Genomic DNA, 168,602 nt, shown 5'->3' with positions numbered 1-168,602 from the left:
CGGGCCCGCGGGGGCCGCCCCCACGGCTCGGCACCTGTTGGTGCGGCGGGATCAGTGGACGGGCCGGCCGAACCAGCGGGTGAGGTGGTGGTCCAGATCCCGCTGGTCGTCGCCGATCCAGGCGACGTGGCCGTCGGGGCGGAGCAGGACGCCGGGAGCGTCCAGTGCCGCGGTGGAATCCGCGAGGTGGTCGACCCGGTCGGACCAGCCGCCGACGGTCAGGCGTTCGGTGCGGTCCAGCAGCAGGCCACGGCCGCGGTGCAGCAGGCCGTAGAGGTGCCCGTGCTTCACGTCGATGTCGGGCAGCCGGCGACCGAGCAGGTCGGGGCCGTCGCCGAAGTCGTAGCGGATGCCGATGGCGGTGATCTTTTTGAGCAGGTGCAGGTTCACCTCGTCGAAGTCCATCAGCTCGATGAGCAGCCGGCGCACAGCCTGTGCGCCCGGTTCGGTGGACAGCAACTGCGTCTGGGCCCGGGTGTTGTCCAGCACGTCCTCGGCGACCGGACGCCGTTCGGCCTGGTAGGTGTCGAGCAGGGCCTCCGGCGCCCAGCCGCGGACCTGTGCGGCCAGTTTCCAGCCGAGGTTGACGGCGTCCTGAACGCCGAGGTTGAGGCCCTGCCCGCCGATGGGGGGATGGATGTGCGCCGCGTCGCCGGCCAGCAGCACCCGTCCGACCCGATAACTGTCGGCCAACCGCATGGCGTCGCCGAAGCGGGAGAGCCAGCGTGGGGAGTGAACGCCGAAGTCGGTCCCGGCTACGGCGCGCAACTGGCGCTTGAAATCGTCGAGGGTGGGCGGTTCGGCGCGGTCACTGACGCCGGCGGCGGGGACCAGGACGCTGTAGACGCCGACGCCTGCTGGCCGGAGCCAGAACCGTTGATGGGTCTCGCGGATCTCGGCCACCCTGACGGCGATCTCCTCCGGCGGGATCCCTACTGCCATCTCGCCCATCAGGCTCTCGGTCCGTGCCGGCTCGCCGGGAAAGCCGACGCCGAGCAGTTTGCGAACTGTGCTGCGCCCGCCGTCGCAGCCGACGAGGAATCGCGAGCGCAGCCGTTCCCCGTCGGCCAGCTCAACGGTCACCCAGTCGTCGTCCTGCTCGACAGCGGCGACCGCCCGACCGCGCCGGACCTGCGCGCCCAGTTCGACGGCGTGTTCTTCGAGCAGACGTTCGATGACCGGCTGCGGAATGCCCAGCAGGTAGGCGTACCGGGGATCCAGGCCCGTGGGCGCGGGCTTGGGGATGGCGGCGAAGTAGGCGCTGGCCGGACGCTGCCGCCCGTGCGGGAGGATGCGTTCCAGCAGCCCGCGCATCGCCATCAGCTCCAGGCTGCGGATGTGCAGGCCGACGATGCGGACGGCCGACGGCGGCTCGGTCTCCTTCTCCACCACGAGTACCCGGACGTCGTGCAGCCGCAGCTCGGCGGCGAGCATCGCACCTGTCGGTCCGCACCCTGCGATGATCACGTCGTACGTGCGGGGGGCGTAATCGGTGCTGCGGGTCGGAGATGACGGGCGGCCGCCGACGACGGAGTCGGGCTCGACGGGGGCGGTCGACGGGTTTTCGGCGGTGAAATGCGCAGGGTGCACAGGTGTTGCCTCTCGGGAGTGCCGTGTTGGCGGGGCGCTCCCGGCGACACCTATGTCAGTCGCCCGACCGTGACGGTAAGGGGGAGCACCCACATCGCTTGAACGTTCATGGGTCTCACCTCCTCGGGTGGTGTCGCGGTCAGCGGCACGCTATCTCCCCCGGCCAGGTCGCGTCGAGCTCTTTTCCGCCGCCGGGGGTGGTCACGACGTCGAGTGGGTCAGCGATCGGTGGAGCCACTCGGCCATCAGTGCGCGTTCGGCGTCGGTGAGCCCCGGCAGGTGGGGCAGCACCGTCGCGAAGGTCACCGCGACCGTGTGCGTGGTCGTGTCGGGTGTCGCCGGGGTTGTCGACAGGATGCTGGTGAGCACGGCGTCGAGCATGGCCTCGCTCAGGCCGGGGTCGCGCTGCTCGGGGGGCGTTCCGAGTAGCGCGAGGATGGTTCCGTGGCCCGCTGAGTGGATCATTATGAGTGCGCGTTGTTCGTCGACCCGCAGCAGACCGGCTGCGGCGAGTCGCCGGACGCGACGACGGAGCACGTCGAGGCCCGCGACGGTCGCCGGTGAGGGTGCGCCGCTCCCCCGGGCGGCCATCAGGGCGTACAGCTCGGGGTTTGTCAGGCCGAACTCCACGTGCGTGCGCCACCCGGTGCGCAGCTCCGCGACCGGGTCACCCGTCGCGGCGTGCGTGGCGACCGATTTGCCGCTGACGTAGCTGGCCATGACGTGCTCGGCGACGGCGTCGATGAGCCCGTCCTTGTCACCGAACAGGCGGTAGATGGTCGGCGCCTGCACACCTGCGGCCTGGGCGACGGCGCGCGTCGTCACCGCGTTAGCGCCCTTCTCGCGCAGCAGTTCGGTTGCTGCCGCGACGATGCCCGCGCGGACGTCGTCGCGGGATGCCATGTCCTGCGTCGTCACCATGAATCAATGCTAACAGCGACTTGTTAACCACGGATTATCGCTGCTAACGTCTCGGTCGTAACGCCGATATCAAGGGAGTGTGCAACATGTTCGTCGTCACCGGTGCCACTGGTCAGCTCGGGTCCCAGATCGTCGACCGGCTGCTCGACCGGTTACCAGCCGAGGCGGTGGGCGTGAGCGTGCGCGACGTCGACCGGGCCGTGGGCCTCGCCGAGCGGGGTGTGCGGGTGCGCGCCGGCGACTTCACCGACCCGGCCATGCTGGAGCACGCCTTCGAGGGCGCCGACCAGGTCCTCGTCGTGTCCGCCGCCATCCGTGGGGCCGCTGCGGTCGCCGCGAACCGCGCCGCCATCGACGCCGCCCACGCCGCGGGAGCCAAACGAATCCTCTACACCAGCCACCAGGCCGCCTCCCGGGACTCGCTGTTCGCCCCCCAGCCCACCCACGCCGCGACCGAGGAGCACCTGGCCGGGCTGGGGGTTCCCTTCACCGCCCTGCGCAACGGGTTCTACGCGAGCACGCTCAGCCTCTGCATCGGGGCGGCGTTGGAGACCGGTCAACTCGTGGCGCCGGCGGACGGCCCGGTGTCCTGGACCGCGCACGCCGACCTGGCCGAAGCCGCGGCCATCGCCCTGGCCGAGGAGGGCCTGCTCGACGGCATCACGCCGGCGCTGACCGCTGGGCAGGCGCTCGACCTCGAGGCGGTGGCCGCCATCCTGAGCGACATCACGGGCCGCACCGTCACCCGGGTGGTCGTCACCGACGACCAGTGGCGCTCGGCCGCCATCGCAGGTGGCATGCCCCCGGCGGCCGCCGACTTCACCCTCGGCATGTACCGCGCGGCGCGTCGCGGCGAGTTCGCCGTCACCGATCCGACGCTGGAGACCCTCATCGGTCGCCGTCCGACATCCGCTCGCGCAGCACTGGAGGCCATCGTCGCCCAGCGTTGACGGGCCGGGTCGGCGGAGGTTGACCCTCGACGTGGTTGAGGCTCGACCATCGGCGACATGACCGAGCAACCGACCGCCGATCCGACCATGACCCGCATCATCGAGGCCGTGCACCTCGGCCATGGTGGCGCGCCCGCCGAGGCCCGTGCGCTGCTCACGGCGCTGTGGGACGACATCGGCCCGACCGGGGACGCCCTGCACCGCTGCACCCTGGCGCATCACCTCGCCGACCTGCAGGACAGCATCGAGGCGGAGCTGAGCTGGGACGAACGTGCCCTGGCCGCGGTGTCCGAGCTGACCGACGAACGCGCCCAGCGATACCTGTCCGCACTGCAGGTTCAGGCGTTCCTGCCGTCGCTGCACCTCAACCTGGCCGACTGTCACCGGCGGCTGGGTAACGTCGCTGCGGCTCGGGAGCACCTCGCCCGAGCCCGCGAACACCTGGTACTCCTACCGGACGACCCGTACGGCGAGAGCATCCGCGTCGCCGTCCGTGACTTCGTCGAGGACGATCCGACCGACCACCGGCGACAGGGACCGGTCACCGGTCCTGGTGCGCGACGGTCGTCCGGTAGGCCTGCGGTGAACGTCCGTAGCGGGCCCGGAAGAGGCGACTGAAGTGGGCCTTGTCCCGGAAACCCCAACGGGCGGCGATGGCGTGGATCGGTTGCCGCACCAGCGGGTTGGCGAGGTCACGCCGGCACTGCTCCAGGCGTTTGGCGCGGATGAGTTCGGCGACTGTCGTCGAGTCACCTTCGAACAGGCGGTGCAGCGATCGCAGCGAGATGTGGTGGACGGCGGCGACGCTGCGGGGGCTGAGCTCGTCGTTGTCCAGGTGGCGGTCGATGAAATCGACGACGCGGGCCCGCAACGTGGTTTGCCGGGCCTCCGGCGACAGGGTGTCCTCGATGTCGAGGTACTGGGCGAACGCGGCGGCGAGCAGGTCCAGCGCCACGCTGCCCAGCACCTCGGCCTGGGCCGGCTGGTACTGCTCCGGGTGTGCGGCGATGCTGCGGAGGTGGTGGACCAACAGCCCGCCGACGCCGACGTGCGACGGCAGCGGCGTGGCCAGCAGCCGGCGGATCCGGTCCGGCGCCACTGGTAGCGACAGGTGCGGTATCTGCACGGTGATTGTGTGGGCGAGGCCGGAGCCGTCAGCGCTGTGCCGGGCGACGTGCGGCCGCGCGGTGTCCAGGAGCGTGAAGTGGTTTCCGGCTTCCAACGGGGACTCGGTGCGGTCCTGGATCAGCGTGCTGCGGCCGGTGAGTGGGAGCGCGAGCTGGTACACGTCCCCCTCGGTTCTGCGGACCAGTTTCGCGGGCCGGACCGAGTCCAGCGACGGGTACCGCAGCGAGGCCATCCGAACGCGGCCCAGATCGATGGCCTGGGCGTAGGCCACGAAGTTGTCCAGGTGACCGCTGCTGATGTGCGCAGGCGCCATCTCCTGAGCGATCAGTGCGTACCAGAACTCGAACCGGTCCGCCGGTGGTAGCACCGTCGTGTCCACCACCAGGTTGGGCAACACTCTGCTCGCCTCCCCCGCATGCGAGGATGGATTCTTGCATGCTTCGATCCGTGGTGCCCATGACGGGATTCCCACACGCGGTGCGTCCCAGGGGGTTGCTGAGTGTCAGTGGTGACCGGTGCCGACCTGCACGAGGCGGCCGAGGAGATGACCCGGGTGCTGGAGCCACACCGCGAACGCGACTGGTCGGTGCCGGCCGGCTCGCTGAGCTGGAGCTGCTGGACCACCGCGGCGCACGTCGCGCACGACCTCATCGGGTACGCGGGCCAGGTCGCCGGCCGCCCGGATGACGGCTATCTGCCGTACGACCTGCGGGTCTCCCCCGACGCGAGCCCGACGCAGGTGCTCACCGTGGTGCGAGCCTGCGCCGGTCTGCTCGCCACCGCCGTCGACGCCGCGGACCGGGACACGCGGGCCTGGCATTGGGGCCCGTGCGACCCGGCCGGTTTCGCCGCCATGGGCGTGGCCGAGACCGTGCTGCACACCCACGACATCACCCTCGGCCTCGGTGTGCCGTGGCAGCCACCGCGGCGGCTGAGCGCGCTGGTGCTGCGGCGACTCTTCCCGGACGCCCCGGCCGGTGCGGCACCCGAGGTGCTGCTGTGGATGACCGGCCGCGGTGAGTTGCCCGGCCGGGCCCGGCGCACCTCCTGGGTCTGGCGGGCCAGGGTGGAGTGACACCTAGGCGTGCAGGGCGTGCCGGTGACCATCCAGCGGGAACGGCGGCCGGGCCGGCAGAACCTCCTGGAACACGAAGCCGCACTTCTGCGCCACCCGGCAGGACGCCACGTTGTCCACCTGGTGCAGCAGGTCGAGACGCGTCACCTCGGGGAACCGGTCGAACGCCCAGCGGCTCAGCGCGGTCACCGCGCGGGGCGCGACCCCACGACCGCGTGCCCACGACGCCGTCCAGTAGCCCACCTCCGGCGCCGGGCGCTGCGGAGTGACCCCCTTGAGCACCACGTTGCCGACCAGCCGCGCGCCGTCGGCCTGCTCTTCGACGACGGCGAAGGTGTACCGGCGGCCGTCGGCCCGGTCCCGCTGGGTGCCCTCCAACCACCGCCGGGCCTCGGCGGCGTTGGTCACCGGATGACTGGTCCAGTGCCGCAGGACCGGGTCCCGGTACGCGTCCACCAGGTCATCGAGGTCGTCGGCGCACCACTGACGCAGGGTGACACCCGGTGTCGAGGGTGGGCCGGGTGCCGGTGATGATCCGATGAGCATCGGCACATTCTGCCGTGTCCGTGGCCGTGGGGTCAGCCCCGACGGCGGCGCCACCGCTGCCACCAGCCCCGGCGCGACGGTCTCACGGCGGTCACCGCTTCGGTGACGGTGACGGTGACCTCGGGGCGGGCCCGTTCGGCGCGCCAACGGCGGATGACGTCCTCGGTGTTGACCGGGCGCACCGCGATCCGGGGCCCGTCGTCGGGGAAGCGCAGCCACGCCACGATCTGCACGTTCAGCTGCCCGACGAAGTCCCGGACGGACTGCTCGGTGGGCAGGTCACGGACCTCGTTGGGGACCTGCTCGATACGGCGGCGCAGTTGCAGCGACGTGGGCAGCAGCAGGTCACTGGGGAGTGCCTCGCGCTCCAGGAAGCTCTTGATCCACCAGGCCTCGTCGTACGGCACCCCCCGACCGGGGATCGGCTTGCCCGTGCCGGGCAGGTCGTCGAACTCGCCGCGCTGAATGGCATCCTGGATCTTCGCCTCGACTGACGCTTCCCACGCCTCGGTCACCCTGCGGCACCTCCCCTGGCCACCGTAACGCGCCGCTTCCGGTTGGCGGCACGCGTGTGCCACTGATCAGCGCGCCCGTGACGGTGGGCATTCCCGCCGTGGCCGCGGGGCGCCGGCAGACGCGAGTGGATCACCCCGGATCGCAGGCCACGGCTCGCCAGGTGGCTCTGGGCCGGCCAGGTGGCTCTGGGCCGGGATGTTCGTCCCGATTACGGTCAGTGTGGGGGTCTACCGAACGGGGGAATCGTCGTGGTCGGTGCGGGCGCACTGCTGGGTATCGCGTTGGTGGCGTTGGGGCTGGTGCTCACCCCCGGCCCGAACATGGTCTACCTGGTGTCCCGCTCGGTGGCGCAGGGCCGCAGGGCCGGGCTGGTCTCGCTGCTCGGGGTGGCCGCCGGATTCGGCGTCTACCTGGCGGCGGCGGTCGCCGGACTGGCCACCGTCTTCGTCCTGGTGCCGACGCTGTACGCGGTGGTGAAGCTCGCCGGCGCCGGCTACCTGCTCTGGCTGGCCTGGCGGACGCTGCGTCCGGGCGGCGGTTCACCGTTCGCCCCCGCACCGCTGCCACCGGACCCGCCCCGGCGGCTGTTCACCATGGGCCTGGTCACCAACCTGCTCAACCCGAAGATCGCCATCCTGTACGTGTCGCTGCTGCCCCAGTTCATCGACCCGACCCGGGGGCACCTCGCCACGCAGAGCCTGCTGCTCGGTCTGACCCAGATCGCCGTGGCGTTGAGCGTGAACGCGCTGATCGTGCTCAGCGCCGGCGCCCTCGCGGGGTTCTTCGCCCGCCGGCCGGTGTGGCTACGGGTGCAGCGCTGGGTGACCGGCACCGCCCTGGCCGCGCTGGCGATCCGCATCGCCGCGGACCGCTCGCGCGCGGCCGTGGCCACGCCCTGACCCGGCCGCCCACCGCCCCGGTCGGGTGGCCGTCCGGCAGAGCGGGCCACGGGTGCGCCGCTCGCCAGTGCGACGCACCGATGAGGTTTCCGCGTCGCGCTCGTCGGTACGGGTGAGATCGACTGACGAGAGGCTGACACGATGCGGAAACTGATCTTCGGCATGAACGCGACACTGGACGGTTACGTCGCCGCGCCGGGCGACGACATCAGTTGGAGCGGGCCGACCGACGAGCTGTTCCAGTGGTGGCTCGACCGCGAACGGGCGATCGCGCTGTTCCTGTACGGGCGCAAGCTGTGGGAGATGATGAGTTCCTACTGGCCGACCGGCGACCAGCAGCCGGGTGCCACCCCGGCGCAGGTCGAGTTCGCGCGGAACTGGCGGGACACGCCGAAGGTGGTGTTCTCCTCGACGATCGACAAGGTCGACTGGAACACCCGGCTGGTCACCGGCGACGCGGTCGCCGAGATCACCCGGCTCAAGGCCGAGGACGGCGGGCCGATGAGGGTTGGTGGCGTGACGCTCGCTGGCGCGGTGATGCGGGCCGGGTTGGTCGACGAATTCGAGGTTGTGACCCACCCGGTGCTGCTGGGCGGCGGCAAGCCGCTCTTCAGCGCACTTGACAGCTGGGTGAACCTGAACCTGGTGGAGACGCGGACGTTCCCGGGCGGTGTGGCGCTGGCCCGGTACGAGACGAGGCGATAGCAACGGTCACCTGCCCCGGCCCGTGCGTGGATCTGTGATCACAGTGTCGGTGCCAGGTCCAGCCACGGCTTGTCGGTGGCGTCGAAGCCGGTGAGCTCGGCGATCTTCCCGTCGACGATGTGCAGCACGGCGATGGCGAACAGCCGGTACTGCGAGTCGTCGGGGGCGCGCAGGTAGAGCGCGGCGGCTGGCATGCGGTTGACCATCGTGGTCATACCGCGCCAGTCGTCGTGGCCGCTCTGGAAGAGCCCACCGGAGATCCAGCCGTCCACCGCGTCCCTGGCCGTCGTGGTCACGGTGCCCGGGTCGGGCATCATCGCGAAGCGCAGGTCGTCGCGCAGCAGCGACATCAGCCCGTCGAGGTCGTTGCGCTCGTGCGCGCGGATGTACGACTCCACCGCGCCGCGCTCGTCGCTCGACAGCTCGTGGGTGGCGGGGCTGCGCCAGTCGAGGCGGCGGTCGGGCAGCTGCTCGCGCATCGTCACGCGGGCCCGCTGCAGTGCGCTGGTCACCGACGCGACGGTCAGCTCCAGGGCGTCGGCGGCCGTCGACGCCGGCCAGCCGAGCACGTCGCGCAGGATGAACACCGCCCGCTGGCGCGGTGGTAGGTGCTGCACGGCGACGATGAACGCCAGCTCGATCGTCTCCCGCGCCACCACCGACTCCTGCGGGTCCTCGGGGAGCATCTGGTCGGGGTACGGCTGCAGGTACATCACCTCGGAGTCGGCGTCCGGCAGCGCGGACGGTGCGGGTGCGCGGTTGGTGGGCTTCTTCAGGAAGTCGAGGCAGGCGTTCGTCGCGATCCGGTACAGCCAGGTCCGTACTGCCGCGTGGCCCCTGAAGGACTCCCGCTTGTGCCAGGCGCGCAGGAACGTCTCCTGCGTCATGTCCTGGGCGTCCTCGTAGTTCGCGAGCATCCGGTAGCAGTGCACGTGCAGCTCACGCCGGTGGCGTTCGGTCAGGAGCGCGAACCGCGCGGGATCTCCCGCGCGGACCGCCGCGAGAAGATCGGTCTCGTCGGCGTCCAACCGGGTGGCGTCGGTCATGTCAGCATCCTTCCAGCGGTGCGAGTGGCCAACAGAGCTGACGACCTGGTGGATCATTTCTGATCGCGCCGGCACTGTCACGCGCGAACCGCTGCCCGCCTCGGCTACCTGTCGCCGGTTTCCGGCGTCCTCCGGGCGGCCCCGCGGTGCCGGTCGACCATCCCGGCGGCCAGCGGCGCGGCGTCCAGGTCACCGGCGGCGAGCCGGGCGGCGAGGGTACGACGCACCAGCCGGTCGGCCAGCGCGGGCGCGTGCCGGCCGACGGCCATCTCCAGCCGACCACGGGCGGTGGTCGAAACATCCCGGGGCGCCCGCCGGGCGGTGGCGGTCCGCAGGATCGCCGCGACCACCCCTTCGACGGGCTCGGGGCGGGACACCCCCCGCAGGGACAGCCCGGCCTCGGCGGTGCTGTCGTGAATCGGTGAGGCGACCATGCTCGGGTAGACGACGCTCACCCCGACGTGGGTGCCCACCTCGTGGCGCAGCGCGTCGGCGTAGGCGACCAGTGCCCGTTTGCTCACCCCGTACGCGGCGGCGAGCGGCAGCGGCAGCACCGCCATCCGGCTGGCCACGAAGATCACCCGTCCGCGGGTGGTGAGCAGTGCGGGCAGCGCGGCGGCGGTGGTGCGCCAGGCGGCCAGCAGGTTGACCTCCAGTTGCCGGCGGACCACCTCGTCGGGTGGCAACTCGGCCGGCGCGGGACCACCGACCCCGGCGTTGTTGATCAGCAGGTCAAGCCCGCCGAGCCGGTCGACGGCGGCCCGCACCGCCGCCGGTACGGCGTCCGGGTCGGTCAGGTCGCAGCCGAGCACCGGCACGTCGTCGTCGGGGCGGGCGTGCAGGTCGAGCCCCACCACCCGGGCGTCGGCCGCGCTCAGCGCCGCGCCGAGGTGGCGGCCGAACGTCCCGCTCGCCCCGGTGACCAGCACCCGCCGGCCGGCCAGCGATCGGCCGCTCACCGGGGTGCCCGCACCGAGGACGGTGCGCCGGAGCGGGCGCGGCGGGCCCCGGCGGTCAGCTCCCGGGCCAGCTCGGCCAGGTAGACGTCGAAGTCCACCCGCATCGCCGGGCGGCGCTGACCCCACCGGGCGGTAGCGGCCCGTAGTTCGGCCCGGCACACGGCGCGCTGCCGGTCCGGGTCCGGCAGCGCGTACCGGCCGGCGAGGTGCGCCGCGATCAGCTTGGCCTGCGCCTCGACCAGCGGGAACGCGGAACCGGTGGACTGCATCAACCCGACGAAGCTCAGTCCGGGGGCGTCGGGGTGGAACACGTGCCGGTACAACGGCAGGGTGTCGGCGCCGCCGGCGAGCAGCGCCGGGTCGAGGAACGGCACGTCCACCCGGTAGCCGGTGCACCAGATGATCAGGTCGACGGTGTCGCTGCGGCCGTCGGTGAACTCCACCCGGTCGCCGTCGAGGGCGGCGACGCCGGGGCGGGCCTCGACGTCGCCGTGGGTCAGCCGCGACAGCAACCCGTCGGAGAGCGTCGGGTGGTCCTGGAGGAAGCCGTGCGTCGGCGCGGGCAGCCCGTAGCGGGCCGGGTTGCCGACGGTGGCGCTCAGCATCGTCTGGCTGACGCGTTGACGCAGCCGCCACGGCAGTCGGCGGGCCAACGCCCCGTTGAGGGTGTCCGAGGGGCGACCCAGCAGGTACTTCGGCACCACCCAGACGCCCCGGCGCAACGACAGTAGGGTGCGGGCCGCCGCGTACGACGCGTCCACGGCGATGTCCATCGCGGAGTTCCCGCCGCCGACGACCAGGACCCGCCTGCCGGCCAGCTGCTCCGGGCCCCGGTAGTCGTGGCTGTGCATCTGCTCGGCGGTGCAGGCGCCGGGGTAGCCGGGATCCGGCAGCCGGGGCACCCGGTTGTGCCCGTTGGCGACGACAACCGCGTCGACGGTGACCTCGACCGGGCCGGTCGGGCCGGTGGCGGCCACCGTCCAGGTGCCGGTGGGGTTGCGGGTGACCCGCTCGACGGTGTGCCGAAGCCGGATGGTGTCGGCCAGCCCGAAGCGGGCGGCGTAGTCGGCGAGGTATCCGGCGACGCGCCGGTGGTCGGGGTAGTCCGGCCAGTCGGTGGGCATCGGGTGGTCGGCGAACTGGGTACGACCGCGGCTGGTGTTGAGGTGCAGCGTGCGGTACGCGGGTGAGTCGGGTGCCCCGTACACCCAGAGGCCGCCGACCTGCTCGGCGGCCTCGAAGCCGACCGTCGGCACGTCGGCGTCCCGTAGTGCCTTGACCGCGGCGAGCCCGGCGGCACCGGCGCCGATCACCGCCACCCGCTGTGCTGCGCCCATCGCCCCGCCCCCAATAAATCCAACGTCCGATGGATAATCGTCGGGCGACGGCGACCCGTCAAGGGGCCGGCGGCCCGTACAGCCCGTCGAGCATCCGGTGCACGAACGTCCGGAACTCGCGCCGTTCCCGGGCCCCGGGCGCAGCGGCCAACGCCACCACGTGCCCGTGGGTGGCCCACACCAGGCTCCGCACGGTGATGTGGGGAGTCGGCTCATCCAGGGCGCCCGCCGCCGCGGCAGCGGTGAGAAGCTGCCCGACCAGCCGGTACAACGGCTCGGCGTAGCGCTTGTCGAGCTCGGCGTGCCGCTGTGGCTCCAACCAGCGCCGCAGCCACAGCGCGGTCGTCTCGGGGCGGTCCTCCAGGAAGTCGACGAAGACGTCGACCAGTTCGTGCAGGGCCCGCCGCGCCGCCTCCGGACCGGCGTCGACAGCGGCGCGGGCCTGCTCGGCGGCCGCGGTCAGCACCTCCCGCTCGGCGGCGAACACCCGGGCGAAGCACGCGTCGTAGAGGGCCGCCTTCGTACCCGTGTGGTGCGCGACGGTGGCGACGTCGACCCCGGCGGCGGCGGCGACCTCCCGTAACCCGACGGCGTCGAAACCCCGCTCGGCGAAGAGCGCCGTCGCCGCGGTGAGCACCACCTCGCGGGTCGGCCGGGTCTCGTCGCGGCGGGGCCGACCCGGGCGGCGGCGGGGCATGGTCATGACGCCATTCTGCCCCTAGAATCCAGCAACCGTTGGATTGCGGAGAGGATGCGGCGATGACCGGGCTGGACCGGCGGCCGGCGGCCGCCACCGACGCGACACTGCCCCGCGGCCCACTGGCGGGCTTCGCCGCCGGCTCCCTCGGCATGGGTGTCTGGGTGACGGTGCCCGGCCTGCTGCTGCTGTACTTCCTCACCGACGTGCTGGCCGTCGGCCCGTGGCTGGCCGGCCTGACGCTGCTGCTGCCGAAGATCGCCGACGTGCTGCTGCACCCCTGGGTGGGGCACCGCGCCGACGTGGAACAGACCCGCCGCGGCGACCGGCGTCGCCTGCTGCTGCTCGGCTGCGCCCTGCCGGTCGCGTTCGCCGCGCTCTTCGCCGTGCCCGGCGGCCTGACCGGAGCACCGGCCGCCGCGTGGGTGGCGGTGTTCTTCATCGCCGGCAACCTGCTCTTCGCCGCCTACCAGGTCCCCTACCTGGCCACCCCCGCCGACCTGCGGATCGGCTACCACGAACGCACCCGGCTGATGGCCTTCCGGATGGTCGTGCTGACCCTGGGCATCCTGGTCTCCGGGCTGCTGGCCCCCCTGCTCACCGGCGGCGACGCCGCGACCCGGGGCGGCTACCAACGCATGGGCGTGATCCTCGCGGTGGGGATGCTGGTGGCCATGCTGGTCGGTGTCGCCGGCATCGCCCGGCTGCGCGGCTCCGCGGCGGATCGGACCCCGGCCGGGCACGGCGGGTGGCGGGCGCTGCGCGTCGCGCTGCGCGATGCGCAGTTCCGGTGGCTGGTCGCCGCGTACCTGGCGATGTCCACCACCACCCACCTGGTGCTCGCCGGCGTGCCCTACTACGCCGAGTACGAGCTGCGCGCGCCCGGCCTGACCACGGTGCTGGTGGCCGCGTTCGTGGCGCCGGCGCTGCTGGTCACCCCGCTCTGGCTGGTGGTGGCGCGACGCGTCGGCAAGCAGCGGGCGCTGCTCGGCGCGCAGGGCGCGTTCGCCGTCGGCTCGCTGGTGCTGGCGGTGGGCCGACCGGCCGGCCTGCCGGTGCTGATCGCCGCGGTGGCGGTGCTCGGGGTGGCGTTCGCCGGCATGCAACTGTTGCCGTTCTCGATGCTGCCCGACGTGATCCGCGCCGCCAGCTCCGACACCGGCGGCACCGGGGCCGGCACCTACACCGGGGTGTGGACGGCAACCGAGGCCACCGGCGCGGCGCTGGGCCCGTACGCGTACGCGTTGTGCCTGGCGGTGGGTGGTTTCGTGGCCTCGACGGCCGGTGAGTCGCCGGTGCAGCCGGACGCCGCGCTCGCGGCGGTCCGCTACGGCTTCGGCTTGCTGCCGGCGGTGGCGATGCTCGCGGCGCTGCTGCTGCAACGCCGCTACACCCTGGACGCGACGGCCCGGACGACGACCTGAGCGGCCGGCACTAGACTTCGCCCTCGATGGACGCCCAGCCCGCCACCACCGAGACCCGTCCCTGCGCCCACTGTGGAGCGCCGGTGCCGCAGCGTGTCGGCGCGGGTCGACCGTTTCGCTACTGCCGCGACAACGACGGCGCCTGCCAGCGCGCCTCCCGCAACAGCCGGATGCGGCACCGCAACGCCCCCGGCCTGCCGGGGCAGGTGGCCCGCACCTGGGAGGCGGTGGACCGGCTCGACCAGATCGTCGAGACGTTGACCGAGTCGCTGCACGCCGAGTTGTCCCCGGTGGGTGTGCAGCGGCAGCTCGCCCAGGCCCGCGCGGAGGCCGCCACCGAGATCGCTGCGGCGCAGGCCGAACGTGACGAGGCCCGCGACGACGCCGAGGCCGCGGCGGCCGACGCGACGCGCGCCCGCGAGCAGGCCCGCGACGCCCGCGCCGACGCCGACGCCGCCCGTCAGCGCGCCGAGCTGGCGCACCGGCAGGCCACCGCCGCCGACGAGCGGGCACAACACGCCGAGGACGCCCGGGACCAGGCGCGCCACGCGGCCAGCGCCGCCGAGGCGCTGCGTGTGCAGGCCGAACGCGACCGCGACCAGGCCCGCGCGGAGGTGCGGGACCTGCGCGCGCAACGCGACGCCGAGCGGCAGCGGGTCGCCGATCTCGTCGTGGAACGCGACGCGGTGCGCGCCGAGGCTGAGCGGGCCACCCGGGCCGCCGCCGACGCGACCGAGCGGGCCGGGCGGTGGCAGGCCGAGGTGCAGGACGTCCGGCGTCAGATCGAGCAGTCCCGCGCCGACGCGGCGCGTACCCGGGCGGAGGCCGCCGACGCGGCCCGGGCGCGTGAGCAGGCCGACCGGGCCCGCGACCGCGCCGAGGTCGCCGCCCGGCAGGCCGACGAGGCCCGGCAGGAGGCCGCGGAGCTGGCCGCGCGCCTGCGCGCGGAGCTGACCGCCGTGGCCGCCCACCGCGACACGCTCACCGCCGAGCTGAGCGTGGCCCGGCAGGCCGCGGCGACCGCCGAGGGACACCGCACCGCCCTGACGGTACGGCTCGACGCCGCCGAGGCCGACCGGGATCTTGCCCAGCGGCGGGTGGCGCAGCTCGGCGACCAGGTCAGCGACCTGGCGTTGGCGTTGGCCCGTCTCGGCGCCGGCACTCCCGGCGACACGACTTGAGCATCGTGGCGCAACCTTCGGTAAGCTTGCGCGGTTAACCTCCCCGGTGGCCGCGCACACGCACCCTTGTCGCGACTCGCCTGGGGATCACCTCACCGGGTGACCGTCCCGGCCGGCTACCCTTGGTCCCGGCCCACCCGTGGACGCCTCACGCCCTCGGGCGGGAATGGCGCGGCGGGGACGCACCGTTACACCCAGAAGACCAGCACCACGAACGAGGGGAAGTCGATCATGGGCGAGCGTATGCTGCGCGGAAGCCGCCTTGGCGCGGTGAGCTATGAATCCGACCGCAACACGGAGCTCGCGCCGCGTCAGACCCGCGAGTACCTCTGCGCCAAGGGCCACCAGTTCGAGGTGCCGTTCGCCGTCGACGCCGAGGTCCCGACGACCTGGGAATGCAAGTTCGACGGCAGCGTCGCCCGACTCGTCGACGGCAGCGAGCCGGAGCAGAAGAAGGCCAAGCCGCCGCGTACCCACTGGGACATGCTTCTGGAGCGGCGCTCGATCGCCGAGCTGGAGGACATCCTGGAGGAGCGCCTGCAGGAGGTTCGGACCCGCCGCGGCCGCGCCTGAGCCGCACGACACACAACGGCGACGCCCCCGGGGAAACCCCCGGGGGCGTCGCCGTGTCTGATGGGCGGTGTCAGTGCCGACCGGGCTCGACGATCTCACCCTCGATGGCCCGACCGCCGTCGACCACCACCGGCTGTTCCGGTTGCGGGGTCGGTTGCGGCGCACCCTGGCGCACCCGCACCGTGCGCGGCCCGAACAGGTCACCGGCGACCATCGACGACACCCGCCGCTCGGTGGCGCGGCGCACCCCGGCGCGGGCCAGCCGACGCACCGGCGGCACCAGCAGCAACACCCCGACCAGCCCGCTGACCAGGCCGGGCACCGCCAGCAACAACGCGCCCGCCAACCCCACCAGGCCGTCGGTCACCTGCCCGCCGGGGGGCTGCCCGGCCGCCGCTGCGGAACGGAACCCCCGCCAGGCGCGCATCCCCTCGCGGCGCAGCAGCACCAGACCCAGCAGGGACGCAGCGAACACCAGCAACACCGCCGCGCCGAACCCCAGCGCCCGTCCCACGCCGACGAACACCGCCAGCTCCAGCACCACCGCCAGCAACAGGGCCAACGGTACGCACCTCAGTCCTCGGCGCATCTCACCTCATCGCCATTCCTACGGACACCACGGACGTGGTCCGCTCATCCAGCATGACACGACCGCGCTCACGGCCACCGGGCCTGACCGGTGGCGGTGCCGTGCAGGCCGCGGCGTACCGACTGGCGTCGGTCCCGCACCCCCCAGGCGGTGATCCGCCACAGCGCCTCCGCCACGATCTTCGGGCTCATCTTGCTGTCGCCGCGTTCCCGCTCGGCGAACGTGATCGGCACCTCCACGATCCGCACCCCGGCCCGGTGCGCCAGTCGCGACAGCTCCACCTGGAACGAGTAGCCCTGCGAGGTCACCGACTCCAGGTCGATCGCGTCCAACGCGCTGGTCCGGTACACCCGGTAGCCACCGGTGGCGTCCGAGACGGGCATGCCCAGCGCCAGCCGCGCGTACAGGTTGCCGCAGCGCGACAGCAGCAGCCGCCGCAGCGGCCAGTTGAGCACCCGCGCGCCGCTGGTCCACCGGGAGCCGATCACCACGTCCGCGTCGCGGGCGGCGTCCAGCAACGCCGGCAGGTCCTCCGGGGCGTGCGAGCCGTCGGCGTCCATCTCCACGACCGCCTGGTAGCCGCGCTCGCGCGCCCACCCGAACCCGGCCAGGTACGCCGCGCCGAGGCCCTGCTTGCCCTGGCGGTGCAGCACCTGCACGTGCGCGTCACCGTCGGCGAGGGCGTCGGCGATCGCGCCGGTGCCGTCGGGGCTGTTGTCGTCGGCGATGAGGACCTGCACCGCCGGGGCGGCGCGCCGGACCCGGCCCACGATCGCGGCGATGTTGTCGGCCTCGTTGTAGGTGGGGATCACCACCAGCACCCGGCCCACCCCGGGCACCTCGTCCGGGCGTCGGATCGTATCGGTCGCCTGGATCACGGTTCCTCCGCTCCCGCCGGCGTACCGGCTGTTGCTATCCGGGCATGACCCGCCGTCGGCGCAGCACCGCCGCGCCGACCAGGGCCGCCGCGGCCAGCGCGGCGAGCGTCACCTCCGGCCACCAACCGAGGCGGGTGGCGAGGGTGCGTCCGTCGTCGAGGCGCACCTGCCGCACCACGACCTCCCGGGTGTTGAACCCGGTGGCATCGCTTACCCGCCCGTCGGGTGCGACGAACCCGGACACACCGACAGTGGAGGCCATCAACGCCGGCCGGCCGTGCTCCACCGCCCGCAACCGCACCATGGCCAGCTGCTGGCGGGCCTCCGCCACGTTGAACGTGGCGTTGTTGGTCTGCACCACCAGCAGTTGCGCGCCGCCGGTGACGGTGTCCCGGACCACCTCGTCGTAGGCGACCTCGAAGCAGATCACGTCACCGAGCACGGCGGGGCCGGCCCGTACCACGCCCGGGGTGCTTCCGGGCACGAAGTCGTTGCGGATCAGGTCGACCTGCTTGCTGACCATCCGGGCCACGTCGCGCAGCGGCACGTACTCGGCGAACGGCACCGGGTGGCGTTTGGTGTACAGCTGCTCCATGTCGGCGCCGGTGCCGGGGCGCCACAGGATGCCGGCGTTGCGGACCTGCCCGACGTCGGGGCCCAGTAGCACCGCGCCGACCAGGATCGGCGCGCCGATGGTGTCGGCGGCCTGGGAGATCCGGGCACCGGCGGTGGGGTTGCGCAGCGGGTCGATGTCGCTGGAGTTCTCCGGCCACACCACCACGTCGGGGCGCGGCTGCTGCCCGGCGGCGACCCGCCCGGCAAGCTCGATGGTGGCGTCGACGTGGTTGTTGAGCACCGCCTGCCGTTGGGCGTTGAAGTCCAGGCCCAGCCGCGGCACGTTGCCCTGCACGATCGCCACGGTGACGGTGGCGCCGGACCCGGCGGAGGCGACCGGCACGAGCAGGGCACCGGCGGTCAGCGCGACGGCCACGACCGCGGGGACGACGACCGGCGTCCACCGCCGCGCCGAACCGCCGCCGGACGGCGCGGCGGTGGTGGGGTTGGTGTCGGCGGGGCCGTCGAGCTGATCGCTGTCGGTGTCCGCGGTGTCCGCGGTGTCGGCCGTGTGGGTGCTCGGGCCGGTGCCGTTGGGGGTGGTGCGGCGCAGGGTGCTGACGGTGCGCCAGCCGGCGGTGACCAGCAGACCGCCGACGAGGGCGACGGCGAAGGTGACCACCGGCGCGCCGCCCAGCGCGGCCAGGCGCAGCAGCGGCGACTCGTCCTGGCTGAACGCGAGCCGCCCCCAGGGGAACCCGCCGAACGGGGTGCGGTCGCGCAGCGCCTCCTGGCCCACCCAGAGCAGCCCGGTCAGCGCCGGCCACGCCCAGCGGCCCCGGTCGGCCAGCGGCGACACCCAGGCGGTAGCGGCGCCCAGCAGCGCCAGGTAGCCGGCCTGCAGCAACGACAGCAGCACCCACGGCAGGTAACCGGTGTGCAGGTTCGTCCAGGCCAGCAGCGGGGCGAACAACGCCACCCCGGTCAGGAAGCCCAGGCCGGCGCCGGCGCGCAACCGCCGCCGGTGTACGGCGGCGGCCAGCAACGCCACCCCGACGGGCGCAAGCGGCCACACCCCGTACGGGGGGAACGCCACCAGCAGGGCCAGCCCGGCGGCCACGGCCAGGGGCACAGCGACCCGCAGCGGCAGCGGCCGACCCGCGACGACCGGCGCGCCGGTCACCCGGGGGGTGCGGGTTTCATCCTGGTCCAGCATCGTCACCGCAGCTTCACCTCGATCACCCGGCGAAGGCTACCCGCCTGATGGTCCCGCCGGCCGGGCCCCCCGCTCGCCGATCTTGCGCTTTCCGTGCCGACACAAGGGGCATTCCCGCCCACATCGACGACCGAAACCGCAAGATCGCCGGGAGTGGAGTGGGAGTGGGAGTGGCGTGGCGTGAGGGTGGGGGGATGAAATCGGGGCGCGGCTGACGCCGCGCCCCGATGCTCCCAGGCCCTTCCCGGCCGGTGTGGCGAGGATGGGGCACGACGACCTTCGGACCGACCGGACGTGGACTGGCTGCCCCCGCCGGGCCGTTGTCTACTGGCCGTGCACCTCACCCTGCCCGTACACCGGTAACCGCGGCCGGTTCGCGCCGCCCCGCCGACCCCCGCCCGCTGGACCTGGCCGCCGCGACGATGACGCTGAAACATGTCGCTCGGCCAGCGGACGAAGGGACGAAGCGAACAACAGCCGCTTCCCGTGGTAGGACTCAAAGACGGTACGTGCCGACCCCCGTCGGTTGTCAACCCGCACCCGGCCTGTCGTGTGTTGCGACACGGCGTGTCGGTCGGCGAGTCTCACTGCGTACGCAGATGGTGACGCAGCAGCGCCCTCGCGGCCGCCGGGTGTTCCTCGGCGAGCAGCCCTCCGGCGGCCAGCACGTAGTCCGCGTCGACGACCGTCGCGGCAGCGCGCGGCAGCGCCCACCCGCCGGCGTGATCGGCCAGGACCGCCGACAGCACCTGCCCGGACATGTCCGCCGGGGCGTGCCGCAACACCCCACCGGAGCCCACCAGCAGCCGCACGTCGCGCAGGTCCCGCCCGGCCCGCTCACCGGTGGCCGCGCCCCGGGCGTGCCGGCGCAGCGCCACCGTCGCGGCGAGGGTGGCGATGCGCCGGTCCACGGCCCGCTCGACGTCGTCGACGGCCAGTAACGCCGGGTCGCCCGCCCGACGCGCCGCGGCGGCCGCCAGGTCGTCGGACTCGTCCCCGGCGAGCAGCCGCTCCTCGACGGCGGCGCGCACCACCCCGGGGGCGCTCCACCGCATCCCCAGATCGCCCTCCACGGTGCGGGCCCGCCACAGACTGCCGGCGACCTCCTGGCCCGGCCCGGTGGCCCGCTCGTCGGGCGTGAGCACCGAGTACACGTCGGTGGTGGCCCCACCCACGTCGACGACGGCGAGATCACCACCGAGGGTGTCGGCGAGCACCTCCACACCGGTGAGCACCGCGTCGGGGGTGGCCGCCCGCACCAGCCGCGCGAACCGGGTGCCCCTGGACAGTCGTTTACCACCGATGACGTGACGCAGGAACACCGCGCGGATCGCCGAGCGCGCCGAATCCGGGGCGAGCACCCCGATGCGCGGCAGGACGTTGTCGGCGGCGGTGACCGGCACCCCGGCGTCGCCCAGCAACCCGGTCAGCTGCTCGCGCACGTCGGAGTTGCCCGCGTACACCACGGGCCGGCGCCACCGGGCCCGGGCCAGCCGGGTCGCGTTGTGGGTGATCGTGTCGGCGTCACCGCCGTCGGTGCCGCCGACGAGCAGCACCACATCGGGTCGGGCCGCCCGCACCGCCGTCAGGTCGGCCGCGCCGAGCCGACCCGCCGCGACGTGCACCACGTGCGCGCCCGCGGACAACCCGACCCGCCGCCCGGCCTGCGCGGTGACCAACGGCTCATAGCCGATCACGGCCAGCCGCAACCCACCCCCGGCCGACGAACACACGTACCACGGCACGTCACCCACCCGCAGCCCGGCGGTGGCCGCCGCCACCGCGGCGTCCAGGCCGTGCAGCACGTCGGTGCCGACAGTGGTCGGCGCCGACGCCGCACCGGCGAGGACACCGGCGGCCAGGTCCACCACCGCCACCTTCGTGTACGTGGAACCGACGTCGGCGCAGACCGCCAGTGTCGCGGGCTCTCCCGGTCCGCGACCGCGGGGCTCGCGACCCTGGCTCATTCCTCGCGACCGACTGCGGCGGGGACGACCACGGTGCCGGTCGCGGTGACCGCCACGATCGGCGGGTCGAGGACCTCCGCGGCGGACGCGGAACGGTCCGGGCGACCCCGGCACACCACCGCGCAGCTCAACTCCAGGGTGCGGCTGCGGGTGCCCACCCGCGACACCTGCGCGGTCACCTGCACCACGTCCCCGGCGTGGATGGGCGCGTGGAAGCGCACGTCGGCGTACCCGGCGAACAGCCCCTCGTCACCGTCGGTGCGGATGCACACCTCGGTGGCGACGTCACCGAACAAACCGAGCGCGTACGCCCCGTCGACCAGGTTCCCGCCGTAGTGGGCGTGCGAGTACGGCACATACCGCCGGTGCGTCACCGTCAACCCGAGCCGTGCGTCGGTCATGCCATCGCCTTCCGTTGCGTGATCAGAGCGTGCACCAGGTAGCTGGCCACCTCGCCGGGCGTGGTGCCCCGACCGAAGATCCGGTCCACGCCCAACTCGTCGGTCATCGTCTCGTCGAAGCGGGGACCACCGACGATCAGCAGCGGCCGCCGCCCCGCCGGCATCGCCTCCCGGAACGCCGCCGACATCTCCCGGGTGTTGTGCAGGTGCGCGTCGCGTTGGGTGACCACCTGCGACACCAGCACCGCGTCGGCCTTCTCCGCCCGGGCGGTCTCCACCAACTCCGGCACGCTGACCTGCGCACCCATGTTGGTGACCTTCAACTCCCGGTAGTACTCCAGGCCCTTCTCCCCCGCGATGCCCTTGACGTTGAGGATCGCGTCGATGCCCACCGTGTGCGCGTCGGTGCCGATGCACGCCCCGACCACCGACAGCTTGCGCCGCAACCGCTGCTTGATCACCGTGTTGACGTCCTTCGCCGACAGCAACGCGAAGTCACGCTCCACCACCTGCACGGCGTCGAGGTCGACCAGGTGGTTCACCCGCCCGTAGACGACGAAGAAGGTGAACCCGTCACCCATCGGTTTGGCGTGCACCACCATCGCCGGGTCGATGCCCATCTTGTTGGCCAACTGCACCGCCGCGCCCTCGGCGCGCTTGTCATGCGCCACCGGCAGGGTGAACGACACCTGCACCATCCCGTCACCGGTGGTGTCCCCGTACGGGCGCACGATCTGCTTGCTCACGCCGCCGCCGCTTCGCGCCGGCGGCGTGAGCGCGGGACTGCTGTGCTGGCCGGTTCGCTCGCTACGCTCGCTCACGCCGCCGCCTCCAGGATGTCGGTGGCCGGGTTGCAGTAGTCGGCCTCGTGCGCGGCGACCCCGTCGAGGCCCTTGCCCCGGTCCGCGGGCCGCTTCATGATCCCGAAGGTGCCCTCGGCGATCGCCGTCAGCAACGTCTGCTCCCCGATGCGTTCCAACAGGTCCAGCGCCTCACCGAGGACCTGGTTGGCGCGGCGGCGGATGAACCCGCCCGGCGCCGGCACGAAGTCCTCGTGCAGCCCACCGGCCGCGCCCAGCACGTAGCGCACGTTCTGCAGGGCGATGTCCCGATCCGACAACCACGGTGTCACCACCGCCTCGGTCATCATCCCCACCAGCAGGATCCCCTGACCGGTCAGCGCACCGGCCAGGTTGAAGAACCCGTCGAGCAGGTTGCCCCGGAACACGTCACCGGTCATGTGTTTCGTCGGCGGCATCCACTTCAGCGGCGCGTCCGGGAACAACTCCCGGGCCAGCAGGGCGTGCGCCAACTCCAGCCGGAACGACTCCGGCACCTCCGGGTTGATCTCGAACGCGTGGCCCAGACCCAACTGCCAGTCCGCCAACCCCGCCTCGTGCGCGAAGAACTCGTTGAGCAGCTGCGACACCGTCACCGTGTGCGCCTCGTCGACGGCGTCGGCGGTGGTCAGGTAGTTGTCCTCACCGGTGTTGATGATGATCCCGGCGCGGGCGTGCACCTGCCGGGAGAACCGCTGGTCGACGAACGTACGCACCGGGTTGATGTCGCGGAACAGGATCCCGTACATCGAATCGTTCAACATCATGTCGAGGCGTTCCAACCCGGCCAGGGTCGCCATCTCCGGCATGCACAACCCCGACGCGTAGTTGGTCAACCGCACGTAGCGTCCCAACTCCTTCGACGACTCGTCCAACGCCGCGCGCATCAACCGGAAGTTCTCCTGCGTGGCGTACGTGCCGGCGAAACCCTCCCGGGTCGCGCCCTCGGGCACGTAGTCCAGCAGCGACTGCCCGGTGGAGCGGATCACCGCGATCACGTCCGCGCCGGCCCGCGCCGCCGCCTGCGCCTGCGGAATGTCCTCGTAGATGTCGCCGGTCGCCACGATCAGGTAGATCCACGGCCGCTGCTTCGGGTCCCCGTGCCGCTTGATGAGCCGGTCCCGTTCGGCGCGCCGCCGGTCGATGCGCCGGATGCCCGCGCCGACCGCCCTGCGCGCCGCCGACCGGGCCGCCGTCGCGGCCCGCCCGGTCGGCTGGGTGAACCGCACCGACCCGGCCGCGGCCTTCTGCGCCAGCAACGTCACATCGGTGATGCCCTCGCGGGCCAGGGCGTCGAACACCGGCACCGCCACCCCGTGACCCAACCCCACGTCCGCGGCGACCGCGTCGACGAGCCGGTTCACCCACGGGATGCCGTCCGGGTCGGCGCCGCTCACGCCGGCCAACCGCAGCACCGCCCGCTCCACCGACACGGTGGTGTGGCTGCGAGCCAGGTCCACCACCGGCTGCCCGGCCCGACGCGCCAACTCCCGCGCCCGCGCCACCAACACCGGATCAAGATCAAGCTTGCCGGTCACGCCACACCGCTCATCTGCTCGCTCACGACGACCCTTCCTCGTAGATGACCTCACCGCGCAGCACCAGACGCCGACACACCGGCAGCGGCGTCGGGTCGTCCGGACCCCACTGCTCCGGGTCCTCGGCCAGCAACACCGGCAGACCCCGCTGCACCCCCGCCGGTGTCGACCACACCGCGAACGTCGCCGGCGCACCCAACGCCAGAACCCCCTCGACATCCAGGTGCACCGCCCGCCACCCACCCCGGGTGTGCGCCGCGAACGCCGAGCGCACCCCCATCCGCTGCGCCGGGTTGTGGTGCGCCGCCGCCGCCCGCACCGACCCCCACGGGTCCAGCGGCGTCACCGGCGAATCCGACCCGAACGCCAACGCCACCCCCACCGAGTGCATCGCACCCATCGGGTTCGACTCCAACGACCGGTCCAACCCCAACCGCGCCTCGTACATCCGACCCGCGCCACCCCACAACCGGTCGAACGCCGGCTGCATGCTCGCCACCACCCCGTACTCCACGAACCGCGCGATCAACCGCTTGTTCATGATCTCCGCGTGCTCGATGCGGTGCCGGGCCGCCCGCAACCGCTCCACCCCCACCGTCCGCGCCGCCGCCGCGAACCCGTCCAGGACCGTGCCGATCGCCGCGTCACCGATGGCGTGGAACCCGCCCTGCAGGCCGTGCGCCGCACAGTCCAGCAGGTGATCGCGGACCTGCTCGGCGCTCAGGTACCCGTGCCCGCACCCGTCACCGTCGCCGTACGGCTGCGACACGTGCGCCGTCCGCGACCCCAACGCCCCGTCGGCGAACAGGTCCCCACCGGCGCCCACCGCACCCAACTCCCGGGCCCGCGCCGCGCCACCCAGCTCACCCCAGTACCCGTACACCTCCGGCAACCCCGCCCCGGAGATGCCCAGCAGACCGGTGAAGTCCTCCTCGTCGGAGATCTCCGGACCACCGCACTCGTGCACCGCCGCGATGCCCAACGACGCCGCGTGCGCCAACGCCACCCGCTGCGCCGCGACCCGCTGCGCCCGACTCACCGACCCCTGCGCGGCCGCCCGCACCACATGGTGCGCGTCGCGCCGCAACCACCCCGACGCGTCGTACCCGGCCTCGGTCGCCGCCTGCGGACACGCCGCCAGCATCGCCGAGGACACCAACGCCGAATGGATCGACGCCTGCGACAGGTACACCCGCCGGCCACCGGCCGCCCGGTCCAACGCCGCCGCGTCCGGCAACGTCGGATCCGACCAACCCGACTCGTCCCAGCCGTGCCCCAGCACCACCGCGTCCGCCGGCAGACCCGCCGCGAACCCGGCCACCGCGTCGAGCAGCTGCCCGGCCGAGCGCACCCGCGACAACTCCAGCCCGGACAACGCCAACCCGGTGTCGGTGGCGTGCACGTGCGCGTCCACGAACGCCGGCGTCACCAGCGCCCCACCCAGGTCCACCACCCGGTCGGCCGACGGCGCGTCACCATCGGTGCCCAACCAGGCGATCCGCCCACCGGACACCAGCAGCGCGGTCGCACTCGGGTCGGCGGGGCAGTGCAGCACGCCGCCGCGATACAACGTCGAGGGGTTCGTCATGACCTCAGTCTGCCGCGACCCGCGCCGCGAACAGCTGACGCACCCCCGGCTCGGCCCGCAACAACCCCAACGCCAGCTCCGCGTGCCCCGGCACGTACCCGTTGCCGACCAGCATCGTCACGTCCGCCGCCAACCCCTCCGCACCCAACGCCGCAGCGGAGAAGCTCGTCGCCATCGAGAAGAAAATCACCGTGCCGCCGTCCGCGGTGGCCAACACCGCCCCGTGCTCACACCCCGGCACGTCCACGCAGACCACCGTCACGTCCGCCGGGGCACCCAGCGCGGTGGTCACCGCCGTGGACAACCCCACCGGGTCGCGGGCGTCTGCCAACGCCACCACCGACGCCAGACCGGCGGCCGTCAGCGCGTCGCGCTCCGCCGCCACCGGCACCACCCCGACGGTACGGGCGGCGCCCGCGCGCCGTGCCGCAGCCAGCGACAGCGACCCGCTCTTGCCCGCTCCACCGATCACCGCGACCCGCACCGGCGACGGGTCACCGGCGCGCCGCCGGTCCTCGACGTAGCGCGACACCACCCGGGCGGTCAGCGCGGGCGCCCCGCACACGTCCAGCACGGCCAGGGACAACTGCGGGTCCTCGTCCTCGGGCAGCACCGCGGCGATGGACCGCGCGAACAGGATCGCCCACCCGTCGCACGGCACCTGCTCGCTGCGCCCGTCCCAACGGGCCAACCCGTCGGTGATCACCAACGGCGTCAACGTCAACGACACCAGGGTGGCGACCCGCTGGCCCGCCCTGAGCCCCAACGGGGAGCGCCGACCGGCCTCCTCGACAGTGCCGATCAACATCCCACCCGACCCGGTCACCGGGTTCTGCATCTTCCCCCGGGTCGAAATGATCTCCAGTACCTCGGCGCGGACCGCGTCACTGTCACCGCCGTGCTTCTCCGACAACTGCCGGAAGCTCGCCGCGTCCAGGTTGAGCCGCTGCACCCGGATCCGTACCTCGTTCGGCGCGATCACCGCCGACGTGTCCAGCCGCCAAGCCGCCTGCGGCAGCACCCCCGCCGGTTGCACGACGCGGTGCAGTCCCACCGGTGACGTCACGCCGACCTCCCCCTGTCCAGCCGCCCGAAGCCCCGGTCAAGGCTCGCGTAACGGGAAAACTTACGGCAGACTAGTTTCTGTACCGAATATTTTCCAGTAGCCTTCGGGCTTCGATGATCAGCCGCACCACCGAGGAGGGGCCGTGACCCACACCATCCCGCACCCCCGTCACGCCCCGGTCGCCGCACCGACCGCCGGGCAGCCCTACGAATACCACCGCCGCCCCCTGGTCGAACCGGACTGGACCCGCTTCCCCGGCTGGCGCCACATCACCCGCGACCAGTGGGAATCCGCCCAGTGGCAGCGCGTCAACTGCGTCAAGAACATCAAGCAGCTCCGCACCGTCTTCGGCGACCTGATCGACGAGACCTTCTACGCCGACCTCGAGGCCGACCAGAAGGCCCTGGCCACCATGTCCATGCTGGTGCCACCCCAGATGATCAACACGATGGTGCCGTTCGCGACCCCCACCACCGAGGCACTGCTCGCCGACCCCATCCGCCGCTACATGATCCCGGTCGCCTCCGACCGCCGCACCGACTGGCCCTCACACCCCTACGCCAGCCGCGACAGCCTCCACGAACACGACATGTGGGTCGCCGAAGGGCTCACCCACCGCTACCCCACCAAGGTCCTCGCCGAGCTGCTCTCCACCTGCCCCCAGTACTGCGGGCACTGCACCCGGATGGACCTCGTCGGCAACTCCACCCCCGCCGTCGACAAACTCAAGCTCACCCTCAAGCCCGTCGACCGCTACGACGCCCACATCGCCTACCTCAAGGCTCACCCCGGCGTCCGCGACGTGGTCGTCTCCGGCGGCGACGTGGCCAACGTCCCCTGGCGCAACCTCGAGTCGTACCTCATGCGCCTGCTGGAACTGGAGACGGTCCGCGACATCCGGCTCGCCACCAAAGCCCTCATGGGCCTCCCCCAGCACTGGCTGCAACCCGACGTCGTCGAAGGCCTGGAGCGCGTCGCCCGCACCGCCGCCCGCCGCGGCGTCAACCTCGCCATCCACACCCACGTCAACCACGCCCAGTCGCTCACCCCACTGGTCGCCAAGGCCGCCCAGACCGCCCTCGACGTCGGCGTCCGCGACGTCCGCAACCAGGGCGTCCTCATGCGCGGCGTCAACGCCACCACCCCGGAACTGCTCGACCTCTGCTTCGCCCTGCAAGGCGAAGCCGGGATCCTGCCGTACTACTTCTACATGTGCGACATGATCCCCAACGCCGAACACTGGCGGGTCCCGGTCTGGCACGCCCAGCAGCTCCAGCACGACATCATGGGCTACCTCCCCGGCTACGCCACCCCCCGGATCGTCTGCGACGTCCCGTTCGTCGGCAAGCGCTGGGTGCACATGCTCACCGACTACGACCGCGAGCGCGGCATCTCCTACTGGACCAAGAACTACCGCACCTCCATCGAGTCCGCCGACCTGGAGGCGCTCAACAAGCGCTACGCCTACTACGACCCGATCGACACCCTCCCCGAGGGCGGCCAGCAGTGGTGGAACGACCACCGCGACGACTGACCCACCAACGGCGACACCCCCGAGCAGACTGCCCGGGGGTGTCGCCGTTCCCGTCACCGGCAGCCCAGGGCCTCGACGTACCCTGTCGGCGACGTCCCCGCCGCGACCTCGTCGGCGTACCTCCAGAACACCTCCGGCCAGTCACCGGCCTGATCCATGTCCCGCAGCACCCGCCAGCCGTGACTCCCCCGCAGCGCCTCAGCGGCCTGCCGTGCCGCCTCCTCATCCCCGCTCGCTGTCGCCCGCCGCCACTGCTCAATCCACCCGCAACCCACCCGGGACGTCACCCCCACGCTGAACTGGTACGAGTCGCTGACCCCGATCTCCTCCAGCGCGGCCATATCGAACCCCGGCGGCAACGGCACGTCGGCGAGCACCTTCGCCGCCCGCTCCCGCACCGGCACGACCATCTCCGCCGGAAGCACCGCCAACCACGTCCGCGCATCCACCCGAACGATGGCCGCGAGAACCCGGTCCAGGTCCTTCCGCGACCAGTTCTCGGAGGACTTGATCTCCACGACCAGGTCGTCGCGGGGACGCAACAGCACCGTGAAATCACCGCTGAGGCTCTGAAACACATCAGCCGGCCAATCGTCCACCCGCACCGACCTTCCCGGCCCCGTCTCGCGCTGATTGGCATACCGGTCCGCGTACACGGACGCCGGATACCAGTTCATCTCCAGTTCCCGCGCACCCCGGCGAAACCTGACAGTGCCATAGTCCTGGGAAAACTCGGACAGCGCCGCCACCGTCCAACCGGTCTGGTCGACCAGTAACCGCGGGCTCCTCTCCGCCGCCTCCACCGCCGACGGCGGAAAAACGGCCCCGGCTCGCGCACCCGCGCTGACGAGCGGCGAGACCGCGTCGTCCTCGCCCTGCCCCCGCAACACCATGGACGCCGGCACGATGCTCACGAGCACAGCCGCCGCCGTCATGACGCCCGCGAAGCGACGCACCCACAACCGCCGCGGCGCCGACCCGACGGTACGCCGAACCAACGACTCGGACACGATGTCCTCCAGAAGGGTCTGCTTCACCCCACCGAGGTCCCCCAACATCCCGAGCCCACCCGGGTCGGCATCCCGAACCAGCTGGTCGGCACGCTCCTCCGTGCTCATCAGTCCTCCTTGCGGGTGGATGCGGTCAGTACGTCGAGTACATGTCCGGGCGGCCCCGGATCGTCGCCGACCAACGCCCGCAACCTCACCCGCGCCCGCGACAACCGGGTCCGGACCGCCGCGGCGGACACGCCCAGCACCGCGGCCACCTCATGCGGCTGCAGCCCCTCCCACACCGTCAGCATCAGCACCTCCCGGTCCATCTCGGCCAGACCCGATAGGGCCGCCCGAACGGCAAGCCGCTCCGGCACCTCACTGCCCGGATCGGTCACCGACGCGGCAATCTGCTGGCGTAACCGCTCACCGAGGCGCTGCCGGCGAACACCCCCACGGTGATGATTCGCCAGCACCCGCCGCGCGACCCCGTACAGCCACAGCCGGGCCGCACCGGCAACCGGAATGTCCTGCCGGCGACGCCACGCCACCAGGAAGGTCTCCGCGACCACGTCCGCCGCGTCCTCCGGATGCGCGACCCGCCGCAACGCGTACGCCAACAGCGACTCGAAATCCTCGGCGTACGCCCGCCGGAATCGGTCCTCGTCCTGCTCTGTCCCGGGGCTCACACCCACTCCATGTCCGGTGCGCCCCCAACCGTGACAGTCCACAGGCACTCCCCAGGAGAATCACCAACCCGCGAATGCCGTGCACCGCCTGCGGCTAGCGTCCACCACCATGGGACACCCGAGGACAGCGCCCGAAACGGGCACGGCCGACGGGGTCACGCTCGACGAAGTCTTTTTCGACGTCGTGTTCGTGCTCACCGTCACCCAACTTGCCAGCGCCCTCGAAACCCACAGCAACTGGGCTGGATTCGGAAGCAGCGCCCTGATCTTCGGCCTGCTCTGGTACCTCTACACCGGCTACGCCTGGCTCAACAACCACCTGCCACCCCGACGGAACGCCACCAGGCTGATGCTCTTCACCGGCATGGCCGGCTTCCTGCTCACCGCCGTCGCACTACCCGACGCCCTCACCCACACCGGCGCTCTCTTCGCCCTCGGCGAATCCGTCGTCGCCATCGGCATGGGCGTACCGACCGAAGATCTCACCGCCGGAAAGGCCGCCGCGATCGTGCTCGCCCTCGCCCTACCCGTCGCCCTGTGGTGGACGTACTTCACCGACACGCGACCCGCCGAAGCTGCCCTCGCCGCCGCCGCACCGGCCACTCGCACCCGGCTGGCAGCCCGCGCCTACGTCCTCCCCCACTTCCTGTTGCTGATCGGGGTCATCGCCACCGTCAGTGGCCTGCACGCCGCCGTCGCCCATCCCGATGAGCCAGCTACCCCCGGTGCCGCCCTCGCCCTCAGTGGTGGCGTCGCGCTCTACCTGATCGGCATCACCGCCACCCGCCGCGCCCTGCGACTCCCCCTCCCCCTCAGCCGACCCACCACCGCGCTAGCGGCGCTGGCAACCACCGCCGTCGGCCCTGCCCTGGCCGCCCCCGCCCAACTCGTCGCCGTCACCGGCGTCGTGGTGCTCATGCTCGTGACCGACACCCTGCGCGCCTAAATCGACGTCAGCGCACCGGTCAGGCCTCACCCAGTACCTCGGACAACGGCGCCGGCACCAGCCCTCGCTTGCGCAACCCGGCCAGGATGTGCGGCAACGCCTCGTCGGTCATCGCCGCGTTCGCCTCGGTCACATGCATGATCACCACGGATCCGGGGCGGACGTGGTCCAGCACCGCGCGCACCAACGGCTTCCACGCGGTCGCGAACGGATCACCGCTGACCACGTCCCCGTCGACAACCGTCACACCCAACGGCGCCAACGCCTCCAACGCCGCCGCGTCGTGGCAGAGCCCCGGAAAGCGGAAGTAGCGGGTCTGCCGACCCCCGTACGGCTTGATCACCTCGAAGGTCTTCGCCACGTCCCGGGCCAGTTCGTCGACCGGCAGTGCGGGCAGGTCGTAGCAGTCAGTGGTGAACGCCGCGTGCCCGTAGGTGTGGTTGGCCAGTTCGAAGCGCGGGTTGTCGGCGATCCGCCGGGTCACGTCCGGATAGCGCCGCACCCACTTTCCGGTGAGGAAGAACGTCGCCGGCACCTGCTCCCGTTCCAGCAGGTCGAGGATGTGCAGGTTGGCGTACGACTTCACCCGACCGGCCCGCAGACTGGCAAGCATGGCGTCGGTCATGTCCGCGTCGAAGGTCAACGCGACCTTGTTACCGGTCCGCGGCCCGTTGTTCACCACCGGCGCCCTGGTGCCGGTCGGCGTCGCGCCCGGCACCGAGGCAACCGCCGACGGCGACGGGACACCGGCCGACGGAACAGCCGGGTCGGCACCTGCGGACGGCCCCACCGAAGAGGCAGCGACCGACGGCGCGACCGACGGCGCGGATGGGTTCGACGACGCGGACGAGCCGACGAAGACCGGCTGGCCCGAGGGAGGCACCCGGGACGCTTCACACCCGGCACCGCCAAGAATGGCCGCCACGACCAGTACGCCAGTTAACGGGCGAAGCCCAGATCGGATCACGCCGCAGATCATCGCAAACGCGAAAGCCGTTCACTGCCCCCTGCGGTGTCGTCGTGAACGCCCACAGCACGACGGGTCCCCGGGCGCATCGCCGCCCGGGGACCCGCGAACCGCTCAGGTCACTTCGTGAACGAGTCCTTCACGTTGCGACCCGCGTCCTTGACGTTCTGACCGGCCTGCTTGGCGCGCGCGTCGCTCTGCTGGCTGGCGCCCTCGCCACGCATCCGCTCGTTGTCGGTCATATCGCCGACGCGCTCCCTCGCGGCGCCGGCCATCTGCTCAACCTTGTTCTTTGCCTTCTCGGTGAAGCTCATCGCGCCTCCTCGGTCTGGCGGTTGTCCTGGCTCGTGTGCCCGGTCTCCGGGTGCTGAAACCGGTGGTACCGGTTGCCACACCCTGTAAGGCGTCCTAGGAAGATAGGTTGTGGTGGGGTCGACTGTCGGGGCAGTCCCACGATGGTTAACTGGCCGCATGGGAGAGCTCCTGCTGATCCGGCACGGCGAGACCACCTGGAGCGCCAGCCACCGGCACACCTCGTACACCGACCTGGAGCTGACCCCCGACGGCGAGCGACAGGCCCGCACGCTGGCCGCGTTCCTGGCCGCCCGACGCTTCGTCACCGTGCTGGCCAGCCCCCGCTCCCGGGCGCTGCGCACCGCGCAGCTGGCCGGGCTCACCGTCGACAGCGTCGACGAGGACCTCAGCGAGTGGAACTACGGCGAGTACGAGGGCCGCACCACCGTCGACATCCACGACGACGATCCGCACTGGAACATCTGGACCGACGGCTGCCCCGGCGGGGAGTCCCCCGCGCAGGTGGGCCAACGCCTCGACCGGGTGCTGGCCCGCGTCACCCCGCTGCTCGACCGGGGCACCGTCGCGCTGGTCGGGCACGCGCACAGCCTGCGGGTGCTCGGCGCCCGCTGGATCGGCATGCCACCGTCCGCCGGTGGGCGGCTACGCCTGGACACCGCCACGGTCAGCGCGCTCGGCCACGAACACGGCCGGCAGGTCATCCTGCGGTGGAACCAGCCGGCTCCTCCGGCGCCCGGGACCGCGACCGACTCGGTGCCGCAGCGGTGATCTTCGGCGGCCGGTTCTCGTACGGCGTGGACAACACCACGGTCGTGCGGGTGGTGACGTTCGCCGAGGTGCGGATCTCCTGCAGCACCCGCTCCAGGTCGGTGGGGCTGGCCACCCGCACCAGCAGCAGGTAGAAGTCCTCCCCCGCCACCGAGTAGCACGAATCGATCTCCGGCAGGTGGGCCAGCCGCTCCGGGGCGTCGTCCGGCTGCGACGGATCGAACGGCCGGATCGCCACGAACGCGGTCAGCGGCAGATCCAACGCCTCGAACGACACCCGGGCGGCGTACCCCTTGATCACTCCGCGCTGCTCCAGCCGGCGGACCCGCTGGTGCACCGCGGACACCGACAGCCCCACCCGCTCGGCCAGGTCGGTGTACGACAGACGGCCGTCGGCGGTCAGCGCGGCGACAATAGCGCGGTCGATCTCCTCCACGGCGTGCAACCTACCGGGAAAATCGTCGCACGGCGACGCGGTACCTCCGGTGGCGGACCGCGACAGGCCGTGACGCACCCACCGCGACCGCGCCACCGGGCGCCGCCGTCAGCCCTTCGCGAGGGCCCGGGAGATCACCATCCGCTGGATCTGGTTGGTGCCCTCCACGATCTGCAACACCTTCGCCTCGCGCATGTACCGCTCCACCGGGTGGTCGGCCACGTACCCCGCGCCGCCGAGCACCTGCACCGCGTCGGTGGTCACCCGCATCGCCATGTCGGTGGCGAAGAGCTTCGCCTTGGCCGCCTCGATCGCGTACGGGCGGCCGGCGTCGCGCAGCCGGGCCGCCGCCAGGGTCAGCGCGCGGGCGGCGGAGATCTGGGTGGCCGCGTCGGCGAGGAGGAACCCCAGCCCCTGGAAGTCGATGATGGAGCGCCCGAACTGCTGCCGCTCCCGGGCGTAGGAGACCGCGTAGTCCAGGGCGGCCTGGGCCAGTCCGACCGCGCACGCCGCGATGCCCAGCCGACCGGAGTCCAGCGCGGACATCGCGATGGTGAAGCCCATCCCCTCGCCGCCGATCAGCCGGTCCGCCGGCACCCGGGCCTCGTCGAAGGCGATCTGCGCCACCGGAGAGGCGCGCAGCCCCATCGTCCGCTCCGCCGCCTGCGGGGTGATGCCCGCCGTGCCCGCGTCGACGACCAGGCAGGAGATCCCCTTCGGGCCGGGCCCGCCGGTGCGGCAGAAGACGTTGTAGAAGTCGGCCGTCCGGGCGTGGGTGATCCACGCCTTGGTGCCGGAGACCAGGTACGCGTCCCCGTCGCGCTCGGCCCGGGTGCTCAGCGCCGCCGCGTCCGAGCCACCCTGCGGCTCGGAGAGGCAGTACGCGCCCAGCAACTCGCCACCGAGCATGTCCGGCAGCAGCTTGCGCTGCTCGTCGCTGCCGAACGCCGCCACCGGATAGCAGGACAGGGTGTGCACGCTGACCGCCTCGGCGACCGCGAGCCAACGGCTGGCCAGGATCTCCAACACCTGCAGGTACACCTCGTACGGCTGCGCCGCGCCGCCGTACTCCTCCGGGTACGGCAGGCCGAGCAGGCCGGCGCGGCCCAGCGTGCGCAGCACCTCACGGGGGAACTCGGCGCGTTCCTCGAAGGCCGCGGCCTTCGGCGCGAGCTCGCCGTCGGCGAGCTCGGTGGCGAGACCCAGCAGGTCGTGGGCCTCGTCGGTGGGCAGGATCCGGTCGACAGTCATAGCGCGATGAGCTCCGTGGGGGTGGTGTTGAGCCGTTGCACGCCGTCCGTTGTGCAGACGACGATGTCCTCGATACGGGCGCCGTGCCGGCCCGCCAGGTAGATGCCCGGTTCGATGGAGAACGCCATCCCGGCCTCCAAGGGCCGGTCGTTGCCGTCCACCAGGTACGGCTCCTCGTGCCCGTCGAGCCCGATGCCGTGGCCGGTGCGGTGCAGGAAGGCGGGCCCGTAGCCGGCGGCGGCGATCGGCTCCCGGGCCGCCGCGTCGGCCGCCGCGCCGGTGATTCCGGGTCGCACCGCCTCGACGGCGGCGCGCTGGGCGTCGCGCAGCACCGCGTAGTAGTCCAGGAAGTCGGCCGGCGCCGGCCCACCCACCAGATAGGTGCGGGTGCAGTCCGAGCGGTAGCCCGACGGCATCGTGCCGCCGATGTCGACCACCACCGGCTCGCCGGCGCCGATCGGCCGGTCGGAGGTGCCGTGGTGCGGGCTGGCCCCGTTCGGCCCGGCCGCCACGATGACGAAGTCGACGCTGACGTGCCCGGCGGCGCGGATCGCCGCGGCGATGTCGGTGCCGACCTCGGCCTCGGTGCGCCCGGGGCGCAGCCACTCGCCCATCCGCAGGTGCACCTCGTCGATCGCCGCGCCGGCCTCGGCGAGCGCCGCGATCTCCGCCGGGGACTTGCGGATCCGCAGCTCACGCAGCACCTCCCCGGCGAGGCGTTGCGCGGCGTCGGGCAGCGCCGCGCGCAGGCCGAGGACCTGCTCGGCCCACATCCGGTCGGCGAGCCCGACCGCCGCGACCGGGCCGTCGAGGGCGGCCACGACCAGGGGGTACGGGTCGCTGCCGTCGACGTGGTCGACGATGCGCACCCCGGTGTTCGGGGCCGCCTCCGCCGCGGGGCGTTCCAGCCTCGGCACGATCAGGGTCGGCTCGCCCTCGGCGGGCAGCACCAGGCAGGTCAGCCGCTCCCCCGCGTGGGCGTCGTACCCGGTCAGGTACCGCAGGTCGGAACCGGGGGTGAGCAGCAGGGCGTCCAGACCGGCGGCGGCCGTGGCGCGCTGCGCGGCGATCAGCCGATCGGGCGGATACAGCTCGTCGATTCCCACCCCGTCAGCTTAACGGTCGTTTGGGCAAACTCCCTATCGGCTCCGCTCGGCCGGAAATCCACCGATGTTGATTGACTCGGACAGTTAACACTCTTTAAGATTTGGCTGCCTCGAGGCCCACCCGCACCTGCGTCCCGCACTCCCCGCCCGCGACACCCCGCGTGGGCGGGTGTCGTCCCCCGCCCACGGGAAGGCCCCCGATGTCCTCACCACTGCGCCGCGCCCTCGCCGCCGGCCTGCTCGCGCTGGCCACGGCCGGCGCCACTCTGACCGTCACCGCCACCGCCGCGCAGGCCGTGGTGCTGCCGAACAACTTCAAGAGCGTCGGCTACATGCCCTCCTGGGCCGGCAACGTCAACACCATCCAGTACAACAAGCTCACCCACATCAACTACGCGTTCGTGCTGCCCAACAACGACGGCAGCCTGCGCGCGGTGGAGAACCCGAGCAAACTCTCCTCGCTGGTCTCCCAGGCACACGCCAACAACGTCAAGGTGTCGATCGCGGTCGGCGGCTGGAACGACGGCAACGACTCGGCCTTCGAGGCCCTCGCGGCCAACTCCGGCAGCCGGACCACCTTCGTCAACAACCTGGTCAACTTCGTCAACCAGTACAACCTCGACGGCGTCGACATGGACTGGGAATACCCCGACCCGGGCGCCTCGGCCAACAACTACACGGCGCTCATGACGCAGCTCGGCACCGCCATGCACAGTCGCGGCAAGCTGCTCACCGCCGCTGTGGTCTCCGAGGGTTACTCCGTCGACGGCGTGCAGCCGGCCGTGTTCAACCAGGTCGACTGGCTCAACATCATGGCGTACGACGGCGGCAGCCCGCACTCGAACTACGACTGGTCGATCAACAGCGTCAACCTGTGGAAGGCCCGCGGCCTGCCGGCCAGCAAGGCCGTCCTCGGCATCCCGTTCTACAGCCGTCCCGGCTACTACACCTACTCGGCGCTGGTCGCGCTGGACCCGGCGAACGCCAACCGGGACTGCACCACCGCCGGCGGGGCCCAGCAGTGCTACAACGGCGTCCCGACGGTCAAGCGCAAGACGCAGTGGGCCCTCGCAAACGCCGGCGGCGTGATGAACTGGGAGCTGTCGCAGGACACCACCGGCTCGACCTCACTGGTCAGCGCCATGTACGACACGATCATGGGCGGCACCACCCCGCCGCCGACCGGTCGTACCGGCCGGATCACCGGGATCGGCGGCAAGTGCGTCGACGTGGCCTCGGCCAGCACCGCCAACGGCGCCGCCATCCAGCTCTGGACCTGCAACGGCACCAACGCGCAGACCTGGACCGTCGCCAGCGACAGCACGCTGCGCGCCCTCGGCAAGTGCGCCGACATCGCCAGCGGCTCCACCGCCAACGGCGCGAAGGTCCAACTCTGGGACTGCAACGGCAGCGGCGCGCAGGTCTGGCAGGCGCAGTCCAACGGGACGCTGCGCAACCCGCAGTCGAACAAGTGCCTCGACGCCACCGACAACAGCTCCGCCGACGGCACCCGGCTGCAGATCTGGGACTGCTTCGCCGGCGCCAACCAACGCTGGACGCTCCCGGCCTGACGGCACGCCCGCAGGCTGTTGCCCCGGGGCTCCCGATCGACGCCACCGCGTCAGTCGGGGGCCCCGGCGAGCTCACGGACCACTGTCAGCATCTCCTGCACCGAGCCGGCCGGGTCGGTGACCGGGAACTGCACCGCCCGCACCACCGCCGTCGGGTCGACCAGCAACGTCAGTCGCTTGAACCGGTTCACCCCGCCCGCCCGGAACACCGGCAGCAGCAGCCCCGCCGCCAGCCGACCATCCTCATCGGACAGCAGGGGAAACGGCAGCTCGGCGTACGCGGCGAAGGCGGCGAGCTGGTCGGGCCGCTGGGTGCTGACGCCGTACACCCGGACACCGGCGGCCTGGAAGTCCGGGTGACGCCTGGCGTAGGTGGTCGACTCCAGCGTGCACCCCCGGGCACCGGGAATCTCCGCCCAGCCGGGCGGGTAGCCGTGCGTCCCCGGCGCGTACGCCCCCGGGAACAGGTAGAGGACGCTCCACGCGTCCGTCGCGGCCAGCGCGACCGGCTGCCCGTCGGCGGCGGGCAGGACGATCTCGGGCAGCCGCCGGCCGACCAGATCATGTGCCCGGCGCGCCTCGGCCGAGCCGGCGTCGGCGGTAGCGGTCAGATCACCGTCACCCATGAGATACCTCGTCCCCCAGTCCTGCATGGCGATCAGCACCGGCAACAGGCCCTCGCCCCGCGCGGTGAGCAGATAGTCGTAGCGGGGCGGGTGGTCCGAATACGGTCTGCGTTCCAGCACACCGTGCTCGACCAGCGCGGCGAGGCGTTCGGTCAGCGCCCGCCGGCTGACGCCCAACTCCCGTTGGAGCCCGTCGAAGCGGGTCGTGCCACCGGCGACGTCGCGAACGATGAGGAAGGTCCACCAGTCCCCCAGCACGCCCAGCGCCTGCGCGATGCCGCAGTCCGCATCGGCAAGATCCTCCCGCCGCACCGTCCACCTCCATTGGTTCCGCCTCGACTATAGTCCGTTCCGGATTGGAACGGACTGGGCGGCGACGGCCGGGTGCCGGCACGCCCCCGCGCGTCGGTTTCCCTCATCGAACGCCACCGCGACCCCTAGCCTGGAAGCGGGGAGCCGCCCGGACTCCCCGACCGGGAGGACCGACATGGCAGCGAACCAGGCGAGCCAGGCCGCGACACGCCGCCGCCGCCAACTCTGGGCCGGCGTCCTCGCCCTCGTCGGCCTGGTCCTGCTGATCATCGGCCTCACCGTCGCCGACGGCGTCGCCGCCTGGGTCGAGGTGGTGGTCGCGATCCTGCTGCTGGTGACCAGCTACATCGTGCAGCACCTGGCCCGCCGCGAGACCGTCTACCAGCCCGACGAGCGCCGCTGACCCCACCGACGGCCGGGCGTACCCCCGATCGTCAGAGGGTTGTGCCAGGCTGTCCGGCGTGGCACACCGACCCCCGATCCTGCTGATCGACGCAGCCAGCCTCTACTTCCGGGCCTACTTCGGCATTCCGGAGTCCGCCGCCAAGGCCGAGGACGGCACCCCGGTCAACGCGGTACGCGGCTTCCTCGACATGCTCGCCACCCTGATCCGGGTGCGCGGCGCCGACCGGATGGTCTGCGCCCTGGACCACGACTGGCGCCCGGCGTGGCGCGTCGACCTGCTGCCGTCGTACAAGGCGCACCGGGTCGCCCCGCAGGGCGGCGAGATCGTTCCGGACACCCTCTCCCCGCAGGTCCCGATGATCCTGGAGGTCCTCGCCGCGGTGGGCATCACCGCGGTCGGCGCCACCGGCTACGAGGCCGACGACGTGCTCGGCACCCTCTCGGTGACCCAACCCGGCCCGGTCGAGGTGGTCTCCGGAGACCGGGACCTGTTCCAGCTCGTCGACGACGCCCGAGAGGTCCGGCTGCTCTACGTCGGGCGCGGCGTGGCCAAACTCGACGACTGCGACGACGCCGCGGTGCGGGCCCGCTACGGCGTACCGGCCGACCGGTACGCCGACTTCGCCGCGCTGCGCGGCGACCCGAGCGACGGGCTGCCCGGAGTGGCCGGCGTCGGCGAGAAGACCGCCGCCCGACTGATCGAGCGCTACGGCAGCATCGCCGGCATCCTGGCCGCGCTCGACGACTCCGACTCGTCCTTCGCGCCCGGCCTGCGCGCCAAGCTGGTCGCGGCACGCGACTACCTGGGCGTCGCGCCGACAGTGGTCCGGGTCGCACTGGACGTGCCACTGCCGCAACTGCCCACCGCACTGCCGACCGCGCCGGCCGACCCGGACCGGCTGCTCGAACTCGCCCAACGATGGAACCTGGCCGGCTCGGCCCGCCGCCTGGTCGACGCCCTCGCCGCCCCCCGCGGCGGCGAGAAGCCGTCGACATCCCCGCAGGCGGGCTAGCCGCCCGACACAACCCGGTCGGGGGACGGGCGGGCGAACGCGCGCCAGTGCCCTCACCCGCTCGTTACCGTCCGTTGAGGCGGACCCACAGGTCCATCGAGTCGAGCGGTTCCGCAGGAGAATCCCGTGCACCTCCCCGCGCCGGAACCCGGGTCACCACGGGCCAGCGGTCCACCGGTGCGCGACCCGGAGGGCCCGCGCCGGGTCACCCTCCTCGAACTCTTCTTCGACCTGGTGTACGTGGTCGCGCTCGCGCTCATCTCGCGGGGACTGGTCGACCAGCTCGACTGGCACCGCGCCGCCGAGGCGCTGATCATGTTGGCCGCCGTCTGGTGGACCTGGGCGATCACCACGCTCGTCACCGACATGTACAACCCCGAACGCACCGCGATCAAGCTACTGATCAGCGCCGTGATGTTCGGCGCGCTGCTGATGACCACGGCGATCCCGGAGGCGTTCAACAATCGAGGGATCGTCTTCGCCGGCACGTACGTGGCGATCCACCTGGGGCGTGGACTGTTCCTGATGCCAGCGGTACGCCGCGAACCACAGACCCAACGGCGGGCGGCCCGCATCTTCCTGTGGTTCGTGGTGTCGGCGATCCCGTGGCTCATCGGCGCATTCGTCAGCGAGGACGCCCGGATCGCCTGCTGGGCCACCGCGCTCGCCATCGACTACCTCGGCTTCCGGCTCGCGTACCCGGTGCCGGGGCTGGGGGTGGTCCCGGAGCAGCAACGCAACGTCACCGCGGAACATCTCTCCGAGCGTTACCAGCAGTTCTTCATCATCGCGCTCGGCGACGCCATCCTGACCATCGGCACCATGTTCAGCATGGAGCACACCGAGGCCGAGAACATCGGCGCGTTCGCTGTGGCGTTCCTGACCACGCTGCTGCTCTGGCGGATCTACGTGCACAAGTCCGGCGAACTGCTGCCGACCGCCATCCAGACGGCCCGCTCCCCCAGCAAGTTCCTGTTCAGCGCGCCGTACACCCATCTGTTGATGATCGCCGGGGTGGTCACCACGGCATCCGGCTTCCACCTGGTGCTGCACGACCCGACCGGGCGGACGCCGCCGGCCTGGCTGGCGGTGATCCTCGGCGGCCCGGCGCTCTTCCTGGCCGGCCGGGCCGCCTTCGAGTACGAGGTGTTCAGCCGGGTCTCCTGGTCCCGGCCCGGTGGGGTGCTGGCGCTGCTGACCATCGCGCCCGCCCTGCTGTACCTGCCGCCGGCCTGCGCCTCCCTCGGTGGGCTGCTGGTGCTGGCCGGCGTGGCCTACGCGGACTTCCGGCGCAGTCACGGCAAGCCACCGGAGGCCCCGTCACCGCCGCACTGAAGCCGGCCGGGCCGCGGGCATCGCCGGCAACGGCTCAGACCAGCGCCCCGGCGTACCCCCGGACCTGCAACCGTTGCCGGGCGGTGCCCGCCAGGCGCACCTGCAGGCCCAGCGGCGCGGCGGCGCGGCGGACGTCGTCCAGGTGCAGCGACCCGTGCCGGTCCACCGTGAGCACCGGCGGTTCTTCGAGGTCACCCTCCGGTGCGTGGAACGAGAGCAGGGTGACCGAGGTGGTGAGGTAACCCGGGTACGCGGCGCGGGCGGCGGCCTCGTCGCGGTGCACGAGCACCACCAGATCGTCGAGGTGGGCGAAGTCGGCGGCCAGGGCGCCCGCCTTCCAGTGCGCCGGTTCCTCAGCCGCGCCGGTCAGGTGCCGCGACCGGTTCGCCGAGGTGATGTAGAGGTGATCCGTGCCGGTCTCGGCGAGCACCCGCTCGAAGAGGGCGTTGGACGGGCAGGTCAGCCCCGGTGCGATCACCTGGGTGGTCCGCATCCCCTGGTCGACCTGGGTGAGGTGGTCGGGGAGCCGGTCGGCGGCCGGCCCGCGGAAGCCGAACGGTCCGGCCCCGTAGAGGGCGTCCATCAGCGCGCGCACCCGACCGACCGGCAGCCGGGGCGAGATCCGCGTCCAGTCGAACATCCCCGGGATCCGGCCGATCGCTGTGGTGATGCTGCCGACCTGGTGGGCCGGTCGACCCTTGGCCAGGTTGACCCGGCGCACGGTGGCCGCGTCCGGGCGGGCGACGATGACGTAGAAGTTGGCGAACGCCGCCGCGACGATCGCGCCGCCGGCGAGCGCGCGGGCCGCGACCGCGACGTCCTCGGGGCGGTCGATGTACAGGGGCGGTGTCGGGGCGTCCATGGGTCCTCCTCGGCGGGGCCGTGAGGCAGTTCTACGTCCACTCAGCCCGATCACGGCGAGGTCGGTCGTCGATCCGATAGCCGACAGGCGCTACCCGGTGCGGGCGGCGGATGCCCGGGCGGTACGCATCGGCGGACGGCATCGGCCGGACGGAGGATCCGCCGCAGGCGGCCTTAGCACGCAACAGTTAGCGGCGCGACCCGATTGGGTACAACCGCTGCACCTCAGATCCACCACATACCTCAGGAGGCAGCGATGCGCGGCACCTCGATTCTCGGAGTCATCGTCGTGATCTGGTTGGTGATCGGCGCCATCGCCGCTGGCCAGCGCGGCTACTACAGCGGTGACGACACCAACTGCGCCGAGGCCGGCACCATCCTGGTCACGATCGTGGCCGGGCCGCTGAACTACATCGGCGCCAACCCGAAGGTCGACTGCAAGCTGCCCGAGCCTTCCAAGTAGGCAACAGACGTGGACCGGCCCGTGCCCCCCGTGGTGGGGCGCGGGCCGGTGCAGTTTTCGGCGAGGTCGCTCCGGAGCACTAGCCCGCCTCCTCCCCCGGCCGTCGAACGGTCGACCGATCGCGTCCCCAGGCGGCCAGCGGCTCGAGGGCGTCGTTGAGGCGCGTGCCGTCCTCGGTCAACGAGTACTCGACGCGGGGCGGCACCTCGTCGTAGGAGACGCGGCGTACGATGCCGTCCGCCTCCATCTCCCGTAGGTGAGAGGCCAGCACCTTCTCCGTGATCCCCGGAAGCAGTCGACGCAGCTCGCCGAAGCGACGCAGGGGGTGCTCGTGGAGCGCCCAGAGGATCAGCACCTTCCACTTGCCGCCGATCACCTCCATCGCGGTGTCGATACCGCAGGCGTGTCCGTCCGCGGTGCCCGGCCGGTTCACCGTCGCCATACCCACCCCTCCGACGTGCTCGCTCACCCCCGGGTAACCACGCACCTCGACGTGCGTACTTGATCACCTGGGGGCCGGTGACCAGCCTAATCGGCATGGAACCGAACACTGTGGAGAAGCCCTCCGTCACGATGCTGGGACTCGGCGCGATGGGTACCGCGCTTGCCCGAGCCTGGCTTGTCGCCGGCTACCCGCTCACCGTCTGGAACCGCACCCCGACCCGCGCCGCAGCGCTCGTGCCCGAAGGGGCAAGGGTCGCGGGCAGCGCCGCACAGGCGGTCGCGGCAAGCACCCTGGTCGTCGTCTGCCTGTTGGACGACAGCTCGGTCGACCAGGTGCTGGCCGGCGTGGACCTGATCGGCCGGGATCTGGTCAACCTGACCACCAGCACCCCTGCCCAGGCCCGCGCCCGCGCGGCGTGGGCCCGCCGACGCGGCGCGCGGTACCTGGACGGTGGAATCATGGCTGTCCCACCGATGGTCGGCGTCCCGGAGGCCGGCGGCTACGTCTTCTACAGCGGCTCACGAGCGCTGTTCGAACGGCACCGGGAGACGCTGGGCGTTCCGGTCGGCACCACCTACGTCGGTGAGGACGCGGGCTTCGCGGCCCTGCACGACGTGGCTCTCCTCAGCGCCATGTACGGGATGTTCGCCGGGGCCGCGCACGCATTCGCCCTGATCCGCCGGGAGGACATCGACCCGTCGGCGCTCGCCGCACTGCTCGCCGACTGGCTCGTCGCGATGGTCCCGGCGGTTCACCAGACCGCCGACCAGCTGCGCAGCGGGGACTACACCAAGGGGGTCGTCTCCCCTCTCGCCATGCAGGTGGCGGGCACGCCGACCTTTCTGAGCACCGCCGAGCAGCAGGGCGTCAGCCCCGAACTGCTCAGCCCCTACTTCGACCTGATGCGCCGCCGCCTGGCGGAGGGCGGTGGCGAGGAGGACCTGACGGGCGTCATCGATCTGCTGGTGCGGTGACGGTGTCCGGTGGCTGGAGGCGGTCCTTGGCACCTGCCGTCGTCCACCGCACACCGCCTACGGCATCCTAGGAGGCTGGTTTGCGGCCTGTGGCGTTTGTCCGCGCCGGGGCCGGGAACCGCCGATGCCTCAGTCAGCGAAACGGGATCGGGAGTGCGGGCATGCAGATCGGCTACAAGTTGGCCTCGGAGGGGTACGGCCCGCAGGAGATCATCCGCCAGGCCGTCCTGGCCGAGCGGGCCGGCTTCGACTTCGTCGAGATGAGCGACCACTTCCACCCCTGGCTGGACGCACAGGGGCACTCGTCCTTCACCTGGAGCGTGCTCGGCGCCATCGCGGCCAGAACCAGCACCCTGCGTCTGGCCACCGGTGTCACCTGCCCGACCGTCCGCTACCACCCGGCGATCATCGCCCAGGCCGCGGCGACCATGGCACTGATCTCCGACGGCCGGTTCACCCTGGGCGTGGGCGCAGGCGAGCGGCTCAACGAGCACGTGGTCGGGCAGGGCTTCCCCAGCGTGCGGGGCCGACACGAGCGACTACGCGAGGCGCTGGAGATCATCCGGCTGCTCTGGCAGGGCGGCTACCAGTCGTACGAGGGACGGCACCTGCACCTGGAGGACGCCCGAGTCTTCGATCTGCCGGACACCCTGCCCGTGATCGCGGTGGCGGCCAGCGGTGAGGCGTCGGCGCGGCTCGCCGCCGAGTTGGGCGACGGACTGTTCGCCACCGACGCGGACGCGTCGATCGTCGAGCACTACCGACGCGCGCAGGGTGCCGGCCCGCGCTACGCCGAGGTGCCAGTGGCCTGGGCCACCGACGAGCAACAGGCGGTGCAGGCGGTGTTGCAGACGAGCCGGTGGATGGTGACCGGCTGGAAGGTGATGAGCGAGCTGCCGAACCCGGTCAACTTCGACGCGGCGAGCGCGTACGTCGAGGAGAAGCACATCCGGCAGCTCTTCGCCGTCGGCCCGGACCCGGAACCGCACGTCGCCAAGGTCCGGTCGTACGTCGAGGCCGGCTTCGACCACATCGTGCTGCAGAACGCCGGCCCCGACCCGGACGGCTTCCTCGACTTCTTCGCCGGCGATCTCGCCGGCCGGCTACGTGCGATGGGGTGACGCCGACGGGCGGCGGGGGTGACGCCCGCGGGCGGCGTTTGACCGGGGCGGGCACGGGCGAGCCGCCCCGACCGATCACCGGGGCGGCTCGTCCGCGTTCTCGGGATGAGGTGCGCGAGTCGACGTTCAGCGGAAGCAGTGCGCGATCGGCACCTGGCTGCCCTCGCAGTTGGTCGGCTCGTTCTCGACGACCACGCTCTCATCGTCGATCTTGACCTGGGCGTGCATGCCGAAGACACCACCGGGCTTCAGCGTCGACGCGTTGTGGGTGACCTTGCTGGTGTAGATCGCCACCGAGCCCGCGCTGGCGTAGATGCCGCCACCCTGGGACGCCGCGCCGACCGCCTCGTTGCGGACCACGTCGCTGCCCCGCACCAGCAGATTCGCCTTCTCGGCGTAGATGCCGGCACCCAGGCCGTGGGTGGTGTTGCCCTCGACCACGCTGTCGTCGAGCGGCGTCAGGCCCTTCACCGTCGAGATGCCGCCGCCGTTGACAGTGGACGTGTTGCCCCGGATGGTCATCGTGCGCATCACCAGCACCGCGTCGGAGTTGGCGGCGCCGCCGCCGACCTGGGCGGTGTTGTTGAGCAGCTCGGTGTCGGAGACCTTCGTGCGGGCCGAGAAGCTGGCCAGCCCGCCCCCCTGGGCGGCGCTGTTCTGGGTGAAGGAGACGCTCTCCACGTCGGCGGCACCCCGGTAGTTGCCGAGCCCGCCGCCGTAGCCGTTGGCGCTGTTGCGGTGGAACTCGGAACGCTTCAGCGTCAGGACACCACCGTTGAGCAGGCCCCCGCCCTTGCCCGCGGCGCCCGATGCGCTGTTGCCGACGAACGTGGAGTCGGTGACCACCATGTTGCCGTCGTTGAAGATGCCGCCACCGCCGCCCTCGGGCGACAGCGAGGTGCTCTGCGAGACGGTGACCCGTTCCACCACGGCGGTGGCGCCGTGCACCACGTGCACACTGCCACCCTCGATGGCCGAGCGGCCGTTGTGCAGTTCCATGTCCCGCAGGGTCAGCTCGCCGCCGTCGCGGACGGTGAAGAAGCGGAACGGGGCGGCCTGGGCGTCGCGGGCGATCGTGGCGCCGGCGCCGTCGATCGTGATGGCCTGGTAGATCACCGGCAGTCCGGCGGTGTCATCGGCCGGGTTGTGCGGCGGCGCCTCGGCGTCACCGGGGGTCTCCGCCGCGTCGGCCGCCTCCCGGGCGTCGCGGATTCCGCCGTCGTACTGGTCGGTCTCGTGGAACGCCTCGGTGAGAGTGTAGCGGCACTTGGGCGCGAGCCGGAGTTCGCCGCCGCCCTCGGCGTTGGCGGTCACCAGCGCCGCGACCAGCTTCGCGGCGTCGCAGGGAACCGACACGACGCCCCGCTTGCCGGTGCCCGGGGTGCTCGGACGGTCCTGTTCCGGGCCGTCCTGGTCCTGCTGCGTCGCCCGCCGGTCGCCGTCGCGGCGGTCGTCGTCAGCCGCCGGGGTCAGTCGGGCCAGACCTGGGAGGGTGAGGGCGCGGTCGGCGGCGGCAGCCGCTCCGGCCACGCCCACGACCAGGCTCCCCGCCAGTAAACCGCCGGCTAAGAACCATCGGGACCGCCGTCTGGGTCGACTCGCGCGGTCTCCCTCTCGGTACGTGGACATCAACGGTGCCTACCTTCCTGCCTACCTGACGTGACCGCGCCGATCCGGGCGCGGAGGGCCCGACATGCTCGCCGACCACCAAACGTCACGATAGGTCCGCAATACGGACAGGAAGGTGTGAACGTGAATAGTGCCCTCTTTCATCTTCAATGCCGGCAAATCGGCATCGACGTCACCCGCCGACGTGGATCCCGGGCCGGCGCAGCGGGTCCCGTTCGGTGCGTCGGATGATCTCCCGCACCACCGGCGGGGTGTCCCCCCGACCCAGGATGAGGTAGCGCGCCAGGTGCGCGATCGGGCTCCCCTCCGACCACTCGAAGTGCGCGTGCGGCCGGACCCCGGTGGCGTCCCGCAGGGCCAGCAGGATCGCGGCGATCGCGTTGGGCGCGGCCGGACTGTTGGCCCGCAACACCCGGAAGCCGCCCACCTCGATCCCGTGGACGCGCAGCACCTGGCTGAAGTCCGACGGATCCACCACATCGATCTCCAGGAACAGCACGTCCGCGGCGCCGGGCACCGGGTTCATCCCGCGTTGCGCCCGCTCCTTGATCGTGTACTCCTTCACCGAACCCTTCTGCCGCTTGTTCGCGATCAGGTGCAGCTGCCCGTCGTGCGCCAGCGACTCGGTGATGAACCGACGGGCCGGTTCGTCGAACTCGATGCGCTCGGCCCGCAGCTCGGTGGTCCGGGTGACCCGGGAGACCAATGAGACCGCGATGATGCCGAGGATGAACAGCGCGGAGATCGTGATCCCGTCCGGCTGTTCGATGACGTTCTCCAGCAGCGCGTACAGCAGCACCAGGGTCAGCACGGTGAAGCCGATCGCCGAGGCGCGCCGGTGGCGACGGGCCGCGGAGATCGTCACCGCCACCGCCCCGGAGACCATCATCGCCAGGATCCCGGTGGCGTACGCGCCGGCCTGGGCGTTGACGTCGGCGCGGAAGGCGATCGTGATGGCGACGCTGACGACGGTGTAGACGATCACCACGGGACGCACCGCCCGCGCCCACTCCGGCGCCATCCCGTACGACGGCAGGTAGCGCGGCACGATGTTGATCAAGCCGGCCATGGCCGACGCGCCGGCGAACCAGAGGATGAGCACACTGCTCACGTCGTAGACACTGCCGAACACCTCACCCAGGTAGGTGTGCGCCAGGAAGGCCAGCGCCCGCCCGTTCGCGGCGCCGCCCGGCGCGAACTCCTGCTTCGGGATGAGCGCCGTGGTCACGAAGGTCGTCGAGATCAGGTACACCGACATGACCAACGCGGCGGTGGTGAGCAGTCGGCGCGTGTTGCGGATCCGGGCGGCGAGCCGGGCCTGCTGGTCCGGACCATCCGCCGCGACCAGGGGCATCATGCTGACCCCGGTCTCGAAACCGGAGAGCCCCAGCACCAGCAGCGGGAACGCCAGCACCGCGGTGAGCAGCACGTGGCCCGGTCCCCCGCCGGTCGTGGTGATCGCGGCCGTCCAGTCCGACACGATGCCCGGGTCGGCGGCGATCCGGGCCACCGCGACCACGACGATCACCGCGTTGAGCACCAGGAAGACCGCGACCAGCGGGATGGCCACCACCACCGCCTCGCGGAATCCGAGCAGGAACACCCCGCCGAGGATCAGCAGCAGCACCACGGTGACCACGACCGGCACCAGGGACCCGTGCACCGTGTCCGGCAGGTACGGGTTCTCCAACAGGTGCACTGTGGCGTCGGCCGAGGAGAGGGTGATCGTGATGATCCAGGAGGTGGCCACGAAGCCGAGCAGCACCAGGACGAAGATCTTGCCCCGCCAGAACGGCAACAACCGCTCCAGCATCGCCACCGAACCCTGACCGTGCGGGCTCTCCTGGGCCACCCGCCGGTACATCGGCAGCATGCCGAAGAGAGTGAGCGCGACGATCAACAGGGTCGCCAACGGGGAGAGCGCACCGGCCGCCACCGCCGCGATGCCCGGCAGGTACGACAACGTGGAGAAGTAGTCCACGCCGGTCAGGCACATCACCTGCCACCAGGCGTGCCGACGGCTCTGCCCCTCGATCGCCTCGGGGCCGGGCGGCTGCACCTGGTGCTGGAAGAGCCACCGGCGCAACGGGCTGGTCGGCGACAGTGAGCGGGCCGGGGTGGCCACGCGTTCGGGCACCACGACACCCTGCCGGCCGCCCCGGTGCGGGCGGGCCGGATCGCGGGCCGCCCGCAGTGCCGGGTCCGGCCCGGTCGGCGTATGCCGGCGTCCGTTCCAGCGTCGTGGTTTAGCCCGGTGCTCGTCACCCATCGCCAGTCCCACCCTCACAGGTCCTGATCCGACGGTAGGCGCTGCCCCGGCGCCCGGTCGGCGGAACCGGCCACCTGTTCGGCCTGCTCAGGACAGGTCCGCGACGGCGAGCAGCCGGGCCAGCGCGGGTGGGTCGGTGACGGTCACCGTGGCCGCCGGGTGCCGCAGCCGCCCGCCGGGCAGCAACGCCGGCACCGGTACGCCGAAGCGCAGACAGATCCCGCCAGCCGTACTGCTGCCGAAGGTCGCACCGCCGTCGGCCAGCGACAGGTGCGGGCCGATCGCCCGCCACCAGCGGTACGGCCCGCTCAGCTCGACGGCGACGACGTTGTCCCGGGCGGTCCGCAGCCGCCACGGCCCGTACCGGATCATCAGATCCCGTTCGCTGACGGCGACCCAGGCCGTCGCCGGACGGACCCCCAGCAGGGCCAGCATCGGCCGGAACGCCGCATCGAAGCGGAACGGAAATCGCGTCGCGACGCCGGTCATCGGGCGCCGGGCCGCGCGGTGGGTCGCGACACCGGGCCGCCCGGCCGCAGCGGGCCGGGCCGCGCGGGCCGGGGGCGGGCGGCGGGCCGACGCCGGGCCAGGACAATCATGGCGCGGGCGTACCCGATCCGAGCCCGCCGACACCCCCGGATCCGCACGCCGTCGACGCGCCCCCACCCGGCGGTCCCCCACCGCCGGCCGACACCCCCCGGGCCGGCCGACGGTGGCAGACGGTCGACACCCCCCGGGCCGACCGGCTGTCCCCGCTCGTGACCGACCCGATTTCGGGTGGCCAGCGCGGGGTGGAACTGGTGGGACGCGCTCCCGCGCTCCGCCGCCCCCCACGGGGCGGAGCGCGGGAGCCCCCCGTCCCGGCTACTGCAGGAACGCCCCGAGGGGCGAGAGCAGCAACCGGCCGAGCGCCGCGGCGTTGTCGTCCAACCGCGTGCGCTCACACTCGCGGGCCTGCGGGTCGTGCCGGCACCGCCAGATCTTCTGCGCGTTGCGCCAGGCGACATCGCGCGTGTACTCGACCAGTTCCCCCTGGTACCAGTCGTCGATGTCACCGTTGAGCATGTCGATGAGCAGCTGCCACCGCTCCAGGTAGCCACGGCGCAGGCCGGGGATCTTGTCCGCGAAGATGTTGTTGATCTCGAGGTAGTCGTGGTGCTGGTCGCTGCCGTCGACCGGCTCCGACTCCAGGTGGTCGAACGTGGTCACCAGGGCGAACGGCAGGTCGAAGTTGATGTGCGCGTTCACCCCGGCCGCCGCCGAGGGCAGCGGGCGGGCGTCCGGCCCCCGCATCCGCTCGAACAGGCACGACCACGCCTTCGGGGTGCCGGGGCTGGAGTCGGTCCACAGCCGCATCGCGTCGAAGTAGCGGGCGGCGAACTCGACGTCGAGCCGGGAGAGGAAGACCGGGTCGATGAAGCGGTCGTCGTACAGCCCGTCCAACACGCTGCTGGTGATCGTCAGGTAGAGCTTGTTGAAGTCGGCCAGCGGGCAACTGGCCTCCAACGGTGGCAGCCGGACCAGCATGTCCTGCAGCTTGGTCAAATGATCGACCACGGCCGGCACGTCCGCGGGGTGGTCGGCGAGCAGGTCGACGATGTCCCGGTGCACGGGCCCCCAGACCGGTTCGATCATTTCTCCTCCATTGTGGTCGGCGGCATCCCCCGTGCCGTCGTCGACGCGGCTCAGCCTCTCAGCCGACACCGGCCCGCCGGATCAGTAGAACGACGTATCCCGGCGCGCACACGCGCGCCGGGATACGTCGTGGTGGTAAGTCAGCCCCGTTGGTTGCGCAGCTGGATCGCGCTGGCCTGCACCCGGGTCCGGACCTGGAGCTTGTCGAAGATGTGCGACACGTGCACACCGATGGTCCGCTCGCTGATGAACAGCCGCTGCCCGATCTCCTTGTTGGTCAACCCCTCCGCGACCAGGGCGAGCACCTCCCGCTCCCGTGCGGTGAGCGCCGTCAGCTCGTCGTCGGACGCCTCCGCCGGTGCGCTGCGCGTACCGGTGGTGGTGTCGCGCTCGTCCAGCGACACCCGGGCCCGCCCGGCCAACTCGCGGATCTCCGAGGTCAACGGCACCGCACCCAGCCCCTGCGCCACCCGGTACGCCTCCCGCAGGAGCTTGCCGGCGGTGGCCAGCCGGCTGCGGCGGGCCAGCAGCGCCTCGGCCTGCCGCAGCCGCGAGTAGGCCGCCGGATAGGGGTGGTTGCGCCGATCCCACTCGGCGGCCGACACCGCCCACAGCTCCGGGTCGCTGCCGTCGAGGCGGCTCACCTCGGCGGCGCACAACGCCAGGAAGCCCTCCACCACCGAGCGCACCGGCCGGGCGGCGCCGGCGCTCTTGCGGGCCATCCGGTCGGCCACGTCGCGCAGCCGGCGCACCGCCGTCGGGTCCACCTCCACGGTGCGGCTGGCGTGCGCCTCCGCCTCGGCGCGCAGGCCGTGCCAGACCAACGCGGAGAGGATCATCACGTCGTCGGAACGGCTCTCGGTGAGGCCGCGCTGCACGGCCTGCCGCGCCACGTCGTGCCGACCCTCCCACATGGCCAGCCCGGAGCGCAGGGTGAGCAGCGGAATGACGTGCCGCGCCCCGCCGCCGGCGAGCAGGGTCGCCACCGCGTCGAGGTCCCGACCGGCGGCCTCGATGTCGCCGTAGCCCACCGAGAGCCGGCACCGGGCCAGCAGCAGCTCCACCGCGTCCGCACCGGACGGTCGGTGTCGCAGCGCTACGGCCACCACCTTCTCCGCCTCGGCCCACTGGCCCACCCGGAACAGCCCGTTGATGGCGATGGCCAGCAGCCGGGTGCCCCAGGTGCGGCCCAGCCCCAGCTCGGCCACCCGTTCGGCACCCCGACGGGCCACCACCACACCCTCTTCGAGGATGTTCAGCGGCCCGGTCAACAGCTCCGCCAGGTGCAGGTACGCGCAGGCCACATCCTCCGGCTGACCGGCGCGCTCGGCGGTGTCGAGGGCGTCACGCATGACCGCCAGGCCGGCGTCCGGGTCTTCCAGGAAGGCGTCGCTGAAGCCCAGCGCCGAACTGGCCAGCACCACCTCGGTCGTCGAGCCCGCCACGTTCTCGGCCAACGCCAGCGCCTCGCGGGCCCGCTCGCCGGCGTCGGCGTACCGGCCGAGGTGCAGCAGCAGCTCGGCCAGCCGGGCGGCGGCGGTGGCCCGGTCCCGGGGGGAGCAGTCTTCGGCCTTCAGCGCCCGCTGGTACTCCTCCTCGGCCAACGCGGAGCGACCGGCGGCGGCCAGGTAACGGGCACGGCGGATGTGCAGCGCGCAGCTCGGCTCGCCACCGCGCAGCGCGACCAGCTCCTCCAGCAGGGCCAACGCGCGGGCGTGCTCCCCACAGTGGTGGGCCGCCTCGGCGGCGTTCTCCAGCAACTCGACCCGGTCCACCGTCGACGGGCCCGGCTCGGCGGCCAACTGCAACGCCGCAGACCAGTGCCGGTGCGCCTCGGCGTAACCGTGCAGCCGTTCGGCCTCCTGCGCGGCGGCCACCGCCGCCGGCAGGGCGCGTGCCGGTTCGCCGGCCAGTCGCCAGTGGTGCGCCAGCCGGGCCTGGTGCAGCTCGCCCGGCGCCGTGGTCAGCGCCTCGGCGTAGCGGCGGTGCAGCCCGGAGCGCTCGGCTGGCAGCAGCTCGTGGGCCAACACCTCGGCGACGAGGCGGTGCCGCAGCCGGTAGCCGTCGTCGGCGCCGACCAGCAGCCGGTGCGCGACAGCGGCGCGAGCCGCGGCGATCAGCTCGTCCTCCGGCATCCGCAGCACCTCGGCCAGCAGCCAGTGCTGCACCGGCTCGACACCGGCGGCCACCGCGTGCACCACGGCGTGCGCGTGCTGGGGCAACGCGTCGACGCGGTCGAGGAAGATCTCCCGCAGTGTCTCGGACAGGCCGTCGCGGCCGTCGCGCAGGTCGCGGGCCAGTTCCTCGATGACGAACGGGTTGCCGCCGCTGCGCTGCCACACCTGCTCGGCCGCGTCGGCGCTCAGCGTCCGGCCGACCACCGCAGCGGCGAGCGTCTCGGTGTCGGCCCGACCCAGCGGCGCCAGGTCGAGCACCCGCACCGTGCGCAGCCGACGCAATTCGGTGAGCACCCGACGCAGCGGGTGCGCGCCCTGCAACGACTCGGCCCGGACCGCGGCCAACACCGACAGCTGAAGATCACCCAGGCCGGCGAGCAGGTAGAGCAGAAGCTGACGGGTGCTGCGGTCGACCCACTGCAGGTCGTCCAGGATCAGCACCAACGGCCGACCCTCGGCGATCAGGTGCAGGCCGCGGGAGACCCGCTCCAGCAACGCGCCCGCGCCGTCCGGGCCGGCGGTCTCGTCGGCGAACATCTGCAGCAGCCCCCGCACCGCCGAGGAGGTGCGGGCGGGCGAGGCGGACACTTCGGTGTCGAACCGGCGCAGCGCCTGCAACAGCGGGTGCAGCGGTGAGGCGTCGCCGATGTCCAGGCAGCTGCCGGTGAGCACCACGGCACCCCGCTCCCGCAGGCGGTCGCCGATCTCATCCAACAGCCGGGTCTTTCCCACACCGCTCTCGCCGGTCAGGAAGACCGCCGCGGTCTGCCCGTGCGCGCCGTCACCGAGCAACGCGGACCGAACCGTCTGCACCAGCTCGGCCCGGCCCACGAGCGGTGCGGTGTCCACATCGCTGGCCATGCCACGCAGCCTAATCACAGGGCCCCGCACCGTTCTACGGCTGCCTGCCGCTTGTGGTACTCCTCGCGTCGACTTTGCGACTAAAGGTTGCAGGTGGCCGACATACGTCGTTCTGCAGATCCCCCGTCGGCCCAGGAGTGCCAATCTCCGGAGGTGATCAGGCAACCGCGGGGAGAAAGGCCGGTGCGACACCCATGACCACCAGCATCATCGTCGACACGCAACGGACCGTCACCCCGCTCTGGCCGGTACCGCAGGAGAGGCGCGTCGTCACCGTCCTCTTCGCGGACATCGTCGGCTCCACGGCCCTGGTGGGCCGCCTCGACCCGGAGGACGTCCGGGCGTTGCAGCAGGCCTACTTCGACACCGTCGCCGGTGTGCTGCACCGCTGGCAGGGGGTGGTGGAGAAGTACATCGGCGACGCCGTGATGGCCCTCTTCGGCGCGCGGCACTCCGACGGCTTCGACGCCTACCGGGCGGTGCGCGCCGGCCTGGAGATCCAGGCCGCGCTGGACCGCCGGCCCATGGTCGGCGACATCCGGCTGCGCGTCCGCGTCGGGGTGGCCACCGGCGAGGTCGTGGTCGACCTCGGCGACGTCGTCACCGGCGGGCACGGCGTGGCCAGCGGCGCGGTGATCACCGCCGCCGCCCGCCTGCAGGAGTACGCCGCACCCGGCGGCGTCGCGCTCTGCGCGGCCACCGCCCGCGCCACCGCCGGCCTGATCACCCAGCGTCAGCTGACGCCGGTGCCGGTGGCCGGTCGGGTGCCGCCGGTGCCGCTGTGGCACGCCGTCGGCCCGGTCCGTCCCGGCGCCGACCGGCACGACGGTCCGCTGATCGGCCGACGCCGCGAACTGGCCACCATCCGCGACCAGTTGGGCGGGGCCATCCGGGACCGGGCGCCACGCTGGATCTCCCTGGTCGGCCCCACCGGCAGTGGCCGCAGCCGGCTGCTGCACGAGCTGACCCGCGGCCTGACCACGGTGGACGGTACGCCCGTCCGCTGGTGCGTGGCGGCCTGCCAGCCGTACCCCGATCAGGTGTTGGCGCCGGTCGCGCACCTGCTCCGAAACCTCGCCGGGATCCGGCACAGCGACGGCCCGGCGGCGGTCCACGACCGGCTGGTCACCGCCCTGACGCCGCTGTTCCCGCCGACCAGGGTGGCCACCGCCGTCCCGGCGCTGCAGCGCCTGCTGACCACCCCGGACGGCTCGGCCGCCGCCCTCGCCGGCGCGGCGATCTGCCGGGAGGTCCTGCTGCGCCTGGCCGCCGACCGGCCGCTGATCGTGGCCGTCGACGACCTGGACCGGGCCGCGCCGGCGGTGAGCCGGTTCCTGCACGCGTTGTTCCGCGCGGCGACCGAGCGCGCGCTGCCGCTGGCAGTGCTCACCGTGCACCAGCCGCAGTGGGCCGACACCCGGCCCGGTCCGGCCCGACGGGTGACGATCGGCCCGCTGGCCACTGTGCAGTCCGGCCGGCTGCTGCGCCACCTGCTCAGCCGGGCCGGGCAGCCGGTGGCCCTGGTCGACCGGCTGCTGCCGCTGGTGGGAGGCCGCCCCGGGCACGCGACGGCGTACGTGACGTCGCTGGTGGACGGCGCCGACCCGGCGGCACTTGCGCTGCCCGAGGCGGTCCGCCGGGCGGTCGGCGCGGAAGTGGACCACCTCGACGGTGAGCGGCGGGCGGTGCTGATGGCCGCCGGCACCCTCGGTGGCCTCATCCACGGCGCGGCAGTGGACCGGGCACTCGGCTGGACGCCCGGCCGGTCCGCACCCGCGCTGCGCGGTCTGGTCGCCGCCGGGCTGCTGCGTCCGCACCGCGTCGACGGGTACGCGTTCGCCGCGCCCGCGCTGCGCCAGGTCGCCGCCGAGCGGTTGCCCCGCGCCCTGCGCGCCGTCTTCGCCAGCCGAACCGCCGACACGCCGCGCCTCGACACCGTCCACGCGCACACCGCCGACCCTGCCGAGGCGGTCGGCACCGGCGTCGTCGACGCCGCGACCGCGCAGGTCGTGCGTCTCGACGCGGTCCGCTCCCGGGCCGGCCTCGACACCACACTGGCCCCGGTGTCGCGACCGGGTGCCAACGGCCCGGTGCGGCACCGACCCGTTCGCACCCCGACGATGGCCACCGCGCCGGCCGCGCCGAATCGGCAGACCCACCGTTCGCCGGGTTCCGGTCGGCTGCGGGTCGTCGGGTCGGCCGGTGACGGGCCGCCGACCCCGGCCGCCTCGACGGCCGCGTCCCGACGCAACGCGGCCGGGCACTGGCCCCCGGAGGTCGCCCGATCCCGGGCGGCGATCAGCGCCAGGCCCGCCGTACCGGGCTCCGCCCGACGGGGTGCGCTCGTCGGCGTCGGGGAGACACCCCCGTTACGCGGCACGCCCGGTACGCCGTCGCCGCGCTGGTCGGACGCTCTGGCCGCCTGCGCCTGAGGTGGCATCGAGAGCGAGGCGCCCCCACCTGGGGTGAGCTGGCTTGCCACCGTCCGACGGGAGCGGGCGAGCCGGTCACCCGGCGTGACTAGGATTGGTCCCGTCATGCTGCTACGGGTGCTCGGGCCGCTTGAGGTCGAGGTCGACACAGGCGGGCCGGTCGACCTCGGCGGCCCCCGGCAACGCGCCGTGCTCGCGCTGCTGCTCGCGGCCCGGGGCGAGGTCGTCTCCGTCGGTCAGCTGATCGAGGATCTGTGGCGGGGTGACGCGCCACCACGGGCGATCGCCTCCCTGCAGGCGTACATCTCGCACCTGCGCCGCCTGGTGGAACCGGCCCGCGAACGCCGGGCGCCGGCCCGGGTCCTGGTCACCGCGGCACCGGGTTACGCGCTGCGGCTGCCCGCCGACGCCGTCGACGCCGGCCGGTTCGAGACCCTGCTCGCCGAGGCGCGCGCCGTCGGCCCCACCGACCCGAGCCGGGCACGTCACCTGCTGCGCGACGGCCTCGACCTGTGGCGCGGTCGGGCGTACGCCGAGTTCGCCGGGGAGCCGTGGGCGCAGCCGGAGGTGTTGCGGCTGGAGGAGCTGCGCCTCGGCGCCCGGGAGTTGCTGCTCGACGTGACGGTGCGCTGCGGCGACGCGGCCGAGGCGGTGCCGGAGGCGGAGTTGCTGACCCGGCAGGCGCCGCTGCGGGAGGAGAGCTGGCGGTTGCTGGCGCTGGCGTTGTGGCATACCGGCCGGCAGGGCGACGCGCTCGCCGCGCTGCGGCGGGCGCGGGCGACCCTGGCCGACCAGCTCGGTCTGGACCCGGGCCCGGCGTTGGTCGAGGTGGAGTCCGCGATCCTCGGCCAGCGCCTCGACCTGCTGCCACCGGCGACGCCGGCACCGGTACGCGCCGGGCGACAGGTGTCGCAGGAGGTCTTCGTCGGCCGCGAGGTCGAGGGGGAAGCGCTGCGGCAGGCCGCCGCCGACACGGTGGCGAGCGGGCCGCGTGTCGCAGTGCTCAGCGGTGAGGCCGGGGCCGGCAAGACCAGCCTGCTCACCCGGTTCCGGCAGGAGCTCACCGACCACGGCTGGCTGGTCACCGTCGGCCGTTGCCCCGAGGTCGACGGCGCCCCGCCGGCCTGGGCCTGGGTCGAGGCGCTGCGGCAACTCGCCGAGCAGGCACCCCCGGGCGACCTCGCACCCGCGCTCGCCCCGCTGCTCGGCGGCGACGGTGAGCCCGGTGGCGACGTCACCGCCGGCCGGTTCCGGCTGCACCGCGCGGTGGGCACCTGGTTGGACGCCGCCGCGACCCGCAGACCGGTCGCCGTGATCCTCGACGACCTGCACGCCGCCGACGCGGAGACCCTGCTGCTGTTGCAGAGCGTCACCGAGATGACCACCGGCGCCGTCCTGTTCGTCGCGGCGCTGCGGCCCGCGGACAACGCCGACCGCCTCGCCGAGACGATGGCCGTGCTGGCCCGCCGGTCACCCCACCGGATCCCGCTGGGCGGCCTGAGCACGTCCGAGGTCGAACGGCTGCTCGGCGCGCTGGCCCGGACCACCGTCGACCCGGACACGGTCGCCGCGTTGGCCGAGCGGACCGGCGGCAACCCGTTCTACGTCCGGGAGTCGGCGCGGCTGCTCGCCGCCGAGGGCACGCTCGTCGCCACCTCCGACGTGCCCGAGGGCGTACGCGACGTGCTGCGCCGACGGCTCTCCCGGCTGCCGGCGACGGCCGTGTCGGTGCTGCGCCTCACCGCCGCCGTCGGGCGGGAGGCTGACGTGCCGACGCTCGTCGACGCCGCCGGCACCGACGAGGCCACTGTGCTACGGGGGCTGGAGGCCGGGCTGGCCGCCGGACTGCTCACCGAACCGGCGCCCGGGCGGGTGCGGTTCGTGCACGGCCTCGTCTGCGACACCATCTACACCGACCTGCCGCAGCTGCGCCGCACCCGCCTGCACGCCCGGATCGCCGCCGCCACCCGCCGGTTGCGGCCCGACGACTACCCGGCCCTCGCCCACCAGTACGCCCGCGCCGCGTCGGCCGACACCGCGCCGCTCGCCGTGGACTACGCCATCCGGGCCGCCGAACTGGCCGAGCGACGGTACGCGTACGACGCCGCGATCGAGCTGCTCAGCAACGCCGTCGAGGCCGCCGCCACGGTCACCGGGGACCGCGACGCGCTGCGGGTCGACCTGCTCGGCCGGCTGTTGCGCGCCTATGCGCGCGCCGGTGCGGTGGCCGCCGCCCGGCAGACCCGCGCCCGGGCTTTCGACGTCGCCGCGCAGTCCGGCCGCGACGATCTGCTGGTCGCGGCGTTCACCGCGTGGACCGTCCCCACCCCGTGGCTGACCCACGAGTACGGCGTGGTGGACCACCGCGTCGTCGAGGTGCTCACCCGGCTGCTGCGCGCCGACGACCTGGACCCGGTTGCCCGTTGCCGACTGCTGGAGGCGCTCGCCACGGAGTTGGACGGCGAATCCGACCCGCGCGGCGTGGCGGCCGGGCGGGAGGCGTTGGCCCTCGGGCGGCGCCTCGACGACCCCGAGCTGCGGGCCCTCGGGCTGGCCGCGCGGATGCGCACCATGAGCTACGAGCGGGAAGCGCCGGCCCGTCGGGAGCTGGCCGTGGAGCTGCGCGACCTCGCCGACGAGCATGGGCTGGTGACCTACCGCTCGGTCGCCGAGCAGGTGCTGGGCCACTGCGCCGCCGCCCTCAACGAGCCGGACGAGCTGCGCCTCAGCGTCGCCCGGCAGGGGTGGCTGGCCGAGACGTACCAGCTGAACGAGGCGCAGACCATCAACCTGTGCTCGTTGGGCACCCTCGCGCACGTCGCCGGTGACTTCGTCGCCGCGCAACGGCACTACGACGAGGTCGCCGCGCAGATGCGGCGGCAGGGTTCGCTGCACGCCGAGTCCTTCCACTACTTCTCCACCGGGACCCTGCTGATCAGCCAGGGACGGTTCGGTGAGCACCTGGCGGCGACCCGGCGGATCCGGGAGTCGCTGGGTCCGATCGTGGACGACCTGCTGGCGCTGGCGTTGATCGGGAGCGGACGCCTGGCCGAGGCGCGGGCCATGCCGATCGGGCGGCACACGTACCGCCCGGACTACTTCGAGTCGGCGTTGCTCACCGTCCGCGGGATGGTCATCGTGGCGCTGGGTCGACGGGACCTGGCCCAGCCGGTGATCGACGCGCTGCTCCCGGTCAGCGACCAACTGGCCGGTTTCTCCACCACCGCGGCCGTGGTGCGGCCGGTCGCGTTGACGCTCGGGGAGCTGTGCCGGCTGCTGGGCCGCACCGAGGAGGCGACCCGGCACTTCACCCTCGCCGCGCGGGTGGCCCGCCGGTGGGAGTCGCCGCACTGGCTGGCCGAGGCGACGGGGGCGTTGGCCGGCTGACCGGCACGGTTGGCGGATTCCAAGCCGGTTACAAGTGACACCGAGCATGATCAACAGATCTGTGCCAGTTGATCCCTCGGAAAGGTCACCGTGAACCAGAACCACCGCGAAGCCATGGCCGACGTGCGCGACATGTACATGGCGCACTCCGCGCTCCGTCGCGAATTCAGCCTGCTGCCGCAGCTCGTCCGGGACGTCACACCGGGCGACACCAGGCGCGCGGAGGTCGTCGGCGCCCACGCCGAGATGCTCTGCCACATCCTGCACCTGCACCACGAGGGCGAGGACCTGCTGCTGTGGCCGCTGCTGCTGGAGCGCGGCGGCGCGCAGGCGACGGCGATCGTCCCCACCATGGAGGCGCAGCACCACGCCATCGAGGACGCCCACGCGGCGGTGGTGGCCCTCCTCCCCCAGTGGCGTCGTACCGGACGCGACGGCGAGCAGCTCGCCGACGCCCTGGAACAGCTCCGCAGCGCGCTGATCGAGCACATGGCCCTGGAGGAGAAGGAGATCCTGCCCCTGGCGGAACGGCACGTCACCGCCAGGGAGTGGATGCGGCTCGGCGAGCACGGGATGAGCAAGTCCTCGAAGAAGCAGCTGCCGTTGGCCTTCGGCCTGGCCATGTACGAGGGCGACCCGGCAGTGGTCAAGGCGGTGCTCGCGCACGCCCCGCTGCCGGCCCGGTTGCTCATGCCGATCATCGCGCCCCGGCTGTTCGCCAACCACGCCCGGCGGGTGCACGGCACCGCCACTCCCCCACGCATCGGCGCCACCGCCAACTGAGCGGGGTCGGCGGCTCAGTCGACCGGCCAGGGCGACGAGGTCACGCCCCCGGGCCTGGTGATCAGCAAGCGGCCAGGAAGGCCAGCACGCGCGGCCAGGCCGCCGCGCTGGCGTCCGGGGAATACTCAGCCACCTCCGGATCGGTGAACAGGTGGCCCACCCCGGGATAGCGGAACACCGTCAGGTCGGCGCCGGCGCCGGTCATGGCCCGCTGCCACTCGTCGACCTCGTCCGGGACGTCGTACGGGTCGGGGTCGGCGAGGTGCAGCTGCACCGGCAACCCGGGTCGGACCGCGTCCGGGGCCCCACCGGTGCCGTGCAGCAGGAGCAGACCGGCAGCGTCGGGGCGCTCGGCCAGCAGCGCCCCGGCCACCCCGGCGCCCATCGAGAAGCCGGCGAGCACGGTCTGCGGTGGCAGGTCACGCAGCGCGGCCCGGGCCCGGTCCAGCACCACCTCCTGGCCGATCTTGTCGAGCAGCGCGAAGCCCTCCTCGACGGTGTCGGCGGCCGGGACGCCGTACAGGTCGGGGGTGCTGACCTGGTGCCCGGCGGCGCGCAACCGGTCGGCGGCGGCGCGCACGGCGGGGCGCAGCCCGTACACGGAGTGAAACAGCACGACGTGTCGCATCCGGTCATCCTGCCGCAGCCGGGCGACAGTCCGGGGTGGCCACGCCCAGCGGGCGTCAGACCAGTGCCGTCAGCCGCGCGACCAGGTCGGTCGGTGCCGGCATCCCGGCGATCTCGCGGCTGACCTGTGCGGCGGCGGTACGCAGGCGCTCGTCGGTGAGCAGCTGGGTCAGGGCCCGCGCGGTGATGTCGCGGGGACGCAGCGCCAGACCGGCGCCCCGGCGGGCCACCAGCTCGGCGTTGTGCCGCCGGTCCCCGGGACCCGTGGTGGCCAGTTGGGGCAGGCCGGCGGCGAGGGCACCGAGGACGCTGCCCGCCCCACCGTGGTGCACCAGCGCCGTGCTCGCCGGCAACGCCTCGTCGAGGGGGATCCAGTCGACCACCCGGACGTTGCCGGGCACCGAGCGGGCCGACCGTTCGTCGGGACGGACCAGCACGATCTCCGCGTCCACCTCGGCGGCGGCGGCCACCACGGCGGGCATCGGCCCCCGGTCGCCGGGGCCGGTCAGGGTGCTGCGGGTGACCAGGATCCGCTGGCGGTCACCCGGCTCGCGCAGCCAGTCCGGCAGCTGGCCACCGCCCACGTAGGACGAGTAGCGCATCGGCCAGCCGCCCTGCGTGGCAACGCTGGGCGGGGCCACGGCCAGGGCGGCGGCCGGCGCGGGCAGCTCGGTGAGGCCGTAGCGGCGCAGCGCACCGCCGAGTCGGGCGACGGTGGCGCGGACCAGATCCCGGCCGTCGAAGAGGGCGTTCTCCTGGCGTACGGCCGGCACGTCGAGGCGCGCGGCGGCGACCGCACCGGCGACCGCGAACGGCTCGTACACCACCAGATGCGGCCGCCAGTCGGTGGCCAGCGCGACCACCGGGTCGGTGAGCTGGTCGTTGAGCGCGCCGAACAGCAGGCCGGCGCCCCGGGTGCCGGCGGTGCCGGCCAGCTCCGCGCGGGCGATCAGCGGATGGCGAGGGAAGACCCGCAGCGCGATCCGCCCGAAGTCGAAGCCCGGCGCGATGTCGTGCACCGACAGACCGGCCTCGGCGGCGGCCAGGCCCCCACCGCCGGTGGCCACCAGCACGTCGTGGCCGGCGTCGCGCAGCGCGACCGCGAGCGGCACCAGTGGGAAGACGTGCCCGACGAGCGGGGCGGAGACCACCAGCACACGCATGCGCGGGATCCTATGTCGGGTTCGACGTCGAGGTGGGCCGCTGGTCGACGATGCGGCGCATCTTGCCCATCGACCGTTCCACAGTGTCCGGGGCAAGGACGTCGACCGCCACGCTCACGCCGATGGTGTTCTTCACCAGCTGCACCAGCGTGCCGCCGGCCCGCTCGGCGGCATCCACGGCGACGCCGGCGCGCCGCTCCACCCGCACCGTGAGGGTGTCCAGCCGGCCGTGCCGGTCAAGGACGCACTGGAAGTGCGGCGACAACTGCGGGATCCGCAGGATCAGCTCCTCGATCTGGGTGGGGAAGATGTTCACCCCGCGCAGGATCATCATGTCGTCGGTCCGGCCGGTGATCTTCTCGATCCGGCGCATCGGCCGGGCGGTGCCGGGCAGCAGCCGGGTCAGGTCGCGGGTGCGGTAGCGCACGACCGGCATCGCCTCCTTGCTCAGCGAGGTCAACACCAGCTCACCGCGCTCGCCGTCGGGCAGCACGGCCCCGGTGACCGGGTCGATGATCTCCGGGTAGAAGTGGTCCTCCCAGAGGTGCAGCCCGTCCTTGGTCTCGACGCACTCGGTCGCCACACCGGGACCCATCACCTCGGAGAGCCCGTAGATGTCGACGGCGTGGATGTCCAGCTGCTGCTCGATCTCCCGGCGCATGTCCTCGGTCCACGGCTCGGCCCCGAAGATGCCCACCCGCAGCGAGGTGGACCGCGGGTCGATGCCCTGGCGGCGCATCTCGTCCACGATGGCCAGCAGGTAGCTGGGCGTGACCATGATGACCTCGGGTTCGAAGTCGCGGATCAGCATGACCTGACGCTCGGTCATGCCACCGGAGACCGGGATGACGGTGCAGCCCAACTCTTCAGCCCCGTAGTGCGCGCCCAGACCGCCGGTGAAGAGCCCGTAGCCGTACGCGACGTGCACCCGGTCACCCGGACGGCCGCCGGAGGCGCGGATCGAGCGGGCCATCAGGCGCGCCCAGGTGCGCAGGTCGTCGCGGGTGTAGCCGACCACCGTCGGGCGGCCGGTGGTGCCGGAGGAGGCGTGCAGGCGGGCGACCCGCTCCCGGGGTACGGCGAACATGCCGAACGGGTAGTTCTCCCGCAGCTCGGCCTTGCCGGTGAACGGGAAGCGGGCCAGGTCGTCGAGATCCCGGCAGTCGTCGGGGTGCACCCCGACCGCGTCGAACGCCCGCCGGTAGTGCGGCACGTTGTCGTACGCGTGCCGCAGCGACCAGCGCAGTCGGTCGCGTTGCAGGGCGCGCAGCTCGTCGATGCCGGCGCGCTCGATCGGCTCCAGCTCCTCCGGACGAGGGGTGCGGTCCTGCATCGGCTGCCTCCTTGGCGCGGTCCCGGTGGGGCTGCGGGTACCGTACGCCCGCCGTCGCGCCGGCCGGCGGGGCGGTCAGCGGGCGGCGGGCAGCCGGTGCAGGGCGTCGACCAGTGGTGCCAGCTCGGGGGTGGCCTCCGCCTGGGCGAGCGCCTCGGTGAGCACCCGGTCGTGGGTCGGTCGGGTCTGGGCGAGCAGCTCGGAGCCGGCCGGGGTCAGCTCGGTGTAGATGCCGCGCCGGTCGTCGGCGCAGAGGATCCGGGTGAGCAGCCCCCGCTGTTCGAGGCGGGTGACCAGCCGGGTGGTGGCGCTGCCGGAGAGCGCGGCGGCGCGGGCGAGCTGGCTCATCCGCATGTGCCAGCCGTCCTGGCGGGACAGCGCGTCGAGCACTGTGTATTCGACGACGGAGAGGTCGTGGCCGGCCTGTAGGGCGCGTTCCAGGGACGTCTCGATCAGCCCGTGCAGGGCGGCGAGGGTGCGCCAACCCTGGGCGCGGATCTCGACCGCGTCGTCCGCGATGCCCATGGCTGCCTCCTCGGTGTGATCTGAACGGATGCCAGGCTACCACGCTTGCGCCGATATAAAGCGCGTGCAAGTATCTCGTTGCTGGCGCGTGTAGTTGCACACGCCTCACATCTGCCCCCTCTCGACGGGAAGACCATGTCCGTACGCCACACGTCCCTGCCGCCCGGCCTGATCGCGCTGGCCATCGGCGCCTTCGGCATCGGGCTCACCGAGTTCGTCATCATGGGGCTGTTGCCCGAGGTGGCCGCCGACTTCGCGGTCACCGAACCGGTGGCCGGCTGGTTGATCTCCGGCTACGCGCTCAGCGTGGCCGTCGGCGGGGTCGCCCTCACCGCGGCGGTCACCCGACTGCCGCGCAAACCGGTCCTGCTCGGCCTGATGGTGCTCTTCATCATCGGCAACCTGCTCTCCGCGATCGCCGGCGACTACGCCGTGATGATGGCCGGCCGGATCGTCGCCGCGCTCTGCCACGGCGCGTTCTTCGGCATCGGCGCGGTGGTCGCCGCCGGCCTGGTCGCACCCGCGCGCCGGGCGGGTGCCATCGCCATGATGTTCGCCGGCCTGACCATCGCCAACGTGCTCGGCGTGCCCTTCGGCACCTTCCTCGGGCAGCACTTCGGCTGGCGGTCGACGTTCTGGGCGATCACCGCCATCGGCGTGGTCGCCCTGGTCGGGCTGGCAGCGCTCATCCCGGCGGGCGACACCGCCGACGCCGACCGGCCGGCCGGCGGGCTGCGCGGCGAGTTGCGCGCCTTCACCCACGCCCAGGTCTGGCTCTCCCTGGTGATCACCGTCCTGGGTTTCGGTGGGATGTTCGGCGCGTTCACCTACATCGCCTACACGCTCACCGAGGTCAGCGGCTTCGCCTCCAGCACGGTGCCGTGGCTGCTGGTGCTCTTCGGAGCCGGGCTCTTCGCGGGCAACCTGCTCGGCGGCCGGGCGGCGGACCGGTCCCTGTCGCGCACCCTGGTCACCGTCCTGGCGGTGCTCACCGTGGTGCTCGTCGGCTTCGCGCTGACCGCCACCAACCCGGTGCTGACCATCGTCGCGCTGGTGCTGATGGGCGGGTTCGGCTTCGCCACCGTGCCGCCGCTGCAAATGCGGATCATGCGGTACGCCCAGCAGGCGCCAACCCTGGCCTCCGGGGCGAACATCGCCGCGTTCAACCTCGGCAACGCGCTGGGCGCCTGGATCGGCGGTGTGACCATCGCCGCCGGGCTCGGCTACACCTCGCCGATCTGGGCCGGTGCCGCGCTCACTCTGGCCGGCTTGGGCGTCCTGCTCGGAGCGCTGCGGTTGGCCCGTCGCGACGAGTCGGCCCGGGCCGACGAGGGCCTGGTGGACGCCGCGTTCTGACGGCGCGGGACGAGGACGCCGGGCCGGACGGAAGCGCCGGGCCCGGCGCCGCTCTGATCATCGCCTCGCCATCTTCTCGCAGTTGCAAAAGATGTGCAACAAGGTCTGGACAACGCACTCGTGGCGTAATTAGCCTGATCGCTATGACTCCTTACATCGAGGATCCCTGGGCCTGGCAGGAAAGCTGGGACCGCCAGCAGGAGGCCTACCTCCCGGACCGGGAACACCGGTTCGCCGCGATGCTCGACACCGTCGACGCGGTCATCGACGGCCGGGCACCGCGCGTGCTCGACCTGGCCGGCGGCACCGGCACCATCTCGCTGCGGACCCTCGCCCGCTTCCCCACCGCGCAGACGACGCTCGTCGACCTCGACCCGGCGCTGCTCGCCATCGCCAGCGCCTCGCTGGCCGACCGGGCCACCATCATCACGGCCGACCTCGGCACCCCCGAATGGCACTCCGCGCTCCCCCACCGCGAGTACGACGCCGTCCTCACCGCCACCGCCCTGCACTGGCTGCCGGCCGACCGGATCGGGCAGCTCTACGCCGAGGTGCGCGACGTGCTGCGCCCGGGCGGCGTCTTCGTCAACGCCGACCACATGCCGGACGACACCCTGCCGGAGCTGACCAAGCGGCTGATGGACCGGGCCCGTGACCGGCGCAACGCCCGGTACGCCGCCGGCTCGATGCTGTCCTGGTCGGACTGGTGGGAGCGGGCCGGCGCCGATCCGGCGCTCGCCCCGCTGGTCGCCCGGCGTCACGCGATCTACCCGACCGGGCACAGCCCCGAGTGGAACCCACCGGTCTCCTGGCACCTCGCCGCGCTCACCGCCGCCGGTTTCCGCGAGGTCGGCACGCTCTGGCGCGGCGGCCCGGACGCCGCGGTGGCGGCAGTGCGCTGACACCACCCTCCGCCGGCAGCGCGGCAAGCCCGACGGCAGGGCGCTGACGCCGCTGACGCCGGCACTACGCTGAGGAGCCGTGCCAGAGCCGTTCGAGCCGCGTACCGACCCCGACGTCGATCTGCGCGTCCCCGCCGACCGCCGCGAGCTGACCGCGCGCCCCGCGACGATTCTCGCGGTGATCGCGGCCGGCGGGGTGCTCGGCGCGCTGGCCCGGGCCGGCCTGCAACACGCCGTTCCCCACCCGCCGACCGGATTCCCGTGGGCCACCTTCACCATCAACACGTCCGGTTGCCTGCTGATCGGCGTGCTGATGGCGGTGCTCGGGCACCTCGACGGTGGGCATCCGCTGGCTCGCCCGTTCCTCGGGGTCGGGGTGCTCGGCGGCTTCACCACCTTCTCCACCTACGCGGTCGACGTCCAGCAGGCGATCGTCGCGGGCGCACCGGGCATCGCGCTGGCGTATCTCGCCGCGACGGTGCTCGGGGCGCTCGTCGCGGTCGGGCTGGGCGATGCGGTCACCGCCGGGCTGCTGCGCCGGGCGGCCCGATGACCGTCCTGCTCATCGCCCTGGGCGCGGCCATCGGCGCGCCGCTGCGCTACCTCGCCGACCGGGCCGTGCAGTCCCGACACGCCTCGGTGTTCCCCTGGGGCACATTGCTGGTCAACGTGGCAGGGTCGCTGCTGCTCGGCGCCTTGGCCGGATGGCCGGCTGGCCCGGCGGTCAGCGCGTTGCTCAGCACCGGCTTCTGCGGCGCGCTGACCACCTACTCCACCTTCAGCTACGAGACACTGCGGCTGACCAGGGGCGGGCACCGGCTGCTCGCCCTGGCCAACGTGCTGGGCAGCGTGGCCGCCGGACTCGCCGCGGCCACCGCCGGTTACACCCTGGCCCGCGCCCTGGCCGGCTGACCCCGCCAGCTCGATCGCCTCGCCATCAACGCCTCGACCAGGCGTCGACCCACAACACACCGAGGGTATATACGCGAGGTATACCCTCGGTGTAGTCTTCCGGCATGAGCGTGCCACTGACTCTTCTCGGCCTCCTCGAACGGGAGCCCAGCCACGGTTACGACCTGAAGCGCGACTACGACGCCTTCTTCGGCCGAGGCAAGCCGTTGCCGTTCGGCCAGGTCTACTCCACCCTCAGCCGACTGGCCCGCGACGGCAAGGTGGTGATCAGCGACGTCGCCCCCGGCTCCGGCCCGGACCGCAAGCGCTACGTCATCACCGACGTCGGGGCGACCGAGGTCGAGCAGTGGCTGACCCAGCCGGTCGACCCGGAACCACACCTGCAGACGGTGCTCTTCGCCAAGGTCGTGCTCGCGCTGATGCTCGACCGGCCGGCCGCCGAATACCTCGACACCCAGCGCAGCGCGCACCTGCGGCGGATGCGGGAGCTGACCGAGATCAAGCGCGCCGGCAGCCTGGTCGACGCGCTGCTCGCCGACCACGGCCTCTATCACCTGGAGGCGGACCTCCGGTGGATCGAGATGACCGGCGCCCGACTGGACGCCCTGCGGAAGGAGGTGCGGCGGTGAGCGTCGTGATCGAAGCGCGTGACGTCGAATTCTCCTTCGGTCAGACCCCCGCCCTGCGCGGCGCCAGCCTCGCCGTGGACGCGGGCGAGATCGTCGCCGTCATGGGCCCCAGCGGCTCGGGCAAGTCCACCCTGCTGCACTGCCTGGCCGGCATCCTGGTGCCCGACTCCGGCGAGATCCTCTTCGACGGGGCCAAGGTCCACGCCATGGCCGAGACCGAGCGCAGCAGCCTGCGCCGGGACCGGTTCGGGTTCGTGTTCCAGTTCGGCCAGCTCGTCCCCGAGCTGACGGCGGCCGAGAACGTCGCCCTTCCGATGCTGCTCAGCGGCGTACGCCGGACCGAGGCGCTGCGCAGGGCGTACACCTGGTTCGAGCGCCTCGGCCTCGACGGCATGCAACAGCGCCGATCGGGTGAGTTGTCCGGTGGGCAGGCGCAGCGCGTAGCCCTGGCCCGGGGCCTGGTCGCCGAGCCGCAGGTGCTCTTCGCCGACGAGCCGACCGGCGCGCTCGACTCGCTCACCGGTGAGCAGGTGATGGACCTGCTGGTCGGCGCCGCCCGCGAGCAGGGCACCACTGTCATCCTGGTCACCCACGAGGCGAGGATCGCCGCGTACGCCGACCGCGAGGTCATGGTCCGCGACGGGCGCGTGAACGCGCCGGACCGGATCGCCTCATGATCCGCTTCGGGCTCCGCCTCGCCGTGGCCGGCGGCCGTGAGGCGCTCACCCGCCTGATCGTCATCGCCGCCGCCGTCGCGGTCGGCAGCGGTCTGCTGCTGACCACACTCGCCGGGGTCAACGCCGTCGACGCCCAGCTCACCCGGTACGCCTCGGTGTATCCCAGCGCCTCGACCGGCGGCGACGCCGACCCGCTGTGGTGGTCGACCCGAAACGACTACTTCCGCGGCGAGCAGATCATCCGGATCGACGTGGCCGCCACCGGCTCGAACGCGCCCACCCCGGCCGGCGTCCCGACCACTCCCGGTCCCGGCGAGTTCTACGCCTCGCCCGCGCTGCGGGAACTGCTGGCCGCGCACCCGGCCGACCAGTTGAGCGACCGTTACCCGGGCCGTGACGTCGGCACCGTCGCCCCCGCCGGGCTGACCTCACCGAACACCCTGCTCGCCATCGTCGGCGGCACCCCGGACAGCGTCGGCAAGCTGCCCGACGCCAGGCAGGTCAGCGACGTCGGTGACAAACCAGCGCTTCCCGAGACCGCGGTGAACCTCATCCTGGGCGTGATCGCCGGCGGGCTGCTGTTCCCGGTACTGATCTTCATCGGCACCGCCACCCGGCTCAGCGCCGCCCGCCGGGAGCAGCGTTTCGCCGCGATGCGCCTGGTCGGGGCGACGCCCCGGCAGATCTCGACGGTCGCCGCGGTGGAGGCGGCCGCCGCCGCCGTCGCCGGCACCGCCGTCGGCTTCGGCCTGTTCTACGCCTTCCGCGACCCGCTCGCGGGCATCCCGTTCACCGGCATGCCGTTCTTCCCCAGTGACATGTCACTGGGCGTGCTGGACGTCCTGCTGGTGGCGCTCGGCGTCCCGGCCGGCGCGGCGCTGGCCGCCCAGGTCTCGCTGCGCCGGGTACGGATCTCGCCGCTGGGCGTCACCCGCCGGGTCACCCCCCGTGCGCCGCGCGCGTACCGGCTGATCCCGATCCTGCTCGGCGTCGCCGTGCTGTTCTTCGCCATCAGCTTCCGGCCCGCCACGTCCGACGGCCAGGCGGCGGTGTTCCTGCCCGGGCTGCTGCTCATCATGCTCGGCCTGATCTTCGCCGGCCCCTGGCTGACGATGGTCGGTGCCCGGGTGATGGCCCGGTACGCCAGCCGCCCCGCCACCCTCATCGCCGCGCGGCGTCTCGCCGACAACCCGAAGGCAGGCTTCCGGGCGATCAGCGGCATCATGCTCGCGCTCTTCGTGACGAGCGTGGCCGTCGGCGTGATCACCACGATCATCGACAACCGCGGTCCGGCCCCGATCGGCTCGACCGATGCGGGCACGGTGACCACCGTCTTCGACGAGAAGGTGCCGTCGGTGCCCGACCCGCTCTTCGCCGAGCTGCGGGCGATCAGCGGCGTACGGTCCGCGACCGCCGTCCGGGAAGACCCGGACATCATGAACGGCGGCGAGGGCGGGTTGATCGCGTGCACCGACCTCCCGAGCGCGTACGGCCGGTGCGCCGACGGCGCGAGCGTCATCGAGGTGCCGATCGGTCTCAGCCGCTGGCGGGAGTCGGCCTCGCCCGCGACGGTCTGGCCCGCCGCGTCGTTCACCCTCGACGAGCTCCAGCGGCTACCGGTCGGGTCGATGGTCGTCGGCACCGACGGTTCCGCCGCCGCCGTCGAGCGCGTCCGCACCGTGCTGGAGGTCGCCTTCCCGAGCTTCTGGGTGGGGCCGAACGTGCCCGGCGACTTCGAGTCGGACTTCGCCGACACGCTGCGCGGCTGGGAACAACTGGCCAACGTCATCATCATCGCCAGCCTCGCGCTCGGCGGGTGCAGCCTCGCGGTCAGCGTCATCGGCGGCCTCACCGAACGCCGACGCCCGTTCAGCCTGCTGCGGCTCAGCGGAGCGCCGGTACGGGTGCTGCGTCGGGTGGTCGCGTTGGAGAGCGCCGTACCGATGCTCGCCGTCGCCGCGGTCGCCATCGGCATGGGTCTGCTCGCCGCCCACCTGTTCCTGCGGGCGCAGATGGGTTACACGCTCGTCGCGCCGCAGCCGGGCTTCTACGTGATCGTCGTCGTCGGGTTGGCGGCCTGCCTCGCCGTCATCGCCTCCACCCTGCCGCTGCTGGAACGGATCACCGGTCCGGAGACCGCCCGCAGCGAGTGACCGTCAGACCGTGGGCCCGGTGGTCGACAGCGCGACCACCGGGCCGACGACGAAGACGGCGGGCGGACGGATGCCCTCCCGGGCGGCCGACGCGCCGATCTCGTCCAGCCGGGCGGACACCGACCGCTGCTCGGGCAGCCCGGCGTCCTGCACCGCGAGCACCGGCGTCTCCGGGGCGCGACCGTGCTCGATCAGCGCCGACGCGATCTTGGCGATGGTGTCGACTGCCATCAGCAACACGACGGTGCCCCGGGCGCGGGCCAGCGCCGCCCAGTCGACCAGCGAGTCGGGGTGCCCGGGCGGCAGGTGTCCGGACACGACGGTGACGTCGTGCGCCACGCCCCGGTGGGTGACCGGCACGCCGGCCAGGGCCGGTGCGGCGAGCGCGCTGCTCACCCCGGGAACCACAGTCACCGGCACACCGGCGGCCGTGCAGGCCTGCACCTCCTCGTGGCCGCGCCCGAAGACGTACGGGTCACCACCCTTGAGCCGGACCACCCGGCGGCCAGCCCGGGCGTGCGACACCAGGGCCTCGTTGATCGCCTCCTGGGCCATCGACGGGCCGCGCGGCACCTTGGCGGCGTCGACCACCAGCACGTCGGGGCGCAGCCCGGCGAGCAGTCCCTGCGGGGCCAACCGGTCGACCACCACCACGTCCGCGGCGTCGAGCAGGGCTTGTCCGCGTACCGTGATCAGGTCGTCGGGTCCGGGCCCGCCGCCGACCACCGCCACCGACCCGTGGTCGTGGTGGTGGTCGTACCCATGGTGGTCGTGCCCGTGGTGATGGTGGTGGCCGACCGGGTCGTCGGGGTGGTCGTGCGGGCGTTGCGGGCGGCCAACCTTGTCGGCGAAGCCGGGCATCAGCACCCGGTACGCGCAGGTGTCGCAGTTCATCCGGATGTCGCCGCCCAGCGCCTCGGCGTAGCGTTCCCGCACCAGGTCGGCGAGCGCGTCGCAGTCGCCGATCACGTCGGCGACCCGCACGTCCAGGTCGGGGTGGGCGGCGGCGAACTCCGCCGACTGGGCGACGATCCGGTCCGGTAGCACCCCGGCGAACAGGAAGTACGGCGCGACGACGATCCGCCGCGCGCCGAGACGGCGCAGCCGCTCCAGCACGGCCGGCACCGACGGCTGGGCGAGGGAGATGAACCCGGGCTCCACGCCCGCGTAGCCGCGCCCCTCTGAGAGCAGCCGGGCGACCTTGGCGACCTCGGCGTTGGCGTCCGGGTCGGTCGACCCCCGCCCGATCAACGCCACCCACGTGCCGGCCCGATCGGCACCGGCCACCTCCGTGCCGGCCCGGCCGGCACCCGCCAGCGCGGCGTCGATGCGTTCTTCGAGGGCGGTGTGCAGTAGCGGGTGCGGGCCGAGCGGGCGGCCGTAGCGGTAGGTCAGCCCGGGGTGGCGTTCCTGCTCCCGGGCCATGGCGGCGGGGATGTCGCCCTTGCCGTGGCCGGCGCCGGTGAGCACCAGCGGCAGCGCCACGAGCGCCCGGTGCCCGCGCGCGACCAGCGCGCCGACCGCGTCGGTCAGCGGTGGGCGGGACAGCTCGATGAAGCCGCCCTCGACGTCGCCGAGGTCACCGCGACGACGGACCCGCTCGACGAGAGCGGCGAACTGGTCGACCCCGGCCGCGCTGCGCGTACCGTGCCCGACGATGACCAATCCGGTCATGACTTCTCCTCGACGTAGAGCAGGGCGTTGAGGGCGGCGGCGGCGACCGCCGAACCACCCTTCTCGCCCACGTTGGACACGGCGGGCAGGCCGCTGGCCCGCAGCGCCGCCTTCGATTCGGCGGCGCCCACGAAGCCGACCGGCAGGCCGACGACCAGCGCCGGTGCGGCGTGCAGTGTGAGCAGTTCGACGAGCGCGGTGGGCGCGCAGCCGACCACCCAGACCGCGCCGGGCCCGACCCGGTCCAGGGCGATCCGCACGGCCGCCGCCGATCGGGTGATGCCGGCCGAGCGGCCCAGGTCGGCCGCGGCCGGCTCGGCGACCGGGCAGACCAGTTCCAGGCCGGTGCGGGTGATGCCGGCGGCGACCATCGCCACGTCCGTCACCACGGGTACGCCCGCGCGCAGCGCGGCCAGCCCGGACCGCAGGGCGGTCTCGTCGCAGACGAGGTCGTCGACGTAGGCGAGGTCGGCGCTGGCGTGCACCACCCGTTCGGTCACCGCGCGGCTCAGCGGCGGCAGGTGCGACAGGTCGACGCGCTCGCGCAGGATGCGGTACGACTCGACCTCGATGGGGTGCACCACCCGGCTCATCGGGCTCCTTCCGACGGCTCGACGACGCGGATCGCGTCGACGGGGCAGATCTCCAGGCACTCCAGGCAGCCGGTGCACCGGTCGGCGCGGACGGTGAGGCCACCGGCGATTGGTGTGATGGCGTGCGTGGGGCAGGTGCGCAGGCAGGCGCCGCAGCCCTGGCAGGCGTCGATGGTCACGAGCGCCACCGGTACCCCCGGGGAGTGACCATCCGGCCGGCGACCAGCCGTGTGTCGCTGTTGCCGACGACCACCACGCTGTACATGTCGACGATCGCCGGGTCGAGCGTGGCCACCGTGGCGAGGTGGACCTGTTCGCCGGGGCGGCTGGCGTTGCGCACCACCCCCACCGGGGTGTCCGGTGGCCGGTGCCCGGCGAGGATGCCGAGCGCCTTGCCGAGCTGCCAGTCCCGGGCCCGGCTGCGCGGGTTGTAGAACACCGTCACGAAGTCACCCTCGGCGGCGGCGGTCACCCGTCGCTCGATGACCTCCCACGGGGTGTGCAGGTCGGACAGGCTCAGGTAGGCGTGGTCGTGGCCGAGCGGCGCGCCGAGCAACGCGCCGGCGGCGAGGGCGGCGGTCACCCCGGGCACGCCCACCACGTCGATCCGCTCGTCGGCGTACTCCAGGGCGGGGCTGGCCATCGCGTACACCCCGGCGTCGCCGGAGCCGATCAGCGCGACCGCCCGGCCGGCGGCGGCCTCGGCGACGGCGGCGCGGGCCCGCGCCTCCTCCGCGCCCAGCCCGCTGGCGAGCACCCGGGTGCCGGGGCGCAGCACGTCGCGGACCTGGTCGAGATACTGGTCGAGGCCGACCACCACGGCGGCGCGACGCAGTTCGGTGACCGCGCGGGGGGTGCGCAGGTCGGCGGCGCCGGGCCCGAGGCCGACGACGGCGAGCCGGCCGCGTGGCGCGTGCCGGGCCACCGCCACGGTGGCCATCGCCGTCGCGGTCTTGCTCACCAGCAGCGTCGCGTCGCCGGCCCGGCCATCCGAGCCGAGCAGGGCCGCGGCCTCCGCCACGCTCGGCGTGCCGACCGCGGCCCGGACCACCTCGCTGGGGTGCGGCACGTCGACCGCCGCGAGGCGCGTCGCCGGCCAGGTCACCAGGGGTACGCCGAGCGTGTCGGCGGTGCTGCGGATGCCCGCCTCGTCGGCTTTGATGTCGGCGCTGGCCAGGCAGCGCAGGCTCGCCGGGTCGAGGCCGGCCTCGGCCAGCACCCGGTGCAGCAGCTCCGCCACCTCGGCGGCCGGTACGCCCCGACTCGCGCCCACCCCGGCGACCAGCGACGGCGGCCGCAGCACGGCGGTCCGCCCGTCGGTCGGCACCACCCGGTCGGTGACCAGCAGCCGGTACCCGTCGTCCGGTGTGTCCTCATCGCTGGCGCGCACGTTCGGGGGCAGGGCGGGCAGCGGCCAGTCGGCGTCGGCGACCAGTCGGACCGGTTCACCGTCCAGGATGGCCCGGGACACCGCGGCCACCGCGCCGTGGACCGGCCAGCCGAGGGTGTCCAGCCCGGGCAACCCGACCGCGTCGGTGGCGGTGGTGATCACCGCTCGGGCGTCCAGCAGGGCGGCGACCTGCTCGGCGAGGGCGTTGCCGCCACCGGCGTGCCCGCCCAGCAGTGCCACCGCGTGCCGGGCCGCCTCGTCGACGACCACCACCGCCGGGTCGGTGCGCTTGTGGCCGAGCGGCGCGACGATCCGTACGACCGCCCCGGTGGCCAGGAACGCGACCACCGCGTCACAACCGGCCCAGGCGGCGCGCAGCGCCTCGGCCACGGTGTCCCGCTCGACCAGCCGGGCGTGCGGCCACGCGGCGGCCAGGGTGTCGGCGTGCCGGCGGCCGGCGGCGGTGGCCGCCACCAGGCCGATCCGGGCGGGCGGGTTCTGGTCGGTCACTGGCGCTCCCCGGTGAGGACGACCACCGGGTTGGTGGCCGCGAGACGGATCGACCCGCCGGGCAGGTCGGCGAGGCGGGCGGCGGAGAGCTGGCTGCCCTCGACCGCGTAGCCGGCGGCGCGCAGCAGACCGACTGCCGGCGCGACGCGGTCCAACGCGGCCAGGGTGAGCACGATCCGTGCGGGTCGGCGGGCCAGCACGGCGGTCAGGACGTCGACGCCGCCGCCACCGACGAAGACCGCATCCGGTTCGGGTAGCCCGTCCAGCGCCGCCGGGGCGCGCCCCACGACGATCCGGACGTCGACGGCGTGCGTGGCCGCGTTGTCCCGGATCGTCGCGGCGGACGTCGGATCCTGCTCGACGGCGAGCACTGCCGCGCCGAGCAGCGCGCACTCGATGCCGACCGAGCCGCTGCCCGCGCCGACGTCCCAGACGAGGCGGCCCAGTCGGGGGCGCAGCCGGGCGACGACCAGGGCCCGCACCTCCGACTTGGTGATCATGGAGTCGCGGTGGGCGTACCGGTTTTCCGGCAGCGCCCACCCGCCGGCCGGCGCGGCGGCTGGCTGGTTGTCGGAGCGCATCCCAGCGGACGCGACCCGATCCGGGTCGGCGAGGCTGAGTAGGACGTGCGGGTCGGCCCAGGTCTCGGCGGTGGCCTGCTCGGGGGTCACCGCGCGGATCCGTTCGGCGGCGGTGCCCAGGTGCTCGGCGACCAGCAGGCGACGGGACCAGCCGATCAGGCCGGCACCCAGCTCGGCCGCCCCGGCGCCGGGCGCGGTGAGCACCGCGACCAGTGGCAGCGCCCGGCAGGCGTTCACTGCGGTTCGGGGGTCACGCCCGTGCGCGGTGACCACTGCCGCGCCGTCCCAGGGCAGCCCGGCGCGGGCGAACGCGGCGGCCACACTGGACACCGCCGGCACCACCCGCAGCGGCAGGCCGGCCGCGCGCAGCCGCCGGACGATGCCGAACAGGCCGGGGTCGCCGCTGGCCAGCACCACGGCCGGCACCCCGGTGTCGACGGCCTCGGCGAGGCGGCGCAGGGCGGGGGCGAGCGGCCCGAGGGTGGCGGTGTCCGCGTCGGCCGGTACGGGCACGGCAGCCAGGTGCCGGGCGGCCCCGACCACCAGCCCGGCAGCGGCCAGCACCGGCGCGAGAGCGGGATGCGGCGGTGCGCCGGCCGCGTCCAGGCCGACCACGGTCACCGGGGCCACCGGGCCCACCTGGGTCGTCGGGATCACCGGCTTCGCCCGGGTCGTCGGTGGCATCGGTTCCGCCCGGGTCACCGGCTCAGCCCGCGTCATCCGGACCACCGGCCGGACGAGGCGACGACGTGCGCTCCGGCGAAGTCGACCATCGCCACGTCCACTGTGACCGTCGGCCCGGCGAAGCGCCGCAACACCGCCTGGACCCGCTGGCAGAGCAGGTCACCGGCCGGGGCGAGCAGCCCGGCGGCCTCCCACAGCTCGTACGCGTGCCGCCCGGTGTTCGCCTCGGTCACGGCGGCCACGAGCGACGGATCGCCGCCGGCCTCGGCGGTCACCGCGCCGAGCAGCGACAGATCCACCTTGGAGCGGGTGTAGTGGGTCATCAGGATGCCCGCCGCGAGTTTGGCGAGCTTGCCGGCCATGCCGACGAAGACCACACCGGTCATCGCGTCCTCGACGGCGGCGGTGACCGCCGCGCCCGTGAAGTCGCCGACCTCGACGAAGCACACCTCGGGCAGGTCCGGCAGCAGCGCACGGGCGGCCCGCTCGGTACGCCCACCGGTGCAGAGCACCACTGCGCGCTCGCCCTGGGCGGCCATCACGTGCACTGCCTGCACCACGCTGGCCCGCCACGACGCGGTGGAGAAGGGACGAACGATCCCGGTGGTGCCGAGAATCGAGATCCCGCCGAGGATGCCGAGGCGGCGGTTGGTGGTCTTGCGGGCCATGATCTCGCCCCGGGGCACGCTGATCACCACCCGCACCCCGACCTCGCCGAGGTCGACCACCTCGGCGACCGCCTCGCCGATCATCCGGCGGGGGGTGTCGTTGATCGCCGGGCCGCCGACAGCGAGCCCGAGGCCGGGCTTGGTCACCGTGCCGACGCCGGCGCCGCCGGCCAGCCGCAGCCCAGGGACGTCGGTCCAGTTCACTGTGGCGGTCAGCTCGGCGCCGTGGGTGACGTCCGGGTCGTCCCCGGCGTCCTTGACCACCACCGCCTCGGCGCGCACCGGTGGGGTGCCGGTCACCTCGCAGCGTTCGACAGGAAAGCGCACCCGGCGCCCGGCGGGCAGCCCGATCTCCACCTCCTGTTGGGTCTCGCCGGTGACCAGCGCGGTGACCGCTGCCTTGGCCGCCGCCGTCGCGCACGCCCCGGTGGTCCAGCCGGTGCGCAGCGCGGTGGGCCGGACCTTCGCGGTACGCGGCAGGTCCGGCTCGCGCAGCGGCGGCTCGGCGTACGTCATGGGGTTTCTGTTTCTCCGGCGCGGGCGCGGCGCAGCTCGGCGCGGGCGGCCGGCTCGGCCCGGCGGAAGGTGTGGAAGTGCCCGGGGTGGTAGAGGTGCGAGCGGGTGCCCTCGGCGGCGAGCGCCGGCCCGACCAGGAACAGGGTGTGCTTCCACAGCTTGTGCTGCTTGACGGTCGCCTCCAGGGTGCCGACAGTGCAGCGGACCACCAGCTCGTCGGGCCAGGTCGCCTGGTACGCCACGACGGCCGGGGTGTCCGGCGGGTAGCCGCCGGCCAGCAGCTCGGCCTGCACCTGCCCGGAGCGGGCGGCGGAGAGGAACAGGGCCATGGTGGTGCCGTGCCGGGCGAAGTCGCGGACCCGCTCGCCGGGCGGCATCGGGGTCTTGCCGCCTTCGAGGCGGGTGAGGATCACCGACTGGGCCACCTCGGGCACTGTCAGTTCCCGTCCGACGATCGCCGCGACGGCGGTGAACGAGGACACCCCGGGCACGATCTCGACGGCCAGGCCGAGCGCCCGGCACAGGTCCAGCTGCTCCTGCACCGCGCCCCACAGCGCCGGGTCTCCGGAGTGGATCCGGGCCACCGTCAGCCCCTGTTCGGCGGCGCGCCGGTAGAGCGGCAGCACACCCTCGATGGGCAACTGCGACGAGTCGACGATCTCCGCGTCGGGGCGGGCGTGCGCCAGCACGTCGGCGTGCACCAGGCTGGCCGCCCAGATCACGATGTCCGCCTCGGCGATCACCCGGGCGGCCCGCAGGGTCAGCAGGTCCGCCGCACCGGGGCCGGCACCGACGAACCACACCTTCGCGTCGCTGGTCACAGCTTTCCTCCTCGGTGCTCACGGCGGGCCGGAACCAGCAGCGTCGACAGGTACGGCAGGTCGTCCCCGGTGTCGTCGACCGGCCCGACGCGTTCACCGGGCAGCCCCAGGCTGCGGCCGAGCACCGCGTCGGCGAGGCGGCCCTGCCGGCGCAGTTCGGCGAGCAGCTCCGGGTGCCGCCGCCAGCCCTTGTAGGCGACCACGGTGCCCGGCCCGGCGAGGGCGTCGGCGAAGAGCGCCAGGCCCGCGGTGGCCGGCAGCAGGGTGAGCGGTTCGCGTCCCTCGCAGAGCGGGGTGCCGCTGCGCGCCGCCAGCTCCTGCATGGCGGTGACACCGGGCACTGTCGCCACCCGCACCGCCGGGCGCAGCGCGCGGACGCTCTGGGCCAGGTACCCGAAGGTGGAGTAGACGTTGGGGTCGCCGATGGTGGCGAACGCCAGCGACCGTGCGCCCGCGTCGATCGCCTCGGCCACCACCCGGGCCGCCTCGTCCCACGCCTGCGCCCGGCGCACGGTCACCCCACCCCGGTCGTCCAGCGCGAACGGCAGCCGACGCAACCGGTCCGCGGCGACGTGCTGCCGCACTGTCGCCTCGGCCCGCCCGGCCTGCGCGCCCGGCGGCGTCGGAGCGGCGGTCGCGCCGGGTTCGGCCCGGTCCGCCATCACGGGTACGAAGACCAGGTCGGCCTCGCCCAGCAGCCGCACCGCCTTGACGGTGAGCAGCTCCGGGTCGCCGGGGCCGACACCGACCCCGGTGAGCGTGGCGGTCATCGGGCCGCCTCGACCAGTCGGCGGGCCGCGCCGGGGTGACCGGCCCAGTGGGTGTGCAGGTAGGACGCGTGCACCCGGCCGGAGACGAAACCGTGCTCGGCGTCGTTCCACCGCCACGCCGGTGCGTCGCCGTGCCCCGGGTCGGTGGTGGTGCGGTGGAACTCGTGGCCGCGTACCTGCGCACCGGCGCGGGCCACCGGGGAGTCGGTGCTCGCCACTGCCTCCCGGTAGCCGAGGGTGAGCCGGTCGGTCATCCGGGCGGTCAGGTCCAGCCGACCGCACATCGGTACGCCGTCCAGGGACCGCCCGAGGTAGAGCAGCCCGGCGCACTCGGCCACGATCGGCCCGTCGAAGTCGGCCAGCTCGGCGCGCAGCGCGGTGTTGTCGGCAAGCGCCTGGGCGTACGCCTCGGGGAAGCCGCCGCCGATCACCACCGCGCGGGTGCCGGTGGGCAGCGCCGGGTCGCGCAACGGGTCGACGGTGACGACGTCCGCGCCGGCCGCGGTGAGCAGTTCGGCGGTCTCCGCGTACGAGAAGGTGAAGGCCGGACCACCGGCGAGCGCGACGCGTGGTCGCTCGACGCCGGCCGCCCCGCCGACGGCGGCGACCGGGTTCCACGCCGGGGTCGTCAACGGTGCGGCGGTGCGGGCCAGGTCGAGCACGGCGTCGACGTCCACCGTGGCCTCGACCAGTTCGGCAAGGGCGGTGACGATGGCGAGCGACTCGGGTGCCCGCTCGGCGACCGGCACCAACCCGAGGTGCCGGGCCGGCGCGGCCACCTCGGCGGCGCGGGTGACCGCCCCGAGCACGGGTACGCCCACCTCGGCGAGGGCGTCGCGCAGCAGTGTCTCGTGCCGGGGTGAGCCGACCCGGTTGAGGATCACCCCGCCGATCCGAACCGCCGGGTCGAACGCGGCCATGCCGAGGGTGAGCGCGGCGGCCGAACGGCCCTGCGCGGTGGTGTCCAGCACCAGCAGCACCGGTGCCTCGATCAGCCGGGCGACGTGCGCGGTGGAGGCGAAGTCACGCCGCCCCACCGCGCCGTCGTGCAGGCCCATGACGCCCTCGACCACGGCGACGTCGGCGGGCGTGGGGACGCTCGCGCCGTGTCGCAGCAGGGGGGTGATCAGGTCGGGCCCGACCAGGAACGGGTCGAGGTTGCGGCCGGCTCGCCCGGCGGCGAGGGCGTGGTAGCCGGGGTCGATGTAGTCGGGGCCGACCTTGTGCGGGCTGACGGCGAGTCCCCGTCGGCGGAGCGCGGCGAGCAGCCCGGTGGCGACCGTCGTCTTGCCGTGGCCACTGGCCGGGGCGGCGACCACCACCCGGGGCAGCGCCCACTGCCCGCTCACCATTCGATGCCCTTCTGGCCCTTCTGACCGGCGTCCATCGGGTGCTTGACCTTGGTCAGCTCGGCGACCAGGTCGGCGGCGGCCACCAGGCGCGCGTCGGCGTCCCGACCGGTGATCACGACGTGCTGGAAGCCGGGCCGGTCGGCCAGCGTGGCGACCACCTCGTCGACGTCCACCCAGCCCCACGTCATCGGGTAGGTGAACTCGTCCAGCACGTACAGCCCGTACCGTTCGGCGGCCAGGTCACGCTGGATCTGCCGCCAGCCCTCCAGGGCGTCGGCGGCGTGGTCGGCGTCGCCGCCGCGCTGGATCCAGGACCAGCCCTCGCCCATCTTGTGCCAGGCCACCGGCGCGCCCTGGCCGGTGCGCTCGTGCACCTCGCCGAGGGTCCGGAAGGCGCTCTCCTCCCCCACCCGCCACTTGGCGCTCTTGACGAACTGGAACACCCCGACCGGCAGTCCGGCCGTCCAGGCCCGCAACGCCAGCCCGAAGGCCGCCGTCGACTTCCCCTTCATCTGCCCGGTGTGGACCATCAACAGCGGCCGGTGCCGCCGCTGCCGGGTCGTCAACCCGTCAGCGGGCACAGTGCTCGGTCGTCCCTGCGGCATCAGGCCGTCCCCCGTTCCGCGATCGCCGCTTCCGCGATCTTGCAGCTTCTGTTGGTCATATGCGCGCTTAGTCCCTTATGCCGCGACAGCAAGTGCAAGATCGCGGGGGCCGGGGTGGGGGTGGGTCAGGGACTCCAAAGGGGTTCTGGGGGCACTGAGCTGGGTGGCCAGGCGGGTGGCCAGGTGGAGGCGGACCGGGCCGGACTCGCAGTCGACGACCACGCAGGCAGCGTTGGTGGCGGCCAGGACCTGCGCCGCCGCTGCTGCCCGGTCCAGTGGGCGGGTGCCGGCGGTGGCCCGACCATCGGTGACGATGAGGACCAGCGGGCGGCGCTTCGGATCGCGCAGGCGCTCCACCCGCAGCAGGTCGACGGCGGCGAGCAACCCCTCGGCCAGCGGTGTCCGCCCACCGGTGGGCAACTCGGCCAGCCGGGTCGAGGCGGCCAACACCGACGAGGTCGCCGGCAGCAGGGTCCGGGCACCGGCACCCCGGAACGCGATCACCGCGACCTTGTCCCTGCGCTGGTACGCGTCGGTGAGCAGGGCGAGCACCGCGTCCTTCACAGTGGTCATCCGCTGCCGGGCCCCCATCGATCCGCTCGCGTCCACCACGAAGAGCACCAGGTTGCCCTCGCGCCCTTCGCGAACCGCCTCCCGCAGGTCGTCGCGGCGCAGTCGCAGCGGACCGGTGAGCCGGCCCCGGGCCGCCTGGTGCGGCGCGGCGGCGCGGATCGTGGCCGGCAGGTGCAGCGCGCCGACCCGGCCCGCCGGCACCCGGGCGCCGGTGGTGCGACCCCGCCCGGTCCGGGCCCGCGACCGCCGGCCCGGCACCCCGTCACCCAGGCCGGGCGCGGTCAGCGTCCGCGCCCGCAGCCCACCCCGGGGTACGGCCACCAGCTGCGACTCCCCGCCCCGGGTCGGGTCCTCGGCACCGGCCGACGCTCCCCGGCCACCGGGCGTCCCCGCGTTCCGACCGGCGCCGTTCGGGTGCTGCGGCCAGCGGTCGTCGCCCCGGTCACCCGGCTGACGCTGCGGCCAGCCGTCGGTACCGTCCGGGCCGTCGGTGCGCCCGTCCGGGCCCGCGCCGTCACGTGCCGTCGAATACCCGGCCGACCCGGGTTCGCCCTGCTCGACCCCGTCACCGCCGGCGTCGCCGCCCTGGGCTCCGCCGCCAGCCGGGCTACTTCCGTTCGGGCCGCCGTCACCGGCCGGGCCACCACCGTTGGGGCCACCGCCGTTGGGGCCACCGTCGTCGGGGCCGTCGGGGCCGTCGTCGTCCGGGTCGTCGGGGTGGGCGTCCTGGGCGTGCTGCAACGCCTCGTCGAGGCGCTTCTCGTCCAGGCCGGGGGTGTCGAACGGGTCGCGGCGGCGGCGGTGCGGCAGGGCCAGCCGGGCGGCCACCCGGACGTCGTCCATGGTGACCCGGTCCCGGCCGTGCCAGGCGGCGTGGGCGAGGGCGGTGCGGGCGGTCACGATGTCGGCGCGCATCCCGTCCACGTCGAACGCCGCGCACACCTCGGCGATCTGCCGCAACGCGGCGTCCGGCAGTCGTACCCCGGGCAGCCGGCGGCGGGCGGCGGCGACCTGGGCGGCGACCTGGGCGTCCGCGTCCGCCCACCCGGCGGCGAAGCCGACCGGGTCGGCGTCAGCGGCGAGCCGGCGGCGGACCACCTCGACCCGGATCTCCGGGTCCCGGCTGGCGTTCACCTCCACGGTGAGCCCGAACCGGTCGAGCAACTGCGGGCGCAGCTCGCCCTCCTCCGGGTTCATCGTGCCGACCAGCAGGAACCGGGCCGCGTGGCTGACCGAGACGCCCTCCCGCTCCACGTGGCTGCGGCCCATCGCCGCCGCGTCGAGCAGCAGGTCGACCAGGTGGTCGTGCAGCAGGTTGACCTCGTCGACGTAGAGCACTCCCCGGTGCGCGGCGGCGAGCAGACCCGGCTCGAACGCGCGGACCCCCTCGCCGATCGCCTTCTCCAGGTCCAGCGCGCCGACCACCCGGTCCTCGGCGGCGCCCACCGGCAGCTCGACCAGGCGGGCCGGGCGGGTCTCGGCGGCGGCGGCGGCCGGATGCGGGCCGTCCGGGCACGCCGGGTCGGGCCCGGCCGGGTCACAACCGAACCGGCAACCGGCCACCTGGCGCACCGGGGGCAGCAGCGCGGCGAGGGCCCGCACGGCGGTGGACTTCGCGGTGCCCTTCTCGCCCCGGACCAGGACCCCGCCGATCGCCGGGGAGACCGCGTTGAGCAGCAACGCCAGTCGCATGTCGGCCATGCCGAGCACCGCGCTGAAGGGATAAGTCGCCACGGCGCCTCCTTTCGTTCGCGACTGCGGGGCTCGCAGAACCGGCTCACTCCTCGCGCTCACGCCCGGTCCTCCAGGTCGCCCTCGCTGGCCAGGTACGTGTCGCGCAGCCGGTCCAGGGTGGCCGGCTCCGGCTCGGCCCACAGCCCCCGGTCGGCGGCCTCCAACAGCCGCTCGGTGATGCCGCGCAGCGCCCACGGGTTGGACCGCTCCAGGAACTCCCGGGTGGTGTCGTCGAAGAGGTACGCGGCGGCGAGGTGTTCGTACATCCAGTCGTCGACGACACCGGCGGTGGCGTCGTAGCCGAACAGGTAGTCCACTGTGGCCGCCAGCTCGAACGCGCCCTTGTAGCCGTGCCGGCGCATCGCGGCGATCCACTTCGGGTTGACCACCCGGGCCCGGAACACCCGCCGGGTCTCCTCGCCCAACGTGCGGGTGCGCACGTCGTGCGGCATCGCCGAGTCCCCCACGTACGCCGCCGGTGACGTGCCGGTGAGGTGGCGGACCATCGCCACCATCCCGCCGTGGTACTGGAAGTAGTCGTCGGAGTCGACGATGTCGTGCTCGCGGGTGTCCTGGTTCTTCACCGCCACCGCGATCCGGGCGAACGAGCGTTCCATGTCGGCGCGCGCCTCCCGCCCGTCCAGGCCCCGGCCGTACGCGTAGCCGCCCCACACCGCGTACACCTCGGCCAGGTCGGCGTCGCTGCGCCAGGTGCGGGCGTCGATCAGGGGCAGCAGCCCCGCCCCGTACGCGCCGGGCTTGGAGCCGAAGATCCGGGCGGTGGCCCGCCGCTCGTCGCCGTGCTCGGCGAGGTCGGCGGCGACGTGCGCGCGCAGGTAGTTCTCCTCGTCCGGCTCGTCCAGGGCGGCGACCCGCCGGACGGCGTCGTCGAGCAGCGCCACGACGTGCGGGAACGCGTCGCGGAAGAAACCGGAGATGCGCACCGTGACGTCGACGCGCGGCCGGCCCAGCTCGGCGGTCGGCACCACAGCGATGCCGGTGACCCGCCGGGACCGCTCGTCCCAGACCGGCCGGCAGCCCAGCAACGCGAGCACCTCGGCGATGTCGTCACCCTGGGTCCGCATGGCGCTGGTGCCCCACACTGTCAACCCGACCGACCGGGGGTACCCGCCGGTGTCGGCGAGGTGCCGGGCCAGCAGCGAGTCGGCGAGGGCCACCCCGACGTCCCAGGCGTTGCGGCTGGGGATGGCCTTCGGGTCGACGGAGTAGAAGTTGCGGCCGGTGGGCAGCACGTTGACCAGGCCCCGGGTGGGTGAGCCGGACGGGCCGGGCGGCACGAACCTCCCGTCGAGCGCGCCGAGGGTGTGGGTCAGCTCGTCGGTGGTCCGGTCCAGGCGGGGCACCAGCTCGGTGGCGGCGAAGCGCAGCACCGCGGCGGCGTCCGGGATCGGTCGCCCGGTCGCCTCCGCCACCACGGCGTCGGCGGCGTCCACCGCCCAGCCCTGGGCCTCCATGCCGACGACCAACCGCCGCGCGAGCGCTTCGATGAGGTCGATCGCGTCGGCGGCGGTGCCGGCCGGCCCGTCCACCACGTCGGTGAGCGCCGTGGGCAGCGCCAGTCGCTGTCCCGGCGTCGCGAGCAGTTCCTGCTCGTCGAGGGAGTACGCGGCGGCCAGGGCCTGCCGCAGACCGGGCAGCGCGCGGGCGCCGCCCCAGATCTGCGGGGCGCGCAGCACCGCCAGGACCAGGTTGACCAGTGCCTCGCCGGTGGGCGCGTCGGCGAGGATGTGCAGCCCGTCGCGGATCTGCACGTCCTTGACCTCGCAGAGGTACCCGTCGAGGTGCAGCACGAAGTCGTCGAAGTCGTCCGGGTCGGGCATCGCCTCGGCGTGCAGGTCGTGGTGCAGCTCGGCGGCGCGCACCAGGTCCCAGATCTGGGCCCGCACGGTGGGCACCTTGGCCGGGTCGAGGGCCTGCACGGTGGCGTACTCGTCGAGCAGTTGCTCCAGTTTGGCCAGGTCGCCGTAGGTCTCGGCGCGGGCCATCGGCGGGACCAGGTGGTCGACGACCACGGCGTGCGCCCGCCGCTTGGCCTGGGTGCCCTCACCGGGGTCGTTGACGATGAACGGGTACACCAGCGGCAGGTCGCCGAGGACCGCGTCGGGCGCGCAGTTGGCGGCCAGGCCGAGGCCCTTGCCGGGCAGCCACTCCAGGGTGCCGTGCTTGCCCAGGTGCACCACGGCGTCCGCGCCGAAGCCGCCGTCCGCGACCGGCGCGGTCAACCAGCGGTACGCGGCCAGGTAGTGGTGACTCGGCGGCAGGTCCGGGTCGTGGTAGATCGCGATCGGGTTCTCCCCGAAGCCGCGCGGCGGCTGGATCAGCAGCACCACGTTGCCGAAGCGCAGCCCGGCGAGCACGATGTCGTCGCCGTCGGTGTACAGCTCGCCGGGCGGCTCACCCCAGTGTTCCCTGATCCGCTCCCGCAGCTCGGCCGGGACCTGGTCGAACCAACGCCGGTACGTCTGCCCCGGTATCCGGGCCTCGGCGCCGGCCAACTGCTCGGGGGTGAGCCACTCCACGTCGTGGCCACCGGCGGCGATCAGCGCGTGGATCAGCGCGTCGCCGTCGGTGGGCACCGGGCCGTCGCCCAGGTGGTAGCCGGCGTCCGCGAGCGCGGCGAACAACCGGACCGCCGACGCCGGGGTGTCCAGGCCGACCGCGTTGCCGACCCGGGAGTGCTTCGTCGGGTACGAGCTGAGCACCACGGCGACGCGCTTGTCGGCGGCCGGCACGTACCGCAGCCGGGCGTGGCGCACCGCGATCCCGGCGACCCGGGCGGCCCGCTCGGGGTCGGCGGCGTAGACCGAGAGCCCGTCGGCGTCGATCTGCTTGAACGAGAACGGCACGGTGACGATCCGGCCGTCGAACTCGGGGATGGCCACCTGCATGGCGGCGTCCAACGGGGACAGCCCGGCGTCGCTGTCGGCCCACTGCGCCCGGGTGCTGGTGAGACAGAGCGCCTGGATGATCGGCACGTCCAGGGCGGCCAGGACGCCGACGTCCCAGGCGTCCTCGTCGCCGCCGCCGGAGGCGTCGGCGGCGACCGCACCGCCAGCCGCGAGCACGGTGACCAGCAGCGCGTCACAGCGGGCGAAGAGCCCGAGCGGGCCGGCGTCGGCGGTCAGCCCGCGCAGGGAGCCGCAGAAGATCGGCAGCGGGTTGCCGCCGGCCGCCCGGACCGCCTCGACCAGCACGTCGATGAAGCCGGTGTTGCCGGCCAACGCGTGTGCCCGGTAGAAGACGATCCCCACTGTGGGCCGGTACGGGTCGGCCAGGTGCGCGCCGTGCACCCCGTACGCCGGGGTGCGCGCGGGCGGGGCGAACCCCTCACCGGTGAGCAGCACCGTGTCGGAGAGGAACCGCGCCAACTGCCCCAGGTTGTCCGGGCCGCCCTCGACCAGGTACGCCAGCGCCTGGGTCGCGACACCGGACGGCACGGTGGAGCTGGCCATCAGCTCCGCGTCGGGTGTCGCCTCGCCGCCGAGCACCACCGTCGGCACGCCGGTCGCGAGCACCGCGGCGAGGCCGTCCGGCCACGCCTGCCGACCGCCGAGCAGGCGTACGACGACGAGGGCGACCCCGTCGAGCAGGGCGGGCACCTCGTCGACGGTGACCCGCGCGGGGTTGGCCAACCGGTAGTCGGCGCCGCTGGCGCGGGCGGCCAGCAGGTCGGTGTCGGCGGTGGAGAGCAGCAGGATGCGCACGGCAGGCTCCGGAAAGTAACGTCGACGCGCTCGCCGATGCGAGCTGGCGACGTGGGATGGGCGCGGGGTTCAGCAGGCACCGCGACCCGGGCGGCTCACCGGCGCGGGGCCGACGGCGACGGGTGGCGCGGTGGGGAACTCAGCGGTGAACGGCGCGGGAGCGTGCGGATGCCGGCGCGTCAGTGCGGCCGGGGCGGGGCGCGGCGGGGCGTCCGCCGCTCGGTTCGCGACGGTGATCGTCGGTCACAGAGACGCCATGCGTCATCGGGTCCTCCTCGGGTGTCCACGCCCTGGGGTACGTCCCGACGGCCGAAGTATCCTGGCTTCCGGATCGACGCTCTCCCCCGGCCTTCCAACCGCAGACACACGGCCGTGACTCACGAGGGGGGATCGCTCCCCGGTGACAGTGGCGGGACCGCGTCGGATTCGCACCGACTTCCTTCACTGCCGTCAGGCTGCGAATGCTGCCACACCCCCGCGCCGCCGGTCAACGCCAGTCCAGCCCCACCAGGCGGACACCACCGATCGAGCCTCGCCGATCGGCGTGAATGCGGCTCCGCGCCTCGCGACGCCCCAGATCGATGCGCGACGCCCTTTGCTCTGCTGCCCTATGTGCACCAGGCACGGGGCGTCGCCGGTGCGTACAGAGCAGCAGAGCAAAGGACCGCCGAACCCATCCTGGCCTGCGCCGATCGTCCGGCAGGACGGTGCCCGACGGCGTGCTGACCTAGGATCGGCACCGCCACAGCGGCGAACCGCGATCAATGTCGGAGATCGATCACCATGGCCGTCCCACAGTTCCACCACCTGGCCGGCCGTGTCTGGGTCTGTCCAGGCGACCCCGACCCCGAGGCGGTCCAGGCCGGCGTCGCCGTCGTGGCCGACGAGCGCGGCAGTGTGATGATCGACGCCGGGCAGAGCCCCACGCACGCCCGCGCGATCCAGGCCGCGCTCGCCGCAGCCGGGCTGCCACGGCCCCGCTGGCTGGTCTACACCCACCACCACTGGGACCACGTCTGGGGCGCTTGCGCCTGGCCCGGCGTGGAGATCGTCGGACACGAGACGGCGGTGCCGCTGCTACGCGCTGAGGCTGCCCGGCCCTGGAGTCACCACTATCTGGACGAGCGGGTACGCGCCGACCCCCGCCTCGGCCCGAGCTTCCGGGCGCGAGCCCGTGCGATGGATTCCTGGGCGGACTTCACCATCCTGCCGCCAACCCGGACCTTCACCGATGTCGACGAGTTGTCGGTGGGCGTCGGGTTACGGCACGTCGGCGGCGGCCACGCCCCAGATTCGACGGTCGTGCTGGTGCCGGACTCGGGCGTCATGCTGCTCGGCGACTGCTTCTACCCGCCGCCGGCACACCTGCGCCGACCCGACGACGGCCCCGACCTGGACCTGGTCCGCCGACTGCTCTGGGACGACTACCTGTGGTACGTCTCCAGCCACGCCGAGCCGATGACGGCTGAGCAGGCCCGGTCAGCCGTCGAGGCCGCCTGACCTCAGCGGGCGTGACGTTCCGGGTGGGCCCGACTCCACGCCCGCATCCGCTCCGGGTAGCCGGTGCGCGCCGCCTCGTACAACGGCACCGCGTGCTTGCGGGCGATGGCCCCGGCCGCGCGGGGCGTTCCGGTACGACGACGGATCCACTCGCCGTCGTGGGCGATCGCCACGACCGTGGTGTCCGTGGCGGTCGTCTCCGGCTCCAGGTAGAACTCCACCCCGCGCCGGCTGGCGACGAACGCCTCCAGCGCCGCGAGGTCGTCGCGGTTCGCCTCCCGGTCCAGCTTCGTCGGGGTCGTCTCGGCACCCCGTGACCGGCGACTGAACCAGCTCATGCCCCGCCCCTCTCCTCGACGCCCCTCCAGTGCAGCACCGATTCCTGGCAATAGGCTGCACGCCCGGTGGGAGAGAGCTGATCCGGGTCGGAAATCCCTGTGGAACCCGCGGCGGGTGGGCGGTGTCATGTGGGTGATGCGAACGGAGGCTGCCCTGGACGACGAGGCGCTCGTCACCCGTGCTCGCGCCGGTGACCTGGAGGCGTACGACCTCCTGGTCACCCGGCACACCGCGTCCGCGTACCGGACGGCGGTGCTGCTCGGTGCCGGCTCGGACTCCGAGGACGTCATCCAGGAGGCGTTCGTGAAGGCGTACCGGAAGCTGTCCCGTTACCGGGGCGAGGCGTCCTTCCGGTCGTGGCTGCTGGCGATCGTCGCCAACGAGACCCGCAACCTGCACCGCTCCCGGGGCCGGCGCGACGGGCTCGTGCTGCGGGCGGCGGCAGCGGACCCCACGTCCGAGGTCGCCGAGGACGACGCTGTCGGCGCGGTCCTCGCCGGGGAGCGCCGGGCGTCGCTGGTGCGGGCCCTACGGCAACTGCCGGTACGCGACCGCGAGGTGATCGTCTGCCGGTTCTTCCTCGATCTCAGCGAGGAGGAGACGGTGGCGACGCTGGGCTGGCCCCGGGGCACTGTGAAGTCGCGCACCTCCAGGGCGCTGGCGAAGCTTCGCACCCTGCTCGACCGGGAGGAGGTCCGACATGGGTGACCTCGAACGGGAACTGCGGGACCTGTCCACCTGGCTGGACACACCCGATCCGCCCGACGTGAGCGCCCGCGTCCGCGTACGACTCAGCACGCCCGCGCCCCGGCGGCGCCGGTGGCGTTCGCTCGCCGCGGTGGCGCTCGTCACCCTGCTGGTGGCGGTGTTGCCGCCGACCCGGGCCGCCATCGCCGACGTTGTCACCGGGCTGCTGCGCTTCGCCGGTGTCAGCATCGCCACCGCGCCCGCACCGACACCGCCCGGTGCCACCGCGTCGCCGTTACCCGGGCAGCGGGTCGTCGCCCTGGACGAGGCGCAGCGGGCGGTACGGTTTCCGATCCGCCTGCCGGCGAAGCTGGGCCCACCCGAGCGGGTGCTGGTCGCCGATCCGGACGCCACCGGCAGGTACCGGGTGGCGACGCTGCTCTACGACGGGGGCGCGCTGCGCGTCGACGCGTTCGACGGTCACCTCGACCTGGCCTTCCACAAGGAGGTCACGCCGCCGGGCGCGAACTGGGTCCAGGTCAACGGCGACTTCGCCGTGTGGGTCGACGGCCCACACGTGCTGTCCTACGTGGACCGGGCGGGTGGGATTCGCCGGGAGACCGCCCGGCTGGCCGCCTCGACCCTGATCTGGCAGGACAACGAGGTGAGCTACCGGCTGGAGGGCCACCTCACCAGGGCCGAGGCGATCGAGATCGCCCGCTCGCTGCGCTGAGGGAACCGGGCCGGCCCGGGCGGTGTCCTGAAGACACGACGATTCGCCGTCGCCCGGTCTGTTCCAGCCCGAGGTGGCGGCCGGTGTACCGGAGGAGCAGGGATGGGTTCACGGGGCAGGTTGACGCTGGTGTCATCGGTGGTCCTGTTGGCGGGGTGCACGGCCACGACCAGCGGCGGGTCGGCCGCACCGGCTGCCACGACCGCCGCCACGGCGAGCGCCACCACGGCCACCACCGCCGCCACCACGGCGAGCGCCGCGACGGGCTGCGGCTCGCGGGTCGAGACCGGGCCGCTGCCGGACTGGGCGGACGCCGGATTCAGCGGGGACGCGCGGGTTCCGCACGTCTTCGGCGCGAAGGGGGACATCGTGGCGGTGCTGTTCGCCCATCCGCTGCGGCAGGTCCGCGACGACGGGTCGAACAACAAGATCCTCTGGGTGGCCCGCGCCGTCACGACCTCGCCAGACCCGGTCGCACCGGCAACCCTGGTGATCACCGCGAGGTTGGACGGCACCGACACGCAGGTGATCCGGGAGGTCCCCGGCGGTCCCGGTCCGTCGATCATCGACCTGCCGCGGGCCGGTTGCTGGCGCCTCGACCTGAGCTGGTCCGGGCACACCGACACGATGGACCTGACCTACGCGCGGTGAGCGGCACCCGGGCCGCCTAGGCTGCTGGCGTGCGGGACGACGAGCGGGTGGCGGCGGCCCGCAACAACGCCGAGTGGTGCGACATCGTCTGCGGCAGCCACGGGCTGCCCGGCCGTACCGACGCCGACGCCTGGTCGGTCCCGCGCCGGTCGCCACAGTGGTACCCGGACGCGGTCACCCTGCGACCGGGCGTCGACGCCGAGGCCCTGCTGGCGCGGTTGGACGCGGGGCCCGGCGCGACGGTGAAGGACAGCTTCGCCGATCTCGACCTGTCCGGGTACGGCTTCCGGGTGCTCTTCGACGCGCAGTGGATCCAGCGGCAACCGGCCGCCCCGCCGGCCGACGCGCCCCTCGACCGGGTCAGCACCCCCGACGACCTGGCGTCCTGGGCGGAGGCACACGGCGGTGGGGCCCTGTTCCGCCCCGCGCTCCTGGCCGACCCGCGGGTGCTGGTGCTCGCCCGCCACGACGATCGGGGCGAGCTCACCGGTGGAGCGGTGCTCAGCGGGGACGGCCCGTACGGCGTCTCCAACCTGTTCACCCGCACCGGCACCGCCCACGACGTCTGGCGCGCGGTGTGCGCCACAGTGCCCGACGCGCCGCTGGTCGGCTACGAAACCACCCAGGACCTGTCACCGGCGCTTCGCGCGGGCTTCACCACCACCGGCCCGCTGCGCGTCTGGTCGCACGGCTAGCACTCCGGCCACGAGCCCCGCGCACGGACAGCTATGCTGGCGGCATCGGCACCGATCCGGCCATCACCGGGGAGCCTCCGGAAGAACGGGCAGCCTGGCCGCCTCAGTAGAACCGGACGCAGCGGCACGTCACGTCGCAGAATTGAGCGGCGCCCGCACCATCGGGGCGCAAGCGGGGTGGTACCGCGGAGTCCTGGCCATACGCCCGGCGCTTCGTCCCCGCGTGGGCAGTGAGCTGATGCCCGCGTGAGCGGATGTGGAGTGTAGGGAGAGCGTCGGTGCCGGACGGTCCGTCGAAGTCGCCATTCGTGCCACTACCCACCAAGATCGACTTCGCGGTGCTGGACCGCGCGGTCATCGAGTGGTGGCAGGCCAACTCGGTGTTCACCCGGAGTCTGGAGCAGACGGCCGACGGCACCCCGTGGGTGTTCTACGAGGGACCGCCGACCGCCAACGGCACGCCGGGCACCCACCACATCGAGGCGCGGGTCTTCAAGGACCTCTTTCCCCGGTACCGGACGATGCGCGGCTTCTCGGTGCCGCGCCGCGCCGGCTGGGACTGTCACGGCCTACCGGTCGAGCTGGCGGTCGAGAAGGAACTGGGGCTCGGCGGCAAGCCCGACATCGAGAAGATGGGCATCGCGGAGTTCAACGCCCGCTGCCGCACCTCGGTGCTTCGTCACGTCGACGAGTTCGTCCAGCTCAGTGAGCGGATGGGTTACTGGATCGACCTGGAGCACCCGTACCAGACGATGTCACCGGAGTACGTGGACAGCGTCTGGTGGTCACTGAAGCAGATCCACGACGGTGGGCGCCTGGTGGAGGATTTCCGGGTCGCCCCGTACTGCACCCGCGACGGCACGACGCTCTCCGACCACGAGGTGGCGCAGGGGTACGAGACAGTCGTCGACCCTTCCGTGTACGTGCGGTTCCCGGTGCGCGGGGAGGTGGCCGGGCACAACGGCGTCGACCTGCTGATCTGGACCACCACCCCGTGGACCCTGGTGTCCAACACCGCCGTCGCCGTCCATCCCGGCGTGACGTACGCGGTGGCCCGCACCGGGCAGGGCACCTTCGTCGTCGCCGAACCGCTGGCCCAGCGGGTCCTCGGCGACGATGCGGAGATCCTGGCGACCGTCGCGGGGTCGGCCCTGGAGGGGTTGCGGTACGAGCGGCCGTTCGACCTGGTGGACATCCCGGACGCGCACCGGGTGGTCCTCGCGGAGTACGTCACGACCGAGGACGGCACCGGCCTGGTGCACCAGGCGCCGGCCTTCGGCGCCGACGACCTCGCCGTCTGCCGCGCGTACGGGTTGCCGCTGGTCAACCCGGTCGCGCCGAACGGGCGGTTCAACGACGACATCGAGCTGGTCGGTGGTGTGTTCTTCAAGGACGCCGACGCGTTGCTCATCGACCGGCTCCGCACCTCGGGTCGGCTGTTCCGGCACGAGCCGTTCGAGCACCCGTACCCGCACTGCTGGCGGTGCCACACCCCGCTGATGTACTACGCGCAGCCGTCCTGGTACATCCGGACCACCGAGGTACGCGACGAGCTGACCCGGGAGAACGAGAAGACCAACTGGTTCCCGGAGCACATCAAACACGGCCGGTACGGCGACTGGCTGAAGAACAACATCGACTGGGCGGTGTCCCGCTCCCGGTACTGGGGCACCCCGCTGCCGCTGTGGCGCTGCCCCGACAACCACGTGACAGCTGTCGGTTCCCGTGCGGAGCTCGGCGAGCTGGCCGGCGCCGACCTGTCCGAGCTGGACCCGCACCGCCCGTACGTCGACGAGATCACCATCGCGTGCCCGGACTGCGGCCGGACCGCCACCCGCGTCCCCGAGGTGATCGACGCCTGGTACGACTCCGGCGCGATGCCGTTCGCGTCGTTGGGCTACCCGCATGTGCCCGGCAGCAAGGAGCTCTTCGAACGCAGCTACCCGGCCCAGTACATCTGTGAGGCGATCGACCAGACGCGGGGCTGGTTCTACACGCTGATGGCGGTGGGCACGCTGGTCTTCGACCGGTCCCCGTACGAGAACGTCGTCTGCCTCGGGCACATCCTGGCCGAGGACGGCCGCAAGATGAGCAAACACCTGGGCAACATCCTGCTGCCGATCCCGTTGATGGACGCCCACGGTGCGGACGCGGTGCGCTGGTTCATGGCCTGCTCCGGCTCACCGTGGTCGCCGCGCCGGGTCGGGCCCGGCCCGCTCGACGAGATCGTCCGCAAGGTGTTGATGACCTACTGGAACACCGCGGCGTTCTTCTCCCTCTACGCGGCGAACTCGACGTGGGCGCCGCACCTGGCGCAGCCGGTCGCCCAGCGGCCGGTGCTGGACCGGTGGATCGTCGGCGAGGTCCACGCCCTCGCGGCCGCCGTGGACGAACGACTGCAGAACTACGACACGGCGCGCGCCGGCCGACTGCTCGCCGACTTCATCGACGACCTGTCCAACTGGTACGTGCGGCGGTCGCGACAGCGCTTCTGGGAGGGCGACCCCGACGCGCTCACCACCCTGTACGAATGCCTCGACATCCTCACCCGGCTCCTCGCGCCGTTCATTCCGTTCGTCACGGAGGAGGTGTGGCAGCAGGTCGTCCGGCGGGGGTCGGCGTCAGCCCCGGAGTCGGTGCACCTGGCGACCTGGCCCACCCCCGACCCCACACTGATCAGCACGGAGTTGTCGGCCCAGGTGGCCACGGCACGGGCGTTGGCGGAGGCGGGCCGCTCCGCGCGTAAGGCGAGCGGTCTGCGGATCCGGCAGCCGTTGAGCCGGGCGCTGGTGGGGCTGCCGGCCGGCACGGTTCTCCCGCAGGCGTTGCTGGACGACATCGGCGACGAGTTGAACGTCAAGGTCCTCGAACCGCTCGATCCGCAGAGCGGTGTCATCGACGTGCAGGTCAAGGCGAACTTCCGGACCCTGGGACGCCGGTTCGGCAACCGCACCCAGCACATCGCCAAGGCCATCGCCGGGGTGCCACCCCGGGAGTTGGTCGACGGCGTCCGGGCGAACGGGACGTACCCGCTGTCGGTCGACGGCGCACCGGTCGAGGTGGGCCCGGACGACATCCTGATCACGGAGGTGCCGCGCACCGGTTGGGTGGTGGAGACCCAGCGCGGCGCGACCATCGCGCTGGACACCGAGATCACCCCCGAACTGGCGGCCGAGGGCGTCGCCCGCGACGTCGTCCGCATCGTCCAGCAGGCCCGCCGTGACGCCGACTTCGCGGTGTCCGACCGGGTCACCGTGTCGATCGCCGCGCCCCCGGAGGTGGCGGCGGCGATCTCCACGCATCAGGTGCTCATCGCGCACGAGACCCTCGCGCTCAGGCTGACAGTGGTGGACGCGTTGTCGGAGGGTTTCTCCGGCACCGTGGGCAACGGCTACGAGATCGTCGTCCACGTCGTGCGGGCCTGAGCGGTGGCCGGGTGGCCGGTCAACCGAGCCGGGTCAGGTCCTCCGGGGTCAGCCGCAGGGCACCGGCCGCCACGTTCTGCGCCAGGTGCTCCGGGTTCGCGGTGCCGGGGATGGCCAGCACGTGGCGGCCCTGGTGCAGGGTCCAGGCGAGGCGTACCTGCTGCGGGGTGACGCCGTGGGCGCGGGCGACCGCCTCGACGGCCTCGCCCTGCGCGACGCTCGCGCCCGCCTCCCGCCCGGTGCCGGCGAGCGCGAAGAACGGCACGTAGGCGATACCCCGCTCACCGCAGAGCCGGACGAACGGGTCCTGCTCCCGGTAGGCGTCCACACCGTAGTTGTTCTGCACACAGACCACCGGCGCGATGCCCGCCACCTCGTCCAGCTGCTCCGGCCGGACGTTGGAGAGCCCGAGGTGCCGGATCAGCCCGGCGGCCCGCAGCTCGGCGAGCGCGCCGAACCGATCGGCCAGCGGCACCGGGCCCGGCCCCCGGCCGAGGCGCAGGTTCACCACGTCCAGCTGGTCGCGGCCGAGGCGGCGAAGGTTCTCCTCGACCTGATCGCGCAACTGCGCCGGGGTGAACGCCTCGGTGAAGCCCGCCTCCGGGTCGTACCCGAAACCGACCTTGGTGGCGATCACCAGCTCGTCCGGGTACGGGGCGAGCGCCGCGCGGATCAGCTCGGTGGCGTAGCGGGCCGGGCCGGTGCCGACCCGCAGGGTGCCGCCGGGTGAGACGTAGAAGGCGGCCGTGTCGATGTGGTTGACGCCCAACTCCACGGCCCGGCGCAGCAGGGCGACGGCCCGGTCCGGGTCGGGGTTCGCGGTGATCCGCATGGAGCCGAAGCCCATCCGGCGTACGGTGCGGTCGCCCAGGGTCCAGCTGCCCGCCGCGGCGGCGGTGATCTTGTCGGTTGGCATCGGGCGACGATAACCAGCACGGGTGCGCGGCGCAGTCGGCCACGCACCCGATACCGCCAGGCGGCGCGGTGGGTTAGTTTTTATCTACCGACGGAGCCGTTCCAGCCGGGTGCGGCGGGCGCAGCACCGGCACCAGCAGCAGGGTCGGCAGCAGCAGCAGAGGCACCACCAGCAGCGCGCGCAGGGTGCCGACCTGGTCGCCGACCAGCCCCAGCAACGGCGGGCCGCCGAGGAACGCGGTGTAGCCGATCACCGCGACCACGCTCACCCGCACCGCCGCGTGCGACTCGTCGTCGGCCGCCGCGCTCATCCCGACCGGGAAGCCCAGCGACGCGCCGAGACCCCACAGCGCGACGCCGACGACGGCCACCGGCCCGGAACCCGCCAGCACGGCCAGGCCCGCGCCGAGCACGGCGAGGCCGATGGTGCCGCTGATCACCGGTACCCGACCCCAGCGGTCCAGGGCGATGGTGCCGGCGGTACGCCCGATGGTCATGCCCACCACGAAGACCGCGAAGACGGCCGCGCCGGCGGCCTCGCTCAGGTCCCGTCCGTCGATGAACGCCACCGCCAACCAGTCGTTGGCGGCGCCCTCGGTGAACGCGGCCACCAGCACGAACAGCCCGATCAGCAGGGTGCGCGGCTCCCGCCAGGCGGCGAGTTGCGCCCGGCGGCGGGCCGCCGGGGTGGCGTCCGCCGGGTCGCCGGTGTGGTCGCTGCCCACCGGCAGGTACGTCCGGGCGGCGAGCGCGGTGCCGGCCAGCACGACCACCGCCACCGCGACGAGGTGCGCGCCGACTGACACGTCGAAGCGGGCCGCCCCGGCACCGAGCGCCGCGCCGGCAACCGAACCGAGGCTCCACCCGGCGTGGAAACGGGGCATGATCGTCCGGCCGAGCCGCCGCTCCACCGCCGCGCCCTCGATGTTCATCGCCACGTCGCAGGCGCCGGAGCCGTAACCGAGGGCAACCAACCCCAGTGCGACGAGGGCGAACGACCCGGTCATCGTGGCGCCCAGCCCCGCCACGCTCAGGCCGACGGCGACCATGACGGTGGCCATCGTCACGGTGCGGGCCGCGCCGAAGCGCTGGGCGAGCAGGCCGGAGGTGGGCATGGCGAGCAGCGCGCCGACGCTCATCGCCAGCAGCAGCAGCCCGAGTCGGCCGGCGGAGAGGTCCAACGCCTCACGGACGGCCGGAACGCGGGAGAACCAGCTGCCCACGGCCAGTCCGTTGAGGGTGAAGGTGACAGCGACACCGTTGCGGGCGAGCCGCACCGTCCGCAGGTTCGGCGAGGCGGTGTCCGGGGCCAGGGGTCGACTGGTGGGGGCGCTCACGAGGGTGGGTCCTCTTTCTCGGGGTGATCTCCTGGCACGATCGCACACCTGAGAGCGCTACCACCACAACCCGGGACCGCCCCTTACCGCAGCTGGTGGGGCCGGGGCATGATGGGCGCAGGCGCTGGTCCGACCGGACGGGCCGCCGCGGGAGGCGACGATGACGACAGCGGCACAGCGACCGGCCACTCTTGAGGACGTGGCCCGGGTCGCCGGGGTGTCCCGGTCCACGGCCTCGCGGGTGATCGCCGGCACGGGGTTCGCGTCACCGGCCGCCCGGCAACAGGTCACCGCGGCCGTCGACCAGCTCGGTTACGTGCCCAACCCGGCCGCCCGGGCGTTGGTCCGCGGCGGCGGTGTCCGCCTGGTGGTGGCCGTTCTGGGGACCAGCGCCGCGGTGCTGGACGACCCGTACGTGCACCAGGTGGTCGGCTCGGCCGCCCGGGTGTGCACGCCCGCCGGTGTCGGGGTGGCGCTGCACTGGCTGCCGTTCGGCGACCCCCGCACCCTCGACCAGATCGGCCGGGATCGCAGCGTGTGCGGGGTGATCCTGGTCAACACCACCGAGGATCTGCTGGCGGCGGTTCCCCAGTCGCTACGCGGTCGGGTGGTCTCGATCGGCGTCGGCTCGGCCACCGTGCCGTCGTTCGACGTCGACAACGCCGCCGGCTCCGAAGCGGTGCTGCGCCACCTGTACGCCGCGGGTCGCCGCCGTATCGCCATGGTGACCGGCCCCCGATGGCTGCCCTGCGCGCAACGCCCGGTGCAGACGTACCGCCGGCTGATGGCCGAGGCGGGCCTGCCGGAGCGGATCCTGCCCGGGGACTTCCGGGCGGCGCGCGGCCGGACGGCGGCCGGCGAGGCGCTGCACCGCTGGCCGGACATCGACGCGGTCTACGCGATCAGCGACGACACCGCGCTCGGCGTGATCGCGGGCCTGCGGGACGCCGGTGTGCGGGTGCCGGGCGACGTCGCGGTGGCCGGCTTCGACGACATTCCGTTGGCCGGGATGACCGCCCCGGCGCTGACCACGGCGAGTCACCCGGTGGGGCGGATCGCCGTCGCCGCGGCCACCGCTGTGCTCGACGGACGCCCGGCGGCACCGGTGACCCTCTTCCCGTCGGCGCTGGTGGCGCGGGCCAGCGCCTGAGTCGACGCCCGGCGGTTAACCCCGCACGGGCCGGGTAACCGGGGCGGACCTTTCGTCCACCGCGAGGAGCGCCGACCCGTGTCCGACTCCGCGCCCTCGCACTGGGACCCGACGCCGAGCCCGCGCGACGGCCGGTTGACCGCCCGCCACCACCCACCGGCGGCGCCGGGGCGCACCGGGCTGGTGCCGATGACCGGCCGCGACGGGGACCGGCTGGCAGTGGGGTACGTCCCGGAGCCGGCGGGCGACGGTTCGGCGTACCGGTTGGTGCTGCTCCTGCACGGTGCCGGCGGCTCGGCGCGACAGGGCCTGGACCTGCTGTTGCCGGTCGCGGACGCGCAGCACCTGCTGCTGGTCGCCCCGGACTCGTCGGCGGCCAGTTGGGACCTGATCGCCGGCGGATTCGGGGCGGACGTGCGGCGCATCGACGCGCTGTTGGCGACCGTCTTCGACGGCTACCCGATCGCCGACGTGACAGTCGGCGGCTTCTCCGACGGCGCCTCGTACGCGCTGTCGTTGGGCCTGACGAACGGGGATCTGATCGACGCGGTGGTGGCGTTCTCCCCCGGTTTCGCCGCGCCGCCGGTCACGCACGGCCGGCCACGGGTCTTCATCTCGCACGGCGTCGACGACCGGGTGCTGCCCATCGACGTGTGCAGCCGCCGCCTCGTCCCCCACCTGCGCGACCTCGGTTACGACGTGACCTACGAGGAGTTCCCCGGCGGCCACGACATCCCCGTGCCGGTCCGCGACTCGGCCATCAGCTGGCTCACCGGCCATCCCCCACGGGTCGTGGCCCGGCCCTGACCGGGGGCGGGCGTCAGACCGGGGGAAGGCCGAGGGCGTCGTCGACGCGGGCGAGGACGGCGGCGTCGTCGCGCGGGTTGACGCCGCGCAGCAGGTCGATGGCCGTGGCCCGGACCTGACCGATGATCATCGCCAGGGGAAGGGTCTGGGTGGAGCCGAAGAGCTGCCCTGCGGTGTGCACCGCGGCCAACGCCGACTCGTCGGCCCGGGTGGCGTGCCGGTCGGCGGTCTCTTCCTGCCCGTCCAGGTCGGCGGCGAGGGCGGCACCGGCCTGCCGGACCGCTTCGGCCAGGGACCGCAGGGCGGCGCCCAGCTCGGCCGGGGCCGGCGTCTGCATCCGGCTGAGGGTCACCCCCGCACGGGCCAGCACCCGGACGTTGCGGACCGCGTAGTCGATCTGCCGGATGGACTCGTCCACCGAGCGCAGCCGACCGAGGTGCTGACGTCGGCGGACGTTGAGCCGCAGCGCCTCACCGGCGGCCAGCACTCCGTCGCGCAGCCCGTCCACCCGGGCGTCCATCCCCCGCGCCTGCCGCAGCGCGGCGACCGCCGCCGGCTCGTCGCGGTCGTCCAGCGCGTCGGCGATCCCGTCCAGCAACCCGGCCAACTCGTCGAAGGTCCGCCGCACCTCGGCGATCAGCGGGGCGAGCGGGTGCCGGGCGTCGACCAGCAGGCTGGCCGCGAGCGCGACGACGCCGCCGACCAGCGCGTCGACGAAACGGAACGGCACCAACGACCCGTCCGGCGGCGCGACCACCACCAGGTAGAGCGCGGAGACCGCCGCCTGCACCAGGGTCACGCCGGTAGCGCCGAAGGCCACCGCGAACAGGACGGTGAGCAGGATGACGGTGAACACCGTCCAGGTGCTACCCGGGCCGAGCGCCTGCACCACCAGGTCGGCGACGAGCACCCCGGCGGCGACCCCGAGGACGACCTCGACGGCGCGGTGGATGCGCTGCCCCCGGGCCTGACCGAGAACGATCAGCGCGGCGGCCGGCGCGAAGAAGGGCTGCGGGTGCCCGAGCAACCGGGTGGCCAGCAGCCAGGCCACTGTCGCCGCGACCGTCGCCTCCAGCACCGGCCGCCAGCCACGCCGCAGCCGCCCAGCAGCCGTCCGCAGCCCGCCGATCCGCACCATCGCCCAACCTCTCCACCCGCGCCAGTCGGTCTGCCGCGCCCCGCCCCCGCCCCGCCAACCAGGTCACCACACCACCGACCAGGTCACCGCACCGCCAGCCCATCTGAGTGCGCCACGACACCGCCGGCCCACCCGCATACGTCGTTCGCAGCCCCTTTGGAGCTGATGCCGTCAACGAATCAGGCGCCCTCCCGTGCACGGTTCACGCTGGCGGCCCTGACCGTGTCGAGTCCGAGGCCGTAGACGAATCAACCGCGATGTCGCGAACGGATCAAACTCGCGGCAGTAGTCGGATCGAGCCGGATATCGCAAACGGGCCCGACTCGATGTCGAACCGGCCTGGCCCGATGCCGCAACCCGGTCTACCTCGATGGTGCAAGCTGAGCTGGCCCGATATCGGAAACCGGACTGGCTCGATGGTGCAAGCTGAGCCGGCCCGATGTCGGAAGCTGACCTGGTCCGAGCCGCAAGACGATCCGGATCGATATCGCGAGCGGATCTGGCTCGATGTCGTCAACGATTCAGCTTCAAAGGGCCCACCCACGGCACCACGTCGACGGCCCACGGTATTCCGAGATGACCGCCTCCCATCACCCGTCGGGCCTGCTCACCGGGACTGCCGCCGCGCCCCGCCCGGTGCCAGCGCGCCCACGTTCTCGACGGACCCGCCAGGCCCGCCCACCGGCAGGTCCGCCCACCAGGCATTCCCACCCACCGGGCAGTCCCACCCACCAGGCAGGCCCACCCACCAGGCCCGCTTCGGCGCTCGACTGCCGGCAGGCCGGTCGGGTCAGGTCCCGGTGAGGGCGCGCAGCAGTGTCCGGACGGCGGCGCTCAGGTCGGCGCGGCTGGCCGCGCTACCCGGCGGCGGGGCGGTGAGCGCGCCCGCGCCGGCCAGCCGATCGAAGAGCAGCCCGTCCACGAACGCCACGAACTGGTCGCCCTGCCGGTCGGGGTCGGTCGCCCCGGCCCGGGTCAGCAGGTCCCGGGCCTGCACCCGCAGGCCGGTGCCGTGCTGCAGGATGCTGCGCAGCTCAGGCCGGTGCACCGCCTCCAGCAGGCAGGCGTAGCGGGCCAGGCTTCGGCTGCGCCCGGTGCTCAACCAGCGGTCGAGCACCTCGGCGACTCCGGCGGCGAGCGCGTCGAGGTCGCCACTGTCGAGCCGGGGAGCCGGTGTCGGGGGCGGCGGGTCGGTCGGCAGGTCGTACGCGGCCAGGTCGGCCCGGTCCCGTTCGGCGAGCCGTCCCACCACGGCCTCGATCAGCGCCTGGCGGGTCCGCAGGTACGCGGAGGTGGTGCCCGGCGGCACGCCGGCGCGGCCGTCGACCGCCCGGTGGGTGAGGGCTCGCATGCCGCCGTCGGCGATCAGTTCGATGGCGGCGTCGGTCAGCGTCGCGACCCGGTTCGCCCGCGCCGTCATGGTGGTCCCCCTCTCCCGTGTTCCGCAGGTAGTATCCTCCTTCTACAGGTGTAGAAGGAGGATCGGCATGAGCGACGCGCACGCGGTGGTGGTGGGTGGCGGCATCGGCGGGTTGAGCGCGGCGCTCGCCCTGCACCGGCAGGGATGGCGGGTCACCGTGCTGGAGCGCGCCCCCGAGCTGCGCGAGGTCGGCGCCGGCCTGAGCCTGATGGCCAACGCGGTGCGCGCGCTGGACGCCCTCGGTCTCGGCCCGACAGTGCGCCGAGGTGGGCACGGCGAGGCACCCGGCGGCATCCGCAACCGGCACGGCCGGTGGCTGTCCCGGGTGGACGCCACGGAGATGGTCCGGCAGCTGGGCACCACCGCGCTCGGCGTGCACCGGGCCACGCTGCACCGCACCCTGCGCGAGGCGCTGCCCGCCTCGTCCCTGCACACCTCGGCCACCGTGGAGCACGTCGAGTCCAACCCGGACCGGGCGTCGGTGCGTTACCGGACCCCGAACGGCCCGCGCACCCTCACCGCCGATCTGGTGGTCGGCGCCGACGGCCTGCGCAGCCGGGTCCGCGCCCAGCTCTGGCCGCAACACCCCGGCCCGGTGTACGCCGGATCGACGGCGTGGCGGGCGGCCATCGCGTTTGCGGACCCGGTCCCGGCCGCCATCACCTGGGGGCCGGGGGCCGAGTTCGGCATGGTGCCGATCGGCGACGGTCAGCTCTACTGGTACGCCGCACTGAACGCCCCGCCGGGCGGCCACGCCCCCGACGAACTCGCGGCCCTGCGGGAGCGCTTCGGCGACTGGCACGACCCCATTCCGGCGCTGCTCGCGGCCACCCCGCCCGGCGTCGTGCTGCGCAACGACATCCACCACCTGGCCGCGCCGCTGCCGTCGTACGTGCGGGGGCGGGTGGCGCTGCTCGGCGACGCCGCCCACGCGATGACACCCAACCTCGGCCAGGGGGCCGGACAGGCCATCGAGGACGCGGTGGTGCTCGGCGCGGTCTGCGCCAACGGCCCCGAGGGGCTGCCGGCCGCCCTGGGCGCGTACGACGAGCAGCGCCGACCGCGCAGTCAGGCCGTCGCCCGGGCCTCCGTCACCGCCGGCCGGTTCGGACAGCAACTATGCCATCCGATCGCCGTCGCGGTGCGCGACACCGCGTTGCGGCTCACCCCGGGGCGGGTCGCGCTGCGCAGCATGGCCCGGTACGCGGACTGGCGACCGCCGGCTGGCTGAGCCGGCCGCAGGATCCACCGGCCAGACGCCCGCGACAATTCCCATCCGATCAGCGCACAGCCGACGATGGACCGTCGTCGCCCCAAAACTCCAGAATAGTCATTCGGGTCGTCGTCCGGGTTAATCAAAGACGACAGCGCGTCGGTACAATCGGCGACTTCGTTGTGACCGATCGCTGACTGCTGATGATGAAAGCGATCACACACACTGAGCCCATGAACAGGAGAGTCAACCGCGGCAGAGCACTCCGCGTCGCGGTGTGCCTCCTCCTTCTCGCCGCGCTGAGCGGCTGCATGCAACTCAACATGGGGTTGACGGTCAACGCCGACGACACTGTCGACGGCCAGCTCCTGCTGACGGCCCAGAAGTCCCTGCTGAGCGGGCGCAACAAGAACCTCCCGGTCGCCTTCGCGGAGTTGCGGCAGAACATCCCCGCCCTGCCCGCCGGCGAGGAGACCCTTTACCAGGACGACACTTTTTACGGATCCCAGATCAGTTACCGCAAGGCGCCGCTCGCCGGTTTCGACACCGAGAGCGTGAAACTGGTCAGGGACGGCGATCTGTACCGCTTCACGCTGCCGCTCGATCCGAAGAAATATGGCGGAAAGGTCGCGGAGCAGAATCCGCAGAACCAACAGGCGTTCCTCAAGCTCATGTCGTTCGAGATCTCGGTGACATTTCCCGGCCGGGTGATCGACAGCAATGGCACCGTCAACGGCCGGTCGGTCAGTTGGAAGGTCGACCCCAACCAGGAGAAGCCGACCGAACTGCGGGCCGTGGCCGAGGCCCCGCCCCGCCCGTCCACGTCACCGGCCGCCGCCGGCGGTGACGACGACGGCGGATTCCCCTGGCTGCTGGTCGTCGGCGGTGTCCTCCTCCTGCTGGTGATCACCGCGGTGGGCGTACTCCTGGTGCGCCGCCGCCTACCCGCGACGCCGGCCGCGCCCGGTCCGACCCCGCCGCCGGGCCCGCACGCCGGCGCCCCGAGGCCCGGCTGATCCATCTGGTGGCCGGCCCCGGCCGGCCACGCCCGGCCCCGGCCGCCCCCGAACCGACGGCGACCGGCCCCGGTGCTCCCGCTGCGGGCGCACCGAACCTCACCACCACCACATCCCGGTCGCACCATCGCAGAAAAGGGGGATCGTCATGAACGATCTCTTCACCTGGGCAGCTCTGGGGACGATCGCCGGCGCGAGCGCCGCCACCCTGCTGGCCACCAACGTCATCGGCGGGCTGATCGGCCCGAGCGGCGACAAGCTCCGCAAGTGGATCGCCATCGCCATCGCGCTGCTGCTGTCCTACGTGACGGCGGCGTTCGCCGACGACGCCGGCGGCGAGAAGTGGGTCATCGCCTTCTTCAACGCGCTGGTCATCTTCTCCGCCGCGCTCGGCGTCAACCAGTTCCCACCCGGCAACCGGCAGGCGACGCCGACGCAGGTCGCCGGCGGTCGCGAGCCCCGAGTCTTCCGTTCCTGGGTCTGAGAGGGGTGTCGTCATGGTCTTCGGAATCCTCAGCGCCGTCATCCAGGTCGGCTTCGGGGCCCTGCTCGGCTTCCTCGCCGGTGGCCCGATCGGGCTGCTGATCGGCGCCGTCGTGGGCCTGGTCGTCGGCGCGGTCTTCGGCTGGTCGGTGGCCTCCGCCGGGGTGTACGCCTCGGATGCCCGCGGCATCTTCCTCTTCGTCGTCGACCACACCTGGAGTCTGCTCAACACTGTCGTCGGCGCCATCTACCTGACCGTGCACCTGATCTTCGGGCACTCCCTGGACCGGCCCACCTCGCTGGGCAGTGGACGGGTCAGCGTGGTGGAGGGGGTCTCCCCCCGGTACGCCACCACCATCGGCACGGTCTGCGCCGGCTCCAGCTCCGGCATCCAGCGGCACGAGGACGTGCACATCTTCCAGGGCCGCCTGCTCGGGCCGCTCTACATCCCCCTGGTGCTGGCCAACTACGTCCTGTTCACCATCGCGCCGGTGTGGCTGCTCTACCACGATCACACCAACGCACCGATCAACCGCTTCACCCGGTACTTCGAGATCGGCGTCTACCCGCACGTCTGGAACGAGGCCATCGCGTACCGGATCCAGGGGACGCCACCGCGATGAGCACCCACGGGCGCGGGCCGATCGAGACCGCCACCGCCGAGCTGGTCGCCTGGGTGACCAGCGCGGCGGGGGAACCCGTCCCGGTCGGCCCGCCCCGCGCGTGCGACGACGCCGACGGGCTCACCCTCTGGCCCCTCGACCTGCGCCCGGCCCGGCAGACCCGCTCCAGCGGCGCGGTCCGCGAACCGTACCGGTTCATGGTCCGCCACCTGCTCTGCGTGACCGGGCCCGCCGGGTTGCCCCGGCTGGATCGGGTGCTCACCGCCGCGACCAGCGACGGCAGGTACCCGGTGGTGCTGGAGGCCGGCGACGCGCCACTGTGGACGGCGTTCGGTGCGGCGCCCCGACCGGCGCTGCTGATCGACGTGGCGGCGCAGGTGGACCACCCGACCCCGGCCGCGCCGCCGGTACGGCAACCGCTGCGGTTGCGGCAACTCGACGTGCGCAGCCTCCGTGGGCGGGTCGTCGGCCCGGAGCACCAACCACTGGCCGCGATGCGGGTCGAGCTGCCCGGCACCGGGTCCGTCACCCGCACCGACCCACAGGGCCGGTTCCTGATCGCCGGTGTGCCGCACGACCCCGAGCACCCGGGCCCGGTCCGGCTGCGGCTGACCGGACGCGGGCTCGTCCTCACCGCCGACGTCGACGCGGGCGAGGACGACATCGTCATCGTCTGCGCGCCACCGACCCACTGACACCCACCCGCTAAGGAGGGCCGATGCCCAGTTACTTCTCCCCCGGCATCTACGTCGAGGAGGTCCCCAGCGGCGCCCGACCGATCGGGCCGGTGAGCACCAGCATCGCCGCCTTCGTCGGCGTCGCCCCGGACCGCTCCGCCCACCTGGGCAGGGCGGTGCCGGTCAACAACTGGACGGAGTTCCTGCGGCTCTTCGCCGGCGGCGAGCGGGTGGAGAGCACTCCCCTGGCCCGGGCGGTCTTCGGGTTCCTGGACAACGGGGGCGCCCGCTGCTGGGTCGTCAACGTCGGCGAGGGCGGCGCGATCACCGGCACCGGGCAGCGGCGCGGCGGCCTGCAACTGTTGGAAGCCGTCGACGAGATCTCCATCATCGCCGCACCCGGCTTCCACGACGTGGTGTCCCACGAGGCGCTGCTCAGCATGGCCGAACGCACCCGCATCATGGTCGCGATCTGCGACCCGGCGCCGGACATCGACGACATCTCCGCGTTGACCCGGGTCGCCACGCCGTCCGCCGGCAAACCCGCCAAGCCCGCCGACGGTGCGGCCGCCGGCCCTGGCGGCGGCTCCGACCAGCCGGGCGGCTCCGGCGGCCACGAGGGGGCCGCGTACCGGCCGCGACAGTCCGAGTTCGGCGCGTTCTACTACCCCTGGTTGCGGGTCCGCGACCCGATCAGCGGCGAGTTGGAACTCACCCCGCCGAGCGGGCACCTGGCCGGCATCTGGGCCCGCACCGACGCCCTGCGCGGTGTGCACAAGGCCCCCGCCAACGAACCAGTGCGCGGCGCCGTCGACCTGGGCTACCTGGTCACCCGACCCGAGCACGACGTGCTCAACCCCAAGGGCGTCAACGTGATCCGGTACTTCGCCGGTGAGGGCATCCGCGTCTGGGGCGCCCGTACGCTCGCCGCCGAGGCCAGCGAGTGGCGCTACCTCAACGTGCGGCGACTCAGCATCGCCATCGAGCAGGCCATCGCCAACGGCACCCGGTGGATGGTGTTCGAGCCCAACGACTTCACCCTCTGGCGCTCGATCCGCCGCGACATCGGGGCGTTCCTCACCCGGGTGTGGCGTGACGGCGCGCTGCTCGGGCGCAGCCCCGAGGAGGCGTTCTTCGTCAAGTGCGACGAGGAGACCAACCCGCCGGACGTCCGTGACGCCGGCATGGTGATCGCCCACATCGGCATCGCGGTCGTCAAGCCCGCCGAATTCGTGGTGTTCAAGCTGAGCCAGTGGGCCGGCGGCACCGAGACCGAGACGATCGGAGGCTGACATGCCCACCACCGCGACCCCGCAACCCGGCGCGCCGGTCGACCCGTACCGGGCGTACAACTTCCGCCTGCTCATCAACGGTGTCACCAACGGTCACTTCACCGAGATGACCGGGTTGGAGGTGAACATTCCCGGGCAGCCGTACCGGGAGCACGGCCTGGGTCGGATGCGGATGGTGCCCGGTCAGGCCGAGTACGAGCCGGTGACGCTGCACTTCGGCCTCACCGCCTCCCGCGAGCTGTGGGACTGGGTGAACGCCACCGCCCAGGGCACCCTCAACCGGCGCAACGTCTCAGTGGTGCTGCTCGACTCGGTGGGCACCGCCGAGGTGCTGCGCTGGAACCTGATCGACGCGTGGCCGACCCGGTGGCGCGGCGCGCACCTCAACACCCTCAGCCACGAGATCGCCATCGCCTCGCTGACCCTGCGGTACGAGGGCCTGGAGCTGGAGACCGGCGGTGCCACCGCGCCGACGCCCGCGTAGCTGGCTGGCCGGCCGACTGCGTTCGGCGGCAGGGGCGGTGCAGCGCCTCGCCGGGCGGGTCGAGCCGGACGGGCACCTGCCGTCGCCGTCGCCGCTGTCGGAGCCGCCCGTGGCGACGCCGCGCCGTTTCGGGGAGCCACCGCGGCACTGGCTGGACCTGGTCGCCGCCCACGCGCCCGGCCTGCTGCACGACCTGGACCTCGACCCGTCCCCGGCCGACGCCGAGGTCGGGGATGGGCAGCCGGTCGGATCGGCGGGCCGGGTCGACTCCGTCGCCCCGGGCCCCGGCGCGTTCAGCCGGTTCCCCAGGCCCGGCCGGGCCGGTGGGTCCGGCAGTCGCGACGGCGAGGTCGAAGCGGGCGGACCCGCCAGCGCGGGCGGCGGGACGGGCCCGCGGGGTCGCGGTCCGCGCGGGGACACCGGGCCGACCAGGTCACCTGCCGAGCACCGCAACGGCAGGTCGGTCCGCCCGTCACCGGGCGGTGACCAGCCCGACGGTACGAGTGCCGGCGCCGCTGGTACGTCGGCCGGCGCCGACGGTACGAGGGCCGGTGCCGCTGCTACGTGGGCCGGTGCCGCCGGCCGGTCCGGGGGCGGGGCGTCGCCGTCCCGTTCGGACACGACATCGCCGCCGACCGGCGCGACCTGGCCCGACGTGTGGGCCGAACCGACCGGGTCGCACGCCTGGGCCGGACCGACCGGGCCGGACCGGTCGGCCGAACCGACCGGGCCGGTGGGGCCGGGCGCGGCGGTGCCCCCGGTACGACCGGCGAACCGGGACACCAGCACCGCCGTCGACGCCACGGCCCTCGACGCGAGCGGACTGCCCCGATCGGCCCCGCAGCCCGTCCGCTCCATGGTTTTCCGAGCGCAGAGTCCACCGGGCAGCCGCCCCCACCGACCGGAGCCCGAACCCACCCCCACCACCGCACGCCCGCCCCGGGGCGCACCCTGGCCCGGCGCGGTCGACCACGGTCCCGGGCGTTCCGCCGGTCCCCCCGCCGCCACCCGGAGCACCGGTGGCCACGACGGGTCCCCCGGCGACTCGGACGGTCCGCCCCGGCCCGGAACGGACCAGCGCGGCCGGCGTGCCGGCGCACCGAGCGCGGCCCGGTCGGCGCGCGCGGACTCAACGACGTGGTTCGGGCGTCCGGCCTGGCCGGACCTGGGCGGGACCGACGCATCCGGGACCGGCCGCACCGCGACGGATGGCCGGGACACGCCCACCACCGGGCGCGGGGACGGGACGCGCGTCGGCGACGGTGACCGCCGGCTGGACCTGCCCGGCGAACGGGCTCGGTCCGGGCGACGGGCCGCCCTGCCCGACCCCGGGTGGGACACCGTCGGCGGCGGACGGGCGACGGGCATTGCGAAGCCGGTCGGGTCGGGGAGGGGCGACGACCCGTGGCCGGCGCTGCCCGACGACAGCGCACTGTGGTCGGTCGCCGGGCCGGCGCTGGACACCGCCCAGCTCAGCCGACTGGACCGGGAACAGGCGGGTGACTGATGGAACGCGTCGCCTTTCTCATCGACTCCACGGGTGTCCGCGTGGACTGCCTGCTCAACCCGGAGACCGTGCAGGTGACCCGGCTCGCCGGGGTCCGCCAGCGGGGTGCCGGCGGCGGGCAGCTCACCGGGTCCGGCCTGGCCGACGACCCGCTGGTCTTCACCGGCGGGGGTCGCACCGAGCTGGTGCTCGATCTGCTCTTCGACGTCGACTTCGTGGAGGCGCAGCTGCGTCCGGCCGACGTGCGGGTGCTCACCCGTCCGTTGTGGATGCTGGCGGAGAACTCCACCGCCGACCACGGTTGGCTGCGGCCGCCGCTGGTCCGGTTGGTCTGGGGCAAGACCTGGAACGTGCCCGGTGTGATCATCGCGGTGGCGGAACGCTTCGACGCGTTCACCGGCACCGGGTCACCGCGACGGTCCTGGCTGCGGCTGAAGCTGGTCCGCGCCGCCGAGACGGCCGACCAGGCCGAGGCCGGCTTCGCCGAGGAGTTGGCCGCCGCGAGCACCCCGACCGCCGCGCCGGGCAGCGCGGTGATCGCCGCCGGTGACGGCGCGGCCGAGTCGGGTCGCTCCGGCGTACGGTTCGACCTGCTGGCCAACGACGCGCTCGGCTCGCCGCTGCGCTGGCGGCTGCTGGCCGAACACAACCGGATCACCGACCCCCTCGCCGTGCCGGCCGGCACCACCCTCGCCGTCCCACCAGCCGGCCCGCCGGGCGGTGGGCCGACACTGGCGGGTGCGGTGACCGGAGTCGCGCGGACGGTGGCCGGCGCGGTCGGCGCCGGCGCGTCGTTCGTGGGCGCCTCCATCGCCACCGCGCCCGCCGCCTGGGGCCCGACGGCGGGATCGTCGACCGGGCCCACCCCGACCAGCGCACACCCGAGCCCCGGGGGTGCGTCGTGACCAGCGTCGCGCCCCGGGCGTTGATCGTCCGGCTCGACGGCGTCGAGCTGGTCGGCGCCGCTCGTCAGCGGATCCGGTCACTGCGGGTGGCGGCCCGCCTCGACCAGCCCACCCAGGCCGAGCTGGTGCTCGCCACCACCGCCGGGGTCGGCGCGTTCGACCCGGCGGTACGCCCCGGCACGGCGCTCGACGTACGGCTCGCCGACCACGCGGACGCCCTGTTCACCGGTGAGGTCACCGGCGTGGAGGTGGAGTACGCGGCCGACGGGGCGGCGGTGCTGCGGTTGCGGGCGTACGACCCGCTGCACCGGTTGCGCAAACGGCAGGGGTTGCGGGTGTTCACCTCGGTGACCGCCGTCGAGCTGGCCCGGGAGCTGTGCGACGCGGTGGGGCTGACGGTGACCGCCGAGGATGACGGTCCCCGGTTGGAGCGGCTGCTCCAGCACCGGCACAGCGATCTGGAGTTGCTGCGCGAGGTGGCCGGCCGGGCCGGCCTGCACCTGGCCGCCGACGGTGACGGGGTCCGGCTGGTCACCCTCGCCGGTTACGGGGAACCGGTCGTGTTGACGCTCGGCGCGGGGGTGCACACCCTGCGACTGTCCACCAACACCGATCAGGCCAGTGGTGCCAGCGCCGCGCTGGGTTGGCATCCGCAGCGGGCCGAGGTGATCAGCCAGCAGGTCGACGAGGCCCGTTGCGGCAGGCCCGCCGACGACCGCCCGGATCCGGCCGACGTGGGTGCCGGCGGGGTTCGCACCGCAGTGGACCAGCCCGGCCGCAGCGACGACGAGTTGGCGGCGTTGGCCCAGGCCCGCCTGGACACCCGGGCGGCGACGCTGGTCACCGCCGAGGGGGTGGCCGAGGGCGATCCGGCGCTGCGTCCGGGCCGCCGCGTCGACCTGGGTGGGGTGCCGGACCCGGTCGCCGGGGCGTACGTGCTGACCGAGGTGGTGCACACGGTGGACGGCAACGGGCACCTGACCCGGTTCTCCACGGTGCCGCCGGCCATCCCGGCGGGCCCGACCGGCGGCGCGGTGGTCACCCTCGGCACGGTCACCGACGTCGCCGACCCGGACGGGTTGGGCCGGGTCCGGTTGACCCTGCCGGCGTACGGGGACCTGGACGCCGGCTGGCTCGCCGTGCTCTGTCCCGGTGCCGGGCCGGGCAAGGGCCTCGTGGCGCTTCCCGACCCGGACGACACCGTGCTGGTGGTGCTGCCCGGCGGGGAGCCGGCCTCGGGCATCGTGCTCGGTTCGCTGTTCGGCGCGGTCGAGCCGTACGACGCGGGCATCGCCGACGGAAAGGCCCGCCGTTGGACGATGCGCACCGCCGGCGGGCAGTCGATAGTCGTCGACGACGTGCGGCGCAGCCTGCGGCTGGCCACCGAGGGCGGCAGCTTCCTGGAGTTGACCCCCGACCTGGCCACCCTGCACGCGGCGTCCGACCTGGTGATCTCCGCACCCGGTCGGGCCATGGTGGTGCGCGCCCGCAGCGTGGACTTCCTGCACGCCGAGTCGACCGAGGACCCGAGCACCGCGGCGGAGCAGGCCCGAACGCTTGCCCACGCCCATCAGCAAGGAGGCGGATGATGCGGTGGATCCACCGGGACTCCGTGATCACCTGCGATCACGACGGCCGGGTCGAGAACCGACCCTCGCGGCAGTGGGTGACAGTCACCGGCGTGCCCGTGCTCGTCGACGACGACCCGCAGGGACGCACCATCGTCGCCTGCCCGAACTACGGCCCGACCATCAAGCCGTGCACGCAGACGTTGACGGTCCGGGTCGGCTACAGCGTCTGGGTGCGCGTGGACGGGCACCGGGTGGTGCTGTCGCACCTGGAGGGTTTCACCAACGGCACACCGCCGGGGCTGGTCACGCACACCGTGCGCGACCCGGCTCAGGGGTTCCTGGGGGCGGACCGATGAGGGCGTTCCGCTTCGTCGGCGCCGGCTTCGACGCCGGCCGTACCGGCGGGTTGGCGCTGACCGCGGCCGGCGGCCTGGCGATGACCGACGGCGACGAGAGCGTACGGCAGGCGTTGTTCCTGCTCCTGTCGACCACACCGGGTGAGCGGCTGATGCGACCCGGGTACGGCTCCCGGCTGCACCGGCTGGTCTTCGCGCCCAACGACGACACCACCGCCGGTCTGGCCATCCACTATGTCCGGCAGGCCATCGCCCGGTGGGAGCCCCGGATCGAGGTGATCGACACCGACGCCGGGCCGGACCCGGACGACGCGTGGCGGTTGGTGATCCGGTTGGACTACCGGGTGCGGGCCAGCCTGACACCGGGGCAACTGGTCTTCTCCGTCGACCTGCTTCCGGCCGACGAGCCCACCCAGGAAGGAGCGTCATGACGCTGCCCGTGCCGCACCTGGACGATCGCGGCTTCCTCGACCTGGTCACCGAGGCCCGGGAACGGATCCGGCAGTCCTGCCCGGCGTGGACCGACCTGTCGGCGCACGACCCCGGGATGGCGCTGGTGGAGACGTTCGCGCACCTCACCGAGGTGATGATCTACCGGTTGAACCAGTTGCCGGAGAAGGCGTACGTCTCGTTCCTGAACCTGCTCGGGGTCACCCGGCACGCGCCGACCGCCGCCTGGGCGGACGTCCGGTTCACCCGCACCGGCACCGACCGCGCGGCGGTGCGGATCCCGGCCGGTCTGCGGGTCGCGGCGGCCCGCGGCGCGGACCCCCGGCCGGTCGTGTTCGTCACCACCGAGCCGACGCTGCTGCCGGCCGACGAGACGTCGGTGACGGTCCGGATGCACCACTGCGAACCGGTCGAGGCGGAACTGCTCGGCGTGGGCACCGGCCAGCCGGGGCAGGTGCTGCGCGCGGCGCACGCGCCGCTGACGCACACCGCCGAGGCGCTGGACCTGCTGCTCGGGGTGGAGGTGCCGGCCGGCACGGTCGAACTGGGCGCGGCGGCCCGCGAGCACGACGGTCGCACGTTCGAGATCTGGCAGCCGGTGGAGAGCTTCGCCGGGCTCGGCCCGCACGCCAAGGCGTACCTGGTCGACCGCTGTTCGGGCACCGTCACCTTCGCCCCGGCCCTCGACCTGCGACCCGCCGCCGGGGCGACCACGGTGGCCGAGCCCGCGCCGACGTCGGTCACCGTCGCGGTCGTGCCGCCGGCCGGGCGGCAGGTCCGGCTCTGGTACCGCGCCGGTGGCGGGCCCACCGGCAACGTGGCGGCGGGCACGCTGAGCACCCTGCGCGACCCACTGCCCGGCGTACGCGTCGACAACCCCGCCCCGGCAGCCGGCGGCCGGGAGATGGAGGCGCTGGAATCGGTGCTGCTGCGCGGCCCGTACGAGTTCTTCGCCCAGCAGCGGGCGGTCACCGCCCGCGACTTCGAGGTCCTCGCGACCAGCTCCGGGGCGGTGGCGCGGGCACGGGCGTTCACCCGTGCGGCGGTGTACAGCTTCGCCCGGCCGGGCGAGGTCGAGGTGGTGCTGGTGCCGTACGTGCCGGAGGCGGCCCGTCCGGGCGGTCGACTGCCGGTGGCGGTGCTGCGGGAGCACGAGGTGCCCGAGGCGCGCCACCGGGTCGAGGCGGACCTGGAGGAACGCCGGATGGTCGGCATCCGCTCCCGGGCCACCTGGGCGCGGTTCAAGGCGGTGTCGGTACGCGCCCGGGTGGTGGTCCGCCGCGAGGAGGACGTGGACGCGGTCCGTCGCCGCATCCACGACCGGCTGCACCAGACGTTGAGCCCGCTGCCGACCGCGCTCAACCCGACGGGCTGGCCGTTCGGTGAGCCGCTGCGGGCGTCCAACGTGTACCGGCTGCTGGAGCACGCCGAGCCGGGGGTGCGCTACGTCGAGTCGGTGCGGTTCGTTGTCGACGAGGCGCCCGACGCCGACGTGCGGGCCCTCGCCGTCGACCAGTACCAGCCGCGCACCTGGTACGCCGGGCGCGGGGCGGTGCTGTTCCGCTCCAGCAACGGCGGCGCGGGGTGGGAACCGGCCGGTCGTTTCGACGACGAGACGGTGCTGCGGGTGGCGCCCGCGCCCGCGCCGGTGCGGCCGGGCATCGTCGCCCGCCCCGGTTCGGTGGCAGTGGTGACGCTGCGGGCCTCGGGCGGCTCCCGGGTGCACCTGAGCGCCGACCTGGGCGAGACGTGGTCGCTGCTCACCGACCTGGACTCGCGGATCTCCGACGTGGCGTGGCTGGACCGCGACGGCGCGGGCGCGCTGCTGGTGGCCACCGACACCGGCCTGTACGAGGTGTCGCTGCTGCCCGGCGCGGTGCCGTTGCAGATCCTGGTCGACCCGTCCGACGCCGACCGGGGCTTCTACGCGGTCCGCACGTTCGTCTCCGAGCGGGGCGCGCCGGGTGTGGCGGTGGCCGCCCAGGCCGGCTTCGGGGTGTACCTGTCGACCAGCGGCGGCCGACCCGGCAGCTTCACCCACGTCGGACTGGCCAACGTGGACAACCGGGTGCTCGCCGTGCAGTACGACGGCCCGGCCACCCTGCTGTGGAGCGGCGCCGGCGAGCCGGACCCGAAGAAACCCGGCCAGGGTTGCCACCGCACCCGGCTGTTCGAGTCCGACGTGAAGTGGCAGTCGATGCAGGCCGGGTGGATCGGCGGCACCTGCCGGGACCTCGCGTTCGCCGGCCAGCAGGCGGTGGCGGCCACCCAGAGCGGCGGGGTGCTGCGGTTGGACACCCTGGCCGCCCAACCGCAGTGGCAGGCGGTGTCGGTCAACTCCGGGTTGCCGTTGCGGGACCGGACCCGGTTCGTGCCGGTCGACGCCATCGCGATCAGCGGCCCGACATCCGGCAGCACGGGCGCGCCGGGCCTGGCGGGTGTGGCGGCCGGCGGCACCGGCGCGGCGGAGCGGCTGATCCTGGCCGGCGGGGAACGCGGCGTGCACCGCAGCGCCGACGCCGTCACCTGGACGCCCAGCGCCAACCAGGCCACCGCCGACGTGGTGACCGTCCCGGATACCTGGCTGCTCTGCTCCGGCGAGCACGACATCGAGGTGGTGCGCCAGGATGCGACGCTCGGCGATTGAACGGTTGCTGCCCGCCGCCTACCAGCGGGCCTGCGTGCCGGGCAGCGTGCTCTGGGCGCTGCTGGACGTGATGGAGGGGTTGCACGCCCCGGACGAGGCGATCCTCGCCGAGGTGGACGCGCTGTTCGACCCGTACCGGGCGCCGGACGGGCTGGTCGTGCGGTTGACCCGCTGGGTGGCGATGGACCACGTGGTCGCCTCGCCCCGCCCGGACGCCCCGCTGCCGCTGCCGGTGGGGCGGCTGCGGGACCTGGTGGCCAACGCCGCCCTGCTGGCCCGCTGGCGCGGCACCCCGTACGGGCTGCGCCGGGCCTTGGAACTGGCCACCGGGACGTCGGGCTTCGTCATCGAGGAACCCGCCGAGCGGCCCTTTCACGTCGTGGTGCGGGTGCCGGTGGCCGCCGCCGGCCAGCTCGCCGTGATCACCCGCATCGTCGAGACGGAGAAACCCGCCTCGGCCACCGTCGAGATCGTCCTGGAAGAGGAGTCGTCATGACCACCGAGTGGGCGGTCGTCGCCGCCGCCGAACAGTTCACAGTCGACCCGCGCAACTGCGGCGAGCTGACCTTCACCGTCTTCAACCCGGGCACCGCGCCGGACACGGTGGTGTTCGACGTGGCGCCCGGTGACGGCTCCCAGCGGTCGTGGTTCACCGTCGCCGAGCCGCAGCGGGTGGTACCCGGCCAGGGCTCGGTGTCGTTCCTGGTCAAGCTCGCCGTGCCGGCCGGCACCGCGCCCCGGCGCTACGACATGACCGGGTTCGCGTACTCGGCGAACACCGCGCCGGAGGAGAGTTCCCGCTCCAGCGGCCGGGTCACGTACGAGGTGCGGGCGGTCGCGCCGCCACGGCGTACCCCATGGTTGTGGATGCCGCCGCGGCGGCGCTGGTGCTGGTGGTGGTCGCCGTGGGGGTGGTGTTGCTGACCCGCGACGGCGAGCCGCCCCCCGGCGAGCCGCGAGTGGTCACCGTCGAGGCGGAGAGCCTGGTCCCGGGCGCGGTGGTGGACTCCCCGGCGAAGAGCGGGGCGAAGGTGGAGGCGCAACCCAACTGCTGCGGGGTGACCTGGTCCGGTGACACGCAGTTGTTCTTCCAGGGGTTGGCCATCGGCGACCGGGTCACCGTGACGGTGCAGATCCCGGCCGACGGCACCTGGCGGTTCGCCGCGGTACGCACCACCTCCCTCGACTACGCCAACACCGTGTTCACGATCGACGGCACCCAGGTCGGCGGCACGTTCCTCGGCTTCACGCCGACGGTGCGCAGGACGGAGCTGCTGGACGTCGGGACGGTGCGGCTCAGCAAAGGCCCGCACCAGGTCACGCTGCTGGTGGTGGGCAAGACGCAGGGCACGAACCGCTACTTCGCGGGGGTCGACGAGATCCGGTTCACCGAAATCGTGGCGCGGGCCGTGGCGCGATGAGCGGTCGGCAGAAGGCGCTGCTGGGGTTGCTCGCCGTCCTGCTGGTGGCGCTGTTCGTGGTCGCGGTCGGGGCGGGTCGCGGCGACCGGGGTGATCCGGCGGCCCGGCACGGGTTGGTCGACCGGTTGGCCGCGCTGGGCGGCGAGCGTGCGGCGGTGGACCCGGCGGCGGTCGGCGCCGACTGCTTCGAGGAGCCCGGTCGGCTGGTCTTCTCCGGCACCTGCGTGCTGCGGGTCGCCGACCCGGGCGGGCTACGCACGCTGGTGTTGCGCAGCGCGGCGCCGTTCACTGTCGTCGCCCCGGCACCCGGGGACGCCGACCTTACCATCCGCGACGAGGTGGAACCGGCGGCGGACGGCACCGGCGCGGTGGCGAAGATCGCCGTCGACCAAGCCACCGAGGTGGGCCTGGTCTGCCCCGGCCTGGGCGGCTGCACTGTCGTCGTGGCCACATCCTGACCCGGGCTGAGAGGAAGGTGTCGCCGTGGGTGACCTGCGCAAGCCGTTCCTGCTGATGGCCATGCTCGCCATCGTCCTGGCGATCGGGGTGGAGGTGGGGGCGGGGCTGCTGCTCGGCGGTGCCGACGCCGGTGCGGCCCTCGCGGACAGCGCCGGGGCGCTGGACGTGGAGATCGACGACGTGTCCGGGGTCAGCGAGCCGTCCGGGCGGGGTACCGGTTACCTCGCGCTGATCGATGCGGTGGCGGTCTGGAGCACCGGGCTGTTCTGCCTGGGCCTGCTGCTGCCCGAACGGGTCCAGGGTCGGGTGCAGGGCGTCGCCAGCCTGATCTTCTCGATCATCCTGATCATCGTCGGGCTGGTCGCGCTGGTGATCGCGTTCGTGGAGCTGTCCATCATGGTGTCGCTCTTCCTGGCCGTCCCCTTCGGCACCCTGGCGTACCTGGCGTTGTGGGGGTTCTTCCCGGTCGGCGAGGCGGCGGTGCTGCTCGGGCTGGTGCTGCTGCTGAAGCTGGTGTGGGCCGGGATGCTGGTGCTGGCCCAGCCGCGCTTCCTGCAGAACAAGGGCCTCGTCCTGCTGATCCTCACCACAGTGCTGTGCACTGTCGTGTTGGAGTTCCTGCACAGCCTGGTGCCGGTGATCCTGGTCAGCATCGTCGACGACGTGGCGGCGTTGGTCTTCGCCATCGTCGCGATCATCTGGGGGCTGGTGCTGCTGATCGGCTCCATCCCCGCGATCGTCAAGGCCGTCCGGGTCACCGCCGCCCTCCCCACCCGATCAATGTGAGCGGACCAGGGCCGCCACACCGTCGCGGTCGAGGGTTCCGTCGGTCACCCACACCTGGTACCGGCCGTGCCGGCTCCCGCCGGCCGGCACCACCGCCGGGCGGTCGAACGCGAACGCCACGCAGACCCCCGGATACATCGCGGTCCGCACGAACCACCTGTCGCCGTGGCCGAGGCCCGCGAAGACCAGTGTGTACGCCCCGTCGCCCGGCCCGGACCCGGTCAGCGCCAGCCACGGCGCCGCACTGCCGTTGACCGCCTGCTCCCCGGCCGCGTCGGCGGTGAACACCGCCGGTTCACCGTCGGCGACGGCCCGCCAGAAGAACCCGCCGTAGCCGGCCCCGCCGGGGCGACCGTTGGTGGCCGGGCTGCCCAGGCGCACCGCCCGGTCGTCCGGGGCGACGAGGACGGACTCCACATCGAGCCGCCAGGCGTGCGGCGCGACCACCGACGCGGTGAGCCACCTCCGTTCGGTCAGCAGCACCGCGCCGGCCCGGTCGCGCCACTGGAGGTCGTGCGCGTACCGGCCCGGGGAGTGCTCCACCTCGCCGGTGTGCGCGATGACGCCGTGGTCGTCCCGCCAGGTGTAGCCGACGTCGCGGACGTAGGTGCGCCCGCCCCAGAGGTTGCTGCCGTTGACGTCCTGCACCGCGAGGGACGCGCCGAGGTGCCACACGTGGTCGTCGGGGAGCGCGTCGGTGACCACCGTTCCGCCGAGGGTACGCACCGGGTGCAGATACGGTCGGGGCCCGTGCCGGGGGTCCAGCGCCGGGTCGAGCACGTACTCGGCCACCTCGGTGGCTCCGACGGTCAGCCGCACCGACTCCCCCACCCCGGTCATCGCAGTCCCCCACGCCCGACGCCGGCGACCGGCACCGGCTCGGCGGGGCGCGGCTGACCGACGACCGGGACCGGTCGGCGGGCGGCGACGGCGTGCAGGGCGGCCACGGTGTAGCCGGCGAGGATCGGCACCGCGACCGGGGTGACCAGGACGGCGAGCAGCCCGGCCAGCGCGACGACCCCGGTGAGCGCGGCCCAGCGGGTGGGCGCGTCGAGGCAGGCGCGGGCGGCGCGGCGGGCCGAGGCCCGCCACCGCCCGCCCCCGTTGCCGCCCACCTCGACGACGACCAGCCCGGCGTACCCGGCCAGGCCGGCCGCGATCAGCGCGGTCACCAGCAGCGCCGCCGCGCCGCCCGGCACCCGGCCGGTGGCCAGTGCCGCCAGGTCGGCGGCGAGCAGCGCGGCGCCGCCGAGCCCGAGCAGGCTGACCGGCACACCGGGCAGTACCGCGCGGCCGAACCGGCGCACCGTCGTACGCGCCGACGGCCAACTGCCGGTCCGCGTCCAGTCGTGCACCGCCGCGCTGGCCGTGCCCGCCGCCGATGCGGCGGTGAGCACTGGTGCCGCCGCGAGGGTGAGCAGGATGCCCAGCAGCGCGAGGTCGGCGGCATCGCGGGCGACGTCGCGCCAGTCCCGCCGCCCGGCGGTGTCGTCGGGTTCGGCGGGTTCGGCCCGCGATGTCGGTTCAGCCCTTGATGCCACTGGTGTTGATCCCCTCGACGAGCATCCGTTGGAACGCGACGAAGAACAGGAAGACCGGCAGCAGCGACAGCACCGACATGGCGAACATCGGACCGACAGCGCTCTGGCTTGTCGAGTCGATGAACAGGGTCAACGCGACCGGGACCGTGTAGTCCTCCAGTTGGGACAGGAAGACCAACTGGCGGAAGAAGTCGTTCCAGGTCCAGATGAACGAGAAGATCGCCGTGGTGACCAACGCGGGGCGGCTCAGCGGCAGGATGATGTGCCGGAAGATGCCGAACGGCCCGGCACCGTCGATGCGGGCCGCCTCGTCCAGTTCCCGGGGCACGCCACGCATGAACTGCACCATGAGGAAGACGAAGAACGCCTCGGTGGCCAGGAACTGCGGGATGAGCAGCGGCAGGTACGGCCAGTCGCCGCCGACCAGCCCGAGGGTGCGGAACAGGATGTACTGCGGCACGATCAGCACGTGCTGGGGCAGCAGCAGCGTGCCGATCATGACGGCGAACCACATGCCGCGCAGCCGGAACCGCAGCCGGGCGAAGGCGTACGCGGCCAGCAGGCAGGACAGCCCGTTGCCGACGACGGTGAGCAGGCTGACCATCGCGCTGTTGAGGAAGAACCGGCCGAAGCTGACGTCGAAGTTGGACCAGCCGGCGGTGTAGTTGCCCGGGCTGAACCGCTCGGGCAGCAGCCCGACGTTGTTGACGATCTCCTCCTGGGACTTCAGCGAGGTGCCCACCATCCAGATCAGCGGGTAGAGCACCACGGCGACGATCGCCAGCAGGATCAGCAGTCGCAGCACGGGGCGTCCGCCGGCTCGTCGGCGGGCGTTCGGCGCTGCTGCGGTCGTCGGGGTCACCGCCACCATCACCGGTCCTCCCCGTCGGAGTAGTGCACCCAGAACCGTCCGGTGCTGAAGAAGACCGCGGTGATGACCGCGATGGCGATCAGGAAGACCCAGGCCATCGCCGAGGCGTAGCCCATGTTGAGGTCGGTGAAGCCGGTGATGTACAGGTTCAGCGTGTACATCAGGGTGGAGTCGACCGGGCCGCCGGTGCCGTTGCTGAGCACGAACGCGGCGGTGAAGCCCTGGAAGCCGTTGATGGTCTCCAGCACCAGGTTGAAGAAGATGACCGGGGAGAGCATCGGCAGGGTGACGTCGCGGAACTGGCGGAGCCGGCCGGCCCCGTCGACCGAGGCGGCCTCGTACAGCTCGGTGGGCACCTGCTTGAGCCCGGCCAGGAAGATCACCATCGGTGCGCCGAACTGCCAGATGGCCAGCACCATCAGCGTTTCGAGGGCCCAGTCGGGGTCGTTGACCCACGGCTTGCCCGTGATGCCGAAGAGGCTCAACAGCGAGTTGAACGCGCCGTCGCGGTTGAACATGTTGACCCAGACGATGGCCAGCGCCACGCTGCCGCCGAGCAGGGACGGCAGGTAGAACAACCCCCGGAACAGCCCGACGCCGCGCCAGGCGCGGTTGAGCAGCAGCGCCACGCCGAGCGCCGCGGCCAGCTTCAGCGGTACGGCGATCAGCGCGAAGGTCAGCGTCACCCGCACCGCGTGCCAGTACGACGGGTCGGCGGTGAACATCCGCTCGTAGTTGGCCAGCCCCACCCACTCCACCTCGGAGAAGGGGGTGAGGATGTCGTAGTTGGTGAAGCTCAGGTAGAGCGACAGCAGCATGGGGATCGCCGTGACACCCATCAGACCGATGAGCCACGGCGACAGGAAGACGTACCCCGCCAGACCTTCGCTGTGCCGGAAGCGCCCGGGCCCACGCCTCTGCGGGTGGGCCCGGGCGGATCCGGGGCCGCGTCGGGTCGGGTCGGGCGCCGTGGTCAACGCCACGAACGGCTCCTCTCCTCGCCTCGGGGGCGGTCAGGCGATGGCGGACTTGCACGCCTCGACGAACTGGGCGGCGGCTTCGGCGGGGGTGGCCCGGCCGTACTGCGCGTTCTCGGCGGCCTTGATCAACTCGGACTTCACCTTGCTGTGGCCCTTGATCGGCACCTGCGGGGACTCGCCGAACTTCTGGGTCAGCTCCGCCTCGACGGCGATGGACTGCTTCATGGCCGGATCGGTGGTGTCGTCGCTGACCACCCGGCGCAGGTCCAGGTTCGACGGCAGGCCACGGTCGGTGCCGAGCAGCTTGACCGCCGCCACGTCGTTGTTCAGGAAGTTGATCACATCGATCGCGACGTCCTTGTTCTTGCTGCCCTTGAACACCGACCAGTACATCGACGCCCGGGCCCACTGGGCGCTGGGGTCACCGGGGTAGGCGATCACGCCCAGCTCGTCCTTGGTGTTCTTCTTCAAATCCGGCATCTGGTTGGCCCAGACCCAGGAGGTCGCCGCCTTGCCGGTGACCACCAACTGCTTGGTGACGTCGCTGGCGTTGCCCTCGTGGATGACGTCGGCGGTCGGGGTGGCCTTGCGGTCCCGGGCGCCCTTCCACAGGTCGAACCACTTGGTCACGTCCTCGGCGGTGAAGCCCAGCTCTTTGCCCTTGTAGAGGTCCTTGCCCTGCTGGCGCAGCCAGACCCAGAACGCCTTGTAGTCGGCGCTCGGGTCCTGGGTGCCGGGCACCTTCGTCTTGGCGGTGACCTGCTCGGCCCAGGCGATGTGCTGCTCCCAGCTCATCCCGGTGGTCGGCTCGGGCAGGTTGTGCTTGGTCAGCAGCGTCTTGTTGTAGACCAGTCCCTGGGTGTTCTCCCCGGCGGCCAGGCCGGCGAGCTTGCCGTCGACCACGCCGTACTGCCAGAGGCTTTCGGGGAACTTGGAGGTGTCCAGCTTGCCGGACTCCTGGTACGGGGTCAGGTCGAGCGTGGTGTTGCGGGCCGCGTACTCGGCGAGGTAGTTGTCGTCGATCTGGAACAGGTCCGGTGGGTTGCCACCGGCGGTGAGCGTGGCCAGCTTGTCGAAGTAGCCCTGGTTGGCCTGCCAGGTCTTCTCGAAGGTCACGTTGGGGTGCTTCTGGGTGTAGAGGGCCAGCGCGTCCTCGGTCAGCTTGGCCCGGGCGTCGCCGCCCCACCAGAAGATGGACAGTTTGACCGGCGCGTTCGGGTCGGCGGCGCCGCCGTCGTCTCCGCAGGCGGCGGCGCCGAACATCAGCGGTGCGGCGACCGTCACGGCGAGCAGGCCACGCAGGAGTCGCCGCCGGGGCAGCGGGGTACGGTGGGCGCGCCCGACGGGCGTGCCAGTGGTGGGGGGCGTTGCGGGGTGCATGTGCGCTCACTCCTCGGCATTAGGAGGCGACGGCGTCACCGGTGGCCGTGGTCGGGGTGCCCGGGCCCGCAGGGCAATGCGGGTCCGGGCCACGCGGCGCGGCCAGGGGACGTGCCGGCCGGGCGTACGGGCCCGGGCCGGTCGAGTCGCGGATGACCAGGTCGGTCTGGAGCATTACCTGTGCGGTGGTACGACGGACGCCGAGCGCCGTGCCGGCACCGGACCCCCGCGCACCGCGCGGTGATTCGATGTCCTGTTGCAGCAGCATGTCGACGGCCGTCCGGCCGGCGGCCCCGGTGGGTGTGGCCACCGTCGTCAGCTTGGGTCGGGTGAGCCGGCTCAGGGTGATGTCGTCGACCCCGACGACGCTCACCTCCTGCGGCACCCGGACCCCGAGCGCGTCCAGCCCTTCGATCAGGCCGATCGCCATCAGGTCGTTGTAGGCGAGCACCGCCGACACGCCGCTGCGTCGCACCTGCTCGGCGATGGCCGAGCCGCCGACCTCGGTGGGCGCGTTGGGGCCGAGCACGGTCAGCTCGGCGCCATCGGCTCGGGCGGCCGCACTGGCGGCACGGCGCATCTCCCGGTTGGTCCACGAGCTGCGCGGGCCACCGAGCAGCGCGATGCTGCGGTGGCCCAGGCCGACCAGGTGCTCGATCGCCGATCGGGCACCCTGACCGACGTCCATCAGCACGCAGGGCAGGCCGGTCACCTGGCGGTTCACCACGACCAGTGGCACCTCGCGGCTGAGCTGTTCGATCAGGCTGTTGCTCATCCGGGGGCTGCACAGCAGCACCCCGTCGACCTGCTTGGCCAGCGCGTGGACCAGCTCTTCCTCGGCGGTCGGGTCCTCGTTGGTGTCGGCCACGAAGACGTGGTAGTCGCGGTGCCGGGCCTGACTCTCCGCCGCCTTGATCAGCGGTGGGAAGAACGGGTTCGCGATGTCCGCGATGATCAGCCCGATGTTGTGCGTCCGCCCGGTGATCAGGGCCCGGGCGGCGCGGTTCGGCCGGTAGCCCAGATCCTCCGCGCAGGCCAGCACCCGGACCCGCGTCTCCGGGTTGACCAGGTGCGGCGCGGAGAAGGTGCGGGACACGGTGGAGATGTGCACACCGGACGCCCGGGCGACGTCCCGGATGGTGACTGGCACGGCGGCCCCTTCGTCCGATGTGGTGGCGGTCACGGGTGTGGCCCATTAATGCAAACGGTTGCGCCAGTGTCAACGGTCAATGATTACGGCTTTGTTGCACCCACGCTCCCCTTGGTGAGCTGCCGCCGCACAAAACCTGACATATAACGCCGATCCCGTCGCCGTCGTTGACGCCAACGGATCGATCGTGATTACTTCATTGCAAACCTTTGCAGCACCACGGGAGGCGCACCGCATGTCACCGAGAGCCGCCGGACGGGTCCGGTACGCCGTCGTGGGCACCGGCGCGCGGGCGGAGATGTTCGTCCGGGCGCTGGTGCTCGACCACGCCGACACCACCGAGCTGGTCGCCTTCGCCGACACCAACCAGGCCCGGATGGACGCGCACAACCGCTGGCTGACCGAGCTGCGTCACCGCCCGGTGCCGACCTACCCGGCCGCCGACTTCGCGGCGATGCTGGACAAGGAGCGCGTCGACGTCGTTCTGGTCACCAGCGTGGACGTCACCCACGACGAGTACGTGGTGGCCGCGCTGCGCGCCGGCCGGGACGTCGTCACCGAGAAGCCGATGACAGTGGACGCGGCACGCTGCCGTCGCATCCTGGACACGGTGAGCGAGACCGGCGGCCGGGTGACCGTCGCCTTCAACTACCGCTACAACCCGCTGCACGAACAGGTTCGCCGGCTGCTCGCCGAGGGCGCGGTCGGCGAGATCGGCTCGGTGCACTTCGAGTGGCTGCTGGACGTCCGCCACGGCGCCGACTACTTCCGCCGCTGGCACCGCGACAAGGCCACCTCCGGTGGGCTGATGGTGCACAAGGCCAGCCACCACTTCGACCTGGTCAACTGGTGGCTGGCCGCCACCCCCGTCGAGGTGTACGCGGCCGGCCGGCTCTTCTTCTACGGCGAGGAGGGCCGCCGGCACGGCTACGCCCGCGACTACGACCGGGCGCACGGCTCCCCCGCCGCCGCCGACGACCCGTTCGCGCTGCGCCTGGACGCGCACCCCCGGCTGCGCGAGCTGTACCTCGACGCCGAGGCCGAGGACGGCTACCAGCGCGACCGCAACGTCTTCGCGCCCGGGGTGAGCATCGAGGACGACATGGCGGTGCTGGCCCGCTACTCCACCGGCGCCACCATGACCTACCACCTCACCGCGTACGCGCCCTGGGAGGGCTACCGGGTGATGGTCAACGGCAGCCGGGGCCGGCTGGAGCTGGACGTGGCCGAGAACGACTTCGTCGACCGGGGCACCGCCGGCGCGGTCAAGGGCGCGGCCCTGCACGGTGCCGAGGCGCCGCCCGAGGGCGGGGGTGCGACGCTGACGGTGCGCCCGTTCTGGGCCCCGCCCCGGCAGATCCCGGTGGAGGGCCGCAGTCGGCACGGGCACGGCGGCGCGGACGCCCGGATGACCGGGGTGCTCCTCGGCGGTCAACCCGACCCGCTGGGCCGCGCCGCGACCGCCGACGACGGCGCGTTGGCCCTGCTGACCGGGCTGGCCGCGAACCGGTCCTTCGAGACCGGTCAACCCGTCCGGGTCGCCGACCTGCTCACCCCCCGCTGACACCGCAGACGAGGAGCCGCACCCCGTGCCCACGTTCGACCACACCGATCTGCTCCTGCCGCCCGAGCCGGGCCAACGGGCGCTGGCCCGGGAGCTGTACGCCCTGGCGGCGGAACAACCCATCATCTCGCCGCACGGGCACGTCGACCCGGCCCTGCTGGCCGAGGACCGCCCCTTCCCGGACCCGGCGCGACTGCTCATCGTGCCCGACCACTACCTGACCCGGATGCTGCTCAGTCAGGGCGTACCCCCGGCGGAGCTGGGGGTGCCCACCCGCGACGGCAGCCCGGTGGAGGCCGACGGCCGGGTCATCTGGCGACGCTTCGCCGCGCACTGGCACCTGTTCCGGGGCACCCCGTCGCGACTCTGGCTGGAGCAGACCTTCCGCACTGTGTTCGGGGTGCACACCGTGTTCGGCCCGGCCACCGCCGACGCCGTCTACGACGAGATCGCGGCCCGGCTCGCCGAGCCGGACTTCCGGCCCCGGGCGCTGTTCGAGCGGTTCGGCATCGAGGTCCTGGCCACCACCGAGTCGCCGCTGGACGACCTCGCCGCGCACGCCAAGCTCGCCGCCGACGGGTGGGGCGGGCCGGGCGGCCGGGTGGTCACCACGTTCCGCCCCGACGACGTGGTGGACATGGAGTTCGAGGGCTGGTCGACGAACGTGGACCGGCTCGGCGACCGAGCCGGCGAGGACACCGGCACGTACGCCGGTTATCTGGCCGCGCTGCGGGCCCGGCGCGCCGCGTTCATCGCCGCCGGCGCGACCTCCTCGGACCACGGCCACCCCACCGCGCGCACCCTGGACCTCACCTTGGCCGAGGCCGAGCGGCTCTACGACCGGGGTCGGCGCGGCGAGGCCGATGCCGCCGACGCGGAGGCGTTCCGGGCGCACATGCTCGTGGAGTTCGCCCGGATGTCACTCGACGACGGCCTGGTCATGCAGCTGCACCCCGGCGCGGTGCGCAACCACAACCGGTGGTTGCACGCCCGCCACGGACGTGACGTCGGCGGCGACATCCCACAGGCCACCGAGTACGTGCACGCGCTCGCCCCGCTGCTGCAGCGCTACGGCAACGACCCCCGGCTGCGGGTGGTCCTCTACACCCTCGACGAGGACACCTTCACCCGCGAGCTGGCGCCCCTCGCGGGCGGGTACGCCGCGCTGCTGCTCGGCGCGCCCTGGTGGTTCCTGGACTCCCCCGAGGTGCTGCGCCGGTTCCGGGAGACGGTCACCGAGACCGCCGGGTTCTACAACACCGCCGGCTTCGTCGACGACACCCGGGCGTTCTGCTCCATCCCGGTCCGCCACGACGTGGCCCGTCGGGTCGACGCCGGCTTCCTGGCCCGCCTCGTCGCCGAGCACCGGCTGCCGAGGGACGAGGCCGCCGAGACCATCGTCGACCTGGCGTACCGGCTGCCCAGGCGGGTCTTCAACTTTGGAGGCGTTGACCAGTGACCACCACCATCACCTCCGTCGAGGTGCACGACGTGCGGTTCCCGACCGCCGCCCGGGGCGACGGCTCCGACGCGATCAACCGGGGTGACTACTCGGCGACGTACGTCGAGCTGGGCACCGACGCCGGCCCGACCGGTGCCGGGTTCACCTTCACCAACGGCCGGGGCAACGAGATCACCTGCGCGGCGGTGCGGGCCCTGGCCCACCACGTGCGGGGGCGCACCATCGAGGAGATCACCGCCGAGCCGGTGGCGTTCTGGCGCTCGCTCAGCGCCGACGTGCAGCTGCGCTGGCTGGGCCCGGAGAAGGGCGTCATCCACATGGCGACCGGTGCGCTGGTCAACGCGGTGTGGGACCTGCGGGCCACGCTGGCCGGCAAGCCGATGTGGCGTTTCCTCGCCGAGCTGCCCACCGACGAGCTCGTGGCCAGCATCGACTTCAAGCACATCAGCGACGCGCTCACGCCGGACGAGGCAGCAGCCATCCTGGACAAGGGACGTGACGGGCTGACCGACCGGTTGACGGCCCTCGAACGGGACGGTTTCCCGTCGTACACCACCTCGGTCGGGTGGCTCGGCTACCCCGACCACAAGGTGCGGGCGCTGACCCGGCAGGCGTACGCCGACGGCTGGCGGGCGATGAAGATGAAGGTCGGCGGCCCGCTCGCCGACGACCTGCGGCGGGCCCGGATCATCCGCGAGGAGATCGGCCCGGACGCGCTGTTGATGATGGACGCCAACCAGGTCTGGGACGTCGACGAGGCGATCACCGCGATGGCGGCGCTGGCCGAGGTCGACCCGTACTGGATCGAGGAGCCCACCCACGCCGACGACATCCTCGGGCACGCCCGGATCGCCCGCGCGGTGCACGAGCTGACCGGCGGACGCTGCCGGGTCGCCACCGGTGAGGTGGCCGCCAACCGGGTGATCTTCAAGCAGTTGCTCCAGGCCGAGGCGATCGGCGTGATGCAGGTCGACGCCTGCCGGGTCGGTGGCGTCAACGAGGTCCTGGCCGAGCTGCTGCTGGCGGCGAAGTTCGGCGTTCCGGTCTGCCCGCACGCCGGCGGGGTGGGCCTCTGCGAGTACGTCCAGCACCTGGCGATCTTCGACTACCTGCGGGTGGGCACGGGGCTGGACGGCCGGATGATCGAGTACGTCGACCACCTGCACGAGCACTTCGTCGACCCGGTGCGGACCCGCGACGGGCGCTACCTGCTGCCCGAGCGGCCCGGTTACAGCGCCACCATGAAGCCCACGTCGATCGCCGAGTTCCGCTTCCCGGACGGTCCGGCATGGCGGTGACCGTCGGCGCCTCCCGGCTCGGCCTGGGTGCGCTGCGCCGACTGCCCGCCGAGGCCCGACCCCTGATCCGGCCGGGCACCGTGCCGACCGGCGTCGTGCACCTGGGGCTCGGCGCGTTCCACCGGGCGCACCAGGCCGTCTTCACCGAGGCGGCGGTCGGCGCGGCCGGCGGCGACTGGGGCATCGTGGCCGTCGCCCCCCGCAGCACCGCGCTGGTCGAGGCGCTCGCCGCGCAGGACAACCTGTTCAGCGTCAGCACCCTCTCCGCCGCCGGCAGCACCACCCAGGTGGTGGGCGCGCTGAGCGGCGTGCGCCACGCGCCCAGCGACCCGGACGCGGTGGTGGCGCTGATCGCCGACCCGGCGGTACGCGTGGTGACCCTGACCGTCACCGAGAAGGCGTACCAGCTCGATCCGGTGACCGGCCAGCTGTCCCCGGACTCGGCGCTCGCCGCGGACCTGGCCGGCGGCGGCCCCCCGAGCACGGTTCCGGGTCTGCTGCTGCGCGGCCTGGCCGCCCGGGCGGCCGCGGACGCCGGGCCGGTGGCAGTGGTGAGCTGCGACAATCTGCCGGCCAACGGTCGACGGCTGCGCGGCATGCTCGACCAGGCGGTCGGCCGGGCGGCCGGGGTGCCGGCCGGGCTGGTCGAGTGGGTGGCCGGCAACGTCACCTGCCCGGGCACCATGGTGGACCGGATCGTGCCGGCCAGCACCCCGGGCACGATCGAGGCGGCCCGCCGGGCGCTCGGCGTGACCGACCTGGCCGCGGTGGCCGCCGAACCGTACGCGCAGTGGGTGATCGAGGACGACTTCCCCGGTGGGCGGCCCGGTTGGGAGTTCGCCGGGGCGGTGCTCACCGACGACGCCGGCCCGTGGGAGCGGCTGAAGCTGCGCACCCTCAACGGTGTGCACTCGGCCATCGCGTACCTCGGGGCGTTGGCCGGTCGGGAGACGATCGCCGACGCGCTGGAGATCCCGCACCTGCGCGACGTGCTGCGCCGGCTGATCGCCGAGGACGTGGCGGCCAGCTTCACCCCGCCGGACGGGGTCCGGGTGGTCGACTACGGCGAGCAGGCCCTGGCCCGGTTCGGCAACCCGGCGATCCACCACCGCACCCTGCAGGTGGCGATCGACGGCTCGCAGAAGCTGCCGCAGCGCGTCCTGCACACCATCGCGGACCTGCGCGCGACCGGACGGTCCGCGCGCTGGGGCGCGCTGGTCGTGGCGTCCTGGTTGCGCTTCGCGCAGGGGTACGCCGACGACGGCCGGTCGTTGCCGTTGCAGGACCCCCTGGCCGGGCCGATCCGGGCCGCGCTGGACGACGGGGTGCAGACCCCGGCCGGCGCTGTCGACGCGGTCTTCGCGTTGCGCGAGGTCATCCCGGCGGAGGTGGCCGAGGACGACGACGTACGCGCCGACGTGATCGCCTGGCTGACCGCGTTGCAACGGCACGGCGTCGAGGCCACCCTGCCCGGTGCCCGGTGACCGGGTCGACACCGGCCGGCCGGCGGTGAGCGGGGCGACGCCGCCCCGGGTGGCGGTGATCGGGGCGAACGGGCACGGTCGGTGGCACCGGCGCGTGATCGCGCCCCTGCACGACGCCGGTCGGCTGCGGTTGGTCGCCCTGGTCGACGTACGACCGGTGGAGGACGACCCGGCCGCCCCGGTGCCGCCCGGGGTGGCGGTGTTCACCGACCACCGGGCGATGCTCGCCGCCACCCGGCCGGAGGTGGTGGTGATCTGCACGCCGCCGCACACCCACCTGACGATCGCCCGCGACGCCCTGGCCACCGGTGCGGACCTGCTGCTGGAGAAGCCTCCGGTGCTGTCGCTGGCCGAGCACGAGGAGTTGGCCTGGGCGCTCACCGCCGCCGGCCGGGTGGCCCAGGTCGGCTTCCAGGCGCTCGGCTCGGCGGCGCTCACCGCGTTGACCGACGCGCTGGCCGCCGGCCGGTTGGGCACTGTCACCGGCATCTCCACCATCGCCGCCTGGCAACGGCCGGACGCCTACTACGCCCGCTCCCCCTGGGCCGGTCGTCGGAGTCTGGACGGCCGGCCGGTGCTGGACGGCGCGCTCGCCAACCCGCTCGCGCACGCGGTGATGCAGTGCCTGGCCATCGCCGAGGCGCTCGCCGGGGCGACGCCCTGGCCGGTCGCGATCGAGGTGGAACGCTACCGGGTCCGGCCGATCGAGGTGGAGGACACCGCCGTGCTGCGGGTCCGGTTCCGGGCCGGGCCACCGGTGCTGGTGGCGGTGACCCTGGCCGCGGAGGAGTTCGTGGCGGGCGAGGTGGTGGTGACCGGGACGACCGGGCAGGCGGTGCTGGAGTACCCGACCGACCGGTTGCGCCTGCCCGGGGACGTGGTGACCCGTCGGGTGCCGGGGCGGTTGGGGCTGCTGGAGAACCTGCTCGCCCATCGGGTCGATCCGGTGGGCGTGCCGCTGATCGCGCCGCTGGCCCGTACCGCGCCGTTCACCGCGCTGCTGGACGCGCTGCGGCCGGCGCCGGAGCCCCGGCTGCTCGACGGCGATCTCGTGACCACCCTCGGCGAGGGCGGGCAGCGGGTCCGCCACCTGCGGGGCGTCGTCGACGTGTTGCGCCAGTCGGCTGAGCGGGGGGCGCTGCCGAGCGAGTTGGCGGTGCCGTGGGCGTCCGCCGCGTACCGCGCCGAGCTGGCGGGATAGACCTCCACCACAACGAACGGAGAGAGCCGATGCGCAGAATCCTCGGCGGCGCCACCGTGATCGCCGTCCTCCTCGGTGCCGCCCCGGCCGCCGCCGTGGCGAGCCCGGACGTTCCGTCCGCCGACCGGCTCTCCTGGACGGCCCGGCACCTCGGCCGGCAGGCGCTGCCCGCGCGGGACGGCTGGGCGGCCGACGGACCGGGCACCACCGGCGGCTCGGCGGCCACCCCCGAGCGGAGCCGGGTGGTCCACAACCGGGCCGAACTCGTCGCCGCGTTGGGTGGCGACAACGCCAGCAACGCCGCCGACGCCACCCCGAAGCTGATCTACGTCGACGGCACCATCGACGGCTTCGAAGGGCCGGACGGCACCGCCCTGGACTGCGCCGACCTGGCCGACCCGGGGTACCGGTTGGACGCCTACCTGGCCGCGTACGACCCGGCGGTGTGGGGTCGGGTGGCGCCGAGTGGGCCGCTGGAGGAGGCGCGGGTGCGTTCGGTGGCCAACCAGACCCGGCAGACCCAGATCAACGTCGGCCCGAACACCACCATCGTCGGGCTGCGCGGCGCCCGGCTGACCGGGCTCACCCTCATGATCGACCGGGCGTCGAACGTGATCGTCCGTAACCTCACCCTCGTCGACGCCCGGGACTGCTTCCCGGCCTGGTCACCGACCGACGGCGAGGCCGGCAACTGGAACAGCCAGTACGACCAGATCTCGGTACGCCGCAGCGAGAACGTCTGGGTCGACCACAACACCTTCACCGACGGCGACAACCCGGACAGCGCCCAGCCGGTGTACTTCGGTCGGCCCTACCAGGTGCATGACGGGTCGCTGGACGTCACCCACACCGCCAGCCTGGTCACCGCCTCCTGGAACCGCTTCTCCGGTCGGGACAAGCTGCTGTTGATCGGATCGTCCAACACCGTGGGCCCGGACGTGGGCCGGCTGCGGGTCACCCTGCACCACAACCTCTTCGACGGTGTCGTGCAACGGCTGCCCCGGGTCCGTTTCGGGCAGGTCGACGTCTACAACAACCACTACCGGCTCGGTGGGGACGACTTTCAGTACGCGCTCGGCGTGGGTGTCCAGTCGGCGATCTACGCGCAGAACAACTTCTTCACACTGGACGCGCCGGTCGACCCGGCCGACCTGCTCTACGACTGGGGTGGCACCGCGGTGACCGAGCGGGGTTCCTGGGTGCGCCAGGGCGGTGGCGTGGCGCGACCGGTCGACCTGCTGGCGGCGTACAACGCGACCCATGACCCCGACCTCGCCGCGGACGCGGGCTGGACGCCCACCCTGCGCCGCGACCCCGTCCTGCCCGCACCGCTGGTCCCCGTCCTGGTGGGCCCGCTCGCCGGCGCCGACCGGCTGCCCATCTGAGCGGCTCGGCGCGCGGGCGACTCGCGGTCGGGTCGGCGACTTAGGGGCTCATCGATGCGGAGAAGATCGGCTATAAGTGACGCATGGAATTCCCGCCGCACCTGGGCAGCATGCCGATGCACGCGATCACCGAGATCCACGGCGAACCTGGCCTGCTGGAACGTTTCCGGTTGGAGGTCCAGCAGTTCGACGACGCTGCCCGGACGCGGCTGACCGCCGCGCTCGACCTCGCCGCCGACCTGCACCGCGACGATCGACGCGTCCGCGAGCCGTACCTCAACCACCTGCTGCGGGTGGCGATCCGGTTGATGCACCACTACCAGGTGCGGGACGTGGACGTGATCGTCGCCGGCCTGCTGCACGACGCTGTCGAGGACCATCCGGCGGAGCTGGCCGACGGTGACCCGGGGGCCGACCCGACCGGGGCCGCGCTGGCCGCGCTCGCCGCGCGGTTCGGGCCACGGGTGGCCACCCTGGTCGCCGCGGTCACCAATCCGGTGTACGACCCCGAGCGGGACCGCAACGCGCAGTACCGGGAGCACCTGGCGGTCAGCCTGGAGCGCGAGCCCTGGGCCCGGGTGATCAAGGTATCGGACTTCACCGACAACGGGGTTGGCGTGATCCACACGGTGGGGCCGAAGGTGATCTCGTCGGCCCGGAAGTACCGTCCGCTGGTGCCGCTCTTCCGGGACCTGATCGGCCGACCCGACACCCCGTTGTCGCTGGCGGTGAAGCGGCACATCTTCGGCCAGCTCGACCTGGCCGAGGAGCGGTTCAGCGCCATCCTGGACCAGCCCGCGCCGAACTGACCCGTCCCCTGATCACCCGACCGGGTTCCGTGACAAGTTCTCAGGTCTACCGGGAAGCCTCGGGCATTACGGTTGGTTTGCGCCAGATGAGCGGTATATCCCCTCGTGGTTCATCTTTCGGGCGCGCCACCAATCGAGAGGATTTGGATCATGCGCGACCTTTCCCGTCGGGATCTGCTCAGAGCCACAGCCGTCGGCGCCGGAGCGGTCGCTATCCCGAGCGTGATCGCTGGCAGCTCGGCGAACGCGGCCGATGGTCCCGGGTGGCCCGCGGACACGAAGTACCCACCGGCGCAGCTGACCGGCCGTGTCGTCCGACCGCAGAGCCCCGACTACGCGCAGGCCAGCCTCGGCTGGGACGAGCTGTTCGTGCACTATCCGCTGGTCATCGTCTTCGCCCAGGAGACCCAGGACGTGGTCAACGCGCTCACCTGGGCGCGGCAGCACGACGTCGCGCTGCGGGTACGCAGTGGCCGGCACAACCTGGAAGGCTGGTCGAACGTCGACAACGGCATCGTGATCGACGTCAGTGAGCTGAAGGACGTCCACATCGACACCGCCAGCCGCACGGCGAAGCTCGGCGCGGGGCTCAACCAGTCGGAGGCGGTGACCGCCCTCGGGGAGCACGACCTCGCCGCGACGACCGGCACGGAGGGGACCGTGGGCCTCTCCGGGGCCACCCTCGGCGGCGGCTTCGGCTTCCTCACCCGCTACCTCGGGATGGCCTGCGACAACCTGATCGGCGCGGAGATCGTCGTGGCGGCGGGCGCCGACGGGGCGAAGGTGCTCGAGGTGGACCCGTGGAATTACCCGGACCTGCTCTGGGCGCTGCGCGGCGCGGGCAACGGCAACTTCGGGATCGTCACCTCGCTGACCTACCAGGTCGCTCCGCTGACCAGCGTCGCCTACCTGCAGGTGACCTGGCCCGGTCTCGGAGACCTGCACGAGGTCTTCGACGCCTGGCAACGCCTCGCACCGTTCACCGACCCCCGGCTCGGCAGCCAGGTCGAGGTCCACCCGGATGAGATCCTGCTGTTCGCGGTGCTCGCGGAGGGTTCCGAGGCAGAGGCCAGGAAGCTGCTGGCGCCGATCCTGTCGATCGGCAACCCCACTGTCACCGTGCAGACCGGCGGCTGGGGCGACGTCTACGCCGGCTTCCAGATCCCCAACGAGGACGAGCCGGCGAAGTGGAAGTTCTTCTCCCAGTTCACCCGGGAACCGTTCCCGGAGAAGGCGGTCAGCATCGTCCAGGCGTTCATGGAGAAGGCGCCCTCGCCCGACAGCAACTTCTTCACCCAGGCCTTCGGCCGCGGGGCGCAGCGGCAGGAGCCGTTCGGCGGCGCGGCCTTCCCGCACCGCGACGCGCTCTTCTACTCCGAGCCCGGCGTCGGCTGGGGCACCCGAGGCGAACCCGACAGCGACGACGCCGTCACCCCGATCGCGCAGACCTGGATCGCCGAGTTCAGCCAGGCGCTGCGCCCCTATGTGGACGGCGCCTACGTCAACGTGCCGAACATCGGCATGGCCGAGTGGGAGAAGGCCTACTGGGGGCGCAACTTCCCCCGACTGCGCAAGATCAAGGCGAAGTACGACCCGCACAACGTCTTCCAGTACGAGCAGAGCATCCCGCCCGCGACGCACTGACCGGCCTCATCGCGCCCCGCTCGGCTCACCTCACCTCATGCGCGTCCTTTGCTCTGCACCCATGGGCGCACCCACTACGGACGGTGACTGTCGCCTCCGTGGGTGCAGAGCAAAGGACAAAGGAGAGGTGTCCGGGGGCGACGCCCAACTTCCGGCCGAGGTCGGCGCGGAACAGCTCGAACCGGCGTACCGCCTCGTTGATGTTCCGTTCGGCCAGGTGCACGGCGGTCAACGCCACCTGAACCGCTTCGCCGTACCGGCCCTGCGTGGTGAGCCGCTCGGCGAGCGCCCCCAGCGCTTAGCCCAGGTTTGCCCTCCAGCACGGGCGGCGGCGCGGGGCGGTGTCGCTGACGCGCGACATACCTCAGAGTCATATTTGTACCTCTGGGTCATATCGCTCAGCCGACCATGCGCCTCCAGACGCCGTCACCCACGGTGAGACGCCGTCGACTCTGCGAATGACAGCCGGCCCACCGCGAGGCGGGAGAGTCGGCGGGAGGTGCGATCAGAAGGGCGAGACCTCGCCGAGGACGACGCGCAGCGGGTGGGGCGCGGTGGTGGCGAGGTCGCCAAGCACGGTGAGCAGCAGGGCGTACTGCTCGGCCGGCTCGTCGACGAGCAACTGACCGGCGTCGCTGACTACCAGGGTAAGCGGTCCGGCGTCCAGCCGATCCCGGAGCGCGTCGGCGAGGGCGTCCCAGGTGTGTCCGAGGTGGGTCGGCAGGGCCAGCGCGTCGGCCAGCGCGGCGAAGAGCGCGGGCCGGGTCCGGGTGGCCGCACCGCGCAGCACCACGGCGTCCGGCACCTCCTGCGCGCCGGCACGGGACACCGTCAACCAGTCCGGCCATCGCCTGTCGTCATGGTCGGCCATCACGTGCCTCCTGGTCCTGGCGGGCACCGAAACCGCGTGGTCGGCCGGCCGCGAAGACACGACCGGCCGACGCCCGGGCCGGTCAGAGCCGGTAGAAGTCGGTGTAGTGGTTGGGCGAGAACCAGGTGACCCCGGTGCTGCGGTTCACCACGATCCGGTACGCGTCCCGGGCGGCGCCCTGGGTTCGCGGGTAGACGTCGTACTCGTAGTAGGTGGCGTTGGTGGGCAGTTGACCCTCGTAGTTGTAGAACTGGCCACCGGCGAAATTGGACTTCCCGCCGCTCCAGGAGTACCAGCCACGGCTGGTCGGGAACCCCTTGGCGGACCAGCCCGAGCGGGCGGTGCGGGCGTCCGCGCAGCGGCTCATGGTGCAGGAGCTGTAGACCGCCGCCGACGCCGGGTCGGTCAACCGGGGGGCGACCACGGACGCGCCGACCAGCGCGGCGGCGACCATGGCGAGGAGCAGGGCGACGCTGGTGGTACGCCGGCGGATCGCGCCGAGCGTGGCCAGCGGGGACACGAGGGTGGACACAGGCTGCCTCCAGACCATCCAATCCATCGATCCGCGTGATTGTCGGACCAGGACCAGTCTCACCGTTGCCGGTCGACGGCGACAGCCCTTGCCGCCCCAACGTCGCCACAATGCTCGGTGAACCCCGGACGACCCTCTCCCCTCCGGAGGCCCGGCCCCCCTCGTACCCCCGGGCCCGAATGGGTGTGACCGCTTCGCTGCGGCGTCACGTCGGCGTGGCGGCGGCCAGATCGGTTACCCGTTGTTAGCGTGGGACGCGAATCCGTGACCAGGGAGGGGTGGTATGTCCGACGCCCCCGACGGCAGGCCGAGACCGGCGGAGCCGCGGCGGCACTGGGCAATCCGCGGCCTCACCGCCACCCGCGACACGAGCGTCCGCAGTTGGCGGTGGTGGGCGCGAAACTGGGATCGACTGGTGGCGGCCCTCCAGGACGAGGAGCCGGTCGGATTGGCCGCGCCCGCGACGCCGTCCGGCCCGCTCGTCGAGCAGCGCACCGCGCCCCGGCAGATCGTGGTGCCCGCCCAGGGTTACGTGTACTCCTTCCACATCCGCGCGACGTTCGCCTGGTCGTCGACGGTCAGCCTGCGCGCCGAGGTGCTGACCTGGTACGCCGACTACTTCATGCCGCAGGCGATCCAGCGCCTGACCCGGCTCGCAGCCGACACCGCCCGGGAGTTGGCCCCCCACCGTGCGGCGGAGCTGGAGATGCACCTGCAACAGACGCTCGCCGCGCAGGGCCCCTGGCGCTACCAGCGGGGCGACCTTGAGGTCAGCTGCGCGCCGGACGTCGCCGTCCGGCTCGACGAGCACATCAGGCGAGCCGTTCAGCCACAGATCGACCGGCTGGTCACCCTCGAATGCCGCCTCGAAGAGCACCTGCGGCAGGCGCGGTACGCCGAAGAGCTCAGCCGCCAGTGGGTGGCGATCCTGGACGACCACCTGGCGGTGGCCGGCGGCGACCCGGACCTGGCCGCCGCGCGCCAGCACATGCTCAGCAGACAGCGCGACGCCGTCCGGTGGATCGACGAACTGCTGGCCCAGCGCCGCCGCCCGCAGCAGGGTCAGTTCGCCTCGCCGACCGTCGCACCCCGACCAAGTGGCCTCGACACCGGTGGTGACCTGCCGGGTTGAGGCCGCCCAGCGAGCAGGCTCGTTACCTCGGCTCCCGCATCCAGGTCTTCGGGTCGGTCACGAAGATGCCCTTGCCCTGATGCCTCCGGATCACCCGCAACGCTTCCAGACGGACGTAGACCATTTGGATTGTTGATGAACTGACGTCGAAGCGATCAGACATGTCAGCGATCGAGGGCAGCTTGTCCCCCGGCTTGACCTTCCCGCTGCGCAGGTCCCCGATGATCTCGTCCGAGATCCGGATGTAGTCCGGTGTCTGTGGCATGGCACTCCTTGCGTGGCACGCCAATTTGATCACGACACGCACCGGCGAGACAACTATGCGTTGCGACCGACAACTTAGGCATATATGGTTATGTAAGAGCTGCTCCTCGCGTGGCAACGAGTTCGGCTCATCCCCTGGTCGAGGCGGGTGCGTGTGCCCGTCCCGACCCACCGGACTGCTCTGCTGTCGTACCGCCGAATGGGGCTGCGGCGGCGGAGCGGGCGGGTCGCCCGCGGCCCTCGAGCGGACGGCCCGCCCTTCCCGACCCACCGCACGGACCTTCCGCGCTCCCGCCTGCCCTCAGAGAGGACCGCCGTGGCTCAGGTGTATCGAGGTGGCCAGCCCTACCCCGCCGGCTACCCAGGCCGGTTGACGCCGCACGAGGTGCGGACCCGCGAGTTCGCCACGTGTCGGCGCGGCGTCGACCCCGATGAGGTACGCGAGTTCCAGGCCCGGGTGGCCGACGAGCTGGCCATGACCAACGAGACGGTACGGCTGCTGAGCCAGGAGAACGACCGGATCAAGCGGGCGCTGCGCGACTGGCAGACCATGCACGCCCGGGAGTGCCCGCCGGCCCAGGAGCAGAGCCGCAACTCCGGCCACTGGTGACCACGCGCCCCTCGCCCGGCGACCTGCTCGTCATCGACGGCCGAGCATCGGTGCAGTTCGCCGGGGATCGCGCGCTGACCTTCCGCGTCGTCTCGGTCTGCGACCAGCCGACGTACGAGGGTTGGGTCTGGTTGACCGGCTACGTCCTCAACCGCCGAGGTAACGCGACAGCCAGACGCGAGGTCTTCGTCCAACTCGCCGGCCTTCGCCGCGCTCCGGCACCCGCTGCGTCAACTCCGGGCAGGGTGCGTCTCGCTGGGCCTACCCGCCGAAGCTCAGCGCCTGCCGCAGATCCGCGTCCAGGCTCTCCTGGTACTGCGGATCGGGCTCGGCCCCGGCAGCACTGAGGACGGTGCTGAAGAAGCATCTGGCGCCAACGGTGAGGATCACGCGGAAGATGTCCGTGTCATCGAGACCGTGAGCGCGCAGGTCCTCAACGTCGGCCTCGGTGACGGAGTTCGCATCCGCCGCGACCTTGCCGGCGAAGTTGACGACGGCGACCTCCTGCGCGGAGAGACCGGCGCTGCCGTGGTCCGACGCGATGGCGGCGACAGTCGGCGCGTCGAAGAACTTGTCGCGCAGAAACTTCCCATGTGCCAGACCGCAGTAGGAGGACTTGAGGGCCCGGGCCGCGGCGAGGGTCGCCAACTCATAGCGGCGCAGCTCCATCCCGTCCTTCACCGCGCCGTTGAGCTGCTGCCACGCCAGGTACACCGCCGGGTTGTGGGCGAACAACCTGGTGTAGTTGGGCAGGTAGCCCATCGCCTTTGTGTCGGTGTCGAACATCCGCTCGGTGTCCGGGGACCGCTCTGCCTGCCGTAGGAAACTCATCCGGCTCCTCCCTGTTCGGACCCGGACGGTACGCCGTTGGGGCTGCGGACGCTGTCGGGAAAACGGCCGTGCGCGGAGGGTCGAACGCTGCCCGCGCTGAGCGCGGTCTCCAACGTCGGCTTCGGGGCATTCCCGTCCGACCTTCTATCACGGCCTACCCGCTGGCGGTGCTGCCTGCCGACCGTTTCCGTTCATCTCGGAAGCCTCAGGAGTCGCGGTCGCCTCGTCCCGGAGGATGTCGTCGAGAAGCTTGATGATCTCTGCGGCCTCGTGCTCTTCCAAGGGCTGCCCGACTCGGCCGCTACGGCGCAGGGCTTCCTCCAGTAGGGCCGCCAGACGCTCGACGTTTGACCGTTCCTCCTTGAGGACGAATTGGTCGAGGACGTTGGCAAGCTCCTGGTCGGTGAGGCGGAGGGCCGCGGGCGCCAGTGGGCTCAGGCGTAGGCGATCGATCAGAGCGACCCAGCGTTGAGTCAGCTGGTCGGTCAGTTGGATCCGCCGAATCCGCAGCTCGTGTTCGCTCTCTTCCCGGAGCCGCTGCAGGTGGACGTGCCGGAGTTCTGCCTTCACGTCCTCGTCGAGCTTCACCCGCACCTCTGGCCTGCAGTGCAATACGACACCCTGACGCTCATAACGTCGACGAGCTCGAGAGAGCTCACGGTTGAGCTGAATCTCCAGGGCGCCTGCCTGGTGAGGATGGAAATGTCGAGCGAGGTCCGCCGCCTTGTGTTCGACGTCGCGACGGGCGAGGTCCGCGAACTGCAGTGACCATGCGCCGAGCTGATCCTCCCTCAAACCTTCCGAGTACCAGGTAAGAGCCACGTGTATTTCGAACGAGAAAACATGACCCCGAGCTGGCACGATGACCGGCCTGGGGTGGCGGCGGCGTTGGGTGAGGTCGGGTGCCGGCGGTCGGTCCCAATAGCTGAACGCCGCTCGAAAATGGGTCAGCAGGCGGCGAACGGGGCCGGCGCCCTGGGGAGGTTCAGATTGGGGAGGAATCTGGTTATCGGCGGTCACAGTGGCTCCTGGATCAGGCGAGGGAAGTGGATGTCGTTGGGGCCTTGGAGAGCCAGTAGTTCAGCCGGGAGCGGATCGCGGGTTCAGCGGCAAGCCTCATCGCGAGCGCTCGGACCGGCTCCCTGAGCCGTGCGTCGCTGGCGCCACTGCGTAACCAAGCCGCGAGGCGCCGCCACGCGGCGACGGAGCATCCGGGATCGAGGAGTACGACTCGCCACAGCGTGGCCACCCGATCGACCATGGATGGCTGGGCCTCCAGGAGAGCCACGAGCTGATCAACTCGCTCGGTGAGTGGCTCCTCCAGCCAGTTCAGGAAGGCGAGGGTGGCACCAGCGCGGAGAGTCACGCCGTCGCTTTCGAGCCACCAGGAAAGGACGTTGATCGTCCATGCGCTGCCATACTTTCGAGACAGATTATCGATCGCGTCCGTGACGGTCCAGATGGACGACGCGTTGGCATTTGCTGCCACGGCAGTGAGGGCGCGTGCGGTCTGGAAGGGGTGCCGTGGCGTGTAGCCCATCCCCCACACCATCGCTGCGGTGTCTCGTTCGAACGCCGACCTGGAGTGGGCGAGCCATTCGAGCTTCTTACCCACGTCTGCCCTGACCTGAGAGCTCACCGTCAAGCCAACCGGCACCGCACCGTCGAGGTTTGCGGCGGAAGCCATGGCGGCTGCGGCTGCCTTCCGCCTCCCGCGCCTTCGATCCCTCGCCCATCGCCGAATCACCTCCTCGTAGACCTGCTCAAAGTCATGAGTGGCAAAGATCGCGGCGGCGACGGCGGCGCAGTTGCTGAACCCTGGGGCGGGATGGGCGGCGAGTTCGTCGATCCATTCGATGAGGGCCGGACGGGTGTTGTCGAAATCGTTCCAGGCAACGTCGAGGATCGCCCTCACCATCTCGGGCTTTATATGGGCCACTCTCGCCTTCGTATGCGGAGACTCTCCCTCCATGGCTCTGTCGTGCCAGTCAGCTCCGAGTTCCTGACCCAGCAGGGCCGGCATGTCGTTGAGCAGGGCGGGTCGGCCGATGGCCGGCTCATTGAAGAGTCGATCGAGTTTTCCGAGCAGCAGACCAGCACCCTCTGAAACCCGCGCCATGGATTGTCCAGCGAACACAGCGTAGGCGATCCGCAGCGCTCGTCTATGTTGTGCGGGTCTGTTCTGAAAAACCGGTGCTTTGTCGTCGGGCAGCAAGAGGATCTGCCGCGCCTTATCGCGGTACCGCTTGTTCTCAGATGGCAGCAGCGCAACGAAACCATGAGCGTCTGCCGGGAGTTCACGCGCGATCGTTTCCGCGTGCAGGACGCACTCACCCGGTCTCGTCAGCAGATCAATTAACCTGCTCACCTCTGGTGTGATCATCTGGACCGTGTACGCTCTCCCGCAACTGCGATCACAATCGATGCAGTTGCCAACGCATTTCTCTCTGAGGTAATACAAGAGATGCTGACGGAAGACCTCTACGCGCGAGACTGATGAGTGGTGGAACACCTCCGCCCGATGGAGGGACGCCTCGGACTCCTCCGTGTCACGAATTATGACCCCGCTACATTCGTTCTCGTGAAACGCCGCCTCGATAGATCGGACGGCGCTCCGGACCTGCCGACCGCCAACCTTGATGATGTAACCAACACCCTTCTCCAGAAAATCGGGCTGCTCACGGATCAATCGGACGTCGTCCAATCCGGGAGGCATCACGATCTCCATGACCTCGTCGGATCCAATATGCTCTGCGAGAGCGACGCAGGCGACCGTCGAACGACCGCTGCCCACTGGTCCAGCAAGTCCCACTACTGGGTAACGACGCAACCGATCCTGCAACTCACCGAAGTGGGCTGGGCGCACGAAGGTGTGACGCCTCGCGGTCAGGTCGCTGATTCGGTCGGCGAAGAACCTCGGCTTCGAGTTGCCCTGCCCTAGATTCAGATTTCCGATGACCGTCGCCCGATCGCCGAACGCACTGGGACCAGCGTTGCTCAAGTCCTCGATCCGGAACCCACTGCCCCTGCGTGACGTGAAGGAGCGAAGGGTGGGATTAGCGCGAATGAAATCGTCGGGCGAGTCGCGATCATCATTCCGCTCGTCGGATACATCTGTCGGGCCTTCCGAATCGCGATGGCCTCTGTCATCCGAGTTCGCCTCGCGCTGCGTACCCTGCTCTGGAACAGCTCGCGACTCCGCTGAATCTGGGCTCTGCGGCGCAGCCGGCGCAGCCGAATCGGCGGCTGGCTCGACCGCCGGCGCACCCGCCTGCACCGCCCCTGTTGCGGACTCCGGGCTCACTGTCGCCCCTGCCGATGAGCTTGTGCATCCCCCGTGCCCCACGCTCGGCCATGGTCACCGAAGACGCTCGGACCGTGGTTGACTACCGAGCCGAAGGCGAATCGGCTGCCACTCGTCGGCTCGGCCCCGGCTCGCTCGGTTCCGCCCAGGTCAGTCCGAGGGGCTGGTGTCGAGGCGTCGACAGATGCGATTGGCGCCGCGTTGACGTTCTCATCGGGAATGAAGATCCAGGCCTCATCGCCGAACGACTTGACGCGAACGCTGACCCGACCGTAACGCTCCTTCCGTATCCCGCTGTACGACTGGCTCACCACGTCCTGATAGATCGTTGAAGACACAATCATCGCTACCGCCGCCTCGGGGAACGAGGCTAACGCCTCCTTCAGCGCGGGCGCCTCCACCAGGCGAGCCGCAGTCACCACTGCTGATCCGGCGTAACCGTTCTCGGTCCTCGTCACAAGTCCCTGATGGAACGCGACCCGCATCCGCACCTGCGCATGCGCGCCGGCATCGCGATTGTGGTCGCGGAGGATCCGGTCGATGGCGGGTACGAGGTCGGCAACAAGCCGAGGCTCGGGCGTCCCGAGGGGAAAGAGCGCGAGTTCCCCATCCCCGGATGATTGGATCTCCCAGCCGTCCCGGTCCAGGCCGCACTGCTCGGCCGCCCTTCGCATGAGCGGGCGGAAGTTCATCTGGGCGTTGATCTGGCCGGCGTCGTCGTGCCGGCTGTAGCTCTCCATGTCGACGAACATGATCAATCTGCGGTCTGGCTGCAGCGTTGCCATTTTGCCTCCGCACGCTCGGCGCTCCTGGTCATGTCACTTATAGCGATGGCCAGCCGTGGGAAACCCGTCGAAGTACGGGTTGTCAGGAAGTAGCTGAGCATGTGTCGGATACGCGAGATCCCATATTCCTACGGACGTCGACGGCACCCCGTTGCCTTCACTGGATGCATGACCACCTCATCGCGCCATGTGAAACACCGCCGGTCCGACATGGAGGTAGATCGGGCACTCGCCGCGACCCGACTACACCAGGACGCCATCCGACACGCCGATGCCAAGATCTCTCGGCTGTTCGCCTTCCACGGCTCGGTGGTGGCGCTCATTGTCAGCAAGGCGCCCGCGGTCTTCCACCTCATGGATTCCCCCGTCCTGTCCATCGTCGTCTCCGGGGTTGGCTCGCTCTTCGTGATCACTCTTCTGATCGCGGCGCGACACCTCGCCATCGGCTTCCGACCACAGACGTCCGGCCCCCGCTCGCCCAACAGGTTCGGGTTCCCAGCGCAGCCGACCGCCCGCATCGAGCCGCCACGCCTCGACGCGGGTCGGGAGGCCATCGAAGCATGGTCTCTGGCAACAGTTCTCGCGAACATCGCACTCAGGAAGCACCGGCGGGTGCAGGCGGCTGTGCCATGGAGCGTGGTGGCGAGTTGCGCCGCCGCAGTTTGGCTGGCCATTGCCCTGATGAGCGATTGAAAGAGGCAGTGCGGGCCTTCTCCCAGGATCCGCAATCAGAAATACTTGCATCCGTTGACTGCCCGTGCCTCATCCGACATGAGCAGGGTTGCCCGCCGACGAACGGGGTGCTGAGGTGCGACGCGACTACGAGCAGCCGCCGACTAGCCTTCGCTGGCCTCCTGGCACGCTGCTCGCGTGTCTCAGCCCGAAGACAAGAGCCAGCCTTCTCACGTTGGGAACAACCGTCTCGGTTAAAGCCGGGGACCACATCTTGCGGGAGGGAACCACCGGTAATCACTTGGTACTGCTCAGGGAAGCCGTAACAAAGGTAACCGTCAACATGGCAGATGGCCGTCAAACGCTCTTGGCGATCCGGGTCTCCGGTGACCTGGTCGGCGAAATCTCCGCGCTCAATGACACCCCACGGACGGCGACGGTCACGACGTGCGGTGCGGGATTGGTCACCGTCATCTACAAGCGAGAGTGGTATCCATTTCTACACGACCAGCCGGAGGCGGCGCTTGCCCTGGCGAGGACCACCGCGGCGCGCTTCCGGTGGGCGAACCGCCGCCGAGTCGACTTCACCGCCTACCCGGCAAAGATCCGCCTGGCACGCGTTCTGGCCGAGCTCTCGACGGCGCACGGTGAGCCCATCAGCGACGGACGCACCGTCGGTGTGGCGCTGACTCAGCCGGAGTTGGCGTCACTCTGCGGTGCTGCGGAGCCTACGGTCGAGAAGGCCCTCCGCGAACTGCGGCACGCGGGAGTCATTCGGACCGGCTACCGGCAGATCGTCGTTCACGATCTGGCGCAGCTGCAACGTGTCGGCCACCTGGGAGACAGCGGTCCACACTGGTCTGCAGGTGCCAACTGACCCCCGTGCGGCTCACCGACACCGGCCAACCCGAGCTGCCGAGCGGTCGATCATCCGGTCCAGCCGAACCGCCACCTCACCCTGCCGACTGGGGCGCGCCTCCCTCGTGCTCGCCGGTTGAGGCCGCCAGGGCGACGTTCACATCCGCTACAGGCTGTTGACGGCCTGGGAGACGCGCAGCACGGCGTCGGCGACGGCGGTCACCGTTCCGGCGCCTGCCAGCAGGGCCGGTAGCAGGCCGCGGATGCCCTCCACGTTGGGGCGGGGCTCGGCGGCGTACGCCGCAGCCGTGCTCGCCAACTGGGTCAGCCGTTCGGCCTCACGAACCTCCGTCCGGTGCTTCGCGATCTCGTCGACCAGGGCAGCGACGAGCCCGGAAAGGTCCGAGCCTCGACTGAAATCGTTGCTCCGGTTGTGCACCTGCGCGTGGTCACCGAAGACGTTCGCCTCACCGTTGATGTCGCCGCTGAAGTTGAACTGACTCACTGACTCGTCCTTCCGGGTCGCCCGCTGACCGGGTCTGCGGGACACCAACCGATCAGTCCGTCTGGTCGTCGCGATCGACATTCGTCACGCGTCCGTGGCTTCCGAAGATGTTGCCCCGGCCGGACACCTCTCCGATGTTGGTGATGTTGTTGATGATCCGCTGCTTTCCGGCGGCTATCTCGGACGTGTCGATGCCCTTGTCCGTCAGGAACGCGACCAGACAGTCGATCACTCCGCGCTGCATCCGCAACAGACAGTCGCGCACATCGGCGACTTCGAAATAGCTCTCGATGCTCGTGCTGGCCGCGAGTTCCCGGGCGCTGAACGGCGCCCCGTAGTCGTAGCGTCGCCCCTCCTGGAGCGCCTCGTAGTGCTGCTGCGTCCGCTCCTCGTGCGCCTCGGCCAGGTCGATGCCCCGGTCCGAGCGCAGGAACAGCTGGGCAAGGTAGGTGCGCCACGCCGCGAGGGCGAGGGCCGAGGTGGTCGAGCGCCCGTGAAGCGGGCTCAGATCCTCCCCGAACAGGCCGTAGAAGCCGGTGGCGGGCGCGGAGTCGCGACGGACGGGCGGCAGCACGAAGGCGGCGAACTCGCAGGACAGAATGCCCTGGTCGAGGGTGTAGCGGGCGAAGAGGGTGACGACGATCTGGCCACCGACGAGGCTCTTCGCCAGACACACGTACGTCCTGGCCTGCTCCCCCGGCGCGTCGCTGCCCAGATCAACCCAGGAGGTCTCCAGTCGGGACGGCGGGCGCACCTCGTCGGGATGGAACAGGCCCTCACAATCCGGCAGCACGTCCCCCCGCACGTAGATCCGCTTGGTGACCTCGATGTCGCTGAGCCCGAGCCGTGACCGGGCGAGCCGGATCAGATCGTCGTGCAGGTCGCGGATGGAGAAGGTCGCGGGTGGCCGCGTACCGTCTTGATGCTTTTCTCGACCGCGGGTGACGTCGATGGGTGGCAGGGCCCAGCGGCCGATCTCGGTGCCGCTGCCGACGAACGGGTTGTCCGCGGCAACCTCGAAGACGATCATGTTGGCGTCCTGCAGGGCGGCGAGCTCGTCCTCCAGCTCGGACTCGACCTCTGGCGCCTGGGCGGCCAGCGCCTCCTCCTCCGCCATGGCGCCGATCGCCGCCGCGCGGGTCTCCTGGAGGCTGAGGAAGGTGGTGCGCCAGCCGACCCCGCACGCCACCGCGATGAGCGGCAGCGTGAGCAGCGCCGTCACCGGCCCGTCACGCCAGAGGAGCAGGATGCCCAGCCCGACCAGACCGAGTAGCGCGTAACGCGTCATCGCGACCGCGTCGTACAGCCTCCGCCAATGGGCGTCGGCGGCCTGGGCGTGGCGCACCAGCGCGACCGCGTCCACCCCGAAAGAGGGACACCATGCCTTCGGGTTGTCGAGGCTGTACAGCAGCAACACCTGTGCCGCCAGCGGCGGACGCAGATGCATGGCGCAGCACATCTGCCGGCTGGCCAGGTCCTTCGGCACCGAGGGCAGCGTCGACCCTCCGCCGCTACGGCCGCGCAGTGGGTCGGCAACGTCTTTCGCACTGACACTTCTGGGAATGGACGGTGCCATGTCGAGACAGTAATTCCCGCCCTGTCAATTCGCTGTCCTCGATCTTTCAGTACCGGACCGCAGCGGGGGAATCCCCGTCCAGGCCCACATCTGCAACGCGTGCCGGTCGACGAGGTCGATGTTGAGCTGTCGGGCCATCTGGATGCCGTCGCCGGCGGTGAAGAAACTGTTTGTCACGAGTAGGCAGATCTCGCCACCGTGGATCACCCGGCAGGTGCCGGCGAACCGCTGGATCGCGGCGCTGCCCACCCGGTTGGTGACGCTCTGCCGCTTGCACTGCACCACGACGCGTCGGCCGTCGGGGGCTGCCGCGGTGACGTCGGCTCCCCGGTCAGCGGAGCCGCCGCACACCCGCACGTCGCGGAACCCGGAGGCGATCAGGAGCCGGGCGAACCACTGCTCGAATTCGGGGCCGCTCATCGTGTCGGTCACCGCTATCAGCCGGTCCCGTTGGGCCTGGTCGGCCCGCTCGCGGGCCCGCTGCTTCGACACCATGACAACCACCGCGACCGCCGTCGCGACGACGACGCTCACCAGCAGCGCGGTCCAGTATGGATGGCGGCGCACGACGTCGACGACCGCGCGCAGGAGCACGAAGGCGACGACGGCACCCAGCGCCAGCAGCCAGCCGTTGGCCGAGCCGCCGCCACCGGCCACGCGGCGGACCGTCGACCTGCGCCGAACACTGCCGGCGCGCCGCCGTCGGTAGTGCGCCCGAACTCGCGCGCCGCCCTTCCTGGTGTGTGACCTGACGTACGGCACGAGGCACCTCCCCGGTCGAGGAAGCCCCAGTGTGGCGGCCGCGTGCGACACACCGCGCAGCCGATCGCCGAGGATGTCAGGTACCCGTCAGCTGTCGTGCCACATGGGGGCGCTGCGGTTGACGGTCCGCACGACGATGGCCGGCTGGGCGAGGACGGCGACCAGCCGTCGGGACGCCGCGACCGCGAGCGGGCCCCACGTCTGGTCCTGGATCACCGTGTGGCACAGCTGAAGTCCCAGCTCGGCCAGCTCGCGTCGGCCCAGCTCGATCCGCCGCGGATGGTCCCGTCGCCCGGCCAGCACCGCTCGGATGCGGCGGCGCAGTTCGGCCTGTTCGTCGGTGTTGCGGCGCATCACCTCGACCGACCAGCGCCACGTCTCGGCGAGGAGCAGCAAGTCGACCCGGTCGGGCGGTTGATCGGCGAGGAGCAGCTCGTGATGGCAGACGACCAGGGCCGTGGCGGGTTCACCGGCGTCGACGAGCATGCTGGCGAGCAGGCCGGCGCCGACAGGTGCCGGCTCCCCGACGTGCTGGTCGGCGGCGGCGCGCAACAGGTCCAGGTGAGTGCGCGCCGCTTCGGCGTCCCCGTTGACGTGGTGCAGGACGGCCAGGAACTCGTGTGCTGCCGGGCGGGTCGCGGACGCAGACCCCGGCGTGACGTCGGTGGCCGCCCGATCCAACTCCTCGGCCGCGGCGATCAGCTGGGCCGCCGGCGCGTCGTCCGCGATCAGCTGGGCGAGCCGCTGCCGCTGCACGGTCAACGGCGTCGGCTCGGTCGGTGGTGGGATGAGCGCCAGCAGGTTCGCCAGTCGGGTCCATTCCCCCGCCGCCGCCCCGGCCAGCAGTGCTCGGCGCAGCGCCGCGACGGTGAGGTCGTCGGCGTGCCCGACGCTCGCGGCCCGTGCCTGCGTGACGTCGGCGAAGACGCCGAGCGCCTCCGGCCAGTAGCCGGCGCGGGCAAGCTCGACGCCGAACTCCTCCTGCAGCCGGCTGCCCCGTCGCGCGCTCACCGCCCCCGCAGCGAGTCGGCTCTGCAGGCGTCCATGCCGGAACCGGTAGGCTCCCGCGCCGTCGCGCAGCAGACCGACGGCCTCCGCGTACGCCAGGAAGGCGAGCAGCCGGTGGGGCGTACGGCCACGGACGGCGAGGATGGCACGGGTGAGGGCGAAGCGGATCCACGCCGCGCCGCCTTGCCGGTGCAGCCACCAGCCCAGCCCGAGCCCCACCCCGGCCCAGATCAGCGCCGGCAGCGGCGGCACTGCGGACAGCACCCCGGTGAGACGCAGCGCCGCGACGACGACGAGCAGCCGAATGACGCCGGTGGCCGCGCTGGCCAGTGCGGAGGCGACGCTCGCGGCGCGGTCGGCTTCGACGGTCTCGAGCACACTGGTCGCCCCGAGCTCGGGGGCCGATGCGGCGACGTCCACCCGCAGTCCAGCCTGGACCGCCGCGAACACCCCATTCAGCAGACCGACCACGACGGCGGCCCGGACCGGGTCGGGCCACGGTGGCAGCCCCGGCACCTCGTCCAGCAGCGCAACCAGTTGCGGAGTGGGCGCGGAGGCCGTGAGGAAGCCGAACGTGAGCAGTGCCAGGAAGGCCCCGCCGAGCAGCGCGCCGGGCAGCCCTTGGCGAAACGCCCGGAGCCCGCCGACGAACGCCACCCGGCGGGGTCGTTCTCGACCGACCCAACCCGAGCCGCTGACCACCGCTGCGGCGTAGGCCAGCACAAGGGCCGTGATCGCCAAGGCGTCCGTCGTGTAGACCAGATAGCCGAGGAAATCCCGGGTCGGTGCGTGCGTCACCAGCTGCGCCGTCGCCGTGAGCGCATCCGCGGAGAGGGTCAACGTCAACCACACCGCCGCCGCCGTACGCGCAGCGGCGACGGCCGCCCAGAACGAACCGGACAGCGCGTTGGGCAGCTGCCACCAGCGGAACTCCCGGACATCGAGCGACTCCAGGTGCGCGGCGAGGAACGTCAGGTAGCGCCGGGCGGTGTCGGGTTCCCAGCGCCGCAGCCCCTGCGCCCCGCGGCGGGACCGCAACGCGGCGTCCACAGCCCTGGTCAGCAGGTCGTCCTCGACGGAGCGCTGGCCCCGCTCCCGCGCCAGCGGCACGAGGTCCCGAGGATCGGTGCCCGGCTGGTCGAAGGCGCTGCGGGCCATCGCCACCATCAGTGGGGTGGACAGCGCGGCGGTCAGCTGGGGGGCGTCCCCGATCGTGGTGACGACGGTGGTCCAGTTGTCGACCTGATGCAGCGGGGCCGCGTCCACCAGGTAATCGGCGACCTCGGCGGGCGCCGGTGGTTCGAGCATGACCACGGCGGTGCCGCGCAGCTTCTCCCCCTGGGTCAGGTAGCGCTCGTAGACCGAGGTGCGGCAGGTGAGGACGAAACGCTGCGTCGGCAGCGCGTTGAGCTCGTCCAGGCAGGCGATCAGCCGATCCTCGGGCACCTCGTCCAGTCCGTCGAGGACGGGTACCACCAGGTCGGTCTCGATGAGGTCGCGCAGCACGGCGTCGCGGCGTGGGTGGCCGGCCGCGAGCTGCGGGTAGCGCCGGGCGATCCATTCGACCAACCAGTCGTGGAAGCCCTGCCGGTCGGGATCCCAGGAGTCGGCCGGGACCAGCGTCGGGACGGGTGCGTCCGGCTCGCGGTGCACGGGCAACTCCCGGGCCATTCGCAGCGCGAGGATCGACTTGCCGGAGCCGGCCGGCCCCAACAGCAGCAGCCGACCGGAGGGGACGCGACGGTAGCAGCTCCACAGTGGCCCGTTGCCGCCGGCGAGGTCCACCGGCACGGCGGCGCTGGATCGGCCGATGGCCCGCCAGGAGGGGAGGAACCGGTCGGGGGCGGTGCGCCACCGCACCGGCAGTGGGTACGGCTCGTCGACGGTCCGCAGCAACGCCTCGTCTGTCGGGTCGCGTCGGATCAGCTCCACGAGTTCGTCGGCGGCGGCGCGCCGGTGCGCGGCGACCTCGGTGAGACCCGCCGTTCCGGTGCGGAAGAGCTGATCCAGCAGGACGTAGACGGCGATGATCCCGGCGACGACGCCCCAGGTCCAGTTGACCTTCTCGAAGTCGTACCGCAGCCACACCCACGCCGTGCCGCCCGCGGACAGCGCGGCCACCACGCCCAGCGATCCCCACTTCCACCCGCGACGACGCACCGCACGATTGTGGTCGACCCGCGTCCGCCCGGAAACCCCGTCCACGTCGGGCTTCCGACACCGCCACGTTCAACTGGCGGGCGTCCACGGCGTGATGGAGGTGGCCGCTGCCCGACCGCGTCAGGTCCGGCGGGTCGCCAGGATGGCGAGGGTTTCCCGGCGCACCTCGTCGACCTCGTGCACGAGGCGGCGGTGGGCGAAGCGGACCACCAGGATCCCGATGGCCGCCAGGAGGGCGTCGCGGCGCAGGTCGATCTCCCGCTGACCAGGGTTGCCGTGGGTGGTCGCCCCGTCGAGTTCGATGTTGACCCGTTCCCGCTCGGCGAACATGTCGAGGTACACGGTGCGCCGCCCGACACGGACCGGCACCTGCCGGTGAAACGCCGGCATTCCGGGACCGGTGAAGACGTGCTCGTGCCCCCAGATTTCCAACGGGCTGCGGCAGCCGTCGGCAAGCCTCGTCAGCAGATGCCGGAACGCCGCCCGATCGATCAGCTTGGGCACCCGCTCCAGTGCTGCCGACAACCGCTCGGGTGTGGTCAGCCGGTCGTTGACCGCTCGGATCACCGGCGTCCGCCGGTCGGCGGGCGACAACGTCGGCCAGCAGTCGACGAGCGACTGTTCGAGGCGGGTGACCCTCAGCCCTCGCCGGACGACCACCTGCGGCGGCTCGATGGTGAGGCTCCGGCGTCGATGGACGATCACTCCAGGCCGACTGCGCAGACCGGTGCTCGCTGGTGCGCTCAGGTGCACGAGGTCACCGACCGCCTGCGGGTGCAACCCCCACACGGCGAGCGCACTGAGATGACTGAGCGCGCCGTTTCCGCCAGCCCAGGCGAGAGCAGCCCGCAGACTCAGGGCACTGTCGAGTCGACTCAGGACCGGGGCACCGGGTCGCCCACCGACGAGGTGCGCCGCCACGAACACCTCGGGCAGCACCCGTACCAGTTCGCCGTTGCGACAAGCCTGCCGAACCGTCCACGACGGCACCACCTGCCCGGCCGCCCCGAACGTCACCAGACCCGCGCCACGTTCGACGAGTTCCCGAAGCACCAGGTTCACGCACAGAACCGTGAAGCCCCACCCAGCCCTCCGCAAACACACCAGCAGGCCCTCTGTGGACAGCCGCCACCCTGTGCACAACGCCCCACCACGGCCCCGGTGGGCTACGTCAGGTGATCGGTGGCAGTTGAGGAGGGCTGGCGTCGGCGTGTCGAGTCGCTCAGCTGCCAACGATCATGAAACGCAGGCTCAGGACGGGACGTCGCGGTGGCGGAAGGCGGCCACGCCGACGGCGAGCAGGGCCGCGGCCACCGCCGCCAGCACCACCAGGGGAAGCGCCGCCGGGTGGACGGCGGGCACGGCCGGCACATGGGTGTACGGCGAGACGTTGAGCGCGGCCTGCGGCAGCTCCAGCACCGCGCCGAGCTGCCCGAGGAGCAGGAAGACCAGCAGCGCCGTCCAGGACAGCACCACCGACCAGCGGGGCAGCAGCCCGAAGAGCGCTGTCACCACCCCGGCGACCACGAGCAGGGCGGGCAGGCGCAGCAGCGCGGCGCCGCCCAGCTCGACGGCCTGCCCGAGCGGGTCGCCGATGACGATGCCGTAGCCGAGGCCGGTGGTCACGCCGGCGAGCAGCAGCAGGGCCACCGCGCCGAGCGTCGCGGCGAGCACCTGGGTGCCGAGCCAGCGGGTGCGGCTGACCGCCGTCGCGAGGGCGGCCTCCAACACCCCGTCGGCCTCGTCGCCGCGGACCCGGAGCAGGGCCTGCACGACGTACGCGCCGATGGTCAGCGCGAAGAGGCCGAGCATCGCGGTCAGGTACGCCTTGATCAGGTCGTCCCCGCCGCCCATCGCGTTTATCGCTTCGGCGGCGGCCGGGTTCGCGTCGATCATGTCGTTGAACTCGTCGGCGGCGACACCCATGGGCAGGCCGAGCGCGGCCACCCCGACGGCCCAGCCGAGTAGTGTGCCGCGTTGCGTCCGCCAGGCCAGCCCGGTGGGGCTGAGCAGCAGTGGCGCGCCGGTCGCCGGGCCGCGTCGGGGGGCGATCAGCCCGGCGCCCTGGTCGCGTCGCTCGGCGAGGGCGTACGCCAGCGCCACCCCGGCGAGCAGCAGCGCGACGGGCAGGGCGAGCACCCACCAGCGTTCGCCGTCGAAGGCGCGGACCTGGTTGCCCCAGCCGAGCGGGGAGATCCACGACGGCCAGGCGCTGCGGACCCGGGTGCCGTCGGCGCTCTGCTCGCCGAGCACGTCGCCGGCGGCGCGCAGCACGAAGGAGAGCCCGACGGTGGCGGCGGCGAGCGCGTTGGCGCCGCGCGCGGTGACGGAGAGTTGGGCGGTGACGGCGGCGATCGCGGTGAAGGCGACCCCGACGCCGCCGATCGCTGCCGCTGCCGCGACGGAACCGGCGAGCGGCAGACCGGCACCGACCAGCGCGACCGCGAGCAGCGCGGCGGCCAGTGCGTTAGCGGCGACGATGACGAGCAGCGCGGCGGTCAGCGGCGCGTACCGGCCGACGACGTTGGCGCCGAGCAGTTCGGCGCGGCCGGTCTCCTCGTTCTGGCGGGTGTGCCGGGTCACCGCGAAGGTGCTCAGCAGCGCGACGATCAGGGCCAGCGTCACGTACGTCTCGGCGACCACCACCGCACCGAGGTCGGTGCCGTGGATGGGGCCGTTGAAGGCGCGGGCGACCAGGCTGGACGCCGACGTGGTGGCGTAGCCCAGCCGGGCGTCCTGGTCCGGGTAGATGCCGGCGACGCTGCCGGCGAGGGCGTAGCCGAGCAGGGGCGTGCCGAGGATCCAGATGGCCAGGCGGATCCGGTCGCGACGCAGGACGAGCCGGGCCAGCCGGGTCGTGCCGGTGAGGGCGCTCACCGGGCACCCGCCTGCGGTACGTCGGCCTGCGTGTCGGCGTGCGAGCCCTCGCCGGCCGGAGCAGCACCCGCGGCAGGACCGTGGGCCGGCCCAGCACCCGTGCCAGGAGCACCAGCCGACCCGGCACGGTCGGCGGGACCATCGGCCGACGCCGCAGCCGCGGCGGAGGCGTCGCCGTAGTGGCGCAGGAAGAGCTGTTCCAGGGTGGGTGGCGTGCTGGTCAGCGCGCGGACGCCGAAGCCGATGAGGTGCCCGAGCAGTTCGTCGAGGTGGGCGGGCTCCACTTCCAGGTGGGTGCGGCCGTCGACCTCGTGCACGTCGTGCACGCCGGGGAGCACGTCCAGGCCGGTGACCGGGCGGGCGGTCTCGACGGTCACCGCCGTGCGGGTGAGGTGGCGCAGCTCGGTGAGGGTGCCGGATTCGACGGTGCGGCCCTCGCGGATGATGCTGACCCGGTCGCAGAGCGCCTCGACCTCGGCGAGCACGTGACTGGAGAGCAGCACGGTGGCGCCGGCCTGCTTGACCCGCCGGACCTCGTCCTGGAACACCGCCTCCATCAGGGGGTCGAGACCGGAGGTCGGTTCGTCGAGCACGTACAGCTCCACCGGGGAGGAGAAGGCGGCGACGATGGCGACCTTCTGCCGGTTGCCCTTGGAGTAGGTGCGGCAGCGGCGGGTCGGGTCCAGGTCGAAGCGGTGCAGCAACTCGTCGCGGCGGCGCCGGTCGAGGCCGCCGCGCAGCTGACCGAGCAGGTCGATGGCTTCCCCGCCGGTGAGGTTGGGCCAGAGGTTGACGTCTCCCGGCACGTACGCCAGCCGGCGGTGCAGGCGGACCGCGTCGCGCCACGGGTCGGCGCCGAGCACCTGGGCGTCGCCGGAGTCGCGGCGGAGCAGCCCGAGCAGGATGCGGATGGTGGTGGACTTTCCCGAGCCGTTGGGGCCGAGGAAGCCGTGCACCTCCCCCCGCTCGACGTGCAGGTCCAGCCCGTCGAGCGCCCGGATGGCGCCGAACGTCTTGACCAGGTTGCCGATGGAGATGACGGGCATGGCCCCTCCTGCTGTTGGCTGCTTCGTCGACCACCCTCACTGTACTGACCGTTGGTCAGTGGAATCAACGGTGATCGTGCCCACCGGTCAGGACGTCGCTAGGCTGGCCGGCATGACCGCCGATCCCGCGGACGACACCCGCACCCGGATCCTGCGCGCCGCGCTCGACCTGTTCGCCGAACACGGCTACCAGCGCACCTCGCTGCGTCAGATCGGCGAGCGGCTGCGGCTGACCAAGACCGCGATCCTGTACCACTTCCCGGCCAAGGAGCATCTGCTCGCCGCCCTGATCGAGCCGCTGCTGGCCGACCTGGAGAGGCTGCTCGACGCCGCCCAGGGACAGCCGACCGACCAGGCCCGGTGGACGGTGCTGGAGGGCTGGGTGGACGTCATGCTCGCCCACCGCCGGCCACTCGGCATGCTCTTCCACGACATCGCGCTGGTCGGCCGGGGCGACACGTACCACCGGCTGATGGTGATCGCGATGCGGGCCAACGACCTCATCGCGGGGCCGGACGCCGGGCGTCGGGAGCGGGTCCGGGCGGTGCAGGCGGTGGCAGCCTGCAGCGATCCGATCGTCTTCTTCACCGACGTGTCTGACGAGGTGCTGCGCGCCGACATGCTCGACGGCGTACGCCGCCTGCTGACCACGGCGGCCGCGGACGCCGCTTATCCGCCGGACGCCGACGCGGCGGGCGTGGCCGTGCGCCCTGCGGACCCGGCGGCCGCGGCTCTGGCCCCCGCGAGCCGGCCGGACGCGGCACCGGGCGGCGGGACGGCTGCCCGTCGGCGGCGGCCGGGACGACCTCCGGCGCTGGGTCGGGAGCAGGTCGAGGCGGCCCGGCGGATGCACGAGGCGGGCACCCATTCGGTGGACGCCATCGCCACCGCGCTGGGTGTCTCGCGGGCCACCGTCTACCGGCACCTGACCGCGCCATAACGAGACAGTTCTAAGAACGTTTTGAGATTGTTGTGAGCCGGGGCCTGGCCGGCAGGTGTCAGGCCGCCAGGGTGGCGTAGCGGCCGTTGCGGTCCAGCAGGCTGTCGTGGGTGCCGGCCTCGACGATCCGGCCGTGGTCGAGCACCGCGATCTGGTCGGCGTCGCGGATCGTGGAGAGCCGGTGCGCGATGGTGATCGTGGTGCGGCCCTGGGCGAGCACGTCGAACGCCCGCTGCACGGCGCGTTCGGTCTCGGTGTCCAACGCGCTGGTGGCCTCGTCGAGGACCAGGATGCGCGGGTCACGCAGCAGCGTCCGGGCGATGGCCAGGCGCTGCTTCTCGCCGCCGGAGAACCGGTGCCCGCGCGAGCCGACCATGGTGTCGTACCCGTCGGGCAACCCGGCGATCAGGTCGTGGATCTGGGCGGCGCGGGCGGCGTCCTCGATTTCGGCGTCGGTGGCGTCCGGCCGGGCGTAGCGCAGGTTCTCCCGCACTGTGGTGTGCAGCAGGTACGTCTCCTGGCTGACCACGCCGACGATCGCGGCCAGATCGGCCAGGCGCAGGTCGCGTAGGTCGACGCCGTCGACGGTGATCCGGCCGGCGGTCGGGTCGTGCAGCCGGCTGACCAGCCCGGCGAGGGTGCTCTTGCCGGAGCCGGTCTCGCCGACCAGGGCGAGGCTGGTGCCGGCGGCCACGTCCAGGGTGATCCCGGCGAGGGCGGCGGTGTCGCTGCCCGGGTAGCCGAAGGTGACGTCTTCCAGGCGCAGGTGACCGCGCACCCGGGCGGGGTCGAGGCGGACCGGGTCGGCGGGGTCGGCCACGTCGACCGGCAGGTCCAGGTATTCGAAGATCCGGGCGAACAGCGCCAGCGACGCGGTGAGCGAGACGCCCACGTTGAGCAGGCCCATCAGCGGGCGGAACAGGCCGCCCTGCAGGGCCGTGAAGGCGACCAGGGTGCCGATGCTCAGCGTCCCGGCGGTGCCGGGCAGTCCGGCGGCGAGGTAGATGACCGCCGGTACGGCGGCGAAGATGATGCTCATCGAGGCCATCCGCCAGCGGCCGGCCAGCTCACTGCGCAGCTCCAGGTCGACCAGTCGCTCCGAGGAGGCGGTGAAACGGTCGATCAGCGCGGGGCCGGTGCCGAGGGTCTTGGCGAGCTGTACGCCGCTGATCGAGAGCCCCTCCTCGACGGTGACGTTGAGGTCGGCGAGTTCGCGTTGCCGCTGGGCGGTGATCTCGCGACGCATCCGGGCGACCCGACGGGTCAGCCAGATGGCCGGCGGCAGCACCACGAGCGAGACCAGGGAGAGCTGCCAGGAGAGCGCGACCATGGCGACGGCGGTGGCGACCACCGTGGTGAGGTTGGCCGCGACGGCGGTGGCGGTGGAGGTGACCACCGACTGCATGCCGCCGATGTCGTTGGTGATGCGGGATTGCACCTCGCCGGTGCGGGTGCGGGTGAAGAAGCCCAGCGACTGGCGCTGAAGGTGGCTGAAGACGTCGGTGCGCAGCCGGTGCATGACCCGCTGGCCGACCTGGGTGGAGATCCAGGTCTGCACGACGCCGAGCGCGGAGGTCACCGCCGCGACGGCGACCATGCCGAGGACCAGCCAGACCAGCAGTGTCACGTCGCCCTGCGGCAGGGCCCGGTCGATCACGGCACGCAGCAGGAACGGGCTGGCCATCGCGATGATCGAGGAGGCCACGATGATCGCAGTGACGGCGGCCAGGGCGGGCCGGTGGGGGGTGAACAGGCGACCGATGCGGCGCAGGGAGACCTGACGGGCCTGCGTCTTCTCTTCGGCGCTGACGGTGCGGTGGCCGCGGTCGCGGCCCATCGGGGTGGGTTCCAAGGGGGTGCTGCCTTTCGTCGGCGATATTGCTGAGGTTACCTCATCATGAGGTAGCAACCACATCTCCTGCTACCGTATTCCGGTGACCGAGCACACCGCCGACAGCGCCGACGACGAGAGCCTGGCGGAGACGTTCTGGGCGGTGGCGTCCCGGCTGCGCCGGCAGGCCCGGGACTCGCTGGCACCCTGGGACATCACCCCCAGCCAGTCCCGGGCGCTGCGCGTGCTGACCCGGCACGGCGAGGTGCGACCCGGCACCCTCGCCGAGCATCTGCGCATCGCGCCGCGCTCGGCGACCGAGGTCGTCGACGACCTGCAGACCCGCGGCCTGGTCGAGCGTCGGCCCGACCCGGCCGACCGGCGGGCGACCCTGGTCGCGCTCACCGAGGAGGGCGACCGGGTCAGCACCGCCATCCGGGCCGCCCGCCGGGCCGAGGCGGACCGCTTCTTCGGCCACCTCGACGACACCGACCGAGACGAGCTGGCCCGCATCCTGCGCACTCTGCTCGACTGAGCCGCCCGCGCAGGATCACCTGCGGGTTTGTCGGCCCGATGCGCGGGTAGCCAGCGGCCCGTTCCCACCGGGCCCCGCCACCACCAGTCGGGGAGACCTGACAGGAGGGGCCATGTCTGCCCTGGATCAGCACCGCAACGCCTGATGTGCGGGATCAGCGGGGAGGCACGGTTCGACGGCCGCTCTCCCGACGCGGCGGCGGTCAGCCGGATGTCCGAGGCGATGCGCTCACGCGGCCCGGACGACGAGGGCCTGTTCGCCGACGGCTGGGTGACCCTCGGGCACCGCCGGCTGACCATCATCGACCTGTCCGACGCCGGTGGGCAGCCGATGGTCCGCGACGATCTGGGCCTGGCGCTGGTCTTCAACGGCTGCATCTACAACTACCCGCAGCTGCGCGAGGAGTTGCAGAACGCCGGGTACGCCTTTCACTCCACCAGCGACACCGAGGTGATCCTGGTGGCGTACGCACACTGGGGTGAACGTTTCGTCGACCACCTGGTCGGCATGTTCGCGATCGGGCTGGTCGACCGGGCCCGGCGGCGGCTGATCCTGGCCCGCGACCGGCTCGGCATCAAACCGCTCTACCTCGCCGAGACACCGGGGCGGCTCCGGTTCGCCTCCACCCTGCCCGCGCTGCTGGCCGCCGGCGACGTGGACACCGGCATCGACCCGGTGGCGCTGCACCACTACCTCTCCTGGCACTCCATCGTGCCCGCCCCACGCACCGTGCTGCGCGGCGTACGCAAGCTGCCGCCGGCCACAGTGCGGGTGATCGAGGCGGACGGACGCAGCCGTGAGGAGGTCTACTGGCGGCCCGACTACGTGCGGGAACCCGCCGACGCGGGGATGGACGCCGCCGACTGGCGGACCGCGATCGGCGACGCGCTGCGCGCGGCGGTACGCCGACGACTGGTCGCCGACGTGCCGGTGGGGGTCCTGCTCTCCGGCGGACTGGACTCCAGCCTCATCGTGGCGCTGCTCGCCGAGGCCGGCCAGCGACACCTGCGCACGTTCAGCATCGGCTTCGACAGCCACGGCGGCGAGTCCGGCGATGAGTTCCACTACTCGGACCTGGTGGCCCGCGCGTTCGACACCGACCACCACCGGATCCGACTCGCCGACGGCGACCTGGTGCCCGCCGTCCGACGGGCCGTGCTGGCGATGACCGAGCCGATGGGCAGCCACGACGTGGTCGCCTTCCACCTGCTCTCCGAACAGGTCGCGCAACACGTGAAGGTGGCCCAGTCGGGGCAGGGGGCCGACGAGGTGTTCGCCGGCTACGGCTACCACCAGCCACTGGTCGACGCGCCCCGGCACGGGGCCGCCGAGACGTTCGCCGCCGCGTTCTTCGACCGCGACCACGACGAGCTGCGCCGCATCGTCGACCCGGCGTACGCGCTGGAGCAGGACGCCAGCCGGGACCTGCTCACCGGCCACCTCGGCGCGCCCGGGGCGCAGACCGCGCTGGACGCCGTGCTGCGCCTGGACACCCACCTGATGCTCCCCGACGACCCGGTCAAGCGGGTGGACAGCATGAGCATGGCGTGGGGCCTGGAGGTGCGTACGCCCTTTCTCGACCAGGATCTGGTCACCCTGGCCGCGCACTGCCCACCGGAGCACAAGGTCGCCCAGGGCGGCAAGGGCGTGCTCAAGGAGGTGGCCCGGGAGGTGCTGCCCGCCGAGGTGATCGACCGGCCCAAGGGCTACTTTCCGGTGCCGGCGCTGCGCAACGTGGACGGCCCGGTGCGCGAGATGGTCGCCGAGGCGTTGCAGGCGCCGGTCGCCCGCGAGCGGGGACTGTTCCGCCCGGAGTACGTGGCGCACCTGCTCGCCGAGCCGGACCGGGCGCAGGCGGCGGCCGGGAGCAACAAACTGTGGCAGCTCGGTCTGCTGGAGCTGTGGCTGCAGACGCACGACATCAGCTGAACCGTCGTCCGCCGCCATCGGCGGGCGGTCAGCTGGCGGCGGTGCGGGTGATCAGGTCGTCGAGGACCAGGCGCAGGTCCCCGTCGCGCTCCAGCACCTGCCGCTGCCGGGTCGCGCCGGTGCCGTCCCGGCGGAGCCGGGCGAGTTGCGCCACCACGTACCCCAGGTCGCCGTGGCGCAGCAGGGCCGGGGCGATCACCGCCATCAGTTCGTCGACGAGCGCCCAGGCCGGGCGGGTACCGCCGGCCCGCAGGTCGATCAGCTCGCCGTCGAGGCCGTCGTGGGCGGCCCGCCAGTGCGCCGCGGCGACCAGGCAGTCCCGGACGTTCGGGGCGTCGACCCCGGCGCGGACGTCGTCGGCGAGGGTGGCCACCAGGGACCGGACCAGCGCGGCGACCAGCACCGCGTCGTCCACCTCGGTGCAGACGTCGCCGACCCGCACCTCCACGGTGGGGTACGCCGACGACGGCCGGGCGTACCAGTAGACCATCGCCGCGTCGAGCATGATGCCGGCGGCGATCAGCTCGTCGACGGTGCGGTCGTAGTCGGCGGCGGAGTCGAAGTACGGCGTCGGGCCGATGCTGGGCCACCGCTCCAACTGCATGGAGCGCCAACTGGCGTGCCCGGTGTCGTACCCGTCGTGCAGCGGGGAGTTGGTGGTGATCGCCTGCACCACCGGCAGCCACACCCGCAGGTGGTTGCAGACCTGCACGGCCAGTTCCCGGTCGGGCAGCCCGACGTGCACGTGGCAGCCGCACACCGCCGGGTCGTGCGCCACCGGCCCGTACCGGCGGGACATCGCGTGGTAGCGCGGTTCGTCGGGCACGGTCCGGTGCGGTTCGGCCACCGGGGTGGCGCCGACCGCCACCAGTCGGGCCCCGGCGGCCGTGGCGGCCTCGGCGGCGGAGCGGCGCAGCGCCACCAGGTGCGCGCGCAGCTCGGTGAGGTCGGCGCAGACCGGGGTGACCATCTCCACCATGCTGTGCCGGAACTCCTGGCGGCTCTGGTCGCGGGCGGTGCCGCTCAGCGCGGCGAGCACCCGGTCGGCGACCGGCAGGTTCCGGCCGCTGTCCGGGTCGAGCAGCAGGTACTCCTCCTCCACGCCGAGCGTGAGGATGGACAGGTCGGGCACGGTGTCGACGGCGGTCGGACGGTAGGCCATGACCCCTCCCCATACCCTGCTGCGGCCGGCCGGTGCGTCGGGGTTCCCGACCACCTCTGCGACAAACGCCCCGTCAGGGCGTCGCCAGGGCCGTCGCGCGGGCGGTGAGAAAGGCCCGTTCCGCCGCGTTGTCCGTCAGGGCGACGGCTGTCCGGTACGCCTCGACGGCCTCCCCGCCCCGGCCGAGGCGAGCCAGCAGGTCGGCGCGGACCACGTGGTAGACGTGGAAGCCGAGAAGATCGAGGCGGTCCACCTCGGCCAGCGCCACCGCCGCACCGGCCACCTCGGCGAGCGCGACGGCCCGGTTCAGCGCCACCACCGGGCTGGGGGCGATCGCGGTCAGCTGGTCGTACAGCGCAAGGATCTGCGCCCAGTCGGTGTCGGCGGCGCGCCCCGCGGCGCTGTGCACGGCGGCGATCGCGGCCTGGATCTGGTACGGCCCGGGGCGGTCGCGGCGCAGGCAGCGGCGGACCAGCGCCTGCCCCTCGGCGATCAGCCCGGCGTCCCACCGGCCGCGGTCCTGGCGGGGCAGCGGCACCAGGTCGCCGGTGGCGGTGGTCCGCGCGCCACGGCGGGACTCGGTGAGCAGCATCAGGGCGAGCAGGCCGATCGCCTCCGGCTCGTCGGGCATCAGCGCGACCAGCAACCGGGCCAGCCGGATCGCCTCGGCGCACAGCTCGCCGCGGACCAGGTCCGGGCCGGCGCTGGCCGTGTACCCCTCGTTGAAGATCAGGTAGAGCACCGCGAGGACGCCGTGCAGCCGGTCGGGCAGGTCGGCGTCGTGGGGCACCCGGTACGGGATCCCCGCGTTGCGGATCTTCGACTTGGCGCGGACCAGCCGCTGCGCCATGGTCGGCTCCGGCACGAGGAAGGCGCGGGCGATCTCGGCGGTGCTCAGGCCGCCGAGCAGTCGCAGGGTGAGCGCGACCCGAGCGTTCGGGGCGAGCGCCGGATGGCAGCAGGTGAAGATCAGCCGGAGCTGGTCGTCGCGCACAGGTCCCTCCTCGACGGGTGGGTCGGCGGCGAACAGCAGGGCCGCCTCGGCGTGCCGGTGCGCCCGGGACGCCTCCCGACGCCGCCGGTCGATGGCCCGGTTGCGGGCGGTGGTGATGATCCAACCGGCCGGGCTGGGTGGTGGGCCGCTCCGCGGCCACCGCCGCACCGCGATGACGAAGGCCTCCTGGACGGCCTCCTCGGCGAGGTCGATGTCGCCGAGGAGGCGGACCAGGACGGCGACCGCGCGGCCGTACTCCGCGCGGAACACCGCCTCCACGTCGGACACGGTCAGTCGCCGGCCCCGCCCTGGAAGGGGCGCACCTCGACCGGCAGGGTGGTCGCCAGCGCGTAGCGGCGACCCCAGTCCAGCGCGGCGTCCAGGTCCGGCACGTCGATGATGGTGATGCCGCCCAGGTACTCCTTGCCCTCCACGAACGGTCCGTCGGTGACCAGCACCTCGCCGCTCTCGCGGGCGCGCAGCACGGTGGCGGTCTCCGGGCCGTGCAGGCCCTGCCCGAACACCCACGACCCGGTGGACGCCAACTCGTCGCGGAAACCGGCGAGCTGGCGCATCACCCCGGCCAGGAACTCCGGGTCCGGCGGTAGCTCGCCCTGGGGCTGGTGAAGGCTGAGCAGGTACAGCGTCATCGTTCCTCCTCGCGGGGCGGCCGGCCGCTCGCCGACCTCTCATCCTCCATACGATCGGCCGCCGTTCCAATCGACAGGTCGGCAGAAGATTCTCGGCGCCCGACCCGAACCCGGCGGTGATGCGCCCTTTGCTCTGCACCTGCGGAGGCGACGGGGGCGCAGGCCAGGTGTCGCATCGGTGGGTGCAGAGCAAAGGACGAAGGACAGGGGTCGCGTCCGCCGGTGCCGGGACCGGAGCCGACAGTCATAGCGACGACAGTTGTGGGTAGACCCCGGCGTGGCTGACGCCTTGCGGGTGGTCGTGGTCGGCGCCGGTTTCTCCGGGCTCGCCGCCGCGCTGGCACTCACCCGTGCCGGCGCCCAGGTGCGACTGCTGGAGGCCCGCGACCGGGTCGGCGGTCGGGTGTTGACCCGCTGGCTGCCCGACGTCACCCAACTCGACCTGGGCGCGCAGTGGATCGGCCCGACGCAGGATCGGATGTACGCGCTGGTCGCCGAGCACGGGCTGACCACGTTCGCGTCGGCGGCGTTCGGCGCGCCCACTGTGCTCTGGGCCGGCGAGCGTCGAGCCGAGCCGCCGGCGCAGGCTGCCCGGGTTCTCGGCCTGCTCGACGAGTACGCCGCCCGGCTGGACCCGGCCGCGCCCTGGCAGGCGCCGGAGGCCGGGCAGTGGGACCGGACGGTCCTCGGCGGCTGGCTGCGTGCCACCGCCGGGGACGACGACACCGCCGACTACCTGGGGCGGGTGCTCGCCGGCGGGCTGCTGGCCACCGGCGCGGACGAGGTGTCGTTGTTGCACCTGCTGTTCTACCTGCGCAGCGGCGGCGGGACCGGACCGCTGCTGGGGATGGCGGGCGGCGCGCAGCAGGACCGGATCGTGGGCGGGCCGCCGGCGCTGGCCGAACGGATGGCCGCCGCCCTGCCGCCGGGGGTGCTGACGTTGGCCACCCCGGTGCGGGCCGTCCAACAGAGCGTCGACGGGGTGACGGCGTGGACCGACACCGGGCGCGTGAACGGTGACTTCCTGGTGGTGGCGCTGCCCCCGACGCTGGCGGGCCGGATCTGGTACGCCCCGCCGCTGCCCGCGCAGCGCGACGGGTTGACCCAGCGGATGCCGATGGGTTCGGCGCTGAAGGTGCACGCCGTCTACCCGGAGCCGTTCTGGCGCGCCGACGGGTTCTCCGGGGTGTCCACCAGCACCACCGGTCCGCTCACCGAGACGGTCGACAACTCCACGCCGACCTCGCCGCTCGGGGTGTTGACCGGGTTCAGCTACGCCTCGGACGCCGCGGTGTTGCGCGAGATGTCTCCCGAGCAGCGGCGCCGTTGCCTGTTGGACGCGTTCGCCGCGGTGCTCGGACCACGCGCCGGGGACCCCGTCGACCTCGTCGAGTACGACTGGACGACCCAGGAGTGGACGCGGGGCTGCTTCTGCGGCGCGCTCACCCCCGGCGCCTGGAGCGCGTACGGCCCACGGCTGCGGGCGCCGGTGGGCCGGGTGCACTGGGCGGGTACCGAGACGGCGACCCGGTGGACCGGCTACCTGGAGGGCGCGGTGCGCGCCGGTGAGCGGGCGGCCGCCGAGGTGCTGGCCGGCTGAGCGGCGGACGCGACCGTGGCCGGCCCGGTCTCGGCGGGACCGGGCCGGCCTCGGCCCACGGTGCGACCCGGCCGACCCGTCCGTCAGACGTTCGGGTCGGCGCGGGGCGCCCGGGTCAGGGGTAGGTGGTCAGGTACACCGTCTGGTTGGCCGCGTTCGCGGTGCCACCGGCGTTGTTGATCACCCGGTTGATGGTGCCGACGCCACCGAGCGAGACGGTGACCATGTTCGTGAAGCGCACGTTCGGGTTGGTGGGCACCTCGAAGGACCGTTCCTCGACCACTGCGGGGTTGACGTTGAAGTAGCTGTAGCTGCCCAGCCCGAACGCCTGGTGACTGGTCACCGAGTCGGCGACCTTGTACGCGGCGTAGCCCCGGGTCGACCCGTTCATCCAGGCCGCCTGGTTCGGAACGTCGTAGGGCAGCTCGTTCTGGTAGAAGTACGTCCGGCCACCGTTGCCGTTCCAGATGGTCTGGTACTTCTGGTAGTGCTCGACGAAGAGGCCGTACATGGTGACGTTGTCGCCGTTGACGGTGAGCCCGGTGTCGGCGGTGTTCAGCGTCCACCCGGTCGGTACGCCGCTGGCGGCGTGGTCGGCCCGCCACAGCCACATGTGGTCGCCGATCACGTTGTCGCTGTTGACGGTCAGGGTGTTGGTGGCCTTGCCGACGTGCGGCCCGCCGATGCGGAAGAACACGTCGTGCAGCGAGGTCGGGTTGGTGGCGTGGCTCGCGGACGAACCGGCCGGCCCGACCTCCATCAGCACCGGGGAGTTCGTCGTGCCGGCCTCGAACATGATGCCGGCGACCTTCACGCCGTCCACATCGGCCACCCGCATCCCCACCGCGCCGTTGTCGGCCTGGATGGTGGCCAGACCGAGGCCGAGGATCACCGTGTCGGCCCGGTTGACCTGGATCGGCTCGGTGACGTGGTGCACGCCCGGGGTGAAGAGCAGGTGCCGCCCCTGGGCGAGGGCCGCGTTGATGGTGGCGGCGCTGGTGCCCGGCTGGACCACGTAGAACTGCGACAGCGAGATGGACGAGCCGGCCGGGGTCTTGTTGTACCAGCTGGTGCCGGTGGAGTTGGTGCGCAGCGCCGGTACGAAGACCCGGTACTCACCGCTGCCGTCGACGTACAGGAACGGCTTCTCCCGGACCTGGGGGGTCTGCGGGATGACGGTGTGCGACGGGTTGGGGAAGCTCGGCGCGGGGGCGCCGACGACGCCCTGGAAGACCATGTTCCACACCGAGCCGGTCCAGCCGTTGCCGAACTCGCTGTTGCGGGAGTACCACTGCTGCTGCGAGCCGGAGACGACCAGGCCGTCGATGCGGGTGTCGGCCAGCAGGCCGCCGCTGGACCAGCCGTCACCGCCGTTCCAGAGCTGGATCTGGTTCTGCGCGCCACGAAGGTGCATCCGCCGGTACGGCGCGGCCTGGGACACCGCCCAGCGCTCCACCGTCTGCCCGGCGGGCAGGGTGACCGACAGGTTCTCGGCGGCCCGCCAGAAGTTCTGGGTGGCGTTGCCGCCCATCCAGAACGCCTCGGTGCGGACGTGGCCGTTGAGGTTGACGTCGTCGGGGCTCATGCCGAGGCCGGCGACCTGGGTGAAGAAGCCGAGGTTGACGTCGGCGGTGTAGGTGCCGGGCTTGAACAGCACCGCGTAGCGCTGCGGGCCGAACTGGTTGGTCTCCTGCTGGGTGAAGAGGGTGTTCAGTCGACTCTGGATGGTCGACGTCGGTGTGCTCGGGTCGAAGACGAAGGTGTTCGGGCCGAGGTTGGGGTTGTACGGGTCGGTCGTGCCGACCGGCGGCTCGCTGGTACCCCCGCCGGTGGTGTTCACCGCCAGCTCCCACAGCGAGTAGCCGTAGGCGGTGCCCCGGGCGGTGCCGTACATCCGCAGGTAGCGGCCGCTGCCGGCGACGGTGAGGGACTGCGTCCCGCCGGTGGCCGTGGTGGTGGAGTAGATGGTGGTCCAGGTGGTCCCGTCGGTCGAGGTCTGGAGCTGGAAGGCCCGGGCGTACGCGGCCTCCCAGGTGAGCACCACCCGGCAGATGGTGCGGGTGCTGCCGAGGTCGACGCGCAGCCACTGCGGGTCGCTGGCGGCGCTGGCCCAGCGGGTGCCCGGGTTGCCGTCGACCGCCGCGGACGCGGCGAGGCCGGCGTCCTGGGTGGACGAGGCGGTGGCCGGGCTGCCCTGTGCGACGTTGGTGCTGCCGCAGGTGGGGGTGCTGCCGCCGCTCTCGCCGTACACCTGGAACTCCCAGAGCGAGTAGCCGTAGCCGGTGCCCCGGGCGGTGCCGTTCATCCGCACGTAGCGGCCGGCGCCGGTGACGGTGAGGTTCTGGGTGCCGCCGGTGCCGGTGGTGGTGGAGTAGATCGTCGTCCAGGTGGCCCCGTCGTCGGAGGTCTGGAGTTGGAAGGCCCGGCCGTAGGCGCCCTCCCAGAGCAGGTTGACCTGGCTGATGGTGGCGCGAGCGCCCAGGTCGACCTGGAGCCACTGCGGGTCGCTGAACGCGCTGGCCCAGCGGGTGGCGGTGTTGCCGTCGACGGCGGCGGAGGCCGGGGTGCCGGCGTTCTCGGTGGACGAGGCGGTGGCGGGGCGGCCCTGGGACAGCAGGGTGGGCGCGGCCTGCGCGGGGGCGCTGGCCACGGCCGGGGTGAGCGCCGCGACCAGGGCCACGGTGAGCCCGACGAGCAGGTGTCGGACGACCCGGGGACGCGGGCGTACGGATGTAGCACGAGATGTCATGACATCGCCTGTCGCTAGGGGGTTACGGGTTGCCACGCGGAGGGGATCGGGCGCGCCCGTAGCGCCGTGGATGGTGTCGCCGCCGACGCGACACCGAGGGAGGAGAGCGCTCTCGTAGGAGTGTTGCGGCGAGATTGCGACGGCGTCAAGACATCGATCTATAACTTCGTTATTTATCCCGAGGATTCTTTTTGGGTAATTTGCTGGCCGCCCGCGCGGTCGCCCCCGCTCAGCGGCGGACGCCACCCTCGGTGAGGAAGCGGGCGATCGGGAGGGTGGCCGCACCCAGCGCCACCGCGTCCACCCCGAGCCGGCACAGCTCGATCGACGCCTGCTCGTACGGCTGGCGCAGCGCCTGCCGACCGGCGGCCTCCCGCACGGCTGGCAGCAGGTCACCGAGGGCCATCGCCGCCCAGCCGCCGAGCACCACGCGCTCCGGGTTGAACAGGTTGATCAGGTTGGCCACGCCCGCGCCCAGGTAACCGGCGGTGTCATCGAGGACCCGTCGGGCGGTGGCCGAGGTCTGCGCGGCGGCGACCAGCGCGGCGAGCTGGGACTCCTCGTCCTCGCCCGGAACGGCGCGACCCCGACGCGCCTCTCGGTAGCGGTCGATGATCGCCTCCGCACCGACGTACGCCTCCAGGCAGCCGCGCGCGCCGCACCGGCAGGCCCGGCCGCCGTACACCAGGGTAGTGTGCCCCCACTCCCCCGCGCTGCTGGACGCCCCCCGGTAGGTGACGCCGTTGGTCACCACCGACGCTCCCACCCCGGAGCCGACAAGCGCGAAGACGGCGTGCCGGGCGCCCCGACCGGCACCGAACCACATCTCGGCCTGACCGAGGGTCTTCGCGCCGTTGTCGATGTGCAGCGGCACGTCGGTGCCGGCGCCGATCAGGCGCTCCAGCGGCACCCGGTCCCAGCCGAGGGCCTGGGCGTGCACCACGGCCTCGACGCCCTGCTCGACGACGCCGGAGACGCCGATCCCGACGCCGAGCACGTCGCCGGGGGCGACCCCGGCCTGGCCGGTCAGCGCGTCGATGCCGGCCAGCACGTGCCCGGCCACCAGGTCGGGCTCGGTGCGGGCCGGGTCGAGCGGGTACTCGACGCTGGCCAGCAGGGTCATCGCGAAGTCGAACAGCTCCATCCGGACCCGCGTCTCGCCGACGTCCACGCCGACCACGAAGGCGAAGCGGGGCTCGATCCGCAGCAGCATGCTGGGCCGGCCGCCGTCGGACTCGGCGGCCCCGGCCTCGGCGACGAGCCCTTCGTCGATCATGTCGGCCACCACGTTGCTGACCGCGGGCTGGCTCAGCCCGGTGCTGCGCACCAGGTCCTGCCGGGTGAGCGGGCCGTCCAGGAAGAGCTTGGTCAGCAGGGCGGACCGGTTGCGCAGCCGCACGCTGCGGTTGGTGGCACGCGCCAGCTCCACTCGTCACCTCGTTCCCGTCGGCCGTTCGAGGCGACTGTAACCGCCTCGTGCTTGACGACCCACCGACCAGCAACTTTAATGACGACATAAATTAAGCCGTGATGTAACTCCCGGGAAACGCCGACGGACCCCGACGGCGCACCCCCGAAACCCTGCCCGCAGCCGGCCCCCGTCGCCCGACCCCTATCGGCGACGAAGGCCAGCGGACCCCCACCACGCACCGGAAGGGCTGACCCGTGTCGAGACGACACCTCGGGATATTCACCGCCGCCGTACTGGCCGCCGCCTCGCTGACCGCCTGCGGTGGCTCCGGCGACGACTCCGCCGCATCGCCCAAGACGCTCACCTACTGGGCCAGCAACCAGGGCGCCAGCCTGGAGGCCGACAAGACCATCCTCCAGCCCGAGCTGGACAAGTTCGAGAAGCAGACCGGCATCAAGGTCACCGTCGAGGTGGTCCCCTGGTCGGACCTGCTCAACCGGCTGCTCGCGGCCGCCGCCTCCGGCAAGGGCCCGGACGTGGTCAACATCGGCAACACCTGGTCGGCGTCGTTGCAGGCCACCGGCGCGCTCGTCGAGTTCGACGACGCCACCCTGCAGGCCGTCGGCGGCAAGGACCGGATCGTGCCCGCCGCGCTCGCCGCCGCCGGCGCGCCCGGCAAGCCGCCGGCCGCCGTGCCGCTCTACAGCATGGCGTACAGCCTGTACTACAACAAGAAGTCGTTCGCCGACGCCGGCATCACCGCGCCGCCGACCACCTGGGAGCAGCTCGCCGAGTACGGCAAGAAGCTCAGCACCGGCGGCAAGTGGGGCCTGGCCATCGAAGGGGCCAACCCGTCGGAGAACGCGCACCACGCCTTCACCTTCAGCCAGCAGTACGGCGGCGAGTGGTTCGACTCGGCCGGCAAGCCGACCTTCGACACCCCGCAGAACGTCTCGGCGATCAAGCGGTACATCGACTTCATGGCCGCTGACAAGATCACCAACCCGAGCAACGCCGAGTACGCGCAGAACCAGTCGGTCTCCGACTTCGCCAACGGCAAGGCCGCCATGCTGCTGTGGCAGTCCGCCGGGTCGAACCTGAAGACGCAGAACATGCCCGCCGACGCGTACGGGGTGGCCCCGGTTCCGTTCCTGGCCAACCCTCCGGCCGGCGGCAAGAAGGTCAACAGCATGGTCGCCGGGATCAACATGGCGGTCTTCAAGCACACCAAGAACAAGGACGGCGCGCTGAGCTTCGTGAAGTTCATGACCAGCGACGAGGAGCAGACGATCCTCAACAAGACGTACGGCTCGCTGCCGGCGGTGAAGACCGCCGCCTCCGACCCGGCGTTCAGCGCCACCGAGCAGAAGACCATCCAGGAGACGCTGGTCACCACTGCGGCCCCGCTGCCGCAGGTGCCTGACGAGAGCACCTTCGAGACCCTGGTCGGCACCGCGATGAAGGAGCTGTTCGCCGACGCGGCCAGCGGCAAGCCGGTCACCGAGGAGTCGGTGAAGGCGAAGCTGACCGACGCGCAGCAGAAGATGCGCTGACCCAGGCGGCACCGGTGGCCGTGGTCGGGCGCGGTGGCC

At 72.6% G+C, this 168,602-nt stretch carries 150 protein-coding genes, 1 pseudogene and 1 riboswitch; of the genes and pseudogenes, 71 read left to right on the top strand and 80 right to left on the bottom strand.

Annotation, left to right across the window (positions count from 1 at the left end; genetic code table 11):
- Nucleotides 1-51: 51 nt before the first annotated feature.
- Both KBX26_RS19955 and KBX26_RS19950 read right to left on the bottom strand, forming a co-directional pair.
- On the bottom strand, nucleotides 52-1,434 hold the full coding sequence (locus KBX26_RS19955; protein ID WP_210866142.1) for an FAD-dependent monooxygenase: 1,383 nt from the start codon (nucleotides 1,432-1,434) through the stop codon (nucleotides 52-54).
- A gap of 357 nt (nucleotides 1,435-1,791) precedes the next feature.
- The gene (locus tag KBX26_RS19950) at nucleotides 1,792-2,511 is read right to left on the bottom strand and encodes a TetR/AcrR family transcriptional regulator (RefSeq protein ID WP_210866127.1); all 720 of its coding nucleotides are present in this window, start codon (nucleotides 2,509-2,511) and stop codon (nucleotides 1,792-1,794) included.
- An 86-nt stretch (nucleotides 2,512-2,597) separates the two neighbouring features.
- Between KBX26_RS19950 and KBX26_RS19945 the strand changes: the two genes are divergently transcribed.
- Together KBX26_RS19945 and KBX26_RS19940 are read left to right on the top strand one after the other, a co-directional pair.
- Complete coding sequence (locus tag KBX26_RS19945; protein WP_210866126.1) at nucleotides 2,598-3,461, top strand: NmrA family NAD(P)-binding protein; 864 nt, start codon at nucleotides 2,598-2,600, stop codon at nucleotides 3,459-3,461.
- Between the two features lie 57 nt (nucleotides 3,462-3,518).
- Nucleotides 3,519-4,079, top strand: coding sequence for a tetratricopeptide repeat protein (locus tag KBX26_RS19940; RefSeq protein WP_247680839.1), 561 nt, complete (start codon nucleotides 3,519-3,521; stop codon nucleotides 4,077-4,079).
- Here KBX26_RS19940 and KBX26_RS19935 read toward each other — a convergent pair.
- Complete coding sequence (locus tag KBX26_RS19935) at nucleotides 4,003-4,986, bottom strand: helix-turn-helix domain-containing protein (RefSeq protein WP_210860573.1); 984 nt, start codon at nucleotides 4,984-4,986, stop codon at nucleotides 4,003-4,005. The genes KBX26_RS19940 and KBX26_RS19935 overlap by 77 nt on opposite strands.
- Before the next feature lie 102 nt (nucleotides 4,987-5,088).
- Here KBX26_RS19935 and KBX26_RS19930 point away from each other — a divergent pair, with 102 nt between their 5' ends.
- Nucleotides 5,089-5,664, top strand: a complete 576-nt coding sequence (locus KBX26_RS19930; protein WP_374224316.1) for a maleylpyruvate isomerase N-terminal domain-containing protein — start codon at nucleotides 5,089-5,091, stop codon at nucleotides 5,662-5,664.
- Nucleotides 5,665-5,667: 3 nt separating this feature from the next.
- On the opposite strand, the gene KBX26_RS19925 is transcribed toward KBX26_RS19930, so the two are convergent.
- Together KBX26_RS19925 and KBX26_RS19920 are read right to left on the bottom strand one after the other, a co-directional pair.
- Nucleotides 5,668-6,210 (bottom strand): GNAT family N-acetyltransferase, encoded by a 543-nt coding sequence (locus KBX26_RS19925; protein WP_210866125.1) that lies wholly within the window; start codon nucleotides 6,208-6,210, stop codon nucleotides 5,668-5,670.
- A 32-nt stretch (nucleotides 6,211-6,242) separates the two neighbouring features.
- Nucleotides 6,243-6,725: a DUF1992 domain-containing protein gene (locus tag KBX26_RS19920; protein WP_210866124.1), complete on the bottom strand. Its 483-nt coding sequence runs from the start codon at nucleotides 6,723-6,725 to the stop codon at nucleotides 6,243-6,245.
- Between the two features lie 249 nt (nucleotides 6,726-6,974).
- Here KBX26_RS19920 and KBX26_RS19915 point away from each other — a divergent pair, with 249 nt between their 5' ends.
- Nucleotides 6,975-7,625, top strand: a complete 651-nt coding sequence (locus tag KBX26_RS19915; protein WP_210860579.1) for a LysE family translocator — start codon at nucleotides 6,975-6,977, stop codon at nucleotides 7,623-7,625.
- 141 nt (nucleotides 7,626-7,766) lie between these two features.
- Entirely contained in the window at nucleotides 7,767-8,330 is a 564-nt protein-coding gene (locus KBX26_RS19910) for a dihydrofolate reductase family protein (protein WP_030327615.1), read from the top strand.
- Between the two features lie 38 nt (nucleotides 8,331-8,368).
- On the opposite strand, the gene KBX26_RS19905 is transcribed toward KBX26_RS19910, so the two are convergent.
- From KBX26_RS19905 to KBX26_RS19890, 4 genes are all read right to left on the bottom strand, one after another.
- Complete coding sequence (locus KBX26_RS19905) at nucleotides 8,369-9,376, bottom strand: RNA polymerase subunit sigma-70 (protein ID WP_210866123.1); 1,008 nt, start codon at nucleotides 9,374-9,376, stop codon at nucleotides 8,369-8,371.
- A 104-nt stretch (nucleotides 9,377-9,480) separates the two neighbouring features.
- The gene (locus KBX26_RS32790; RefSeq protein WP_210866122.1) at nucleotides 9,481-10,335 is read right to left on the bottom strand and encodes an SDR family oxidoreductase; all 855 of its coding nucleotides are present in this window, start codon (nucleotides 10,333-10,335) and stop codon (nucleotides 9,481-9,483) included.
- Nucleotides 10,332-11,672, bottom strand: coding sequence for an NAD(P)/FAD-dependent oxidoreductase (locus tag KBX26_RS19895; RefSeq protein ID WP_030327612.1), 1,341 nt, complete (start codon nucleotides 11,670-11,672; stop codon nucleotides 10,332-10,334). Before KBX26_RS19895 ends, KBX26_RS32790 begins: the two co-directional genes overlap by 4 nt.
- Nucleotides 11,673-11,730: 58 nt before the next feature.
- Entirely contained in the window at nucleotides 11,731-12,375 is a 645-nt protein-coding gene (locus KBX26_RS19890; RefSeq protein ID WP_247680838.1) for a TetR/AcrR family transcriptional regulator, read from the bottom strand.
- 56 nt (nucleotides 12,376-12,431) lie between these two features.
- Between KBX26_RS19890 and KBX26_RS19885 the strand changes: the two genes are divergently transcribed.
- The 3 genes from KBX26_RS19885 (at nucleotide 12,432) to KBX26_RS19875 (ending at nucleotide 15,547) form a co-directional block, all read left to right on the top strand.
- Entirely contained in the window at nucleotides 12,432-13,793 is a 1,362-nt protein-coding gene (locus tag KBX26_RS19885; RefSeq protein ID WP_210866121.1) for an MFS transporter, read from the top strand.
- 26 nt (nucleotides 13,794-13,819) lie between these two features.
- The gene (locus tag KBX26_RS19880; protein WP_030327609.1) at nucleotides 13,820-14,974 is read left to right on the top strand and encodes a hypothetical protein; all 1,155 of its coding nucleotides are present in this window, start codon (nucleotides 13,820-13,822) and stop codon (nucleotides 14,972-14,974) included.
- A 231-nt stretch (nucleotides 14,975-15,205) separates the two neighbouring features.
- A complete protein-coding gene (locus KBX26_RS19875; protein WP_030327608.1) occupies nucleotides 15,206-15,547 on the top strand; it encodes an RNA polymerase-binding protein RbpA in 342 nt (113 codons plus the stop codon).
- 70 nt (nucleotides 15,548-15,617) lie between these two features.
- On the opposite strand, the gene KBX26_RS19870 is transcribed toward KBX26_RS19875, so the two are convergent.
- The 9 genes from KBX26_RS19870 to KBX26_RS19830 form a co-directional block, all read right to left on the bottom strand.
- On the bottom strand, nucleotides 15,618-16,136 hold the full coding sequence (locus KBX26_RS19870) for an FxsA family protein (RefSeq protein ID WP_210866120.1): 519 nt from the start codon (nucleotides 16,134-16,136) through the stop codon (nucleotides 15,618-15,620).
- 68 nt (nucleotides 16,137-16,204) lie between these two features.
- Nucleotides 16,205-17,014 carry a polyprenol monophosphomannose synthase gene (locus tag KBX26_RS19865; protein ID WP_081883635.1) on the bottom strand — a complete coding sequence of 270 codons (810 nt, stop codon included), beginning with the start codon at nucleotides 17,012-17,014 and terminating at the stop codon, nucleotides 16,205-16,207.
- 34 nt (nucleotides 17,015-17,048) lie between these two features.
- Complete coding sequence (gene lnt / locus KBX26_RS19860; RefSeq protein ID WP_210866139.1) at nucleotides 17,049-18,785, bottom strand: apolipoprotein N-acyltransferase; 1,737 nt, start codon at nucleotides 18,783-18,785, stop codon at nucleotides 17,049-17,051.
- A gap of 584 nt (nucleotides 18,786-19,369) precedes the next feature.
- Entirely contained in the window at nucleotides 19,370-20,752 is a 1,383-nt protein-coding gene (locus KBX26_RS19855; RefSeq protein ID WP_210866119.1) for a glutamate mutase L, read from the bottom strand.
- Entirely contained in the window at nucleotides 20,749-21,153 is a 405-nt protein-coding gene (locus tag KBX26_RS19850; RefSeq protein ID WP_030327602.1) for a hotdog domain-containing protein, read from the bottom strand. Before KBX26_RS19850 ends, KBX26_RS19855 begins: the two co-directional genes overlap by 4 nt.
- Nucleotides 21,150-21,899: an OAM dimerization domain-containing protein gene (locus tag KBX26_RS19845; protein ID WP_030327600.1), complete on the bottom strand. Its 750-nt coding sequence runs from the start codon at nucleotides 21,897-21,899 to the stop codon at nucleotides 21,150-21,152. The genes KBX26_RS19850 and KBX26_RS19845 overlap by 4 nt, the downstream gene beginning before the upstream one ends.
- Nucleotides 21,900-21,970: 71 nt before the next feature.
- Nucleotides 21,971-23,530, bottom strand: coding sequence for a lysine 5,6-aminomutase subunit alpha (locus KBX26_RS19840; protein ID WP_210866118.1), 1,560 nt, complete (start codon nucleotides 23,528-23,530; stop codon nucleotides 21,971-21,973).
- Nucleotides 23,531-23,552: 22 nt separating this feature from the next.
- A complete protein-coding gene (locus KBX26_RS19835; protein ID WP_210866117.1) occupies nucleotides 23,553-25,118 on the bottom strand; it encodes an amidohydrolase in 1,566 nt (521 codons plus the stop codon).
- Between the two features lie 4 nt (nucleotides 25,119-25,122).
- Nucleotides 25,123-26,172, bottom strand: a complete 1,050-nt coding sequence (locus tag KBX26_RS19830) for a zinc-binding alcohol dehydrogenase (protein WP_210866138.1) — start codon at nucleotides 26,170-26,172, stop codon at nucleotides 25,123-25,125.
- Between the two features lie 154 nt (nucleotides 26,173-26,326).
- Between KBX26_RS19830 and KBX26_RS19825 the strand changes: the two genes are divergently transcribed.
- The gene (locus tag KBX26_RS19825) at nucleotides 26,327-27,718 is read left to right on the top strand and encodes a KamA family radical SAM protein (RefSeq protein ID WP_051708079.1); all 1,392 of its coding nucleotides are present in this window, start codon (nucleotides 26,327-26,329) and stop codon (nucleotides 27,716-27,718) included.
- Between the two features lie 53 nt (nucleotides 27,719-27,771).
- On the opposite strand, the gene KBX26_RS19820 is transcribed toward KBX26_RS19825, so the two are convergent.
- Together KBX26_RS19820 and KBX26_RS19815 are read right to left on the bottom strand one after the other, a co-directional pair.
- Nucleotides 27,772-28,836, bottom strand: coding sequence for a hypothetical protein (locus KBX26_RS19820; protein ID WP_210860272.1), 1,065 nt, complete (start codon nucleotides 28,834-28,836; stop codon nucleotides 27,772-27,774).
- Complete coding sequence (locus KBX26_RS19815; protein ID WP_036410537.1) at nucleotides 28,836-29,399, bottom strand: RNA polymerase sigma factor; 564 nt, start codon at nucleotides 29,397-29,399, stop codon at nucleotides 28,836-28,838. The genes KBX26_RS19820 and KBX26_RS19815 overlap by 1 nt, the downstream gene beginning before the upstream one ends.
- 109 nt (nucleotides 29,400-29,508) lie before the next feature.
- Between KBX26_RS19815 and KBX26_RS19810 the strand changes: the two genes are divergently transcribed.
- Nucleotides 29,509-30,345 carry a low temperature requirement protein A gene (locus KBX26_RS19810; protein WP_210866116.1) on the top strand — a complete coding sequence of 279 codons (837 nt, stop codon included), beginning with the start codon at nucleotides 29,509-29,511 and terminating at the stop codon, nucleotides 30,343-30,345.
- A gap of 19 nt (nucleotides 30,346-30,364) precedes the next feature.
- Here the strand turns inward: KBX26_RS19810 and KBX26_RS32785 are convergent, their stop codons facing one another.
- Together KBX26_RS32785 and KBX26_RS19800 are read right to left on the bottom strand one after the other, a co-directional pair.
- Nucleotides 30,365-31,063 (bottom strand): polysaccharide deacetylase family protein, encoded by a 699-nt coding sequence (locus tag KBX26_RS32785; protein WP_245233476.1) that lies wholly within the window; start codon nucleotides 31,061-31,063, stop codon nucleotides 30,365-30,367.
- A 368-nt stretch (nucleotides 31,064-31,431) separates the two neighbouring features.
- Complete coding sequence (locus KBX26_RS19800) at nucleotides 31,432-31,626, bottom strand: CsbD family protein (protein ID WP_088989634.1); 195 nt, start codon at nucleotides 31,624-31,626, stop codon at nucleotides 31,432-31,434.
- A gap of 157 nt (nucleotides 31,627-31,783) precedes the next feature.
- Between KBX26_RS19800 and KBX26_RS19795 the strand changes: the two genes are divergently transcribed.
- A complete protein-coding gene (locus tag KBX26_RS19795) occupies nucleotides 31,784-32,395 on the top strand; it encodes a histidine phosphatase family protein (RefSeq protein WP_210866115.1) in 612 nt (203 codons plus the stop codon).
- Here KBX26_RS19795 and KBX26_RS19790 read toward each other — a convergent pair.
- The 3 genes from KBX26_RS19790 to KBX26_RS19780 form a co-directional block, all read right to left on the bottom strand.
- Nucleotides 32,325-32,831, bottom strand: a complete 507-nt coding sequence (locus KBX26_RS19790) for an Lrp/AsnC family transcriptional regulator (protein ID WP_030327586.1) — start codon at nucleotides 32,829-32,831, stop codon at nucleotides 32,325-32,327. The genes KBX26_RS19795 and KBX26_RS19790 overlap by 71 nt on opposite strands.
- Before the next feature lie 108 nt (nucleotides 32,832-32,939).
- On the bottom strand, nucleotides 32,940-34,082 hold the full coding sequence (locus KBX26_RS19785; protein ID WP_210866114.1) for an acyl-CoA dehydrogenase family protein: 1,143 nt from the start codon (nucleotides 34,080-34,082) through the stop codon (nucleotides 32,940-32,942).
- Nucleotides 34,079-35,188 carry a Xaa-Pro peptidase family protein gene (locus tag KBX26_RS19780; protein ID WP_030327584.1) on the bottom strand — a complete coding sequence of 370 codons (1,110 nt, stop codon included), beginning with the start codon at nucleotides 35,186-35,188 and terminating at the stop codon, nucleotides 34,079-34,081. Before KBX26_RS19780 ends, KBX26_RS19785 begins: the two co-directional genes overlap by 4 nt.
- Nucleotides 35,189-35,388: 200 nt before the next feature.
- Here KBX26_RS19780 and KBX26_RS19775 point away from each other — a divergent pair, with 200 nt between their 5' ends.
- Nucleotides 35,389-36,759 (top strand): glycosyl hydrolase family 18 protein, encoded by a 1,371-nt coding sequence (locus KBX26_RS19775; RefSeq protein ID WP_210866113.1) that lies wholly within the window; start codon nucleotides 35,389-35,391, stop codon nucleotides 36,757-36,759.
- 50 nt (nucleotides 36,760-36,809) lie between these two features.
- On the opposite strand, the gene KBX26_RS19770 is transcribed toward KBX26_RS19775, so the two are convergent.
- Nucleotides 36,810-37,697, bottom strand: a complete 888-nt coding sequence (locus tag KBX26_RS19770) for a winged helix-turn-helix transcriptional regulator (RefSeq protein ID WP_210866112.1) — start codon at nucleotides 37,695-37,697, stop codon at nucleotides 36,810-36,812.
- A gap of 175 nt (nucleotides 37,698-37,872) precedes the next feature.
- On the opposite strand from KBX26_RS19770, the gene KBX26_RS19765 reads away from it, so the two are divergent.
- The 3 genes from KBX26_RS19765 to KBX26_RS19755 all read left to right on the top strand — a co-directional run bounded on the left by KBX26_RS19765 (nucleotide 37,873) and on the right by KBX26_RS19755 (nucleotide 40,450).
- Nucleotides 37,873-38,100, top strand: coding sequence for a hypothetical protein (locus tag KBX26_RS19765; protein WP_030327581.1), 228 nt, complete (start codon nucleotides 37,873-37,875; stop codon nucleotides 38,098-38,100).
- Nucleotides 38,101-38,158: 58 nt separating this feature from the next.
- Nucleotides 38,159-39,115, top strand: coding sequence for a 5'-3' exonuclease (locus tag KBX26_RS19760; RefSeq protein ID WP_210866111.1), 957 nt, complete (start codon nucleotides 38,159-38,161; stop codon nucleotides 39,113-39,115).
- 177 nt (nucleotides 39,116-39,292) lie between these two features.
- Complete coding sequence (locus KBX26_RS19755) at nucleotides 39,293-40,450, top strand: low temperature requirement protein A (protein WP_307857863.1); 1,158 nt, start codon at nucleotides 39,293-39,295, stop codon at nucleotides 40,448-40,450.
- Between the two features lie 34 nt (nucleotides 40,451-40,484).
- On the opposite strand, the gene KBX26_RS19750 is transcribed toward KBX26_RS19755, so the two are convergent.
- The gene (locus KBX26_RS19750; RefSeq protein ID WP_210866109.1) at nucleotides 40,485-41,312 is read right to left on the bottom strand and encodes a hypothetical protein; all 828 of its coding nucleotides are present in this window, start codon (nucleotides 41,310-41,312) and stop codon (nucleotides 40,485-40,487) included.
- A 255-nt stretch (nucleotides 41,313-41,567) separates the two neighbouring features.
- Between KBX26_RS19750 and KBX26_RS19745 the strand changes: the two genes are divergently transcribed.
- Nucleotides 41,568-41,774, top strand: a complete 207-nt coding sequence (locus tag KBX26_RS19745) for a hypothetical protein (protein ID WP_030327576.1) — start codon at nucleotides 41,568-41,570, stop codon at nucleotides 41,772-41,774.
- A gap of 79 nt (nucleotides 41,775-41,853) precedes the next feature.
- On the opposite strand, the gene KBX26_RS19740 is transcribed toward KBX26_RS19745, so the two are convergent.
- Complete coding sequence (locus tag KBX26_RS19740; protein WP_307857862.1) at nucleotides 41,854-42,261, bottom strand: helix-turn-helix domain-containing protein; 408 nt, start codon at nucleotides 42,259-42,261, stop codon at nucleotides 41,854-41,856.
- Nucleotides 42,262-42,311: 50 nt separating this feature from the next.
- Between KBX26_RS19740 and KBX26_RS19735 the strand changes: the two genes are divergently transcribed.
- Both KBX26_RS19735 and KBX26_RS19730 read left to right on the top strand, forming a co-directional pair.
- A complete protein-coding gene (locus KBX26_RS19735) occupies nucleotides 42,312-43,193 on the top strand; it encodes an NAD(P)-dependent oxidoreductase (protein ID WP_210859618.1) in 882 nt (293 codons plus the stop codon).
- Nucleotides 43,194-43,354: 161 nt separating this feature from the next.
- Nucleotides 43,355-44,314 carry a TIGR03557 family F420-dependent LLM class oxidoreductase gene (locus KBX26_RS19730; protein WP_030327573.1) on the top strand — a complete coding sequence of 320 codons (960 nt, stop codon included), beginning with the start codon at nucleotides 43,355-43,357 and terminating at the stop codon, nucleotides 44,312-44,314.
- Nucleotides 44,315-44,440: 126 nt separating this feature from the next.
- On the opposite strand, the gene KBX26_RS19725 is transcribed toward KBX26_RS19730, so the two are convergent.
- The 5 genes from KBX26_RS19725 to KBX26_RS19705 all read right to left on the bottom strand — a co-directional run bounded on the left by KBX26_RS19725 (nucleotide 44,441) and on the right by KBX26_RS19705 (nucleotide 52,885).
- Nucleotides 44,441-45,943, bottom strand: a complete 1,503-nt coding sequence (locus KBX26_RS19725) for a hypothetical protein (protein WP_030327572.1) — start codon at nucleotides 45,941-45,943, stop codon at nucleotides 44,441-44,443.
- Nucleotides 45,944-46,115: 172 nt separating this feature from the next.
- Complete coding sequence (locus KBX26_RS19720) at nucleotides 46,116-48,212, bottom strand: amino acid transporter (RefSeq protein ID WP_210866108.1); 2,097 nt, start codon at nucleotides 48,210-48,212, stop codon at nucleotides 46,116-46,118.
- 87 nt (nucleotides 48,213-48,299) lie between these two features.
- Nucleotides 48,300-48,701 carry a hypothetical protein gene (locus tag KBX26_RS19715; protein WP_030327569.1) on the bottom strand — a complete coding sequence of 134 codons (402 nt, stop codon included), beginning with the start codon at nucleotides 48,699-48,701 and terminating at the stop codon, nucleotides 48,300-48,302.
- A gap of 375 nt (nucleotides 48,702-49,076) precedes the next feature.
- Nucleotides 49,077-49,847 carry a DUF5995 family protein gene (locus KBX26_RS19710; RefSeq protein WP_030327568.1) on the bottom strand — a complete coding sequence of 257 codons (771 nt, stop codon included), beginning with the start codon at nucleotides 49,845-49,847 and terminating at the stop codon, nucleotides 49,077-49,079.
- A gap of 140 nt (nucleotides 49,848-49,987) precedes the next feature.
- Complete coding sequence (locus tag KBX26_RS19705) at nucleotides 49,988-52,885, bottom strand: LuxR family transcriptional regulator (RefSeq protein WP_210866107.1); 2,898 nt, start codon at nucleotides 52,883-52,885, stop codon at nucleotides 49,988-49,990.
- A 194-nt stretch (nucleotides 52,886-53,079) separates the two neighbouring features.
- On the opposite strand from KBX26_RS19705, the gene KBX26_RS19700 reads away from it, so the two are divergent.
- The 3 genes from KBX26_RS19700 to KBX26_RS19690 all read left to right on the top strand — a co-directional run bounded on the left by KBX26_RS19700 (nucleotide 53,080) and on the right by KBX26_RS19690 (nucleotide 59,487).
- The gene (locus KBX26_RS19700) at nucleotides 53,080-55,317 is read left to right on the top strand and encodes an adenylate/guanylate cyclase domain-containing protein (protein ID WP_051708076.1); all 2,238 of its coding nucleotides are present in this window, start codon (nucleotides 53,080-53,082) and stop codon (nucleotides 55,315-55,317) included.
- Nucleotides 55,318-55,422: 105 nt separating this feature from the next.
- Nucleotides 55,423-58,704 (top strand): BTAD domain-containing putative transcriptional regulator, encoded by a 3,282-nt coding sequence (locus KBX26_RS19695; RefSeq protein ID WP_210866106.1) that lies wholly within the window; start codon nucleotides 55,423-55,425, stop codon nucleotides 58,702-58,704.
- Nucleotides 58,705-58,794: 90 nt separating this feature from the next.
- A complete protein-coding gene (locus KBX26_RS19690) occupies nucleotides 58,795-59,487 on the top strand; it encodes a hemerythrin domain-containing protein (RefSeq protein WP_030327564.1) in 693 nt (230 codons plus the stop codon).
- A 61-nt stretch (nucleotides 59,488-59,548) separates the two neighbouring features.
- Here KBX26_RS19690 and KBX26_RS19685 read toward each other — a convergent pair whose 3' ends face one another.
- The 4 genes from KBX26_RS19685 to KBX26_RS19670 all read right to left on the bottom strand — a co-directional run bounded on the left by KBX26_RS19685 (nucleotide 59,549) and on the right by KBX26_RS19670 (nucleotide 63,135).
- Nucleotides 59,549-60,115 (bottom strand): dienelactone hydrolase family protein, encoded by a 567-nt coding sequence (locus tag KBX26_RS19685; RefSeq protein ID WP_030327562.1) that lies wholly within the window; start codon nucleotides 60,113-60,115, stop codon nucleotides 59,549-59,551.
- A gap of 55 nt (nucleotides 60,116-60,170) precedes the next feature.
- Nucleotides 60,171-61,277: a nucleotide disphospho-sugar-binding domain-containing protein gene (locus KBX26_RS19680; RefSeq protein WP_210866105.1), complete on the bottom strand. Its 1,107-nt coding sequence runs from the start codon at nucleotides 61,275-61,277 to the stop codon at nucleotides 60,171-60,173.
- Between the two features lie 10 nt (nucleotides 61,278-61,287).
- Nucleotides 61,288-62,610, bottom strand: a complete 1,323-nt coding sequence (gene paaK / locus KBX26_RS19675) for a phenylacetate--CoA ligase PaaK (protein WP_210862057.1) — start codon at nucleotides 62,608-62,610, stop codon at nucleotides 61,288-61,290.
- A gap of 75 nt (nucleotides 62,611-62,685) precedes the next feature.
- The gene (locus tag KBX26_RS19670; protein ID WP_030327558.1) at nucleotides 62,686-63,135 is read right to left on the bottom strand and encodes a MarR family winged helix-turn-helix transcriptional regulator; all 450 of its coding nucleotides are present in this window, start codon (nucleotides 63,133-63,135) and stop codon (nucleotides 62,686-62,688) included.
- 135 nt (nucleotides 63,136-63,270) lie between these two features.
- Between KBX26_RS19670 and KBX26_RS19665 the strand changes: the two genes are divergently transcribed.
- The 7 genes from KBX26_RS19665 (at nucleotide 63,271) to KBX26_RS19635 (ending at nucleotide 69,764) form a co-directional block, all read left to right on the top strand.
- On the top strand, nucleotides 63,271-64,491 hold the full coding sequence (locus KBX26_RS19665; RefSeq protein ID WP_247680837.1) for an MFS transporter: 1,221 nt from the start codon (nucleotides 63,271-63,273) through the stop codon (nucleotides 64,489-64,491).
- A gap of 143 nt (nucleotides 64,492-64,634) precedes the next feature.
- Complete coding sequence (locus KBX26_RS19660; protein WP_210866104.1) at nucleotides 64,635-65,393, top strand: trans-aconitate 2-methyltransferase; 759 nt, start codon at nucleotides 64,635-64,637, stop codon at nucleotides 65,391-65,393.
- A gap of 79 nt (nucleotides 65,394-65,472) precedes the next feature.
- A complete protein-coding gene (locus KBX26_RS19655; protein WP_210866103.1) occupies nucleotides 65,473-65,946 on the top strand; it encodes a CrcB family protein in 474 nt (157 codons plus the stop codon).
- Nucleotides 65,943-66,305, top strand: coding sequence for a fluoride efflux transporter CrcB (gene crcB, locus KBX26_RS19650; protein ID WP_210866102.1), 363 nt, complete (start codon nucleotides 65,943-65,945; stop codon nucleotides 66,303-66,305). Before KBX26_RS19655 ends, crcB begins: the two co-directional genes overlap by 4 nt.
- Nucleotides 66,306-66,409: 104 nt before the next feature.
- A complete protein-coding gene (locus KBX26_RS19645; RefSeq protein WP_210866101.1) occupies nucleotides 66,410-66,934 on the top strand; it encodes a PadR family transcriptional regulator in 525 nt (174 codons plus the stop codon).
- The gene (locus KBX26_RS19640) at nucleotides 66,931-67,611 is read left to right on the top strand and encodes an ABC transporter ATP-binding protein (RefSeq protein WP_030327550.1); all 681 of its coding nucleotides are present in this window, start codon (nucleotides 66,931-66,933) and stop codon (nucleotides 67,609-67,611) included. The genes KBX26_RS19645 and KBX26_RS19640 overlap by 4 nt, the downstream gene beginning before the upstream one ends.
- A complete protein-coding gene (locus tag KBX26_RS19635) occupies nucleotides 67,608-69,764 on the top strand; it encodes an FtsX-like permease family protein (protein WP_210866100.1) in 2,157 nt (718 codons plus the stop codon). Before KBX26_RS19640 ends, KBX26_RS19635 begins: the two co-directional genes overlap by 4 nt.
- A gap of 3 nt (nucleotides 69,765-69,767) precedes the next feature.
- Here KBX26_RS19635 and cobA read toward each other — a convergent pair whose 3' ends face one another.
- The 12 genes from cobA to cobN all read right to left on the bottom strand — a co-directional run bounded on the left by cobA (nucleotide 69,768) and on the right by cobN (nucleotide 85,960).
- A complete protein-coding gene (cobA, locus tag KBX26_RS19630) occupies nucleotides 69,768-71,438 on the bottom strand; it encodes a uroporphyrinogen-III C-methyltransferase (protein WP_210866099.1) in 1,671 nt (556 codons plus the stop codon).
- Nucleotides 71,435-72,031, bottom strand: coding sequence for a precorrin-8X methylmutase (locus KBX26_RS19625; RefSeq protein WP_210866098.1), 597 nt, complete (start codon nucleotides 72,029-72,031; stop codon nucleotides 71,435-71,437). The genes cobA and KBX26_RS19625 overlap by 4 nt, the downstream gene beginning before the upstream one ends.
- On the bottom strand, nucleotides 72,028-72,219 hold the full coding sequence (locus KBX26_RS19620) for a DUF362 domain-containing protein (RefSeq protein WP_210866097.1): 192 nt from the start codon (nucleotides 72,217-72,219) through the stop codon (nucleotides 72,028-72,030). The genes KBX26_RS19625 and KBX26_RS19620 overlap by 4 nt, the downstream gene beginning before the upstream one ends.
- Nucleotides 72,207-73,931 (bottom strand): precorrin-3B C(17)-methyltransferase, encoded by a 1,725-nt coding sequence (cobJ, locus tag KBX26_RS19615; protein WP_210866096.1) that lies wholly within the window; start codon nucleotides 73,929-73,931, stop codon nucleotides 72,207-72,209. Before cobJ ends, KBX26_RS19620 begins: the two co-directional genes overlap by 13 nt.
- Nucleotides 73,928-75,196, bottom strand: a complete 1,269-nt coding sequence (cbiE, locus tag KBX26_RS19610) for a precorrin-6y C5,15-methyltransferase (decarboxylating) subunit CbiE (RefSeq protein WP_210866136.1) — start codon at nucleotides 75,194-75,196, stop codon at nucleotides 73,928-73,930. Before cbiE ends, cobJ begins: the two co-directional genes overlap by 4 nt.
- Nucleotides 75,197-75,228: 32 nt before the next feature.
- A complete protein-coding gene (locus KBX26_RS19605) occupies nucleotides 75,229-76,380 on the bottom strand; it encodes a cobalt-precorrin-5B (C(1))-methyltransferase (RefSeq protein WP_210866095.1) in 1,152 nt (383 codons plus the stop codon).
- On the bottom strand, nucleotides 76,377-77,201 hold the full coding sequence (gene cobM / locus KBX26_RS19600; protein WP_210866094.1) for a precorrin-4 C(11)-methyltransferase: 825 nt from the start codon (nucleotides 77,199-77,201) through the stop codon (nucleotides 76,377-76,379). The genes KBX26_RS19605 and cobM overlap by 4 nt, the downstream gene beginning before the upstream one ends.
- Nucleotides 77,198-77,971, bottom strand: coding sequence for a precorrin-2 C(20)-methyltransferase (gene cobI / locus KBX26_RS19595; protein WP_210866093.1), 774 nt, complete (start codon nucleotides 77,969-77,971; stop codon nucleotides 77,198-77,200). Before cobI ends, cobM begins: the two co-directional genes overlap by 4 nt.
- Nucleotides 77,968-79,323 carry a cobyrinate a,c-diamide synthase gene (locus tag KBX26_RS19590; RefSeq protein WP_210866092.1) on the bottom strand — a complete coding sequence of 452 codons (1,356 nt, stop codon included), beginning with the start codon at nucleotides 79,321-79,323 and terminating at the stop codon, nucleotides 77,968-77,970. Before KBX26_RS19590 ends, cobI begins: the two co-directional genes overlap by 4 nt.
- Complete coding sequence (cobO, locus tag KBX26_RS19585; RefSeq protein ID WP_210866091.1) at nucleotides 79,317-79,928, bottom strand: cob(I)yrinic acid a,c-diamide adenosyltransferase; 612 nt, start codon at nucleotides 79,926-79,928, stop codon at nucleotides 79,317-79,319. The genes KBX26_RS19590 and cobO overlap by 7 nt, the downstream gene beginning before the upstream one ends.
- A gap of 75 nt (nucleotides 79,929-80,003) precedes the next feature.
- On the bottom strand, nucleotides 80,004-82,295 hold the full coding sequence (locus KBX26_RS19580; protein WP_374224315.1) for a VWA domain-containing protein: 2,292 nt from the start codon (nucleotides 82,293-82,295) through the stop codon (nucleotides 80,004-80,006).
- Complete coding sequence (cobN, locus tag KBX26_RS19575; RefSeq protein ID WP_210866090.1) at nucleotides 82,292-85,960, bottom strand: cobaltochelatase subunit CobN; 3,669 nt, start codon at nucleotides 85,958-85,960, stop codon at nucleotides 82,292-82,294. The genes KBX26_RS19580 and cobN overlap by 4 nt, the downstream gene beginning before the upstream one ends.
- A gap of 312 nt (nucleotides 85,961-86,272) precedes the next feature.
- Nucleotides 86,273-86,402: riboswitch (cobalamin riboswitch) on the bottom strand.
- Between the two features lie 341 nt (nucleotides 86,403-86,743).
- On the opposite strand from cobN, the gene KBX26_RS19570 reads away from it, so the two are divergent.
- Nucleotides 86,744-87,460, top strand: coding sequence for an MBL fold metallo-hydrolase (locus tag KBX26_RS19570; protein WP_210866089.1), 717 nt, complete (start codon nucleotides 86,744-86,746; stop codon nucleotides 87,458-87,460).
- Nucleotides 87,461-87,462: 2 nt separating this feature from the next.
- On the opposite strand, the gene KBX26_RS19565 is transcribed toward KBX26_RS19570, so the two are convergent.
- Nucleotides 87,463-87,798 carry a hypothetical protein gene (locus tag KBX26_RS19565; protein ID WP_210866088.1) on the bottom strand — a complete coding sequence of 112 codons (336 nt, stop codon included), beginning with the start codon at nucleotides 87,796-87,798 and terminating at the stop codon, nucleotides 87,463-87,465.
- A gap of 136 nt (nucleotides 87,799-87,934) precedes the next feature.
- On the opposite strand from KBX26_RS19565, the gene KBX26_RS19560 reads away from it, so the two are divergent.
- The 5 genes from KBX26_RS19560 to ileS all read left to right on the top strand — a co-directional run bounded on the left by KBX26_RS19560 (nucleotide 87,935) and on the right by ileS (nucleotide 93,990).
- Nucleotides 87,935-88,507 carry an RNA polymerase sigma factor gene (locus KBX26_RS19560; RefSeq protein WP_210866087.1) on the top strand — a complete coding sequence of 191 codons (573 nt, stop codon included), beginning with the start codon at nucleotides 87,935-87,937 and terminating at the stop codon, nucleotides 88,505-88,507.
- Nucleotides 88,500-89,219, top strand: coding sequence for a hypothetical protein (locus tag KBX26_RS19555; RefSeq protein WP_210866086.1), 720 nt, complete (start codon nucleotides 88,500-88,502; stop codon nucleotides 89,217-89,219). Before KBX26_RS19560 ends, KBX26_RS19555 begins: the two co-directional genes overlap by 8 nt.
- 129 nt (nucleotides 89,220-89,348) lie before the next feature.
- Nucleotides 89,349-89,870, top strand: coding sequence for a hypothetical protein (locus KBX26_RS19550; RefSeq protein ID WP_245233473.1), 522 nt, complete (start codon nucleotides 89,349-89,351; stop codon nucleotides 89,868-89,870).
- 29 nt (nucleotides 89,871-89,899) lie between these two features.
- Nucleotides 89,900-90,565, top strand: a complete 666-nt coding sequence (locus KBX26_RS19545) for a hypothetical protein (protein ID WP_210862319.1) — start codon at nucleotides 89,900-89,902, stop codon at nucleotides 90,563-90,565.
- Between the two features lie 278 nt (nucleotides 90,566-90,843).
- Nucleotides 90,844-93,990 carry an isoleucine--tRNA ligase gene (gene ileS, locus KBX26_RS19540; RefSeq protein WP_307857861.1) on the top strand — a complete coding sequence of 1,049 codons (3,147 nt, stop codon included), beginning with the start codon at nucleotides 90,844-90,846 and terminating at the stop codon, nucleotides 93,988-93,990.
- Nucleotides 93,991-94,009: 19 nt separating this feature from the next.
- Here ileS and KBX26_RS19535 read toward each other — a convergent pair whose 3' ends face one another.
- Together KBX26_RS19535 and KBX26_RS19530 are read right to left on the bottom strand one after the other, a co-directional pair.
- Nucleotides 94,010-94,906, bottom strand: a complete 897-nt coding sequence (locus KBX26_RS19535; protein ID WP_210866084.1) for an aldo/keto reductase — start codon at nucleotides 94,904-94,906, stop codon at nucleotides 94,010-94,012.
- Nucleotides 94,907-94,979: 73 nt separating this feature from the next.
- The gene (locus tag KBX26_RS19530) at nucleotides 94,980-96,242 is read right to left on the bottom strand and encodes an MFS transporter (RefSeq protein WP_081883632.1); all 1,263 of its coding nucleotides are present in this window, start codon (nucleotides 96,240-96,242) and stop codon (nucleotides 94,980-94,982) included.
- A 160-nt stretch (nucleotides 96,243-96,402) separates the two neighbouring features.
- On the opposite strand from KBX26_RS19530, the gene KBX26_RS19525 reads away from it, so the two are divergent.
- Together KBX26_RS19525 and KBX26_RS19520 are read left to right on the top strand one after the other, a co-directional pair.
- Nucleotides 96,403-97,392, top strand: a complete 990-nt coding sequence (locus KBX26_RS19525; protein ID WP_210866083.1) for a LacI family DNA-binding transcriptional regulator — start codon at nucleotides 96,403-96,405, stop codon at nucleotides 97,390-97,392.
- A gap of 78 nt (nucleotides 97,393-97,470) precedes the next feature.
- On the top strand, nucleotides 97,471-98,199 hold the full coding sequence (locus KBX26_RS19520; protein ID WP_307857860.1) for a phospholipase: 729 nt from the start codon (nucleotides 97,471-97,473) through the stop codon (nucleotides 98,197-98,199).
- 13 nt (nucleotides 98,200-98,212) lie between these two features.
- Here KBX26_RS19520 and KBX26_RS19515 read toward each other — a convergent pair whose 3' ends face one another.
- Nucleotides 98,213-99,337: an aromatic acid exporter family protein gene (locus KBX26_RS19515; protein ID WP_210866082.1), complete on the bottom strand. Its 1,125-nt coding sequence runs from the start codon at nucleotides 99,335-99,337 to the stop codon at nucleotides 98,213-98,215.
- Between the two features lie 790 nt (nucleotides 99,338-100,127).
- Nucleotides 100,128-100,757, bottom strand: coding sequence for a TetR/AcrR family transcriptional regulator (locus KBX26_RS19510; RefSeq protein ID WP_030327517.1), 630 nt, complete (start codon nucleotides 100,755-100,757; stop codon nucleotides 100,128-100,130).
- A 67-nt stretch (nucleotides 100,758-100,824) separates the two neighbouring features.
- Between KBX26_RS19510 and KBX26_RS19505 the strand changes: the two genes are divergently transcribed.
- The 18 genes from KBX26_RS19505 (at nucleotide 100,825) to KBX26_RS19425 (ending at nucleotide 116,647) form a co-directional block, all read left to right on the top strand.
- The gene (locus tag KBX26_RS19505) at nucleotides 100,825-101,988 is read left to right on the top strand and encodes an FAD-dependent oxidoreductase (protein WP_210866081.1); all 1,164 of its coding nucleotides are present in this window, start codon (nucleotides 100,825-100,827) and stop codon (nucleotides 101,986-101,988) included.
- Between the two features lie 215 nt (nucleotides 101,989-102,203).
- Nucleotides 102,204-102,986, top strand: a complete 783-nt coding sequence (locus KBX26_RS19500) for a DUF3153 domain-containing protein (RefSeq protein ID WP_210866080.1) — start codon at nucleotides 102,204-102,206, stop codon at nucleotides 102,984-102,986.
- A 148-nt stretch (nucleotides 102,987-103,134) separates the two neighbouring features.
- The gene (locus tag KBX26_RS19495) at nucleotides 103,135-103,470 is read left to right on the top strand and encodes a hypothetical protein (RefSeq protein ID WP_210866079.1); all 336 of its coding nucleotides are present in this window, start codon (nucleotides 103,135-103,137) and stop codon (nucleotides 103,468-103,470) included.
- Nucleotides 103,471-103,483: 13 nt separating this feature from the next.
- Nucleotides 103,484-104,092 (top strand): glycine zipper family protein, encoded by a 609-nt coding sequence (locus tag KBX26_RS19490; protein ID WP_210866078.1) that lies wholly within the window; start codon nucleotides 103,484-103,486, stop codon nucleotides 104,090-104,092.
- Nucleotides 104,089-104,787, top strand: a complete 699-nt coding sequence (locus KBX26_RS19485; protein ID WP_210866077.1) for a carboxypeptidase-like regulatory domain-containing protein — start codon at nucleotides 104,089-104,091, stop codon at nucleotides 104,785-104,787. Before KBX26_RS19490 ends, KBX26_RS19485 begins: the two co-directional genes overlap by 4 nt.
- 23 nt (nucleotides 104,788-104,810) lie before the next feature.
- Nucleotides 104,811-106,061, top strand: coding sequence for a phage tail sheath subtilisin-like domain-containing protein (locus KBX26_RS19480; RefSeq protein ID WP_210866076.1), 1,251 nt, complete (start codon nucleotides 104,811-104,813; stop codon nucleotides 106,059-106,061).
- Between the two features lies 1 nt (nucleotide 106,062).
- Complete coding sequence (locus tag KBX26_RS19475; protein ID WP_030327509.1) at nucleotides 106,063-106,545, top strand: phage tail protein; 483 nt, start codon at nucleotides 106,063-106,065, stop codon at nucleotides 106,543-106,545.
- Nucleotides 106,520-108,052 (top strand): hypothetical protein, encoded by a 1,533-nt coding sequence (locus KBX26_RS19470; RefSeq protein WP_210866075.1) that lies wholly within the window; start codon nucleotides 106,520-106,522, stop codon nucleotides 108,050-108,052. The genes KBX26_RS19475 and KBX26_RS19470 overlap by 26 nt, the downstream gene beginning before the upstream one ends.
- Nucleotides 108,052-108,957 carry a hypothetical protein gene (locus KBX26_RS19465; RefSeq protein WP_247680836.1) on the top strand — a complete coding sequence of 302 codons (906 nt, stop codon included), beginning with the start codon at nucleotides 108,052-108,054 and terminating at the stop codon, nucleotides 108,955-108,957. The genes KBX26_RS19470 and KBX26_RS19465 overlap by 1 nt, the downstream gene beginning before the upstream one ends.
- The gene (locus tag KBX26_RS19460; RefSeq protein ID WP_210866074.1) at nucleotides 108,954-110,546 is read left to right on the top strand and encodes a phage baseplate assembly protein V; all 1,593 of its coding nucleotides are present in this window, start codon (nucleotides 108,954-108,956) and stop codon (nucleotides 110,544-110,546) included. The genes KBX26_RS19465 and KBX26_RS19460 overlap by 4 nt, the downstream gene beginning before the upstream one ends.
- Nucleotides 110,543-110,884 carry a hypothetical protein gene (locus tag KBX26_RS19455; RefSeq protein ID WP_247680835.1) on the top strand — a complete coding sequence of 114 codons (342 nt, stop codon included), beginning with the start codon at nucleotides 110,543-110,545 and terminating at the stop codon, nucleotides 110,882-110,884. The genes KBX26_RS19460 and KBX26_RS19455 overlap by 4 nt, the downstream gene beginning before the upstream one ends.
- Entirely contained in the window at nucleotides 110,881-111,315 is a 435-nt protein-coding gene (locus KBX26_RS19450) for a GPW/gp25 family protein (RefSeq protein WP_210866073.1), read from the top strand. Before KBX26_RS19455 ends, KBX26_RS19450 begins: the two co-directional genes overlap by 4 nt.
- Nucleotides 111,312-113,981, top strand: coding sequence for a putative baseplate assembly protein (locus KBX26_RS19445; RefSeq protein ID WP_210866072.1), 2,670 nt, complete (start codon nucleotides 111,312-111,314; stop codon nucleotides 113,979-113,981). The genes KBX26_RS19450 and KBX26_RS19445 overlap by 4 nt, the downstream gene beginning before the upstream one ends.
- Complete coding sequence (locus tag KBX26_RS19440) at nucleotides 113,962-114,477, top strand: phage tail protein (protein WP_030327500.1); 516 nt, start codon at nucleotides 113,962-113,964, stop codon at nucleotides 114,475-114,477. Before KBX26_RS19445 ends, KBX26_RS19440 begins: the two co-directional genes overlap by 20 nt.
- A complete protein-coding gene (locus KBX26_RS32440) occupies nucleotides 114,474-114,905 on the top strand; it encodes a hypothetical protein (RefSeq protein ID WP_247680834.1) in 432 nt (143 codons plus the stop codon). The genes KBX26_RS19440 and KBX26_RS32440 overlap by 4 nt, the downstream gene beginning before the upstream one ends.
- The gene (locus KBX26_RS32435; protein WP_247680833.1) at nucleotides 114,839-115,402 is read left to right on the top strand and encodes a hypothetical protein; all 564 of its coding nucleotides are present in this window, start codon (nucleotides 114,839-114,841) and stop codon (nucleotides 115,400-115,402) included. Before KBX26_RS32440 ends, KBX26_RS32435 begins: the two co-directional genes overlap by 67 nt.
- Nucleotides 115,399-115,860 (top strand): hypothetical protein, encoded by a 462-nt coding sequence (locus tag KBX26_RS19430; RefSeq protein WP_030327498.1) that lies wholly within the window; start codon nucleotides 115,399-115,401, stop codon nucleotides 115,858-115,860. The genes KBX26_RS32435 and KBX26_RS19430 overlap by 4 nt, the downstream gene beginning before the upstream one ends.
- Nucleotides 115,861-115,885: 25 nt before the next feature.
- On the top strand, nucleotides 115,886-116,647 hold the full coding sequence (locus tag KBX26_RS19425) for a hypothetical protein (protein WP_030327496.1): 762 nt from the start codon (nucleotides 115,886-115,888) through the stop codon (nucleotides 116,645-116,647).
- Here the strand turns inward: KBX26_RS19425 and KBX26_RS19420 are convergent.
- The 6 genes from KBX26_RS19420 to KBX26_RS19395 are packed head-to-tail and all read right to left on the bottom strand — an operon-like array spanning nucleotide 116,639 to nucleotide 122,569.
- On the bottom strand, nucleotides 116,639-117,487 hold the full coding sequence (locus tag KBX26_RS19420) for a PmoA family protein (RefSeq protein ID WP_210866071.1): 849 nt from the start codon (nucleotides 117,485-117,487) through the stop codon (nucleotides 116,639-116,641). The genes KBX26_RS19425 and KBX26_RS19420 overlap by 9 nt on opposite strands.
- Nucleotides 117,484-118,188 carry a hypothetical protein gene (locus tag KBX26_RS19415; RefSeq protein WP_210866070.1) on the bottom strand — a complete coding sequence of 235 codons (705 nt, stop codon included), beginning with the start codon at nucleotides 118,186-118,188 and terminating at the stop codon, nucleotides 117,484-117,486. Before KBX26_RS19415 ends, KBX26_RS19420 begins: the two co-directional genes overlap by 4 nt.
- Nucleotides 118,172-119,059, bottom strand: a complete 888-nt coding sequence (locus KBX26_RS19410; protein ID WP_210866132.1) for a carbohydrate ABC transporter permease — start codon at nucleotides 119,057-119,059, stop codon at nucleotides 118,172-118,174. The genes KBX26_RS19415 and KBX26_RS19410 overlap by 17 nt, the downstream gene beginning before the upstream one ends.
- Nucleotides 119,059-120,042, bottom strand: a complete 984-nt coding sequence (locus KBX26_RS19405) for a carbohydrate ABC transporter permease (RefSeq protein WP_030327490.1) — start codon at nucleotides 120,040-120,042, stop codon at nucleotides 119,059-119,061. The genes KBX26_RS19410 and KBX26_RS19405 overlap by 1 nt, the downstream gene beginning before the upstream one ends.
- Before the next feature lie 30 nt (nucleotides 120,043-120,072).
- Nucleotides 120,073-121,419 (bottom strand): ABC transporter substrate-binding protein, encoded by a 1,347-nt coding sequence (locus KBX26_RS19400; RefSeq protein WP_210866069.1) that lies wholly within the window; start codon nucleotides 121,417-121,419, stop codon nucleotides 120,073-120,075.
- Between the two features lie 19 nt (nucleotides 121,420-121,438).
- Nucleotides 121,439-122,569: a LacI family DNA-binding transcriptional regulator gene (locus tag KBX26_RS19395; protein ID WP_210866068.1), complete on the bottom strand. Its 1,131-nt coding sequence runs from the start codon at nucleotides 122,567-122,569 to the stop codon at nucleotides 121,439-121,441.
- A 235-nt stretch (nucleotides 122,570-122,804) separates the two neighbouring features.
- On the opposite strand from KBX26_RS19395, the gene KBX26_RS19390 reads away from it, so the two are divergent.
- From KBX26_RS19390 to KBX26_RS19355, 8 genes are all read left to right on the top strand, one after another.
- Nucleotides 122,805-124,133, top strand: coding sequence for a Gfo/Idh/MocA family protein (locus KBX26_RS19390; RefSeq protein ID WP_210866067.1), 1,329 nt, complete (start codon nucleotides 122,805-122,807; stop codon nucleotides 124,131-124,133).
- 25 nt (nucleotides 124,134-124,158) lie between these two features.
- Nucleotides 124,159-125,592, top strand: coding sequence for a glucuronate isomerase (uxaC, locus tag KBX26_RS19385; RefSeq protein WP_210866066.1), 1,434 nt, complete (start codon nucleotides 124,159-124,161; stop codon nucleotides 125,590-125,592).
- Nucleotides 125,589-126,893 carry an enolase C-terminal domain-like protein gene (locus KBX26_RS19380; RefSeq protein ID WP_210866065.1) on the top strand — a complete coding sequence of 435 codons (1,305 nt, stop codon included), beginning with the start codon at nucleotides 125,589-125,591 and terminating at the stop codon, nucleotides 126,891-126,893. The genes uxaC and KBX26_RS19380 overlap by 4 nt, the downstream gene beginning before the upstream one ends.
- Nucleotides 126,884-128,377 carry a mannitol dehydrogenase family protein gene (locus KBX26_RS19375; RefSeq protein WP_210866064.1) on the top strand — a complete coding sequence of 498 codons (1,494 nt, stop codon included), beginning with the start codon at nucleotides 126,884-126,886 and terminating at the stop codon, nucleotides 128,375-128,377. Before KBX26_RS19380 ends, KBX26_RS19375 begins: the two co-directional genes overlap by 10 nt.
- The gene (locus tag KBX26_RS19370; RefSeq protein ID WP_307857858.1) at nucleotides 128,367-129,578 is read left to right on the top strand and encodes a Gfo/Idh/MocA family oxidoreductase; all 1,212 of its coding nucleotides are present in this window, start codon (nucleotides 128,367-128,369) and stop codon (nucleotides 129,576-129,578) included. The genes KBX26_RS19375 and KBX26_RS19370 overlap by 11 nt, the downstream gene beginning before the upstream one ends.
- 29 nt (nucleotides 129,579-129,607) lie before the next feature.
- A complete protein-coding gene (locus KBX26_RS19365) occupies nucleotides 129,608-130,963 on the top strand; it encodes a polysaccharide lyase family 1 protein (protein ID WP_210866063.1) in 1,356 nt (451 codons plus the stop codon).
- Between the two features lie 83 nt (nucleotides 130,964-131,046).
- Nucleotides 131,047-131,772: an HD domain-containing protein gene (locus KBX26_RS19360; RefSeq protein ID WP_030327477.1), complete on the top strand. Its 726-nt coding sequence runs from the start codon at nucleotides 131,047-131,049 to the stop codon at nucleotides 131,770-131,772.
- Nucleotides 131,773-131,922: 150 nt separating this feature from the next.
- Nucleotides 131,923-133,416, top strand: coding sequence for an FAD-binding oxidoreductase (locus KBX26_RS19355; RefSeq protein WP_030327476.1), 1,494 nt, complete (start codon nucleotides 131,923-131,925; stop codon nucleotides 133,414-133,416).
- 505 nt (nucleotides 133,417-133,921) lie between these two features.
- Here KBX26_RS19355 and KBX26_RS19350 read toward each other — a convergent pair.
- Together KBX26_RS19350 and KBX26_RS19345 are read right to left on the bottom strand one after the other, a co-directional pair.
- On the bottom strand, nucleotides 133,922-134,287 hold the full coding sequence (locus tag KBX26_RS19350; RefSeq protein ID WP_051708073.1) for a barstar family protein: 366 nt from the start codon (nucleotides 134,285-134,287) through the stop codon (nucleotides 133,922-133,924).
- Between the two features lie 82 nt (nucleotides 134,288-134,369).
- Nucleotides 134,370-134,819: a ribonuclease domain-containing protein gene (locus KBX26_RS19345; protein ID WP_374224314.1), complete on the bottom strand. Its 450-nt coding sequence runs from the start codon at nucleotides 134,817-134,819 to the stop codon at nucleotides 134,370-134,372.
- A 415-nt stretch (nucleotides 134,820-135,234) separates the two neighbouring features.
- On the opposite strand from KBX26_RS19345, the gene KBX26_RS19340 reads away from it, so the two are divergent.
- Nucleotides 135,235-135,951, top strand: a complete 717-nt coding sequence (locus KBX26_RS19340; protein ID WP_210866062.1) for a hypothetical protein — start codon at nucleotides 135,235-135,237, stop codon at nucleotides 135,949-135,951.
- A gap of 22 nt (nucleotides 135,952-135,973) precedes the next feature.
- On the opposite strand, the gene KBX26_RS19335 is transcribed toward KBX26_RS19340, so the two are convergent.
- Complete coding sequence (locus tag KBX26_RS19335; RefSeq protein ID WP_030327471.1) at nucleotides 135,974-136,216, bottom strand: winged helix-turn-helix domain-containing protein; 243 nt, start codon at nucleotides 136,214-136,216, stop codon at nucleotides 135,974-135,976.
- Between the two features lie 315 nt (nucleotides 136,217-136,531).
- Here KBX26_RS19335 and KBX26_RS32430 point away from each other — a divergent pair, with 315 nt between their 5' ends.
- Complete coding sequence (locus KBX26_RS32430; protein ID WP_307857857.1) at nucleotides 136,532-136,825, top strand: DivIVA domain-containing protein; 294 nt, start codon at nucleotides 136,532-136,534, stop codon at nucleotides 136,823-136,825.
- 261 nt (nucleotides 136,826-137,086) lie between these two features.
- Here the strand turns inward: KBX26_RS32430 and KBX26_RS19325 are convergent, their stop codons facing one another.
- The 4 genes from KBX26_RS19325 to KBX26_RS19310 form a co-directional block, all read right to left on the bottom strand.
- On the bottom strand, nucleotides 137,087-137,656 hold the full coding sequence (locus KBX26_RS19325; protein WP_247680831.1) for a carboxymuconolactone decarboxylase family protein: 570 nt from the start codon (nucleotides 137,654-137,656) through the stop codon (nucleotides 137,087-137,089).
- A 147-nt stretch (nucleotides 137,657-137,803) separates the two neighbouring features.
- Nucleotides 137,804-138,676: a hypothetical protein gene (locus KBX26_RS19320; RefSeq protein WP_210866060.1), complete on the bottom strand. Its 873-nt coding sequence runs from the start codon at nucleotides 138,674-138,676 to the stop codon at nucleotides 137,804-137,806.
- A 13-nt stretch (nucleotides 138,677-138,689) separates the two neighbouring features.
- The gene (locus KBX26_RS19315; protein WP_210866059.1) at nucleotides 138,690-140,384 is read right to left on the bottom strand and encodes a hypothetical protein; all 1,695 of its coding nucleotides are present in this window, start codon (nucleotides 140,382-140,384) and stop codon (nucleotides 138,690-138,692) included.
- 572 nt (nucleotides 140,385-140,956) lie between these two features.
- Complete coding sequence (locus KBX26_RS19310; RefSeq protein WP_210857911.1) at nucleotides 140,957-141,745, bottom strand: hypothetical protein; 789 nt, start codon at nucleotides 141,743-141,745, stop codon at nucleotides 140,957-140,959.
- Between the two features lie 168 nt (nucleotides 141,746-141,913).
- Here KBX26_RS19310 and KBX26_RS19305 point away from each other — a divergent pair, with 168 nt between their 5' ends.
- Entirely contained in the window at nucleotides 141,914-142,438 is a 525-nt protein-coding gene (locus tag KBX26_RS19305; protein ID WP_210857910.1) for a hypothetical protein, read from the top strand.
- A 214-nt stretch (nucleotides 142,439-142,652) separates the two neighbouring features.
- Complete coding sequence (locus KBX26_RS19300) at nucleotides 142,653-143,294, top strand: Crp/Fnr family transcriptional regulator (RefSeq protein ID WP_247680830.1); 642 nt, start codon at nucleotides 142,653-142,655, stop codon at nucleotides 143,292-143,294.
- Between the two features lie 147 nt (nucleotides 143,295-143,441).
- Here KBX26_RS19300 and KBX26_RS19295 read toward each other — a convergent pair whose 3' ends face one another.
- From KBX26_RS19295 to KBX26_RS19265, 7 genes and pseudogenes are all read right to left on the bottom strand, one after another.
- Complete coding sequence (locus KBX26_RS19295; RefSeq protein ID WP_210857908.1) at nucleotides 143,442-143,780, bottom strand: hypothetical protein; 339 nt, start codon at nucleotides 143,778-143,780, stop codon at nucleotides 143,442-143,444.
- Nucleotides 143,781-143,832: 52 nt separating this feature from the next.
- Nucleotides 143,833-145,266: a hypothetical protein gene (locus KBX26_RS19290; protein WP_210857907.1), complete on the bottom strand. Its 1,434-nt coding sequence runs from the start codon at nucleotides 145,264-145,266 to the stop codon at nucleotides 143,833-143,835.
- A gap of 114 nt (nucleotides 145,267-145,380) precedes the next feature.
- Nucleotides 145,381-146,013, bottom strand: coding sequence for a restriction endonuclease (locus KBX26_RS33025; RefSeq protein ID WP_210866057.1), 633 nt, complete (start codon nucleotides 146,011-146,013; stop codon nucleotides 145,381-145,383).
- Between the two features lie 192 nt (nucleotides 146,014-146,205).
- The gene (locus tag KBX26_RS19280) at nucleotides 146,206-149,286 is read right to left on the bottom strand and encodes an NACHT domain-containing NTPase (RefSeq protein ID WP_210866056.1); all 3,081 of its coding nucleotides are present in this window, start codon (nucleotides 149,284-149,286) and stop codon (nucleotides 146,206-146,208) included.
- A gap of 120 nt (nucleotides 149,287-149,406) precedes the next feature.
- Complete coding sequence (locus tag KBX26_RS19275) at nucleotides 149,407-150,348, bottom strand: endonuclease domain-containing protein (protein WP_210866055.1); 942 nt, start codon at nucleotides 150,346-150,348, stop codon at nucleotides 149,407-149,409.
- A gap of 189 nt (nucleotides 150,349-150,537) precedes the next feature.
- Nucleotides 150,538-152,163 carry an ABC transporter permease gene (locus KBX26_RS19270; RefSeq protein ID WP_210866054.1) on the bottom strand — a complete coding sequence of 542 codons (1,626 nt, stop codon included), beginning with the start codon at nucleotides 152,161-152,163 and terminating at the stop codon, nucleotides 150,538-150,540.
- A gap of 122 nt (nucleotides 152,164-152,285) precedes the next feature.
- Nucleotides 152,286-153,209 (bottom strand): annotated as a pseudogene (locus KBX26_RS19265) (ATP-binding cassette domain-containing protein); the annotation flags it as partial.
- 112 nt (nucleotides 153,210-153,321) lie between these two features.
- On the opposite strand from KBX26_RS19265, the gene KBX26_RS19260 reads away from it, so the two are divergent.
- Entirely contained in the window at nucleotides 153,322-154,149 is an 828-nt protein-coding gene (locus tag KBX26_RS19260; RefSeq protein ID WP_030327450.1) for a TetR family transcriptional regulator, read from the top strand.
- A 58-nt stretch (nucleotides 154,150-154,207) separates the two neighbouring features.
- Here KBX26_RS19260 and KBX26_RS19255 read toward each other — a convergent pair whose 3' ends face one another.
- Nucleotides 154,208-155,986, bottom strand: coding sequence for an ABC transporter ATP-binding protein (locus KBX26_RS19255; RefSeq protein WP_210866128.1), 1,779 nt, complete (start codon nucleotides 155,984-155,986; stop codon nucleotides 154,208-154,210).
- Between the two features lie 97 nt (nucleotides 155,987-156,083).
- Between KBX26_RS19255 and KBX26_RS19250 the strand changes: the two genes are divergently transcribed.
- Together KBX26_RS19250 and KBX26_RS19245 are read left to right on the top strand one after the other, a co-directional pair.
- Complete coding sequence (locus tag KBX26_RS19250) at nucleotides 156,084-156,515, top strand: MarR family winged helix-turn-helix transcriptional regulator (protein ID WP_030327447.1); 432 nt, start codon at nucleotides 156,084-156,086, stop codon at nucleotides 156,513-156,515.
- Nucleotides 156,516-156,659: 144 nt separating this feature from the next.
- Nucleotides 156,660-158,444 (top strand): N-acetylglutaminylglutamine amidotransferase, encoded by a 1,785-nt coding sequence (locus KBX26_RS19245; protein WP_210866052.1) that lies wholly within the window; start codon nucleotides 156,660-156,662, stop codon nucleotides 158,442-158,444.
- A 28-nt stretch (nucleotides 158,445-158,472) separates the two neighbouring features.
- Here KBX26_RS19245 and KBX26_RS19240 read toward each other — a convergent pair whose 3' ends face one another.
- The 3 genes from KBX26_RS19240 to KBX26_RS19230 all read right to left on the bottom strand — a co-directional run bounded on the left by KBX26_RS19240 (nucleotide 158,473) and on the right by KBX26_RS19230 (nucleotide 161,250).
- Nucleotides 158,473-159,606, bottom strand: a complete 1,134-nt coding sequence (locus KBX26_RS19240) for a glutamate--cysteine ligase (protein WP_210866051.1) — start codon at nucleotides 159,604-159,606, stop codon at nucleotides 158,473-158,475.
- A gap of 73 nt (nucleotides 159,607-159,679) precedes the next feature.
- Entirely contained in the window at nucleotides 159,680-160,888 is a 1,209-nt protein-coding gene (locus KBX26_RS19235; RefSeq protein WP_210866050.1) for an RNA polymerase sigma factor, read from the bottom strand.
- 2 nt (nucleotides 160,889-160,890) lie between these two features.
- On the bottom strand, nucleotides 160,891-161,250 hold the full coding sequence (locus KBX26_RS19230) for a YciI family protein (RefSeq protein ID WP_210866049.1): 360 nt from the start codon (nucleotides 161,248-161,250) through the stop codon (nucleotides 160,891-160,893).
- A 277-nt stretch (nucleotides 161,251-161,527) separates the two neighbouring features.
- Between KBX26_RS19230 and KBX26_RS19225 the strand changes: the two genes are divergently transcribed.
- A complete protein-coding gene (locus KBX26_RS19225; protein ID WP_210866048.1) occupies nucleotides 161,528-162,850 on the top strand; it encodes an FAD-dependent oxidoreductase in 1,323 nt (440 codons plus the stop codon).
- A 115-nt stretch (nucleotides 162,851-162,965) separates the two neighbouring features.
- On the opposite strand, the gene KBX26_RS19220 is transcribed toward KBX26_RS19225, so the two are convergent.
- The gene (locus tag KBX26_RS19220; RefSeq protein ID WP_210866047.1) at nucleotides 162,966-165,599 is read right to left on the bottom strand and encodes a discoidin domain-containing protein; all 2,634 of its coding nucleotides are present in this window, start codon (nucleotides 165,597-165,599) and stop codon (nucleotides 162,966-162,968) included.
- A gap of 229 nt (nucleotides 165,600-165,828) precedes the next feature.
- Nucleotides 165,829-167,028, bottom strand: a complete 1,200-nt coding sequence (locus KBX26_RS19215; protein ID WP_210866046.1) for an ROK family transcriptional regulator — start codon at nucleotides 167,026-167,028, stop codon at nucleotides 165,829-165,831.
- Between the two features lie 236 nt (nucleotides 167,029-167,264).
- On the opposite strand from KBX26_RS19215, the gene KBX26_RS19210 reads away from it, so the two are divergent.
- The gene (locus tag KBX26_RS19210; protein WP_210866045.1) at nucleotides 167,265-168,563 is read left to right on the top strand and encodes an ABC transporter substrate-binding protein; all 1,299 of its coding nucleotides are present in this window, start codon (nucleotides 167,265-167,267) and stop codon (nucleotides 168,561-168,563) included.
- Nucleotides 168,564-168,602 lie beyond the last annotated feature (39 nt).

Origin of the sequence: Micromonospora sp. C97, from assembly GCF_018070385.1 — a bacterium.
Lineage (GTDB): Bacteria > Actinomycetota > Actinomycetes > Mycobacteriales > Micromonosporaceae > Micromonospora > Micromonospora parva.
This window is presented reverse-complemented; position numbering and strand designations above follow the sequence as displayed.

Bases quoted from the DNA above. Each gene is read 5' to 3' on its own strand.
- KBX26_RS19440 (WP_030327500.1), top strand. From the start codon at position 113,962: ATGCGACGCTCGGCGATTGAACGGTTGCTGCCCGCCGCCTACCAGCGG.
- KBX26_RS32440 (WP_247680834.1), top strand. From the start codon at position 114,474: ATGACCACCGAGTGGGCGGTCGTCGCCGCCGCCGAACAGTTCACAGTC.
- KBX26_RS19645 (WP_210866101.1), top strand. From the start codon at position 66,410: ATGAGCGTGCCACTGACTCTTCTCGGCCTCCTCGAACGGGAGCCCAGC.
- KBX26_RS19890 (WP_247680838.1), bottom strand. From the start codon at position 12,375: ATGACCATGCCCCGCCGCCGCCCGGGTCGGCCCCGCCGCGACGAGACC.
- KBX26_RS19800 (WP_088989634.1), bottom strand. From the start codon at position 31,626: ATGAGCTTCACCGAGAAGGCAAAGAACAAGGTTGAGCAGATGGCCGGC.
- paaK (WP_210862057.1), bottom strand. From the start codon at position 62,610: ATGCAGGACCGCACCCCTCGTCCGGAGGAGCTGGAGCCGATCGAGCGC.
- KBX26_RS19255 (WP_210866128.1), bottom strand. From the start codon at position 155,986: ATGGGCCGCGACCGCGGCCACCGCACCGTCAGCGCCGAAGAGAAGACG.
- cobO (WP_210866091.1), bottom strand. From the start codon at position 79,928: ATGCCGCAGGGACGACCGAGCACTGTGCCCGCTGACGGGTTGACGACC.
- KBX26_RS19450 (WP_210866073.1), top strand. From the start codon at position 110,881: ATGAGGGCGTTCCGCTTCGTCGGCGCCGGCTTCGACGCCGGCCGTACC.
- KBX26_RS19735 (WP_210859618.1), top strand. From the start codon at position 42,312: ATGGAACCGAACACTGTGGAGAAGCCCTCCGTCACGATGCTGGGACTC.
- KBX26_RS19695 (WP_210866106.1), top strand. From the start codon at position 55,423: ATGCTGCTACGGGTGCTCGGGCCGCTTGAGGTCGAGGTCGACACAGGC.
- KBX26_RS19495 (WP_210866079.1), top strand. From the start codon at position 103,135: ATGAACGATCTCTTCACCTGGGCAGCTCTGGGGACGATCGCCGGCGCG.
- KBX26_RS19855 (WP_210866119.1), bottom strand. From the start codon at position 20,752: ATGAGCCAGGGTCGCGAGCCCCGCGGTCGCGGACCGGGAGAGCCCGCG.
- KBX26_RS19555 (WP_210866086.1), top strand. From the start codon at position 88,500: ATGGGTGACCTCGAACGGGAACTGCGGGACCTGTCCACCTGGCTGGAC.
- KBX26_RS19715 (WP_030327569.1), bottom strand. From the start codon at position 48,701: ATGACCGGCGTCGCGACGCGATTTCCGTTCCGCTTCGATGCGGCGTTC.
- KBX26_RS19955 (WP_210866142.1), bottom strand. From the start codon at position 1,434: ATGCTCGCCGCCGAGCTGCGGCTGCACGACGTCCGGGTACTCGTGGTG.
- KBX26_RS19910 (WP_030327615.1), top strand. From the start codon at position 7,767: ATGCGGAAACTGATCTTCGGCATGAACGCGACACTGGACGGTTACGTC.
- lnt (WP_210866139.1), bottom strand. From the start codon at position 18,785: ATGCTGGACCAGGATGAAACCCGCACCCCCCGGGTGACCGGCGCGCCG.
- KBX26_RS19310 (WP_210857911.1), bottom strand. From the start codon at position 141,745: ATGGCAACGCTGCAGCCAGACCGCAGATTGATCATGTTCGTCGACATG.
- KBX26_RS19625 (WP_210866098.1), bottom strand. From the start codon at position 72,031: ATGAGCCGGGTGGTGCACCCCATCGAGGTCGAGTCGTACCGCATCCTG.
- KBX26_RS19875 (WP_030327608.1), top strand. From the start codon at position 15,206: ATGGGCGAGCGTATGCTGCGCGGAAGCCGCCTTGGCGCGGTGAGCTAT.
- KBX26_RS19940 (WP_247680839.1), top strand. From the start codon at position 3,519: ATGACCGAGCAACCGACCGCCGATCCGACCATGACCCGCATCATCGAG.
- KBX26_RS19305 (WP_210857910.1), top strand. From the start codon at position 141,914: ATGACCACCTCATCGCGCCATGTGAAACACCGCCGGTCCGACATGGAG.
- KBX26_RS19685 (WP_030327562.1), bottom strand. From the start codon at position 60,115: ATGCGACACGTCGTGCTGTTTCACTCCGTGTACGGGCTGCGCCCCGCC.
- KBX26_RS19605 (WP_210866095.1), bottom strand. From the start codon at position 76,380: ATGACGTACGCCGAGCCGCCGCTGCGCGAGCCGGACCTGCCGCGTACC.
- KBX26_RS19745 (WP_030327576.1), top strand. From the start codon at position 41,568: ATGCGCGGCACCTCGATTCTCGGAGTCATCGTCGTGATCTGGTTGGTG.
- KBX26_RS19355 (WP_030327476.1), top strand. From the start codon at position 131,923: ATGCGCGACCTTTCCCGTCGGGATCTGCTCAGAGCCACAGCCGTCGGC.
- KBX26_RS19590 (WP_210866092.1), bottom strand. From the start codon at position 79,323: ATGGTGAGCGGGCAGTGGGCGCTGCCCCGGGTGGTGGTCGCCGCCCCG.
- KBX26_RS19680 (WP_210866105.1), bottom strand. From the start codon at position 61,277: ATGCGTGTGCTGGTGGTCTCCGCCCCGCTCGTCGGGCACGTCTTCCCA.
- KBX26_RS19565 (WP_210866088.1), bottom strand. From the start codon at position 87,798: ATGAGCTGGTTCAGTCGCCGGTCACGGGGTGCCGAGACGACCCCGACG.
- KBX26_RS19350 (WP_051708073.1), bottom strand. From the start codon at position 134,287: ATGGCCGACCATGACGACAGGCGATGGCCGGACTGGTTGACGGTGTCC.
- KBX26_RS19660 (WP_210866104.1), top strand. From the start codon at position 64,635: ATGACTCCTTACATCGAGGATCCCTGGGCCTGGCAGGAAAGCTGGGAC.
- KBX26_RS19850 (WP_030327602.1), bottom strand. From the start codon at position 21,153: ATGACCGACGCACGGCTCGGGTTGACGGTGACGCACCGGCGGTATGTG.
- KBX26_RS19315 (WP_210866059.1), bottom strand. From the start codon at position 140,384: ATGGAGATCGTGATGCCTCCCGGATTGGACGACGTCCGATTGATCCGT.
- KBX26_RS19505 (WP_210866081.1), top strand. From the start codon at position 100,825: ATGAGCGACGCGCACGCGGTGGTGGTGGGTGGCGGCATCGGCGGGTTG.
- KBX26_RS19420 (WP_210866071.1), bottom strand. From the start codon at position 117,487: ATGACCGGGGTGGGGGAGTCGGTGCGGCTGACCGTCGGAGCCACCGAG.
- KBX26_RS19365 (WP_210866063.1), top strand. From the start codon at position 129,608: ATGCGCAGAATCCTCGGCGGCGCCACCGTGATCGCCGTCCTCCTCGGT.
- KBX26_RS19720 (WP_210866108.1), bottom strand. From the start codon at position 48,212: ATGGGTGACGAGCACCGGGCTAAACCACGACGCTGGAACGGACGCCGG.
- KBX26_RS19700 (WP_051708076.1), top strand. From the start codon at position 53,080: ATGACCACCAGCATCATCGTCGACACGCAACGGACCGTCACCCCGCTC.
- KBX26_RS19230 (WP_210866049.1), bottom strand. From the start codon at position 161,250: ATGACGCTGTACCTGCTCAGCCTTCACCAGCCCCAGGGCGAGCTACCG.
- KBX26_RS19220 (WP_210866047.1), bottom strand. From the start codon at position 165,599: ATGACATCTCGTGCTACATCCGTACGCCCGCGTCCCCGGGTCGTCCGA.
- KBX26_RS19400 (WP_210866069.1), bottom strand. From the start codon at position 121,419: ATGCACCCCGCAACGCCCCCCACCACTGGCACGCCCGTCGGGCGCGCC.
- KBX26_RS19535 (WP_210866084.1), bottom strand. From the start codon at position 94,906: ATGCCAACCGACAAGATCACCGCCGCCGCGGCGGGCAGCTGGACCCTG.
- KBX26_RS19480 (WP_210866076.1), top strand. From the start codon at position 104,811: ATGCCCAGTTACTTCTCCCCCGGCATCTACGTCGAGGAGGTCCCCAGC.
- KBX26_RS19260 (WP_030327450.1), top strand. From the start codon at position 153,322: ATGACCGCCGATCCCGCGGACGACACCCGCACCCGGATCCTGCGCGCC.
- KBX26_RS19820 (WP_210860272.1), bottom strand. From the start codon at position 28,836: ATGAGCACGGAGGAGCGTGCCGACCAGCTGGTTCGGGATGCCGACCCG.
- KBX26_RS19870 (WP_210866120.1), bottom strand. From the start codon at position 16,136: ATGCGCCGAGGACTGAGGTGCGTACCGTTGGCCCTGTTGCTGGCGGTG.
- KBX26_RS19670 (WP_030327558.1), bottom strand. From the start codon at position 63,135: ATGGGCATCGCGGACGACGCGGTCGAGATCCGCGCCCAGGGTTGGCGC.
- KBX26_RS19500 (WP_210866080.1), top strand. From the start codon at position 102,204: ATGAACAGGAGAGTCAACCGCGGCAGAGCACTCCGCGTCGCGGTGTGC.
- KBX26_RS19765 (WP_030327581.1), top strand. From the start codon at position 37,873: ATGGCAGCGAACCAGGCGAGCCAGGCCGCGACACGCCGCCGCCGCCAA.
- KBX26_RS19360 (WP_030327477.1), top strand. From the start codon at position 131,047: ATGGAATTCCCGCCGCACCTGGGCAGCATGCCGATGCACGCGATCACC.
- KBX26_RS19885 (WP_210866121.1), top strand. From the start codon at position 12,432: ATGACCGGGCTGGACCGGCGGCCGGCGGCCGCCACCGACGCGACACTG.
- cobA (WP_210866099.1), bottom strand. From the start codon at position 71,438: ATGACCGGATTGGTCATCGTCGGGCACGGTACGCGCAGCGCGGCCGGG.
- KBX26_RS19905 (WP_210866123.1), bottom strand. From the start codon at position 9,376: ATGACCGACGCCACCCGGTTGGACGCCGACGAGACCGATCTTCTCGCG.
- KBX26_RS19490 (WP_210866078.1), top strand. From the start codon at position 103,484: ATGGTCTTCGGAATCCTCAGCGCCGTCATCCAGGTCGGCTTCGGGGCC.
- KBX26_RS19945 (WP_210866126.1), top strand. From the start codon at position 2,598: ATGTTCGTCGTCACCGGTGCCACTGGTCAGCTCGGGTCCCAGATCGTC.
- KBX26_RS19710 (WP_030327568.1), bottom strand. From the start codon at position 49,847: ATGATCGAACCGGTCTGGGGGCCCGTGCACCGGGACATCGTCGACCTG.
- KBX26_RS19925 (WP_210866125.1), bottom strand. From the start codon at position 6,210: ATGCTCATCGGATCATCACCGGCACCCGGCCCACCCTCGACACCGGGT.
- KBX26_RS19390 (WP_210866067.1), top strand. From the start codon at position 122,805: ATGTCACCGAGAGCCGCCGGACGGGTCCGGTACGCCGTCGTGGGCACC.
- KBX26_RS19560 (WP_210866087.1), top strand. From the start codon at position 87,935: ATGCGAACGGAGGCTGCCCTGGACGACGAGGCGCTCGTCACCCGTGCT.
- KBX26_RS19375 (WP_210866064.1), top strand. From the start codon at position 126,884: ATGGCGGTGACCGTCGGCGCCTCCCGGCTCGGCCTGGGTGCGCTGCGC.
- KBX26_RS19475 (WP_030327509.1), top strand. From the start codon at position 106,063: ATGCCCACCACCGCGACCCCGCAACCCGGCGCGCCGGTCGACCCGTAC.
- KBX26_RS19795 (WP_210866115.1), top strand. From the start codon at position 31,784: ATGGGAGAGCTCCTGCTGATCCGGCACGGCGAGACCACCTGGAGCGCC.
- cobI (WP_210866093.1), bottom strand. From the start codon at position 77,971: ATGACCGCCACGCTCACCGGGGTCGGTGTCGGCCCCGGCGACCCGGAG.
- KBX26_RS19835 (WP_210866117.1), bottom strand. From the start codon at position 25,118: ATGACGAACCCCTCGACGTTGTATCGCGGCGGCGTGCTGCACTGCCCC.
- cbiE (WP_210866136.1), bottom strand. From the start codon at position 75,196: ATGCCACCGACGACCCGGGCGAAGCCGGTGATCCCGACGACCCAGGTG.
- KBX26_RS32435 (WP_247680833.1), top strand. From the start codon at position 114,839: ATGGTTGTGGATGCCGCCGCGGCGGCGCTGGTGCTGGTGGTGGTCGCC.
- KBX26_RS19705 (WP_210866107.1), bottom strand. From the start codon at position 52,885: ATGGCCAGCGATGTGGACACCGCACCGCTCGTGGGCCGGGCCGAGCTG.
- KBX26_RS19895 (WP_030327612.1), bottom strand. From the start codon at position 11,672: ATGGGCGCAGCACAGCGGGTGGCGGTGATCGGCGCCGGTGCCGCCGGG.
- KBX26_RS19725 (WP_030327572.1), bottom strand. From the start codon at position 45,943: ATGTCCACGTACCGAGAGGGAGACCGCGCGAGTCGACCCAGACGGCGG.
- KBX26_RS19410 (WP_210866132.1), bottom strand. From the start codon at position 119,059: ATGGTGGCGGTGACCCCGACGACCGCAGCAGCGCCGAACGCCCGCCGA.
- KBX26_RS19950 (WP_210866127.1), bottom strand. From the start codon at position 2,511: ATGGTGACGACGCAGGACATGGCATCCCGCGACGACGTCCGCGCGGGC.
- crcB (WP_210866102.1), top strand. From the start codon at position 65,943: ATGACCGTCCTGCTCATCGCCCTGGGCGCGGCCATCGGCGCGCCGCTG.
- KBX26_RS19750 (WP_210866109.1), bottom strand. From the start codon at position 41,312: ATGGACGCCCCGACACCGCCCCTGTACATCGACCGCCCCGAGGACGTC.
- KBX26_RS19465 (WP_247680836.1), top strand. From the start codon at position 108,052: ATGGAACGCGTCGCCTTTCTCATCGACTCCACGGGTGTCCGCGTGGAC.
- KBX26_RS19880 (WP_030327609.1), top strand. From the start codon at position 13,820: ATGGACGCCCAGCCCGCCACCACCGAGACCCGTCCCTGCGCCCACTGT.
- KBX26_RS19775 (WP_210866113.1), top strand. From the start codon at position 35,389: ATGTCCTCACCACTGCGCCGCGCCCTCGCCGCCGGCCTGCTCGCGCTG.
- KBX26_RS19245 (WP_210866052.1), top strand. From the start codon at position 156,660: ATGTGCGGGATCAGCGGGGAGGCACGGTTCGACGGCCGCTCTCCCGAC.
- KBX26_RS19730 (WP_030327573.1), top strand. From the start codon at position 43,355: ATGCAGATCGGCTACAAGTTGGCCTCGGAGGGGTACGGCCCGCAGGAG.
- KBX26_RS19240 (WP_210866051.1), bottom strand. From the start codon at position 159,606: ATGGCCTACCGTCCGACCGCCGTCGACACCGTGCCCGACCTGTCCATC.
- KBX26_RS19430 (WP_030327498.1), top strand. From the start codon at position 115,399: ATGAGCGGTCGGCAGAAGGCGCTGCTGGGGTTGCTCGCCGTCCTGCTG.
- KBX26_RS19785 (WP_210866114.1), bottom strand. From the start codon at position 34,082: ATGACTGTCGACCGGATCCTGCCCACCGACGAGGCCCACGACCTGCTG.
- KBX26_RS19810 (WP_210866116.1), top strand. From the start codon at position 29,509: ATGGGACACCCGAGGACAGCGCCCGAAACGGGCACGGCCGACGGGGTC.
- KBX26_RS19325 (WP_247680831.1), bottom strand. From the start codon at position 137,656: ATGAGTTTCCTACGGCAGGCAGAGCGGTCCCCGGACACCGAGCGGATG.
- KBX26_RS19510 (WP_030327517.1), bottom strand. From the start codon at position 100,757: ATGACGGCGCGGGCGAACCGGGTCGCGACGCTGACCGACGCCGCCATC.
- KBX26_RS19665 (WP_247680837.1), top strand. From the start codon at position 63,271: ATGTCCGTACGCCACACGTCCCTGCCGCCCGGCCTGATCGCGCTGGCC.
- KBX26_RS19570 (WP_210866089.1), top strand. From the start codon at position 86,744: ATGGCCGTCCCACAGTTCCACCACCTGGCCGGCCGTGTCTGGGTCTGT.
- KBX26_RS19525 (WP_210866083.1), top strand. From the start codon at position 96,403: ATGACGACAGCGGCACAGCGACCGGCCACTCTTGAGGACGTGGCCCGG.
- KBX26_RS19635 (WP_210866100.1), top strand. From the start codon at position 67,608: ATGATCCGCTTCGGGCTCCGCCTCGCCGTGGCCGGCGGCCGTGAGGCG.
- KBX26_RS19335 (WP_030327471.1), bottom strand. From the start codon at position 136,216: ATGCCACAGACACCGGACTACATCCGGATCTCGGACGAGATCATCGGG.
- KBX26_RS19515 (WP_210866082.1), bottom strand. From the start codon at position 99,337: ATGGTGCGGATCGGCGGGCTGCGGACGGCTGCTGGGCGGCTGCGGCGT.
- KBX26_RS19445 (WP_210866072.1), top strand. From the start codon at position 111,312: ATGACGCTGCCCGTGCCGCACCTGGACGATCGCGGCTTCCTCGACCTG.
- KBX26_RS19455 (WP_247680835.1), top strand. From the start codon at position 110,543: ATGATGCGGTGGATCCACCGGGACTCCGTGATCACCTGCGATCACGAC.
- KBX26_RS19485 (WP_210866077.1), top strand. From the start codon at position 104,089: ATGAGCACCCACGGGCGCGGGCCGATCGAGACCGCCACCGCCGAGCTG.